Source organism: Marinomonas sp. ef1 (assembly GCF_002806845.1).
Taxonomy (GTDB): domain Bacteria; phylum Pseudomonadota; class Gammaproteobacteria; order Pseudomonadales; family Marinomonadaceae; genus Marinomonas; species Marinomonas polaris.
In genome coordinates this window covers 57,672-282,232 of sequence record NZ_NHTT01000006.1, presented here as the reverse complement: position 1 = coordinate 282,232, position 224,561 = coordinate 57,672, and the positions used below count along the sequence as shown (strand labels likewise).

The 224,561-nt window shown below is 43.2% G+C and carries 236 protein-coding genes, 2 tRNA genes and 2 pseudogenes (2 of these 240 cut by a window edge); 144 read left to right on the top strand and 96 right to left on the bottom strand.

Annotated features, from left to right (window positions below; all coding sequences use genetic code 11):
• Both CCS02_RS10950 and CCS02_RS10945 read left to right on the top strand, forming a co-directional pair.
• A protein-coding gene (locus tag CCS02_RS10950; RefSeq protein WP_100636577.1) for a DUF1852 domain-containing protein crosses the window boundary here: on the top strand, positions 1-641 show its 3' portion. Its footprint begins 334 nt before the window's first position; the window shows 641 of its 975 coding nt (coding positions 335-975); its start codon lies beyond the left edge, outside the window; its stop codon occupies positions 639-641.
• A gap of 57 nt (positions 642-698) precedes the next feature.
• Positions 699-1,766 (top strand): methionine synthase, encoded by a 1,068-nt coding sequence (locus tag CCS02_RS10945; protein WP_100636576.1) that lies wholly within the window; start codon positions 699-701, stop codon positions 1,764-1,766.
• A 116-nt stretch (positions 1,767-1,882) separates the two neighbouring features.
• Here the strand turns inward: CCS02_RS10945 and CCS02_RS10940 are convergent, their stop codons facing one another.
• Complete coding sequence (locus tag CCS02_RS10940; RefSeq protein WP_100186139.1) at positions 1,883-2,809, bottom strand: AraC family transcriptional regulator; 927 nt, start codon at positions 2,807-2,809, stop codon at positions 1,883-1,885.
• A gap of 95 nt (positions 2,810-2,904) precedes the next feature.
• On the opposite strand from CCS02_RS10940, the gene CCS02_RS10935 reads away from it, so the two are divergent.
• Entirely contained in the window at positions 2,905-3,855 is a 951-nt protein-coding gene (locus tag CCS02_RS10935) for an alpha/beta hydrolase family protein (RefSeq protein WP_100636575.1), read from the top strand.
• A 145-nt stretch (positions 3,856-4,000) separates the two neighbouring features.
• On the opposite strand, the gene CCS02_RS10930 is transcribed toward CCS02_RS10935, so the two are convergent.
• Positions 4,001-5,050, bottom strand: coding sequence for a peptidase M42 (locus CCS02_RS10930; RefSeq protein ID WP_100186137.1), 1,050 nt, complete (start codon positions 5,048-5,050; stop codon positions 4,001-4,003).
• Positions 5,051-5,234: 184 nt separating this feature from the next.
• Between CCS02_RS10930 and CCS02_RS22545 the strand changes: the two are divergent.
• Both CCS02_RS22545 and CCS02_RS22540 read left to right on the top strand, forming a co-directional pair.
• Positions 5,235-6,011, top strand: a pseudogene (locus CCS02_RS22545) (PAS domain-containing protein); the annotation flags it as partial.
• Positions 6,012-6,551: a methyl-accepting chemotaxis protein gene (locus CCS02_RS22540; RefSeq protein ID WP_442919310.1), complete on the top strand. Its 540-nt coding sequence runs from the start codon at positions 6,012-6,014 to the stop codon at positions 6,549-6,551.
• A gap of 86 nt (positions 6,552-6,637) precedes the next feature.
• On the opposite strand, the gene CCS02_RS10920 is transcribed toward CCS02_RS22540, so the two are convergent.
• Positions 6,638-7,756, bottom strand: coding sequence for a PA0069 family radical SAM protein (locus CCS02_RS10920; protein ID WP_100636573.1), 1,119 nt, complete (start codon positions 7,754-7,756; stop codon positions 6,638-6,640).
• Between the two features lie 164 nt (positions 7,757-7,920).
• Here CCS02_RS10920 and CCS02_RS10915 point away from each other — a divergent pair, with 164 nt between their 5' ends.
• A complete protein-coding gene (locus CCS02_RS10915; protein WP_100636572.1) occupies positions 7,921-8,682 on the top strand; it encodes an AraC family transcriptional regulator in 762 nt (253 codons plus the stop codon).
• Between the two features lie 23 nt (positions 8,683-8,705).
• Here CCS02_RS10915 and leuA read toward each other — a convergent pair whose 3' ends face one another.
• From leuA to pspF, 6 genes are all read right to left on the bottom strand, one after another.
• The gene (gene leuA / locus CCS02_RS10910) at positions 8,706-10,382 is read right to left on the bottom strand and encodes a 2-isopropylmalate synthase (protein ID WP_100636571.1); all 1,677 of its coding nucleotides are present in this window, start codon (positions 10,380-10,382) and stop codon (positions 8,706-8,708) included.
• A 341-nt stretch (positions 10,383-10,723) separates the two neighbouring features.
• Positions 10,724-11,614 carry a diguanylate cyclase gene (locus CCS02_RS10905; RefSeq protein WP_100636570.1) on the bottom strand — a complete coding sequence of 297 codons (891 nt, stop codon included), beginning with the start codon at positions 11,612-11,614 and terminating at the stop codon, positions 10,724-10,726.
• A 209-nt stretch (positions 11,615-11,823) separates the two neighbouring features.
• On the bottom strand, positions 11,824-12,882 hold the full coding sequence (locus CCS02_RS10900; RefSeq protein ID WP_100636569.1) for a FecCD family ABC transporter permease: 1,059 nt from the start codon (positions 12,880-12,882) through the stop codon (positions 11,824-11,826).
• Positions 12,879-13,862, bottom strand: a complete 984-nt coding sequence (locus CCS02_RS10895; RefSeq protein WP_100636568.1) for an ABC transporter substrate-binding protein — start codon at positions 13,860-13,862, stop codon at positions 12,879-12,881. Before CCS02_RS10895 ends, CCS02_RS10900 begins: the two co-directional genes overlap by 4 nt.
• Positions 13,863-13,886: 24 nt before the next feature.
• Positions 13,887-14,738 carry an ABC transporter ATP-binding protein gene (locus tag CCS02_RS10890; RefSeq protein WP_100186130.1) on the bottom strand — a complete coding sequence of 284 codons (852 nt, stop codon included), beginning with the start codon at positions 14,736-14,738 and terminating at the stop codon, positions 13,887-13,889.
• A gap of 234 nt (positions 14,739-14,972) precedes the next feature.
• Positions 14,973-15,989 carry a phage shock protein operon transcriptional activator gene (pspF, locus tag CCS02_RS10885; RefSeq protein ID WP_100636567.1) on the bottom strand — a complete coding sequence of 339 codons (1,017 nt, stop codon included), beginning with the start codon at positions 15,987-15,989 and terminating at the stop codon, positions 14,973-14,975.
• Positions 15,990-16,204: 215 nt separating this feature from the next.
• Between pspF and pspA the strand changes: the two genes are divergently transcribed.
• From pspA to CCS02_RS10860, 5 genes are all read left to right on the top strand, one after another.
• The gene (gene pspA, locus CCS02_RS10880) at positions 16,205-16,876 is read left to right on the top strand and encodes a phage shock protein PspA (RefSeq protein ID WP_100636566.1); all 672 of its coding nucleotides are present in this window, start codon (positions 16,205-16,207) and stop codon (positions 16,874-16,876) included.
• 38 nt (positions 16,877-16,914) lie between these two features.
• Entirely contained in the window at positions 16,915-17,163 is a 249-nt protein-coding gene (pspB, locus tag CCS02_RS10875) for an envelope stress response membrane protein PspB (protein WP_072838742.1), read from the top strand.
• A gap of 48 nt (positions 17,164-17,211) precedes the next feature.
• Complete coding sequence (gene pspC, locus CCS02_RS10870; protein ID WP_084122207.1) at positions 17,212-17,661, top strand: envelope stress response membrane protein PspC; 450 nt, start codon at positions 17,212-17,214, stop codon at positions 17,659-17,661.
• 33 nt (positions 17,662-17,694) lie between these two features.
• Positions 17,695-17,877 carry a hypothetical protein gene (locus tag CCS02_RS10865; protein WP_072838743.1) on the top strand — a complete coding sequence of 61 codons (183 nt, stop codon included), beginning with the start codon at positions 17,695-17,697 and terminating at the stop codon, positions 17,875-17,877.
• Positions 17,878-17,960: 83 nt separating this feature from the next.
• Positions 17,961-19,010: an MbnH family di-heme enzyme gene (locus CCS02_RS10860; protein WP_232728864.1), complete on the top strand. Its 1,050-nt coding sequence runs from the start codon at positions 17,961-17,963 to the stop codon at positions 19,008-19,010.
• Between the two features lie 70 nt (positions 19,011-19,080).
• Here CCS02_RS10860 and CCS02_RS10855 read toward each other — a convergent pair whose 3' ends face one another.
• The gene (locus CCS02_RS10855; protein WP_072838745.1) at positions 19,081-20,697 is read right to left on the bottom strand and encodes a methyl-accepting chemotaxis protein; all 1,617 of its coding nucleotides are present in this window, start codon (positions 20,695-20,697) and stop codon (positions 19,081-19,083) included.
• Between the two features lie 326 nt (positions 20,698-21,023).
• Here CCS02_RS10855 and CCS02_RS10850 point away from each other — a divergent pair, with 326 nt between their 5' ends.
• Complete coding sequence (locus CCS02_RS10850; RefSeq protein WP_072838746.1) at positions 21,024-21,491, top strand: OsmC family protein; 468 nt, start codon at positions 21,024-21,026, stop codon at positions 21,489-21,491.
• A gap of 59 nt (positions 21,492-21,550) precedes the next feature.
• Here CCS02_RS10850 and CCS02_RS10845 read toward each other — a convergent pair whose 3' ends face one another.
• A complete protein-coding gene (locus CCS02_RS10845) occupies positions 21,551-22,180 on the bottom strand; it encodes a glutathione S-transferase family protein (RefSeq protein WP_100636564.1) in 630 nt (209 codons plus the stop codon).
• Positions 22,181-22,363: 183 nt separating this feature from the next.
• On the opposite strand from CCS02_RS10845, the gene CCS02_RS10840 reads away from it, so the two are divergent.
• Entirely contained in the window at positions 22,364-23,215 is an 852-nt protein-coding gene (locus CCS02_RS10840) for a LysR family transcriptional regulator (RefSeq protein ID WP_100636563.1), read from the top strand.
• A gap of 106 nt (positions 23,216-23,321) precedes the next feature.
• Positions 23,322-23,915 (top strand): TetR/AcrR family transcriptional regulator, encoded by a 594-nt coding sequence (locus CCS02_RS10835; protein ID WP_100186125.1) that lies wholly within the window; start codon positions 23,322-23,324, stop codon positions 23,913-23,915.
• A 49-nt stretch (positions 23,916-23,964) separates the two neighbouring features.
• Here CCS02_RS10835 and CCS02_RS10830 read toward each other — a convergent pair whose 3' ends face one another.
• From CCS02_RS10830 to CCS02_RS10755, 16 genes are all read right to left on the bottom strand, one after another.
• The gene (locus CCS02_RS10830; protein ID WP_100186124.1) at positions 23,965-25,251 is read right to left on the bottom strand and encodes a TRAP transporter large permease; all 1,287 of its coding nucleotides are present in this window, start codon (positions 25,249-25,251) and stop codon (positions 23,965-23,967) included.
• A gap of 3 nt (positions 25,252-25,254) precedes the next feature.
• The gene (locus CCS02_RS10825; RefSeq protein WP_100636562.1) at positions 25,255-25,770 is read right to left on the bottom strand and encodes a TRAP transporter small permease; all 516 of its coding nucleotides are present in this window, start codon (positions 25,768-25,770) and stop codon (positions 25,255-25,257) included.
• Between the two features lie 105 nt (positions 25,771-25,875).
• On the bottom strand, positions 25,876-26,916 hold the full coding sequence (locus CCS02_RS10820) for a TRAP transporter substrate-binding protein (RefSeq protein WP_100186122.1): 1,041 nt from the start codon (positions 26,914-26,916) through the stop codon (positions 25,876-25,878).
• A 95-nt stretch (positions 26,917-27,011) separates the two neighbouring features.
• Positions 27,012-28,025, bottom strand: coding sequence for an FAD-binding oxidoreductase (locus CCS02_RS10815; protein ID WP_100636561.1), 1,014 nt, complete (start codon positions 28,023-28,025; stop codon positions 27,012-27,014).
• 63 nt (positions 28,026-28,088) lie between these two features.
• Entirely contained in the window at positions 28,089-29,111 is a 1,023-nt protein-coding gene (gene dmpG / locus CCS02_RS10810) for a 4-hydroxy-2-oxovalerate aldolase (RefSeq protein WP_100636560.1), read from the bottom strand.
• Between the two features lie 15 nt (positions 29,112-29,126).
• Entirely contained in the window at positions 29,127-30,053 is a 927-nt protein-coding gene (locus tag CCS02_RS10805; RefSeq protein WP_100186119.1) for an acetaldehyde dehydrogenase (acetylating), read from the bottom strand.
• Between the two features lie 21 nt (positions 30,054-30,074).
• Complete coding sequence (locus CCS02_RS10800; protein WP_100186118.1) at positions 30,075-31,919, bottom strand: AMP-binding protein; 1,845 nt, start codon at positions 31,917-31,919, stop codon at positions 30,075-30,077.
• Between the two features lie 96 nt (positions 31,920-32,015).
• The gene (locus CCS02_RS10795; RefSeq protein WP_100186117.1) at positions 32,016-32,792 is read right to left on the bottom strand and encodes a 2-keto-4-pentenoate hydratase; all 777 of its coding nucleotides are present in this window, start codon (positions 32,790-32,792) and stop codon (positions 32,016-32,018) included.
• Between the two features lie 11 nt (positions 32,793-32,803).
• A complete protein-coding gene (locus tag CCS02_RS10790) occupies positions 32,804-33,760 on the bottom strand; it encodes an NAD(P)H-dependent flavin oxidoreductase (RefSeq protein ID WP_100186116.1) in 957 nt (318 codons plus the stop codon).
• 19 nt (positions 33,761-33,779) lie between these two features.
• Positions 33,780-34,562: an SDR family NAD(P)-dependent oxidoreductase gene (locus CCS02_RS10785; protein WP_100186115.1), complete on the bottom strand. Its 783-nt coding sequence runs from the start codon at positions 34,560-34,562 to the stop codon at positions 33,780-33,782.
• 10 nt (positions 34,563-34,572) lie between these two features.
• Positions 34,573-35,112 carry a 3-phenylpropionate/cinnamic acid dioxygenase subunit beta gene (locus CCS02_RS10780; RefSeq protein ID WP_100186114.1) on the bottom strand — a complete coding sequence of 180 codons (540 nt, stop codon included), beginning with the start codon at positions 35,110-35,112 and terminating at the stop codon, positions 34,573-34,575.
• 2 nt (positions 35,113-35,114) lie between these two features.
• A complete protein-coding gene (locus CCS02_RS10775; protein ID WP_100186113.1) occupies positions 35,115-36,494 on the bottom strand; it encodes an aromatic ring-hydroxylating oxygenase subunit alpha in 1,380 nt (459 codons plus the stop codon).
• 12 nt (positions 36,495-36,506) lie between these two features.
• The gene (locus CCS02_RS10770; RefSeq protein ID WP_100636559.1) at positions 36,507-36,854 is read right to left on the bottom strand and encodes a non-heme iron oxygenase ferredoxin subunit; all 348 of its coding nucleotides are present in this window, start codon (positions 36,852-36,854) and stop codon (positions 36,507-36,509) included.
• A 4-nt stretch (positions 36,855-36,858) separates the two neighbouring features.
• On the bottom strand, positions 36,859-37,713 hold the full coding sequence (locus tag CCS02_RS10765; RefSeq protein ID WP_100636558.1) for a protocatechuate 3,4-dioxygenase: 855 nt from the start codon (positions 37,711-37,713) through the stop codon (positions 36,859-36,861).
• A gap of 4 nt (positions 37,714-37,717) precedes the next feature.
• On the bottom strand, positions 37,718-38,002 hold the full coding sequence (locus CCS02_RS10760) for an extradiol ring-cleavage dioxygenase (protein ID WP_100186110.1): 285 nt from the start codon (positions 38,000-38,002) through the stop codon (positions 37,718-37,720).
• A 22-nt stretch (positions 38,003-38,024) separates the two neighbouring features.
• Positions 38,025-38,843, bottom strand: coding sequence for an alpha/beta fold hydrolase (locus CCS02_RS10755; protein ID WP_100186109.1), 819 nt, complete (start codon positions 38,841-38,843; stop codon positions 38,025-38,027).
• 502 nt (positions 38,844-39,345) lie between these two features.
• Here CCS02_RS10755 and CCS02_RS10750 point away from each other — a divergent pair.
• Positions 39,346-39,588 (top strand): AzlD domain-containing protein, encoded by a 243-nt coding sequence (locus CCS02_RS10750; protein ID WP_100636557.1) that lies wholly within the window; start codon positions 39,346-39,348, stop codon positions 39,586-39,588.
• Between the two features lie 7 nt (positions 39,589-39,595).
• Here CCS02_RS10750 and CCS02_RS10745 read toward each other — a convergent pair whose 3' ends face one another.
• The 3 genes from CCS02_RS10745 to CCS02_RS10735 are packed head-to-tail and all read right to left on the bottom strand — an operon-like array spanning position 39,596 to position 41,332.
• Positions 39,596-39,874, bottom strand: coding sequence for a putative quinol monooxygenase (locus CCS02_RS10745; protein ID WP_100186107.1), 279 nt, complete (start codon positions 39,872-39,874; stop codon positions 39,596-39,598).
• A 12-nt stretch (positions 39,875-39,886) separates the two neighbouring features.
• Positions 39,887-40,399, bottom strand: coding sequence for a GNAT family N-acetyltransferase (locus tag CCS02_RS10740; RefSeq protein ID WP_100186106.1), 513 nt, complete (start codon positions 40,397-40,399; stop codon positions 39,887-39,889).
• Between the two features lie 18 nt (positions 40,400-40,417).
• Positions 40,418-41,332 carry a DMT family transporter gene (locus CCS02_RS10735; RefSeq protein ID WP_100636556.1) on the bottom strand — a complete coding sequence of 305 codons (915 nt, stop codon included), beginning with the start codon at positions 41,330-41,332 and terminating at the stop codon, positions 40,418-40,420.
• Positions 41,333-41,489: 157 nt separating this feature from the next.
• Between CCS02_RS10735 and CCS02_RS10730 the strand changes: the two genes are divergently transcribed.
• The gene (locus CCS02_RS10730; RefSeq protein ID WP_100186104.1) at positions 41,490-41,951 is read left to right on the top strand and encodes an Lrp/AsnC family transcriptional regulator; all 462 of its coding nucleotides are present in this window, start codon (positions 41,490-41,492) and stop codon (positions 41,949-41,951) included.
• 22 nt (positions 41,952-41,973) lie between these two features.
• Here CCS02_RS10730 and CCS02_RS10725 read toward each other — a convergent pair whose 3' ends face one another.
• The 3 genes from CCS02_RS10725 to CCS02_RS10715 all read right to left on the bottom strand — a co-directional run bounded on the left by CCS02_RS10725 (position 41,974) and on the right by CCS02_RS10715 (position 44,796).
• Positions 41,974-43,392: a sensor histidine kinase gene (locus tag CCS02_RS10725; protein ID WP_100636555.1), complete on the bottom strand. Its 1,419-nt coding sequence runs from the start codon at positions 43,390-43,392 to the stop codon at positions 41,974-41,976.
• Positions 43,322-44,011: a response regulator transcription factor gene (locus CCS02_RS10720; protein ID WP_100636554.1), complete on the bottom strand. Its 690-nt coding sequence runs from the start codon at positions 44,009-44,011 to the stop codon at positions 43,322-43,324. Before CCS02_RS10720 ends, CCS02_RS10725 begins: the two co-directional genes overlap by 71 nt.
• Positions 44,012-44,187: 176 nt before the next feature.
• A complete protein-coding gene (locus CCS02_RS10715) occupies positions 44,188-44,796 on the bottom strand; it encodes a PepSY domain-containing protein (protein ID WP_100636553.1) in 609 nt (202 codons plus the stop codon).
• Positions 44,797-45,002: 206 nt separating this feature from the next.
• Here CCS02_RS10715 and CCS02_RS10710 point away from each other — a divergent pair, with 206 nt between their 5' ends.
• The 3 genes from CCS02_RS10710 to CCS02_RS10700 all read left to right on the top strand — a co-directional run bounded on the left by CCS02_RS10710 (position 45,003) and on the right by CCS02_RS10700 (position 46,476).
• Positions 45,003-45,455: a MarR family winged helix-turn-helix transcriptional regulator gene (locus CCS02_RS10710; RefSeq protein WP_100636552.1), complete on the top strand. Its 453-nt coding sequence runs from the start codon at positions 45,003-45,005 to the stop codon at positions 45,453-45,455.
• Positions 45,456-45,592: 137 nt separating this feature from the next.
• Complete coding sequence (locus CCS02_RS10705; RefSeq protein WP_100636551.1) at positions 45,593-46,015, top strand: organic hydroperoxide resistance protein; 423 nt, start codon at positions 45,593-45,595, stop codon at positions 46,013-46,015.
• Between the two features lie 152 nt (positions 46,016-46,167).
• Positions 46,168-46,476 (top strand): 4a-hydroxytetrahydrobiopterin dehydratase, encoded by a 309-nt coding sequence (locus CCS02_RS10700; protein ID WP_100186098.1) that lies wholly within the window; start codon positions 46,168-46,170, stop codon positions 46,474-46,476.
• 45 nt (positions 46,477-46,521) lie between these two features.
• On the opposite strand, the gene CCS02_RS10695 is transcribed toward CCS02_RS10700, so the two are convergent.
• Positions 46,522-47,154: a helix-turn-helix transcriptional regulator gene (locus CCS02_RS10695; protein WP_100636550.1), complete on the bottom strand. Its 633-nt coding sequence runs from the start codon at positions 47,152-47,154 to the stop codon at positions 46,522-46,524.
• Positions 47,155-47,387: 233 nt separating this feature from the next.
• On the opposite strand from CCS02_RS10695, the gene CCS02_RS10690 reads away from it, so the two are divergent.
• On the top strand, positions 47,388-48,404 hold the full coding sequence (locus tag CCS02_RS10690; RefSeq protein ID WP_100636549.1) for an alpha/beta hydrolase family protein: 1,017 nt from the start codon (positions 47,388-47,390) through the stop codon (positions 48,402-48,404).
• On the opposite strand, the gene CCS02_RS10685 is transcribed toward CCS02_RS10690, so the two are convergent.
• A complete protein-coding gene (locus tag CCS02_RS10685) occupies positions 48,401-49,450 on the bottom strand; it encodes a helix-turn-helix domain-containing protein (protein ID WP_100636548.1) in 1,050 nt (349 codons plus the stop codon). The genes CCS02_RS10690 and CCS02_RS10685 overlap by 4 nt on opposite strands.
• A gap of 220 nt (positions 49,451-49,670) precedes the next feature.
• On the opposite strand from CCS02_RS10685, the gene CCS02_RS10680 reads away from it, so the two are divergent.
• The 8 genes from CCS02_RS10680 to CCS02_RS10645 all read left to right on the top strand — a co-directional run bounded on the left by CCS02_RS10680 (position 49,671) and on the right by CCS02_RS10645 (position 54,412).
• The gene (locus CCS02_RS10680) at positions 49,671-50,024 is read left to right on the top strand and encodes a DUF805 domain-containing protein (protein ID WP_100636547.1); all 354 of its coding nucleotides are present in this window, start codon (positions 49,671-49,673) and stop codon (positions 50,022-50,024) included.
• A gap of 13 nt (positions 50,025-50,037) precedes the next feature.
• Positions 50,038-50,604: a hypothetical protein gene (locus CCS02_RS10675; protein ID WP_100636546.1), complete on the top strand. Its 567-nt coding sequence runs from the start codon at positions 50,038-50,040 to the stop codon at positions 50,602-50,604.
• Between the two features lie 65 nt (positions 50,605-50,669).
• On the top strand, positions 50,670-51,065 hold the full coding sequence (locus CCS02_RS10670) for a VOC family protein (RefSeq protein WP_100636545.1): 396 nt from the start codon (positions 50,670-50,672) through the stop codon (positions 51,063-51,065).
• A gap of 308 nt (positions 51,066-51,373) precedes the next feature.
• Positions 51,374-51,799 carry an N-acetyltransferase gene (locus CCS02_RS10665; RefSeq protein WP_100636544.1) on the top strand — a complete coding sequence of 142 codons (426 nt, stop codon included), beginning with the start codon at positions 51,374-51,376 and terminating at the stop codon, positions 51,797-51,799.
• 134 nt (positions 51,800-51,933) lie between these two features.
• On the top strand, positions 51,934-52,467 hold the full coding sequence (locus CCS02_RS10660; RefSeq protein ID WP_100636543.1) for a shikimate kinase: 534 nt from the start codon (positions 51,934-51,936) through the stop codon (positions 52,465-52,467).
• A 495-nt stretch (positions 52,468-52,962) separates the two neighbouring features.
• Positions 52,963-53,313, top strand: a complete 351-nt coding sequence (locus CCS02_RS10650; protein WP_157807988.1) for a hypothetical protein — start codon at positions 52,963-52,965, stop codon at positions 53,311-53,313.
• A gap of 21 nt (positions 53,314-53,334) precedes the next feature.
• Positions 53,335-53,499 (top strand): hypothetical protein, encoded by a 165-nt coding sequence (locus tag CCS02_RS22160; protein WP_157807987.1) that lies wholly within the window; start codon positions 53,335-53,337, stop codon positions 53,497-53,499.
• Between the two features lie 298 nt (positions 53,500-53,797).
• Complete coding sequence (locus CCS02_RS10645) at positions 53,798-54,412, top strand: hypothetical protein (protein WP_100636541.1); 615 nt, start codon at positions 53,798-53,800, stop codon at positions 54,410-54,412.
• 117 nt (positions 54,413-54,529) lie between these two features.
• Here CCS02_RS10645 and CCS02_RS10640 read toward each other — a convergent pair whose 3' ends face one another.
• Genes CCS02_RS10640 through CCS02_RS10625 form a run of 4 tightly spaced genes read right to left on the bottom strand, consistent with a single transcriptional unit; the run spans position 54,530 to position 57,395 of the window.
• Positions 54,530-55,258: an amino acid ABC transporter ATP-binding protein gene (locus tag CCS02_RS10640; protein WP_072838767.1), complete on the bottom strand. Its 729-nt coding sequence runs from the start codon at positions 55,256-55,258 to the stop codon at positions 54,530-54,532.
• A complete protein-coding gene (locus CCS02_RS10635) occupies positions 55,245-55,895 on the bottom strand; it encodes an amino acid ABC transporter permease (RefSeq protein WP_072838768.1) in 651 nt (216 codons plus the stop codon). The genes CCS02_RS10640 and CCS02_RS10635 overlap by 14 nt, the downstream gene beginning before the upstream one ends.
• A gap of 35 nt (positions 55,896-55,930) precedes the next feature.
• Positions 55,931-56,593 (bottom strand): amino acid ABC transporter permease, encoded by a 663-nt coding sequence (locus tag CCS02_RS10630; RefSeq protein ID WP_100636540.1) that lies wholly within the window; start codon positions 56,591-56,593, stop codon positions 55,931-55,933.
• Positions 56,594-56,603: 10 nt separating this feature from the next.
• Positions 56,604-57,395 carry a transporter substrate-binding domain-containing protein gene (locus CCS02_RS10625; RefSeq protein ID WP_100636539.1) on the bottom strand — a complete coding sequence of 264 codons (792 nt, stop codon included), beginning with the start codon at positions 57,393-57,395 and terminating at the stop codon, positions 56,604-56,606.
• Positions 57,396-57,754: 359 nt separating this feature from the next.
• Between CCS02_RS10625 and CCS02_RS10615 the strand changes: the two genes are divergently transcribed.
• The 14 genes from CCS02_RS10615 (at position 57,755) to CCS02_RS10550 (ending at position 71,985) form a co-directional block, all read left to right on the top strand.
• Complete coding sequence (locus CCS02_RS10615) at positions 57,755-58,573, top strand: MurR/RpiR family transcriptional regulator (RefSeq protein WP_100636537.1); 819 nt, start codon at positions 57,755-57,757, stop codon at positions 58,571-58,573.
• A 126-nt stretch (positions 58,574-58,699) separates the two neighbouring features.
• Positions 58,700-59,926, top strand: a complete 1,227-nt coding sequence (locus CCS02_RS10610; RefSeq protein ID WP_100636536.1) for an amidase — start codon at positions 58,700-58,702, stop codon at positions 59,924-59,926.
• On the top strand, positions 59,923-61,560 hold the full coding sequence (locus CCS02_RS10605) for a gamma-glutamyltransferase family protein (protein ID WP_100636535.1): 1,638 nt from the start codon (positions 59,923-59,925) through the stop codon (positions 61,558-61,560). Before CCS02_RS10610 ends, CCS02_RS10605 begins: the two co-directional genes overlap by 4 nt.
• Positions 61,561-61,621: 61 nt before the next feature.
• Positions 61,622-62,440 (top strand): sulfite exporter TauE/SafE family protein, encoded by an 819-nt coding sequence (locus tag CCS02_RS10600; RefSeq protein ID WP_011978285.1) that lies wholly within the window; start codon positions 61,622-61,624, stop codon positions 62,438-62,440.
• A 9-nt stretch (positions 62,441-62,449) separates the two neighbouring features.
• Positions 62,450-63,670, top strand: coding sequence for a pyridoxal-phosphate-dependent aminotransferase family protein (locus CCS02_RS10595; protein ID WP_100636534.1), 1,221 nt, complete (start codon positions 62,450-62,452; stop codon positions 63,668-63,670).
• Complete coding sequence (locus CCS02_RS10590; protein WP_100636533.1) at positions 63,670-64,911, top strand: allantoate amidohydrolase; 1,242 nt, start codon at positions 63,670-63,672, stop codon at positions 64,909-64,911. The genes CCS02_RS10595 and CCS02_RS10590 overlap by 1 nt, the downstream gene beginning before the upstream one ends.
• 248 nt (positions 64,912-65,159) lie before the next feature.
• Positions 65,160-65,528 carry a cupin domain-containing protein gene (locus CCS02_RS10585; protein ID WP_100636532.1) on the top strand — a complete coding sequence of 123 codons (369 nt, stop codon included), beginning with the start codon at positions 65,160-65,162 and terminating at the stop codon, positions 65,526-65,528.
• Between the two features lie 306 nt (positions 65,529-65,834).
• Complete coding sequence (locus CCS02_RS10580; RefSeq protein ID WP_072838778.1) at positions 65,835-66,365, top strand: hypothetical protein; 531 nt, start codon at positions 65,835-65,837, stop codon at positions 66,363-66,365.
• Entirely contained in the window at positions 66,365-66,889 is a 525-nt protein-coding gene (locus CCS02_RS10575) for a hypothetical protein (protein WP_072838779.1), read from the top strand. The genes CCS02_RS10580 and CCS02_RS10575 overlap by 1 nt, the downstream gene beginning before the upstream one ends.
• A 389-nt stretch (positions 66,890-67,278) precedes the next feature.
• A complete protein-coding gene (locus CCS02_RS10570; protein ID WP_100186080.1) occupies positions 67,279-68,253 on the top strand; it encodes an ABC transporter substrate-binding protein in 975 nt (324 codons plus the stop codon).
• Between the two features lie 7 nt (positions 68,254-68,260).
• A complete protein-coding gene (locus tag CCS02_RS10565) occupies positions 68,261-69,271 on the top strand; it encodes a FecCD family ABC transporter permease (RefSeq protein WP_100636531.1) in 1,011 nt (336 codons plus the stop codon).
• A complete protein-coding gene (locus CCS02_RS10560; protein ID WP_100636530.1) occupies positions 69,264-70,295 on the top strand; it encodes a FecCD family ABC transporter permease in 1,032 nt (343 codons plus the stop codon). Before CCS02_RS10565 ends, CCS02_RS10560 begins: the two co-directional genes overlap by 8 nt.
• 30 nt (positions 70,296-70,325) lie before the next feature.
• On the top strand, positions 70,326-71,186 hold the full coding sequence (locus CCS02_RS10555; protein ID WP_100636529.1) for an ABC transporter ATP-binding protein: 861 nt from the start codon (positions 70,326-70,328) through the stop codon (positions 71,184-71,186).
• Positions 71,179-71,985, top strand: coding sequence for an IucA/IucC family C-terminal-domain containing protein (locus CCS02_RS10550; protein WP_100636528.1), 807 nt, complete (start codon positions 71,179-71,181; stop codon positions 71,983-71,985). The genes CCS02_RS10555 and CCS02_RS10550 overlap by 8 nt, the downstream gene beginning before the upstream one ends.
• A 26-nt stretch (positions 71,986-72,011) precedes the next feature.
• Here CCS02_RS10550 and CCS02_RS10545 read toward each other — a convergent pair whose 3' ends face one another.
• The 4 genes from CCS02_RS10545 to CCS02_RS10530 all read right to left on the bottom strand — a co-directional run bounded on the left by CCS02_RS10545 (position 72,012) and on the right by CCS02_RS10530 (position 76,674).
• Positions 72,012-74,114 carry a TonB-dependent receptor gene (locus CCS02_RS10545; protein WP_100636527.1) on the bottom strand — a complete coding sequence of 701 codons (2,103 nt, stop codon included), beginning with the start codon at positions 74,112-74,114 and terminating at the stop codon, positions 72,012-72,014.
• 189 nt (positions 74,115-74,303) lie between these two features.
• On the bottom strand, positions 74,304-75,230 hold the full coding sequence (gene puuE / locus CCS02_RS10540; RefSeq protein WP_100636526.1) for an allantoinase PuuE: 927 nt from the start codon (positions 75,228-75,230) through the stop codon (positions 74,304-74,306).
• A 39-nt stretch (positions 75,231-75,269) separates the two neighbouring features.
• Entirely contained in the window at positions 75,270-76,001 is a 732-nt protein-coding gene (locus tag CCS02_RS10535; RefSeq protein WP_100636525.1) for an aspartate/glutamate racemase family protein, read from the bottom strand.
• A gap of 7 nt (positions 76,002-76,008) precedes the next feature.
• Positions 76,009-76,674, bottom strand: a complete 666-nt coding sequence (locus tag CCS02_RS10530) for a GntR family transcriptional regulator (RefSeq protein WP_100636524.1) — start codon at positions 76,672-76,674, stop codon at positions 76,009-76,011.
• Between the two features lie 267 nt (positions 76,675-76,941).
• Between CCS02_RS10530 and CCS02_RS10525 the strand changes: the two genes are divergently transcribed.
• Positions 76,942-78,378 (top strand): NCS1 family nucleobase:cation symporter-1, encoded by a 1,437-nt coding sequence (locus CCS02_RS10525; protein WP_100636523.1) that lies wholly within the window; start codon positions 76,942-76,944, stop codon positions 78,376-78,378.
• A gap of 87 nt (positions 78,379-78,465) precedes the next feature.
• Here CCS02_RS10525 and eat read toward each other — a convergent pair whose 3' ends face one another.
• The 3 genes from eat to CCS02_RS10510 form a co-directional block, all read right to left on the bottom strand.
• Positions 78,466-79,872 carry an ethanolamine permease gene (gene eat, locus CCS02_RS10520; RefSeq protein ID WP_100636522.1) on the bottom strand — a complete coding sequence of 469 codons (1,407 nt, stop codon included), beginning with the start codon at positions 79,870-79,872 and terminating at the stop codon, positions 78,466-78,468.
• Positions 79,873-80,025: 153 nt separating this feature from the next.
• Entirely contained in the window at positions 80,026-80,907 is an 882-nt protein-coding gene (gene eutC / locus CCS02_RS10515) for an ethanolamine ammonia-lyase subunit EutC (RefSeq protein WP_232728863.1), read from the bottom strand.
• The gene (locus tag CCS02_RS10510) at positions 80,904-82,325 is read right to left on the bottom strand and encodes an ethanolamine ammonia-lyase subunit EutB (RefSeq protein ID WP_100636592.1); all 1,422 of its coding nucleotides are present in this window, start codon (positions 82,323-82,325) and stop codon (positions 80,904-80,906) included. Before CCS02_RS10510 ends, eutC begins: the two co-directional genes overlap by 4 nt.
• 228 nt (positions 82,326-82,553) lie before the next feature.
• On the opposite strand from CCS02_RS10510, the gene CCS02_RS10505 reads away from it, so the two are divergent.
• The 4 genes from CCS02_RS10505 to CCS02_RS10490 all read left to right on the top strand — a co-directional run bounded on the left by CCS02_RS10505 (position 82,554) and on the right by CCS02_RS10490 (position 86,213).
• Positions 82,554-83,531 (top strand): helix-turn-helix domain-containing protein, encoded by a 978-nt coding sequence (locus CCS02_RS10505; protein ID WP_100636521.1) that lies wholly within the window; start codon positions 82,554-82,556, stop codon positions 83,529-83,531.
• Positions 83,532-83,717: 186 nt separating this feature from the next.
• A complete protein-coding gene (locus tag CCS02_RS10500) occupies positions 83,718-84,587 on the top strand; it encodes a DUF4394 domain-containing protein (RefSeq protein WP_232728862.1) in 870 nt (289 codons plus the stop codon).
• A 332-nt stretch (positions 84,588-84,919) separates the two neighbouring features.
• Positions 84,920-85,678 (top strand): polysaccharide lyase, encoded by a 759-nt coding sequence (locus CCS02_RS10495; protein WP_100636519.1) that lies wholly within the window; start codon positions 84,920-84,922, stop codon positions 85,676-85,678.
• Between the two features lie 22 nt (positions 85,679-85,700).
• Positions 85,701-86,213 carry a GNAT family N-acetyltransferase gene (locus CCS02_RS10490; protein WP_100186064.1) on the top strand — a complete coding sequence of 171 codons (513 nt, stop codon included), beginning with the start codon at positions 85,701-85,703 and terminating at the stop codon, positions 86,211-86,213.
• Positions 86,214-86,229: 16 nt separating this feature from the next.
• Here the strand turns inward: CCS02_RS10490 and CCS02_RS10485 are convergent, their stop codons facing one another.
• Entirely contained in the window at positions 86,230-87,168 is a 939-nt protein-coding gene (locus CCS02_RS10485) for a LysR family transcriptional regulator (RefSeq protein ID WP_011978325.1), read from the bottom strand.
• A gap of 144 nt (positions 87,169-87,312) precedes the next feature.
• On the opposite strand from CCS02_RS10485, the gene CCS02_RS10480 reads away from it, so the two are divergent.
• From CCS02_RS10480 to CCS02_RS10435, 10 genes are all read left to right on the top strand, one after another.
• Entirely contained in the window at positions 87,313-88,842 is a 1,530-nt protein-coding gene (locus CCS02_RS10480; protein ID WP_072838794.1) for a UxaA family hydrolase, read from the top strand.
• 33 nt (positions 88,843-88,875) lie between these two features.
• Entirely contained in the window at positions 88,876-90,336 is a 1,461-nt protein-coding gene (locus CCS02_RS10475) for an NAD-dependent succinate-semialdehyde dehydrogenase (protein ID WP_100636518.1), read from the top strand.
• A gap of 9 nt (positions 90,337-90,345) precedes the next feature.
• Complete coding sequence (hpaI, locus tag CCS02_RS10470; protein WP_072838796.1) at positions 90,346-91,152, top strand: 4-hydroxy-2-oxoheptanedioate aldolase; 807 nt, start codon at positions 90,346-90,348, stop codon at positions 91,150-91,152.
• 94 nt (positions 91,153-91,246) lie between these two features.
• Positions 91,247-92,203, top strand: coding sequence for a tripartite tricarboxylate transporter substrate binding protein (locus CCS02_RS10465; protein WP_011978329.1), 957 nt, complete (start codon positions 91,247-91,249; stop codon positions 92,201-92,203).
• A gap of 60 nt (positions 92,204-92,263) precedes the next feature.
• On the top strand, positions 92,264-92,731 hold the full coding sequence (locus CCS02_RS10460) for a tripartite tricarboxylate transporter TctB family protein (protein ID WP_011978330.1): 468 nt from the start codon (positions 92,264-92,266) through the stop codon (positions 92,729-92,731).
• Between the two features lie 16 nt (positions 92,732-92,747).
• Positions 92,748-94,232 carry a tripartite tricarboxylate transporter permease gene (locus CCS02_RS10455; RefSeq protein WP_072838797.1) on the top strand — a complete coding sequence of 495 codons (1,485 nt, stop codon included), beginning with the start codon at positions 92,748-92,750 and terminating at the stop codon, positions 94,230-94,232.
• Positions 94,233-94,376: 144 nt separating this feature from the next.
• A complete protein-coding gene (locus CCS02_RS10450) occupies positions 94,377-95,222 on the top strand; it encodes an arylamine N-acetyltransferase family protein (RefSeq protein ID WP_100636517.1) in 846 nt (281 codons plus the stop codon).
• Entirely contained in the window at positions 95,219-96,178 is a 960-nt protein-coding gene (locus CCS02_RS10445; protein ID WP_100636516.1) for a DMT family transporter, read from the top strand. Before CCS02_RS10450 ends, CCS02_RS10445 begins: the two co-directional genes overlap by 4 nt.
• Positions 96,153-96,746 carry a Crp/Fnr family transcriptional regulator gene (locus CCS02_RS10440; protein ID WP_072838800.1) on the top strand — a complete coding sequence of 198 codons (594 nt, stop codon included), beginning with the start codon at positions 96,153-96,155 and terminating at the stop codon, positions 96,744-96,746. Before CCS02_RS10445 ends, CCS02_RS10440 begins: the two co-directional genes overlap by 26 nt.
• Positions 96,747-97,036: 290 nt before the next feature.
• A complete protein-coding gene (locus CCS02_RS10435; RefSeq protein ID WP_100636515.1) occupies positions 97,037-97,804 on the top strand; it encodes a coniferyl-alcohol dehydrogenase in 768 nt (255 codons plus the stop codon).
• 94 nt (positions 97,805-97,898) lie between these two features.
• On the opposite strand, the gene CCS02_RS10430 is transcribed toward CCS02_RS10435, so the two are convergent.
• Positions 97,899-99,662 carry a sigma-54-dependent Fis family transcriptional regulator gene (locus CCS02_RS10430; protein WP_100636514.1) on the bottom strand — a complete coding sequence of 588 codons (1,764 nt, stop codon included), beginning with the start codon at positions 99,660-99,662 and terminating at the stop codon, positions 97,899-97,901.
• A gap of 321 nt (positions 99,663-99,983) precedes the next feature.
• On the opposite strand from CCS02_RS10430, the gene CCS02_RS10425 reads away from it, so the two are divergent.
• Entirely contained in the window at positions 99,984-101,444 is a 1,461-nt protein-coding gene (locus tag CCS02_RS10425) for a benzaldehyde dehydrogenase (RefSeq protein ID WP_100636513.1), read from the top strand.
• A gap of 89 nt (positions 101,445-101,533) precedes the next feature.
• Here CCS02_RS10425 and CCS02_RS10420 read toward each other — a convergent pair whose 3' ends face one another.
• Positions 101,534-102,751 carry a LysR family transcriptional regulator gene (locus CCS02_RS10420; RefSeq protein ID WP_100636512.1) on the bottom strand — a complete coding sequence of 406 codons (1,218 nt, stop codon included), beginning with the start codon at positions 102,749-102,751 and terminating at the stop codon, positions 101,534-101,536.
• Between the two features lie 207 nt (positions 102,752-102,958).
• Between CCS02_RS10420 and ligA the strand changes: the two genes are divergently transcribed.
• From ligA to CCS02_RS10385, 7 genes are all read left to right on the top strand, one after another.
• Entirely contained in the window at positions 102,959-103,366 is a 408-nt protein-coding gene (ligA, locus tag CCS02_RS10415) for a protocatechuate 4,5-dioxygenase subunit alpha (protein ID WP_011978339.1), read from the top strand.
• Complete coding sequence (locus CCS02_RS10410; protein WP_100636511.1) at positions 103,366-104,220, top strand: class III extradiol dioxygenase subunit beta; 855 nt, start codon at positions 103,366-103,368, stop codon at positions 104,218-104,220. The genes ligA and CCS02_RS10410 overlap by 1 nt, the downstream gene beginning before the upstream one ends.
• A 6-nt stretch (positions 104,221-104,226) precedes the next feature.
• Positions 104,227-104,940, top strand: a complete 714-nt coding sequence (locus CCS02_RS10405; RefSeq protein WP_100636510.1) for an alpha/beta fold hydrolase — start codon at positions 104,227-104,229, stop codon at positions 104,938-104,940.
• Between the two features lie 6 nt (positions 104,941-104,946).
• Complete coding sequence (locus tag CCS02_RS10400; protein ID WP_072838807.1) at positions 104,947-105,411, top strand: nuclear transport factor 2 family protein; 465 nt, start codon at positions 104,947-104,949, stop codon at positions 105,409-105,411.
• 213 nt (positions 105,412-105,624) lie between these two features.
• A complete protein-coding gene (locus CCS02_RS10395; protein ID WP_100636509.1) occupies positions 105,625-106,605 on the top strand; it encodes a TRAP transporter substrate-binding protein in 981 nt (326 codons plus the stop codon).
• A 3-nt stretch (positions 106,606-106,608) separates the two neighbouring features.
• The gene (locus tag CCS02_RS10390) at positions 106,609-107,130 is read left to right on the top strand and encodes a TRAP transporter small permease (protein WP_100636508.1); all 522 of its coding nucleotides are present in this window, start codon (positions 106,609-106,611) and stop codon (positions 107,128-107,130) included.
• The gene (locus tag CCS02_RS10385; RefSeq protein ID WP_100636507.1) at positions 107,127-108,431 is read left to right on the top strand and encodes a TRAP transporter large permease; all 1,305 of its coding nucleotides are present in this window, start codon (positions 107,127-107,129) and stop codon (positions 108,429-108,431) included. Before CCS02_RS10390 ends, CCS02_RS10385 begins: the two co-directional genes overlap by 4 nt.
• Positions 108,432-108,581: 150 nt before the next feature.
• Here CCS02_RS10385 and CCS02_RS10380 read toward each other — a convergent pair whose 3' ends face one another.
• Positions 108,582-109,262 (bottom strand): DsbA family oxidoreductase, encoded by a 681-nt coding sequence (locus CCS02_RS10380; protein ID WP_100636506.1) that lies wholly within the window; start codon positions 109,260-109,262, stop codon positions 108,582-108,584.
• A gap of 289 nt (positions 109,263-109,551) precedes the next feature.
• On the opposite strand from CCS02_RS10380, the gene CCS02_RS10375 reads away from it, so the two are divergent.
• A complete protein-coding gene (locus tag CCS02_RS10375) occupies positions 109,552-110,493 on the top strand; it encodes an AEC family transporter (RefSeq protein WP_100636505.1) in 942 nt (313 codons plus the stop codon).
• 77 nt (positions 110,494-110,570) lie between these two features.
• On the opposite strand, the gene CCS02_RS10370 is transcribed toward CCS02_RS10375, so the two are convergent.
• Both CCS02_RS10370 and CCS02_RS22155 read right to left on the bottom strand, forming a co-directional pair.
• Entirely contained in the window at positions 110,571-111,416 is an 846-nt protein-coding gene (locus CCS02_RS10370; RefSeq protein ID WP_100636504.1) for a 2OG-Fe(II) oxygenase family protein, read from the bottom strand.
• An 89-nt stretch (positions 111,417-111,505) separates the two neighbouring features.
• Positions 111,506-111,661 carry a hypothetical protein gene (locus CCS02_RS22155; protein ID WP_157789875.1) on the bottom strand — a complete coding sequence of 52 codons (156 nt, stop codon included), beginning with the start codon at positions 111,659-111,661 and terminating at the stop codon, positions 111,506-111,508.
• A gap of 298 nt (positions 111,662-111,959) precedes the next feature.
• Here CCS02_RS22155 and CCS02_RS10365 point away from each other — a divergent pair, with 298 nt between their 5' ends.
• The 12 genes from CCS02_RS10365 to CCS02_RS10310 all read left to right on the top strand — a co-directional run bounded on the left by CCS02_RS10365 (position 111,960) and on the right by CCS02_RS10310 (position 122,424).
• Positions 111,960-112,532: a YqgE/AlgH family protein gene (locus tag CCS02_RS10365; RefSeq protein ID WP_072838822.1), complete on the top strand. Its 573-nt coding sequence runs from the start codon at positions 111,960-111,962 to the stop codon at positions 112,530-112,532.
• On the top strand, positions 112,532-113,002 hold the full coding sequence (gene ruvX / locus CCS02_RS10360) for a Holliday junction resolvase RuvX (RefSeq protein ID WP_011978371.1): 471 nt from the start codon (positions 112,532-112,534) through the stop codon (positions 113,000-113,002). Before CCS02_RS10365 ends, ruvX begins: the two co-directional genes overlap by 1 nt.
• A gap of 56 nt (positions 113,003-113,058) precedes the next feature.
• Positions 113,059-113,556: a bifunctional pyr operon transcriptional regulator/uracil phosphoribosyltransferase PyrR gene (gene pyrR, locus CCS02_RS10355; protein ID WP_072838823.1), complete on the top strand. Its 498-nt coding sequence runs from the start codon at positions 113,059-113,061 to the stop codon at positions 113,554-113,556.
• Positions 113,557-113,794: 238 nt separating this feature from the next.
• Positions 113,795-114,799 (top strand): aspartate carbamoyltransferase catalytic subunit, encoded by a 1,005-nt coding sequence (locus CCS02_RS10350; protein ID WP_072838824.1) that lies wholly within the window; start codon positions 113,795-113,797, stop codon positions 114,797-114,799.
• Between the two features lies 1 nt (position 114,800).
• Positions 114,801-116,078, top strand: a complete 1,278-nt coding sequence (locus CCS02_RS10345) for a dihydroorotase (protein ID WP_100636503.1) — start codon at positions 114,801-114,803, stop codon at positions 116,076-116,078.
• Positions 116,079-116,195: 117 nt separating this feature from the next.
• Entirely contained in the window at positions 116,196-117,302 is a 1,107-nt protein-coding gene (locus CCS02_RS10340) for a diguanylate cyclase domain-containing protein (protein ID WP_232617086.1), read from the top strand.
• Between the two features lie 182 nt (positions 117,303-117,484).
• The gene (locus tag CCS02_RS10335) at positions 117,485-118,213 is read left to right on the top strand and encodes a YggS family pyridoxal phosphate-dependent enzyme (RefSeq protein WP_072838996.1); all 729 of its coding nucleotides are present in this window, start codon (positions 117,485-117,487) and stop codon (positions 118,211-118,213) included.
• 96 nt (positions 118,214-118,309) lie between these two features.
• Positions 118,310-119,137: a pyrroline-5-carboxylate reductase gene (proC, locus tag CCS02_RS10330; protein WP_072838826.1), complete on the top strand. Its 828-nt coding sequence runs from the start codon at positions 118,310-118,312 to the stop codon at positions 119,135-119,137.
• A gap of 16 nt (positions 119,138-119,153) precedes the next feature.
• On the top strand, positions 119,154-119,696 hold the full coding sequence (locus CCS02_RS10325) for a YggT family protein (protein ID WP_072838827.1): 543 nt from the start codon (positions 119,154-119,156) through the stop codon (positions 119,694-119,696).
• Positions 119,697-119,863: 167 nt separating this feature from the next.
• Positions 119,864-120,349: a pantetheine-phosphate adenylyltransferase gene (coaD, locus tag CCS02_RS10320; RefSeq protein WP_048813883.1), complete on the top strand. Its 486-nt coding sequence runs from the start codon at positions 119,864-119,866 to the stop codon at positions 120,347-120,349.
• A gap of 67 nt (positions 120,350-120,416) precedes the next feature.
• Entirely contained in the window at positions 120,417-120,668 is a 252-nt protein-coding gene (locus CCS02_RS10315) for a YfhL family 4Fe-4S dicluster ferredoxin (RefSeq protein WP_011978380.1), read from the top strand.
• A gap of 13 nt (positions 120,669-120,681) precedes the next feature.
• On the top strand, positions 120,682-122,424 hold the full coding sequence (locus tag CCS02_RS10310; RefSeq protein ID WP_198515362.1) for a potassium/proton antiporter: 1,743 nt from the start codon (positions 120,682-120,684) through the stop codon (positions 122,422-122,424).
• Positions 122,425-122,492: 68 nt separating this feature from the next.
• Here CCS02_RS10310 and CCS02_RS10305 read toward each other — a convergent pair whose 3' ends face one another.
• On the bottom strand, positions 122,493-123,596 hold the full coding sequence (locus CCS02_RS10305) for a potassium channel family protein (protein ID WP_072838829.1): 1,104 nt from the start codon (positions 123,594-123,596) through the stop codon (positions 122,493-122,495).
• A 14-nt stretch (positions 123,597-123,610) separates the two neighbouring features.
• Entirely contained in the window at positions 123,611-124,084 is a 474-nt protein-coding gene (trmL, locus tag CCS02_RS10300; RefSeq protein ID WP_072838830.1) for a tRNA (uridine(34)/cytosine(34)/5-carboxymethylaminomethyluridine(34)-2'-O)-methyltransferase TrmL, read from the bottom strand.
• Between the two features lie 119 nt (positions 124,085-124,203).
• On the opposite strand from trmL, the gene CCS02_RS10295 reads away from it, so the two are divergent.
• From CCS02_RS10295 to CCS02_RS10280, 4 genes are all read left to right on the top strand, one after another.
• Positions 124,204-124,279, top strand: a tRNA-Phe gene (locus CCS02_RS10295).
• A gap of 82 nt (positions 124,280-124,361) precedes the next feature.
• Positions 124,362-124,437: transfer RNA gene (locus CCS02_RS10290), tRNA-Phe, on the top strand.
• A gap of 575 nt (positions 124,438-125,012) precedes the next feature.
• On the top strand, positions 125,013-125,372 hold the full coding sequence (locus CCS02_RS10285; RefSeq protein WP_100636502.1) for a hypothetical protein: 360 nt from the start codon (positions 125,013-125,015) through the stop codon (positions 125,370-125,372).
• A 21-nt stretch (positions 125,373-125,393) separates the two neighbouring features.
• Entirely contained in the window at positions 125,394-125,915 is a 522-nt protein-coding gene (locus tag CCS02_RS10280; protein ID WP_100636501.1) for a hypothetical protein, read from the top strand.
• Between the two features lie 14 nt (positions 125,916-125,929).
• On the opposite strand, the gene CCS02_RS10275 is transcribed toward CCS02_RS10280, so the two are convergent.
• The gene (locus CCS02_RS10275) at positions 125,930-126,679 is read right to left on the bottom strand and encodes an FRG domain-containing protein (protein WP_232728860.1); all 750 of its coding nucleotides are present in this window, start codon (positions 126,677-126,679) and stop codon (positions 125,930-125,932) included.
• A 14-nt stretch (positions 126,680-126,693) separates the two neighbouring features.
• Positions 126,694-127,548, bottom strand: coding sequence for a DUF2971 domain-containing protein (locus CCS02_RS10270; protein WP_100636500.1), 855 nt, complete (start codon positions 127,546-127,548; stop codon positions 126,694-126,696).
• 451 nt (positions 127,549-127,999) lie between these two features.
• Between CCS02_RS10270 and CCS02_RS10260 the strand changes: the two genes are divergently transcribed.
• From CCS02_RS10260 to CCS02_RS10215, 11 genes are all read left to right on the top strand, one after another.
• A complete protein-coding gene (locus CCS02_RS10260) occupies positions 128,000-128,332 on the top strand; it encodes a hypothetical protein (protein ID WP_100636498.1) in 333 nt (110 codons plus the stop codon).
• Positions 128,332-128,472, top strand: a complete 141-nt coding sequence (locus CCS02_RS22150; protein WP_157807986.1) for a type II toxin-antitoxin system ParD family antitoxin — start codon at positions 128,332-128,334, stop codon at positions 128,470-128,472. The genes CCS02_RS10260 and CCS02_RS22150 overlap by 1 nt, the downstream gene beginning before the upstream one ends.
• A 162-nt stretch (positions 128,473-128,634) precedes the next feature.
• Positions 128,635-131,841 (top strand): ATP-binding protein, encoded by a 3,207-nt coding sequence (locus tag CCS02_RS10255; protein WP_232728857.1) that lies wholly within the window; start codon positions 128,635-128,637, stop codon positions 131,839-131,841.
• A 30-nt stretch (positions 131,842-131,871) separates the two neighbouring features.
• Positions 131,872-132,219, top strand: coding sequence for an Hpt domain-containing protein (locus CCS02_RS10250; RefSeq protein WP_100636496.1), 348 nt, complete (start codon positions 131,872-131,874; stop codon positions 132,217-132,219).
• Between the two features lie 228 nt (positions 132,220-132,447).
• Positions 132,448-133,749, top strand: coding sequence for a sn-glycerol-3-phosphate ABC transporter substrate-binding protein UgpB (gene ugpB, locus CCS02_RS10245; protein ID WP_100636495.1), 1,302 nt, complete (start codon positions 132,448-132,450; stop codon positions 133,747-133,749).
• Between the two features lie 135 nt (positions 133,750-133,884).
• On the top strand, positions 133,885-134,763 hold the full coding sequence (gene ugpA, locus CCS02_RS10240) for a sn-glycerol-3-phosphate ABC transporter permease UgpA (RefSeq protein WP_011978434.1): 879 nt from the start codon (positions 133,885-133,887) through the stop codon (positions 134,761-134,763).
• The gene (ugpE, locus tag CCS02_RS10235) at positions 134,760-135,608 is read left to right on the top strand and encodes a sn-glycerol-3-phosphate ABC transporter permease UgpE (RefSeq protein ID WP_100186530.1); all 849 of its coding nucleotides are present in this window, start codon (positions 134,760-134,762) and stop codon (positions 135,606-135,608) included. Before ugpA ends, ugpE begins: the two co-directional genes overlap by 4 nt.
• A gap of 2 nt (positions 135,609-135,610) precedes the next feature.
• On the top strand, positions 135,611-136,678 hold the full coding sequence (gene ugpC, locus CCS02_RS10230; RefSeq protein ID WP_100636494.1) for a sn-glycerol-3-phosphate ABC transporter ATP-binding protein UgpC: 1,068 nt from the start codon (positions 135,611-135,613) through the stop codon (positions 136,676-136,678).
• A 7-nt stretch (positions 136,679-136,685) separates the two neighbouring features.
• Positions 136,686-137,459: a glycerophosphoryl diester phosphodiesterase gene (locus CCS02_RS10225; RefSeq protein ID WP_100636493.1), complete on the top strand. Its 774-nt coding sequence runs from the start codon at positions 136,686-136,688 to the stop codon at positions 137,457-137,459.
• 50 nt (positions 137,460-137,509) lie between these two features.
• On the top strand, positions 137,510-138,268 hold the full coding sequence (locus CCS02_RS10220) for a DeoR/GlpR family DNA-binding transcription regulator (RefSeq protein ID WP_100636492.1): 759 nt from the start codon (positions 137,510-137,512) through the stop codon (positions 138,266-138,268).
• Between the two features lie 7 nt (positions 138,269-138,275).
• On the top strand, positions 138,276-139,124 hold the full coding sequence (locus CCS02_RS10215; RefSeq protein ID WP_100636491.1) for an HAD family hydrolase: 849 nt from the start codon (positions 138,276-138,278) through the stop codon (positions 139,122-139,124).
• Between the two features lie 23 nt (positions 139,125-139,147).
• Here the strand turns inward: CCS02_RS10215 and CCS02_RS10210 are convergent, their stop codons facing one another.
• Positions 139,148-140,071, bottom strand: coding sequence for a DUF808 domain-containing protein (locus CCS02_RS10210; RefSeq protein WP_100636490.1), 924 nt, complete (start codon positions 140,069-140,071; stop codon positions 139,148-139,150).
• 37 nt (positions 140,072-140,108) lie between these two features.
• Positions 140,109-140,876 carry an IclR family transcriptional regulator gene (locus tag CCS02_RS10205; protein ID WP_072838839.1) on the bottom strand — a complete coding sequence of 256 codons (768 nt, stop codon included), beginning with the start codon at positions 140,874-140,876 and terminating at the stop codon, positions 140,109-140,111.
• Positions 140,877-141,049: 173 nt separating this feature from the next.
• Between CCS02_RS10205 and CCS02_RS10200 the strand changes: the two genes are divergently transcribed.
• The 3 genes from CCS02_RS10200 to CCS02_RS10190 all read left to right on the top strand — a co-directional run bounded on the left by CCS02_RS10200 (position 141,050) and on the right by CCS02_RS10190 (position 143,907).
• Positions 141,050-142,234 (top strand): GAK system CofD-like protein, encoded by a 1,185-nt coding sequence (locus tag CCS02_RS10200; RefSeq protein WP_100186536.1) that lies wholly within the window; start codon positions 141,050-141,052, stop codon positions 142,232-142,234.
• Positions 142,235-142,402: 168 nt separating this feature from the next.
• Positions 142,403-143,425 carry a response regulator gene (locus tag CCS02_RS10195; RefSeq protein WP_198515357.1) on the top strand — a complete coding sequence of 341 codons (1,023 nt, stop codon included), beginning with the start codon at positions 142,403-142,405 and terminating at the stop codon, positions 143,423-143,425.
• Positions 143,422-143,907, top strand: a complete 486-nt coding sequence (locus tag CCS02_RS10190) for a PAS domain-containing protein (protein WP_100636488.1) — start codon at positions 143,422-143,424, stop codon at positions 143,905-143,907. Before CCS02_RS10195 ends, CCS02_RS10190 begins: the two co-directional genes overlap by 4 nt.
• 84 nt (positions 143,908-143,991) lie before the next feature.
• Here the strand turns inward: CCS02_RS10190 and CCS02_RS10185 are convergent, their stop codons facing one another.
• Positions 143,992-144,498, bottom strand: a complete 507-nt coding sequence (locus tag CCS02_RS10185) for an ATP-dependent zinc protease family protein (RefSeq protein WP_100636487.1) — start codon at positions 144,496-144,498, stop codon at positions 143,992-143,994.
• Between the two features lie 225 nt (positions 144,499-144,723).
• On the opposite strand from CCS02_RS10185, the gene CCS02_RS10180 reads away from it, so the two are divergent.
• Positions 144,724-145,644: a D-hexose-6-phosphate mutarotase gene (locus tag CCS02_RS10180; protein ID WP_100186540.1), complete on the top strand. Its 921-nt coding sequence runs from the start codon at positions 144,724-144,726 to the stop codon at positions 145,642-145,644.
• A 157-nt stretch (positions 145,645-145,801) separates the two neighbouring features.
• On the opposite strand, the gene CCS02_RS10175 is transcribed toward CCS02_RS10180, so the two are convergent.
• On the bottom strand, positions 145,802-146,578 hold the full coding sequence (locus tag CCS02_RS10175) for an exodeoxyribonuclease III (RefSeq protein ID WP_072838845.1): 777 nt from the start codon (positions 146,576-146,578) through the stop codon (positions 145,802-145,804).
• 119 nt (positions 146,579-146,697) lie between these two features.
• Between CCS02_RS10175 and pyrE the strand changes: the two genes are divergently transcribed.
• Entirely contained in the window at positions 146,698-147,345 is a 648-nt protein-coding gene (gene pyrE, locus CCS02_RS10170) for an orotate phosphoribosyltransferase (RefSeq protein ID WP_011978448.1), read from the top strand.
• 40 nt (positions 147,346-147,385) lie between these two features.
• Here pyrE and slmA read toward each other — a convergent pair whose 3' ends face one another.
• The 4 genes from slmA to coaBC all read right to left on the bottom strand — a co-directional run bounded on the left by slmA (position 147,386) and on the right by coaBC (position 151,007).
• On the bottom strand, positions 147,386-147,979 hold the full coding sequence (slmA, locus tag CCS02_RS10165; protein WP_011978449.1) for a nucleoid occlusion factor SlmA: 594 nt from the start codon (positions 147,977-147,979) through the stop codon (positions 147,386-147,388).
• Between the two features lie 77 nt (positions 147,980-148,056).
• Complete coding sequence (gene argB, locus CCS02_RS10160) at positions 148,057-148,965, bottom strand: acetylglutamate kinase (protein WP_072838846.1); 909 nt, start codon at positions 148,963-148,965, stop codon at positions 148,057-148,059.
• A 322-nt stretch (positions 148,966-149,287) separates the two neighbouring features.
• Complete coding sequence (dut, locus tag CCS02_RS10155) at positions 149,288-149,746, bottom strand: dUTP diphosphatase (protein ID WP_011978451.1); 459 nt, start codon at positions 149,744-149,746, stop codon at positions 149,288-149,290.
• Positions 149,747-149,783: 37 nt separating this feature from the next.
• Complete coding sequence (coaBC, locus tag CCS02_RS10150; RefSeq protein ID WP_100636486.1) at positions 149,784-151,007, bottom strand: bifunctional phosphopantothenoylcysteine decarboxylase/phosphopantothenate--cysteine ligase CoaBC; 1,224 nt, start codon at positions 151,005-151,007, stop codon at positions 149,784-149,786.
• Between the two features lie 136 nt (positions 151,008-151,143).
• Between coaBC and radC the strand changes: the two genes are divergently transcribed.
• The 11 genes from radC to cdd all read left to right on the top strand — a co-directional run bounded on the left by radC (position 151,144) and on the right by cdd (position 160,803).
• Entirely contained in the window at positions 151,144-151,818 is a 675-nt protein-coding gene (radC, locus tag CCS02_RS10145; protein ID WP_072838848.1) for a RadC family protein, read from the top strand.
• Between the two features lie 228 nt (positions 151,819-152,046).
• Complete coding sequence (locus CCS02_RS10140) at positions 152,047-152,373, top strand: helix-turn-helix transcriptional regulator (RefSeq protein WP_100186542.1); 327 nt, start codon at positions 152,047-152,049, stop codon at positions 152,371-152,373.
• The gene (locus CCS02_RS10135) at positions 152,367-153,683 is read left to right on the top strand and encodes a type II toxin-antitoxin system HipA family toxin (protein ID WP_100636485.1); all 1,317 of its coding nucleotides are present in this window, start codon (positions 152,367-152,369) and stop codon (positions 153,681-153,683) included. The genes CCS02_RS10140 and CCS02_RS10135 overlap by 7 nt, the downstream gene beginning before the upstream one ends.
• 349 nt (positions 153,684-154,032) lie before the next feature.
• On the top strand, positions 154,033-154,269 hold the full coding sequence (rpmB, locus tag CCS02_RS10130; RefSeq protein WP_072838851.1) for a 50S ribosomal protein L28: 237 nt from the start codon (positions 154,033-154,035) through the stop codon (positions 154,267-154,269).
• 11 nt (positions 154,270-154,280) lie between these two features.
• Entirely contained in the window at positions 154,281-154,451 is a 171-nt protein-coding gene (gene rpmG, locus CCS02_RS10125; protein ID WP_011978459.1) for a 50S ribosomal protein L33, read from the top strand.
• A 164-nt stretch (positions 154,452-154,615) separates the two neighbouring features.
• Complete coding sequence (gene mutM, locus CCS02_RS10120; protein WP_100636484.1) at positions 154,616-155,434, top strand: bifunctional DNA-formamidopyrimidine glycosylase/DNA-(apurinic or apyrimidinic site) lyase; 819 nt, start codon at positions 154,616-154,618, stop codon at positions 155,432-155,434.
• A 219-nt stretch (positions 155,435-155,653) separates the two neighbouring features.
• On the top strand, positions 155,654-156,646 hold the full coding sequence (locus tag CCS02_RS10115) for a BMP family lipoprotein (protein ID WP_100636483.1): 993 nt from the start codon (positions 155,654-155,656) through the stop codon (positions 156,644-156,646).
• A gap of 92 nt (positions 156,647-156,738) precedes the next feature.
• Positions 156,739-158,310, top strand: coding sequence for an ABC transporter ATP-binding protein (locus tag CCS02_RS10110; RefSeq protein WP_100186545.1), 1,572 nt, complete (start codon positions 156,739-156,741; stop codon positions 158,308-158,310).
• Positions 158,307-159,404, top strand: a complete 1,098-nt coding sequence (locus tag CCS02_RS10105; RefSeq protein WP_100186546.1) for an ABC transporter permease — start codon at positions 158,307-158,309, stop codon at positions 159,402-159,404. Before CCS02_RS10110 ends, CCS02_RS10105 begins: the two co-directional genes overlap by 4 nt.
• A 9-nt stretch (positions 159,405-159,413) precedes the next feature.
• Positions 159,414-160,382, top strand: coding sequence for an ABC transporter permease (locus CCS02_RS10100; RefSeq protein ID WP_100636482.1), 969 nt, complete (start codon positions 159,414-159,416; stop codon positions 160,380-160,382).
• A 1-nt stretch (position 160,383) separates the two neighbouring features.
• Positions 160,384-160,803: a cytidine deaminase gene (gene cdd, locus CCS02_RS10095; protein WP_100636481.1), complete on the top strand. Its 420-nt coding sequence runs from the start codon at positions 160,384-160,386 to the stop codon at positions 160,801-160,803.
• A gap of 92 nt (positions 160,804-160,895) precedes the next feature.
• Here cdd and CCS02_RS10090 read toward each other — a convergent pair whose 3' ends face one another.
• Positions 160,896-161,975, bottom strand: a complete 1,080-nt coding sequence (locus tag CCS02_RS10090; RefSeq protein ID WP_100186650.1) for an AbrB family transcriptional regulator — start codon at positions 161,973-161,975, stop codon at positions 160,896-160,898.
• A gap of 295 nt (positions 161,976-162,270) precedes the next feature.
• Here CCS02_RS10090 and CCS02_RS10085 point away from each other — a divergent pair, with 295 nt between their 5' ends.
• Positions 162,271-162,654 carry a septal ring lytic transglycosylase RlpA family protein gene (locus tag CCS02_RS10085; protein ID WP_100636480.1) on the top strand — a complete coding sequence of 128 codons (384 nt, stop codon included), beginning with the start codon at positions 162,271-162,273 and terminating at the stop codon, positions 162,652-162,654.
• Here the strand turns inward: CCS02_RS10085 and CCS02_RS10080 are convergent, their stop codons facing one another.
• Positions 162,655-165,084: a bifunctional acetate--CoA ligase family protein/GNAT family N-acetyltransferase gene (locus tag CCS02_RS10080; RefSeq protein WP_072838860.1), complete on the bottom strand. Its 2,430-nt coding sequence runs from the start codon at positions 165,082-165,084 to the stop codon at positions 162,655-162,657.
• A gap of 309 nt (positions 165,085-165,393) precedes the next feature.
• Between CCS02_RS10080 and CCS02_RS10075 the strand changes: the two genes are divergently transcribed.
• A complete protein-coding gene (locus CCS02_RS10075) occupies positions 165,394-166,317 on the top strand; it encodes a histone deacetylase family protein (protein ID WP_100636479.1) in 924 nt (307 codons plus the stop codon).
• A 43-nt stretch (positions 166,318-166,360) separates the two neighbouring features.
• Here the strand turns inward: CCS02_RS10075 and hxpB are convergent, their stop codons facing one another.
• The 6 genes from hxpB to CCS02_RS10045 all read right to left on the bottom strand — a co-directional run bounded on the left by hxpB (position 166,361) and on the right by CCS02_RS10045 (position 172,096).
• The gene (gene hxpB, locus CCS02_RS10070) at positions 166,361-167,023 is read right to left on the bottom strand and encodes a hexitol phosphatase HxpB (RefSeq protein ID WP_100636478.1); all 663 of its coding nucleotides are present in this window, start codon (positions 167,021-167,023) and stop codon (positions 166,361-166,363) included.
• A gap of 31 nt (positions 167,024-167,054) precedes the next feature.
• Positions 167,055-168,158, bottom strand: a complete 1,104-nt coding sequence (locus tag CCS02_RS10065; RefSeq protein ID WP_100636477.1) for a sulfate/molybdate ABC transporter ATP-binding protein — start codon at positions 168,156-168,158, stop codon at positions 167,055-167,057.
• Entirely contained in the window at positions 168,155-169,045 is an 891-nt protein-coding gene (gene cysW / locus CCS02_RS10060; RefSeq protein WP_100636476.1) for a sulfate ABC transporter permease subunit CysW, read from the bottom strand. Before cysW ends, CCS02_RS10065 begins: the two co-directional genes overlap by 4 nt.
• A 9-nt stretch (positions 169,046-169,054) precedes the next feature.
• A complete protein-coding gene (gene cysT, locus CCS02_RS10055; protein ID WP_100636475.1) occupies positions 169,055-169,915 on the bottom strand; it encodes a sulfate/thiosulfate ABC transporter permease CysT in 861 nt (286 codons plus the stop codon).
• Between the two features lie 113 nt (positions 169,916-170,028).
• Positions 170,029-171,042, bottom strand: coding sequence for a thiosulfate ABC transporter substrate-binding protein CysP (gene cysP / locus CCS02_RS10050; protein ID WP_100636474.1), 1,014 nt, complete (start codon positions 171,040-171,042; stop codon positions 170,029-170,031).
• 160 nt (positions 171,043-171,202) lie between these two features.
• A complete protein-coding gene (locus tag CCS02_RS10045) occupies positions 171,203-172,096 on the bottom strand; it encodes a LysR family transcriptional regulator (RefSeq protein WP_100636473.1) in 894 nt (297 codons plus the stop codon).
• Between the two features lie 125 nt (positions 172,097-172,221).
• On the opposite strand from CCS02_RS10045, the gene CCS02_RS10040 reads away from it, so the two are divergent.
• From CCS02_RS10040 to feoB, 4 genes are all read left to right on the top strand, one after another.
• Complete coding sequence (locus tag CCS02_RS10040) at positions 172,222-172,977, top strand: SDR family NAD(P)-dependent oxidoreductase (RefSeq protein WP_100636472.1); 756 nt, start codon at positions 172,222-172,224, stop codon at positions 172,975-172,977.
• 131 nt (positions 172,978-173,108) lie between these two features.
• The gene (locus CCS02_RS10035) at positions 173,109-173,405 is read left to right on the top strand and encodes a Dabb family protein (protein ID WP_100186560.1); all 297 of its coding nucleotides are present in this window, start codon (positions 173,109-173,111) and stop codon (positions 173,403-173,405) included.
• Positions 173,406-173,602: 197 nt separating this feature from the next.
• Positions 173,603-173,827: a FeoA family protein gene (locus CCS02_RS10030; protein ID WP_100636471.1), complete on the top strand. Its 225-nt coding sequence runs from the start codon at positions 173,603-173,605 to the stop codon at positions 173,825-173,827.
• A 31-nt stretch (positions 173,828-173,858) separates the two neighbouring features.
• Positions 173,859-175,940 carry a ferrous iron transport protein B gene (gene feoB, locus CCS02_RS10025; RefSeq protein ID WP_100636470.1) on the top strand — a complete coding sequence of 694 codons (2,082 nt, stop codon included), beginning with the start codon at positions 173,859-173,861 and terminating at the stop codon, positions 175,938-175,940.
• Between the two features lie 48 nt (positions 175,941-175,988).
• Here the strand turns inward: feoB and CCS02_RS10020 are convergent, their stop codons facing one another.
• Positions 175,989-176,780, bottom strand: coding sequence for a GGDEF domain-containing protein (locus tag CCS02_RS10020; protein ID WP_100636469.1), 792 nt, complete (start codon positions 176,778-176,780; stop codon positions 175,989-175,991).
• Between the two features lie 123 nt (positions 176,781-176,903).
• Positions 176,904-177,215: a cupin gene (locus CCS02_RS10015; RefSeq protein WP_100636468.1), complete on the bottom strand. Its 312-nt coding sequence runs from the start codon at positions 177,213-177,215 to the stop codon at positions 176,904-176,906.
• Positions 177,216-177,465: 250 nt separating this feature from the next.
• Between CCS02_RS10015 and CCS02_RS10010 the strand changes: the two genes are divergently transcribed.
• Positions 177,466-178,287, top strand: a complete 822-nt coding sequence (locus CCS02_RS10010; RefSeq protein ID WP_100636467.1) for a helix-turn-helix domain-containing protein — start codon at positions 177,466-177,468, stop codon at positions 178,285-178,287.
• A gap of 47 nt (positions 178,288-178,334) precedes the next feature.
• Entirely contained in the window at positions 178,335-178,826 is a 492-nt protein-coding gene (fabA, locus tag CCS02_RS10005; RefSeq protein WP_100636466.1) for a bifunctional 3-hydroxydecanoyl-ACP dehydratase/trans-2-decenoyl-ACP isomerase, read from the top strand.
• Positions 178,827-179,071: 245 nt separating this feature from the next.
• Here fabA and CCS02_RS22355 read toward each other — a convergent pair whose 3' ends face one another.
• The 3 genes and pseudogenes from CCS02_RS22355 to CCS02_RS09990 form a co-directional block, all read right to left on the bottom strand.
• Positions 179,072-179,209 carry a helix-turn-helix domain-containing protein gene (locus tag CCS02_RS22355; RefSeq protein ID WP_232728856.1) on the bottom strand — a complete coding sequence of 46 codons (138 nt, stop codon included), beginning with the start codon at positions 179,207-179,209 and terminating at the stop codon, positions 179,072-179,074.
• Between the two features lie 199 nt (positions 179,210-179,408).
• Positions 179,409-179,564 (bottom strand): annotated as a pseudogene (locus tag CCS02_RS22350) (type II toxin-antitoxin system RelE/ParE family toxin); the annotation flags it as partial.
• Between the two features lie 416 nt (positions 179,565-179,980).
• The gene (locus CCS02_RS09990; RefSeq protein ID WP_100636465.1) at positions 179,981-180,295 is read right to left on the bottom strand and encodes a helix-turn-helix transcriptional regulator; all 315 of its coding nucleotides are present in this window, start codon (positions 180,293-180,295) and stop codon (positions 179,981-179,983) included.
• Between the two features lie 212 nt (positions 180,296-180,507).
• Here CCS02_RS09990 and CCS02_RS09985 point away from each other — a divergent pair, with 212 nt between their 5' ends.
• From CCS02_RS09985 to dhiA, 5 genes are all read left to right on the top strand, one after another.
• Positions 180,508-180,696: a hypothetical protein gene (locus CCS02_RS09985; protein WP_100636464.1), complete on the top strand. Its 189-nt coding sequence runs from the start codon at positions 180,508-180,510 to the stop codon at positions 180,694-180,696.
• Between the two features lie 450 nt (positions 180,697-181,146).
• A complete protein-coding gene (locus CCS02_RS09980; protein ID WP_100636463.1) occupies positions 181,147-181,377 on the top strand; it encodes a Trp family transcriptional regulator in 231 nt (76 codons plus the stop codon).
• Positions 181,374-182,783, top strand: coding sequence for an anthranilate synthase component I family protein (locus CCS02_RS09975; protein ID WP_100636462.1), 1,410 nt, complete (start codon positions 181,374-181,376; stop codon positions 182,781-182,783). Before CCS02_RS09980 ends, CCS02_RS09975 begins: the two co-directional genes overlap by 4 nt.
• A gap of 17 nt (positions 182,784-182,800) precedes the next feature.
• Positions 182,801-183,463 (top strand): anthranilate synthase component II, encoded by a 663-nt coding sequence (locus CCS02_RS09970; protein WP_100636461.1) that lies wholly within the window; start codon positions 182,801-182,803, stop codon positions 183,461-183,463.
• Between the two features lie 182 nt (positions 183,464-183,645).
• The gene (gene dhiA, locus CCS02_RS09965; RefSeq protein WP_100636460.1) at positions 183,646-184,179 is read left to right on the top strand and encodes a type II toxin-antitoxin system antitoxin DhiA; all 534 of its coding nucleotides are present in this window, start codon (positions 183,646-183,648) and stop codon (positions 184,177-184,179) included.
• A 76-nt stretch (positions 184,180-184,255) separates the two neighbouring features.
• On the opposite strand, the gene CCS02_RS09960 is transcribed toward dhiA, so the two are convergent.
• On the bottom strand, positions 184,256-184,450 hold the full coding sequence (locus CCS02_RS09960) for a hypothetical protein (RefSeq protein WP_100186571.1): 195 nt from the start codon (positions 184,448-184,450) through the stop codon (positions 184,256-184,258).
• Between the two features lie 217 nt (positions 184,451-184,667).
• On the opposite strand from CCS02_RS09960, the gene CCS02_RS09955 reads away from it, so the two are divergent.
• Positions 184,668-185,180, top strand: coding sequence for a ferritin-like domain-containing protein (locus tag CCS02_RS09955; RefSeq protein WP_100636459.1), 513 nt, complete (start codon positions 184,668-184,670; stop codon positions 185,178-185,180).
• On the opposite strand, the gene CCS02_RS09950 is transcribed toward CCS02_RS09955, so the two are convergent.
• Positions 185,177-185,917 carry an ElyC/SanA/YdcF family protein gene (locus CCS02_RS09950; protein ID WP_232728854.1) on the bottom strand — a complete coding sequence of 247 codons (741 nt, stop codon included), beginning with the start codon at positions 185,915-185,917 and terminating at the stop codon, positions 185,177-185,179. The two genes, CCS02_RS09955 and CCS02_RS09950, sit on opposite strands and share 4 nt — an antisense overlap.
• A 157-nt stretch (positions 185,918-186,074) precedes the next feature.
• On the opposite strand from CCS02_RS09950, the gene CCS02_RS09945 reads away from it, so the two are divergent.
• The 10 genes from CCS02_RS09945 (at position 186,075) to CCS02_RS09900 (ending at position 195,181) form a co-directional block, all read left to right on the top strand.
• On the top strand, positions 186,075-186,539 hold the full coding sequence (locus CCS02_RS09945) for a GNAT family N-acetyltransferase (RefSeq protein ID WP_100636457.1): 465 nt from the start codon (positions 186,075-186,077) through the stop codon (positions 186,537-186,539).
• Complete coding sequence (locus CCS02_RS09940; protein WP_100636456.1) at positions 186,539-187,219, top strand: GDSL-type esterase/lipase family protein; 681 nt, start codon at positions 186,539-186,541, stop codon at positions 187,217-187,219. Before CCS02_RS09945 ends, CCS02_RS09940 begins: the two co-directional genes overlap by 1 nt.
• A gap of 173 nt (positions 187,220-187,392) precedes the next feature.
• Complete coding sequence (locus tag CCS02_RS09935; protein WP_100636590.1) at positions 187,393-188,478, top strand: TRAP transporter substrate-binding protein; 1,086 nt, start codon at positions 187,393-187,395, stop codon at positions 188,476-188,478.
• 65 nt (positions 188,479-188,543) lie between these two features.
• Entirely contained in the window at positions 188,544-189,083 is a 540-nt protein-coding gene (locus CCS02_RS09930; protein WP_100636455.1) for a TRAP transporter small permease subunit, read from the top strand.
• A gap of 33 nt (positions 189,084-189,116) precedes the next feature.
• Positions 189,117-190,406 (top strand): TRAP transporter large permease, encoded by a 1,290-nt coding sequence (locus CCS02_RS09925; RefSeq protein WP_072838891.1) that lies wholly within the window; start codon positions 189,117-189,119, stop codon positions 190,404-190,406.
• A gap of 126 nt (positions 190,407-190,532) precedes the next feature.
• Positions 190,533-191,888, top strand: a complete 1,356-nt coding sequence (locus tag CCS02_RS09920; RefSeq protein ID WP_100186575.1) for a cache domain-containing protein — start codon at positions 190,533-190,535, stop codon at positions 191,886-191,888.
• A 19-nt stretch (positions 191,889-191,907) separates the two neighbouring features.
• Entirely contained in the window at positions 191,908-192,540 is a 633-nt protein-coding gene (locus CCS02_RS09915; RefSeq protein WP_100186576.1) for a response regulator transcription factor, read from the top strand.
• A 16-nt stretch (positions 192,541-192,556) separates the two neighbouring features.
• Positions 192,557-193,405: a diaminopimelate epimerase gene (gene dapF, locus CCS02_RS09910; protein WP_100636454.1), complete on the top strand. Its 849-nt coding sequence runs from the start codon at positions 192,557-192,559 to the stop codon at positions 193,403-193,405.
• 109 nt (positions 193,406-193,514) lie between these two features.
• Positions 193,515-194,321, top strand: coding sequence for an endo alpha-1,4 polygalactosaminidase (locus tag CCS02_RS09905; protein WP_100636453.1), 807 nt, complete (start codon positions 193,515-193,517; stop codon positions 194,319-194,321).
• A 26-nt stretch (positions 194,322-194,347) separates the two neighbouring features.
• Positions 194,348-195,181 carry an AraC family transcriptional regulator gene (locus CCS02_RS09900; RefSeq protein ID WP_100636452.1) on the top strand — a complete coding sequence of 278 codons (834 nt, stop codon included), beginning with the start codon at positions 194,348-194,350 and terminating at the stop codon, positions 195,179-195,181.
• 471 nt (positions 195,182-195,652) lie between these two features.
• On the opposite strand, the gene CCS02_RS09890 is transcribed toward CCS02_RS09900, so the two are convergent.
• Positions 195,653-196,243 carry a LysE family translocator gene (locus tag CCS02_RS09890; RefSeq protein WP_100636450.1) on the bottom strand — a complete coding sequence of 197 codons (591 nt, stop codon included), beginning with the start codon at positions 196,241-196,243 and terminating at the stop codon, positions 195,653-195,655.
• Between the two features lie 164 nt (positions 196,244-196,407).
• On the opposite strand from CCS02_RS09890, the gene CCS02_RS09885 reads away from it, so the two are divergent.
• Positions 196,408-196,704 (top strand): Dabb family protein, encoded by a 297-nt coding sequence (locus CCS02_RS09885; protein ID WP_100636449.1) that lies wholly within the window; start codon positions 196,408-196,410, stop codon positions 196,702-196,704.
• Between the two features lie 101 nt (positions 196,705-196,805).
• On the opposite strand, the gene CCS02_RS09880 is transcribed toward CCS02_RS09885, so the two are convergent.
• Positions 196,806-197,507 carry a type 1 glutamine amidotransferase domain-containing protein gene (locus CCS02_RS09880; protein ID WP_232728853.1) on the bottom strand — a complete coding sequence of 234 codons (702 nt, stop codon included), beginning with the start codon at positions 197,505-197,507 and terminating at the stop codon, positions 196,806-196,808.
• 159 nt (positions 197,508-197,666) lie between these two features.
• On the opposite strand from CCS02_RS09880, the gene CCS02_RS09875 reads away from it, so the two are divergent.
• Complete coding sequence (locus CCS02_RS09875) at positions 197,667-198,560, top strand: LysR family transcriptional regulator (protein WP_100636448.1); 894 nt, start codon at positions 197,667-197,669, stop codon at positions 198,558-198,560.
• A 173-nt stretch (positions 198,561-198,733) separates the two neighbouring features.
• A complete protein-coding gene (locus tag CCS02_RS09870; RefSeq protein WP_100636447.1) occupies positions 198,734-200,596 on the top strand; it encodes a methyl-accepting chemotaxis protein in 1,863 nt (620 codons plus the stop codon).
• A gap of 136 nt (positions 200,597-200,732) precedes the next feature.
• On the opposite strand, the gene CCS02_RS09865 is transcribed toward CCS02_RS09870, so the two are convergent.
• Positions 200,733-202,388 (bottom strand): methyl-accepting chemotaxis protein, encoded by a 1,656-nt coding sequence (locus CCS02_RS09865; RefSeq protein WP_100636446.1) that lies wholly within the window; start codon positions 202,386-202,388, stop codon positions 200,733-200,735.
• Between the two features lie 235 nt (positions 202,389-202,623).
• Between CCS02_RS09865 and CCS02_RS09860 the strand changes: the two genes are divergently transcribed.
• Together CCS02_RS09860 and CCS02_RS09855 are read left to right on the top strand one after the other, a co-directional pair.
• Positions 202,624-202,983 (top strand): hypothetical protein, encoded by a 360-nt coding sequence (locus CCS02_RS09860; protein ID WP_100186585.1) that lies wholly within the window; start codon positions 202,624-202,626, stop codon positions 202,981-202,983.
• Between the two features lie 30 nt (positions 202,984-203,013).
• Complete coding sequence (locus CCS02_RS09855; protein ID WP_100186586.1) at positions 203,014-203,568, top strand: cysteine hydrolase family protein; 555 nt, start codon at positions 203,014-203,016, stop codon at positions 203,566-203,568.
• 119 nt (positions 203,569-203,687) lie between these two features.
• Here CCS02_RS09855 and CCS02_RS09850 read toward each other — a convergent pair whose 3' ends face one another.
• The 13 genes from CCS02_RS09850 to CCS02_RS09790 form a co-directional block, all read right to left on the bottom strand.
• The gene (locus CCS02_RS09850; RefSeq protein WP_100636445.1) at positions 203,688-205,022 is read right to left on the bottom strand and encodes a pyridoxal phosphate-dependent aminotransferase; all 1,335 of its coding nucleotides are present in this window, start codon (positions 205,020-205,022) and stop codon (positions 203,688-203,690) included.
• Between the two features lie 214 nt (positions 205,023-205,236).
• Positions 205,237-207,717, bottom strand: coding sequence for a TonB-dependent receptor (locus tag CCS02_RS09845; protein WP_100636444.1), 2,481 nt, complete (start codon positions 207,715-207,717; stop codon positions 205,237-205,239).
• Positions 207,718-207,856: 139 nt separating this feature from the next.
• Positions 207,857-208,828, bottom strand: a complete 972-nt coding sequence (locus tag CCS02_RS09840) for a FecR domain-containing protein (protein WP_100636443.1) — start codon at positions 208,826-208,828, stop codon at positions 207,857-207,859.
• Positions 208,821-209,348, bottom strand: coding sequence for a sigma-70 family RNA polymerase sigma factor (locus tag CCS02_RS09835; RefSeq protein ID WP_072838907.1), 528 nt, complete (start codon positions 209,346-209,348; stop codon positions 208,821-208,823). Before CCS02_RS09835 ends, CCS02_RS09840 begins: the two co-directional genes overlap by 8 nt.
• A gap of 107 nt (positions 209,349-209,455) precedes the next feature.
• Entirely contained in the window at positions 209,456-210,223 is a 768-nt protein-coding gene (gene fecE / locus CCS02_RS09830) for a Fe(3+) dicitrate ABC transporter ATP-binding protein FecE (RefSeq protein WP_072838908.1), read from the bottom strand.
• 3 nt (positions 210,224-210,226) lie between these two features.
• Entirely contained in the window at positions 210,227-211,183 is a 957-nt protein-coding gene (fecD, locus tag CCS02_RS09825) for a Fe(3+) dicitrate ABC transporter permease subunit FecD (RefSeq protein ID WP_072838909.1), read from the bottom strand.
• Positions 211,183-212,184 carry an iron chelate uptake ABC transporter family permease subunit gene (locus CCS02_RS09820; RefSeq protein WP_100636442.1) on the bottom strand — a complete coding sequence of 334 codons (1,002 nt, stop codon included), beginning with the start codon at positions 212,182-212,184 and terminating at the stop codon, positions 211,183-211,185. The genes fecD and CCS02_RS09820 overlap by 1 nt, the downstream gene beginning before the upstream one ends.
• Positions 212,181-213,101 carry a Fe(3+) dicitrate ABC transporter substrate-binding protein gene (locus CCS02_RS09815; RefSeq protein ID WP_100186592.1) on the bottom strand — a complete coding sequence of 307 codons (921 nt, stop codon included), beginning with the start codon at positions 213,099-213,101 and terminating at the stop codon, positions 212,181-212,183. The genes CCS02_RS09820 and CCS02_RS09815 overlap by 4 nt, the downstream gene beginning before the upstream one ends.
• A 120-nt stretch (positions 213,102-213,221) precedes the next feature.
• Positions 213,222-214,232: a gluconate operon transcriptional repressor GntR gene (gene gntR / locus CCS02_RS09810; RefSeq protein WP_232728852.1), complete on the bottom strand. Its 1,011-nt coding sequence runs from the start codon at positions 214,230-214,232 to the stop codon at positions 213,222-213,224.
• Positions 214,233-214,414: 182 nt separating this feature from the next.
• On the bottom strand, positions 214,415-214,906 hold the full coding sequence (locus CCS02_RS09805; protein ID WP_011978524.1) for a gluconokinase: 492 nt from the start codon (positions 214,904-214,906) through the stop codon (positions 214,415-214,417).
• A gap of 86 nt (positions 214,907-214,992) precedes the next feature.
• A complete protein-coding gene (locus tag CCS02_RS09800) occupies positions 214,993-216,309 on the bottom strand; it encodes a TRAP transporter large permease (protein WP_100186594.1) in 1,317 nt (438 codons plus the stop codon).
• Positions 216,302-216,859 (bottom strand): TRAP transporter small permease subunit, encoded by a 558-nt coding sequence (locus tag CCS02_RS09795; RefSeq protein WP_048813902.1) that lies wholly within the window; start codon positions 216,857-216,859, stop codon positions 216,302-216,304. Before CCS02_RS09795 ends, CCS02_RS09800 begins: the two co-directional genes overlap by 8 nt.
• Positions 216,860-217,000: 141 nt before the next feature.
• Positions 217,001-218,017, bottom strand: a complete 1,017-nt coding sequence (locus tag CCS02_RS09790; RefSeq protein ID WP_100186595.1) for a TRAP transporter substrate-binding protein — start codon at positions 218,015-218,017, stop codon at positions 217,001-217,003.
• 391 nt (positions 218,018-218,408) lie between these two features.
• On the opposite strand from CCS02_RS09790, the gene CCS02_RS09785 reads away from it, so the two are divergent.
• The 6 genes from CCS02_RS09785 (at position 218,409) to CCS02_RS09755 (ending at position 223,221) form a co-directional block, all read left to right on the top strand.
• Positions 218,409-220,286, top strand: a complete 1,878-nt coding sequence (locus tag CCS02_RS09785) for a DUF294 nucleotidyltransferase-like domain-containing protein (RefSeq protein WP_100636440.1) — start codon at positions 218,409-218,411, stop codon at positions 220,284-220,286.
• Entirely contained in the window at positions 220,287-220,949 is a 663-nt protein-coding gene (locus CCS02_RS09780) for a 3'-5' exonuclease (RefSeq protein ID WP_100636439.1), read from the top strand.
• 210 nt (positions 220,950-221,159) lie between these two features.
• Positions 221,160-221,687 (top strand): hypothetical protein, encoded by a 528-nt coding sequence (locus tag CCS02_RS09775; RefSeq protein ID WP_100636438.1) that lies wholly within the window; start codon positions 221,160-221,162, stop codon positions 221,685-221,687.
• Positions 221,688-221,988: 301 nt separating this feature from the next.
• The gene (locus tag CCS02_RS09770; protein WP_100636437.1) at positions 221,989-222,384 is read left to right on the top strand and encodes a hypothetical protein; all 396 of its coding nucleotides are present in this window, start codon (positions 221,989-221,991) and stop codon (positions 222,382-222,384) included.
• Between the two features lie 271 nt (positions 222,385-222,655).
• Positions 222,656-222,937: a type II toxin-antitoxin system Phd/YefM family antitoxin gene (locus tag CCS02_RS09760; protein ID WP_198515356.1), complete on the top strand. Its 282-nt coding sequence runs from the start codon at positions 222,656-222,658 to the stop codon at positions 222,935-222,937.
• On the top strand, positions 222,934-223,221 hold the full coding sequence (locus CCS02_RS09755; protein ID WP_100636435.1) for a type II toxin-antitoxin system RelE/ParE family toxin: 288 nt from the start codon (positions 222,934-222,936) through the stop codon (positions 223,219-223,221). Before CCS02_RS09760 ends, CCS02_RS09755 begins: the two co-directional genes overlap by 4 nt.
• A gap of 405 nt (positions 223,222-223,626) precedes the next feature.
• Here CCS02_RS09755 and CCS02_RS09745 read toward each other — a convergent pair whose 3' ends face one another.
• Positions 223,627-224,561 carry the 3' portion of an AraC family transcriptional regulator gene (locus CCS02_RS09745; RefSeq protein WP_100636434.1) on the bottom strand. It continues 22 nt past the right edge of the window, so only the last 935 of its 957 coding nucleotides appear in the window; its start codon lies off the right edge, out of view; it ends in the stop codon at positions 223,627-223,629.

Genomic DNA, 224,561 nt, shown 5'->3' with positions numbered 1-224,561 from the left:
GAAACAATTTCTCTTCTTATGTGCGTGATTACGACTTCAGCGTCGTGCTGCCAAACCATAACAAAGGCCAAAAAGAATTTAGCATTCCTGATAACTTTGGCGATCTGCATGGAAAGCTCTTTAAAAGCTTTGTGAAGTCAGACAGCTTTAAAGAAAAATTTACCAAGCCGCCAGTGATATGTCTGAGTGTGTCAGAAAATAAAACCTATCAGCGAACAGGAAATCAGCACCCAGTATTGGGAATTGAATATCAACCAAATGGCACCTCTTTGACCGAGCAATATTTTCAGAAAATGGGCTTACAGGTTCGATACTTTATGCCTGCCAACAGTGCTGCACCATTAGCGTTTTATTTTGTAGGCGACTTGCTTAATGATTACAGCAATCTTGAGCTGATTGGCACCATCAGTACGATGGAAACCTTCCAGAAAATCTACCGTCCAGAAATTTACAACGCCAACGCGGTTGCTGGAAAGAGCTATCAGCCGAACTTGAAAAACTCGGATCATTCTCTAACACAAATTGTTTATGACCGTGAAGAACGCAGTCAATTGGCGAGTGAACAAGGCAAATTTGCTGAGCAGCATTTTATAAAGCCCTACCAAAAGGTACTTGAGCAGTGGTCTGCTAATTACGCATAGACGCAAGTATCCATGGTTATTTTCCAACATTACATTTAATAGACGGCATCTTTTATTATGAAAACAGCTTTTGAAAAAATAGGCACTGAAAAAACACTACTACCAACATCAACGGCAGGCAGCTTGCCTAAACCCACATGGCTTGCCGAGCCAGAAACCCTTTGGTCACCATGGAAATTGCAAGGCGATCAATTAGTTGACGGAAAACAGGATGCGCTGCGTGTTTCTCTACAAGAGCAACAGCAAGCGGGTATCGATATTGTTAGTGATGGGGAACAAACGCGCCAACACTTCGTTACCACTTTTATTGAGCACCTCAGCGGCGTGGATTTTGAGAATCGTCAGACGGTGAGAATTCGTGACCGCTATGATGCCAGTGTGCCTACGGTTGTTGGTCCTGTTAGCCGCATCAAGCCAGTGTTTGTTGAGGATGCTAAGTTTTTACGTCAGCAAACCAAGCAACCGATTAAATGGGCGTTGCCAGGTCCAATGACCATGATTGATACGCTTTATGATGATCATTATAAAAGTCGCGAAAAGCTCGCGTGGGAATTTGCCAAGATTCTCAACCAAGAAGCCAAAGAGTTAGAAGCGGCTGGTGTGGATATCATTCAATTTGATGAGCCTGCATTTAACGTCTTTTTTGATGAGGTCAATGATTGGGGCATCGCAACGTTAGAAAGAGCCATTGAAGGCCTGAAATGCGAAACCGCAGTACATATTTGCTATGGCTACGGCATCAAAGCCAATACCGATTGGAAAAAGACGCTTGGCTCTGAATGGCGACAATATGAAGAAGCCTTTCCTAAGCTGCAAAAATCCAATATCGATATAATTTCACTGGAGTGTCATAACTCTCATGTGCCAATGGAATTGCTCGAACTTATTCGCGGCAAAAAAGTCATGGTCGGCGCAATCGACGTGGCGAACCATGCCATAGAGACACCAGAAGAAGTGGCCAATACTCTGCGTAAAGCCCTGCAGTTTGTCGATGCAGACAAGCTCTACCCTTGTACTAACTGCGGTATGGCTCCGCTGCCTCGCGCGGTGGCGAGAGGCAAGCTACAAGCATTGAACGCTGGCGCAGACATAATTCGAAAAGAGTTGGCTTTGTCGTCGAATTAATGGGCCTCAAGCGTAAAACAATCCCGTTTCAAATTTATGTTTTGAAACGGGATTTTTTTGGCTTTCTGAATTTGCTAATTTAGGTAGGCGTGCAGCTAAAGCTAGTTTTGCTCTGTTTAAACTTCCTGTAACTTTCTCTCAACAAGACCGTCTTCAACTAAAAATTTTGACGGAGCTTGTCCTGTATGTTTGCTAAAAGCAGAGCTAAACGCACTGGCAGATTGGTAACCTATCCTTTCTGCAATGGTGGCCATAGTAAAGGTTTGGCGTCTTAAGAGGTCTTTCGCAATCGCCATACGCCATGCAATAACATATTCCATTGGTGTATAACCCACGGCTTTACTAAAGCGCTGAAAAAAGCTGGAACGAGACAATGAGGCTTCTTTGGCTAATTGATCAATCGTCCATGCCTTACTCACATCTTGATGGATTTTTCGAATTGCTATTGCAAGTCGCTCATCGGCTAAACCGACTAACAAACCAGGAACTTCTGGTGTGTCCATCTTCGTTCTAAAAGCTTCAATCAGCAGAATCTCTAATAATCTAGCCAATACAGAATCACGGCCGGGGCGTTGCGCCAAAGATTCCTCAATAACAAGCTCGACCAGCGTGGTGAGCCTTTTCGCTTCGCGGAGGTGAACAAGTTTCGGAAGAAGCGATACTAGTATTTTTGAATCAGGCGCCTCAAATTGACAATGGCCAATAAGTAAATGCGCATTCAACTCTTGCTCTGCTTCACCTACAAAATAGGTGCTAGCAGCCGTTTTAATGGGCACGGTATCGGCTTCGTCCAGTGCTGGAGCATGGCTGCTAGCTACCGTAAAAGCATGAGCTTCTGGAACAAGGACAAAATCGCCAGCGGTTAGATAAATCGGTTCATCGCCTTTTAATGTGAACTCGCAATTTCCCTCTAGCACGACACAATAGAAAGGATTACCGATTTCTTCGCGTCTAATACGCCACATGCCTGCGGCGTGGACTACCTTAGAAAAAGCGGCTTTTGGCTGCAATAGAGTCACAATACTCGAAAGAGGATCTATCATTTAAATACTATTGGTAATGTAATGTGGATTTTTCATTATATATTGTACATTCGCCTTTAGGTAGAGTTAGCACCTCAATTGCTTAAGGAGCTTTTATGAATAATCTCGTTACCGAATCTAAGAATATCCCAGAGTCTAATCGACAACTTACCCTGTCTATTAGCCCAATTACCCTAACGGTAGAAGGCCGTGAAACACCACTTGAACTTCGTATTACCCTGCCAGTAAGTGGCGATAATATTCCAATTATCTTACTTTCTCATGGTCATGGGCCATCGTCGTACCTGCCTTCTAAAGATGGTTACGCCCCGTTGGTAAACTATTACGCTGAGCAAGGATTTGCCGTTATTCAACCTACCCATGCAAGCTCAAGAGTGGGTGGTCTCGATAATACTCACCCAGATGCGCCACTTTTTCTCAATGAAAGAGTGATTGAAATGAAAACCATTTTGGACAATTTGGCGCAAATTGAGCGCGATATAGTCAGTCTTTCTGGCCGATTAGATAAGGAACGCATTGCGATCGTGGGGCATTCTGCAGGGGCGATGACAGCGGCTATGTTAATGGGCATGACGCTACCACATATACGCAGCGTATTAGATCAGCGTATCAAAGCCGGAGTCCTATTAGCGGCAGTGGGCAAAGGGGGAGATGATTTAATTGAATCAGCAAGAGAAAGGTTCCCTGAAATTAATCCAAATTATTCATCAATGACCACAAAAAACTTAGTGGTGTATGGTGATCAAGATCTTAGCACCCACTTCACAACCCGAGATGCAGACTGGCATGCGGATCCGTACTATATTGCGCCGGGTAGCGATTTTTTGTTGTCATTAATTGGAGGAAAACATGGGTTAGGTGGCATTGCTGGTTATGATGCAAAAGAAACCGATGACGAAGATCCTGATCGTCTCGCCATTACCCAAAAAATGACATCAGCGTATTTAAAATCTGCTTTATATGAGGGTGACAATGCATGGGAACAAGCTTGTGAAGCTCTGCAAGCTTTTGCCAGTAAACACGCTTATGTAGAAAGTAAAGACTGAGCACTTTGAAATTTAAAGATGTTTAAGGCTCCGTTAGCCTAAAAACTAGTTTTGAGTCAGATAAAAATCCCGTTTGATTTTATATTTCGAAACGGGATTTTTGTGTGTTGCAAATAGTACCAATCAGTAAATGGTACGAAGTGAATTAAATGTTCGACACCACTTTTAGCATATCTAGAAACGCATCCACCGATTCCACCGCTGCCGATTCGTGCATGGTGTGGTAGCCTATGGTTGGAATTTGAATTGTGGTGCCATCTACCAAGCCATTTGATGCGGCGATAATGCGACCAAGTTCAGTACTACCTAGCGAGCTTGGCGGCAATCCTTGCTCAGCACGTTTCGCGTTTTCGTTTTCCACGTAACGGTTTTTATACAAATAACTGATGTTGTTTTTTACGCACAGTTCTTCAAGAAGTTGTGTACTGTCTTTATTGAACGTGGCGTTGGCGTCTTTTTCCCTAAGTACCAGAAGCTGTTCATTGGCGGCATCGACATTTGGAAAAGGGCTGGTATCAACCACAAACAAGCGGTTAGTTGAGCCACCAAAGCGACGGAACCACTCAAGCAAATAGCGCCAGCTTTTTCCTGCTTCTTCTTGGGCAGTAAAAAAGGCCGTACCTTTAAAACCATGATCAAAAAGATGCACCAAGGCCGCCGCTGAAATCACGTTATCAAGCTGGCCTTCTAAGCGATTGTCAACGATGTGTAATTGGTCTTTAAACGCAATGGGTGTACCAGCAACCACACCTTCTAACCCTTCGGTTTCGAAAATTAAGTTGTTACGGAATTCACAAACGTAAGAGCTTTTTATTGTGCCTTTACCACGGTAAACCCCAGACCAAGGCTCGTAGGCGTAGATCTCTTCATGGTTGAAACGCTCTGTGACCTTGGTCATCAACTCTTCAGAAACCGAGTTGTTTAATAAATCGGTGCGGTTTGCTGATACAAACGCTGCGTATTGGAATTCATTCGGGCCCGTACACACCAAGCCGTGACGATCTATATGCGCCGAAAACATGGTGCTAAACGGATCACTGCCTTGGGCAACTAACAAACCTTCGTACCAAGTGACTTTTGCCCCTCGCTCTTCCAGTTCGCGTTGTAACACGCGGAAAAATGAATGCTCTGCGCCAACCACACTGGGCGCGCGAATAAGCAGTTTGAGCAGATCGATAAAGTCATCACTAGGCATGCAAATAGGTTCCAAAAAAGGGGTAAGTCGAAGCTTGTTTATAAACTGAATCGGCTGATTTACATAATGTTTTTGTGTAAATAGTGCTAAGTCGTTTTCTTAAAACAAAAATAATGTCGTGTTCGTGTAAAACATCCGCTACTCTTTAATAAAAATTGAATTGAGATACTTAAGGAAGAAGTAAATGTTATTTGGTAACAATAAATTATTGACCCGAATTACTGAATTGGAAAAAGAACTTGTTTCCTTTCAAGAGACTCAAGCCGATCTTAGACAGGAAATGCTGTATTTCGCTATGACATCAGACGGAAAAATAGTCGATGCAAACTCGCTTTTCATAAAGTCCTGTGGATTTGAGAAAGCAGAATTAAAAGGCAAAAATATTAAAGACTTGATACTTAAAAAGTCTTTAGAAAAAGAGCATTGCCAAAAAATGTTGTCTGCGATTAGCGAGAAAAAGCACTGGCATGGCGCTTTACAGCTAGAGACCAAGAAAGGTCAAGAAGCATGGTATCGTTCGATTATCCAGCCAAGAAAACAAGCAGAAGATGGGCGCGTGATATTAGAAGTTTACTCGGCTGAGCTTACGCGAACGATTTCTCAGTCTAAAGAAGTTGAAGACATGTTAGCTGCATTGAACCGCTCGTCTGCAGTGATCGAATTTAGTCTAGATGGCATCATCTTAAATGCTAACGACAACTTCCTTAAAAGTATGGGGTATTCAAAAAGCCAAATTATTGGTAAACATCACAAAATGTTTTGTGATTCGAAAGAAGTTGAGTCTTCAAAATATCAGGATTTTTGGCGTCAACTTAGGTCGGGTAAATTTGTTTCTGAACGTTTCAAACGTTTTGATAGCCATGGAAATGCGGTGTGGTTGGAAGCTTCATATAACCCAATACACGATGAAAGTGGCGAGTTATATAAAGTTGTTAAATTCGCGACGGTTATTACCGAGCAAATGAATCGAGAGTTCGCTATTTCGGAAACCTCTGAGATCGCCTATGACATCTCCAAGAAAAGTGATGCGGACGCTATTACAGGTAAAAAAGTCATCGAGTCGACGATTCAGACCATGGATGAACTTTCAGTGCAAATGAGCAGTGCTAGCAAAGGAATAATTGAACTCAATACTCAGTCATTAAAAGTGGCTGCTTTGGTAGAAAGTATTCGCGGTATTGCAGATCAGACCAACTTGCTTGCTCTGAACGCTGCAATAGAAGCGGCGCGAGCAGGCGAGCAAGGCCGAGGCTTCGCTGTAGTGGCTGATGAAGTTAGACAACTTGCTTCTAGAACAAGCTCGGCCACCGAAGAAATTATCAAGGTGGTTGGGGAAAATAAAAACCTCACCGAAAAAGCTGTATCTCTTATTGAAGAAAGCATGGATAAAGCTCATAAGGCATTAGACCTTTCTACCGAAGCGGGTAATGTGATGAATGATATTCAGATCGGTGCAAGACAAGTCGTTGATGCGGTGGGCCAATTTAACAACAAACTATAGTTGTTCTCGAAACAAAGACTCGACATTCAAATTCCCTAAGAGTTTTGCTCTTAGGGAATTCTGCGTTAAGCAGACTACTTAAGTTACTAAAACAACGCCATCTGATCGCCTTCCTTTGGTGGAACGGCAAAATGGCGGCAATCGAGATAGCTCAGTCTGTTTTCATCCAATCCATATTTGCGTCGCGCTACGTGAAAGCGTTGGTTAATCAAATCTGCAAAGATGCCTTCACCTGTCATGCGCTTGCCAAATTGACTGTTGTAGAGCTTGCCACCGCGCATATCCATAATGCGCTGCAAAACATGCTCAGCTCGATCTGGATAATGCTGGTGGAGCCAATCCGAAAACAAAGGCGCAACCTCGTGAGGCAAACGCAGCATTATGTAGTTAATGGATTGCGCGCCAACCTCAGAGCAAGCAGCGACGATTTCTTCTAGCTCGTTATCGTTGATAAAAGGAATCACCGGTGCAACCAAAACCGAAACCGGAATTCCAGCTTCGCGTAAGGTTTTAATCACGTGCAAACGTGTTTTTCCAGACGCTGTTCTGGGTTCCAAAATACGCTTTAAATCGTTATTGAGCGTCGTCACACTGATCGCTACATGAATAAGCTTTTTTGCTGCCATTTGAGTGAGTAAATCTATATCTCTGAGTATCAAGGTGCTTTTGGTTATTAGCGAGATTGGCTGATGATGCGCCAAGGCGATTTCCAATAATTGACGAGTGATCTTGAGCTGTTTTTCAATCGGCTGATAAGCATCGGTATTAATACCTAATGCAATGGGTTCACAATGATAGTTTGGGTGCGCCAGTTCTTCTTCAAACAAAAATGCCGCATTGGTTTTGGCAACCAGCTTGGTCTCAAAATCCAACCCTGGCGACAAATCTAAATACGCATGAGTAGGGCGAGCAAAGCAATATACACAGCCATGCTCGCAGCCTTTATAAGGATTTACCGACATGCGAAAAGGAATATCAGGAGACGAATTGCGACTAATAATGCTTTTGGCGCGTTCATGACGAACTTCCGTCTTGGGTGAAGAGGTTTCCAATAAGGCAATGGCTTCGTCGTTTTCATCTACTTCAACCAGCGTAATAGCAAAGCGCCCCGCCATATTATTGGCTGTGCCGCGCCCCTTGATAGGATTATTGAAAGGAGATTTTTCGCCTTTTTGATCGCTGTTATAGATAAAAGAAGTAGACATAAAACACCTAAAATACTGTATGTATAAACAGTATTTTGGTTGTTAGATTTCAATAAAGCAAGCTTGTTATTGTAGGTTTTTAAGTTTGCTCGCGTAGTGTGTTGAGATCTGCTTATTGATAGGTACACTCGATTGAATGATCGATGGATTTCTAGGAGAGCTGCGTGTTGTTTCAAAACAATCATTTACCAAATAGTGTTGTGGCTTACGCACAAGATTATGAACATGGTAAATTTGAGCCTTATCATGCTCATAACTGCGCACAGCTGATTCACACGTTAAGCGGTGTGATACGTGTGGAGACTCGTTTTGGTAGTTGGGTGATTCCTCCAAATCGGGGAATGTGGATTCCTGCAGGAATTGAACACAGCCTCCATATGACAGGATTGGTAAAAGTTAGAACGCTGTTTATTGATCCTCTTGCTCGGGCCGATTTGCCCCATGATTGCTCTGTCATTGACGTATCCATGCTGTTAAAGGCACTTATTGTTGAAGCGTTAGAGCTTCCTAACGAAATTGTTTCAGGAGGTCGTGATGAGCGAATTATTGAATTGATTTTGGACGAATTACGTCGTTTGTCGAGCGTGTCTTTCTATGTGCCATTGCCAACCTCCGACTCTTTGGTCTCTTTGTGTGAGCATGTCAGTCAGCGTATTGCTCATGATTGGACAAATGCCGATGGTGCTCATATTTTGGGCATAAGCGAGCGCTCTGTTACTCGAAAGTTTCAGCAAGAAATGTCGCTAACATTTGCAGAATGGCTGCGGCGGAAGCGTTTACTTTTGGCTCTGGAGTATCTTGCCAGCGGCAAAAGCGTTTTAGATACTGCGATTATGATTGGTTACGATAGTCCTAGTGCTTTTAGTGCGATGTTTAAAAGTCGAGTCGGCGTTTCACCGACTGACTATTTACTGCAATCTCAATAGACGTAATGAAAGTTACCGTCTCGCTAAGCTTCTTTGTATAAAGGATGGCAAGCGTTGATTAGTGCTTGTAGCGAGGCCTTGGTCGAATCTTCATCAATGGCAACGCCAAAACTTGGTGTAACCTGATCGGACTCAATTTGAACATAGCTCACCGCTTTGCTTTTCGTCTGTTGTCCTAAGGTGTGTTCATGAAAGTCACTGATGTTTATCTGCCAGTTAAAACGCTTTCTTAGCGCATCAAGCATGGCGGACAACAATCCTTTGCCTTCGCCAACCAGTTGCCATGTTTTTTCCTGGTAGCGTAAGGTAGCGCGAATTTCCTGTAATCCGTTTGAGCTATGGCTGCGATAATCCATTAATTTCATTTGGCCTTTGTCATCTGGGTTCAGCCTGTAGGATTCTCTGAATAAACGCCAAACATCGGCTAGAGGCATTTCGTGACCAGTTTGATCCGTATGATTTTTGACTTTTTTGCTAAAGTCTATTTGTAGTTTGCGTGGTAAAAACAGTCCGTGATTTTCCTGTAATAACCAAGCGGCACCGCTTTTGCCAGATTGGCTATTTACTCGAATGACTTCTTCATAAGAGCAGCCAATATCTTTCGGGTCTAATGGTAAATAAGGGATTTGCCAAACAGTCGATGAGGTTAATTTTTGTGCGGCAAAGCCTTTTTTGATCGCATCTTGGTGTGAACCTGAAAACGCCGTAAAAGCCAATGAGCCAGCATAAGGATGCCGAGGATGAACGGGAAGTTCATTGCATTCTTCGACCAACTCCACTGTGCGGCGTATGTCTGAAAAATCCAAATTAGGATGAACGCCTTGGCTATAAAGATTCATCGCCAAGGTGACGAGATCCACATTGCCAGTTCGTTCCCCATTACCAAAGAGACAACCTTCCACTCTCTGCGCGCCAGCGAGTATTGCCATTTCCGCTGTGGCAACGCCAGTCCCTCTGTCATTGTGAGGATGAACACTAATGGTTATGTTCTCTAAGGAAGAAAAAGACGTTATAAAATGCTCAATCTGATCAGCAAATACATTGGGGGTGTTCACTTCCACTGTCGTTGGTAAATTTAAAATCATCGGACGCTCTAGACTCGGTTGCCATGTTTTTGCCGCTGCTTCACATACTTCTAAGGCGAAGTCAGGTTCGGTAAAACAAAAGGTTTCTGGCGAATATTGAAGAGTCCACTGAGTATCTGGATTTTGCTCGCACAATTGGCGAATGTGTTTAACGCCTTGCACGGCTAATTCAAGCGTCGCTGTTTTGTCTTGGCAAAAGACGACTTCACGAAATACGGGTGCTGTGGCGTTGTAAATATGCACTATGGCTTTTTTTGCGCCAACGAGAGACTGTATTGTACGTTCAATTAAATCCACACGAGATTGCGTCATCACTTGAATCGTCACATCATCAGGAATATGGTCGCCTTCGATAAGCAAGCGAACAAAATTAAAATCCGTTTGTGACGCAGCAGGAAAGGCAACTTCAATTTCTTTAAAACCACATTCAATTAAATGCTTAAAGAAAGCCATTTTCTTCGCGTGATCCATCGGATTAGCAAGCGCTTGATTGCCGTCGCGTAAGTCTGTTGAGCACCAACGAGGCGGAGCTTTCAACTGCTTTGACGGCCAAGTGCGGGCAGAAAAATCGATAATTTTAGCTGGCTGATATTTTATTGAGGGTTGGGTTAGCATGATGTTTTCTCTTTAGCATTAGAAATTGAATTCTTATGCTAAAGAGAAGTTTTTTGGCTGTCTGAGCTGTCTTTGACAACTATCGTCGCAAAATGGACAGAACCATCTAGAAAAAGCAGGTTATATCGAGACGTTATATTTTTGTCGAGTTATTATATAAAAGTGCGATTAAATATTTTTGGTCACTACAAGGATAGACAGAAAAAGAAGGGAACCACTGGTGTCAGATAAGTAAATGTACTTAGTTTCGTTACACCATTTATAATTATTAGTAGCAACAACTGAACTTGACGAAAAAAGCTTTGAATACAGTGGCGGTTAGCAGAATATATCTTGTGCTGCTATAAGTTAACATCGTCCACTACACGATTGCGACCTGCCCTTTTTGCTTCGTACATTGCTTTGTCCACATAATCTATAGATTCTTCAACTGATCGAAGTTGCGTAAGTATCGTTACACCAAAAGATGCGGTTACTCGTAGTGACTCTCTAGAATTATCAAATTGGATACTTTGCTCAGCAATTGCTTCACGCATTCGTTCTGCCACCATGTGGGCTTGAGCTAAGGTTGTTCTGGGCATACAAATAATAAATTCCTCACCTCCATATCGGTAGATTCGGTCGTATGGTCGAAGGAGAGTCTTTATACGTTGTACGGTTGAAACAAGTACAAGATCACCCGCAATATGGCCATATGTGTCATTTACTTGCTTGAAGTGGTCAAGGTCAAACATTACTAGTGCGCAGTTTTGTTGTCCTCTTTGGACTAAAGCGTTCTGATCACTGATTTCGGCAAGCATTCCGTCCCTTGTTTGAGCTTCTGTAAGAGGGTCCCGATTTTTTGCGATTACAGTAAACTCATGTCGTAAACTCTGAAAAGCTAAACGCATTTTATCAATATCTTTATCGAAACTATCCCAATCTATAGATAGAATAAGTAAGCCATCAGATATTTTCTGAAGCAAATTTTGTGCACTAATATGCATTTTTTTATGTGCATCTCCAAGGGAGATAAATGCTGGATTCTCTCTAATAAAAAATGCTTGAGAGCTTTCATACCATTGACCAAAATGACAATGGCGATGTGCTTCGGGTGCTATGTCTGCCTTTTCCGGAGGAATACGTAAAATCAAAATTCGTAGAATATGCTTGTACCATTGATCATGATTGAAAATAGCTTGATCAAGTTGTGCAATAATCAACTGCAATTGCTGATTGGTAAAAGAAGCCATACTAATTATTTATCTCTGTGCTTAATGCTTTGAGTAATTTTTGGAAAAATATGTCAGTGATTGGTAATTTAAGCTAATGCTTTAAATCTTATCTTATAATAAATTTATTTGCTAAGCCCAAGATGTTTATAGAGGATTTGAGCTCATAATATTACTGATATTGTGAGCTTTATATATTTGTTACTTCATGCAGTTTTTAGGTTAACATCTTACAACGAAGCGTTGCGTTTTTGGCGCATCAAAAAGACGAAGGCGATACCACCGACTAGGCCTGTAAGTATGCCGATTGGCATGTCTTCAGGAGGCATGATGATTCTGGAAGCGATGTCGGCTGCTACTAGAAACAAGGCACCGACTAAGGCCGATAAAGGTAAGACTTTACGATAATCGCCACCCACTAATAGACGTACAATGTGTGGCACCATCAGTCCGACAAAGCCAATCACTCCAGAAAAAGCCACCGCCGCGCCAGTAAGTAGGGCGCAGACCACAATGACGATCAGGCGGAAGCGTTCTACTGGAACACCCAAGGTGCTGGCGCTTTCATCGCCTAGTGTCATGGCATTCAAATAACGGGCGTTGTAAATCAGGTAGCCGGAGCCAAGTACCAGTGCCACCAATGGAAACCAGAGTTGCCCCCATTGAGCCAGACCCAAACCACCAAGCATCCAAAAAATCACCGTATGAGAAGAGCGGTGATCTCCTGTGAAAATGAAAAGGTTGCCTAAGGCGGTTAGCACAAAAGCCACGGCGACCCCAGCCAGAATCAAGCGTCCTGCACTGTGTGCTGAGGAAAAATTTGCCACTGCCAATACTAAAACCATGGCTAATAAGGCACCAAGAAAGGCAAACACAGGAACGGTTACCACGCCTAAAATCATGCCGGTATGAAGCAAGGCGATGATCGCTCCTAGCGCGGCACCAGAGGACACACCGAGTAAATGTGGGTCGGCCAAAGGATTGCGAGTGACAGATTGCAGCGCTGCGCCCACAATGGCTAAAGCGGCACCCACCATGGCGGCGAGCAAAGTACGTGGTAAACGCACGGCCCAGATAATATTCTCGCGCCCCATCGACCAGCTTGGAGTGGTGTTGGTGATTGATAATTTGTGGCCTATCACACTCCACACGGTGGATTGTCCAATAGACACAGAGCCAACACCAATCGCCACGCCCATTAACAACAGTAGCAAGATACTTAGCATAATTAATAGCGCTGGTAAGGGAACTCGTCCCATGATGGTTAGCTTTTTGTGGGCAGGCTTCATAACGTCGTTCTAAAAGCCTCGGCTAAGCGTTTTATGGCTTTAATATTACGTGGCCCTGGTGTGGCTTCCACATACTCTAAGACCACGAAATGATTGTTTTTCACCGCTGGGATATTTTCGAAAGCGGGATTACTGCGTAAGAAATTAATTTTTTGTTCAGCTGTCACATCGCCATAGTTGACGATAATAATCACCTCTGGTGCTCGATCAATAACGGCTTCCCAACCAATTTGAGTCCAGCTTTTCTGCACATCATCGACGATGTTTTTACCGCCAGCAGCTTCGATCAGCGCTGTTGGCATGCCGAAGCGACCGGAGGTGAAGGGTTGTTCTTCACCGGAATCGTAAACAAAGACTTTTGGAGCGGTTTTTAATGGCGCTAGATTAGCTTGGAAATTAGCGAGATCTTCTTGATAGCCTTTTACCAAGCGTTGGGCTTGTTCTTCTTTGCCAAAAATTCGGCCTAAGTTGAGCAAGTCTACGTACAGGTCATCCATGGAAACTTTTGCTTTGTTCATGATGTGAATGCAGCTTTCGGTTAACTCGTAAACCTTGATGCCGAGTGGTGCCAAGGTATCAGGGGTAACGCCGCCACCGACGCGCATGCCGTAGTTCCAGCCTGCAAAGTAAAAGTCCGCATCTGCACCTAAAAGCACTTCTTTGCTAGGATATTTTGGTGACAATTCTTTTAATTCGCCGATGCCATTGCGCAGCGTTGGATCAAGGGTTTTCCAGCCTGAAACACCAGTAAATCCAGCCATGTGATCCTGCAAGCCAAGTGCTAACATCATTTCGGTTAAGTTCACATCGTTTGAGACAGCGGCTTTTGGTGCGTGATCGAAGGTCACTTGGCGGTCGCAGCTTTGTACCGTCACAGGATAGCCAGATGCGCTGGCTAAACCTGTGTGTAAAATGCCAAATAATGCGCCGCTGATAAGTAATGAAGTTCGCTTGATGGTTGTTTTGACGTTCGCTGTCATGTGTTTATCCTGTTAATCATTCCGTTAATCATTAATAAAAAAAGAAAATCTGGGTCTTTGCGTGATTGGATGCTCATCAATGATGGTTTCCACATCAAATACTTGTTTTATGCGTTGTTTGGTAAACACATGGCTAGGTGGCGCGCAGGCTTGCATTTCACCTTTCAGCATTACTAAAACTCGGTCGGCATACGCTGAAGCAAGTGCTAAATCATGTAAGGACACGATCAGCGTACAAGGCAATTTTGATAATAAGGCAAGTACATCGAGCTGGTGGCGAATGTCTAGATGATTGGTTGGCTCGTCTAGAATCAATATGTCGGGGCGTTGTGCCAAGGCTCTGGCTATCATAACCCGCTGGCGTTCACCGCCGGACAAAGAATCAAAAGATCGTTCTGCTAAATGCGCCACATCAAGCAAAGCCAATGTGCTTTCAATAATGTGGGTGTCTTCTTCGGAGCGTCCCCAGACTAGAGACTTTGGTGTCAGGCCGATTTCCACCATTTCGAAAACGCTTAGACCAAATTCGCCGCCAGTGTCTTGTAAAACCGTCGCGATACGTTGTGCACATTGGCGAGGTGACAACGACCATAGATCTTTACCATCAAGCAAGACAGTGCCGTTGCTCGGTTTATTGGTGCGATAAAGACAGCGTAATAGACTGGTTTTTCCTGAACCATTTGGTCCGACAATCGCAAGAAACTCACCTGGCTGGATATTCACCGTGATTGGTTTGAGTAACGCCTTGTCTCGATAAGGAGACCAAGCGACGTCCTTCAGCTGCATGCCAGCGGGCTGGCAGCCAGAAAAAAACGCGTAAGAAGCATCGTCTTTTTGCTTGTCATTTGGAGAGGTTGAAGGTGTTGCACTAATCAAGGCTAGTCAGGTTCCGTTGAATATTTGTTACATAATAACATTTTATATTATAAATACAGTAAATCCTTCTTGTTGCGGAGGATAAATAGCAACAAAAAGTTACTCATATTAGAAAGCACAGACTATACGGAAGGGCGTTTAGCTCAACAAGGTTTGTTGGCTGGTGAATTTTCATCTTCACATGTGTGAATTGAATACAGTGAAACAAGAGGGTTTGCTCAAATAACTAAGAGGCTATTTTAGCTTCTTGAGCAAACCTCTAAATTGATCATAAGTGAGTCCCAGTGATTGAGCGGCGAGTCGTTGGTTGTGTTGATTTTCATTAAGAGCTTGCTGAATTAAGTGTTGTTGCAGCTGAAAGGTCTGCTCTTTCAAGCTCAAAGACGAATTAAGGGAAAAGCCAGACGGTTTTGAATCTATTGTATTTGCCTGTGCCTGTGCAGCTTGTTTATTGATGAGATTGTCGCTTGCTTCTTCATTTGCACAAGTAAAAGGATTGATTACGATTTTTTCAACGGGATCGGCTTGGAAGCCGCAGCGATAAACCGAGCGTTCAATAACATTTTTTAATTCTCGGATGTTGCCTGGCCAATCATAATTTTTTAATGACGTTAGGGCTTTAGGGCTAAATCCTTGAAAATATTCCCAGCCCAGTTCAGTGCTAAGTTTCATGGCAAAGAAATTAGCTAATTCTTCTATGTCTTCTTTTCTATCTCGTAATGGAGGAACTTGAATGACGTCAAAGGTAAGACGGTCGAGTAGGTCTGCACGAAATTCGCCTTGTTCGCTCAGGGTCGGTAAATTTGCGTTTGTTGCCGCGACAATTCGAACGTCAACTCGTTGAGTTTTAGCGCTGCCGAGGCGTTCGAACTCACCATATTCAATTAATCGTAACAGCTTTTCTTGTACTCGTAATGACATGGTGCCAAGTTCGTCGAGGAATAAGGTACCGCCGTCTGCACGTTCGAAGCGACCTTGATATCCTTTGGTGGCGCCAGTAAAAGCCCCTGCTTCATGACCAAACAATTCGCTTTCCATCAAGCTATCACTAATGGCTGCGCAGTTGATGCTAATAAAAGGCTGATCCCAACGAGGGGATAAATAATGCAATCGTTCTGCGATGAGTTCTTTGCCGCTGCCTCGTTCACCACAGATCAAGATAGGTCGATTAATTTCTGCCAGAATCGATGCATGATCAAGTGCATCAGCCAGTGCTTGAGAGCTACCAATGACTCTTTGGTTATTTTTCATAAGATTATCGATTGTTCTTAATGTGGTTGGTTTAATTTGCCAAATTAATATGGTTAAAAATACTAAATAATAGTGATTTTAGCCATTAAAAATTAATCCAATAGTACTATGAAAAAATAAATTCATAATAATCATAGAGTTACTGATTTTGGCATGAATGCTGTAATAGCAAGAGAAGAAGCTCATCAATTGCATATGAAACAGGAGATAAAACCATGGGTATTTTTTCAAGAATGACGGACATTATTAATAGCAACTTAACCTCGTTGCTGGATAAAGCCGAAGACCCAAAAAAAATGATTCGAATGATGATTCAAGAGATGGAAGAAACATTAGTCGAAGTACGCTCTAGCTCTGCTCGCGTGATTGCTGATCGTAAAACCACAGGGCGCCGTTTGGAGCGTATGCGCAGTGAAGCAGCAGAGTGGGAAAGCAAAGCCATGCTGGCAATCAATAAAGGGCGTGAAGACCTAGCTCGAGCAGCCCTTTCAGAAAAGCAGCAAATAGAAAAAGAAATAGCAGCCATTGATAAAGAATTGTCTGCTTTGGATGAACACCTTGAGCATTTGAATGAAGAAGTAGGACAGTTACAAATTAAATTGAATGATGCCAAAGCCAAGCAAAAAGCCATGTTGTTACGTCAATCCAGCGTAGAAAGCCGTATGCGTGTGAAGCGCCAGAATCATAAAGAAGCATTAGACGATGCTTTTGAGAAATTTGAACGTTTTGAGCGTCGTGTTGATAGTTTAGAAGGCCAACTTGAATCTATGGATATCGGTATGCAACCAAAAGCAGACTTGAAATCACAAATTGACGCTCTGGCGGAAGATGACGATATCAATGATGAGTTGGCTCGTTTGAAAGAGAAAATGACTAAGACCAACTAAGCTGAATTTGTATCAGTTTATAAAAAAGGAATTGCGCTATGAGTATGGCTGTATTTTTGTTTGTTCCCACCATCATTTTTATGTCGGTAGTGGCGCCTATTTGGTTGCTATTGCATTACCGAAGTAAGAACCGTGCGGTAAAGGGATTGGATGAAGGTGATAAGCGGGAGTTAGAGTCTCTATTAATGCAGGCTGATAAATTGACCGATCGCGTACAAGCATTAGAAAAAATTTTAGATGTGGAAAGCCCAGATTGGCGTAGTCGAGATAATGATGAGTACCGATAATCTTCGGATAGTTGAGTGATAGAAGATTAGCCAGTTAAGAGGAATAAAATGATGAACGATAAAATAAAAGAAAGTATCAAATCCAAAAAGTCTCATGGGTGGGATTTGAACCTATATCGTAATAAGAAAAAAGGTTACTTGGGTGGAGTATGTGCTGGCTTAGCAGATCATTTTGATGTCGATGCATGGGTCGTGCGGCTTTTCACCTTTGGTGGCTTTTTATTTCTTGGTAGCTTTGTAGTGATTGCTTATATCGCGCTTTGGTGGTTTTTGGATGTTCGCCCAAAAGGAGAAGATGGCTACGAATACGAATATGATGAGCGTCAACAAAGTTATCGGCCAAAGAAAATGTTCAAGTACGCTGATAGTGCGAACTCAAGGTTACGTCGCGCTAAAGAAAAATTGGATAACGTAACGAGACGAGTGACAGAGATGGAACGTCATGTCACGTCTAAAAAATTTGATCTAGACCGTGAATTCTCAAAAATTAGGGACTAATCTTTAATCTGTGCAAATAAGGAGGGTTGGTAAATGCAGATAAAAACTTCTTTTTTCCTCTTATTGTTGGGAAACACCTGCCTATATCTAGATGCCGCATTCGCTTTTGTTTTGGCTGTGACGATGGATTGCCTACTGGTTTTGTTATTGAATATTCCTGTTGCTGTTATTTTATACGGCCTAGGACGTTTACTATCAAAACGGTTTTATATTTAAAATAAAAGACCTTGGGAGGTTTGATGAGGGTCAAATGTACTTATCTTTCATCCCTCGTTGGGCATCTTGCTTTGGGGTCAATATTGCTAGTTTGTACTCCCTACCTATATGCAGGTGATTATATTTGGGCATTGCCTGCATGGATGCCTGCACCTATCGTGCCTGTAGATAATCCAATGAGCGAGGAAAAAGTCACGTTAGGTCAGCGGCTTTTTTACGATGCCAATTTGTCTGGTCCAGGTTACATGTCCTGTTCGACCTGTCATATGCCTGAACATTCATTTTCAGAGCCAAGACCCGTTTCTGTCGGTGTCACAGGGCAGTTTCATAGTCGTAATGCCATGTCGATTGTCAATGTGGCTTATATGAAAACACTGACTTGGGCGAATCCTAACGAGGTACGTTTAGAAGACCAAGCAAATGTGCCTATTTTCGGTACTCATCCCATTGAAATGGACACCAAAGGGCAAGAAGAAAAAGTAATTTTGTTTCTACAACGGGACCCTATTTATCCAAATTTATTTCATAAAGCCTTTCCTGATCAAGACAACCCTATTAGCTTTGACACGATTACCAAAGCGTTGGCTTCTTTTGAACGTACTTTAATTAGTTATCAGTCACCTTATGACGATTACAAATACAATCATAATGACAGTGCCATCAGTGAGGATGCTAAGCTTGGTGAGGCATTATTTTTTAGTGCGAGATTGGAGTGTTCTAGCTGTCATACTGGTGTGCATTTTTCCGATGCGACGCAAGCGTCAGCCTTCCATAACACAGGGCTTTATAACTTGGATGGCAAAGGTGCTTACCCAGAAGGCAACCAAGGATTGTTTGAACATACAGGGAAAGAGGCAGACAAAGGACGATTTAGAACACCAACGCTGCGCAATATCGCTCAAACAGCGCCTTATATGCATGATGGCTCTATCGCCACATTAGAAAAGGTGATAGAGCATTATGCAGCTGGTGGACGTGCAGCACAGCAAGGTAAAGCGTCTCCATTAAGGTCTGATAAGTTACATCCGTTTTTATTAACCGACGATGAAAAGCGTCAACTCATGGCGTTTTTAACGAGTCTTACGGACAGCAAATTTATAGACAATCCTCACTTTACGACCCCATTTAGATAGCATGAAATAGACAAAAACCGCCGAAATCAATGATTAAGACGGTTTTTTGGGGCTTTTAATAAGTGTTTTATTAAACCGTGAAGCGTTTAACCTGACTAGCAAGCTCATCAGAATTGCTTAGCGTTTGATGAACCGAATGGCTGATGCGTTTGGATATTTCCATGACGTCTTTCGACATACTGGCAAGATTCGATAGGTTCTCGTTTATCTCGTCAGTGACCTTGCTTTGCTCTTCTGTTGCACTGGCGGTTTGAGCAGTAAAGTCATAGATTCGTCCGGCGGATGTTTTTACAACTGCAATAGATTCCATAGTTTTACGTGAAAGAGAGACGCTGGTGCCAGCCATATCAACACTTTGAGTAATCGAGCTTACTGCATTGCTCACGCCAGACTGTAAGTCATTGATCATCTTTTGAATGTCTTCAGTAGAGGCTTGAGTTTTGCTGGCTAGTTCACGCACTTCGTCAGCAACAACCGCAAAGCCTCGACCTTGCTCACCAGCTCTCGCGGCCTCTATCGCAGCGTTTAACGCGAGTAAATTGGTTTGCTCGGAAATGCCAAGGATGACATCCAATACAGAAGCAATTTTATCGGATCGTTCAGAAAGTTGATTGATGACGCCTGCAGCACCTTGGATTTGCTCTGCAAGGTTATCAAGCTGAGAAATGGCATTGTCTAATTGTTTAACGCCATCATCTGCAGAACGGTTTAATGCTTCCACTTCAGCCACCGTGTCAGCGGCATTTTGCGCAACTTCACGAGTTGCACCACCCATTTCTTCAACGGCGGTGACCACAAAATCAAGTGATTGGTTTTGGCGTTCGCTTAGGTTAGCAGACTCAGAGGCGGATTCCCCCAAATTAAACATCTCTTGGCGAATATGCTCACACCCGTTACGAACCTGCCCAATCAAGCTGCCGAGACGAGCGACAAAGCTGTCTAATTCTCGACTCAATTCGCCAGTTTCATCTGGCTTTGTGCTGTTTATACGGCGTGTTAAATCGCCATCACCAGAGCTGATTTGACGAACTCCGAAAGTGACCAATTGGATAGCTTTTGAAATGTTTCGAGGGGCAAACCAAGCCAGTATGACACTCAAAAGTAAGGCGAAAATCGCGAATATGCCGACTGTCAGTTTAAAGGTGTCAGTGAATTCATTGATTGCTTTGTTTTCAAGTGCAGAGTATTTGCTGATCAGTTCTTCCGAATGATCGTACAAACTGCGAAGTTTGATGAAATTTGTTTGGTTATCACTAACAAACAGGATTATTGCTGCATCGGGGTTATCTTTCATTGATTGGATAATGTCGAGATTGGTAGCAGACCAATCTTTATAGAGACTATCGAAGTTCGCTAATAGGCTAGAGATTTCATCTATATCCGTTGTGAGTAGTCGAAATTGCTGCATGCGATCCAATGCTTGCTTGGCATTAGATAGCGTAGCTTCCTCTAATTCTTTGGCATTGTTTGCGTTGTGCTCAAATACTAACGTGGCCAGTGCGAGACGAGATTGATACAAATCTCTATCGGCATTCTGAATTAGCGAAGTGCCAGAGGAGTATTTACCCATACTATTTTGTAAGTAATTAACCAATGTTTCTGTAGAGATTATAACCAGTAGGAAAACCAACGCTAAGCCGCCAAAAATTAATGTATAGCGACCTCTTATCGTCTTTAGCATCTTCATGAAAATATCCCTGTTGTTGAAGCCTTTGAAAACCAAAATGGTAAACGTTCCCTGCTATACAGCTGTCTTCTCTCAAAGAAACTACATCAATTGGACAATAGCGTTATATTAAAAATGGCACTTGGGATGAATGTGTGCAAGTTGTGTTTAGGTTGTTTTTCGAACAAATTGTAATTTTTTGAAAAGAGAGATATTTAGGTAAAAAATCTACTTTGGACATAGTGACAATAAGTTAACCTTACGGGCTCAAAACATTGGGGAAATTTGTTATATCTGTTATTTGAGACAAACAAGTATCTAAGGCAAACAAAAAGGGGAAATGGAATATGTCAGAATACTTTGCAACTGTTGAATGGAAGCGTGGTTCACAGTTATTTTTGGATAAAAAATACAGTCGTGCCCATGAATGGCAGTTCGAAGGCGGCGTAGTCGTGCCAGCCTCGTCTTCGCCGCATATTGTACCTTTACCCATGTCCGTTGCAGAAAATGTAGACCCTGAAGAAGCATTTGTAGCCTCTATTTCCAGCTGTCACATGTTGTTCTTTTTGGACTTTGCTTCTCGCAAAAAGCTCATCGTCGAACAATACACAGACAAGGCTATCGGCACCTTAGCAATTGGCCCCAATGGCAAGCAAATGATGACCGAAGTCGTATTACGTCCAACCGTCACTTTTGTTGGTGAAAGACCCAGTTCAGAGGTGTTAAAAGCACTTCATCATCAATCCCACGAAGCTTGCTTTATCGCCAACTCGGTACTGACCGAAGTTCGAGTGGATGAGACTTTTTGTGTTTGATTGGTAACCTTAAAGGCACTTTTAATCAAGTGCCTTCTCTCGTTTGAATAAAAAGTGAATCACGCTTGGGTAATCGGTATAAACCAATCCAAAGCTTCAATATTTTTAATCCAGCGTTGAATATTTGGATACTCGGACAGTTGATAAGAGCCGCCTTCCTCCGCCACATGGGTGTAAGGGAACAAGCAAATATCCGCAAGTGTCATGAAATCGCCCACTAGAAACGCTTGTGTTGCCAATGTTTCTTCCATTTGTTTTAACGCAGCATGACCTTGCTGAATACGATCTGGCAACATTTGTTTTTTTAGATCTGTCATGGCGTTGTGAGTTAGCCAAAAACGTGGCGAGGCAATGTTGGGCTCGTGGCTGTATTGCTCCCAGAATAACCATTTATAGACCTTGGCTCTAAGGATTGCATCGGTCGGTAACAAGGCGGATTTGTGTTGTTCTGCAAGATTGTACTGCTCAGCCAGATAGAGAAGCACAGCATTACTTTCGCTCAAGCATTGTCCGTCATCTAACTCCAACACCGGAATTTTACCATTTGGGTTAATCGCTAAGAAGGATTCTGTGTGTGTTTCTCCTTTGGTAATGTCATATTGTTTTAACGTCACTTTCAGATCTAAACAGGCACATAACAAACGGATTTTATAACCGTTCCCTGAGGGTAAAAAATCGTGCAGAATCATAAGTCTTTCCTTCTTAGTTGATGGTCTGATCTTGCGATAAGACAGAAGCAGAAAAAAGCAAATTAAATTGACGGCTGGCATAACGCATTTTGATCAATGCATTTAAGTTAGAGTGCTTTGAATTAAAGTGAGTAGAAATAAAGTGCGTAGAAATAAAGTGCGTAGATTAAAGAGAGGATTGCATTGGATACGGAATTATTAAAAACCCTTGTGGCTATTGTCGATCACGGCAGTTTTCAGCGCGCCGCCATGCAAACCTTTCGTACGCCATCGGCCATTAGCATGCAGATGAAACGATTGGAAGAACAAGTCGGTACTGAACTGTTTTGCAAACAAGGTCGAGATCAAGTACTTACCGAAGACGGTCAGCAGCTTGTGCATTATGCGAGACAAATTTTGCAATTGCAGGAAAGCGCGTTGCAATCCATCAAAGGCCCGCAGCAAGGCGTCTTGCTTAATCTGGGGTGTCCGAATGATTATGTGGCGAATTTGTTGATCGTCATTATGTCCGTAATGGAAACGATGCAACCCAATATCCGCTTTCGAATTCGCACTGGCACATCCTCTGAACTAAGAGAATTGATGGACAAAGGCGAAGTGGATTTAGCCCTAGTTACGCGAACACCAGACAGCGACGAAGGCTTAACCTTGTTCCAAGACAAAGGCGTTTGGGTGGCGAAAAAAGGCTTTGACTGGATGGCCCTCAATCCATTGTCATTGGCGCTATACGAATCGAGCTGTAAATTTCACTCCAGCGCCGTTGATGGTTTGCAGAAGAAAGGCACTGACTATCAACTGTATTGTGTCACCGCCAATCTCACCCTTATTGAGAGCCTGTTGATGGCCGAAAAAGCTATCTCCGCCATCGCCAGCATCAGCGTGAATGACTCATTGGAAATCATCGCAAGTGATTTATTACCTAGCCTTCCTGCGGTAGAAATCGCCTTTTCTCGCTCCGCCTCCGCACCAGACTGGCTCACTGTAGCCTGGATTGAAGAGGTTATTGAGCGAGTGGTGATACGGCATCGCAATTAATTGATCCAGATATATATAACAAAAAATATTTCCATGCCTTGAAAGCATATTTGATATGATTAATGCATTACCAACATACACAAGAGTATTTTGAAAAAGCCTTCTTATGAATAATACCAAACTGACGCGTGATGACTGGATTAATGCTGCGATGATGCAGCTTTCAACTGGCGGTATAGATTTAGTTCGAGTTGATAGTCTTGCTAAAAAGCTAGAGATTACTCGTGGTAGCTTTTATTACCACTTTGGTAATCGTCAAGATTTGCTCAAAGCTATATTAGATAAGTGGCGCTTAAGTGCAACAGAAGCCGTTATTGAAGGTTTGAATAGTCGTGAATTAACAGCACAAGACCGATTGCTTGCGTTGATGATGTTACCTCTTCGAGGTGGGAAGTCATTTGATGCGGCGTCAGTTGAGCTGTCACTACGTGCATGGGCTCGACGTGATGATATGGCCCGATCCGCTGTTGAGGAAGTAGATTCCTATAGGATTAAGTATCTTGAAGGTATTTTTCTTGAAATGAATCACTCAGCAAGTCAGTCGAGTGATTTGTCCTATTTGGTGTACTCCTACATGATGGCTACCTCTATTCTTACCACGGGTAATAGTCGCTCAGACCAAGCTGATCGAGCTAAGAGGTTAACTAATTTCTTAGCTGATGTGTGCCCAATCTCAGAGTGCCAACATCGAATTGCATAGTTATTAATAAAGACGCCCTCTCGGTTAAATATCAAGCGGGCGCTTTCTCTTACATATAGCTGACCAATGCTAAAGATATTATTGGAAAGAGTACGATTAATGCCAAACGTATTAGATCAGCCACCAGAAAAGGAATGACCCCGCGAAATATTGTTCGTATATCGACTTCAGGTAGGACTGACTTGAGGACGAATACGTTTAGCCCAACGGGAGGTGTTATTAAACTGATTTCTGTTGCGACTACGACAATGATACCAAACCACACAAGGTCCATTCCCATTTCAGCAACAACAGGATAAAACACGGGTACAGTCAATAACATCATGGACATTGATTCGAGAACCGCACCTAATAAAAAATAAATGATCAATATTACGAAAATCACACCGAGTAATGGCAATTTCATATCATTAAGCCAATTGACAATGTGATAGGGTAAATTTGAAATATTTACTAGGTTTGCAAATACTAAAGAACCTATGAGAATGGCGATTAAGGTCACTGTGGTTGAAGCTGTTTCCTCTAAAGCATCGATGAAAGACCGCCATTTGAATTTGCCGCGGGCTAAGGTAACGATAATAGCACCGATAGCACCGACACCAGCAGATTCAGTTGGGGTAAAAAAACCCATGTAAATTCCGCCTAAAACTAATATTACTAGCAGTGAAAAAGCCCACAGTTGACCAATTGCAGCAAGGCGTTCTTTGAAAGACGCTTTTGTACCTGATCCTGCTTTTTCACCTCTGACGTGAACAACATAAAGTACTGCGCAAATATACAAGCAAACTCCTAGAATCCCCGGAATTACACCTGCAACAAATAATTGTCCTATGTCTGTTTCTGTCATTATTCCATAAAAAACGAGAGCAATAGATGGCGGTATCAAAATCCCTAAGGTGCCACCCGCAGCGATAGAACCTGTAGCAAGTCCTTCGCTATAGCCAAACTGTTTCATTGAAGGGTAAGCGATTCGACTCATGGTCGCAGCTGTCGCAAAACTGGAACCACAAAAAGTACTGAATCCGCCCGATGCTGCAATTGTTGTAATAGCCAATCCACCACGGTAGTGTCCAATCAAAGCATTAGTTGCGACATATAACTCCTCGGCTAATCCAGATCTGCTGATAATATTGCCCATTAAAATGAATAAAGGGATGACTGCAAACTCATAAGATAAGACGGTTTCACTGGCAATGATGCCTAATTGAGCAAGTGCAGGGCTCCATCCTTGAAACCAAGCTAGACCTGCTAGTCCAACTACACCTGTAGTTACAGCAATTGGTACCCTAAGAAATAGCAAAACTAAAAGAGCGGCAAAGGCAATAATCATTTCCATAGTTTATCTCCCTTCCTTATTTTCTGTTTGAAGTGCGTCATCTTGTAGCGTGTCATATTGAGTTTTCGGGATCTTGGTAATCAATGGAATTAAAGCAATAATGGCCAATACACCCATTGCAAACAGTACATACCATTTGGAAAAGCCGAGAAACATAAAGCGTTCTTGAAACAATCGAGTATCTTCCATTTGTTGAAAAAGCATGACGGCTATAGCAGAAAATAAGGCGACTTCTAGAAAGTAGCTAAGCCAACTAATGACTATCCCAAAAGTCCCTTTGAATAGATTATCGAGAAGATCTATACGAATATGCTGGTTATTTTTATGAACTTTAAAAAGGCCAGCATAAAATAAAATCGCTAAAAATATACCGATTATTTCGTATGTGAAACCTAGCGAAGAACCTAAAATAACGCGTCCACATACATCGATAAAAGTGATAATTGCCATAAGCGCTAATACTGTCATTGACAGCTTAGAGCAGAAAAACGCTATGATTGAAAGTAATGAATACTTCATTAAGTTTTCCTTTCAGAGAAATACCTAAATTTAGATAATAAGGAATGCTTTTTAGGCGGTATCATTGGGAGGATAGTTCATAGACTATCCTCCCAATCGAGAAGGTTAGTTACTTTCTACTAACTGCGTTTGTTCATTGTAATAAGCTATCGCGGCGGTTGTATCTACGCCCGCTGCTTTGGCTTTATCAAGCCATTCTATGCGACCGGCTAAAAACGCATCATCTAGGCTAGTGATAAGAGCCTCAGAGGCAACTTTATAGTTATCGCCTAACTTGTCTTGAAGTTTTTTACGAGCAATTAGGTCATTTTCATGCCAAAGACTGCCCATTCTGCGAGCTAGTTTTTCACCTGAAATATTCATAATCGCATCTTGATCGGCTTTGCTGATCTGTGCCCACTTGTCTTTATTTAAGATAATAAATGCACTATTCGAATAAAGTCCCCCTGGTATTTGGGTAACATAATTTATATAGCTGTCTACTTTAAAGCCTGTTAATAATTCGTCGGATAAACTTGTCCCATCAACAATACCTCGGGATAAAAATTCTCTTAGTTCGTTGAGTGATCCGCTAATAGGGACAGCGCCAAGGCTTTTAATCGCATTAGATACGACTGATGTTTGTACCCGTATTTTGGTGTTTTGAAAGTCTTCGGCGTTATTTATGGGTTTATTTTTCATGTGCAAATTGCCGCCAGATGTAACATGTACAGCTAAGGTCACTACATCGTTATGCATACCTGCGGGCTTGAAGTATTTATCAAATACACGTTGGTAGGCTACTGAACTAGCGCCTGCATCTTGAACGCTGAATGGAAACTCCACCATCTCGCTTAAAGGAAAAGCACCTGGCGTATAGCCATGTGGGCCCCAAGCAATGTCGACAATACCTTGAGAAACGGCTTGATAGTTTTTAGTTGGAGGTACAATAGGTTTTGCCGACGGTTGAACTTTTACTCTGCCTTCTGTGACTTTTTCTATTTCGTCAAAGTACTTATGTAAGCCATCTTTTTGTGACCAATGTTGGGAAGGAAACCATTGGTTATAGCGTAATACCATGGTGTCTGCTAGAGCATTAACAGAAACACTTAAGGTAGAAATCGATAGTAGACCAACCGTTAATGCTTGTTTGAAATTTTTCTTCATTTCTCATTCTCCGTTTTTATTATTTTTTATTATTAATATATTTACATACATTAGTGTATGTTTATAGCAAATTAATAATGCTTTTTTAAATAGAATTACAAAAAAGTGTCTGAATAAAAGTTTTCTGCAGGTAAGCCATATCCACTTATGAGGTCATTGCGAGCAGACTCGATAACAATCGGTGCTCCACAGGCATAGACTTCATACAGTGATAAATCAGCGAAGTCTTCCATAATGGCATGATGTACAAAACCGGTTCTGCCAGACCAATTTTCAGTTTTGTCAGAAACAACAGGAACATAATCAAACCAAGAAAGTTCATTACTCCATTGTTCACATAATGTAGACATATAAAGATCTTCTGCACAACGACCACCCCAATATAAACGGACAGGGCGAGTCGTCGAATTAACGATCTTTTGCTCTTCGATAAGTTGCTCAATAATGGCTTTTATTGGTGCAAATCCGGTTCCACTAGCTAATAAAATAATAGAGGCTTGCGTTTTACGTAGATAAAAACTGCCAAATGGTCCTTCAATGGTCACCATTTTACGCTGTGCTAATTCATTGAAAATGTAAGGCGTACCGACACCGTTAGGCTTCAATCTGATGTGCAATTCAATAGCATTATCTTCGACATGTTGAGTTGCCATTGAGTAACTTCTAGTTACACCATTTGGTAGGGTGATATCGACATATTGACCAGCTCTGTAAGGAAATTCGCTTCCTGGGGCTAACATGAGTTTTAGCAAAACGACGTCAGATGAGACGAGATCTTTATTGAGCACCCGAGAAACTAATTTTTGAATCGAAATACCGTCTAGCTCTGTCACTTCAGGAGCAGTTAAGACAAGATCTTGGTTTGTTTGAGCTTGGCAGCATAATATTGTTTCACCGGCTAGATCCGATGCTTGTAACTGTAATCCAGCAGGGTAAGAGATAGCAGTAGGGGAAATAGGTGTTTCTAACGACGTGCGGCAATCTCCGCAACGACCGTCGCGGCATCCATGCTTTAGCATGATGCCAGATCGCAATGCCGCGTCGAGAATACTCTTACCTGCAATACTTTCAAAAAACTTACCGCTTGGGTTAACTGTAATCATACTCATAGTAGACCTCTAAGTGATTAGCTGGCCGCTTCAAAAGAGGCCAGCTCAGTAAGAATTGATGGCTTAAGAACGAGCTTTTGCCATGGTTAATGCAAGATCTTCGATCATGTCTTCTTGTCCGCCGACTGTTCCTCGTCGTCCTAGTTCTACTAAAATATCGCGTGCTTGAATGCCATACTTTGCTTCTGCACGTTTTGCGAATAATAGAAAAGAGCTATATACACCGGCATAACCTAAGGTAAGCGAATCACGATCAACGCGAATAGGCTGATCCATCATCGGGGTGATTAAGTCTTCAGCGACATCCATGATTTTGTAGAGATCAATACCTGATTCACAGCCCATGCGATTGAGCACAGCGACCAAGACCTCTAGCGGTGTATTTCCTGCTCCTGCACCTAATCCGGCGACAGAGCCATCTATTCGAGAACAACCAGCTTCAATAGCGGCAAGGGAATTCGCCACACCCATTGCCATATTGTGATGGCCATGGAATCCCAGTTCTATGTCGCTACCTAGTTCTGCCTTAAGTAAGCTGATTTTTTCTGTTACTTCATCTGGCAGCATGTAACCTGCGGAGTCAGTACAATAGATACAATTAGCACCATAACTCACCATTAACTTGGCCTGTTCTAGGATTTTTTCTGCCGATACCATGTGTGCCATCATTAAAAAACCGACGGTATCCATGTTCATTTTTCGAGCCATAGTGATATGTTGTTGCGATACATCTGCTTCAGTACAGTGGGTCGCCACGCGGATAGTGGACACACCACAGTCTTTTGCCATTTTCAGGTGATCCACAGTGCCTATACCTGGCAATAGCAAAGCAGATACCTTGGCTTGTTTCATTTTGGGTACTACAGCCTTGAGGTATTCTTCATCACTGTGGGCCGGAAATCCGTAGTTGACCGATGCGCCACCTAGACCATCGCCGTGGGTGACTTCAATCATAGGCATGCCAGCAAGATCCATTGCACTGGCGATGCTGACCATTTCATCTACTGAAATCTGGTGTCGCTTTGCATGCATGCCATCACGTAAGCTCATGTCATGTAGAGTGACTTTTTTGCCGTTTAAGTTCATTGTGTCACTCCTTAATTAGTGTTGAGCCGCTTGGCTGCGAGAAGGTAAATTAATGCTGCCGTTCGCTGCTTTTTCTGCGAACATTTCTGCCGTGCGTAAACCGGCAGCGGTCATGATGTCTAGATTGCCTGCGTATTTTGGTAGAAAGTCTCCAAGTCCTTCCACTTCCATAAACATCGAAACACGATGGCCATCGAATACTGGTCCATTTACTAGGCGGTAACCTGGGACATATTTTTGGACTTCAGCCACCATCTTATGGACGGATTCTGTAATCGCGGCTTGATCTGGTTCACTTTCTGTTAAGCAGTGAACGGTATCGCGCATGATTAATGGTGGTTCAGCCGGATTGATAACGATGATGGCTTTACCCTGTTTCGCACCACCTATCTTTTCAACGGCTCCAGCGGTTGTACGAGTAAACTCATCAATATTTTGACGTGTACCCGGCCCAACAGATTTAGACGATACTGTGGCAATAATTTCACCATAATCAACAGGTTGAACTTGAGACACTGCAGCTACCATAGGAATGGTCGCTTGGCCGCCACAGGTCACCATATTGACATTCATTTCTAGGTTGCTTGCGTGATCGTTTAGATTTACGGGCGGTACGCAATACGGACCAATTGCTGCCGGAGTGAGATCTATCATAATGACGCCAAGCTCATTTAATTTGCGGGAATTTTCCGCATGAACATAAGCAGAAGTTGCGTCAAAGGCGATACGAATATCATCCTTTATTATGTGTTCTAAGATCCCGTCAACGCCCGCAGAGCAAGTTTTAATACCCATTTCCGCGGCACGTTGTAGTCCGGCAGATTCAGGGTCAATACCTACCATCCAAACTGGTTCGATCCACTCAGATCTCTGCATTTTTATCAACAAATCTGTACCAATGTTGCCAGGTCCAATAATGACCGCTTTCAATTTTTTACTCATGGGATTGCCTCTAAATTGACCTTAACCACAGACCACGGCTTGACCTTCACAGCTATAAATCTCTGCTATAAGTTCTTTTCGTGTCGTTAATAATTTGCGCTGATTGAAATTGCCCTTGTCTGTCACTTCTCCTAACTCGATGGATGTAGGAGTCTCTGCTAACACAATTTTCTCAATTTTTTGCGAAGAGCCTCTTGCTTGAGCATTTATTTCGTCAAGGGCTTCTTTAAAGATTCCGTTAAGCAAAGCACTTTCAAGAAGCTGGGTATGATTTAGTTCACCGCCTACTAATTTATAAATACTAGGCGTAGGGAACACGATTAAGCTAAGGTAATCTTTATCATGGCCCGCTATGAGGACGTCGGTAACTAACCCTTTAAGTGCTTCAACACAGCGTTTTTTCATGGTGGCGACGCACACCCAAGTGCCTGTCGACATTTTGAAGTCTTCGGAGACACGGCCATCGAACATAATTCCCGCAGATGGGTTCTCAGGGTCGGCTAAATAGCCAGCATCACCGATTTTATAGAAGCCATCCAAGTCAAAGCTTTCGTGAGTGTTTTTGGCGTCATTCAGATAACCTCGGAAAACATTCGGTCCCTTGATACGCATTTCAAATTTATTGTCATTGGGTGCCAGTTTTATTTGCACGCCGGGCATAGGAATGCCGATGTTTCCAAATTTTTCTAATACCCAGTGAACACTGGTGTTGGCTGGTGCCGTTTCTGTTGATCCCCATTCGGTAGAAAACAGAGGGTTGCAATTGTGTTTAGCCGCCAGTGTTTTAAGCTCTCGCCACACTGGCTCTGATAAGGATGCCGCTGCGTAAAATACCATTTGTAGGTTTTCAAAAAAGGCAGTAGAGAGGGCCTTATCCTGCTTAAGTAATGGAAGGAGGGCCTCATAACCTTTAGGGACGTTGAAAGAAAGCGTTGGCTTTACTTCAAGAATATTTGCCGCTGTTTTTTCAACCATACCCGGCATGGGACGACCTTCATCCACATATAAACTACCACCATTTCTTAGCACCAAATTGAAATTATGATTGGTGCCAAAAGTGTGGCTCCAAGGCAGCCAATCTAAAACTACAGGTGGCGTGGTTTCTAAAAATGGCAAACATTGGACAATCATTTGTTGGTTAGAGCACATCATTCTATGAGTCACAACGACGACTTTGGCGTGTCCTGTTGAGCCTGATGTCAGCATATATTTAGCTGCAGTATCCGCATCGACTCTGTCATATAACTCGTCAATAATGGCAGTGACTTCAACATTTGATAAATCGTGCAGAGTAGTTGTCGCTTGCCGTACCTTGTCTAGAGCATCAATACCAGACGAAACAAGAACTAGGTGATCTCCACTTAAAGAAGCTAAGGCTGAAGCAGAAGCTTGGCCATCTTCGGCATAAATGATGCTTGGGTTTAAATTTTCTACAGCAGCCGCTAAGCGATCATATTTACCTTCAAACATTGAGTACGCTACAGACAACGATGTGACAGGAATACCAATGTGCATCGCCGCCATTTTTATCAAAGCATGATCTATGGAGTTTGCCGAGATGATTAAAATAGGGCGTTCAAACGTCACGCCTGAGGCATAAATACCTTGAGCAATTTGCTCTGCTTTTTTTAGAAATTGGGCGTAGGTAAATGTACGCCAACCGTCTTGTGGCTGATGAATATTTTTCCGCTCGGCAATAAAAACTGTATCAGGCTTTTCTTTCGCCCATTTCTTTAGCCAATCTCCTACTCTTTTCTCATAGGGCAATAAAGCCATATTCGATTCAAGAATGATCTCACCCTTGTCATTACGCTCTGCGTTGACAGAAGGTGTAGGCAACTGCCCAAACACCGATAGCATTTCCATAACAAACCTCTTTTTATTGTTATATTTGATGGGCTCACCTCTTGTAGCGGTGTGTACCTGTCAAACTGGTAGAACTGTTCTCAATGATTTTAAAAACTATTTAGTGATAACCTGTATGGTTTCTAACCCCTTGAAATGAAACTCTACGGTCTGCCCTGCATTGAGCGTTACCATAGGCGCGAGAGCTCCAGACAAAACGACTTGGCCGCGTCGTATTGGACGTCCTAACGACACCATCTTGCGGACTAGCCATAAGGTTGCATAAAGTGGGTTTCCCAAACAGGCTGCTCCTGTTCCAGAAAACGCTATGTTTTCTGCACTTACTTCTACTTCGAGTTGTGTGAAATCGATGCCATGTGGTGAATAGAAAGTGTCACCGGGTACATATAAAGCGGAAGAAGCATTGTCGGCTACAGTATCCACCAAGGTGATTTTCCAATCGGCTATAGCTGAATCGACAATCTCTACAACTGGGAAAAAGTAATCAATGGCCGACTTGAGTTCTGATAGTGTGATATCAGCTTCTTCAATGTCACGATTGAAAACAAAACCGATTTCACCTTCTGCTTTTGGCGCGATCATTGAGTGTCGATCTAGATTTTGGTCTTTACGAATTTCCATATCGGCAAATAGTAAGCCAAAGTCTGGTTCATTGACGTTGAGTTGTTGTTGGACTGCTTCGGATGTCAGTCCTACTTTATAACCAATGATTCGCCCTCCATCCTCGACACGTTTATCACCGACGAGGGTTTGAATTGCATAAGCATCTTCCACCGTTAAACCTTCATATCGTTGACTGATCGGTGCAATAGGCTGACAAGTCCTGCGGGCTTGAATGAGTTCTTCTGCAATAGTACTTAGGTCATTAGACATAGTTTTTCTCCTCAGACAGCTTTAGCAAGTTGAGTTAGCAGGGTGTTTGCATTGCTTATCGCAGAGTTGAACTCTTCAACCATACTATCGACTATCTCTGCCGTGGTTTCTTTACTGCGGATTCGACCAACGCCATGGCCTGCAGACCAGACATCTTTCCAAGCTTTGTTTGCAGTAGAAATGTTGCCAGAGAAATCAATAGCTGCAGGGTTGTCGACACTTGGATCAATGTCAGCTTTTTCCAAACTTTGGCGCATCCAGTTAGCTTTAACACCACTAACGGCTTTTGTTTCAATGACATCGCCCATTTGAGCTTCTACCAACATGTCTCTATAGGCATCGGATACCAAGCTTTCTTGAGCACCAATAAAGCGAGTACCGGATAGAGCAAAATCGGCTCCGGCTACTAACATAGCAAGCAAATCATTTCCCGTTGAAATACAGCCTGCGATACCCAACGGACCATTCCAAAACTGCCGAACTTCGGCAATAAACGCCAATGGGTTATAAGTCCCAGTATGACCACCTGCGCCATTGGTTACTAAAATGAGCGCATCGACTCCAGCGTCTACGGCTTTTTTAGCCATGGCTGGGGTAATGACATCAGCAATGACTTTGCCACCATATGATTTTACTGCTTCCATGACTCGCGTAGGAGATCCAAGAGCGGTCGAAACAATGGCGGGTTGATAGCGTTTGACTAATTCAATTTCGGCATCAAAGCGATCATAGGTTTTATGCACGATCATATTGAACAGCCAAGGTAGATTCTCACTATTGAGCGCTTGATGAATCTGAGCCATCCATTGGTCAAGATCTTCAACGGTTCTAGCATTGGCCGCGGGCAAACTGCCGACTACGCCACTTTTAGAGGAGGCAATGGCCAATTCTGGTGACGATACCAAAAACATAGGAGCCACAATTAATGGCAGCTTTAAACTGTTAGATGAGGTGTCAAATAAGTTCATAGTCGTTTCCGTTTTATTTTTATTTTACGGCCCAACCACCATCACTATGGATGATGTTGCCAGTGGTGAAAGGCGATAACTCGTTGCTAGCTAGAACGAGGTAAAGGTGGGCATGATCTTTTGGTGAAGCGATACGATTTAGCGGTACTGCATTTGCCGCATTTTCTCGAAATCCCTTGATGCTATTGAGTGGCTGGGCACGATCTGACACTCCAGATACTGACGCCATTGCGGTATCCGTTGCGCCAGGCGAAACACCATTAACTCGTATCTCTGGCGCTAATTCGTGCCCGAGCTGCTTAATAATGCCGACAACAGCATGCTTACTTGCCACATATAAAACACCACCTCCACCCGCGTAGAAGCCAGAGTTTGATACGGTTAGTACAACTGAGCCGCCGGTCTTTTTTAATTCTGGTGCGGCCGCTTTTACGCCGTTGATATAGCCCAAAACATTGACATGAAAAAGCTTATCGAAGGTTTCGGATAGGCTGTCTCCATCGAGTTTGTGCAAAGGCGTGAAATAATCAAACAACGCCGCATTGCCAATAAAAGAATCTATTTTTCCGAAATGCTCTACAGTGGCCGTGACCATACGTTGGTTATCGGCAAACGATGCGACATCACCTTGTAAGGTGAAAATGTCTTCAGATATCTCTGAGCGTAATGCCGCAAGTTTGTCTGCATTTATGTCCATCACCGCAACGTTTGCACCTTGTTCGAACATGTATTCGACGACACCACGACCTATGCCATCGGCTCCACCTGTTATCAACACTACTTTGGATTGCATTAGCTTCATGTCTAGCACTCTAAATAAATGTATTAATGTTTTTGCAAGTGAGCGTTGCATTCGGCATTAGAATCAGTCGTTTTTTAAGCTTTAATGAGCCCTCTACTTTTAGCCAAGTGTCGTAGCGACGGCCGCTAAAAATATACTCTTCATCGAGTCCGCGTGAGCGAATGCTTTGAAACGTGGAATACACAATGTATTCACCTTCGTTTTCACCAAGAAATACTTCTACACCGGCAACAATATGAATATTTCGTGTCCCAGGGTTTTCTGCCCAAGCAGAGGGCTGATTAAAACGGGCGACACGGCGTTTAAGGTCGCGCATAGTGTCATCAAAAAACGCCATATGTTGGCTGTCAAAAAAACCATGTTCTAAAGGGTTTTCACGGCGACGATTTTCCATCCCTGGCATCCAATAATGGATTTCAGGGTGAAGAAGGTTCAACCAATCTTCGAACCTTTCTTCATCAAGAAGTCGATACTCTTTTGCCAAAACCATACTCACATGATGGAATTCTTCCGCAGACACAGGGGTAAGATCTTCACTTTTATAAAACATTATTAAGCTCCCTTTATTCCTGTTTTATCTGCATTGACGCCAGCTTCAGTCCGGCCATGATTTCGATTAGGCATGGCAGCCCAATTTGGTGATTTCAGTAGATCTCCCCAATATTGGTAAAAAGCACGTGAATTAGCTTCGTTTAGTTGGCCAAAATAGACATTTGCGGGCAAATCGGTTTCTTCCAGGCAGGAGTTTTGACCTAAGCCGACAAACAGATCTTGTTGAGACGTGACTCGGCCACGTGCGGTTTTAGTGCAGTACTCCCAATTTTCCCCGTCGTCCATTTCAAATACGCCAGTTGGCGAAAAGGTCATCATGGCACCTTTGCGCCATTTTTCTTTAACGTCATCTGGTGCGCTCTTATTAACAACAACCCAAGTGAATAACTCTATTTTATTGGGGCCTCTGGGTTGCCAAATTCGCACCGTATTTTGGCCAGGCAAAAATGAAAAATTAGGAAAAATAGTACAAGAGGAAACGGAGCCAATCATGTTCGACCGGAAATCCCCTAAACGCTCAGCGACAGACGGTTTTATGGTGTGCAAATATTTATTGAGTGCACTTTCGCCAAGGACAGCGACATTGCCGACAGTGTCCAAAGCAAATTCATAGCCATGTCCATTCCAGTTAACGGAATAAGATTCTTCGAAGTCACTGACCTTAGATACAGCGCCACCCAGCATAGCGCGAGCGGCTGAGTCATGAGTCCAGCCTGCGTGCAATATATCGCCAACAAAGTTCTCGGCTGCAATTTTCCAATTACAATCCATAGTCGAACGAATGCAGCCACCAACAAATTCAGTACCGCCTTCTTGATTGTCGAATAAAGCGTCTAAGTACCAAGTCATTGGGCCTAAATATTCTGCTAAAGATGGTGCGGCAGCATCGAAGGTCGCGAAGATTAAACCTTTATAAGAATCGATTTGAGCGACTTCCCTTAATCCCCACTGTGACGCATCGAAGTTGCTGCTTTCGTAAATACCTGATTCATGTTGACCAATTAGATTTCCTTCAATATTGAAAGACCAACCGTGGTAGTTACAGATAAAGCCCCGAGCATTCCCCGATTCAGAAAAACATACTTTATTGCCGCGGTGTGGGCAGGCATTGATAAACGCCTTATGAGAGCCATCTTTTTGGCGCACCACAATGACATCGTCTTCGCCCATTGTGGTGGTAAGGTAGTCCCCGGCTTTTTTGAACTGGGATTCATGGGCGACAAATAGCCAGCAGCGAGCAAAGACCTTTTCTAGCTCCTGATCATAGATATCTTGACGATGAAAAATCTCCCCTGAAATACGTGCATTGGGAATATCACAAAAACTGTCTATGTCAGGCAATGTGTCGGTTACGTCTATTGTTTTTATTTTGTTAGCCATGTTTTCAGCCTCTTAGCCTTTCGCAATCAAGTTTTGGTCTTTATTGCTTTCATTAATCAAGGCGAATAATTCGTCACCTTCTTGTTCTATTGGGTAAGACTTGATATTGATTTCACAGGGGAAACCTCTTGCTTCTCCTGTCGGTATATGAAATGTGCCCCAATGCACAGGACAAACGATTAGATCATCTTCAATATCACCTTCCGCCAGTGACGCGGTAGCATGACTGCATAAATCTGCAGTGGCATAAAATTGTCCACCTAAGTTATAGACAGCGATGTCGCCATGTTCAGCACTATCAATTTTACGAACCGTGTTATCCGGTACATCAGAGACGTTACAAAGAAATAGTCGTGTCATAATTTCAGCTCTTTGTTGGGTTCTTTTTCAGTTCTACGAAGCCCAATCCAGTTACCCATTCTGGGACAGGTTGATATTCGATTAATTCGCTAGAATCTGCTTCAACCGCCGCCATTGCGCAGACAAAATTGCGTAATTCCATGGCTCCATTACCGCCTTCTGACAGAATTTTTTCGTCACTTAGTGCCATGATGGATGCTTCATCCAATGACAGGCAGAACGTTAAAATTTCGCGATCGAAGTCTTCATTTACTGTGCCGGATTCTTTAGTGCCAACCCAATGGCTAATTCCACCGCTACCAATCACCGCAATACGCTCATCACCTTTAAATGCCTTTACTGCTTTGGCAATTGCTTGTCCTAGCTGTTGGCTGCGTTGCATGCTTAAAAACGGATCAACTGCGCTGGCAAGGTAAACAGGAATCGCTTTAATTTCCTTGCCTTTAATTTCTGATGCGCGTTGCACTATTTTTTGAAAAGGAATCGAAAATGAATGATCTGTGGTGAATGAACGTGCCACAGCCCAATCGAATCCATTTGCATGTCCATGGGTGGCAATGTGCGTTGCAAGAGCCTCGTTATTTGGTATGAGCTGTCGCTTAAGTCCAGGCATTTGATCAAGAGGGCCATCTAGGTCGCCCGTCGCGATACAGTATTGTGGTAAGCATGTTGTACCAAATAGCATGTAGTGGTCATTGCCTATAATAATGACGGTATCAACATCCAAATCGGCCAAATGAACAGCACAGGTTTCATAAGCTCCCCACGCTTTATCCGCGATGTCTTTAGCCGGTGCATCCGGCGCAACAAACATGATTGGGTCATGAGGAACTAAAAATCCACTTACTATTGTCGCCATTGTCTTATCCCTTTATTGATGCAGAGTGAACGCCGTTAGATCCCAGCTTTTGGTTATAAGTCTGCATGGAATTGTCCGGTGACATTTCGACCCAATACCCCATCGTCAACATTGGATTGACCCCCATTTCTTGTAGTGCTTTCACATCAAATGTGAGTATTTTTTCGATGTCTGATTTGTCTAAGGCAAATCGAGACAGAAATTTATTTGGATCTTCTTTGTATTTCACTTTAGAAAAACGATCGACAGACAGGTTCCAAAGTACTCGTTCAATTACGTCCCGTTTCATAAATATCCCCTTGGGTATTTGCTCAGCCGCCAACAAATGCAGTAACGACATTCATGAATTTTGAGCGCTGTTCAGACTGAACCCAATGACCGCACTGACCAAAAACATACAGATCTGCGTTTGGTATGTTGTTCACTAGGCGTTGTCCGCACTCAAGAGGTACAACGGCATCTTCACGACCATGAAGGACTAAAGTCGGCGCGGTAATTTTTTGTAAAGCACCTTCAGGAAAGCCTTTTACTAAGGTTTCTCCGTCATCATTTGGCTTGGGGATAAGTTTACGTAAGGCTTCTTGGGAGCCTGAGCGAGCACTTGCCTCATAGCGAGATTTCACTAACTCATCGGTGATCAGAGACTTGTCGTAAGGGAACAGTGCCATTAACTCGCGCATATTATTTTCGGAAGGTTCATAGCGCCATGCACCAGCTAGGCCAGGTGTTTGTACAAAAGTACCTGCAGGTGTACCTAGTAGAGCCAGTTTATTTAGACGGTCTGGTGAAAAAAGAGCTAAACCAACACCGACTGCTCCACCAAAAGAATTGCCTACCAAAGATGCCTTTTCAATACCAACCGCGTTCATGAATTCGACTAAATGATTGACCCAAAATTTAATATCGTATTGGGTGTCTTCTTTAAATTCTGTAAAACCGAATCCTGCAATATCAGGTACAAAAACGTGAAAATGTTCGCCAAGCTCAGCCATGACGCCATTCCAGTTTGTCCAACCAGACACACCAGGACCTGAACCATGCAACAACAATAAAGGCTCACCACTGCCGCATTCAAAGTAGGCTGTTTTATGACCTGCAGCCATTACAAATTTACGATCTAATTCTTTCATTATTATCCCTCAACATACAACACTGTATGTTTGTAGTATCGATACATACATAAGTGTATGTCAATATGTTTTTTCTCCTTTTTTGTTAAGAGTGGTTTTTTTTGCAATGTTATCTTTGAAGTTAAAAGACAATTTTTATTATTAATTGAAGCGATAAATTAAGAGGTACATGAAGAAAGGAATAAAATATAAGAAGAGATAAATATTTGAAAAATATAAATAAAATTGAAATTCTGAGTGACACTAATTCTAATTGTGATTCGAAGTCATAGCGGAGAATTTTCTCCGCTATGACTTGTAATTATGAGCATAAATTTCATGGATGAGAGAGATGTCCATACACCTTAATGCTCGGTAACAAAAATGGCCATAGTGTCTTTTTTAAAGCTTTAAACACGTATGGCTGATCGTCAGGGTAACAAATGTAATCCCAAAGCCTTAACTCAACCGGATTATTTTCTAATCCAACCAAAACGCGACCTTCCGCTATTTCGGTTCGGTTTTGGAAAAATACCTCAAGGGTTTTCAGCGCTATGAAGCCTTATTAAATGATATGGGAATTGTCTTACTCATTGCTGTAGCAGCCGTCGCCATGATTTATGAGTCTGGCGATTTCTCTGGTTGGGCAAGATGCATCGGCGTATTTTGTACTGGTGTATTGGCTTACCTACGCGTCAACATCTTATGGGGTTTGCTGGTGGGAATGATAGTAACGGTTGTACTAAGATGGATAAGCGTTGCCTAAACTATCTTTAGTTTTCCGTGATTGTATAAAACCGTTCAACATTTTTCGTTACTTCACCCCAATGAGACGCTTTCACCCTGGCTTGATGTTTTTCAAATGCGGCTTTGTCGGTGAATTCTTCATAGACAGAAAAGCGTTGAGGGTTGGTTGAATCTCTGGTCACAGTGAAGGTAATGCAACCTGCTTCTTGATGAGTCAGCGCTATGTGGTTTGGTAGCTCTGCCAATACTGCGTCTAGATCTTCACTTGGAACTTCAATGTGGCCGCTAAGGGTGATTTTTGACATGGTTAGCGCTCTCTATTTATTTAGGCTTTGATCAAGATCATACACCATATAAGTGACGGAAAAAGGTAGATGGTCGAAGTGTTTAGTGTCGCCTTTTACGAAGCCAAGTTGTTCGTACCAATCTTGCAATTTAATGTGTTCACCGATCACGCCAATGCTGATGAAGTCGAGCTGGTCAGCATTAGCCTGTTCAATAATGTGTGCCACGAGTTGTGATCCGATGCCTTTGCTTTGTTGCTCAGGTAAAACCGATAATCGGTTCAAGTAGGCTTTGCGAACACCGGTTGAATTGGCGGGTACTTCGTAAGCCACACAAGCAATGGGCTCTTGGTTGTCTGTTAAAACAAAGTAGCGTTCGCCGCGCTCAAAATCTTTTTCTACCCAGCTGCTTTCACAAAAGGATGGATGCTTTGGGCCGTTTTCTTGGTTGATCGCAAACTGTTTAGCCACAGGGCAGTTTGCTTCACGAATGAGTTGTGCAATGGCATCGGATTGATCTGCGAATACTTCTTTTATCTGTCTCATGGTTTTCTCTTTTGTTTTTTAGACTCTTTTTTTAGAAAGGGCCCAATTGAATTTCACAGCGCTGACGGCGAGTAATATCAATATCACACCGAGTATTTGCGTTAGGCTGATGTGGGTCGAAAAAGCCAAATGGTCGACAAACAAGGCGGTGATTGGATAGATAAATGACAGTAGTGCAATCAAGCTGGTGGGTAGTTTTTGAAAGCTGTCATACATGATGATGTACATAAATCCGGTTAGCACGGCACCGAGAATCAACAAGTCGATCCACTGACTGGTTTGCGTTGGTAAGTTGTCAAAATCGGCAAAGGGCAGGAGCATAAAAACACCCACGATAACCTGCACCAAGGCGACAAAGGTTGATGGTACCTGACTGACTTTCTTGGTCACTAAGGTGGTCACGGTATAAAGCAGCGCCGCACCTAAAGCGAGTAATAACCCGAATAGGGCGGAAGCGCCTTCACGGCTCATGTCATCAGAAAACAGTGCCTTGATCTCGTTGAAATCCAGTTCGGCAATTAAAAACAACCCGACAAGGGCTAGCGCCAACCAAAATAACAAACTGCCAGATAGCTTTTCTTTGGTGAGTAACGCGCCAGTTAAGACTAAAAATAATGGCTGCATATGGTAAGCCACAGTGGCGATAGAAAAGGGAATGTAATTGAACGAGGCAAATAGAAATATCCAGTTTCCTACTAAAGTAATGCCGCCCAAAATAATCATCAGCAAGACGCTGCGCTGGAAGTATTCGCGACGAAGTAATCCCGCATAGTAGGCGTACCCCCCCAGCACCAGAGTACCTATAACACAGCGAAACAGCACCACATTCCAAAACGCTTGACCTGAACTGATAACAAAATAGCCGATAGTGCCAGACAGTATCATCGCTAGGATTAGTTCAATGCTGCCGATTGTGTTGCTGGAACGATTCATGTGGGATTCCTCAAATAGTCCTCTTAGTAAAATGTTCAGCTGAATACCTTTTTTCGAGGAAGTGTTCTATGGTGAATAGAATAGAACCGAAAGCCCTACTTTGGCAGATATAAAAATAGGTAAATATCATAAAACACTGTCTATATCGGAGGTAAAAGTGCGAAATAACCTAAAAAAAGAAGAGTATGTCTTAGACGGCATTGATACTAAGCTCATCGAACTGCTTTATGCGAATGCAAGAACCCCTGTTACCGAGCTAGCGCGTTCTGTTGGAATGACCGCCCCCAGTGTCAATGAACGACTCAAACGTTTGGAAGAAAGTGGCGTGATAGCGGGCTATCGAGTGGAAGTGAACCCTAAAGTGCTGGGTTATAGTTTGATGGCGATTGTGCGTATGCGCCAGCTGCCAGGCAAATTAAAAGCGTTAGAAGCGTTAATTAGTTCGATACCGGAATTTGTTGAATGCGATAAAGTCACTGGTGAAGATTGCTATGTTGCTCGTTTATATTTGAAAGACATCAGCGAGCTAGACCCCATTTTAGATCGAGTGTCTGAACTAGCCGATACCAATACTTCGATTGTGAAATCGACTCCAGTGACACGACGTTTGTTGGTTTAAAGCGTGTTTACCTCAATCTGTGTCAGTCACTCGTCTCTGTTCCAATAAGTCCATTACCCTGATGTCGAGTGTTAAGAGTCACGTGTACTTGTAGGCCTGGATGATTGTCTTGAAGTTCTAGCTTCCCTTGATGAAAGTGTGCGATGGCTTTGATTAATGGGAAGCCTAGTCCATATCCGGGGCTTGTGCGGCTTGATTCTAGGCGAAATAAACGCTGTAGGGCTTTGTCTTTAAATTCATCAGGTATGCCTGGGCCGTTGTCTTTGACAATGAAGCCTGAGGTGGTGGTAATCAATTCGATAGCACCACCAGAACCTGTGTATTTGCAGGCATTTTCTAGGGTATTAAACATGGCGCGGAAAATAAGCGTTTTGTCACCCTTAATGTGGGGCTGAGCAGTGGCAATAAATGACAGAGTTTGCTGCTTATCTTGAGTCAACGGTTGTATTAGGTCGATAACATCTTCTGCTATTTGATTAATATTCACAGTGTCAAAGTGGGAGTCAGTTTGCTTATGTTCTAGCCTGCTTAGCTCTAGCATGGCGCTAAACGTCGTTAGAATATGATCCAGCTCTTCAAGCATTTCTTGTAACTGTAATTCGTTGATAGGTGCTTCATCTAAGGTGTTTAGGTGGCTTTCGAGGCGCAGGCGCAGTCTGCCAAGTGGCGTACGAAGATCGTGGGCGATGGCATCAGTTACGCCTGAGACAGCATGGAAAGAATCTTCCAGTTGATTGAGCATTCTGTTTATGTAGTTGGCAAGTAGATCGAATTCATCTTGGCGATGGCTAACGGTGACCCGTGCACCTAGGTCACCGCTTTGTATGACCTTGGCGGTGTCATTGATGTTTTTGATGCGGCTGAGGAGTTGTGTCGATAAGTAGCGTCCAGATAGCAGACCTAACCCGAGGGTTAGTAGCAAAGCCAATATGCCGGCCCGAAGAAATTGAGTTTGCAAGAAATATAAGTTTTCATCATCAAAGGCAACCAATAAGCGTCCATGGGTGAGTGTTGTAATACAGCCTATGTAAAAGCGCAGATCGTTTGCACTGTCGACAAAAAAGGTCGTTTGCGCAGGGCAAGTTGCGAGGCTGGTTGGTAAGCGCGAGAGGTTGCCGTAGGTCTCATGCGCATTTTCATAGGCAAGCACTAGGTTGTTAACTTGCTTGGCCTGACTGGTAAATTGAAGCAGGTATTCATCTTCGTTCATTTGTTGGTTGAAGAGGCGTTGTTGCTGCGTAATAAGCTGAATTTGCTGTTGATAGCTGCGGCTTATCTCGCCCACGCTGAGTTGATAAAGCACAAAAAAAGCCACCGCCATTAAGGTGATTAATAGGGTCGTGTAAAGCAGAGTAAAGCGCCAAGCAAAGCTAGCCCGTCGCTTTTTCAACCAATCGGTAACCAACGCCGCGTATTGTTTCAAGGATCGGGGGAAGGTCATCGGTTTCTACCTTTTTTCGTAAGCGTGCCACGTGAACATCAATGACATTGGTCTGTGGGTCGAAGTCATAATCCCATACTGCCTCAAACAATAAGGTGCGGGTAACGACTTGTTTAGGGTGTTCCATCAAATAGCGTAAGATTTGGAACTCTTTTGGTTGCAGGCTGATTTCTTTTCCAGCCCGCCAAACTTGTCTGGTAAGTAGATCCATTTTCAGGTCTGACACTTGTAACAAGGTACTTTGTTGCACAGCTGCCATGGGTTGTCTTCTGATGAGTATTTCAACGCGAGCTAGAAGTTCGGCAAAGGCGAAGGGTTTGACAAGGTAATCGTCTCCGCCTTCGCGTAGCCCTTTGACTCGCTCATCAACAGAATCTAATGCGCTGAGTATTAAAACGGGTAAGGTTTTTTGGGCGCTGCGCAAAGTATTGAGAACGGTTAAACCATCTAATTTTGGAAGCATGCGATCCAGAATGATCAGCTGATAATCCCCTTCTAATGCTTGGAACAGAGCATCTTGTCCATCACTGGCGACGTCCACTTGATAGCCCTGTTCTGTGAGGCCTTTTTTAATAAAACCTTGTGTGACGATATCGTCTTCAACTACCAAAATTCGCACTATTTGTTCCTATCATTGTGAGCCTGCCATTCTTACGTTTATCATTTTCGTGTCTGCCATTTTTGTTTCTATTACGGCGGCGGCTCTTATGTTAAGCAAGTTTTTCCAATGCTGACATACAAGTTTTTTCAATACTGGCATAGAGGAACTGCTTATTTTTGAAAAAAGCGACGCATTTAGCGTCGCAGTGAGGGAATTACTTCACCTGATTTTGCGTCCATTAATATTTTTGTCGAACCAGATGGTCCTAGCAATTCGACTTCATAGAATGTTAATCCACGTTTGTGTTCTAGCTCGATGGATTCAATATAAGAACCTTCCTGTGGATTAGAAAGCGCTATTGCATTTTTAATGGAAACGCCTTGCTGTAGTGCTTCCAGTGCGGCTTGATCATTGTCATCTAATTTATTAAAGCCCATGAAACGTAGGGATTTAGAGTGTCTATCTATTTCTTCACCGCTGTACAGTGCATATTTTGCTTTGTATCTTACACCTTCTTTTAGGTCGATCCCTTTGATTTCATACACCAGAATGTTGTCTTCGTCATCCAGTTCGATTTCCATCACTGTAGAAGGGAAATCAGCTTGGAACTTTTCTAGGAGGCTATTCAAAGAAACTTTGCTAGATTTTAGTGCCTGTAGCATAAGTTGATCTTCTTGATAGTCATCGCTGTCTTTTGCGTGCACCGTGCTGCTCATCAAGATAGCGCTTGTGCATAAGGCGACAAGTGTACTTATCGAAAAAAAGGTAGTGAAGATAACGCTAAGCTTTGCTTTAAGAGTCATGATTATTAACCTATATAGTGTGGTTTTTTGAATGAATATGGCGACACTATAGCTGGGTGTTATTAACGACAAGATGGCCGCAACATTAAACTTTTTTCATCTTTAGGGAAGGCTCCTTATTTAGCGTTATGTGGTTGTAGCCGAAAAAGTGTAGAATTCTTAATTATTATTGCTATAACTATTCGCGCAACCATCAACGAGAACTTATGACTTCTGACAATTCTATATTCCCCGACAACCCTTTGTTACTCGACAGTCAATTGTGTTTTGCCTTGTATTCGACTTCTCTTGCAATGACGCAGTTTTATAAAGAACCACTTTCTGCCATCGGTTTGACGTATCCGCAATACACGGTAATGTTGATTTTGTGGGAACAAGACGGAGTAAGTTTGAAGTACATCAGCGATGCGCTTGGACAAAAATCTGGCGCGCTAACGCCGGTTATCAAACGTATGGAAGTTGATGGTTTAGTGCAGCGTTTACGTGGCGTGGACGATGATCGAAGTTTAAGTATTGCCTTGACTGAAAAAGGTAAAAAGCTGCGCGAACAAGGTTTAGAAGTGAACCGCTGTGTTGCTGAGGCCTGCGGAATCGATATGGATGAAGTTGTGGCTTTACGTGAGCAGCTAGTAGCCCTTAGAAAAAAACTTGTAAAATAGTGCTTGCGCAATAATAGTTATTGCAATAACATAAATCCATCAGCTCAGGTAACTGAGCTTTTATTTTACTATATAGTTATCGCGATAATTATTATTTAGATAACTTAATCCAATGATGTCATTCTAGGAGCAATATTATGCAAGCAGTTTATAGCGCAACAGCAACCTCTACAGGTGGCCGCGATGGTCGTTCTGTTTCATCTGATAACAAATTGGATCTTGCTCTAAGCACGCCAAAAGAATTGGGCGGCGCTGGCGGTGAAGGCACTAACCCAGAGCAGCTTTTCGCAGCAGGTTATTCTGCTTGTTTCATCGGCGCATTGAAGTTGGTTGCATCTCAACAGAAAGTAAAAGTGCCTAATGACGTTAACGTCACAGCAACTATTGGTATCGGCGCTAACACTAAAGGCGAAGGTTTTACTATCTGCGCAGATTTAGAAGTAAATATTCCAGGTGTAGAAAAAGACGTAGTAGAGCAATTGGTTGAAGCAGCTCACAAGGTTTGCCCATACTCAAATGCAACGCGTGGCAACATCGACGTAAATTTCACTATCAAGTAAGCGATATATAAAATTTATTAGGTTAGTTTCAAAAATCCCTTTTGCATGAAGTTGCACAAGGGATTTTTTTGTTACGTTTTAATCAGGGACTTAAGCGACTACACTGATGCTTGGTATGATAAATTTTCTGATTTAAATAGAGGTGAAAAAGCATGACACATCGAAAGCTCGAACAGCATGAGATAGAGAAAGCACTTAACCAATTAAATACAGAAGCGTCACAAGACTGGTCGATAGAAGATGAAAAGCTCAGTAAAACTTTTAAATTCAAAGACTTTCAACACGCTTTTGGTTTTATGACCATGTGTGCGATCTACGCTGAAAAGCAAGACCATCATCCAGAATGGTTTAATGTTTACAACAAAGTCAGCATTCAACTGACGTCCCACGATGTATCTGGCATTTCCGATAAAGACTTTGATCTTGCCAAGAAAATGGAAGCCTTTGCATTGTCTGCGTAACAGATAATTCACGACAACGCGCAGGCTTCGGGTTTCGATTATTCGCTAATTAGTTAGAATAGCCGCCAATAGTTGACTGGAAGTCGGTACTAATCCCACTTTAATCTCGAAAGGTTTGAACACCTTGTTGATGATTTCTGCCGTGTAGTTGCCTTTGTCGTTTTCGATTTCGGATAAGGTTTTACGAGAGACGCCGCACAGTTTTGTGTAGGCGTCTTGTCTAATGCCAAGAACGCCAACGCGTAATTCTCGCAGTGCGGCGCCTTGTGTCATTTCATCCAATAATAAACTTTTGATGATCTGATTAATCGCGATTAGCTGCTCTTCTTTTGTCATCGGCTCTAAGCTTTTTGACGCACGCTGACGAGTGGTGCTTGATGATTCAGGCTGGTCAGCCTCAATAGCAATAGGGCTTTCAGCAAGGTTTTTAATAGAGTCATCAATAGTACTTTCTATCGCTTTTTTGGTTTTGCTTTTCTTCGGCGTTTGGGGATCTGTGGTAGAGACTTTCACAACTTCAGTAGATACGATCACTTCAGGCTGAGAATCTTTTTTTTCTTTAGAATGTTTCTTGGTTTCTAGTTTGTCCTGCTTCTTCTTTTTTTGCTCATTTTTCTTTGATTTGGCTTTATGCTTCTTCAATGGTTGAGCGCTGTCTAACTGTCCTTTCATCTTCATTTTGTCGTCTCCGTAGGCCTTATAAAAAAGCGAGGTTGAGTACCGTGAATGAAATGAGAGTACAGAGCTAATATGACAGATAAGTAACAATAACGGTGAAAACGATTTTATTTTCTGAGTGTGGCTACTTGATTGTCTTGATATAACGTCCTCAATCCTGTTCTAGGACGCTTTACCTGTATTTTCCTTTCATAGTGATTTCTTTCTAAAGCATCTTGAAGAGGAATTACATCATGAGAGGATTTGCGAGTTTCATTCTATTGGTGGCCTGCTGGGCGTCGAATGCGTCCGCGTATTCGGTGGGTTTTGATCAGGTTCAGTTGTACACAGACAGCGATAGACCGTTAAAAGCCAGTGTTTGGTATCCATCCCAGACGACATTTCCCACTGAAAGAATCGCGGAAAACGCGGCGTTTTTGGGAACCGATGTGGTACGAGTTGGAACGCCGCTGGCGGGTAAGTTTCCGCTGGTAGTGATTTCTCATGGTTATCGTGGTAACTGGCGTAATCAAAATTGGCTAGCAACAAAACTGGTGCAAGACGGTTATGTCGTGGCGTCGCTTGATCATCCTGGGACCACGTCTTTTGATCATTCCCCACAAGCGGCGGTTCAGTGGTGGCAACGCGCTGGAGACTTATCGCGCTTGTTGGATTGGTTGTTGAACGAGTCTTATCTATTGCCAAATATCGACGCTAACAATGTCACCGCTATTGGCCATTCATTGGGTGGTTGGACTGTGATGTTGCTAGCAGGCGCGCAATTTGATCGTGACCAGCTAAAGCAAGAATGTGTTCTTAAAAATAATCCTCGAGTGTGTGGTTTGATGACTGAACTTGGTTTGGATCAACCACAAATAGGTGAGCCGACTGGCAGTTTAAAAGATGAGCGAATCAAGCGAGTTGTGTCGTTAGATTTAGGTTTGGCGAGAAGCTTGTCACGCCAAAGTTTACAGGTCTTAACGGTACCAACATTGATCCTTGCGGCAGGTGTCGATATTGGCGATTTACCACAAGCGGAAGAGTCTGGTTTTCTCGCACAGTATCTACCAAAAAACACCTATGAATACATAGTGTACCCAGACGCAGCGCACTTTAGCTTTATGCAGCTTTGTAAACCGGGCGCTATTGAAATGATAGAAGAGGAAGAGCCGGGCGATGGCATTGTTTGCCAAGATGGTAATTGGCGTACTAGGGACGAACTTCACCAGGTTATGCATCGGGACATCATTCGATTTATCCAAGCTTCTTAACCCTTTATATTAGCGCGCCGAAAGGCGCTCGGTGTCTGTTGTGTTACGCGCGAAAACTCTCGATGAAAGTTAGATTTCGTCTGAAAGCCAGAATCCATATAAATTTGGGTGATGGCTTTGTTGGTTGATAGCAGTAGTGTTTTGGCTCGTTCAATACGATATTCGTTCACTACTTGCGAAATGTTGCGACCGTAAACTTGGTTAATGGCAGCCGAGATTTGACGCGCTGGAATACAGGCTTTTCTGGCGAGTCTATCGAGTGTTAGGTCTGGATCGAGAAACGCTTCTTTGGTGCTAAGAAGCACTTCTATTTTGTGCACTATGTCTTTCACTTCATCGTCTGTTAACGGGTGCTGAGGCTTGTCTTTTGATTCCTCTACGAGCGTTGTTTTTTCATTTTGATCGGATGATTCGTTAACGCTGGGTGCAATGCTTAGGCTCATCATAATGACGGCGATTGCCAAAATAGGCAGTAATACAGCATGACCAATGGCGAGAATAATCAGCGCATGTTCGCCAGCAAAAAAGGAGAAATCGACAGCCAAAGCGCCATCAATCATGGCAGACATTAACAGCATGGCACCCGCAATACGTTCGGCTTTTAGAGCATTGTCGATATCGGATAAGCGTACTTGTTCAGGAAGATCCGACGCTTTTAAAGACGCTCGAATCAGTGCAACGCCATAACCCACATAAAGCAGTGTTAAAACAGGGTCCAGAGGGGGGCGCCAGAATGGATAAGTAAAAGACGCCAAGGTGACAAAAACAGGCGGTAAGAAATGCCAGATTTTTAGTTTATAGCGTTGGTGAGCACTCGAAAAACAGTACCAAGCAGTAACGGGAATACAAGATGCCAAGATAGGTTGAATCAAACGAAATAACGAATAATCAAACGTCCAGCGTAGACCAACCACGGTCGTCGTTAGCGCACACAAAGCAATAAAGACAAACGCCGATTGTGTGGTTTCTTCTCGGCGAATAAACAACAAAATCGCCAAGATAGACAGCAATAGGGCAACCACAAAAGGTAATGGAATAGCGATCATCTTGGCTCCGCCTTATTTATTGTGTAATAGCTCAGACCTGATCTTCGTTGTATATGTATCACTTTTATCTGCATCATGCCCGCCATTATTTTTTAGAAAGCCATTCTGTCCTAAAAAGTCATCAAGGACGTCCTAGAACCTGATCTAGGACGTAAATCTTTCCTTAGTAACGTACTTTTAAGCCTTCAATGTCCCTCGGGATTAGTCAAAGGAGAAAAGTATGAACTGGTATTTTGATGCGTGGAAACGTTATGCGCAATTTTCAGGAAGAGCATCACAGGAAGCATTTTGGATGTTCTTTTTGGTGAATTTTTTGATCTCGGTAGTGTTTGTCTTGTTGGAAATCTTCTTTCAAGCAACGTGGAAAATAGAAGCGATTTATAGCCTGTTCGTTTTCTTGCCAATGTTGTCTTTAACCATACGCAGACTGCATGACACTAACCGCTCCGCTTGGTGGTTGCTGGTGGTTTTGGTTCCCGCGATAGGCATGCTTGTTTTGCTGGTGTTATTGGCCTTACCAAGCAATCCAGACAGCGATTTTGGACATTATCCACAAAATAACGTGATGCTATAAACAGGAGCCAAATATGAAAGATGTTAATAACTTACCCCACTTATCCACCATGTTATGCTCAATTTTGCTACTTTTGTCGGTTTCTGCGTGCAGCAGTGAAGCAAAAAACACGAATAAAAGTAACTTGGCATTTTCAGATGACGTAAAAGCTGTGGTCTACATCGAATCGCCGAAAGTCGGTACTTTATTGCAGCTGCGAGGTATTGCAGGAAAAGGTGTACTTATCGCCAAAAAAGACAATCGACAAGAAGAGCAAACAACTTGTGTTTCTTCACCGATTCGATTCGCAGCAGGTGACTTCGGTGGTGACAGTATTGGTATTCAATCCGTTGAGCCTATTCGACTGCTTATTTACTCCGACAAGGTCGCAGAAAAATTGATCGCCGGTGATGAAGTGGTCAGCGAAGATTATGTCATTACCGACCAAATCGAATCTCAACTTGGTGATATCAAAATTGAATCCGGCTTAACACTTAGTTATGGTTTTGTACTCAATCCTGGCGAATGGTCTTGGTCGTCGGTATTTGGTTTGGATCACGACGAAGTCGATTGTGGACTGTTAAAAAGGTTAGCGTTATGAAATGCTGATCTGAGCGCTGTTGTCAGTGCAGGTGGTTTTTATTTAACTTAGTCAAAAGGAATAACATGTTTTCGCATATTTATTACGGCGTTAGTGACTTCGAGCGAGCTTATGGTTTCTACAGTAAGCTAATGACTTGTTTGGTCATGCAAGAGCGTTTTTGTGATCGAGACAAACCTTGGGCGGCTTGGAATAGCGATAGCTCAAACGGTCGACCTTTATTCGTTATCGGCAAACCCTTTAATGGTGAAGCACACGATGCTGGCAATGGACAAATGATTGCCTTCAGTGCGAAAGATAGAGCCACCGTCACGGCTGCCTACAACTTAGCCATTGAAAACGGCGCCACATGTGAAGGTCAACCCGGACTGCGTAGCGAATACCATGAAAGCTACTTTGGCGCTTATTTTAGAGACTTAGACGGCAATAAAGTTTGTGTTGTGTGTCATGAGGTTGAATGACATAAGGAGATGACTTTAAAGTTGGAAAAATGTAAATAAAATCAATTAGTTAAGTTTTTATTTCTAGATGAGATAATAAGAATACAAATCGTTTTCTTTTCAGATCTTATTTGTTTTCACTATTTTGCGCCTAAGATCGGTTGCAGCTTCTATATATTGTCGCTATATTTCCGAAACTTGAGAGTCCAAGGAATAGCCAAGTTAACTTGTGCAGTAGGTGCTTTCACTAATGTCATTTTTTGGCAGGCGTGTGAGCACTTGGAAATCAACATACCCTGCCTTGGTTATTAATTGCAGAGGTAAGTATTATGATTCGTAAATTGTGTGCCGAAGATATTAATGAAGTCGTATCCATTTGGTATTCGGCCTCAGTGAAAGCTCATGATTTTATTGCTGAAGAATTTTGGCACTCGCAAAAAGAGCCGATGCGTGATGTTTATATACCCAATAGTGAAACTTGGGTTTATTACCTAGAAGACCGCATTTCAGGCTTCATTTCTTATTATCAAGGCTTCATCCCAGCTCTGTTTGTTTCCCCAAGTGATCAATCTAACGGTATTGGTACTGAATTGCTCACTACACTGAAACAACATTATAACCAACTCAGCCTGACGGTTTATGCGGAAAATACTCAGGCTCATTCATTCTATATTCGACAAGGTTTTATCGAGCTAGAACGAAAGTTGTGTGAGCATACTGGGCATGAAGAGATCTTAATGTCTTGGGCTTTATAAACATATAAAAGTATTTCTAAAGGATTCAAAGTATACGATGTGTGTATTTTGAATCCTTTTTGTCTTAATTTCGTTAGCGATAGGATGAGCTAGTTTATCTAAGGCGACGTAAGAAACAAGTTGACGTATTTACCATGAAAAAAGTAAATGTAATAGGAACAACCGGAAGCGGGAAATCAACATTTTCACAGCGCTTAGCTAAAAAAATAAATGCACCTTATATCCAAATGGACCAAATTTTTTGGAAGCAAAATTGGCAAGAGTCTCAAGATTCTGAGTTTTTTCAAAGAATTGAAGATGTTTTATCTGAAAGTACATGGGTTCTAGACGGTAATTATAGTAGAACGAATATTATAAAATGGCGTGACGCAGATACTATAATATGGATAGATTACTCATTTTGCAGAACATTATTTCAACTATTTAAACGTACTATCAAAAGGATAATCTCAGGAGAAGAGCTATGGCCAGAAACAGGAAATAGAGAATCCTTTGCTAAATCCTTTCTATCGAAGAAATCAATTTTCATTTGGTTTTTTAAAAACTATAGCCACAACAAACAACGCTACTCAAAATTAATGTATTCTTCAAAAATTAAGCATATTAATGTCATTCGTTTATGTAGTCCAAAAGAAGCCGACTTATTTCTAAAAAATATAGAAGCGTAAAGTACTATTTTTGTATTTTTATGTGTTGGTTGTGGCTGGTATATCAATCAAACTTTATCGCCCGTTAGGTTTGACTACCCAAATAAAAAACCAGCTTGTTTTGCTTTTATTGAAGAGAAACAGACTGGTTTTTTTGTAATTAAGTTAAGAAGTCGAAAACTGAAGCACGGCCCCGACGAATCGTTTCAGTTCATCAGTCTGAGGGTTGGGCAAGATTGTTTTTGGATCGCCTTGTTCCCAGACTTTGCCTTGGTGCATGAAGACAACTCGGCTGCCGACATCGCGGGCGAAGTTCACTTCATGGGTCACCAGGACTAAGGTGATGGCTTCTTTCGCCAGTTGCTAGAGTACTTTTAAGACTTCGCCATCGTCATGTGTGGGAACAGGTTGAAGTTTTGGAAAATCATACTGACACTAAGCGCAAGACGACGAGCCTGAATGTCTTTTGTGGCGACTTCTTAAGCGATAACATATTTATTTTAAAAGGGAATTGATTTGAAAAAGACAATAGCTGTGATGATTTTCCTTCTGCTTTTTGGCTGCTCTCATGTTCCATTAGGCAGCATGCTTAAGCTGAGTGCCTTTGATGAAAATAGTTTTTTAAGCTTAAACCCACATGAATTGAGAAGTCGAATTCAGATCGATAAACCGGTTGAAATAGACATATCCAAAACAGCGTTATCATTGAATTTAGAAACATCGAATGGATGGCTAGTTTTTGATTATCCATTGAAGGTTCTCTCTATTAAAAATATTCATCAGGATGACAATAACTGGTTTATATCGGCGATGGAATTTACGGAATATGAGTTTGCTTTATCAGATGAGGCTGTTCACAACTTTTAAGCTTTACAAGAAAAAATGCAGTTGGAAAAGCCTAAAAGCTACCGTTTGAATATTGATACCGAACTTGAAAAACTACCTGATGATCAAGACGAGATTATACTATCTATCTTTGTAAGGCTGTCTGCAGAAAGTGATTACATTACCTTGTTTGATAGGGGATCTGTTGATGTTGAAGGGCATAACTAAAGCAAGTGGAAGCCAAACCATTAATTTTGAGTCAGAGTGGGATGCCCTGTTCACTAAAATTAAGGAATAAGCTGCGTAGTTAATAGATTCGTATTAGACATATCAACAATCACTCAACAGGATTTGGAAAATATTTACCAATACATCATGCCCGGTGGAAGACATCTAGATGGATATTAGATTTGATCCTATTGCTATCGATACACACTTTTTCAATATGTAGCATGAGATGTTTATTAGTTTTAGGTTAAAAAATGAGAATGTTTATAAAGATATGAATATATTAAAGGAATAGAAGATGGCTGATGCAAGTGTTGCGTTTGATGATGCAATTAAACATATAATGAAAAATTCAGAACAGTATCTTTACCAGTTTAATTTCTCAGCATGCGAGCTTTGGTTATGCAATGAATTATGTAAAATTTTGAATTTCGAAGCTGGCACTGGTGTATCTAGTGAAAAGAATGAGTTTATTTATAACGAAGATAAGAAAAGAGACTTGTCTATTTATCATTGGGATAAAAATGGCACTGAGAAGTTGCTTGAGCATATAGAAGTGAAAGTGGTTTATCCTAAATATTTGTTAAGCCATAAAGTAAATTGGCTTGACTCATTAGTGAATAAACTTGACAGATCACAGCTAAATTTCAATGAATATATTGGTTACCATGGCTGGGTATTTTTTGTTTGGACATCAGATAGAACATATTCAAAAAAATACCCCAATCCAACCGATTTTTTTAATAGAGATACTCAAGAGATTAAAACTAAATTGCCTCATTGTTATAATTCAAAAACAGACTTCCAATGTGTTGATATCATTGATGGAAGCTTTTTATGGAGAGGTGTTACTAAACGTATTGTTGTTAAGGGCATGCAATTTACTAAGGCAGCAAAACAGATTTCTGTTTGAATACTAATCTGATTTTCTATTACAAATTTTAACTACCCAAGTGAAAAAGCCAGTCCGTCTCTCTTACATTAAGAGAAAAAAACTGGCTTTTTTGTAATTATGTTAAGAAGTCGAAAACTAAAGCACTGCCCCCATAAACTGTTTCAGTTCATCTGTCTGTGGGTTGGACAAGATGGTTTTTGGATCGCCTTGTTCCCAGACTTTGCCTTGGTGCATGAAGACAACTCGGCTGCCGACGTCGCGGGCGAAGTTCATTTCATGAGTAACTAGAACCAAGGTGATACCTTCTTTAGCCAGTTGTTCGAGTACTTTTAATACTTCGCCGACCAATTCTGGATCAAGTGCAGATGTGATTTCGTCACACAGCAAGACTTTTGGTGACATTGCCAAGGCGCGGGCGATGGCGACACGTTGTTGCTGGCCACCAGACAGTTTTTCTGGGAAACTGTCGAATTTTTCTGCAAGTCCCACTTTTTCTAGCATGGCGCGAGCCGTCGTTTCGGCCTCGGCTTTGCTTTTCTTCAAGACGATAGTCGGTGCAAGCATGACGTTTTCGCCAACTGTCATGTGCGGGAACAGGTTGAAGTTTTGGAAAATCATACCGACGCTAAGCGCAAGACGACGAACCTGAATGTCTTCTGTGGTGACTTCTTTACCGTCAACGGTAATGCCGCCTTCTTGGTATTGCTCTAAGCCATTGATGCAGCGCAGTAGAGTACTTTTACCAGAACCACTTTTGCCGATGATAGAAACCACTTCGCCAGCTTTGATGTCTAGATCAATGCCTTTCAGCACATGATTATCGCCATAGTATTTATGGACTTGATGTAAGTTAACGAGAGACATTGAATTTTTTCTCCAGATGCTTGCTGTACAAAGACAGTGGATAACAGAGCATGAAATAAATCAGCGCAACTAACGTGAATATTTTGAACGGCTCAAAAGTAGCGTTATTTAACATGGTGCCGACTTTAGTCAGTTCGACAAAACCAATAACTGATGCCAATGCTGTGCCTTTAATGACTTGTACTGAAAAGCCGACAGTTGGGGCGGTTGCCACGCGAATCGCTTGCGGCAAGATAATATGTCTTAGGGTTTGTAAAAAGCTCAAGCCCAAACAACGGCTGGCTTCCCATTGTCCTTTAGGTAGTGTGTCTATACAGCCACGCCAGATTTCCACCAAGAAGGCGCTGGTGAAAAAAGTCAGTGACAAAATCGCTGCGCCCCAAGCGGATATTTCATAGCCCAGCATGGATAAGCCAAAGAAGCACAAGAACATTTGCATCAGCAATGGCGTGCCTTGAAATAGCTCCACGTAGATTTTTACGATGCGTTGCATCACAGGATTACGCGTCAAACGCATAGCGGTTAATGTCAGCGCGACAGTTGTGCCACCGATAAAAGCAGCGAGTGACAATAAAATGGTCCATTGTGTCGCAAACAGTAGGTTGCGCAGAATGTCGTAGTTAGAAAATTCGATCATTGAGTTTCCCTCATTTTGCTTTTATTGAATGCCTTTTAATTAGACGTTCGATAAGCAAATAGGCGTTTTCCTAATGCGTTAAAAGCAAATCTCAACAGTATAGACAAACCAAGGTACATCAAGGCGGTAACGAAGTAGCTTTCAAAAGCACGGAAGTTACGTGATTGCACAAGGTTGGCTGCGTAGGTTAAGTCTTGCACCGAAATCTGAGAAATAACCGCAGAACCCAGCATGACAATAATGCATTGGCTGGTAAGTGCTGGGTATATCTTTTCAAATGCCGGAATAAAGATTACGCGTGTCAGTGTTTGGCGAAAGTTCAATCCCAACACTTTTGCTGCTTCTATTTGACCTTTTGAAATGCTGGCAAGACCTGCTCGAATGATTTCTGTGCTGTATGCGCCAAGGTTAATAGTCAGTGCGATCATGCTGGCTTCCCATGGCGACAACATCACGCCAATAGCCGGAAGACCGAAAAAGATAAAGAAGAGCTGAACAATAAACGGCGTGTTGCGGATAAGTTCCACGTACACACTGACAACTCGTTGACCTGCTCGGTTGCCGTATTGGCGTACGGTCGCGCAGACCGTACCCAATACCACTCCCAAGATCGTTGTCAGTACAGTGAGTTCAACAGTGGTTTTTAAACCACTGAGAAACACGTCGCTGTATTGCAATAGATCAGAGAAATACAACATAACGAAAGCCTTATGCGCCGAAGCCTTTAGGTAGTGGTGCTTTTAACCATTTCATCGAAATGTCGTTTAGTTCACCAGATGCCAAGGCGCCTTTGATTAGCTCATTAACTTTGGCTTGTAGTGCTGTTTCGCCTTTTGCCATACCGATGTAGCAAGGGGAGTCTTTCAACATGAATTTACTTTCTGGTGCGCGTTGTGGCTGACGTTTAGCAATTTCAGCGGCAACCAAGTTACCGGTAGCGATCAAGTTCACTTGACCAGATAGGTAAGCGGTTAGCGTGGTGTTGTTGTCTTCAAAGCGACGTACGTTGACAGATTTAGGCGCGTTTTTCTCAAGCTCTAAATCTTCTACCGAACCGCGAGTAACACCAACGGTTTTGTCTGCTAACTGGCTGATTTGTGTTACGGCAACATCTTTAGAACCAAATACGCCTAAGAAGAAAGGCGCGTAAGGCGTAGAAAAATCGATGGCTTTTTCACGTTCTGGATTTTTACCAAGGCTAGAAATAACCAAATCTACTTTTTGAGTTTGTAGGTAAGGAATACGGTTGGCGCTGGTCACTGGGACGATTTCGATTTTCACGCCCATTTCTTTAGCAATGTAATTTGCCATGTCCACATCGATACCTTGAGGTTTTAAATCGGTACCAACTGAGCCAAATGGAGGGAAGTCTTGAGGAACTGCAATGCGGATAAGGTTACGGTCTTTTATATCCTGCAACACGTCTGCGCTTGCACTTAATGCGCTAAAGCCTGCAGCGATGATCAATGTTTTGCCTAGTAGTTTGGTCAATTTTTTCATGGTTGGGGTTCCTGTTTCGTTTTGTGAATGCCTGAAACACAATTTGCAACACCCATGCCAACATGAAACAAAAGTTTCTTAACTGTTGATTTATGTAACAAAACACTGCAAATACGACGAAAAGCTCCCAGTTGAAAAGCATGGAGATAAAAAGATTTTGCGATGAAATGGTGAGTTTTATCTTTTTTCGGTGCGCCAATGTGGGGCGAAGTTGATATTTTGGTGCGCTCTTTTTTGTCTGATTTGATCTGTTTTTCTGATGAAAGCGTACTACAAGGCATCAAAGCGATAATCTAAGTTGGCAGTTCAACGATAATCAATTACCGTAGAGCAAAATATCCCCGAACTGAGGTTAACACGTGGCTACAAAGCAGGATGTGCTATCCCTGATCGAGCAGACCTACCCGACTCTGTCTCCATCAGCGCGATCAATAGCGAACTATTTACAACAGAATCCCTTGGCGATTGTGAGTCAAACGTCGGCCGAAATTGCTGAAAACACCAATACGTCAAAAGCGACCGTAAGTCGTTTCTTTCGTCAGCTTGGTTATGATTCGCAACAAGGTGCCAAACAAGCGCAATTGGCATTGCGTGAAAGCGGCGTACCGATTTTCACCCAAGGCTCGTCTTTGGATCAAACCGCGCAAGAGCTAAAAAACCTATCGCTTACCTTTGAAGGTTTGCGACCTGAAATCCTTAACGACATCAGTGAGCGCCTAGCCAAAGCAAGCCGAGTTACCTTGATAGGTTTTCGTAATGCTTATCCGTTAGCGTTGCATTTTCGTCAGCAGTTACAACAAGTGCGTCACTCCGTTCGCTTATTGCCTCAACCGGGTCAAACATTAGGAGAAGATCTACACGACATTCTTGACGATGAAGTGATTGTCTTGTTGGGCTTTAGACGTCGTACCCGCCAGTTCAAACAAATTGTAGAAGCTTTGCAAGGCCGCACCACGGTATTGATTACCGATCCAACGGGGCAGGTTTATAACCAACAAGTGTCTCATGTGCTGCTTTGTCACCTTGGCAACGAAAGCCCATTCGACAGTTACGCCGCACCAATGAGCCTGATCTCTATGTTGTGTAACCGAGTGTTTGGTTTTCTGGGCGATGCGGCGAGTCGTCAGACGCAGGCGATTTCGGCGTTGTATGAAGATTTGGATGAGCTTGAACCATAAGTTTTTAAAAGAAAACTGACCCACACTGTTTGCGACACTTTTGAAGAAAAAAAAGAATTATTTTTTGTTTCAGTTGACAGGGTGGTGAAACGATTGTTTCATATGTGCTAATCAAGCGGAGGACATATGAAACATTTCATGGTACAAAATCCTTTTATCTCTCCTAAAGAGCTTAACTTAAGTGAAACGGCTTGGAACGATCGCTCATCAGCTAATCCTACTTTGCCACTGAGTGGTTTACGTTTGGCGGTGAAAGACTTGTTTCATATGGCAGGACTGCCAACTTCCGCAGGCAATCCAACTTGGCTTGCTACTCATCCGATTCCGACAAAAACGTCTTCTAGTGTTGCTACTTTGCTTGATGCCGGGGCAATTTTTTGCGGTAAAACCATTACTGATGAGTTGGCTTACAGTCTCAATGGGCAAAATATTCATTACGGAACACCCTCAAATCCGGTGACACCAAATCGTCTCCCAGGCGGGTCGTCATCGGGTTCGGCGGTGGCTGTGTCATCTGATCTTGCCGATATAGGTTTAGGCACAGATACGGGCGGTTCGATTCGAGTGCCAGCCAGTTACAATGGTTTGTTTGGATTACGTCCGACGCATGGCGTGATTCCGTCCGATAACATGGTTGCCCTTGCACCCTCTTTCGATACTGTGGGCTGGCTCACGAGAGACTTAGCCACACTGGAAAAAACAGCCCGTGTTCTGCTGAAGAGTAAGCTCCCTAAAGAATTTAGTAACGTATTGATTACCAAGAATTTAATTGATCAAGTTGCCCACGTAAAAGAGCTAAAAACACAGCTGCAAACGTGGCGTGAACAAAAGAGTTTTCCTAAAGAATCTTCTATCGTAATTGACACCAAAGCGTGGAAAACCAGCGAGACATTTCGTACTTTGCAAGGTGCGGAAATTTGGCATGAACATGGTAAGTGGATTAATGATCTTAAAGGCCTAGCTGATGTTGACACTTCCTCCGTTTTTGCACCAGATATTCAGTTGCGTTTCGAATGGTGTAAAACCATTTCTGAAGCCGATGTCGCTGCGGCAAAACAGCAAAGACAGCGCTTTACGGATTGGCTAGAAAACGAAATCGAAGGATCAGTTCTTATCATTCCGACCACGCCCGGTTTAGCGCCTTTATTTGATGTGGCCGACGACGAGCTTGCCGCTTATCGTAATCAATTAATGGATATTACTGCCATTGCAGGATTAGCCGGTCTTCCGCAATTGCATTTACCGGTTTGTACCTTAAATGGCGCACCATGTGGCTTGTCCTTAGTGGGTTCAAAAGGCACAGATTTAGCGCTGATTGAATTCGCAAAACACTTAATGGAGTCGGCGTCATGAGTACTTTGAATCCCAATAATGACTCACACACGAATAACATAAAAAAGAACGACATTGCTTTTACCGCGCCGCATTTCAAAGCTACAGAAACAGGGCGAAAAATTCTTGAGCAAGGTGGTACCGCGATAGAAGCCATGGTTGCTGCAGCCGCTACGATTGCGGTGGTCTATCCACATATGAATGGCTTGGGTGGTGATGGTTTTTGGTTGATCAGTGAGCCTGATAAAGCGCCAATTGGCATTGATGCTTCTGGTAAAGCGGCGCAACTGGCGACACTGGATTTTTATAAAGGCCACGACAGCATTCCAGCACGAGGTGGAAAAGCCGCATTGACGATGGCGGGAGCTGTTGCAGGTTGGCAAGAAGCCTTGGTAGTGAGCCAAGCTTGGCAAGCCGCCTCCAACGCACAAAACTTGCTGTTATCGACCTTGCTTGATGATGCCATTCAATTAGCGAAAAACGGCAGTGACGTGACAAAAACCTACGTCGATGCAAGCAATAAAACCTTTGCTGACTTGGTAAGTGTGCAGGGTTTCGCTGAGGCATTTTTGAACGCTGGTAGCATTTACGAACAAGGCGATATATTGGCCTTGCCAGTACTGGCAAAAACGCTAGAACAACTTGCTGATAAAGGCTTAGACGATTTTTATCACGGCGATATTGCCACACGTTTGGCGAAAGATTTAGCGACCTCTGGTTCGCCGATTCGCTTGGCGGATTTCCATTCTTATCAGGCAAAACGCGTAGAACCTCTGCAGGTCAAAACCAGTGTTGGCTCTCTTTATAATCTGCCAGCACCAACACAAGGTATCGCATCGTTATTGATCTTGGCTTTGTATGACAAGCTCTACACGCAAGGCAAAACGGCCACAGACATGGCGCATTTGTTGATTGAATGTACCAAACAAGCCTTTATCGCCCGTAACCAATTTGTGACTGACGAGTCTCGTTTAGCAATGGATTTATCGTCTTTATTGGATGACGAACAGCTAGAAAAAATGTGCCACGAAATCGCCTTAGAGCGAGCGCAACCTTGGCCACATCAAGCCAAACATGGTGACACTATTTGGATGGGCGCTTGTGATAGTGAAGGTCGAATGGTTAGCTATATTCAGAGTTTGTATTGGGAATTTGGCTGTGGCGTAGTCAGTCCTTCCACTGGCATTGTGTGGAACAACCGTGGCTCGTCGTTTTCATTGCAAAAAGGTTCATTGCAAGAGCTGGGGCCGAATCTAAAACCTTTCCATACGCTGAATCCGGCTTTTGCTGAATTGAACGATGGTTGTCGTATGAGTTACGGCACCATGGGTGGCGAAGGTCAGCCACAGACTCAAGCGGCTTTGTTTAGTCGTTATGTTTATCACCAAATGCCGTTGGATCAGGCCATCAGCGAAGGTCGTTGGTTGCTGGGTCGAACATGGGGCGATGTCAGTCATAATTTAAAAATTGAGCGAGACTTTGCCGATATCGCTGCGGATGAATTGGTTAAACGCGGTCACGATTTGGTTATTGTCGACTCGCAAAATGAGTTAATGGGCCACGCTGGCGCAGTTGTGCTTCATCCGGAAGGTCATACCGAAGCTGCAACGGACCCAAGAAGTGATGGCTTGGCCATCGATAGCACTGATATTTAGAAACAGTCAGATTTAGTAACACTTTAGTTAGTAATCATCTCACTTAGGAGAAAACAGAAAAATGTCATTCATAATGGAAAACTATTCCATGATTCTCGCCATGATGGCCACTGGTGTGGTGGGTGGGATTTTAGCCGGTTTGTTAGGTGTTGGCGGCGGTATTGTTATCGTGCCTGTGTTGTATTTCTTGTACCAAGGTATGGGCGTTAGTGCGGATTCTGCCATGTTAGTTGCCACAGCGACCTCATTGGCAACCATTATTCCTACTTCCATTAGCTCGATCCGTTCCCATAAGGCCAAGGGCAATGTTGATTTCGACTTGCTAAAACGTTGGGGCTTTTTCATCTTCGCTGGTGTAATGGTGGGGAGTTTTGTCGTAACGCGTGTGGATGGTCAATGGTTGTCCTTGCTGTTTGGCGTCATTGCTACTTTATCTGCGCTAAATATGTTGCTGGGTAAAAAAGACAGCGTGTTCAAATCCTTGCCAGGCAATGCGGGTCAAAGTGTCATGGCGACTTGTATCGGCTTCTTTAGCTCTATGGTGGGCATTGGTGGCGGAACATTGACCGTCCCAACTCTGACTTTTTGTAACTACCCAGCGCATCGAGCTGTTGGTACGGCAGCAGCGGTTGGCTTGATCATTTCATTGCCAGCGGCCCTCACTATGCTGATTTTTGGCCAAAGCCCTGTTGATGCGCCTTATGGCACAGTCGGCTTAGTTAACCTAATTGGCGTTATTTGCATCATTCCATTGACGGTTTTGTTTGCACCTGTTGGCGCGGGATTAGCTCATCGTTTAGATGCTTCTAAGTTGAAGAAAGTCTTCGCTGTTGTGTTGATATTCACTGGCATCAAGATGCTTTATCAGGTTTTAGGTTAGGAGATTATTATGCAGCCACTTTCATTACCTCCAAGATTATTAATGGGCCCCGGCCCGATTAACTGCTATCCACGCGTGTTGTCGGCTATGTCGACTCAGTTGGTGGGGCAATACGATCCAACCATGACCAGCTACATGAACGAAGTCATGGAATTGTATCGTCGTGTTTTTAATACTAAGAACCAACAAACCTTTTTGATTGATGGTACTTCTCGCGCTGGAATTGAAGCGGCTTTGGTGTCTTGCTTAGAACCAGGCGATAAAGTGCTGATTCCTATCTTTGGTCGCTTTGGTCATTTGTTGGCTGAGATTGCAGAGCGCGCCGATGCCGAAGTTCATACTATCGAAGTGCCTTGGGGTGAAGTCTTTGATCCGCAGCAAATTGAAGACGCGATCAAAAAAGTACAGCCAAAACTATTGGCGATTGTACAAGGCGATACTTCGACCACTATGTTCCAACCATTAGAAGAGCTAGGCGAGATTTGTCGCGCTCACGATGTGTTGTTTTACACTGATGCGACAGCGTCTATTGGTGGTAATCCGTTGGAAGTTGACGCGTGGAAAATCGACGCTGTGTCTGTTGGTTTACAAAAGTGCTTGGGTGGGCCATCTGGTAGCGCACCAATTACGCTAAGTGATCGCTTTGTGTCTTGTGTACGCAAACGCGCTCATGTGGAAGCAGGCATTCGCGATGCGCATCACCAAGGGTCATCCGGTATGCGCATTCGCTCTAACTATTTTGATTTGCCAATGATCATGGATTATTGGGGCGACGAGCGTTTGAACCATCATACGGAAGCCGCAACCATGTTGTTTGGTTCTCGTGAATGTGCGATTCAGCTACTTAACGAAGGCCAAGATGTGGTAATTCAGCGCCATCAGTTAGCAGGCGACGCCATGCTACAAGGCGTTCTAGCCATGGGCTTAAAGCCATTTGGTAACTTGAAACACAAGATGACCAACGTAGTGGGCGTGTATATTCCTGACAACGTCGATGGCGAAAAAATTCGTCATGATTTATTAACCATCTTTAACATCGAAATTGGCACCAGCTTTGGCCCATTAAAAGGTAAGGTTTGGCGTATTGGCACCATGGGTTATAACGCTCGCCAAGACGCGGTGCTGCATACATTACAGTCGCTTGAAACTGTGCTTCGACGCGCTGGATTTGCTTTACCAGCAGGTGCTGCCGTCGATGCGGCCATGGCCGTTTATAGTGGGGAAGTCTAATGATTGGTGGTTTAAAGATTGATTGCAACAAACTCGCTCAGTTGGTGATGTACCGCTGTGATGAACTTGGCAAAATCAGTCAAAGCGATGATTGCCTAGATCGTCGCTATCTCACCAAAGAACACAAACAAGCCAATGGATTGGTGGGCGGCTGGATGCAAGAAGCAGGTATGCAAACGTGGCAGGATGAAGCGGGGAATCTTTGGGGACGTTGGCAAGCCGCTAACCCAGACGCGCCACGCTTTATCATGGGTAGCCACTTGGATACTGTACCAAACGGCGGTCAATATGACGGCATGTTAGGCGTGATTACGCCTGTTACCTTGATTGCAGCTATGAACCAAGCCGGTATTCGTCTACCGTTTCACCTTGATGTGGTGGGATTTGGTGACGAAGAAGGCACACGTTTTAGCTCTACATTACTTGGCAGTCGCGCACTAACAGGTCAATGGCCAACAAGCTGGGCCGATTTAAAAGACAGTGATGGCATTAGCCTAGCACAAGCATTAAAAGACTTTGGTTCGGACTTTGCGAGTATTCCTAATGCCGCCATCGAAACCGACAATCTGCTTGGTTACCTTGAGCTTCATATTGAACAAGGACCAGTATTAGAACAATTGGATTTGCCAGTGGGTGTCGTTAGCGCAATCGCTGGGGCAAAACGCTTTGAATTTAATATCACGGGTATGGCAGGGCACGCCGGTACTGTGCCGATGAATTTACGCCAAGATGCCCTTTGTGCGAGCAGTGAGATGATTCTTGCAGTAGAACGAGTCGCTCAAAATCATGGCATTGTTGCCACTGTTGGACGTATTCAAAATCGTCCCAATGGCGTTAATGTTATTTCTGGTAACACGGGATTTTCTCTCGATATTCGCAGCGAATTTGATGACAAACGCGACGTAGCACTCGACGAAATTTTGCTGGAATTAGAAGCGATTGCTGCACGTCGTAATGTGCGTATTGAACGCAAAGCGACCCATGCTGCTAACGCCGTGCATTGTGATGCTAAATTGCAAAGCGTGCTACGCAACGCCATCGAAGCACAGAATATCCCAGTACATACTCTATTCTCTGGTGCGGGACATGATGCTATGGCGATTGCGGATATTTGCCCTGTGGCCATGTTGTTCATGCGCTGCGATAAAGGTATTAGTCATCACCCAGCGGAAGCGATTGATACGTCAGATGTAGCGGTGGCGTTGGCCGTGCTTAGTCAGACGTTACAGAGTTTAGCCTAACGGTTTTGTGGGGCTATTCAGCATAACGTCTCGCCCCCTGATTGGATGTGAAATTGACTCCCCAGTATAACGTTTCGCTCCCCGAGCAAGCTCGAAGAATCGCTTTCACGTTATGCTGGGGAGCTAGCCTTCTTCGGTTAAAAGCGTCCATGCGTTTAATTGGCGCTGACGTGTCGAGGAACGAGACAATACGCAAGCCAATTGAATTGCGTGGACGCTTATTATTACGGCAAATAGAGGATTATTCGATGAAATTTACGCGCATTTTTAACGACGATCAGGGCAAAAGCCAGTTCGGAGAAGTAAATCTTGATGTCCGCGATGGCGGTCCAATTGGCTTTTTGTCAGAGCGCTTTCCAGTAGGCGATATGATTTTTCGTGAAACGCCAAGCGACTACGACTTCAAATGGCATCCAGCGCCACAGCGCCAGCTTTTGTTCATCATCAAAGGCCGTTGCGAGTTCATGGTATCGTCCGGTGAAACCCGCCAATTTGGCGCGGGCGATGTTGTGTTGTTAGAAGACATAGAGGGCGAAGGCCATTGCAGTAAGGCATTATTCAACGAAGTCAGACACTCGATTTTTGTGACTTTGCCAGATGATGTGGTGTTTGGCTAAATCTAATATCCGTTTCTTAAAGTATGTCCTTGTTTTAAGACTTACACCTAAGCATAGTGAGGCCGTTAAGTTTACCCTTATGTGACCAGTTTCCTCGCCAGTAATTACCTGCAAAATGTTTAGTAGTGACAATCGCCTACTTACTTGTATCTGAGTAAGAGGTTGATGCAAGCTTCGTTATCCTAATGGTAGAGATTTCAATAGTGGGTTATAAACTGAGGCTAAATTGAGTTCGCGGACAGTATAGTTTTAGGTTTAGCTCGTGACAGATATATGCATCCCCTCTAATGTTTGGATTTATTAATTATGCAATTAGCTCGGCTGAGTAATTTAAAACATTTTTTATGGCTCACTATCTTACCTTTGGTGGGTTGCACTTCTCACGAACACTTTAATCGGCCTTATTCTGATCAGTCTGGGGCTAAGGTTGTTCCATCATGGTGTCATAATAGAGTTGGACCTGAGGAGTTATTGTTATTCTTTTTGGGCGAGACTAAGGTAGAGGTTACTTTGCTCTCTGATAAAGAGAGTCAAACATTACTTGTCCATACTAGCTCTAAAAAGTCTCATTCTGTCATTAGTGATCAATTCTCAATACTTCAGGATGGAAACGAAGCAAAAATTTTAGAGGTTAAGGAATCGGATTCTTCATACTTTCATTCAGTTGTTCCTGACAGTTTTTATTTTAGCGACATCAGCATTAAAGCCTCAGGAGATTATAAAGAAGTCTTCACTCTACAAGGTTTAGAGATTGTCATAAACGGGGTGGCATACCCAATTGAAAACATTACTTTTAAGAAGGACGAGGATGTCTTCCTTAATCCGTGGAATTGCTAATGAAAAAATCACTAATGCTTGCCTTGATGGCTTTGTTATTGGCCGCTTGCGGCACTCGAGTTTCATTTGAAAAAAGTGGAGAAGAGAAAAGCTGCCAAATTATAGGTGAAAAAAGCAACGCGATGACCATCTTGTGTGATGAATCTACTATATCTATAAGTAGTAGTTATACTCGAGTCGAGAGAGTGAAGAGCTTTGTTCCTTTCATGCCTACCAAAAGAGAAACTTGGGTAATTTCATTGATTATTGGTGTGAGATCAACGGATTCTGCCCCACTGGTTATGAATAGCCAGACTATGACGATCGATCAACCAAGTCGTTTACAAACACCTATCTTTCTTGAGTCAGAAAGCTATACCAAGACAACAAAGTCTAAAATTGTGGTTGAACAAGAAGTGCAAAAAGTCTTTGAAATAGAGATTGATAAAGTTGCTCCTTTTGTTCTTAGTGGTTTGGAAATACGTGTAGGTGATCAAAAATATAACTTTAATGGGATTCGTATTTTACCTTCAAGGCAGTTTTAATTTTTTTTAGTGAAGGTTTGTATGACTGTAGTTGCTGTTATTAAAGATATACCCTTTCAAAGTCAGTTTTATCAAATTTCTATGTTGGGCACCCAGCCACACATGTTTCTTGATTTAGTTAGTTTCTTACCACGAGGCTTTACGGAGTATGGAAATTTAGACAATGCTTGCTTGATCCATATGAAAGGACATGTATAAAGCTGAATTTATTAGTAATTCTTAAAAGCCTGAATCGAATGATTCGGGCTTTTTTTATTGCTTTCAATTAGTCTTTTACGTCACGCTTAATGCTTATGAGGATGATAATTGTTACTATAACGATTTTGGCTGTTCGTATCTTTCAGCGCCGCTATTTGTTAACAAAGAACAATTGAAGGAAGCACCTCAACATGCTGGTAAACCAAGTAAGAAAATGGGCATTTTTGCTGACAGTGATTTTGCTGATTTTAGCACCTGTAAATCAGGCGATGGCTTCCGATAGTAAAAACAGTGTCCATAAAAACGATGTATATAAAGAGATTGTTCATGCGATGGGGAGTTCTGAGGTCCCCAAAAAAGTTTTACGTGTGGTGACTTTGTTTCAAGGGGCGACCGATTCTGTGGTGGCATTAGGCGTGACGCCTGTTGGTGTAGTGGATTCTTGGGCGCAGCAGCCAACCTATGAATATTTGCGAGATGCTTTGAAAGGCGTAGCTCATGTGGGGTTGGAAACTCAACCGAACCTTGAGGCGATAGTGGCGTTAAAGCCAGATTTGATTATTGGCACCAAGTCTCGTCACGAAAAAATATACCATCAATTGTCGCAGATCGCGCCCACTGTGATGACTGAAAATGTGTATGACTTTAAAACCATTTTGGATTTAACGGCTGAGGCATTAGGTAAGCAAGTTAAAGGAAAACAGGTTTGGGACGACTTTCAGCAGCGCATTACTACCCTCCACAATGCTATCAAGCAACGCGAAGCAAACTGGCCATTAACCGCAGCGATTCTAAATATTCGTGCTGATCATTTGCGTCTGTATTTGAACCAGAGTTTTCCAGGCGTGGTGTTGAAGGAGATAGGTTTTAAATTCCCTTTGCCAAATGAAAAAGGTTGGGGGGTGAAGTTGAAAACCAAAGAAGCCTTGCCGAGTGTGAATGCGGATGTGTTCTTTGTTATTTTGCATTCCAATGATGCTGCCGTTAGACAAAATTACGACGCTTGGCGCGCTCACCCGTTATGGAAAATGTTAACAGCACCTAAAAACCAGCAAGTGTATGAAGTGGATAATGTGGCTTGGTTGTTGTCTGGTGGGATTCTGGGTGCAGAAAAAATCTTAGATCAGTTGTACCAAATCTATCAATTACCTCAGGCCGATCAATAGAGCATTTATGCGCTTACACAACAGTAGCCCTTTTAAATGGAGCCTTCTTGCTCTGTCTATTTTATGCCTGATGTTGTCCTTGTTGGGGAGCATTGCCTATGGGCAATATGTCATTTCAGCGAAATCGGTTTGGACAGCGTTTTGGGCATTTGATCCTCAGTCGATTGATCACGTTATTATCCGCACCACGCGTTTGTCTCGTGCTGTTGTTGCTTGTCTGGTTGGCTCGGCCTTAGCTGTTTCCGGTGTATTGATGCAAGCATTAACGCGCAACCCGTTGGCCTCGCCGTCTATTTTTGGCGTCAATGCAGGCGCTGTATTTTCTATCGTTTTATTCTCGACTTTCTTTTCCGTTACTTCCTTGAATACTTTTTTATGGTTGGCTTTTTTGGGTGCGAGTGTGGCTGGCGCGCTGGTTTATGGACTGGGTAGTTTAGGCAAAGACGGTTTATCTCCGGTTCGTATCGTGTTATCTGGTGCGGCGATCTCGGCGTTATTTATGGCCTTTACCCAAGGCATATTAGTGATTGGCCAAGAAGGGCTGGACAGTGTTTTATTTTGGGTGGCTGGTTCTGTATCTGGTCGTGATTTGGCTATGGTGATGCCATTAGTGCCCGCTTTTGTAGCTGGTATTGTGCTGGCGATACTGGCGGCACCGCAAATCAATATTTTGTTGTCCGGTGACGACATTGCTAAAGGATTGGGACAGAACACGGTGCTGATCAAAGTGGTACTGAGTTTGTTGATTATTGGCTTGGCCGGCGGCTCGGTCGCACTTGGTGGCAGCATTGGTTTTATCGGTTTGATGGTGCCGCATATGGTGCGTTCAGTGGTGGGTTATGATCATAAATGGCTAATTCCGTTAAGTGCTTTGTGGGGCGCAATTTTGTTGTTGTGCGCGGATGTGATTAGTCGTTTTGTGATTATGCCAGAAGAGGTGCCAATTGGTGTGACAACGGCTATTTTAGGCGCGCCTTTCTTTATTTATTTGGCTCGCAAAGGGGGCAAACGTGAGTAAGTTTTTCAGCGTTCGCCATCGTATATTTTCTTTTTCGACGCCTGTCCGCTCTTTGTGGTCGATGCTTATTCTCTTTGCCTTTTTTCTATCGATTATTTTGCTTTCCTTGTGTTTAGGGGAGGAGTTTATTGCTTTGCCTAAAGTGTTTCAGGCATTGCTGGGCAATGGCGATCAGGCTTCGCAGTTTGTCGTTGAGACATTACGTTTGCCAAGAGTGTTAATGGCAGCCATGGTGGGTGCTGCGTTGGCTTCGTCTGGGTTGGTGTTGCAATCAATGATACGCAACCCGCTGGCGTCACCAGATATTATTGGCATTACTGGCGGAGCCTCTGCCGCCGCGGTGTGTTTTCTGTCTTTTTTTGCGACGGCAATGGGGATTATCTGGTTACCTATTTTCGCCATCTCGGGAGCTTTATTGGCGGCTTTGTTAATTTATACGCTCGCTTGGAATAGTGGTGTAACACCAATGCGGCTGGTATTGGTTGGTATTGGTATTTCCTCGGTGATGGGCGCGGTGACAACCTTTGTTATTGCCGCGAGTCCACTCTCTAGCAGTATTACCGCTTACATCTGGCTAACAGGCAGTGTGTATGGTGCTAGCTGGGTTGAGGTGAAAGCCTTGTTGCCGTGGTTGTTGATTTCGTGGCCCTTGGCGTTTTATTTAGCGCGCCGGGTGAATACCCAAGAATTGGGTGATCAACTGGCAACTGGGCTGGGTGTACCTGTGCAGCGCTTGCGTTTAGCTCTGTTATTTTTGAGTGTGATTATGGCAGCGCCAGCTATTGCTTATGCTGGTGCGGTGGGCTTTGTCGGTTTGATCGCACCACACATTGCCAGACGTCTTGTTGCGCGGAGTTTCGCTCTTTTACTACCAACCTCTGCATTGGTCGGTGCTTGCCTAGTGATGCTGGCAGACCTTTGTGGTCGCTTGTTGTTTCAGCCTTTGGATATTCCCGCTGGTGTTTTTGTGTCTGCTATTGGTGCACCATTCTTTATTTATTTACTTTATCGACAGCGTTTCTGAGTCGGTTAGCCATATTGGGATTTTTTAATCATGAGTTTGTCTGAACATTTTTTAGTAGACGATAATTTATTAGCTCAGAGTCCATTAGAAAGTGTGGCGTTGTCTTTAGGTTATGATAAAAAAACCATTATTAAGTCGTTGGATGTGGCTATTAAACCTAACCAAATTACAGTGCTGGTGGGCGGCAATGGTTGTGGTAAATCTACCTTACTGAAGTCGTTTGCCCGATTGTTGAAACCTTCGACTGGCCAGATTCTCCTGAATGGTGCAGATATTCATTCCTTGTCTGGAAAGGACGTGGCTCGCAAGCTGGCTATCCTTCCTCAAGGACCTGTCGCCCCAGAAGGTTTGACGGTTGAGCAGTTGGTTCGTCAAGGTCGTTATCCTCATCAAAATTGGCTACAAAGTTGGACCGAAGACGACGAACGATTAGTTCGTAAAGCCTTGCAAGACACCAATATGACCGAGTTTGCAGATCGTTCCATTGATGCTTTATCTGGCGGCCAGAGACAGCGAGCTTGGATTGCCATGGCGCTGGCACAGAATACCGATATTTTGCTATTGGATGAACCAACAACCTATTTGGATTTAACCCATCAGATAGAGATTCTTGATCTATTGTTTGAGCTAAATGCGACTCAGAATACGACCATCTTGATGGTGTTGCATGATCTGAACCTTGCAGCTCGTTATGCTCATAACATGATCGCTATTAAAGACGGTGCGGTTTTTTGCCAAGGCGCACCAGAGACGATTTTAGATCATGATATGGTGAAAGCTGTGTTTGATATGGAATGCCATATCAGTGCCGATCCACTGTTTGGTACGCCAATGTGTATTCCTTATGGGAAAGGACGCAAGGTCGACTCTCAGGCAGCTAAGCATGTTTAAACAAGCTCCTAAGCAAGTATTGCTTCCAGAAGAATGGGACGTGTTGGCAGCATTCGGACTTAAGCCTTATCAACAAGACGAGCCACTTGCGATCGATTCTAGTAAGTTATTGGATGATGCCTTGTGTTTGGAAACACTACAAAAAATCATGCCTGAACTTGGCGCGCCGAACCTTAAAGTAACGGCGTCTTTAGTAATAAAACGTGTGGCATTTCTTACGTTGGCACCTGTCTTATACGCCATGTCTGGGTTTGATAAAGGCCTTGATGCATCAATAGAAAACAGTGTTTTTGAATATCCGTTAGAAAGCAAAATGTGGTTATCCAAGATGCCATTAAAAACGACAGAGGTGTCTGTTTGGAAAGGCTCTGACAAAGAAGATCGAAACGCTTGGCGAAATGAGATCTTGAGCAAAGTATTTTTGGGGCATTTAACCTTATTGGTCGAGCAATTTTACCGCTTAACAAAAGTGTCTCGGCGCATTCTTTGGGAAAACGTCGCAGTACGTGTTTTTAGCATCTACGAACAACGTATTTTAGTGAGTGTTGCTGAGGAAATGAGATCAAAAGCTCAAGCAGATTATGCGTATCTTCTGGATAAAAGTACGACTGCATTGTTTGGTTTAAACGAAAATCCTTTGACGGTTTTTTATCGAGAAAAGCAGTTAACGGCAATATCGGAAAATCCTATTCGTGTTCGACGTACCTGTTGTTTTTACTACCAAGCTACAGAGCCCCCAGTCTATTGTGGTTCTTGTCCTTTGCCTCTAAAGAAAGCTAACTCTTCTCTTAAAAAATAAGAGAAGAGTTAAGTGTGGCTAGAAAATTAAAAGTCTAAACCATAAGCCAGTGTCACAGTACGACCTCGGCCTTTGAAGTAAAGGTCGTCCGTTTTGACGGAGCTTTGGGAGTAGTAAGTGAAGTAGTCTTCGTTAAATACGTTGGAAACCGCAACACTCATTTTACCCACAGGAAGTTTGTAACCAACGGATGCGTCGACTAGAGTGTAGCCATCAAACTCTAATTTTTTATCATCAAAGCTTTTGTCAAAAGCATGATTGATTTGCAGTAAAGATGATAGTTTGTCACTCCAGCGAGCATTCCATGATGTCACCAAGCGATTAGGCGAGATATCTGAACCGGTCAACTTAGTGTCTACTTTTCCATCTCCATCAGTATCAGACTTGCCTTGAATGAAAGAATAGCTGGCTTGTAGTCTATGGTCTTTGTTGAGCTGGAATCCTAAAGAAGCTTCAGCACCTTGAATCTCTTTCTTCTCTCGTTTTACAACATAGAGTCCATTGACTGCTTCAATACGGCTCCCAAGGTCTGAATTAGATTCGTAATAACTCAATTCAAAATCGTATGGATGACGGTTTACACGAAAACCGACTTCATAGTTGTCGGTCACAATAGGGGATAAATCGATCAGTGAATCGACATCTTGACCTGGTGTATTAACGCCACGGAGGACTCGTCCGACATCCGGCATACCAAAGCCTTGTGAGTAGTTGGCAAATACACTAATTGCAGGCGTGATCTTAAAAACAGCACCTGCATTGTAAACCGTGTCACTAAAGCTCGGTTTGCCTCCATTTACTGTCACATTGTTATTCGCCGCGACTGTTTGGTATGTATCTACGTCTAACTTAGCGTGTTCATTACGGGCACCAGCTTGTAGAACTAAGCGGTCAGTTGGTCGGTATTCAAGTTGTACGAACGGAGCGTAATTGGTGTATTCCGTTTCAGGAACATAAGTGCGATTAGTCAATATTAACGTCTGACTGGTTGTGTCTTGCAGTAAATCTAAGCCTGCCGTGACGCTTAAATCGTTATCTAATAGGTCGTCTTTAGTTAAGCTGAATTTTGCACCGATTTTTTCTGATTGGTTTTGGCTTTGGTCAAAGGTTATACCATTGCTAGGGTCTTGGAAGCTGCCTGACTTTGATACACCATATCTCCCTTCAAAATCCTGATGGAAGACTTGCGCTTTAAACTCCATACCATCAAGGTCGCTGTCGGTATAAGAAAGGCTGGTGGTCTGAACATCGTTGTACGGGGCCAGACCTCTTGGTGTGCTTTTGATGGAGCTGGTTGGAACACCGTTTGCTCTGTCTCCATTTACTCCGGTAAAGTTCATACGTCCTTTTAATCGGTACTTGTTAACTTCAAGTTCCAGTCTTTTGTCATCGGTTAGCCAGTAACCAAGTTTGACAAAAGCATCGTAGCTTTTTGAATCCATTGTTTCGCCACGAGTAGAGTCTGAACCAACATAGTTGCCGTCGGCATCAAGATAGATTCCCTGTACTTCGTTGGTCAAACCCACAAGGTAATCAAAATTATCTTGTGAACCTTCTACTTGGTAGCCAATTTTATAAGCCAGAGAGTCGCTTTTTAATTCATCTGTAGGCGTTGTCAGCTGAACGTCTATATGTTGTTTTAGTTCGTTTGAACGATTTGATTTGGTGATGAAGTTAATGATGCCGCCAGTTGCCCCTAAGCCATGAATTGCGCTTGCGCCATGGATTACTTCAATGCGTTCTACCATAGCAAGGTCAATGGTATGTGCAGCACGGCTACCGTCACGAAGTGGATTAGACTGTGGAACACCATCTATCATGTATAAAACAGAACGCCCACGAAAGGATTGGCTACTATCGTTCAATTTTTGCGTATTTGGTGCATAGGCTGGTAGAAGACTAGAAAGCACTTGCGAGCTGTCAGAGCTAATAGATAGTTGATCTTCAATTTGCTGTCGAGTGATGACAGTAATGACCTGAGGACTGTCTTCTTTTTTGGTATTCGATCGGCTGGTTTGGATAACTAGCTCATCGAGGCTTACGGACTCCGTGTCTGCAAGGGTGATTTGTGAGGCGCTAAGGGCGAAAGGCAATAGAATAATTGCCGTGTAGGGCTTTTTGGATAACATTAAACGGAGTCCTTTATAAAATAGATTTATGCAATTGATAAAAGTAATGATATCTATTATCAATTAAAAAGTCTTATTTTTGGGGCTTTCTTTTAATGTCTTTTCAATTTAGGAGAGAAATATAAAGAGGGAAACCGCTACTTTTCCCTCTTTAATCAAATGGTTAGATTTTTAAATAGGTTTTAATATTTAACTCTGCGGCGGATGATTTGCAATCCAATGATCTGCAATATCTTCACGGCGAGCAATCCAGACGTTGTCGTGGGATTGTACGTAGTCTAAGAACTTCTTCAGTGCCATGAATCTGCTTGGCTTGCCAAGGGTTCGGCAATGCATACCAATGGACATCATTTTCGGTGCGGTGGCACCTTCTTCATATAAACAATCAAAGTTGTCTTTCAGGTATTGGAAGAATTCTTCGCCATGATTAAAGCCATAAGGCGAGGAAAACTTCATATCGTTGCAGTCGAGCGTGTAAGGCACGATTAGATGCGGTTTGCTACCACCCTCAAGCATATCGACTTTTACCCAATAAGGTAGGTCATCACCATAGTTGTCTGAGTCGTATTTTAGTTGCGTATGTTCTGCGACTAAAGCTCGAGTATTTGGCGAGTCGCGTCCAGTGTACCAACCAACGGGTTTAACGCCAGCGACTTCTTCGATCAAGGCGAGAGCTTGTTGCATGTGCTCGCGTTCTTGCTCGATTGGCATTTCTTGGTAATGAATCCATTTTAAGCCATGACAGACAATCTCGTGTTGGCCTTCCACAAACGCTTTTGCCACTTCAGGGTTACGTTGTAATGCCGTTGCAATGGCAAAAATAGTCAGTGGTAGACCTCGACGTTCGAATTCGTTAAGTATGCGCCAAACGCCAGTGCGAGAGCCGTATTCGTATAGAGATTCCATACTCATGTGTCGATCTTTGAACGGCTGCGCACCGAATATTTCCGATAGAAAGGTTTCTGCGTGCTCATCGCCGTGAGCGACACAGTTTTCACCGCCTTCTTCGAAGTTTAAAACAAACTGTAAGGCGACACGGGCGTTGTTTGGCCAGTTAACGTTGGGCTGCCCTTGGCGTCCATAACCTGCGTAATCGCGTTCTAAATAATGTTTCATGGTCTGTGTTCCATTGTTTGTAATGTATTTATGGAGTAGTTACAGGCTCCAGTGAGCATAGCGTCCAGTAAAGGCTTTGCTAACACGCTGTCCGTATTGACCTTTTTTAGAGGTTTGTAGTCCTAACTGATGCAATGATTCTGCCAGTTTTACCGCCGCGACGACGCCATCAATGATGGGCACAGGCAGTTCTGCAGACAACTTTTCAACCAAACTCGACATGCCAGCACAGCCTAGGACGATGGCTTCCGCGCCGTCTTGTTCTATGGCAGCAAGGCATTCTTGTTTAAGTAACTGATAGGCCGCAGGATCGATATTTTCTAAGGCCAAAACGGGAATGTCGGTGGCTCTTACACCGCTGCATTTATGTTGATAACCATATTTTTGAAGTAAGTGTTCACTTGCTGGTAAGGTTCGAGATAGCGTGGTCACAACCCCAAAACGATGGGCAATCAGGCTGGCCATTTGAAATCCCGCTTCGGCAATGCCGATCACAGGGGCGTCAGCTAATTCGCGGGCCGCGTCTAACGCGGGGTCACCAAAACAGGCAATAATGTGGGCGTCGACACCTTGTTGTTTGCCTTGTTCGATAAGATCGAGCAGGGCGGCGCTGGCAATGACTTCATCAAAAGCGCATTCGATGCTTTTTGGTCCATGCTCAGGCGTACAGGAAATAATTTGCGTGCTGTCTAGCGCAACAGATTGTGCGCTCAGTGCCATGGCATGAGTCATGTCGGCGCTGGTGTTTGGGTTAATGAGCTGAATTCGCATGGTGCTCCTAGCGGCCAAAAAGTCTTTGAAAATCGATATTTTCTTCGGGTTTGCTTTCGAGAATAAGTGACGATTTAATATGTTTTAAGTGGTGACTCATCCAAGTTTTAGCTTCATCTTTTCTACCCTGGTCAAGAATATCGAGTAGCTGTGAATGATCACCACATTCGCAACCCACGCTGCCGCGAGTACCGTAAGCGGCGAGAATAAGTGAAGATCGATAACAAAGCTGTTGGACAAAGTTCGCTAGTACCTTATTGCCTGCTAGCGTCGCTAATTCATAATGGAAACGAGCGGTTAGCTGAATAGAGTCTGCTAGTTGATTGCCTTCTTCTGCGTATTTTTCTTCCTTCGCCATGGTGCGAAAACGCTCAGAATGTTCTGCATTCCAATAACCAAGTAAGGCTGGAATGAGTTGCGGCTCAATTAATATGCGGCTGTCTAGAACTTCTAATGCTTCGGCTTCGCTTGGATGGTTTACCTGCGCGCCTTTGTTTTTTTCAATTACCACAAAATGTTCTAAGGCGAGCCGCTGTAATACTTTGCGGATGCCAGTTCGGCTCACACCAAAAGCTTCTGATAGACGGTCTTCTGGTAAACGCGCCCCAGGTGGTAATTGGTGTTCGACAATGGCCTTTAGCATTTGTCGGTAAATATTCTCGTCATTCGACATGAGTGCTTCTCTATAGATTGTATACGATGTCTTGTTAAATATAGTTCTTAAGACAATATAGCATGCTAGTTTGTTTCGTACATCTTAAACAAAAGATGAATTAATTGTGCACAATGTTGGTGTGTTTTTCTTGTTTTGACTTGGAATGGTGCAGTAAATATTGGTTTTTTGGGTTCATATTCCTATTTTTACTTAAGTTCTTTGGGTTCTGTTTTTTGGCACATAAATTGTATTTAACATTGTATACAATTAAAAAGGAACGCAATCATGAAACAAGAATTTGAGCAAAGCCCTAGATTAGCAAATAGCGATCTCTTGCCGGAGAAAGATCAAAAATGGGGTTGGTATAGTATCTTCGCTTTTTGGATGTCAGACGTTCATAGCGTGGGCGGCTACGTGTTTGCTGCCAGCTTGTTTGCACTGGGTCTAAATGGTATTCAAGTGTTTATTAGCTTGTTATTGGGCATTTCTATTGTGTTGGTATTTGCCAACTTGATGGGTAAACCGGGACAAAAAGCAGGTGTGCCTTTTCCTGTGGTAGCGCGTATGTCTTTTGGTGTGTTCGGTGCCAATATTCCAGCCATCATTCGTGGCTTGATCGCGGTCGTTTGGTACGGTATTCAAACCTTTCTGGCGTCTAGCTCCTTCATTATTCTGTTGTTGTATTTTTTTCCTGGTATGGCATCTCTTGCAGATCAATCTTTCATCGGTCTTTCATATCTTGGCTGGATTGGTTTCACGGCAATGTGGATTGTACAGGGAATCGTCTTCATGTTTGGTATGGATATGATTCGTAAGGTAATCGATTGGTCAGGCCCTGCTATCTATGTCGCCATGTTTGCTTTGTGTATTTATATGGTGAATCGAGCGGGTTGGGAAAACATCAGTTTTAATTTGAGCTCAAATAACCTGACAGGCATGGATGTGATTGTGCAGATGTTCATTGCGATTGCCTTGGTTGCTGGGTATTTTGCTGGGCCAACCTTAAACTTTAGTGATTTCTCTCGTTACTGCGGTAGTTATAAAAAATTGAAACTAGGTAACCTATTGGGCTTGCCAGTTAACTTTGTGCTGTTTTCTTTGTTCAGTGTGGTGATTGTTTCTGCTTCGATTCCTGTTTTTGGTCAGATTATTACTGACCCAGTGGAAACCGTGAAACGTCTTGATTCTGGCTTTATTACGGTACTGGGTGCACTGACGTTTATCTTTGCGACAGTGGGTATTAACATCGTGGCGAACTTTGTGGCGCCAGCGTTTGATTTCTCCAACGTATCACCACAGAAAATCAGCTTTAAAGCAGGTGGTTTTATTGCCGCGTTTGGTTCTGTGCTGCTAACGCCTTGGAACTTGTTCAACAACCCAGAAGTGATTCACTATACAGTGGATGTGTTGGGCGCGATGATCGGGCCTTTGTACGGCATTATTATTGTCGATTATTTCTTTATCAAAAAGGGCCATATTGATATTCCAGCTTTGTATACGGAATCGCCAAAAGGCCGCTACTGGTATGACAATGGAGTGAACAAGAAGAGTGTTTATGCTTTGTTGATTGCCGGTGCGGTATCTATCTTGGCGACCTTCGTATTTAGCGCCTTGGCAAACTACGCCATCTTTATTGGTGGTATCGTGGCGGCATTGTCTTATCGTTACATGATGGAGCCTGAGCGTGTTGCTTTGCAAAGCATGGCATTGGCTAAGTCGTAAATGCGTTTGATCCTAGCACTCAAAAGCCCCGCATTCCCTAGGAAAGGAATGCGGGGCTTTGTTTTATTTACTCAGTGAAAAGGGTTGTTAAGCCGTTGCAGCAAGGTCCGCTTCAGCAGCTGCCAACATGTCGAACTCTTCTTCCGGTGTTTTCGCCACAAGGCGATTTTTACTGTACAAGAAGTAGTAAGCGGCGCCGATAGCGAACAAGACCAGCGTGTAGAAAAACGCGCGTGGGTCGTAAGCGTAAACACCAGTCAAAGCCAATAGCGATAAAACAAACGCGATAGACGAGGTGAAAATACCGCCCGGTGTTTTATAAGGACGTTCCATGTTTGGCTGTTTGATGCGAAGCAAAATGTGGCTGAGTGCCATCAAAGCATAAGACACGGTTGCGCCAACCACGGCCATGGCAAGCATCAGATCGCCTTCGCCCGTCAAAGACGCAAGGAAGCCTAAAATGCCAGGTACGATCAAAGCACGAGCAGGCACTTTACGTTTGTCTGTTACTGACAAGCTTTGTGGAATGTAACCTGCACGAGACAGAGCAAAGACCAAGCGGCTGTAACCGTAGATGATAGAGAAGAAAGACGCGATTAAACCTGCAAGACCTAGAACGTTTACTGCGGTTGCTAAACTGCCATGACCGGCAAAGTTTAAGGCATCGACCAAAGGCACTGCGCTCTTACCCATCGCATCTGCGCCTGCAGCGCCCGCTAATAAAAACACCACCAAAAGTGCAGTAAACAGTAAGAAAATCATCGCGCCGATAATGCCTTTAGGTACATCTTTTGCTGGGTCTTTGGCTTCTTCTGCCGCTAAAGGAACACCTTCAACTGCCAAGAACAACCACATACCAAATGGTAGAGCTGCCCAAACGCCATACCAACCCATTGGCATAAATTCAGACGCGCCAGCTGCATCAGTTACGGCAACATCAAACAAACGGCTAGTGTCAAAATCACCAATCAGTGCAACCGCTGTTGCTAGAATGGCTATGACCGCTAAACCACTGATGACCATCATGACTTTTAGCGCTTCGCCCGCACCGGCTAAGTGGATGCCAATAAAGACAAGATAAAACGCGGCGTAGACCCAAGGTCCGTTAAACCCTAATAAGGATTCCACCGCAGAACCGATAAAAATAACAATGGCGGCAGGCGCCAAAGCGTATTCAATTAATACAGCTAAACCAGTTAAATAACCGCCAGTAGGCCCCATTGCTTGACGAGCAAAACTGTAACCGCCACCTGCAGCTGGAATGGCGGCCGACATTTCTGCGAGGGATAATACCAGCGTGAAATACATCACCGCCATAAGCGCCGCCGCAATGGCAAAACCGCCCCAGCCAGCTTCAGCAATACCAAAGTTCCAGCCTGCGAAGTCACCTGATATTACGTAAGATACGCCCAAACCCGCTAGCAAAATCCAGCCCGCTGAGCCTCGTTTTAGCTGGCGTTTCGCCAGATATTCTTTATTGATTTGATCAGACATTTTAGTTTCCTTTTGTTCCAGTTGTGCTCTATATGTTGAGTTTTAAACCGTCATTTTTTGCCCAGTGGGCTTATAGTTTTCTTGCTTTTCTGTTTGTACGTCTTCGTGCGTTTTGTTTTTCCTTATCTTTTTTCTCTTGTCTTTTTCCTCGTATTAGGAGATGAGGAAGTTTTTTGACTCCTTTGAGGTGTCTACGATTAAATCGTCGTCTGATCTGTCTTTGAGTTTTACGCCAGACAGCTTCAGGGTTCGTGCTTCGTTTAATAGATAAAAGGCTTTACGAGCGGCTTCTTGGTAAACCAAGCCCGCTGGGCGAACGTTGGAAATGCAGTTGCGGTAGGCATCTGTTAGGCCGACTTTTCCGCCCCAAGTCAGGTACAAACCTAAGCTATCGGGCGAGCTCAACCCAGGGCGCTCACCGATCAATACCAAGACGCATTTTGCGTTTAGGCGTTCACAAACATCGTCGCCAATCGCTACGCGGCCTTGCTTTACAAAACAAACAGGCGCGAGGTTCCAGCCGTTTATATGGCTAGAAAGTGCTTTTAAGAAGGGTAAGGTATTTTGTTCAACCGCCAGCGACGACAAACCATCGACGACTACAATGGCAAGGTCATAGTCTTGCGAAGTAGAAACTCTGTGCTCGTCTAGTTTATTGGCAGATTCGTCATCCAATCTGCGACCGTAATCTGGACGTTGTAAATAGGTTGCGCGGTCCGTCGCGCGACTGTGTAACAGTAGAGGGGCACAGTTTTTGGTCCAATCTTTAGCCCAATCTTGCTCTACCAGAGCTTTGGCTAACGCGTCGCTATCGAGTTGCGTGTGCACCGCATCGATCGCTTGAGCATGGGCAAGTTGGAATGCTAATAAATGTTTGGTTGGGACGCTGATACCAGAACGGCCTAAACCAATACGCGCGTCAGTAAAGGCATTGAGTTTGCTCCACGCGTTTTCGGTGACGGCTTCTGCATGAGGATGCGTCGGAAAGGACTTATTAGGTTTAGGGATGTCGGATTTAGGAGTGTCTTGGCTCATGAGCGACCTCCAATCATACGATTGAGTGACTTATGGAACGCATCTGGTAGCTGGTGGTTGAGGGTAAATTGCTCGTTGTTTTTGAAGATTTCCATTTTAGCTAACCAAAGGTCGAACTCCGGCGCGGGTTTTAAGCCCAGTACTCGACGAGCGTATAAAGCGTCATGAAACGAGGTGGTCTGGTAGTTCAGCATGATGTCGTCGGAACCGGGGATGCCCATAACAAAAGTACAACCAGCGACACCTAAAAGTGTCAGTAAATTATCCATGTCATTTTGATCGGCTTCGGCGTGATTGGTATAACACACGTCACAACCCATAGGTAAGCCAAGTAACTTGCCACAGAAGTGGTCTTCTAACCCTGCACGAGTGATTTCTTTGCCATCGTATAAGTATTCTGGGCCGATAAAGCCAACAACGGTATTGACCAACAGCGGATTGAATTTACGGGCCACAGCGTAAGCGCGGGCTTCGCAGGTTTGCTGATCCAAACCGTGATGGGCGTTGGCGGACAAGGCGCTGCCTTGGCCCGTTTCGAAATACATGACATTGTTGCCAACCGTACCGCGATTCAACGATAAGGCCGCGTCTTGGGCTTCGGCCAGATTTGCTAGGTTAAAACCAAAGCTATCGTTGGTCGCTTGAGTACCACCAATGGACTGGAACACCAAATCCACGGGCGCACCTTGCTCAATACATTCAATGGTGTTGGTCACGTGAGTTAGCACACAGGATTGAGTCGGGATTTCATAATGCTGGATGACTTCGTCCATCATCTTGATCAAGCGTGTGGCTTGCTGCACGTTGTCGGTGGCAGGGTTGATACCAATCACGGCGTCGCCATTGGCGTAGAGCAAACCGTCCAACATGCTGGCGGCGATGCCAGTTAAATCATCCGTTGGATGGTTAGGTTGTAACCGCGTCGATAAATGTCCTGGTAAGCCAATAGTGTTACGAAACGCGGTTTTCACATGGCACTTTTTCGCAACTAAGATCAAATCCTGATTACGCATAATTTTGCTGACCGCTGCGGCCATTTCTGGCGTCACACCGGGGCGGATCTGAATCAGTATTTCGCTGGAGGCAAGGTCGCTTAGTAACCAATCACGAAAGCCCCCCACGGTCAGATGAGAAATCAAAGAAAAAGCGCTTTTGTCATGATCGTCTAATATTAGTCGGGTAATTTCATCTTCTTCATAGGGTACGAGGGCTTGCTCAAGAAAAAGGCTTAGTGGTACATCGGCAAGCGTCATCTGCGCGATGGCGCGTTCTTCGGCGCTTTGGGCTGCAACACCGGCTAAGCGATCCCCCGAACGTGCGGGTGTTGCTTTCGCCATTAAATCGGCAAGATCGACAAAGCCGAAGGTGCGTTCGCCTACTATGTTCTTAAACTGAAAAGTCGAATTTGGCTTGCTCATAATTATCTCACGCGCTTTACTGACATGGTGTTGGTTCAAAAAAGCAAACAAGAAAAGGGTGTAAATCTTGCATAGCTTGAACATATATAACGTTAGTTAACATTACGGAAATCCATAAACCGACGTTATCGAATAATGGCAAAAATATTAATGTCTATATATTTCAAATAGTTAGATTTTTTATTAAATAAACATTTAATAAAAATCGATATATAGCGGGATGAAGATATGTCGTTAAACCTAAAAAATGCACCAAAAGAGGGCTTTTCCCCTCGCATATCGAAAGTTAGATTGTCGGAAGCTCACGATGCCGATTTGCATGCGAGTAATTTGACCAATTGGCAGCAAGAGTACGATCAAATCAGCCGTGGAAGTTTTTACGGCCGTATTGTCGAGTTGCCTTTTGATGGTTTGCAGGCGTTTTGTGAACACACCAGCCAAGCCTTGCAGCAAAAATGCGTCGTTTGGCCGGACTCTGTTTGGCTGGGGATTCCTCTTGTTGATCAAGAAGAGAGTCGCATCAACGGCTTAACCATCAATCCCAATAATATTATGTGCCGTCCAGGTGATTGTGATTTTCAGCTATCCACACCGCAGGATTATGATTTATATGGATTAGTGGTGGATCGATCAAAGGTGATCAAAATAGCCGCGATTCACGGGGTGGATCTAAATTGGAAAGAACTCACCGAATGTGGCCGTCTGAGCGTACCCGATAAAACCTTAGAGGAAGTGCGCTTTGTTCTGGCACGTTTGTTGTCTTTGCAAAACAACACAACACCGCCACGCTTGCAGCAAGACATTGTCATGATGGCATTGCTTGAAGTACTCAAAGTAGAAACCCCACAGCCAGCCAAAACACAAAGCTATTATCACCGTAAAAAAGTGGTCGATTGTGCCCGTCAGTTTTTGGATTATCACCTTGATGAACCCGTTACCGTGACGCAATTGTGTGAAGTCACCAACGTCAGCCGACGTACCTTGCAGTACAGCTTTGAAAGCATTCTCGGCGTCAGCCCGATTCAATACCTACGCATCAGCCGACTAAACGGCGTTCGTCGCTCTCTGGTACAAGCAACAAATGGTCAAGCGGTCAGTGACATCGCCGCTCAATGGGGATTTTGGCATCTGAGCCAGTTTGCTAAAGACTATAAGCAGTTGTTTGGTGAAACGCCGTCAAAAACACTTACGGGGTTGAGTGGTTGAGTAAAAAGCAACCGAGCCTTTATCGTATGTTAAGACAATTAACGCCAGACTCGGTTTGTGCAACAAATTATTTTTCAAAAAATATCGTTTATCTGAAACCTTTTTTTAAAAGATGAGTATCTCTGTATGAGCCACCCAGTTGGGTGACACCTAGTTTACTAATAAAACTCATATAGGATGCTTATGATGAAAAAGACGATTATTGCTGCCACGACTGCTTTCGCTGTTTCTGCTTGTTCAACTGGCTTTTACGGAACATCGGACCAAGATAGCCCTATCGCTGGGTACGCACTTGCTAATAATGGAACGACTTTGGTCACAATGGGATCTATCGCGTCTCCTGCGAAAATGGACACTTTTACGCTAAGCAATAAGCTGGATGCCGTGGCATATCGCCCCGTTACTGGCGAGCTGCTGGGCTATACTAACGGCGCTGTTTATTCTGTGGATACTAAGACTGGCAAGCTAACCGATCTGGGTGCTACCTTCACAAATGGCGCCATGATTTCCAAGGATGCGTCAGCCACCGCGATGGATTTTAATAACGCCATCGATGCGGTTCGTATGGTGGGTTCTGACGGGACAAACTTGGTGTATTTCCCTGTCGGTTTTGGTAACGAAGATAAGCGTGCTAATTCCGTATTGAAATTCACCTCTACCTTTTATGTAAAAGGCGACAGCAACGAAGGCACAACGCCTGAAATTTTTGCAAACGCTTACACGAACGCCATTGCCGGTGCAAAAGCGTCGAGCACTTTCCAGTTTGCGTTAGACAGTAAAACAGACTCATTGGTCAGCCTTGCGAATAATGCAGGCGAATTAAAAACCGTTGCTAAGATCACCATCAATGGCAAGGCCGTTGACGTATCTTCAATGGGTGGCTTCGATATAGTTTCTGCCGAAGAAGGTTCTGACGCTGCTTATGCAATATTGCAGCTCGAAGGTGAATCAAAAGCCGGTCTTTACTCTATAGACCTGACGACAGGCGCGGCAAGCTTAATGGCTGACCTACCAATGGGTGGCTTTAGCGGCTTTGCTGTCTCAGGCGGCAAATAACTGCAAACGGTGTTTTTACACCAACAGTAAGAAAAAACCAAAGGCAGTCTAGCAATAGATTGCCTTTTTCTTGTGAACTTGTTTAAACAATGAAATGGTGGGAATTCTAGAAATTCTAGAAATTCAAGAGGTTAATGTGGTTGATCGTCTAGTAGCCAATAAATGTTGGGTGTTAGGACGAAATACATTTATTGAGAGATAAAGTTAGATGAAAATATCCCCGTATTCTTCATTTGACCCTACTTGGTCGAAAGACTACAAACAACTGTTTGGTGAACAGCCTTCGCAAACTTTAGAATGGCGTGATGAGTAATAAATAAGGTTTGTTTCCTATGTCTCGTTTTTTAATTTCCTTAGGGCTATATTTTTTTGTTATTCCTGTTCAGGCGCAGTCTGTTGCGCAAGATATTAATCATGGGGATTTTGGCCCTTTCATGCGTTCGTTAAATAATACGAGCGATGGTTATCAAGTTATTCAGGACATTACCGATAGCGCACCAACCAAACTAATCGAGAAATTCGAGGTGCGTCCAGGAGACTGCTACTGGAATAAAGGTTGGAATGATTGCGAGCAAGATCGCGAACGCAGTGAGTTATCCGAGCAGCAGAAAATGACACCAGCAGGCAGTGACGCTTGGTACGGTTGGTCGATTTATTTTCCTGATGATTACCCCAATGTTTTTCCTACCAAGGTTGCTCTTGGTCAATTTCATCAAGCTAACTCTCATCCGATCTGGATGTTTCAAAATGGCCGCGGTGGTTATCACCTAAACGACCATATTTCTGGTACTAAAAAAAATTACGAACTGATTAATGAGGCTGATCTGCGAGGTCGGTGGCATAAAATCGAAGTGCATGCTCGCTGGGCAAAAGGCGATTCTGGTGTATTCCAAGTTTGGGTAAACGGCGAACAAAAAGTCGACTACCAAGGCCCGACGATGGACGCAGATATTGTGTATTTTAAATACGGCGTGTATCGATCTTTTTTATCGAGATATAAACAAGCCAAGCAGTTAAACGCAGTACCACCGCAAATTGTCTATTACAGTAATGTGAAGCGTGGTAAAAATAGAGCATCGCTTCAGCCTTAGATTATTGCCATTGGGAGATAAAATGAGCGTTCAAATTCGTCCAGCTGTGATTGAGGATTTACCCGCGTTAACCGATCTTTATAATCACTACATAGTGAATACGGCGACTACTTTTGATATAGAGCCTTACACATTAGAAGGTCGAGCGGTTTGGTTTTCGCAGTTTGCGCCAACTGGTCGGTATCGTTTACTGGTGGCGGAACAAGACGGAGAAATTCTCGGTTACGCTTGCAGTGGACAATTCAAACCAAAACGCGCTTATGAAACGTCGGTGGAAGTTAGTATTTACCTAAAGCCAAATACAAAAGGCCGAGGTTTGGGAACCGCCTTGTACCTTGAACTGTTTGAGCAACTGGAAACAGAAGACATTCATCGCGCCTACGCTGGCATTACCTTGCCCAATGAAGCCTCCCGTATTATCCATGAAAAGTTCGGCTTTGAATCTGTTGGTGTATACCTCGAAGTTGGCCGAAAATTTGGTCAATACTGGGATGTTGAATGGTTTGAAAAAGAGATTCATCGTTCCTGCATATAGATATAGTTGGCAATATTTATGTATTTTCACATCCATTTACCATTCTTAGCTGTTCTATTAACTTTAGTGTAGTCGGCGTCTTTTCTCTGCCATCTAAAGTGATTATACCTATAGGTGGCAAATCAATTTCTAACTCTATGGGAATAATAGACATTAGCCCTTGTTGCTCGAAATGCTGTGCAACTTGATGAGCCATAAAGCCTATGGCTGAGCCTGTTTGTAATGACATCAGTATATTTAAAAATGATGCTGACTCTATGATGTTTTCTGGTGGATGTAAGTTATGTTTGTAAAATATTTGGTTCAGTTTTGTTCTAGATGCTGCCCAAGATGGCGGAACAATCCAAGCTTGTTGTGATAGCAGAGGCCAATCGATAATTTTTCCTTTCAGAATTTCATGATTTGGTGAGCAAATGAGACACATGGATTCGTTATAGAGTGCTTCTGTATCTAAATCTGGGGCTGCATAACCAGGCTCTAACCTTCCTACTATGAGATCTAGCTCCCCAGACCTTAATCGGGGTAATAGGCGCCTTAGGTCACCTTCTTCTATTAGAACTGTTGTTTTGGTCGCATTTTTTTTAAGGTTGTTAACGGCTTGCGTTAGTAGGGTAGGTGTTGCTGCAACCATAGCACCTACTTGTACTCTACCTGCTGAACCTTCTGTAACTGCTGCTATCTCAATCTTGGCCCTGTCATAATCTGCTAGTACTGAACGCGCAAATTTAATAACGGTTACGCCGTATGGAGTAGGTTCAGTTCCTCTACTCGAACGTTCAAATAGCTGTAAGTCGAATGTTTTTTCTATTTCTGCGAGCATTTTTGATACGGCTGGCTGAGTCACAGATAGAAACTCTGCGGTTCTTCCTAGGTGTCGAAATTCATCTAATGCTACTAATAATTGTAAGTGTCTTAGCCTCAGATTAGAGCGTAAGACGCGATCAATGCCTATCATGAAATGTTTTACTCTTTTTTATTTTCTTATCTACTTCATAACATAATGGAATGAGAAGAGTCTATTGTTTCATTTTACATTCATATAGATGCTCAACATACTTGTTCACATAACTACAACAAATTTAGTGTGAGTGAATAAAATATGTCATCCTCATCGTCCCCTCTAATTAAATTGCATAGCAATGATAATGTATGCATCGTTCGTGAGTCAGTATCAATAGGGCAGCAAGTTCCAGAGTTTAATCTTCGTATTCGAGCTCAAGTTTCGGGTGGTCATAAAATCGCTGCAAGGCTTATTGAGGCTGGTGAGCCGATTATCAAATACGATACACGCATTGGTGTGGCATTACGTCGAATTGAAGCTGGAGATCATGTTCATACGCACAATCTTGAATTAGTTGATTATGAAAGAGATCCTAGCTTTTGTCAGGATGTTGTTCCTGTCGATTATGTGGACGTTTCAGCAAGAGCGGCTTTTAATGGTATTGTGCGCTCCAATGGAAAAGTAGCAACGCGTAATTATATTGGTATTCTTTCAACGGTTAATTGTTCTTCTACTGTTATTCGACAAATTGCAGATCATTTTACTCCAGAACGACTTTCCGCTTTCCCTAATGTTGATGGCATTGTTGCTTTTCCTCATACCAGTGGATGTGGCATGTCTTCTCCTAGTTATCATTTTGATGTCCTCCGTAGAACTTTGTCCGGATATGCACGTCATCCAAATTTAGCTGGTGTGCTTATTGTTGGGCTTGGATGTGAACGGAATGAGATGTCCTCTTTAATTGCTTCTCAGCAACTCGAAGAAAATTCTCATTTACAGACCTTGGTTATGCAGGCTGTGGGTGGAACTAGAGCAACGATTGCAGCTGGTATTGCTGCGATTGAAAGTATGTTGCCAGAAGCCAATAAGGTGGTGCGAGAACCAGTGAGTGTAGAGCACTTAAAGATAGGTTTGCAATGTGGCGGCTCTGACGGGTTTTCAGCAATTACTGCTAATCCTGCATTAGGTATGGCCATGGATATTTTGGTTAGACATGGTGGTACAGCCATTTTATCTGAGACTCCAGAAATTCATGGTGTCGAATATATGCTGACTCGACGTGCTATTAGTCAGGAAGTCGGTCAGAAGCTATTAGATCGTCTTTCTTGGTGGGATGAATATACCCGCGGTCACAATGGGCAGTTTAATGGTGTGGTTGGGCAGGGCAATCAAGCTGGCGGCTTGGCGAATATCTTTGAAAAATCGTTGGGATCTGCCATGAAAGGCGGTACGACACCTCTTCAAGCGGTTTATGAATATGCAGAACCTATTGAACAAAATGGTTTTGTTTTTATGGATACTCCAGGATATGACCCAGTTTCAGCAACCGGACAAATAGCTGGCGGAGCGAATTTGATCTGCTTTACGACAGGGCGGGGATCGATGTTCGGTTCAAAGCCTGCTCCTACGATTAAATTAGCATCTAATTCAAATATGTATAACCGCTTACAAGAAGATATGGATATTAACTGTGGGTTAATACTGGATGGAAAAATGAGCCTTGAGGAAATGGGGCAACATATTTTCGAACACATTATTAAAGTGGCATCCGGAGAAAGTACCTCTAGCGAACGTTTAGGCTTAGGTGATAACGAGTTTATTCCTTGGCACATCGGTATTGTTAGTTAATTCCATTTTCTATATTGCAGAGGAATCAATTGCATGAGTCAACATACAATTACGAATCAAAACTATATCGCGGGAGTTTGGACAACGGCTCACTCAGAGCAAACGTTTGAGGTTTTGAATCCTGCTAATCAAGGAGTGATTGCTCATGTTCCAGATAGCGATGCTAGTGATGCTTCGGCTGCCGTTGATGCAGCGTGTCAGGCTTTTTTAACATGGCGGTTAGTGCCTGCAAGAAAGCGAGCTCAGTATCTAAAGGCTTGGCATGCTTTGATTTTAGCTAATTTGGATACGTTAGCTGGGCTCATTTCGTTAGAGCAAGGTAAGCCATTAGCCGAGGCTAAGGGTGAGATTAGCTATGCAGCAAGTTATGTTGAATGGTTTGCCGAACAAGCTCCTCGAATTGAGGGAGATTTAATCGAATCTCCTGTAGTTGGTCGAAAAATGATGGCGATTAAAGAGCCTGTTGGTGTCACTGCAGTCATAACACCATGGAACTTCCCTGCTGCCATGATTACTCGAAAAATCGCACCAGCTTTGGCTGCTGGTTGTACTGTCGTCGCTAAACCAGCAGAAGACACTCCGCTTACATCGCTTGCCTTGGTTAAGCTGGCCGAGGTCGCTGGAATTCCTAGTGGTGTGATTAATATAGTGTGTTCATCTCGTAATAATACACCAGCGATGGTGAACAACTGGTTGCAAGATAGTCGAGTTCGTAAAATCAGTTTTACTGGTTCAACACCAGTTGGTAAGCATTTGGCTCAAGCCTCAGCGGCAACGTTGAAAAAACTTTCTTTAGAACTTGGAGGTAATGCTCCTTTTATTGTCTTCGAAGATGCAGATTTAGACGCTGCAGTGTCAGGCTTAATGGCAGCGAAATTTCGTAACGGTGGTCAAACCTGTGTGTGCCCTAATCGAGTTTATGTGCAAGCAAAGGTTTATGACGAATTTGCTGCAAAATTAGTGGAGAAAGTTCGTGCTCTAAAAGTTGGCCCTGCCAGCGAATTAGATAGTGAAATTGGCCCAATGATAAATGAGAGAGCAGTAGACAAGATACTGTCTCATATCGACGATGCTGTACAGAAAGGTGCAAGGGTATTAGTTGGTGGAAATAGGGTTCGAATATCTGATGGCCCTAATTATATTGCTCCCACAGTGCTAGGGAATGTGAGTAAAAATGCCGTTCTTTGTCAGGAAGAGACGTTTGGTCCAGTTGCTCCATTATTTTGTTTTGATAATGAACAAGAAGTCATAGAACAAGCCAATGATACTCCTTTTGGCTTAGCTGCTTATTTTTACTCTGAAAATGTTAGCCGTATTTGGCGACTTGCCAGTGCATTAGAAACAGGGATTGTAGGTATTAACGAAGGAGCTATTGCGGCAGATTCAGCCCCATTTGGAGGTGTTAAAGAATCTGGTTATGGTCGAGAAGGCTCTAAATATGGATTAGATGATTACCTGCATATTAAATATTTATGCCAAGGAAATCTTTCTTAAGAGGTTGTTATGAAAATAAAAAAAACTAACGAATTTAAACAAGCTTTATCCAGAGGAGAACAGCAGGTTGGGTTCTGGCTTTCAATGGGGAGCTCATACAGTGCTGAAATGTGTGCTTCTGTTGGGTTTCAGTGGCTTTTGATTGACGGAGAGCATGCACCTAATAACTTGCAATCGATGCTTTTACAATTACAAGCTATTGCTCCTTATTCTTCTCATCCAGTCGTGCGTCTAGCTGATGATAATCCCACTTTTATTAAGCAAATATTGGATGTTGGTGCACAGACTTTACTTATACCTATGGTGCAAAGTGCTGAGCAAGCAGAGGCGATTGTTAAGTCGACTCGTTATCCTCCTTTTGGAACGAGGGGGGTTGGTGCCGCTGCAGCAAGAGCGTCTTTATGGAATGGCATAACGGATTATGTTCATAACGCCAATCAAGATATTTGTGTATTGGTTCAGGTTGAGTCTGTTACCGCCCTTGAAAATTTAGAATCTATTTGTGCCGTTGAAGGTGTTGATGGTGTTTTTATTGGGCCTGCGGATTTAGCCGCGTCTATGGGGCATGTTGGCAATCCCAGTCATCCTGAGGTCAAGCAGGCGATTGAAGAAAGTATTCGAAAAATAATAGCGAGTGGAAAATCAGCAGGTACGTTAACCAGTGATTCTGCGCAGGCAAAAAGGTACATGGAATTAGGCGTAGGATTTGTTGCTGTTGGGTTAGATGTATCACTCATGATGCAAGCGATCAGGAAGCGTGCAGAGGAATTTGAATTTGGTAAGTCTGCAGTGCAGTCAGACCAATCTGTCTACTAAATGACTAGTAGCAAATTATGAAATGGAAAAATTAATAATGTGTGTTTAGGCACATTAATGCAAAGACCAACAAACAAAATAAAAGGCATTAAGCATGAAAAAGCATATAAAGTTACTTTCGCTCTCTCTTACTCTCGCTGGGGCTGTCCTAGCTCAGAGTTCATACGCAGCTTATCCTGAAAAAACCATTACTATGTTGATTCCTTATGGTGCTGGTGGCGGTACCGATGTTTTGGCTAGGGCCCTACAGCCTGCATTGGAAGAGTCGCTAGGTCAAACCGTTATTGTGAAAAATGTCCCTGGCGGTGGTGGTATTCTAGGTTTTACTCAGCTAGTACATGCTAAGCCTGATGGTTATACCGTAACAATTCCTAATAATGTAATTTTTGCTACAGAGGGCATGGGGAATGCTACTTACAAGTACAAAGATTTTGATTATTTAGGCAATATCTTAACGGAAGATTATATTGTAGCCGTTCGTGCTGATGGCCCATGGAATAGTTGGAATGACTTATTAAAAGATATGGAAGAGCATCCAAATAAAATTAAATTTGGTTTCTCAGGTTATGGCGGATCAACTCATGTTGCTAGTCAGATACTAGCGAATGTTGCAGGTTATCAAGCTAAACAAATCCCTCATGATGGTTCTTCTAAGGCAGTAGTTGCTGCAATGGGAGGGCATATTGATGCATTAATGTTGAACCTAGGTGATCTATCTTCTGGTATTAAATCTGGAAAATTGAAACCATTACTTTCTTTGGGTAGCAAGCGTCTCAGCGAGTACCCAGATGTTCCTACGTTACAAGAAACTGGTATAGATTTAAATTTGACCAATTGGCGAGGCATTGCAGCACCTGCTGGAGTGAGTGATGAAGTAAAAGTGGCTTGGAATAAAGCCCTAGAGCATGCAGTCAAGGATGAAAAATTTCAGCAGCTGATTGCTACTCAGGGAGGTCAAGTTGATTTTCAAAAATCAGGTGAAAATTTAGACAAATGGATGTCACTGTTAGCCGAGTCTTTTATTAATACGGCTCATAACTTGAAAAAATAAGTATAAAAGGTCAGGTGGATGTTAGACACCTGACCATATTTTAACTATTTAGGTGACAATATGTTTCACTTGAAAGAACAACATGTTTTTTATCTTTTTCTCATGGCTGGCGCCGGTTTTTTCTTAAAACTATCTTGGGATATTCCTTCAGGAATAGGTGTAGAAAATGATCCAGGGGCAGCTTTTCTTCCTATTGTTATTTGTGTCTTGATCTTATTTCTTGTTTCTTATTTGTTTGTTATAGAATTTAGAGAAAAAAGTGAAAAGCTATTTTTTAGTCGTGCTGAGTTTTTTGCATTAGCTGGAACTTTATTATTGATCTTTGTTTATATATTTATCTTATCTCTAATAGGTTTTTTTGCTTCGACAATAATTTTCTTATTTCTATTTCAGCGGCTTAATAGTTACCTTTTAAACAGTGGAGGCTTTAATTATAAATCTTATTTGGTGTCAGCTCTGTTTTCTTTTATAGCGACGCTTTCAATTTATTTTGTCTTCTCGGTTCTTTTTAAAATGAGTTTGCCGTAGTTAAAGGTGGATTATTATGTTTATGCAATTTGTTCATTCGTTTGACGCTTTTTTAGAACCAACCATCTTTCTTGCTATTGCTGCTGGTACTGTTTTAGGGCTGATTTTTGGTTCTTTACCCGGCCTGACAGCTACTATGGGGATTGCTCTTTTATTGCCATTGACATTTAGTATGCAGCCTATCAGTGGTATGGGGATGTTGTTTGGTATGTATTGTGGTGCTATATCTGGAGGGTCGATACCTGCTGCTTTGTTAAATATACCTGGTACTCCCTCTTCTGTTGCAACCACACTGGATGCTTATCCAATGTCGAAAAGAGGAGAGCCAGGAAGAGCTTTAGGTCTATGTGTTGTCGCTTCTTTTATTGGCGGAATAATTAGTGTTTTAGTTTTTGCATTATTGTCACCTATTATTGCCAAAGCTGCTCTTGAATTTAGTGCCGTAGAGTATTTTTCATTAGGTATTTTTGGTTTAACTATTATTGCATCAGTTTCAGGGCAATCAATTGTGAAAGGATTGGTTGCAGGCCTTATTGGTGTATTGATTTCCTTGATTGGGATTGATTCATTGAGTGGTATAGTTAGACTCACTGCGGATATTCCCGATTTAATTGGTGGTGTAGACTTCATGCCTGCTCTAATAGGCTTGTTTGCATTATCCCAAATTATTGGCGATATTGTTTCAAGTCGAAATGCTAAGGGCGCAGAAGTAAAAATTAAAGTGGATAATGCTTATCCTCGCTTTAAGGAAACTTTTGGTCTGTGGCGAGTTTGGTCTGTTAGTTCTGTAATTGGTTCTTTGGTCGGTGCTGTTCCTGGGGCCGGAGGAAGTATTGCTTCTTTTTTAGCTTACGATGTTGCTAAAAGACAATCAAAGACACCGGAAAAATTTCAAACAGGCCATAATGAAGGAATTGTTGCGTGTGAATCTGCTAATAATGGTATGACCGGCGGTGCATTAATTCCAATGATGACATTAGGTATTCCTGGGGATGCTTCTGCCGCAGTGTTAATGGGCGGACTTCTTATACATGGATTACAGCCTGGGCCATTATTGTTTCAGGATCATGCTGATATCGCTTATGGAATTATTATTGCGTTTCTAATTGCAAATATTTTTATGTTTTGCTTTCAAGCAGTTGGAATAAAACTGTTTGTGAAAGTTCTACAAATTCCTCGATCTTTCCTTATGCCGTTTATATTGGTTATGTGTATCGTAGGAGCTTATGGAATCAGTGGTTCTCTAACATCGGCTTGGATTTTATTATTCTTTGGGATATTTGGTTACTTTTTGAATCGTTATGGGTTTAGTTCGGCACCTGTTGTCTTAGGTATGATATTGGGCTATATGGTTGAATCTAATTTTAGACGAAGCATGGCAATGTACGATAGTGATTGGACTATATTTTTTAGTCATCCTATTAGTCTTGGTTTTATTCTTCTATCTGTAGTTTCTATACTGCTTCCTTTTTATTACAGATATAAAAGTGCTAAAAAATAAACTATGTCTTTCATATAAAGATCATTAATTTTATCCCTGATGTCTAAAAAAAGAGAAGGAGTTAACCTAGGTTAATTCTTTCTCTTTTTTTTTGCAGTAGTCTTGGTCGTATTCCATGTATGTTGATTATTAAGGAAGTGAAATATGCCGTTATCATCCAGTCTACAAAATTATCTATCTGATCTTGGCTTGGTTGTGCCTGAAACACCTAGCATTGAGTTTGTCAAAGCATTGCAATCGGCTCATGTGGCTCGTTATAGTTTCAATAGCTTGGCGGTGGTGTTGGGTGAAGATATTTCTTTGGATCTTGACGCGATCAGCCAGAAAATAGTGACTCGTAGTTTGGGCGGTTATTGCTTTGAACATAACAAGCTAACGTTTGAGCTATTAAAAGCCTTGGGTTATGACGTGCAGCTTAAGTTAGCACGAGTACTGAATAACAATTTTGAGCGCGAAGCGGGCAGAACGCATCGTGTGACCTTGTTAACGCTAGAAGGTGTGAGCTATTTAGTTGATACTGGTTTTGGTGGTAACGGGCCGATTGCACCATTGCGGTTAGATATAAACACACAGCAAGTGGCTGGTTTAGACCGTTATCGAATACTCGCTAAAGGTAAGGGTGAATATGATTTACAGGTAGTGAAGGGCGATGACTATTTTACCCTTTATCGTTTTGATAATGCGACTTACAGCGATGCAGATTGTGCGCTGGGGCATTTTTATTCTTATAAACATCCGCATGCGGTGTTTTTAAAGAACCTAATGGTGACTTTGAAGAAGCAAGACCAGACGGTCGCTTTGGTGAATGCGGAGCTGACTATTAGAGACAGCCAAGGTGAGCAGAAGCTATTGATTGAAAGTCCTGAGTCCCTTGGTAGTATTTTGAACTCTGAGTTTGATATCAATCTTGAACCTTCGGTAGTCGAACATCTTTTTATCCGCTTTGTGGCGCCTATTTTGGCCGAAAATAAAGTCGGGGTAACGTCATGAGTTCGTTTTTTACCTTGTTGCTTTGGGCTTGGTTGATGGCGTCTTCTTTTATCGTATCGGGTCATATGGTGGAATACGCCAGTCCGGTTGCTACCTCAGCGTTTCGTTTTTTATTGGCGATGTTAATTATGTTGCCAGCGCTATTGTTTAGTTGGCAGCGGGCGAAGTTAAATAAAACCGAGCAGTTTAAGGCGTTGTTCGCTTCTCGCCAGCGGCTTTTTCATTATGTGGTGATAAGCGGCGCATTAGTGGGATTTTTTATTGGTTTGTTTGTGGCGTTGCAGTCGACAACGCCGTTGAATACCTCTGTTTTGTATACGCTTGTTCCCTTAATTGGTGTGATTATAGCGAGAGTTTGGCTCAAGGAAGTCGCGCCTTTATGGCGAGTCATTGGGTTTGTTCTTGGTTCTATCGGTGCAATGACGGTGTTGTTTTCTACACAAGGCTTTTCTACACAAGACAACGACGGATTTCAGTGGCATTCCGGCGATTATATTTTTGTTGGGGCATGTTTCTTATTGGCCTTGCATGTAGTGTCGGTACAAAAATGGGGGCGTTCGTTAGGGGCATTATCCGGTGCTTTCATGATTATGTTGTTTGGAACGCTTTGGCTACTGCCTATCGCGTTGATTTGGGGAGAGCTTGATCAGGTGCAATGGTTGTCGCAAGGTTTCTGGATAAATGTGTTGTATCTGACGGTGTTTACTACCTTATTTACCTTTGTGTTACAGCAGCGTTTGGTCATGACGGTTGGGGCAAGTCGCTTGCTTGCGATATCTTATACAATACCAGTTTGGGTTGCGTTATTTACCGCGTTGACTCAATCACGTTTATTAAGCTTGGTCGATTGGCCTTTTGCTTCTGGCATTGTATTTTTAGGCGTCGCACTGTTTCTTATTGATGGCAATTTAAGCAAGGTAAAGCTCGCCCATGGATCGAACTCAACTTCAAAATAGCTTCGAAGCGTATTTTAACGAATTAGGCTACGATATTGATTGGCAAAGATTGACGGTACCAATGGATGTACATGTGATTCGCAAAGGCGATTACCTGTTTCAGCAAGGTGATTTTGCGAATCGTTTGTATTTTTTACATTCTGGATTGGTGCGTTATGTGAGTGTTTCGGATGAGGGGAAAGAGTTCACACAAACTTTTGCGAAGAGCCCGAGAATCATTGGTTCGACCAAGGCAATGGTGACCGAGACACGAGTTTTGTTCGGTATCCAAGCCTTGGAAGACAGCATGGTGTCTTCTTATACCTGGCAAGCTTTTTATGCCCAAATGCGCCACGATATAGGCTTTTTAGAGTGCTATGCTAAATTTCTTGAACGCATCTTTATCGTCAAAGAAGAGCGTGAAAATGCCTTTGTAAAACATTCCGCTGAACGACGCTATTTGGATTTTTGTGCTGCTTATCCTGAGTTAAAAGATTCTATTCCACAGCAGCAAATTGCGTCTTATATTGGTATCACTCCGGTAGCTTTGAGCCGAATTCGACATAGGTTAAAGCTGGGTCGAGGATGACATGTCTGTTCTTGTTGATTCTTTAAATCATCAATTTTTAAATGTATTTATCTTTCTTTTTTGATCATTTGATTAATCAAGCCTTACTCTGATAGCGTTTATAGATGTTTTTAATTAACTCTACTTAATTAAAAAATCAATATATATCAATGTCTTAATTTCGATAAATGATTAAGTTTTCGTTGTTTTTAGGTTTGGGCATACTCCGTGCAGTTCTCCTTGTTACAAAAGGAAAAGTAATGACCTTCTACTTTTTCTGACGTTTTATAAAAATAATAAGGAGAGTAAATATGATGTTAGCGAATAAAACGATTGTCATTACTGGTGTGTCTTCTGGTATTGGTGCCGATGTAGCAAGACTTGCTCGTTTCCATGGGGCGAGAGTCATTGGCATTGATCGTAATGAACCGAGTATGACGTTGGATGGCTTTGTACAAATAGATTTAGGTAATCCTACGGCGATTGATACGGCGCTTGATACCTTGCCTGAAAAAATTGATGCCTTGTGTAATATCGCTGGTGTGCCAGGCACTGCAGATGCCGAGTTGGTTGGTCGCGTGAATTATTTGGGGTTGCGCCATTTAAGTGAAGCTTTGATTCCTAGATTCAATCAAGGGGCCAGTATTGTCAATGTGGCTTCTGTGTTAGGTATCGAGTGGCCAGAGCGTCTTGAACAGCATAAAGCATTGGCTGGTACCTCTTATTTTGAAGAAGGTGCTGCTTGGCTGAAAAAGAACCCAGTTCCACAAGAAACCTGTTATCAGTATTTCAAAGAAGCTCTTATTGTTTGGTCAACGCAGCAAGCTTTTACTTGGTTCCGTGATCATGGCGTACGTATGAATTGCGTGGCTCCAGGTCCTGTTTTTACGCCAATTTTAGGCGATTTTGTATCTATGCTTGGTGAAGAGCGAGTTCAAAAAGACGCCGAGCGTATGTTACGTCCTGCTTATTCGGATGAAGTGGCAGAAGTGATCGCTTTTCTTTGCTCCGATGCTTCCCGTTGGGTATGTGGCGTGAATATACCTGTTGATGGTGGATTAGCTTCGACTTATCTTTAAATATTCAGAATATGGTAGATCGACGGAAGCTGATAAGCCTGTGATTGTGCTGTATCACAGGCTTATCTGATTTTTAAATGACCACTTTTTTGTTTTACTTATTCTTCTTCAGACGATAAGCCAATTGTGGTCTGCTTAGACCAACTCGTCTTGCCGCTTCAGATAAATTGCCTTGGGCGTTATCTACGGCTTCTTGTAATAAGCTTTGTTCAAGCTCTTCAATATCAAAATGATTTTTTCCACCGACAAATTGAGTGATGTGTTCCAAGAGCGATTCTGTCGCTTCTTTTTTGCTATCGGCATGGCTTAAGGTGCCTTGGTGATTCACTGAGTAGATAATTTCTTCTGGAATAAACTCGTTTCTAAACAAATGTGGAAGATCAATCGGTTCACCTTCTTCTGATGCAATCACGCCGCGCTCCATTAGATTTTGTAACTCACGAATATTCCCCGGAAAACCATAATTTAATAACGCTCGTCGCGCTGTTTGTGTCATGCCAGATGGTGCTTTTTGATGCAGTTGGCAAAAGTGATGGTAGAAGTGATTAATGAGCAATGGGATGTCAGCTTTTCGCTCCCTTAGCGGAGGTAGATGTATTGGGAAGACGTTTAAACGAAAGAACAAATCTTCGCGGAATTCGCCTTTTTCAATGGCTTTACGTAGGTCTACATTGGTTGCAGCGACGACTCTTACATTGATTTTAATAGCTGAAATACCGCCGACTCGTTCTACTTCTTTTTCTTGTAAAACACGCAATAATTTACTCTGTCCTGCTAGGCTTAGTGTGCCAATTTCATCTAAGAATAATGTACCGCCATTGGCTCTTTCAAAGCGACCGGGACGGCTACTCGTTGCTCCTGTATAGGCGCCTTTTTCGACGCCAAACAGTTCAGTTTCTATGAGATTTTCAGGAATCGCAGCACAGTTAAATGCGACAAAAGGACCAGTTTGGCGACTGAATTTATGCAGCATACTGGCAAAAAGCTCCTTGCCTACTCCAGATTCGCCAGTGAATAGCACTGTAGCATTGGTTGGTGCGACCTTTTGTAATGAATGATTAGCAGCGGTAAAAGCGGCGGAAACTCCAATCATTTTTGGCTGATCGTCTAACAGTTCTGGTTCCATTAGATCGAGTTGAGGGGAAGGTTTAGTAACCAGTTCAGCATTTTGAGAAGTGACGTTAAGGAAGCGAATATCGTCTTCGATATTATCCCAAAGTTCGGCAGATTTACCGATGACCCGACAGACCGAATGCCCCATAGATTGACATTCTATTTCTCTAAAAATGACCAGAGATCCTACTAAACCTGAGACATAACCGATGGCGTAACCTAATTCCATCCAGCATGCGGGTGAGCTACCAATGCCGTAAGCGGCAATGTGTTCTTCATCTTCACTGCTGTGATGCCAAAGAAATTCACCATCATATGCACCTTTTTCAGTGTCAAATTCAAAGTGAATAGTTTCCACTTTGACGACACCTTCTAGCCCATGAAGATGAGTGCCAGCAGTGAAAATGGAGGCTGGATCTGAGTCTGGCCAGCGCTTTTGAATGAGCTCTGCGTCTCTTAGGCCAGATAAATAACCTGTTCGAGTAAGAATGTCGCGCGATTTTTCGAGACCAAGGGAATCAATCATCTCGCGACGCAACAGCCCAAACGACGAGCTGTGGATCAGTAACATGCGTTGATCGTCTAACCAAATGCGACCATCACCGGGCGAAAAAAACAGACATTCTGTCAGCTCCTCTACGGTGGGTGCATGTTGGCCATCTAGTTCACGGGAGCTGCCTTTGAGTAGGATTTTTTGATTGCTTTTAGCTAAGTCTGCTAAAGAAATGCGATGAGAGTTCGTCATTATTATTTTTCCTCTTTCATCTAGTTGATGAAATGGTTAACTGCTTTTTCCTAGTTTTGATTGTATTTAACGATATCGTCAAGTTGTTGTTGGATATTTATACAATGCAATATCGGATTATCGATATTGATAAAATTACAAACCTTTATTTATCAATATGTTGCGTTTTATATTTTGATGGAATTTGCTGAAGTATTATTTCGGCATAGCTATTGCTGTAGTGTACGAATGGTATGAATAACCAAAATACTGAACTTCCACTTGGCTTGATTTGTCTTAGTAGAAATTCAGTGGCTAATAAAAATAAATAGGAGAATGCATATGACGGTATCTGTACTTGAATCTAAAAAATGGTCTGGTAAGTTTTTTACGGGTGACTGGGTTGCTGCTTCAAACAAGCAAGACGTTATGGAGCCAGCGACAGGTAAGGTTTTGAGTGAAGTCGGTATTGCTACAGCAGATGAAGTTTATTTGGCTTGTCAGCGAGCCAATGAAGCGCAAAAAGAATGGTTAAAAGTCCCGCCAAGAGACAAGGCTACATTGTTTCATAAAGCCGCCGCTTTCATGCAAGAAAACTTTGACGAACTGGCTTTGTATATTGCCCGTGAAACTGGCGGTATTATTCCTAAAGGCCAGCACGAAGTAAAAGAAGCCATTCTAATTCTGCAATTGGCTGCCAATATGACGTTGGAGCCAAATGGTCTAACGTTGCCTTCTGTCCCCGAAAAAATGTCTTACGCGACACGTAAGGCTATTGGTGTTGTGGGTGTTATTTCTCCCTTTAACTTTCCGATGATCCTTTCTATTCGCTCTATTGCTCCTGCCTTGGCGACAGGTAATGCGGTAGTCACCAAACCAGATCCACAAACGCCTGTCACTGGCGGTTTTATTCTTGCTCTTGCCTTGGAGGCCGCAGGTTTGCCAAAAGGCGTATTTCAAGTCTTACCGGGTGCTGTTGAAGCTGGTGAAGCGCTTTGTGCTGCGCCAGAGATCGGTATGGTGGCGTTCACTGGATCTACTGCTGCAGGCCGAAAAGTGGGTGAAGCCTGTGGTCGTAACCTCAAAAAAGTGTCGCTTGAGTTAGGCGGTAAGAGCTCGTTAATCATCTTAGAAGACGCTGACTTAAATGTGGCGGCCAGTAATATTGCTTGGGGAGCGTATTTCCACCAAGGACAAATCTGTATGGCGTCAGGCCGTATCCTAGTCCAAGAAAGCATCGCAGAAGCGTTAACGGCTAAAATCGTCGAAAAAGCGAAGCATTTACCAGTCGGTGATCCAGCTTCTGGACAAGTTGCTTTAGGGCCGCTGATTAATCAGCGTCAGCTTGAAAAAGTTCACGCTATTGTTCAGGACACCATCGCGGCGGGCGCAAAGTTAGAAGCTGGTGGTTCTCACGAAGGGCCTTTCTATGCGCCAACAGTATTGAGCAATGTGAAGCCGGGAATGCGTTCTTTTGATGAAGAAATCTTTGGTCCAGTGGTTAATATTGTTACCTTTAAACACGATGACGAAGCTGTGGCTATGGCGAACAACACACAATATGGTTTAGCTGGAGCGGTGATTTCGAACGATCTTTCCCGAGCACAACGTATTGGTGCTCAGTTGCATGTTGGCTTACTGCATATCAATGATCAAACCGTCAACGATGAATGCATTAACCCATTTGGTGGTTGCGGCGCATCAGGCAATGGCAGCGCGGTGTGTGGCCCTGCGGATTGGGATCTTTATACTCATTGGCAATGGGTGACCGTTAAGCAAGCTGCAACGCCTTATCCTTTTTAAGGTGTTTAGATAGGTAAATCATTAGAAATGAAAAAGCTCCATGCTGATGGTATGGAGCTTTTTGTTATTCGCGGTCTCATGGTTATCGGTTATTGTGTTTTTAGCTTGTCTATAATCGTTAACTTTAACTCTTCAATGAATGTCTGAATGATGGTGGATTGTCGTTCGCGATGCAGTGTTATCCCTATGGTGCATTCTGGATTGGGGAGTGGAATAGAAATTTGTTTTAGGCGAGGGTTGAGCTTGTTTATATTCCAGTCGTCATAGAACAACAGCGCGATGGCGTCACTGTGGATAACCAGCTCTTCTGAAGAGGCAAAGGTCAACATTTCCAGTGCTTGGATGGGTGGTTTGTTGTCTATGCTATGGAACAGACTTTCGAAATAATCCCTAATAGGCGTGCCGTGACGCGCTACAATCCAGCGTTCATTAACCAGATCATTGAGTGTCTTTGCTTTGTTGTGAATCGGATGATCAGCACGAGCAATCAAAGCGTATTGGGCTTTTAATAAGGGCAGTTCAATTAACTCTGGATGAAGCGGACCTTTTCTCATTAGGCCTAAAAAGCAATCGATCTCACCTTGTCGTAGGGCATTTGCCAGCATGTGATAAGGACCTTGCATGGCTTGTAGACGAATCCCTGAGTGTTGTTTAAATATAGAAGCAAACGCAATGGGAACAATATCTTGGCAGGAAAACGAAAGCATGCCTACGGACAGTCTGCCGGTTAGCTCGTTTGGCAGTGATTGAAGACTGTGATGTAGCGATTGAGCCACTGGTGAAATTCTTAGGAATAACGAAGCCAGTTGTTTGGCGGCAGCTTGTGGAATCAAACCACGGCGCGCTCTTAAGAAGATTGGCTGCTGCACCATATTTTCGATTTCTTTTAATGTTTTACTGACTGCTGGTTGTGTCATGCCAAGTGTTTGCGCGGCAACAGAGGCACTGCCAACTTTTACGACGGCTTCAATGATCAGTAGATGTCGCCATTCTACGTAGGTTTTTAATTTTAGTAAGGTAGTAACGTTACTTTGCAATTGGTGCTCTGTATCTGAAATCGCTTGTAAAATGCTATTGCAAGACGAGATCACCACTTCCCCTGCTGACGTTGGTTCAGCTCCACTCCAGCCACGGGTAAAAATATCCACCTGCAATGCTTGTTCGGCTTGTGACAGTGCACGCGAGACACTGGATTGACTTAGGTTTAACGACGAGCTTGCTTCTTTTTCGGTACCTTTCTTCATTATTTCCCTGATAACACGGCATTGTTTGAGTGTCAGTGGAAAATTTGAATTAGGGTTGCTCATCCTTGGTTTCCTTTTAAAAAGTCATTTCGTGAAGTCGTGGTGAGTAAAAGTTCGTTATTTATAATTTATGATATAACCAAAATTTAAGCCATATTTTTGATTGTGCATATGTAAGGTTGGTTTTTTCTGTGTACCTTTAATTGAATAAGTTCTACTTAGTTAATTCCTCTTTAGTGAGGATAAGAAACGAGTGAAGGTAAGACGCGAATGAATAATAACAATAAGCCTTACAGTGATATTCCTGGCACGACCGTTTTCGACGGCGATATGGCCAGAATAGGCTTTCACCTCAATCAATTTTGTATGTCCTTAATGCAAGAGTCTAATCGAACGGCGTTTAAGCAAAATGAACGTGCTTATCTAGATAAGTGGCCTATGACGGAAGCGCAAAAAAAAGCCGTGATTGCTCGCGATTTTAGTCAACTCATTGCCCTTGGTGGCAACATTTATTACCTCGTCAAAATCAGTTCGAGCGATGGACTAAGCGTGGCTGCGGCCGTTTCCACTATGACCAATTTATCCGTTGATGAATACATCGATATGATGCGCCGTGGTGGCCGTTCGCCAGAAGGGAATCGTTATGTTGTAAGTAACACATCTGAGGAGAAGCAATAATGGCCAAAATCACCTGTGGATTAGGTACCTCTCATATTCCGTTGCTGGGACATATTATTGATAAGGGTGACAGTGGCGATGAGAAGTGGGCGCCAATATTTGATGGTTATCAGTTCACTAAAAAGTGGATTCGCGAGCAAAAACCAGATGTGGTCATCTTGGTCTATAACGATCACGCAACAGCGTTTGATATGAAAGTTATTCCAACTTTTGCGATTGGCTGTGGGGAAGAATACCACCCAGCGGATGAAGGCTATGGTGCACGCCCTGTTCCAACGGTAAAAGGCGCGCCGAAACTAGCGTGGCATATTACCGAATCCTTGATAAAGCAAGGCTTTGACATGACGATTGTCAATGAAATGGACGTGGATCATGGTCTTACCGTGCCTTTGTCTATGGTGTTTGGAGAAGTGGAAGAATGGCCTTGCCAAGTTATTCCCTTGGCCGTCAATACCGTGGTTTATCCCTCGCCAACTGGTGATCGTTGCCTAGCTTTGGGTAAAGCTATTCGAGCCGCAGTAGAGCAATTTCCAGAAGACCTAAATGTTCAGGTTTGGGGAACAGGTGGCATGAGTCACCAATTGCTGGGTGAGCGTGCTGGCTTGATTAACCAAGAGTGGGACCTCGCTTTTCTGGATGATTTAAAGAGTGACTATGAGAAGCTAGGAGCGATTTCTCAAGTTGAATATATTCGAGAATCCGGAACAGAAGGGAGTGAAATGGTGATGTGGTTAATCATGCGTGGTGCTCTGAATCATGAGGTTAACGAAATTCATCGTCATTACCATGTGCCTGTTTCTAATACGGCGCTGGGTCATCTGATATACGAAAATGTTGATAAAAAGGGAGAATAAATCACAATGAATGTGCGTATAACTAGACCCAAATTAGTTTGTTTAGCTGGTTTGCTATGTGATCAACGAATGTGGCAGAAGGTCGCAGCTCAATTAGAGAATGATGCCGACGTTGAAATTATTAGTTTTGCAGGGTTTGATGATCTGACCGGCATGGCTCGGTCTGTGTTATCCAGTATTGAAGGTGACTTTGCCTTGGCGGGTCATTCCATGGGAGGACGAGTAGCACTGGAAATATATCGTCTTGCACCGCAGCGGGTAACGCGTCTAGCGCTTTTAAATACAGGTGTTCATCCCAAGTCAGACAAAGAAATTCCGGGGCGTATGCGCTTGATTGAAGACGCGAGAACGAGAGGCATTTCAGTGTTAGCAACGCAATGGCTAATTCCCATGATGTCCCCTAAAGGATTAAACAACGCAAATTTGATGGCCGATTTGGCAAAAATGGTCGAGTCTTACTCGGTTGAAGATTTTGAAAAGCAGATTCATGCATTGATAAATCGCCCCGATGCCGAAGCGCTTCTTTCACAGATATCGGTGCCAACTTTACTGCTTTCCGGCTCGCAAGATACTTGGAGTCCAGTAGCTCAGCATCAGGCTATTCAAAAACATATTATTGGTAGTGAGCTTGTTGTGATCGACGACGCTGGGCACATGGCACCGGCGGAAGATCCAGAAAATGTCGCAGCGGCACTGCACTCATGGTTAAAGAAAAAGTAGGGGATTATGAGCAATCAAACGATCGAAAATATGCTGATTGAGTGGCAGTGCCAAAAGCTGGTAACTCGTTCGATTAATTTGCTAGATCAAGGGCGTTGGCAAGAATTGGCAAATTGCTATGCCGAAGATGGCGAACTGTATCGCCCGAGTGCACCGACCGTAAAAATTGAAGGACGCGACGCGATTCTTGAGTCTTTTACCTCGCGTCCAGCGAAGGAAACCTGCCATGCACTAACGAACATAGAAGCCAATATTATTAATGAAGGTCTTGTCGTCGTAACATCGAGAGTGGTGCTTTTTGCCGCGAATAAAAAAGCCGAAGGTATTGAAAGCATGGTGCAAGCGAATGCAGACATTTTTATTGGTCGTTTCATAGATGAAATTACAAGTGTAAGTGGTGAGTGGTTAATAGCCAAAAGACAGGGTTCGATTGAACTGCACTACAAAGGAACTTCAGACAAAACAGGGTAGCTGTTAAAGAGTAACTGTTAAATAGCAAAAGGAGTCGCAGGGGAAAGAGTCGCGAGGGAAAGAGTCGCGAGGGAAAGAGTCGTTTGAAGACTTGGTAAATTATTAAGAGTAGAGTTTCTATTTAAAAAGGACGGTCCGTTGATTCGGTCAGTTTCATAACAAAAATAACAAAGCCTTCAAGTAAGGCACTAAAGCAACATTGGGAGAACAGAGATGAAATTAAATAAATTCATTATTGCTACTTCAGCGGCCATTGCATTATCCACTCAAGTTTTTGCAGAGGAATTGAAGTTCGCCAGCTTCACTCCGCCGTTTCACACAATTAATGCATCGGTGATTGAAAAGTTAAATGCTGATCTGTCGGCGGCCACAAATGGTTCTCTTACTGTTCGCGGATATCATGGCGGCGAGCTGGGCGCTGGGCCTGCCGAGCAATATGTGCGTGTTTTGCAAGGTGCAGCGGATATGTCTTGGGGCTTACCGGGTTATACCTCGTCACAGTTTGGTAAAACAATGATAGCTGAATTACCCGGTGCGATTCCTGAAGATATGCCTGGTTACGAAGCACTATGGCGTGCGTATGATAAGCATTTGAGTAGTGAGTTTCCGGGGACTAAACCATTAGCATTGTGGACCTCTGAGCCTAATATTTTCATCATGCGTAATAAAGTGATTCGCACACCAGCAGATTTGGCGGGGCTTAAAATTCGTGTTGCTGGTGCAACTGCCGCAAAAGTCGCGAGCGCCTTAGGTGCAACCCCTGTGCAAATGCCAGCCAGTCAGATTTATAATGCCATGCAAACTGGCCTTATTGATGGTGTTATTACCGGAGCATCAACCCTAATAGACTTCAAACTTGACGAAGTGGCTGATTCCCTAACTCTGGGCGCGCCATTAGGTCGTCTTGTCTTTTATACGGTACTTAATCGCAGGGTTTATGATGGATTAAGTGCGAGTGAAAAGGCTGCCGTTGACGCAGCAAGTGGTGCTGGGCTGTCTAAAAGTGCGGAAGATGCTTGGCTAAAAACGGCTACTGAAGCGCTTGAAGTGGCTCGGGCCGATAGTGCAAATACCATAACTAACCTAACCGATGATGAAAGAGCGGCGTTTACCAAAGCTGTTTCTGGTGTGGTTCAGTCTTATGTAAAAAGCGTAAATGGCGCAGCGACACTTGCGGCAATGGAAGGCAAGTAATCCATGCTTGCTATCATTCGTAAACTGGCGGATGGGATTATTTCCCTATCCGCCGCCTTGGGCGCCTTAGGTCTAATCTTTGAGGTGATCATTATTCTCGCGGATGTCATTGGTCGTGCGATGGGATCACCACTTTATGGATCGCAGGACATAGTTACTATGACCATGGTTATTCTGCTCTTTGGCGCAATGGCATTGTGTGACCGTCAGGGTGGCCATATCGCGGTTGATCTTTTCGAACGCAGCTATCCGGCGGTGCTTAATCGATTAATCGATATATTTTCCGCATTACTGGGCACTGCCATCTTTGTGGGCATAGCTTATGCGGTAAATGAAAGCGCTAAGATTTCAACTATGTTGAACCTTTCGACCAATCTTTTACTTATACCCAAGGCGTGGTTCCAAAATGGCCTTTCTGTCTTTGCTTTGATCACAGCGGCTGGAATGGCATTACGTGCTGTTGAATTAACCTTGTCAGGTCGTGACATTCGTAAAGTAGACACGGACAAAGGAGACGCTGCATGAGCGCATCAATGATTGGTTTTGTTGGCATCTTGATCATGTTCGGTCTGTTGGTGCTGCGTATTCCTGTGGCTTTTGCCATGTTTTCCGTGGGATTTGTGGGTATTACAATACTTGATAGCAGCCGATCCGCATTAAGTTTACTGGCATCAGAAACCTTCACTTTAGCCTCATCACCGGAATTGGTTGTTATCCCACTTTTCATTCTGATGGGGAATGTCGCCTCCATAACCGGAATGAGTCAGAAACTCTACGATGCCGCTTATGCCATCATAGGCCAGTTACGTGGCGGATTGGCTTCGGCTACGGTGATTGGTTGTGGCGGCTTTGCGGCGCTGTCTGGTTCGTCAGTTGCATCTGCATTGACCATGGGGAAGGTTGCGTTAGGACAGATGGATCGTTTCAAATATAACAAAAGACTATCTACCGGCGTGGTTGCCGCTGGTGGCACACTTGGGATACTCATTCCACCGTCGACGGGATTCGTTATTTACGCGATTCTCACCGAGCAAAGTATCGGGCGATTGTTTTTAGCCGGTGTTCTGCCTGGGATTATGTTGCTGCTATTATTCATTTTAGTGATCACGGTAATTTGTTGGTTTCGTCCAGAATTCGGGCCTGCTGGGCCCGCTACAAGCTGGCGTAATAAAGGCAAAGCCTTGCTAGGCGCTGGGCCGATTGTAGCTGTGATACTTCTGACGATTGGTGGCATTTATGGTGGATTATTTTCACCTGTTGAGGCAGCTGCCGTTGGCGCAGGAGTTGTGATCTTAGTCGGATTTGTGACGCGATCCTTATCATTAAAAGCCCTTTGGCATGCGTCTAGGGACGCGGTTGTTACCACGGCGACAGTGATGTTAATTTTGATTGCTGCTCACCTTATCAACCCATTTATGGCGCTTAGTCATATTCCCACGGCGGTAGGGGAATTGTTGTCTGGATTGGGGTTGGGAGTAACGGGAACTCTTATTCTTATTCTTGCAATTTATCTTGTGCTGGGCTGCTTTCTGGAAGGCTTCGCCATGCTGGTTCTGACCTTGCCGATTTTCTTTCCTATCATTATGTCACTTGGGATAGATCCGATTTGGTTTGGTGTGCTGACGGTTCTGACTCTTGAAATGGGCTTAATTTCTCCTCCTGTTGGCATTAATGTCTTCATCGTAAAATCAGTTGCGCCAAACGTGGAGTTAGGCGACATCTTCCGAGGAGTGCTGCCTTTCTGGTTGATGATGATCTTAGCAGTGGCTTTGTTGATTATCTTCCCACAGATTGTGCTTTATCTTCCTAATACTATGTTTGGTTGATTTAAGTGCTTTGTAGTCGAAAGGGTAATTAGGCTAAATGATAAAAAGCCCCATGTAGTTTATCCAATCATTGGAAAACAACATGGGGCTTTTCGGTTTTTATAATCCGTTAAATGTTTGCGTGAATAGTTGGAGTGAAGAGACAGTGAATTAAACTAGTTGTTCCGCTTTTTGTTTTTCTGCTTTTTGTTTCTCTAGTACCTCTTCAATCGCACTTTTGAAGACTTCTGCTGGCTGTCCGCCTGAGATAGCGTATGCGTTGTTGATGATGACAGTAGGAACAGAAGTGATGCCATTTTGTTGCCAAATTTGTTCTTGCTGGCGGACTTCATCGGCAAAGTGATTATTGTCCAAAATGCCTTTTGCAGCGGCCGGGTCTAGGCCCACACTAGCGGCAAGGTTGGCCAGAACTGTGTGGTCGCTGACATCTTGATTGTGCGTGAAATGCGCTTTAAACAATGCCATTTTTAGCTCAGCTTGTTTGCCTTCTGACTGCGCCCAATGCAACAAACGATGGGCATCGAACGAGTTACGCATGCGGCTTTCTGGTGAGAAGTTGAAGTCAAAATCGACTTCTTTGCCGCGAGCTTGAATCATGGTTCTGTTTTGGTCTGATTGCTCTTTGTTGATGCCGTACTTTTCTGTGATGTGCTCGTTTAAATTTTGGCCTTCTGCTGGCATTTTCGGATTAAGCTCAAACGGCTGAAACGTCAGCGTGGTGTCGACTGTATCGCTTAGTTGTTCAAGGGCTTTATTGAGATTGCCTAAACCGACCACGCACCAAGGGCACATAACATCGGAAATGAATTGAATGTCTAAGGAGTCTTTCATGATGTTTTCCATCTTTAATGTTAAAAAATTATATTAGGAAAGTAGATTGGGGCGTGGCAAAGGATTAAAAGAGCATTGTTTGAACAGTGATTATGGTTGCTCATAATTTACACAATACTGAAAGGTTTTCGCAGAGTAACAAATAGCTTTGTGTCTTTTGCCAAAATAAAAACCCCTTGAATATTCCTCAATTAGTGAATGGAGAATTGGTGTAAAGTAAGCTTTTTAATTTATTGATGGAGCACTCTATTAATCAAGGTGGTTTTTAGAGTGTTTTTTGAGGGAGTCTATGCTGTTAGAAACGCAAAGCGTGATTTTGGATGTAGCCGCGCCAGTGCTGTTGATGATTGCGATGGGGGCATTTTTGCGCCGTATCCAGCTAATAAATGATGGTTTTATTCTTATTAGTTCGCGATTTGTTTTTCAGGTTTCTATGCCTGCCATGTTCTTCTTCGGCATGCTGGGAAATAATCTAAATGGGCTTATTAGTGTTGATTTAGCTGCCTATTTTATTGTTTCCATTGTTCTAACCTTTCTATTGTCGTGGTTGTTGGCGGTAAAGCTTGATGTTCCTGAGCGGCAGCGAGGCGTCTTTGTTCAAATTGCTTTTCGTGGTAATTGTGGGATTTTTAGTGTCGCGTTAGTGGTTAACATGTTCGGCCAAGATGGGGTTGCGCTGGGTGGCGTGATGTCAGGCTTGAGTGTTTTATTGTTTAATATTCTCGCTGAAGTCATTTTAACCCGTTACAGCCACGGTAAATTACATCTGGTTCCCGTCTTAAAAAGTTTGCTGAAGAACCCGCTTATACTGGGCATCGTGTTTGGTGTGGTCGCGAACTTGATTGGTTTGAAGCTCCCCGCTTTTGTTGTGAAAACCGGTTCTTTAATTGGTGGATTGTCTTTGCCCTTGGCATTGGTTTGTATTGGTGGCTCGCTAGTGACCAGCGGATTTACCTTGCCTAAGCACTTTCCTATGGCGATTTTAAGTAAAGTCGCATTAAGCCCAATTGTGTTTACGGCTTTGGCTTATGTGTTTGGTTTTAGCCAAAAGGAGTTGTTGTTCTTGTTTATTTTTCTTGCTGCGCCAACGGCTGCATCGGCTTATGTTACAGCGGTGGCAAAAGGTGATGATGGAAAGTCAACGGCAAATGCCATTGCCACAACGACGTTAGTGTCTTCTGTCGTGATTGTGGTGTGTATTCCGGTGATTATTTGGGCAACAGGCGGTTAAATCTTACATCTAAGCAAAAAGGCGCTGTTCATCTCGATGTGAACAGCGGCTTTTTTTGTATTTTGCCTTTATCTGGATTAGGCCGGTATAACGCCTAATTCCACTAAACGCTCATGCAAGTAACTTTTTGCTGTATGACGTTCTGACAAGACTACTTCAGGTTTTGGATGAAGGAACAAAGGCAAAGAAATACGTGATTTGGTTTTGTCAGCGCCTTCTGGATTAATTACGCGATGAGAAGTCGACGGGAAATAGCCGCCAGATGCTTCCTGTAGCATGTCGCCAATGTTTACTATCAAAGTACCGAAATCACAAGGCACGTCCATCCAAGAGCCATCTTTCGCTTTAACCTGTAAACCAGGCTCATTAGCGGAAGGTAGTATCGTCAATAGATTAATGTCTTCGTGTGCGCCAGCACGAATCGCCCCCAGCTCTTCGTCACCTTTAAGTGGCGGGTAGTGTAATACGCGCAGCAATGTCTGATCGCTGCCCTCTACCATGCTGGAAAGGGATTGTGAGTAATGCTGTGCTACTTCAGCTGGCGAGTGTTTTTCGACCCATACCAGTAGTTCTGATGCAAGCGTGTTTGCTTCTTTATAGTATTGTTCTAAAAGCGCTTTTTTATCTTCTGGGCATTGCCCCCATGGATAATAGTGAAAGTACTCTTTAATGTCTTTTTTAGTGTGCCCTTTGGCGGTTTCTGAAACATCAGGTGGGAAAAAACCGTCTTGTGTTCCGACATTGTAGCGATAGTCGTATTTAGACTTGCTATCAAAGAAGGTTTGCCATTCTTTATAAATAGCAGACACTAAATCTTTTTGAATAGGGTGGTTTTTAAGAACGCCAAATCCTGTTTCGCGAAGAGATTTTACAAAGTCTTCTGCGGCGGTTGGGCTGGTGTAATCGATCGCTTGTAGTTGCATGATAGTTTCCTGTATTGCCAATTATTTTATTGAAACGCGGCTTTCGTTGAATCGAAAGGTAGTTGGTTGGTTTGGGCAATATGGAAAGTCTAAGAAGACCAGCCGCTATGGAAAAAGTAGCGTAAATCGACGGTTTCTGCTTGGTAGTGCTGAATCCATGCTGCCAAACTCATCGCATGTAGACGATCAAACATCTCAGCATAAGCTGATTGTATTTGGACGTTTTGTGATGATAGTAAGGACATAACATGCCTCCAAAGCTCGAAAAGGTGTTCTTAACCTTGTATTAAGGATTAAGAGTGCTAGTTTACTGCTTGAAATGTGAGTTTTGAAGGGATTCGGTAATAATTTGTAGTTTGGGGGTAGGCAAACGCTCTGTTTGTCCTATACTGCAGGAGTCGGCTATTTTTATTTGCCGTCTTCTTTTGCTCTTCTCTATGTATATATCACGTCTTAATTGGCGAGTTTTGTCTTAAGTTCAGGTACTTCTTAGGTTTTAGTAAATAGCGCTATCCTTGCGCTGTCATCAATTAAAGAGGGCTCATGACTATGAATGCATTTTTCGATTCGTTTAAAAATCACTTTTTAATTTCTATGCCACACCTAGACGACCCACATTTTGAACATACAGTTATTTATCTTTGTGAACACACCAAAGCGGGCGCCATGGGGATTATTATCAATCGTCCCTCAAATGTTGATTTTACAGAATTGGCGGATCACCTTGGAATTCAAATTCACAACCCACGTTTAAGCTCTGAACCAATTTACACAGGTGGCCCAGTGGAAGCTGAGCGCGGATTTATTTTGCACACAACGGATAAAGTCTGGAGTAATACCTTGCGAGTGACTGATGAGGTCTCTCTGTCGGCTTCTTTGGAAGCATTGGAAGATATTGCACAAGGCAATGGACCTGATGCCTTTCGTATAACATTAGGTTGTGCTGGCTGGGATGCTGGACAGCTTGAAGCTGAAATCGCAAATAATGATTGGCTGGTATGTGAGGCGGATTTAGACGTATTATTCCACACACCAAGTGATATGCAATTTACCGCTGCAACGCGCGTATTGGGAATTGATATGACAAGACTTTCACCGGATATAGGACATGGTTAATGACAGGGTCAATCTCTACAGGAACATCGTTAGACGATAACCAGAAGCCCAATACTGTTCGCTCAGTATTGGGCTTTGACTTTGGTACCACGCGTATTGGCGTCGCTATTGGTCAGAGCATTACTGGCACCGCTCAGCCACTTGACCCACTAAAAGCCAAAGAAGGTATTCCTAATTGGGATGAAATCACGCGTATCGTTGAAGAATGGAAGCCAGACGCCTTTGTGGTTGGCTTGCCGCTTGATATGGATGGTTCAGAAAATGAGATGTGTCAACGTGCACGTAAATTTGCCAAACGATTGCATGGACGTTTTAACCTTCCTTACCATATGATGGACGAACGGTTATCTTCTTATGAAGCCAAGGGTCAAGTTATTGCTCGCGGAGGCAATCGTAATTTTAAAGAGAATTCGGTAGATGGTTTGGCCGCTCAAATGATTTTAGAGACTTGGTTTGCAGAGTCTTATTAAAAATCACTTGTTGAACGGTGTTTTATGATGAATTTAAGAGCAAGGTTTGAAAGACAATGAAGTTAGATTTAGAGCATTCTCTGGCGTCGATGAAAACGCAATTGGCAGCGTATTGTGAAAAGAACAACATCGAGGATGCCATTGTCGTGGGGATTCATACGGGTGGTGTTTGGGTTGCTGAGCGCTTGATGGAAGCTGTGCCAACGACAGAACCTTTGGCGACGTTAGACATCACTTTTTATCGTGATGATTTTACCAAAGCTGGCTTGAACCCAAAGGTAAATCAAACTTTATTGCCAGCGATTGAAGATCGCCATGTGATCTTAGTCGATGATGTATTGATGTCTGGCCGTACGATTCGAGCGGCAATGAATGAAATATTTGATTTCGGTCGACCTGCCAGTATCACCTTGGCAATCCTTTATGATTTAGGTCAGCACGAGCTACCGATAGCAGCAGATATCGTCGGTGAGCACTTGACGCTTAATCCTGATCAAAGGGTTAAGTTGGTTGGGCCGAGCCCATTGAGTGTTTCTGTGATTGATACCCATTAATATGCATAACAAAGCTTTATTTTTTGTCGAACACGTACGACAATTAACGCATGGATAAGATTGACGATACAGCGGTTAGAAGAATGAAATCTCACCAAAAAAATACGGTGGGACAACCGTTTAGTGTCATTAATGCCCGGTTGCAGTTTTTCTGTACCGGGCATTTTCCTATCTGAATATCCTATTCTAAATAGAGAAAGACGACACCATCGTCTTTGCAGTTTGAGGAAAGCAAACCATGATGCGATCCGAGCCTCGGGCATTACAGTTAAATGAACACGGGCAGCTTAAGCACTTTTTAACGCTGGATGGATTGGACAAAACTATTTTGACGGAGATTCTTGATCGAGCGGATTCTTTCCTATCAATGGGAGAGCAGTCGGTTAAGAAGGTACCTCTGTTACGCGGTAAAACCGTGGTGAATTTGTTTTTTGAAAATTCAACTCGAACTCGTACGACGTTCGAATTAGCCGCAAAGCGTTTGTCGGCAGATGTCATTAACCTCAACATTGAAACATCAGCGACCTCGAAAGGGGAATCCTTACTGGATACCTTAAAAAACTTGGAAGCGATGCAAAGCGATATGTTTATCGTCCGTCATTCTGACAGTGGCGCCGCTCACTTTATTGCCGAACACTGCACGCCTAACGTCGCTATTATCAATGCTGGTGATGGCCGTCACGCTCACCCAACTCAAGCAATGTTAGACATGCTGACGATTCGTCGTCACAAAGGCAGCTTCGATGGCCTTAAGATCGCTATTGTTGGCGATATTCTTCATTCTCGTGTGGCACGCTCACAGCTTCAAGCATTGACAACATTAGGCGTTAGTGATGTTCGCTTAGTTGGCCCGAAAACTTTAGTGCCGAGCTTCTTTGCGGAGATGGGTGCGACCATTTGCCATGATTTAGAAGCCGGATTAAAAGACGTTGACGTGATCGTGATGTTGCGTTTGCAAAAAGAACGCATGAAAGGCGCTTTGCTGCCGAGTGAAAGCGAATTTTACCGCTTGTATGGTTTGACGGAAGAAACGCTTGCTTGGGCGAAACCTGATGCGATTGTTATGCACCCCGGCCCAATTAACCGTGGTGTGGAAATATCCTCAGAAGTTGCAGATGGCAAACACTCAGTCATTTTGAACCAAGTCACTAATGGTATCGCAGTGCGAATGGCTGTCATGTCTATGGCAATGAGCGGTCAGTTGCAAAGTGATGAAACGCCAGCAGCGAAGGATGAAAAATAACATGAAATTACGTATTCAAAATGGTCGTTTAATCGACCCGAGTCAAGACATTGATGCCGTAACGGATCTGTTTGTTGATAATCAAAAAATCGTAGCGATTGGTGAAGCACCAGAAGGCTTTGAAGACGCTGAATTGGTAGATGCATCTGGTCAATGGATATTGCCAGGCTTGGTGGATCTTGCGGTTTCTCTTCGTGAGCCAGGTCTGACGCAGAAAGGTAACATTGCCACCGAAGGTCGTGCTGCGGTGTCTGGTGGTGTAACCACTTTGGTTTGTCCTCCTGATACACGCCCGATTGTTGATACGGCTGCCGTTGCTGCGCTTATTCAAGATAAAGCCGACGATGCAGGTATGGCTAATGTATTTCCTCTAGGTGCATTGACGCAAGGCTTAGAAGGCGCTCAGCTTAGTAACATGGTTGCCTTAACCGATGCTGGCTGCATCGCCTTATCGAATCACCGTCACCCAATGGCGAGCACCAAGGTGCTGTCTCGCGCGCTTGAATATGCTGCGACACATGATTTGTTGGTGGTTTTTCATCCTGATGAGTCGAGCCTTTCCGAAGGCGGTTGTGCCCACGAAGGCTTGATGTCAACCATGCATGGTTTAGCCGGTATTCCTGAAGAAGCAGAAACCATTGCTCTGATGCGTGATTTGTTGTTGGTTGAAAAAACCGGTGTTCGCGCGCACTTTGCTCGATTGTCTTGTGCTAAGTCTGTTGAGATGATTGCTGATGCAAAAGCATCTGGATTGGATGTGACGGCCGATGTGGCAGTTCATAATTTATTGCTTAATGATCAGGTTCTGAGTCGTTTCGATGGGCATTATCATGTACTGCCACCGCTACGCAGTGATGAAGATCGTTTGACCTTAATCGAAGGTATTAAGGCCGGTGTTATTTCTGCCATTTGCTCAGATCATCAGCCTCACGAAAAAATGGCGAAAATTGCGCCATTTGCGGCAACAGAGCCGGGTATGGCGAACGTCGAGATATTATTACCTTTGGCTATGCAACTGATGGATGAAGGCGATTTAGACTTTTCTACCGTGTTGACGTGTCTAACATCTGGTCCAGCAGCTTGCTTTGGTTTAGAGGCAGGCTCTTTGTCAGTTGGTAGTTTTGCAGACTTTATTTTGTTCGACAGTACCGCACGTTGGGTCTGGTCATATGAAGGTCGCAAGACAAAAGGGCATAACTCACCTTACTTCGGTGATGAATTTGTTGGGCGTGTGATGTCGACTTATATTTCTGGACAACGCGTCTATCAGGCTGTTTAAGCCAATTAGTAAGGCTGATTGAGAGTTTTTCTTTCACTTGGCCTTACTATTCCTTTACTTTTTATATCAGCCAGTTAATCTAGTTTGAATTACAGATTATTATGGTTTTAGTATTTTATGTCGATCGACTCTTCAAATTCATTGCTCAAGGAACAGCAGGTCTTGCGGTCTCGTGTTGCATATCTTGAAAAAGAGCGAGATTTTGTAAAGAACTTGTACTGTGATATGCCGCAGATGCTTCAGGTTATCTCCAAGGGATCCTTGTTAAGTACCTCGCTCAATCGTTTTAAAAATAAAATGCAAAGCCAGTTGCCCAATGCGTATTGTCTTTTTATTGTTTGTGATAAAGAGTGTTTGCAGTGGCGCTTGCAATATACTGATTCTATAAATGATCGTTTACTGAACTCTAACGGTCAATTGAGCGTTGTACCTCAAGCTTTAATTACCTTTGCGGCAAGCCCGTCTTGTCCGAAACGTCACGACATTGATATTCAGAGTGCATCAGGTTGGAAGCATTGGTTGCCGTTTTTAAAGGATCATACGTTTTCTGATGTTTCTATGGTCAGTGTGTCTGATTGCCAAGGTTCGATTTATCTTATGTTGGTGTTTCAGCGTGAAGAGGTTCGGCTTGAAGGTGAGCTGATGGCGCTTGCGCTAGACAGTTATGCCGCTTGGTTAAGTGCCGTATTTGAACGAGAACAAGCGGATTATTTATTGTTAGAAGATAGCCATCGAGATCCTACGACGGGCTTACTAAGGCGCTACAGTTTTGAAAACAGTTTTGGTATTGTTTTAAAGGATTCTCGTCGCCATTTTCAGCGCGCAGCATTATTTTCTCTTCGCTTGCTGTCTTCTTCAAAGGTTAATGATACAGACTTGAAGCTACTGGCTGAGGTAATGAGCGACACCGTGCGAGATAATGATCTTATCGCGCATTATGATGAACGTGAGTTAGTCATGGGAATTCGCATTCAGCATTTGGAAGACGCTGAAATAGTTGCCGCAAAATTATTGAAATCTCTTAATTCTCCCAAGTTTTCAGACAACCGTTTAATACGCGAAGGCTTGTCTATTGGTATTGCTTTTTATCCTGAGCATTCATCGTTGGAATCACTTCATCAAGCGGCTTTATTCGCTGCTAACTCTCTGAAAAACATATCCGGATATCGCCTTGAATTTCATGGTGAATGCTATGGTTCTAGCGCGGACTTTTATTCTTTGTAATAACGCCTTATAAGCATTCTTTTTAAGTCTTCCTTGTAAGCTTTTTTCTGCCTTTTAAAAAGATGCTATTATGCGTCCCCTGTGCTTTCCTGAGGTGCTATTCAGGTATTTATTATGGGGAATGCAACCTCAGTCACAGGATTAACTCGTTACATCTTGATAAGAGCGGAGCGTGGCGCGAAATGGCGATTAAAGTCGAAAGCAACGAAGCACTAGAAATTAAAACAAATTTGACGCGGGTTTCTCAGCAAGTAGATCAGCTTGTGCAGCAGTATCAGCGAGAGACTGGTAGTGTGCGTTTGTTAGCAGTCAGTAAGACCAAGCCGTTATCTGCGCTTGAAGCTGCTTATGCGGCAGGTCAGAGAGCCTTTGGGGAGAACTATGTGCAAGAAGCGGTGGATAAATTTCATGCTTTAGCACACTTAGCAGATATTGAATGGCACTTTATTGGACCAATTCAGTCGAACAAATCTCGTCTTATCGCAGAAACCATGCATTGGGTGCACTCTATTGACCGTGAGAAAATTGCTCGTCGTCTTAGTGAGCAGCGCCCTAAAGATTTGCCGCCGCTCAATGTTTGCATTCAAGTGAATATTAGCGGTGAAGAAAGTAAGGCTGGAGTGGCTTTGTCTGAGTTAAATGACATGGTTGCTTTAATTACAGAGCTACCTAATTTACGTCTTCGAGGTTTGATGGCGATTCCTGCCCCTCAGGAAAGTCATGAAGCACAATGTTTGGTTTATGAACCTTTGAGGCAAGCTTTTGTTGAATTATCCAAATCCGATAGCATGATAGATACCTTATCTATTGGCATGTCTGGAGATTTGCCAGCGGCGATTCAATCTGGCAGTACCATGGTGCGTGTTGGGACGGCGATTTTTGGTGAACGAGACTATTCCGCTAAAGCGTAATTCAGTTAAAGTATGAGCGATTTTGCATACCAGAGCATTTTTTGAATAAGTAGATGGATTATTATCTGCTTAAATAACGAAAGAGTAGGATATAAAATGACACCAAGTATTGCCTTTATCGGCGTGGGAAATATGGCAAGATCGATTTTTAGTGGCATGTTGGCGAGTGGCTATCCTGCTGAGAAAATTATCGGTACGTCTAGAACACCAGAAAAACGTGAGTACTATCACGAGCAATATGGTATCGCCATGTTGGCAGATAATGATTCGGCTGTAAGTCAGGCTGATGTCGTGGTGTTGTGTGTTAAACCAGCACAAATGCAAGCCGTGGTGGAAGACTTTTCATCTCATGTACGCGAAGACCAATTGTTTATTTCAGTGGCTGCGGGAATTGAGTTAGATTCGTTGGCTCATTGGTTAGGTAAACCGGTTGCTGTGGTTCGTAGTATGCCAAATACACCGTCACAAATTGGTGCTGGCATGACAGGCTTAATTGCCAATGAACACACAAATGGCGAGCAAAAGAACTGGGTGAGTGAACTATTTTCTAGCATTGGTAACTCTGTTTGGGTTGAAAATGAAGTTCACATGCACACGGTAACGAGTTTGTCTGGCAGTGCGCCTGCGTATTTCTTTCGTTTTATTGAAGCCATGGTTAAAAATGCCAAAGAACAAGGCTTAGATGAGGCAACAAGTCGTGAGCTAGCCAGCAATGCTATGTTTGGCGCAGCACGAATGGTAATGGAACTAGACGAGCCTATTGCTCAACTGCGTAAGAATATTACTTCGCCAAAGGGAACAACAGAGCAAGCTTTGTTGTCTTTTGAGGCTGCTGATATTGATAAAATAGTCGCAGATGCAATGATGGCCTGCGTTAACCGATCAAAAGAAATGGCAGCTGACTTTGCTGCTAAGAAAGACTAATTAAGGACTATACACGATGTATTCAGATCCATTTGTTATGCTCGTAAAGGTTATCTGTAATCTTTACTTATTTATTGTATTACTACGTTTAGTGCTTCAATTGACGCGTGCGGATTTTTATAATCCAATTAGCCAAGGCATTGTGAAGGCGACAAGTCCTCTGGTTTTACCTTTGCGGAAAATCATTCCAGCCATTGGTCGATTGGATACCGCATCTCTTGTGTTGGCGCTTGCAGTTCAGTTATTGACAGTATTCTTTATTGTGATGATTAAAGGTGTGGCGATATCACCTATCAGCTATGCTATTTATACGTTTGCTGGCACCTTGTATCATTTGTTAGATCTGTATTTTTGGGCGATGCTTATTTCGGTTATTTTAAGTTGGGTAGCGCCAGGTGCAAATCACCCAGGAGCTATGTTAGTAGGGCAAATTACTGCTCCTTTATATCGTGCTTGCCAGCGAGTTATTCCAACTTTAGGTGGACTAGATTTATCACCAATTTTTATATTTCTTGCGATTTCTTTTTTGAAACAAGTACTAGCACCTTATAGTATTTAATATAATAAACATACTTAACCTTCGACGGGAGTATTCTCGTCGTGACTCGGTGAATTGAGAACAGAGGCGTATTCCTATATGATGCGACCCCTAAACGGGAACTAGAGCGGACAAAAAGTCGTCGCTGCCCGACTCCTTCTCCCTTATTAATTTGTTGGATGAAAGCTATGAGTACGATTGCGGTTTATCCGGGGACATTTGACCCTATTACTAACGGCCATACGGATTTGGTTGAACGCGCATCAAAGCTATTTGAAAAAGTTATCGTAGCCGTCGCTGCGAGCCCTAAAAAGCGCCCAGCACTGTCCCATGAGTTGCGTATATCATTGGCAAAAGAAGTACTGGGTCATTTGACGAATGTTGAAGTGGTTGGCTTTGATAACTTGCTAACTGAGTTTACACGCTCTGTCAGTGGCAAAGTGGTGATTCGTGGCTTGCGTGCTGTTTCTGATTTTGAGTACGAGTTCCAACTAGCCAATATGAACCGTGCGATTGCGCCAGATGTAGAAAGTATCTTTTTGACACCTTCTGAGAAGCACTCTTATATTTCATCAACATTAGTACGTGAGATTGCGTCTTTAAATGGTGATTTTGGACAGTTTGTTAACCCTGAAGTGAAGCGTGTTCTGCAAGAACATTATCAAACGATTTAGTTTCTGTTTTTTTACGTCCTGCTACATGATGGTGTTATAGATTATGTAGCGGTTTTAGGAGAGAAGAATGTCTCTTATTATTACCGATGAATGCATCAATTGTGATGTGTGTGAACCTGAGTGCCCGAACGAGGCTATTTCTCAGGGTGATGAGATTTATATTATTGATCCATCAAAATGTACTGAATGTGTAGGGCATTTTGACGAACCTCAATGTCAGCAAGTGTGCCCTGTAGATTGTATTCCTTTGGATCCCAATCGTAAGGAAACAGAAGAGCAGTTAATGGAAAAGTACTTAACGCTTACAGGTCAATTATAACGAATAGGTTGTTATCGCTATCGACACAAATAGTTTTATATTTTTAGCTGGAATACTGCTACTAGTCAGTATTCTAGCAAGTTCTTTTACCGTTCGTGTCGGCTTACCTTTATTGCTGGTTTTTCTCGGGATGGGAATGCTTGCTGGTGAAGAGGGATTAGGCCGTCTGGATTTCGACAATCCAAGTCTTGCCTTTTTTGTTGGTAATCTTGCTTTAGCCGTCATTCTTTTGGATGGTGGTATGCAGACCAAGACCAGCACCTTCCGAGTTGCCCTTTGGCCGTCTTTATCGCTTGCTACCTTAGGTGTTGTGATTACGACCGCATCTGTTGGTGCTTTTGCCGCTTGGTTGTTAGACGTTAAGCTGATCTATGGCTTATTACTCGGCGCCATCGTCGGTTCGACTGATGCTGCAGCGGTCTTTAGCTTATTACGCAATAGCGGTGTTAAGCTGAATGAGCGAGTTGGCGGTACATTGGAAATAGAGTCTGGTGCCAACGACCCAATGGCTATTTTGTTAGTCGTCATGCTAACTGGGCTATTGCAAAGCGCGGATCAGTTAAGTGTTTTGGCTTTCTTAGGGCAAATGATTCAACAGTTTGCCATAGGTGGCGTGTTAGGTTTACTCGGCGGCAAGCTATTGTTAATGATTCTGCGTCGTGTTCCTTTGATCGAAGGTTTGTACGCACTTCTTATTATTTCATTTGGTTTGGCCATATTTTCTGGCGTCAATATGATTGGCGGCAGTGGTTTTCTTGCGGTTTATTTGGTTGGTTTGAGCGTTGGTAACGGGCGAATTAAGCAACAAGAAGCTATTTCACAAGTGATGGATGGCTTGGCTTGGTTAGCACAAGCTGGCATGTTCTTGTTATTGGGATTGTTGGTCACGCCATCGAGTCTTTTGACTCATGGTTGGCAAGCTGTTGCGATTGCCGCTTTTCTGATTTTCGTGGCTCGTCCTGTGGCGGTGATGATCTGTTTATTGCCGTTTGACTTCCGCTGGCCCGAGCGCATTTATATTAGTTGGGTTGGTTTGCGTGGTGCAGTGCCGATTGTCTTGGCGCTTTACCCTGTAATTGCTGGTCTTTCCAATTCTGAGTTGTTGTTCGAAATTACCTTTACTGTAGTGCTGATTTCTTTATTGCTACAGGGTTCGACTGTTCCACAAGTGGCGCGATGGTTAAAGATTGTCGTTCCTCCAGCACCTGCGCCAACGACGCGTTTCTCCTTGATCAACGATTCAGATTCGAATCATTCTCTAGAGTTATATGAGTTTTTGGTTCAGGCGGAAGGTGTTCGAATTCCAGCGGCTATCGTGCAAAATGTGCCGAGTGCGACGGTATCTACGCCTCAGCTGGTATCGCTTGTTCGTGATCAAAAGCCAATTGTGGTCAATGCCGACACCGAGCTGAAATCGGGCGATAGAATTTGGATGTTATTGCATCCTGGTGATGTAAATGATGTTGCGCAGATTTTCTCTCATAAAGCGTCTACGTCTTTCTTGTTGCAGAATTTCTTTGGTGAGTTCGCTATTCGTGGTGATGCCTCTTTGATCGATTTAGCGAAAGTGTACGGTGTGCCGGTTGATGGTATTGATGAAGCTGACACTGCCGCTGAATTGTTGCAGCGTCAGCTTGGTAAACATCTAGTTGTCGGTGACCGAGTACGTTTTGGTAATATTCGCCTTACCATTAGGCAGATGGATGGCAACCAGGTAGAAATTATTGGGCTTAAATTGCAAGATAAGCAAGTCTGAGACCTTTGCACGACTACTGTGCTTGTTACATCGTGAAAAGGTCTCTTGAACACCCATTTCTAAGTTTTCTATTCGTTAAAAAACAGACCAATTTCAGCTAATGACGGAATCTCTTGGTCGTCGTTGATGAGGACAATCAGTCCTTGTGCATCGATGAGTGAATAGGTTTGCGGATGGGTGATAATATCCCCGTCTTTATTGACATACCCGAGTGCAGTGCCAACATCCTTTTGGATTAAGGTCGTGACGATTTTTGCCCACGTCACGCCGGTTATTTCCACATCAAGGCGAATCGTATGATCTCCTTGGTGGCGGAACAAATCTTCCAGCACTTGCTCTGTTCCCGGAGCAATCAATGACCGTACCAGCATTTCAGGATAGGCTCTCACAGGGCGTATGACCGCGTTTGCGCCAGCGGCCTTGAATCGTGGTCGATTAGAGTCATTAATCGCCTCAGCCATCACGAAGGCCGATGTATTTAACGCTTGAACGCGATGCAAGGCATCAAAGGTTAAACTGTCTGAGTGGCTGTCCTGAGCGTCTTGGCAAAGTACAATAATGTATTTCGCTTTGTGAGTTCCAGCTGACTCCAACATACCATCTTCTAGTGCATCGCCAGTGTGATGAACTACGCCTTGTGATCTTAGATTAAGCGGTAAGCCTTCAGGAAACGCCTTCGTTAGGATTTGAATGGGAATATCTACTAACTCAGGTGTTTGGCTGATCTGATTAATCAGCAAGCCTAAATAACGTTCTGCATCGTATTTTGGTGTATTAATGATAAGTATATGATTTTGCATGTCGTCCCACTTCATACGGCCTTTGATACGCATTTCTTTACGCATTAGCCTGATTTCAACATAGTCACTGGCGATTTGTGCTAGCAGGGTAATACCCATGCCATAAATTAATACGACAGTAGAAAACTGTCCCCAAAAGGTGGCTGCAGAGATATCGCCATAACCTGTGGTGCTGGCCGATGTCATGGTCAGCCAGAAGGCTTGCCACCAATTTAAATCTTCAAAGAACACCATCGCCAAACTGTGAATCGCAATCACACCCGCTAACAGCATCAGACGTTTATTCAAATCGCCCGTTTCATGCAGGTGTACTTTTTTCCGAAATTGGCGACGGCTATTTTTTTTCTTTAAGAGCAGTGAAAGAGAATTCATCGTACCTCGGTTGGTTATTCGCTATCAGCTGGCATGGCATAACCTAGCTGACGCCAAGATTCGTAAACCATCACAGCAACGGTATTGGATAGGTTCAAGCTGCGAGAATTAGCTTGCATCGGCAAACGTAAGCGCTGAGCGGGTGGCAAGGCCTCGATAAACTCCGCAGGCAATCCACGAGTCTCAGGGCCAAAAACCAACACATCATTTTCAGCAAAGCTTGCTTCACTGTGCGTATGGCTGCCCTTTGTTGTCAACGCGTAGATAGTGCCAATCTCGTTTTGATCAACAAATGCCTGAAAGTCTGGATAGCGTTTTAGCCGCGTGAATTCATGATAATCTAACCCGGCTCGACGCAATTTCTTATCTTCAAGCTCAAAGCCAAGCGGCTCGATAAGATGAAGATGATAGCCAGTGTTAGCGCATAATCGAATAACATTGCCTGTATTAGGCGGAATCTCAGGTTGGTAAAGTACGATGTGAAGCATTGGTTTATCTCCTTGATATAGGAAGATAATACCAGACGAGCAGAAGAAACTAAGTTTTTAATTTTTTTTCAAAAAAACTATTGACCAAAAAAAAGGTTTCTCTATAATACGCCCCACTTGCCCAGATAGCTCAGTCGGTAGAGCAGAGGATTGAAAATCCTCGTGTCGGCGGTTCGATTCCGTCTCTGGGCACCATGATTAAAAGAAAGCCTGCTAATTTAGCAGGCTTTTTTTTGGTCGAAATGGCTCGCACCTCTCCATAGTCATTTTTCTATATGCCCAGATAGCTCAGTCGGTAGAGCAGAGGATTGAAAATCCTCGTGTCGGCGGTTCGATTCCGTCTCTGGGCACCATTTCCTAGTGTTCTCCAAACTTTCTTCCAAATGCTTCGATACTGTTCTTAAAGTCAAACTAATTAGCCTTGCTAACCGTCTATTTTCAATAAATCCTTTAATCTGATATCCCTCTTTAGCTCAAAAGTCTTCTTGTGCTATCTGCTGGAAGTGTTGGGGTCAGATCAAGAAACTAGGTTTACACATCTACTTGATTCCACAGAGGATTTGAAGGGTATGTATAACGTGGCACCCCGAACAGATTAGTTTTTGATCTGACCCCAAGCTCATTCCGTCTCTGGGCACCATTTCCTAGTGTTCACCATCCTTTCTTCCAAATGCTTCGACACTGTTCTTAAGTCAAACTAATTAGCCTTGCTAACCGTCAATTTTCAATAAATCACTGAACCTAATAGCTCCTTTCGCTCACGCATCTTCTTGTGTTATCTGTTATAAAAATATTCTCACTCCATTCATTTGAGTTTTGTTCTTTCCTATTGGCGGATTAGCGAACAAGGATCCATAAAAATGTTTTCAAATGGGGGAAAATAAAACATAGTAAAGTAATTGTCAGTTTAGCTTGAGGGAGAAGGGGGATGGCATCAGAGTTTAAAGATATATCAGATCTGATCAAGCAGGGTATGCAGGTTGAAGCGATAGAGAAGCTTTTAGATCTCAGAGAAATGATGGCAGATATACGCGACGAAAATTTAGCGTTGAAAGAAACAGTAAAAAAGCTTGAAGCATCTTTAGAGGAAAAAACAAAGCTCGTCTATGAGGCTCCCTTTTATTGGATGATTGATGACGGCAATAAAGACGGGCCATTTTGTCAGCAATGTTCTGATAGTTCGACGATAACTATCAGGCTTCAGTTAGAGGGCAATGACTATTGGACGTGTCGTACTTGTAAACAAGCTTATAAGGGGCCTGATCATCAAATCCCACGACTATTTTGATAATAAAGGGAATTTCAGAAAATGAAAATTGATCCAGACTATCTATCCTTGCTGCTAAGTCCATTAGAAGATAATAATGTTCTAACGCTGAAAGAATATTTCATTGAACTTGAGAGAAGAGAAATCTTCAATAAAAAGCTTGATAAATCACATAAGTTTGAAACTCATGTTGAATATCTTGCTTCAAAAAAAATGATCTCAAATTCAGAAGGATTTAGCGATTTAAAGTTGATGGGATTTATATCTGATAAATCTGGTGGTTACGCAATACTTGGTATTGCAAAGATAATGAAGGTTGAGAAGGAGGAGGCGACTATGGCGCAGAATTTTAATATCGGGACTTTAAACGCCCAAAGTGCGCAACTTGGTAACGGAAATACTCAAAATGTTACTATCAACATCCAAGAGCTTGTCGAAAAAGTAGCGGCATCTGGTGACAAAGAAGCCAAAGGAGTGCTAATGAAACTACTGGAGAATCCGACGATTAGCGGTGTGATCGGTGCTGGTGTGTCTGGGTTGATTGGGATATTGGGTGGTGGTTAGAGCTGGTCGATACCTCATAAACAGCCAAATTGCCGGCGAATATCTTTTGCAACTCCATCCAAACCGGGAAACATAGTGGCATCGGATATACCTAACATGTTTAACTGCTTTCTTATTTTATCTTTGCTTTCGGCCTCAATAATGAAGGTATCAATGCTGACTATTTGATCTTGAGGATTGAAACCTTTTTTTTCTTCCGAAAAATCGTCATCTTCCATTTTGTTAACAAAAGGAAAAATAGTAAAACAACCTTCTTGAGCAGCGATTCGATCATTAATAAACGCTGAATTAAAGGCTGTTAATACTAATTCTTCTTCTTCTCCTAAACCGGCAGAAGTACTTCTTTGTGTTCTTGGGTAAAAAGAATATACAATGCCATCAAATTTGTCATGGTTTGGGTTTTCAACAGCAAAGAATAAGGCTTTTAATGGGTTTGTCGACCAGTCTAATAAGCGCGTTGGAACGCCATGATGTTGAGCATGAATCATCCACTCTATTTTATTTTTAGGCTCTCTATTGATATACCTAACCGCATGTTTCATAAAGAGATCAAGTAAATCATCCTCAACCCGTCGCCACCCTCCAACATAGTTGCTCTGCAGTTCTTTAGCATTGATTCGGGCTATTGAAGGTAATAGCTCCCATTCCGAGTTTGCTTGCCCACGATACATGTAATGTGGATGAGCATCTTGTATTCCTTCTAAAAATTGAATGACGGATTTGATTTTCAATTGAATGCCTCTGTTTAAAAATGCTATTAGCATAGCCCTATGTCGTGCTAACCAAAAGATACTTGATATCGATTTATTTTGGATTTATTAACCTCAACTTTGAGCCCATACTTATCCTGAGTAATAGAACGTACAAGTTCAAAAAACCAATTCGGTGCATCGGGTGCAACTCTCACTTCTATTATGAGAGTGTTTAGATCGACTTCTAACAAAGTACCTACATCATCTTTTTTTCGTTCTTCTAGAATTTTTTCGTTGGGATTGTAAGCTATTAATCTAACTTCATTTTCAAAGGTATAAAATTTTGATTTATGCAGTAAAGGGGATAGAGGGTGTTCATTTTTGAAGTGATCATTTTCGTGGTCTATGTAATGAATTTTCGAAATGGTTATTTCCTTGTTGTTTGGCTTAATAATAGCGGCAGAAAGTTTTTCTACACTGCTGATAATGCAAACAGAATTGATACCTCCACCATAGATTTTCCACATTGCCATGCTCTCTGAATCGTTTGCATGCCAACAGCTTACGTCTATCCATTCTGTGTGCTTTTGATAAAGGTGATTGAAATCATGATCACTTGCAGGAAATTCACCAAAAGCTGTCGATATGGTTCTATCCTTCTCAGATTGTTCGTAGGCTTTCTCTCTTTTTTTCTTTTCCAGCTTTTCTTCCGGTGTTAGAGGTGATGCACTGGGCCATGCATCAATTAACTGATTAAGTGCTGCAGCGCTTCCATTTTTTATAAAAGAAAAAGTTGGTGTTAGTCCTCCTTCCAAATTGTCTTCAAAATTGGAAGTCTTTGATAAAAATAATTTATTACTATCTAGAAGATGAACGAATTTCGAAAAATCCATATATTTTTGTAGTTCTGTTTCATTATCTAATGGTTCAATTGTTTTCATAAAACGACTGCTTACTAAATTAGAATGTTTAATATCAGATAGAAAAACTATCACTCTCTCAAATTTCGATACTGTTCTAGCTTTATTTTTGACTGCCGCTTTTCTTCATCATCGATCTTACGACGGACAATATTAATCAAGTCATCCAGATCGCTGACGGAGTGTTCTCCCCACGTTTTATACCGCTTTATGGCTAGCTCCAGCGAAAAATGCCAGTCGTAGTTCTCTTCCTTAATTGCCTCGTCAGTGATCTCACAGCGAATGTCGGACCTGCTTTTCCTCTGCATATTCGTTCCTTCAATGGCCTGTCTTCCAGACTAGCAAGACAATCCTCTATTTGTCTTTAAATAGTCACTCAATGCTTTCAATTAAAGACAAATGGTGACAAAACAAACATAATAAACAGCATAGCTTTAAAATAGTTGAGTTAGTAAAAGGACGTTTTGCGGTCATGAAAACTTCAGATTTTTTAGAAAAACTTAAAAAGATAGATACTACAGTGCCCTTTGATGCTGAGTTAGTGATTGGTGATGACTGGATGCCACAGCGTGTAACAGGGCTTTATCATGAACCTCCTCATACTTTCATAAAAGTTGAATCACCTACGACATATGACGAAGACGATTTTATAACTAGAGAAGAGCAGAAGGCCACCAGAGCAGCCGTTATGATGGCGCTGCAGGAAGCAAAGAAAATTGCTGAGAACTCAGCCTGTGATGCATCTACACAAAGTGCTCGAACGATCATTACATGGCTAGAGCCAATCTTAGGTAAGAAGAACTAATGAAAGAAGAACAAGAGGCCGAGTATCGCACTAAACTTGAGACTTTGCGCCAAGCTCTACAAGCTGGAGAGGATAGCGGCGAGAGTACGCTCACACATGCACAAATTATTGCCAAAGCGAAAGCTGAGTTAAATGGCTAATCAATAAACATATTCAAAGCTTGTTGAACAAGACCTGATTGATATTTACCTCTATACCGCCCAAAAGGGCCATAAATTCGAAGCCCACCTTCCCCCCCACCTAGTTGCTTTTTATTACATAACGTAACCAATATTAAATCTTAAAAACTCGTTGTTTTAGCTATGCTTAAACCATCTTTGATGGAGCAAGTGAATATGATGAGAGTGATGACGATAGTCGCTTTAACTGCGTTGGGGTATTTTATCCTTGGCGTTGTGGGGTTGGCTGTTGCGATTTCACCAGGATACTCAACGATTATTTGGCCTGCTTCTGGCTTGGCGGTGGCAGCGTCTATCTTTTTTCCTAAGCAAGCGCCGTTCGGTATTTTCCTAGGTTCTTTGTTACTAAACATTGGTGCGACTTGGGTTAATCATCATGTTTTTGCTTGGTCTCTTCCTGCTCTTATTGCTTTTGGCTCGACGTTGCAGTCTTTTGTTGGCGGCTATTTGGTTCGCCGCTTTGTAGGTATACCTTTTCAATTTCATCGTACTAGTTTAGTGGTTAGGTTTATCTTTTTAGCCGGTGTCTTATCCACCTTGATTAGTGCTAGTGTTGGTACAACGTCGCTGCTTTCTTTTGGCATCATTGGTAAAGAGGAGTTTCTAACCAATTGGCTGGTTTGGTGGGGCGGTGACATGATCGGGGTACTGGTTATGGTGCCTTGGTTAGCCGTGTGTTTCCCCAAATATTTTGGTAATAAATTTGATCATCCGCTGCGATTAATCGGCGGTTTTTTAACTGTGTTGGTTATTACGATTGTTCTGTCTTGGGGAAGCAGTTACTCGGAATGGAGCAAGCAATCGAGAGAGTTTCGTTCTAATGCTGAATTGTTAGAAGTGCTGCTTAATAATCGAATTAAAAACAGTGTGGATATGCTGCATAGCTTTGTTGGTTTGATAAACGGTAGTGAGCAGATTGAGGCGAATGAGTTTGAGCTTTTTGCTGACAGTGTAATGCGACGAGATGATTCTATTCTTGGGGTGTCATTAAACTTTGCTGTAGCCGGAAAGGATATTGCTAGCTTTGAACAGATGATTCAAAAAAGCTACCCAGACCATACCTTTCAAGTGAAAAAAAGAGACAGCGAGGGCAAACTTATACCTGTTGCGCCAAGAACTCGACATATTGTAGTGACCTTTATTAGTCCCTTAAAGGGTAATGACGCAGCGTTGGGCTACGATGTTTATTCGCAGGCCGATCGACGTTTTGCCTTAGATAATGCGATTTTTCTTCGTGAAGCGTATCCAACAGCGCCACTTAAGTTGGTTCAAAATTCAAATGGAATATTGCTCTTCCTGCCTTTTTTTGATCGAAAAACAGATGCTTTTTTAGGTGTTGCTACAGCGGTTATTGAATTGGATGTGTTAACCGAAACGATTGTTAAGCAAGGGCTTCTCCCCAATACTGAGCTCTACTTGGTCGATACTGATAACGCGACATCCAAGCCTATTATCGTGACAAAAAATACGGCAGCTCATTTGTCTGCAGAAGAATTGGTTGCTCGTTACCATGCTGGTGAGTTTCATCATGCGGTGAATTTCGTAATTAATGTCGGTGGTAAAACCTGGCAGTTGTATCAAGTTAGTGACAGTTACTTTTTCAAACAGCCTTGGATCGTAAAATTCGTTTTAGCTTGTGGCTTTTTATTCACGGGATTGTTTGGTTGGTTTTTATTGATTGTGAGTAGCCATACAGCGGAAGTTGAAAATCGAGTGAGATTAAGGACGCGAGATTTGCAGTTGGCAAACGAGCATTTAAAAGCGTCTGAACTAGAGCAGAGTAAAGCCAAAGAAGAAGCGCAAGAAGCCAACCGCGCTAAGAGTGAGTTTTTGGCAAATATGAGCCATGAAATTCGTACACCATTAAATGGCGTTATTGGTTGTTTGTCTTTGTTGATGAATACGAAACTGCAGCCTGAGCAGTCGAATTTAGCAAAAATATCTCAGCAGAGTGCGGAATCCTTGCTGGATATTATTAATGATATTTTAGATTTGTCTAAGATTGAGATGGGAACTTTAGTATTAGATAAACAGGATTTTGAGTTACGTGCGTTAATTGAAGAAGTGACCAATATCTTTGTTTTAAAAGCCGAAGAGAAAGGCATTATATTAAATTCGCCAACGACACCTATTCCTAATGTTACGTTGTTTGGAGATAGATTACGCATCAAGCAAGTATTGGTTAATTTGATGGGTAATGCGGTTAAATTTACTCAAGAGGGTGAAGTGGCGTTGCGATTTGCGATTGAGCCGCTAGCAGATGATAGTGTTATTTTGCGTATTGTTATTGAAGACTCTGGAATTGGTATTTCTAAAGAGAATCAAAGCCATTTATTCCAGCGTTTTAAACAAGCCGATGGTTCGACAACACGCAAGTTTGGTGGCACTGGATTGGGTTTAGCAATCAGTAAAGAAATCATCCAAGCCATGGATGGTGAAATAGGTTTAAACTCGGTAGAAGGTCAAGGTTCATCTTTTTGGTTTCGTATACCACTCACGCTTGTGTCTGCTATGGAGCATACTTCTGTGGCCAGTTATGCTTCAGAATCGGCGGTTAGAGTGACGTTAATTTATCGTAATAAAACTGGTCGCGAGTATGTTGCTGCATTGCTCGATTCATTTGGTGTCATTTACAATGCTTACGACAGTGTTAACGGTGCGCTTGCTGATAGTGAATGGATAGGAAATTGTATATTACTGGACTCAGATGTCGTTTCGGCTGTTTCTGAAGTTTCTGAATTAGAAGTGTTCTGTAAGAAGAATGCGATTAAGCAAGTATTACTACAAGGACGTTCAAGTATGGATTTTGATAAAGAGAAGTACGATGCTTCTTTAACGAAACCCGTATTTCAGCAGCCGTTACTGGACGTTTTTGAAAATCTAAAACAGTTAGTTGAAGGAGAGCCTGTGATGGCGGCGAAAGACGTAGAAAAAACACCAGATGGACGGCCAATATTTACAGCCAAAGTTCTATTGGCGGAAGACAATTTAACCAACCAGATTGTTGCCCGTGGTTTGCTGAATTTATATGGCGTAGAAGTTGTGGTGGCGGAAAACGGTCAGAAAGCTGTTGAGCAAGCCCAATCAACTCAATTTGATATGATCTTCATGGATTGCCAGATGCCGGTAATGGATGGTTATGAAGCGACTCGAACCATTCGCCAGTTTACCGATGCTCAAACGCCTTCTGATGTAGCGATTGTTGCTCTTAGTGCTAATGCCATGAAAGGCGATGAAGACGAATGTTTTGCAGCAGGAATGAATGATCATATTGCAAAACCGATTTCACAAGATAAATTGATCGCAATACTCACAAAATGGCTTCCTTAGGGAATAGTATTGAGATGGAGATTCTTTGTCATGTTTGAGCCTAAGGTATTTGATAATACAGATTACGAGAGTCGTCTGGCCTACAACCACGAATTAATGACATTGGTTGCTGTGGAGTTTGTTAAAGAAGCAACGACCTTGTTAGGAGTGCTGCAGGCTCATATGGCAGATGAGGATTGGGATAATTTCGCTCTGGTGGCGCATCGTTTAAAAGGTGCTGCGTTGGAAGTGTCTGGTTATCGTTTTTGTCGATTAATTGCCGAGATGGAAAAACTCTCGATAAAGCGTGAAAGTGGCCTGTTTCCGACTAGCTATGTGACTTTGAATGATGAGTTTAAGGCCTTAGTGCTTGCCCTTAATCAAGAAGTTTTGCGTTAAATTTTATCTAATAGATCTTTTAATAACCTTTCATAGTGCTTTCGTTTTCACTTATTTTTCTTTCATTTCTGCTGTTTTTGCCTATTTCTCTTCTGTTTATTCGTCAAAAAGTTTCATTTGAATTGTAATTGTATTTCAAATGAAACCTAACTATCATCAAAGTGAAACATTTTCTTTCTATAGTCGTTCTTTCTTTTCTAATAAAAACTCATTGTGAGGAACACGGAAATGCATAATTTGAAGTTAGCGTCAGTTGTTGTTGGTTTATCTATTGCGAGTTCAGGCTTTGCCGCCACAGAAATAGAATGGTGGCATGCAATGGGTGGTGCAAATGGCGAAAAAGTAAATGAAATCGCCAAAGCGTTTAATGACTCTCAAGACGCTTATGAAGTGAAACCAGTTTATAAAGGTAATTATACCGAGACAATGACGTCAGCTATTGCCGCGTTTCGTGCGAAACAGCAACCGGCTATCGTTCAAGTCTTTGAAGTGGGTACCGCCAGTATGATGGCGGCAAAAGGCGCTATCTATCCAGTATATAAACTGATGAAAGATTCAGGTCAGGCGTTTGATGAAAGTGCTTACTTGAGTGCAGTTACGGGTTATTACTCGAACAGCGATGGTCAAATGCTTTCTATGCCTTTCAACAGTTCTACTCCAGTACTGTATTACAACAAAGATTTGTTCAAAAAAGCGGGTATTAGCCAAGCGCCAAAAACATGGCAAGATGTAGAAAGTGTTTCTAATAAATTGCTGGCGTCTGGCGTGACTTGCGGTTTCACAACGGCTTGGCAGTCTTGGATTCAATTGGAAAACCTAAGTGCTCGTCACAATGTGCCATTTGCTTCTTTGGATAACGGCTTTGGTGGTTTGAAAACAGAATTGAAATTTAATGGGCCATTGCAAGTTGCTCACGTACAGAAAATGGGCGAGTGGCAGAAGAGCGGTATTTTTAGCTATTCTGGCCGCACCAATGACGGTGCGGCTAAATTTTATAGCCAAGAATGCGCCATGTTTACCGAGTCTTCTGCAGGTTATGCAGGTATTAAGCGTAATGCGAAATTCGATTTCGGTGTTGCCGAGCTTCCTTATTGGGAAGGTAAGGTAAAACAGCCTTCTAACACTATTATCGGTGGTGCATCTTTATGGGTGTTGCAAGGCCATTCTAAAGAAGAGTACAAAGGTGTAGCTTCTTTCCTAAGTTACTTGTCGAAAGCTTCTGTGCAAGCGGATTGGCACCAATTTTCTGGTTACTTGCCAATTACTAAAGCGGCATACGATTTGACGAAAGAGCAAGGTTTCTACAAGGCGAATCCTGGTACAGAAACGGGTGTTACTCAAATGACAACGGGCACACCAACGGCAAACACCAAAGGTTTGCGTTTGGGTAACTTTGTGCAGATTCGTGGTGTTATCGACGAAGCACTAGAGTCTGTATGGAGTGGTGATGTAGACGCGCAAACTGCACTGAATACAGCGGTTGAGCGTGGTAATGCGCAGCTTCGTAAATTCGAAAAAGCGAACGATTAAATAAAATCTACGCCCTTATGTTTTAACGCATAAGGGCGTTTTTTTATAGAGACCTTTACTTGCGACTTCGTACAAAGGTCTTACTTAAATTGTTTTTCTTTTTTAATTTGTCGTTCTCTTTTTTTGGATTGTCCGATGACGGTTACCTTCCCCCAAAAAGGCCTGCCTTGGCTGTTGTTATTACCACAGTTGTTGGTGACGGCGATTTTCTTTCTTTGGCCTGCTGAGCAAGCTTTAGAACAAGCGTTTTACCAAGAAGACGCATTCGGTTTGAGTCGTGAATTTATTGGCTTAGAAAACTTTGCAGCCTTATTTACTGATCCTTTGTATTACCAGTCTATGTTAACTACTTTGGTATTCAGTTTTTCTGTTGCCATTGTGGGTATGTCTTTGGCGCTGTTGTTGGCCGTGATGGCGGATCGAGTGATCCGCGGCAAACTGGCGTATCAGACATTATTAATCTGGCCGTATGCCGTTGCGCCTGCTTTAGCTGGTGTATTGTGGTGGATTTTATTTGATCCGAGCATGGGGCCGATTGCCCTATGGTTGAAGTCTGCTGGTGTCGATTGGAACCATTACCTTAATGGTAACCAAGCCATGATATTGGTGGTGATAGCTTCTACTTGGAAGCAAATTAGCTACAACTTTTTATTCTTCCTCGCTGGTTTACAAGCCGTGCCACGTTCGCTTATTGAAGCGGCGGCGATTGATGGAGCGAGTCCCTTCAAGCGCTTTTGGACAATTGTCTTTCCTTTATTGTCGCCAACAACGTTTTTCTTGTTAGTGGTGAATCTTGTGTATGCCTTCTTCGAAACCTTCGGGGTGATCGATGCGACCACCAAAGGTGGTCCTGGTCAAAGTACGACTACCTTGGTTTATAAAGTGTTTAATGACGGTTTTGTCGGCTTAGATCTTGGTGGATCTGCGGCGCAATCTGTTGTGCTAATGGCGATTGTCGGTTTGATGACGGTCATTCAGTTTCGTTTTATTGAGCGTAAGGTGCAGTACTCATGATCGAAAATCGACCTTGGTTAACCTTTGCTAGTCATGCAACGTTATTAACGGGTATTGCTTTAGTGGCGTTGCCTGTTTGGATGGCGCTGGTGGCATCGACTCATCCTGCATCAGCTTTTGGTGCTGGGCATATTCCTTTGTGGTTCGGCGATGCTGGTGCGGAAACTTGGGGCACTGTATTGTTTGAAAAAGCCGGTAACGGCGTGGATACGCCAGTCTGGTTTATGATGCTGAACTCTTTGATCATGGCGCTGGGGATTACCTTCGGCAAAATCGCCATTTCGTTGTTGTCGGCTTATGCGATTGTGTTCTTTCGCTTCCCGTTTCGTAACCTGTGTTTTTGGGTCATTTTCATGACCTTAATGCTGCCTGTTGAGGTACGAATTGTACCTACTTACGAGGTGGTGGCGAATCTGGATCTGCTTAACAGCTACACGGGGTTAACCTTGCCACTGATTGCCAGTGCGACGGCGACTTTCTTGTTTCGTCAGTGCTTTTTAAGTATTCCGGGCGAGCTGGTGGAAGCCGCTCGAATGGATGGTGCTGGGCCGTGGCGTTTCTTTTTTGACATTTTGTTGCCGCTGTCTAGAACCAATATCGCGGCCTTGTTTGTGATCTTGTTTATTTACGGTTGGAATCAATATCTATGGCCTTTGTTGATCACCACAGACGACGCTTATTACACCTTGGTAATGAGTATAAAGCGCATGTTGTCGGTGACCGATGGTGATATCGCATGGAACCAAATTATGGCAACCACCTTATTAGCGATGTTGCCACCGGTTGCGGTGGTGATTGGCATGCAGAAGCTGTTTGTTAAAGGCTTAGTGGATTCGGAGAAGTAGTAATGACGGACGTTATTTTAGAAAAAGTTGGTAAGACCTATCCTAATGGTTATCACGCGATTCCAAGCGTAGATTTATCGATTGAAGAAGGTGAGTTTATTGTTTTAGTTGGTCCATCAGGCTGTGGCAAATCTACCTTGTTACGCATGGTGGCGGGGTTAGAAAGCATTTCGACTGGCGAGCTACGCATTCGTGGCGAGCGCATGAATGAAAAAGAACCTGCTGAACGTGACATCGCCATGGTGTTTCAGAATTACGCCTTGTACCCGCATATGTCTGTGTACGACAACATGGCCTATGGCTTGAAAAACCGCGGAATGGCAAAAAATCTTATTGAAGAAAAAGTCACTGATGTGGCGACTATGTTGGGTTTAACTGAATTGCTACAGCGTAAACCGCGTCAATTATCCGGTGGTCAGCGTCAGCGTGTTGCCATGGGGCGCGCTATGGTTCGAGATCCGAAAGTGTTTTTATTTGATGAACCCTTGTCTAACCTAGATGCTAAGTTGCGAGTGCAGATGCGCGTCGAGATTCGTCAGTTACAGCGCAAGTTAGGCACTACGACCTTGTATGTTACCCACGATCAGGTGGAAGCCATGACCTTGGCGGATCGCTTGGTGGTGTTAAACAAAGGGAAGGCAGAGCAAATTGGTACGCCAATGGATTTATACAATAAACCTGCAACACCTTTTGTCGCAGCGTTTATTGGCTCGCCGTCGATGAACTTGATCAATGCAAATCTTACAGAGCAAGGTATTAAAATCTCTGAAGCCTTAACGTTGCCGCTTTCTCATCAACATCGAGGGGGTATTGTTTGGGGGATTCGTCCCGAGCATTTAGAAGTGAGCGATGAGCATAACGCCGATTTCGCTTTGCGTATACTGGCAGTAGAATCCTTGGGAGCAGAGACTCTAATTCACGGCAAAATAGAGACTGAATTAGGTAATGGCGAGCCGATGGTGGTACGTTTATCAGGGCCACATTTACCGGAGGTGAATAGCCTTATGTGGTTAACGGCGCCAGTGTCGCATTGGCACTTATTTGACGCAAAAACTCAACAACGATTGTGAGGTCGATATGGAAAACGGCAGTGTTTCAACAGGTTATATTGTTAAAGATAAGGTACTAAATACCAAAGTAATGGGGCATCGTGGTGCTGCATTATTGGCGCCAGAAAATACCTTGGCGTCTATTCGAGCGGCAGCCGAAGTCGGCGCGACTTGGGTAGAAATTGATGTGTATTTAATTGCCGAAGGTGGTCTGGTTATTTTTCATGATGACACACTGGATCGCTGCACCAATGGGACTGGCTTAACTCGCGATGCTCGTCCTACTGAAGTGGCTGAATTGGATGCTGGTGCTTGGTTCTCAGAAAAATTCGCAGGAGAGAAAGTGCCAACTCTATTGGACGCACTGGAATGTATTCAATCGTTGGGCCTTGGTTTGAACCTTGAGATTAAACACGATAGCGCAGACGTGGAAAATATTGTGCCTGCGGTCATGGCGATGTTGCGTGATCACTGGGAAGACAACAATAAGTTGATGATTTCTAGTTTTAACTTAGCGGCGTTAGAACTTTGTTATGAGATTGATGCCCAGCGACATCTTGCTCCTTTGTATGAATACATCCCTGATGACTGGCAAGAGCAGCTTGCATCTATTAGAGCCTATAGCTTGAATTGTGATTACTCACGATTGACCGAAACTCAGGCGCGAGCGGTAAAAGCGGCTGGATATAAATTGCTGTGTTATACCGCTAATGATCCTAAAAAAGTGGAAGCGCATTGGGAATGGGGAATGGATGCGGTAATTACCGATGACCCAACGAAGTTTGCTTTTTTATCGGCTTAGCCTTTTCTGTGGCTGAGCTGTTTTTTTAATAATTTCACTAGGGCTATTTTGTGGGTTTGAATGAGCGACAAAACCAGATATTAAACTGGGTGCAACAAGAAGACGCGTTATTGGTGGAAGACATGGTGGCACGTTTTAACGTGTCATCACAGACCATTCGTAAAGACATTAATCAGCTTGCTGAGCGTCATCTTGTTCGTCGTACTCATGGCGGTATTGCTCCGGTTTCTAGTACGGAAAATTTGCCTTTTGATCATCGTCAATTTTTGAACAGTGATGCGAAAGAAGCAATTGCTGCTCAGGTTGCACAGATTATTCCTGACGGCGCCTCGGTGTTTTTAGGTATCGGTACAACGGTCGAATACGTGGCGAAAGCTTTGGTGTCGCATAATAATTTGCAAGTCTTTACCAACAACTTAACCGTGGCGAGCATCTTGGGTGATTACCCTGATGTTCGAGTGCGTGTGCTGGCAGGAAAATTACGCCATCGTCATCATGATTTAGTCGGTGAAGAGACCTTATCTGGATTGCGCCAATACTATTTCGACTACGGCGTATTAGGCTGTGGAGGCATGGATGAAGATCAAGGGATATTGGATTTTGACCCTGAGGAAGCGGCGGTAAGTCGAGTGTTGGTTGAACAAAGTCGTCACAGTTTGTTGGTCGCCGATCAACATAAGTGGGGACGCAAAGCAATGGCGCGGGTACAGCCTTTTTCGGCGATAGATTGGCTTTTTAGTGATGTGCTAACCGAATCGCAAACCCATTTACTCACCTCTCATGGTGTTCAAATTCAACTCTGTTCTTAGGACGAATATGTCGATATCTGTTTCTTCTTCGTTAGGCTCTTCTGGTTTAGAGCTTTCTGCTTTAGAACTTTCCTCTATAGATAAAAGTGCATGTCAAGGTTTGCGTTTTATCTTAACCGACTTTGATGACACGCTGACATGGGAAGGTCAGCTACCTGTTGAAACATTACGGGCTCTGGCGCAACTGGAGGCGAATGGCATTAAGGTGATTCCAGTAACGGGCGGTTGTGCTGGTTGGTCTGATATGATTGCCAGAGCACTTCCTGTTGATGGGGTGATTACAGAAGGTGGCGCATGTTTTATTGGTAGAACTGCAGACCGTCATCTGACGTACTCTTTCTGGCGTGATGAGTCAGAAATGCGTGCAGAGCAAGCGCACATATTGACTCAGGTGAATCAGGTTCTAACCCAATTCCCGCGTTTACGTTTGGCAAGAGACCAAGCTTATCGACTCACTGACGTGGCAATTGATTACGCTCAAGACGTTAAACCCGCTGCAGTAGCCGACAAAGAGGCTTGTTTGGCAGCTCTGATTGCTATGGGTTTAAACGCTAAGGCTAGTTCGATACACATTAATGTGTGTTCGCAAGGTTACGATAAGTTTTCCATGGCGCAGCGCGTGTTAGGCGATGTATATGGCTTGAGTGAAGCGCAGCAGCAAGAGCAAGTGCTCTACGTTGGTGATGCGCCTAACGATGAAAGTATGTTTGCGCGTTTTCCACTGAGTGTCGGTGTGGCAAATATCGCCGAGCACTTGTCGATTATGAGTCACCATCCTCGTTATCAGACGACGCAACCGGGCGGCTTGGGTTTTGCCGAACTAGCTGAGTTTATTCTTTCTGCACGACAAGCTTAAATTATTGCTTGTCGTGTGGTTTCTTAGGTTTTTTTCTTGTTATCTTTTATCTTATTGAAAAGTGAAGCAATGCCAACGGCAACGCCACCTAGAATTAAGCCAACTGAGAAGCTAATGCCTGTGTTTATTAAGCCTGTAACAAGTGGGATTTGGGCGATTTCACCAGACACTGCCATGTCAGCAAGATGGTGCAAAGTTGGCAAGCCATGAACAAAAATACCGCCGCCAACTAAGAACATAGCAATGGTGCCGACGATGGTCAAAAGGCGGATCAGCATTGGCGCGCCTTTCAATATGACTAAACCAAGTTGTTTGACGAATACTGTGTTTGATTGGTTTAGGTGTAAGCCAATATCATCAAGACGCACGATTAACCCAACCAAGAAATATACACCGACGGTGACAATAACGGCGATCAGGCTAACGACAATGGCTTGTGTTAATAAGCTTTGTCCCGCCACAGTGCCAAGGGCAATAACGATAATCTCGGCCGATAAAACGAAATCGGTACGAATAGCGCCTTTCACTTTGCTTTTTTCTAGGGCTAATAGCTCTTTCGCTGAGTTCGCTTGCTTGACGTTTTTTCTTAGTGTTTCTTTTTCTTCATGGTTGTCTTTAAAAGTGTGAAGGACTTTTTCCACGCCTTCAAAACACAGATACAAGCCGCCGGCCATTAATAAAGGCTGAATCAGCCAAGGTATAAACGCGCTGATGGCTAGCGCTAACGGCACAAGAATTAGTTTGTTAAGAAAGGAGCCTTTGGCCACCGCCCAGACGACAGGCAATTCACGATCTGCTTTGACACCTGAAACTTGTTCGGCGTTTAACGCAAGATCATCACCTAGTACGCCGGCGGTTTTTTTGGCCGCGACTTTGGAGAAAACAGCAACATCGTCCAGCAATGTAGTGATGTCATCAAGAAGTGCTAGTAAGCCTGTCATTGCCATGATCGTTTTCCCTGTGAAAATAAAGTGTCTTTATTACTTATTCGCAGGCGCCTAATCGTTTTGAAATGGTATCTGCTGCTTGTTTGACTTGTACTTTCATTTCTTCATAAACGTCATCGTTGGTACGAAAAGCGGGAGCTGTCACACTAATGGCTGCCACGGCTTCATTGCGTGAATTGAAAATCGGTGCCGCTGCACACTTTATACCTATTTCATGTTCTTCTAAGTCGAGAGAAATACCCGTTGTTCGAATAAGTTCTAGATTGGCTTTTAGGGCTTCAGAAGAGGTCAATGTATGTTCTGTGTGGCGAAAAAATGCTTGAGTGTCGATGACTGCTTGTTGTTTATCGTCTGGTAAAAAAGCTAGCATGGCTTTACCAACACCTGTGCAATAGACAGGACCTTTTTTGCCAACTGCAGAGTACAGCCGCAGACTTTTTGGGCTTTCTAGCTTATCAATATAAATCACATCAGAGCCATCTAGGACAGCAAGGTGAATGGTTTCTTGTGTGCTTGACCATAAGTCTCGCATCGGCTCAGCGGCAATATCTCGAATATCTAAATTAGCCCAAGTGCGATGAGCAAGAGCAAGTAATCCATACCCTGGATAATAGGCTTGTTTGTGTTCGTCGAAGCGGACTAGACCATGTTCGAGTAAGGTGTTTAATTGCCGATGAGCGGTAGCTTTAGGGAGTTCTGAAAGATCAACTAATTCAGCAAAACGTAAGGGTACCGGAGACGTGCAAACATGGTTGAGCATGTTTAACGCTTTGCTAAGTGATGACCCCGAGGTTTTGGTTTCCATGACGTTTCCTGTTGGTAATACGTGCTATTGTTTATTTCTCATTAGACATTTTAGCACCCTGTAGGATGGGAAGATAATACTCACCCATTTAAATATATTGTCACAACGCTTTGTTTTTTGATTTGCTATTATAACGTTGTTTCTATTTTGGTTTTATATAGATGAGGATTTGTATGACAAGCTCTATGCGTATTTGGCGTCGTATGATTATGCCTGATCTCGTCCGTGTTCATCGTTATCAGAGCTTGCCTGAGCAAGGCCCAAAGGTATTGTTTTTTAGTGGTGGCTCGGCTTTGAATAAAATTAGTCGAGTGTTTAAAGAATACACTCATCATTCAGTACACTTAGTGACACCTTTTGATTCGGGTGGCAGTTCTGCACGATTGCGTGCTGAATTTGATATTCCTGCGGTCGGAGATTTGCGCAGTCGCTTAATGGCGTTAGCAGATGAAACCGTAATGGGTCAGCCAGAAGTATATGATTTATTTACGCATCGTCTTCCTCAGCAAGCGGAAGCGTTAGCATTAAGAGAGCAGTTGCAGCTGTTGGTGTTGGGTGAGCATCCGTTAATTGAGTGTATTCCTAACCCGATGAAAGCCTTGATTCAAACGCATTTAGCGGTGACTCAAGCACGTATTCATGCTGATTTTGATTTGCGCGGTGCCAGTATTGGTAATCTGATAATGGCTGGTGGATATTTAAATAATCAGCAGCAGTTGGATCCGATCGTTTTTTTGTTTTCGCGATTAGTTAAAGCTTTAGGCGAAGTGAAAACGACACTGGATGCTAGCTTGCATTTGGGTGTCGAACTTGATAGCGGCGAAATTGTCTTAGGGCAGCATAGGATTACGGGAAAAGAAACTGATGAACTGTCTAGCCCGATAAAGCGAATGTGGTTAAACAAAGGTTTACGTAATATTGTGCCGACGAATTGTCATATCGCGGATGATCGTAAAGACGCCATCGAAAGTGCTGACTTGATTTGTTATCCACCAGGTAGCTTTTATAGCAGTTTACTTGCCAATCTTTTGCCCGAGGGTGTTGGTAGATCGATTTGCCAAAACCCTAACCCTAAAGTGTATTTGCCCAATTTGGGTACTGACCCAGAGCAACATGGCTTGTCATTAATGGAGCGAGTAAAACGTTTAGTTTCTACGGTTATGGCCGATACAGAGGTTACTGGTTTGTACTCAGCATTGGATTATCTGTTACTTGATGATTCATATAATTATGGCGAGCTAGACAGCCAATTATTGAATGGTCTAAATGTTGTTGTTATAAGAACGCCATTGATTACTGAAAAGCAGCATAAGTACGATGAGCGTTTAGTTGCTAGAGCTTTGTTGTCTTTTGTTTAAATTCACAGACTTAAGTGACAAAAAAAGTTTGTGCTATCTTTAAATAAGATAATTAAATGCGGTTTGGATTAATTCTGGTTACGTGACGTAACATTTTTGTGTTTTTAAAAACAAGGTCTTAAGTGTCATAGTATGTAGTATATGGTACTGATCAAAAAGAGAGTGGTAATGAGTACACGAGTACTGATTTGTGACGATTCAAAAATTGCGCGTAAGCAATTAGCAAGAATATTACCGATAGACTGGGATGTCGAAGTCGAGTTTGCTGAAGACGGTCAAGAAGCACTGGATATATTATCGTCTTCTGCTTTTGATATTTTATTCTTAGATTTAAATATGCCGGTGAAAGACGGCTATGAAACCCTTGAAGTCTTGCGGTCTTTTAATCCGTCACCTGCTGTCATCGTTGTGTCTGGTGATGTTCAACCAAAGGCCATTCAGCGGGTAAAGGATATGGGAGCAATTGCCTTTCATAAAAAGCCAGCATCCGCAGAAGAACTACGTAGCTTACTAATTTCTTTGGGACTTTTTTCAACTGATAATGATGATAAGCAAAATAAGGTTGTTGTCGATCAGCCTACAGCTGCAGAGCAGTTTACGCTTAACGAATGCTTGCAAGAAATTTCGAATATTGCCATGGGGCGTGCTGCTAGTGTTTTAGCAGAGATGCTGAATGTATTTATTAAATTGCCGGTTCCGAGAGTTAATATTTTGGAGGTTGGCGAACTGCAAATGGCACTTGATTACAGTGTTAAAGATGACAGCTGTTCAGCGGTTTCACAAGGTTTTGTTGGTTCTGGTATTGCATTTGAAACACTGCTTATTTTTAGTGATTCCAGTTTCCCTGATATGGCGAAACTTTTAGGCGTAACGGACACCATTACTAGAGAGTTAGAAACAGAGCTCTTGATGGATGTGTCTTCTGTTTTGGTGGGCCCTTTTATGTCCGCCATTGGCAAGCAGCTTAATATCGATTTTAGTCATAGTCATCCGTTATTACTGGGTCAACACGTTAAAATTGCAGACTTGATTAACGAAAAGAAAGCTACGTGGAAAAGAACGTTAGCGGTTGAAATTGTTTATGAAGTGGAAAACTATCAAATTAGTTGTGACTTAATTATGCTTTTCACCGAGGATTCTGTGCCGACACTAGAAAATTTATTGTCCTTTTTGGTTGAGGAAGACGAATGAGTAATGAAGCAGAAGGAATGGCAGATCTTCACTGGATGTTCGATATGCTTCATCATATCGATGTCGGGCTTGTGGTCTTGGATTCGAAATATCGGGTGCAGCTATGGAATAATTTTATGGAAAACCATAGCGGTATTAGTTCATCGATAGCGAAGCAGCAATCTCTACTCACTCTTTATCCAGAATTAGATACGGGGTGGTTACACCAGAAGTTAGATAATGTTTTTGGTTTGAAAACACCGATTTTTATATCGTGGGAGCAGCGACCTTACTTATTTCCATTTAAGAGCTATCGCCCAATTACTGGAATTGCGGATAAAATGTATCAGAATGTGGCAATACGCCCGATATCGAGTCCAGATGGATCAATCAAGAATATTTGCTTGGTCGTCTATGATGTGACTGATATTGCAACCAATAAAATGGCGTTATCTTCCGCTAACCAGAAATTACGACGTTTGAGTCAAGCTCTATCTAAATAGCTCTTTCTAAATATAAGCAGCGTTCTCTAAATAGGAAAAGTGCCTTCCTTTTGTGTATTCGGTGGAAATAAGGAAGGCGATTTTTTACTGTTTCTTCTTTGCAGTTTTTTTCGCCGGGATTTTATAGAGCTCTACCAAGTTTTCTTCCTGCCTGTCACCCTGTAGGCATAGGCCCTCAGGGTCGATGAGAACGCGTCCATTCATTGCTTCCCGCCCAAGTAACATTCTGTAGCCCATGCTGTCACGATTGGTTAGCGTGACTTCTGCTTCCCATGAGATACCGCCAAGAGAAAGGGGTATGCGAATGACTGGGCGGCTTTCTTTGTCTCCGCTAGAGCTTTTAATGACTCTTTGATCAACAAGCTGTGCTTCGCAATGCACGGTTACTTTACGATTTTTTTGTAAAGGGTGAACTTCAAAGCTTACCCAGCTCTCACCATCACGAGAAAAACGTACGATATTGATTGCATGCATTGATGACGTTTTTGCGCCCGAATCTACTCGTGCTTTAATCGCTGGGATATTAAGGGAAGGAAATGCGCACCATTCGTCGCAGCCAATGACCATTTTGGGTTCGTTCTGTTGATTCATAAAAAATATGACACCTTTTAAAATGAAAGCAGCATACGTTAACGATAATGAAAACGTGCCCTAAGTTGCTGTGTTTTATAGCGTAAAAGTGCGATCAGGTTAAGTCTTTATTGATACACAACAAGGTTATCCGTTTTGTTATATTGTCAGTATAAGCTCAAACTATTGTAATCATGGCATCTAAAGTTAATATGGGCGTACGAAATTACTTTAATGGAGTTGTTGATGAATGGCCGACTGATGCAAGAGTTGGAAGAATTGGGTGGTGAAATACGCCCAGCAAGCTTAAGAAAGTGCGACGAGATCGTCATTGAGCAACCAGGCTTTAGTGCGGTCATTGCCTTATGGGGCGGGCATTTGGAAAGCTTCATTCCTGCGGGTCAAGAGGATCTGTTATTTCAATCGACAAATCCTGGTGGTGAAGGCCGTTTTGGGCGTCGCCACTTTGGTGTTCCTGTTTGTTGGCCTTGGTTTGGTGCTAATGAGACGCATGCGGATTTCCCTGCACACGGTCTTGCTCGTTATTTTCGCTGGGAATTCATTGAGGCAGGGCGTTTTAAAAATGGTGATGTGAAAATCGTCATTCGTTTGGCTTCAGAAGATCATCCTTTGATCGAAGAGATGTGGCCATTTGCCTTTGAGTTACGACAAGTCTTTCGTTTCTCTAATAAGGGTTTTCGAGTGAATTTCTCGGCGGCGAATCTATCCGATAAGCCGATGCTAATTAGCGAAGCTTTGCACACCTATTTTAATGTTTCAGATAACCAAACGGCTGAAGTGCATGGCTTAGATCAAGTAAGTTATGTCGATAAGTTTGATAATAGCAGTCAGAAGTTGCAACAAGGTGCAGTGACACCATGTGATCACATGGACAGGGTGTATACTTCTGCTCCAGAAAAATGTGAAATCCTAGATGCTGGGTTGCAAAGAAGATTGGTGATTAGCACAGAAGGTAGTAACAGTACTGTGTTGTGGAACCCAGGTGCAGAAATTGCTAAGCAGCGCACTGATATGGAAGATGATGACTATCGTCGTTTCGTCTGTGTCGAGGCTGGTAACGCGCTTAGCGATGCTTATAGCATTCCAGTCGGTGGAATTCATCAGCTTAAGTTAAAAGTGAAGAGCAAGTCTCTGGTGGACGAATAACTTTCTACAAAGACTCCATAGACAGTTTAATACATAAAAAAAAGCCCGCTGGTGTTGACTGTTTAAATATTAAAAGTCACACCTAGCGGGCTTTTTAGTTTTTGATTTTCAATTCCAATGAAAAAACTGTGCTCTTTCATTGGAATTGATGCAGCGCTTAATCAATATTATATTCCATGATTAATGGCGCGTGATCTGAAAATCGTTGGCCTTTATAAATCGTGCCGCCTTGGATCAGATTTTTGATGCCTGGAGTGGTGATTTGGTAATCTAAACGACCACCTTCATCTAATTTCCATGCACGTTCATAATCTGGCCACCAAGTATATTGCTTGTCTTGCTTGTTTACTTGGCGGAAAGCGTCGATGTATTCCAGCTCATTGAAAATTTCATTTATCCACTTACGTTCTTCTGGTAAAAAGCCAGAGTTACGTTGATTGACGAACCAGCTGCTCACATCGATCGGTGAACGAGCAACATTGGCTGTACCGCAGAAAATAAATTCACGACGCTTGCGACGAGTTTTAATGAGATGGTTTTTAAAACCTTCCATAAAACGATACTTATGTTCTTGCAGCGTTTCCTCGTGGTTTGAACCGTGAGGTGTCAAGAAAGCTCCAATGCTGACTTTATCGAAATCCGCTTGAATAAAACGACCTTCAAAGTCGCATTCAGGGAATCCCATGCCAGTCATAATGGCTTTAGGCATGGTTTTGCAATAGATAGCCACACCTGCTTGCTCTGGATTTTCCATCGAGTCAAAGAAGTATGTGTTATACCCAGGTGGGAAAAACACACTGTCATTTAGTGTGCGTTCATCTGCCTGTATGTCTTGCAGACACACAACATCTGGGTCCTGACGAACCATCCATTCAAAAAAGCCGCGTTCTGCTGCTTGTCTTATACCGTTTACATTAAGGCTGATGACCTTCATTTCTGGTCCCTACAATTCCTAGCCGTGTGTTATATTAGCGCCTATCCAATGTTGGCATGGCTTCGCTCGTTCTTGGCGGCGCTTTGTTGTGTACTATTTATTATCTTTCTGGAGTTGGCATGAAACCTTACCAAAGAGACTTTATCGAATTCGCTATTGAACAAAACGTGCTGCGCTTTGGCGAATTTACGCTTAAATCAGGTCGCGTAAGTCCTTACTTTTTTAATGCAGGCCTATTTAGTTCTGGGCAAGCATTAGCTAAATTAGGGCGCTTTTACGCAACCTCATTAATGGAAGCAAATGTTCCATTTGATGTTCTATTTGGCCCTGCCTATAAAGGCATTCCATTGGCAACGACCACAGCTGTTGCTCTCTATGATCATCATAATGTAGACACACCATACGTTTTCAACCGTAAAGAAGCAAAAACTCACGGTGAAGGCGGTTCTCTAGTCGGTGCTCCGTTAGCTGGTAACGTCATGATTATCGATGACGTTATTACTGCAGGAACTGCCATTCGAGAAGTGATGGCTATTATTCAACAAGCCAATGCCCTTCCGGCTGGTGTTCTTATCGCCTTGGATCGTCAAGAACGAGGCCAAGGTGAATTGTCTGCTATCCAAGAAGTCGAACGTGACTTCGGTATGCCTGTTATTAGTATCGTATCTTTAAATGACATCATGACGTATTTGGCAGAACAGGATTCTCCTGAATTTGCTAAACATCTTGATGCCGTTAAAGCATATCGCCTTCAATACGGCATTTAATGCTAATACAAATACTAAGGTTTGAGGTTTTTCTCAAGCCTTAGCGATTTAGCATCAAGTTCTGTGCCAATACTGTCCATTGTTCGGGCCAAATTTCCATTGGCTTAACTTTGAACTCACTACGAACGTAATGGCGTATTTTTCCTTCGATAATAGCTATCAGGAAATTTGCACAAGGCGCAACGCCCATCGCAGGTCGTAAACCTTGTTTCAAGTCTGCTTCACGAATAACTTGTTTTAGCTGGGTTTCAATGCGATCAAATACTTGGGTAATACGAACGCGTAAACGCTCAGTTTCGCCTGCTAACGCATCGGCTGTTAGCAAACGACACATACCAGGGTTTTGTTCAGCAAATCCTAGTACTAGTGTGACTATCATCTCTATTCGAGCAATCACGTTACTTTCTTCTTGTACGATACGGTTGATGCGCGTGAAGAGACTTTCCTCAATAAACTCGATCAAACCTTCAAACATCTTAGCTTTACTGGGAAAATGACGATACAACGCCGCTTCTGACACACCAACTTGCTTTGCTAAAGCGGCCGTAGTGATACGTGCTCCTGGGCTGCTTTCTAGCATTTGAGCGAGCGCTTGCAATATCTGTGTGCGACGATCGTTTTTCTTGTTGCTCATTTTTCGTGTCCAGTTTCTAACCAGTGTTGTTAATTGCTAGTATCGTTAAGTGATAGTATCAACAAAAGCGAAAAATCTTATTCGCCAACTTTGGTGTTTGATATTAGTGTACCAACGCCAGTGTCGGTGAATATTTCCAATAAAGTCGCATGTGGAACTCGTCCATCAATAATATGAGCACTTGTTACGCCAGCATTAACTGCTGATAGCGCGCAGCTGATCTTAGGTAACATGCCGCCATAAATCGTGCCGTCAGCAATCAAGGCATCGACTTGCGCTGTGCTCAATCCAGTTAACACATTGCCTTGTTTGTCCTGTACGCCTGAAATATTGGTCAGTAGCATAAGCTTTTCTGCGCCAACCGCTTCGGCTACTTTACCGGCAACAAGATCCGCATTGATGTTATAAGAGTTGCCCTCGTCATCCACACCAATTGGTGCAATAACTGGAATCAGGTCGCTGTTTTCAAAGAACTTTAAGAAGCTGGTGTCGACACTGGCGACTTCGCCAACGTGGCCAATATCCACTTGTTCTGGTGCTGTCATACCTTCCGCTTGGTGTTTCACAAAAAGCTTCTTCGCTTTAATGAAGCGGCTGTCTTTACCTGTGATGCCGATGGCTTTACCGCCAGCTTCACAAATTAAGTTAACGATTTCTTTGTTTACTTGACCGCCTAGTACCATCTCAACTACATCCATGGTTGCGGTATCGGTTACTCGCATGCCATTGATGAATTTTGATTCGATGTTCAGTTTAGCAAGCATTTCACCAATTTGTGGGCCGCCACCGTGAACCACGATAGGGTTAATACCAATGGCTTTCATTAAAACGATATCTCGCGCAAAACCTGCTTGTAGGTTTTCATCTGTCATGGCATTGCCGCCGTATTTAATAACCAGCGTTTTACCAGCAAAGCGTTGAATGTAAGGAAGCGATTCGCTTAAAACCTTAGCAACATCTAAAGCAGACTCACGAGAAAAAGCCACGGATTACGTACTCCTGTAAACAAAAATGGGTCGCACAAAAAAATATACAAACTCGATAGGCGTATTGTTCTATCAACGACAAAATATACTCACTAAGTATGGCAAAACGGTGACAGCCAAGGCTGACAACGAGTGTAAGCAACCACTTAGGTTTGAAATAATAGCGTGATCTTGAAGGATTAACTATAGAAATTTGTATGAAACTTACGAAGTTTGGACTTATGAAAGTTAATTTCGTTTGTGTGAAGAAAGATGAGTGAATGAATGTGGTGACGAACACGAAAAGGGTGAATTAATCTCACTCTTTTCGTGTGTTTTTTGCTTATTTTGTGCCTGTGTGGCCAAAGCCGCCTTCGCCACGTTCAGTACTTTCGAATTCAGTAACAATATTAAATTCAGCTTGAACGACAGGTAGTAGAACTAATTGCGCAACACGCTCACCTGGTTCGATAGTGAATGTCGTATTACCGCGATTCCAACAGGAAACCATTAGCTCGCCTTGGTAATCCGAGTCGATTAAACCAACCAAGTTACCCAAAACGATACCATGTTTATGACCTAATCCAGAGCGTGGCAAAATTGTCGCAGCCAGATTTGGGTCTTGGATATAAATAGACAAACCAGTTGGTAGTAGTGTCGTTTCACCCGGAGCAAGATCAATCGCTTGATCAAGGCAAGCGCGTAAATCTAAACCAGCAGAACCCTCAGTTGCGTAGGTTGGCAGCGGAATCTCTTTGCCGATTTTGTCGCTAAGGATTTTTAATTGAATAGCTTGTTTCATGGTTATCTTCTCTTTTTTTCTTAATTCATGATGGGTGTTAAGACGAGGACTTAATATGTTGTTGAATAAATTCAACGAGTTGATTTGCTAGCTCGCTTTTTGCAGCTTTATCTGGAGACCAAGTTTTGTCTTGAGTAATAACAGTGACTTGGTTTTCATCTTGATTGAAGCCAATGTCGGCACGAGAAACGTCATTGGCGATGATAATATCCAGACCTTTTCGTTCCAGTTTGCTTTTCGCGTATTCGATCACATTCTGTGTTTCAGCCGCAAAGCCAACCATGGTTTTTGCGCGTTTTTGTTGAGCAAGTGTCGCGATGATGTCTGGATTTTTTACTAATGTCAGGGTGATTTCATCTGTATCGGATTGCTTTTTCATCTTCTGGTCGCTAGCGGCTTTCATTTTAAAGTCTGCAACCGCAGCGGCACCAATGAACACATCGGCTTGTGTGTTCATGCTTCGCTCACAAGCCGCCAGCATGTCATCGGCACTTTTTACAGCGATGATGTTTGCACCAGCAGGAGTTGCTATTTGCACTGGGCCACTTATTAATGTGACCCTTGCGCCACGAGCAATCGCAGCAGATGCGAGAGCATACCCCATTTTTCCAGAACTGTGATTGCTGATGAAGCGAACTGGATCGATGGCTTCCATCGTTGGGCCTGCAGTAATCACCCAATGTTGTCCCGCCAAATCTTGTTTGATCGATGAACCTTGGAAATGCGTGATGACTGCATTGAAAATATCACTCGGCTCGCTCATGCGCCCAGGCCCAATGTCACCGCAAGCTTGAGCACCATCAGCAGGTCCGATGTTTAATACGCCTCGTTCGGCCAGTAGTTTTGCATTGGCTTGTGTTGCAGGATGACGCCACATGGCTTGGTTCATCGCAGGAGCAAGCAAAACAGGGGATTCGGTGGCTAAACATAGGGTGCTTAATAAGTCGTTTGCCATGCCTTGAGCATAACGAGCCATGAAGTCAGCAGAAGCGGGTGCTATTACAATTAAGTCCGCCCATTTCGCCAGTTCTATATGTCCCATTCCAGCTTCGGCATTTGGGTCTAATAAGGTACTGCGTACTGGATGGCCAGAAATCGCTTGTAGGGTCATTTCCGTGACAAAAGCCTTTGCGCCTTCTGTTAAAACGACTTGCACCTCTGCGCCAGCCTTAGTTAACAAACGAATTAACTCGATGCTTTTATAGGCTGCGATGCCACCAGTAATGCCTAATAGAATGCGTTTTTGAGCGAGATTTGACATAAAAAACTTCTCAATTCGATCTGTGATAGATAAGGTTAACAAATAAGGCAGGAAGCCTTTTGCGGTTATATATACGCCGCCGCTATATTTGTTTGTCTAAATAAGAGCAAGATTATCATGTATCAAGGAGTAGATCATGAGTATTAAACATTGGCCTGAGCAAGAAAGGCCGCGCGAGAAGTTAATCCAGCAAGGCGCTGGCGCGTTAAGTGACTCTGAGCTTTTGGCTATTTTTCTTCGTACTGGAACGCAAGGTATCAGTGCGGTAGAACTTGCTCGACAACTACTTACTCAGTTTGGTGGGTTGCGTTCGTTAATGTCGGCCAGTCGAGAAGAGTTTTGCCAAGGCTTTGGCCTTGGTGATGCTAAATATACCCAGCTACAAGCTGTACTTGAGATGTCCAAGCGTCATTTACAAGAACAGCTGATGCGCGAAACCGTGTTCGCTAGTGCGGAACATGTTCGAACCTACCTTTCTTCCCAACTGCGTCATTCTCCACGAGAAGTTTTCGCGGTGCTTTTCTTAGATACCCAACACCGATTGATTCGTTATCAAGAACTCTTTATGGGAACCATTGATGCCGCGGCAGTATATCCGCGTGAAGTTGTTAAAGCCGCGCTGCAATATAACGCCGCCGCGGTCATTCTGGCTCATAACCATCCAAGCGGTATCGCAGAACCCAGTCAGGCTGATATCAGTATTACCGATAAAATTAAACGTGCGCTAGACCTCGTTGATGTGCGATTGCTCGATCACTTTGTCGTCGGTGATGGCTCGCCTGTGTCGTTAGCGGAGAGGGGATTGGTGTAGGTACTGCTTTTAAGTCTGATGATAGAAAAATGAGAAGTAGTTTGTATGTTATTTAATTTTACAATTTCGTTTAAAGTTCCTATTTGATTACTTTATATAGATTTTTAGGTGTCAAAGTAACTGTTTTAGGACTTAGTGTTGTTTTTCTTGATGATCTGTTCGGAAAGTTCTAAATTTAGGACATAAAAGTTATTTTAATCTTACAATGTCACTATATTGGAACCTTGTATGGCTATCGAAAAATCTGCGGCCGCTCTTTCTGAGGAGCTTGGTGAACGTTTAAAGCAGGCTAGGTTGAATCTTAACCTGACTCAGTCTGAGGTCGCGGCACTTGCTGGCGTTGCTCGGAAAACGGTTTTAAATGCCGAAAAAGGGAAAGTGCAATTAGAAGTGTTTGTGGCAATCATGATTGCACTGAATTTAACGGATCAATTGAATTTATTCCTGCCAAAACAAGAAATATCACCATTGCAGCTGGCTAAGCTAGAGGGCAAAAAACGGCAGCGAGCGTCAGGAGTGCATCGAGAAAATAATAAAGGGATATTAGAATGGTAATGGAAGTTATTAGGGTCTCTTATCAAGGTCATGATGTTGGGGCTGTAAGCTTTGATGTCGAAAAAGGCATAGGAGCTTTTGAATATACAGCAAGTTTTATAAAAAAAGGGATAGAGCTTTCTCCTCTTAAAATGCCGTTATCCAGACGGATTTTTAGTTTTCCTGAACTTGATTTTAATACCTTTAAAGGCTTGCCAGGCTTAATAGCAGATTCTCTCCCCGATAACTTTGGTAACTCAGTTCTTAATGCTTGGGTGGCAAGTCAAGGTAAGTCTCCTAATGACATTTCTCCTCTACAACGGCTTCAATACACTGGGAAAAGAGGTATGGGAGCTCTGGAGTATTCACCCGCTACAAAACTTCGTAGCCTAAATGCATCGCAACAAGTTGAAATTCAATCTCTTGTTTCAATCGCGCAAGAAATTTTAGATTCTCGTGGTGTATTTGAGGTAGAGCTTAATAAGGATGGACGAGAAGAAAGAGAAGCAATGCTGTCGTTACTCTCTGTTGGTATGAGTGCTGGCGGAGCAAGACCTAAGGCTGTACTGGCATTTAATAAAGACTTTACTCAAGTTCGCTCTGGGCAAACGACCGTTCCTGAAGGTTTTACTCATTACCTAATGAAATTTGATGGTGTAAATGAACACAATCAAAACCAAGAGACATTTGGGGATCCCTTAGGTTACGGAGCTATGGAATTTGTTTATTATTTGATGGCCAAAAGTTGTGGTATTAAAATGATGCCCTGTAGGTTGCTTGAAGAAGGTGGCAGGCGGCACTTTATAACGCAGCGTTTTGATCGCGTAAGTAATACCAAAGTCCATGTCCAGACGCTCAATGGGTTGGCCCATGTTGACTACAATAAACCAGGCTCATTCTCCTATGCAGAAATATTCAGTGTGGCTCGGCAATTAAAGCTGCCTGCAACTGATGCCCTGCAGATATTAAAGCGTATGGTATTTAATATTATTGCTCGGAATCATGATGATCATGCCAAAAATTTTGCTTTCATTCTGAAAAATGAGGGTTGGTCTTTAGCCCCTGCCTATGATTTGGCCTATAGCTACAAGCCTGGAAGTAAGTGGGTTAATAGTCATTGGATGAGTTTAAATGGAAAGAGAGATGGTTTTACGCGAGCGGATTTTTATAGTCTAGAGAAACTCAGCCCCTTATTTGGCAAGAGCAAAATTGACAGTATCGTCGATGAAACGATCGAATGTGTCTCTAGGTGGCCGACCTTAGCCCAAGAGTGGGGTGTTCCTAAGTTACTAATAGAAGAAATTTATTCTAATTTAAGGCTTAATCTTTAGATCAACGACAGAAAGCTAAAACTCGTTAGTGTCCTTGGTTTAGTGGGGGAGGTGTTAGCTACGTTGTCTTTTTAGAAAAACATAGTATTAGAAGAACATAGTTGGGCTCTGCAGAGGTAGACGTTGGATTCGATAAGGAGCGCCATTATGTTTTTCTTTGATGCTTTTTGTTCGACAGAGTCAATTGATCATTTTTTAACAAAAGAATTGCTCAATTGGTTGGCTTATGGGAAAATGCGCGCCGCTATATCCTCGGTATGGGATTTTTTTGATTCATAAGGAATCATGCTCCGCCTGAGGAAGTGAAACACTTCCAATAATCTTTCTGGATAGCAAAAGGTATTTAATTATGTCTCGCGTATGTCAAGTTACTGGGAAGCGTCCTGTTACAGGTAACAACGTTTCTCACTCAAAACGCCGTACTAAACGTCGTTTTCTTCCTAACCTTCATTGGCACCGTTTTTGGGTCGAAGGTGAAAACCGTTACATCCGTTTACGTGTATCTTCTAAAGGTATGCGTATTATCGATAAAAAGGGCATTGAAACAGTTCTTGTTGAAATGCGCGCTAACGGCGAAAAAGTATAAGGATCTGAATCATGGCTTCTAAAGGCGCTCGCGATCTAATTCGCATGGTATCTTCTGCTGGTACTGGTCACTTTTACACAACTGACAAGAACAAGCGAAATACTCCGGACAAACTTGAAATGAAAAAGTTTGATCCAGTTGTACGTAAGCACGTTATGTACAAAGAAGCGAAAATTAAATAATTTTTGCTTCTTGTCAAAAGGAACCGACTCATTGAGTCGGTTTTTTTGTATCTAGTAACAACACCTTGTTCATTTGGTCAATATTTTTTCTGTGGCAATTAGTAGCTGCACTTTATTTGTTTACTCAGTATTGTCTGTGTGTCTAGTCATCATTGAGGTTAACTATGCCTGAGTTACCAGAAGTAGAAACCACCTTACGTGGCATCGAACCCAAATTAGTTGGGCGCTCTCTCGCTAGGGTCGATATTCGCCAGCCAAAGCTGCGCTGGTTAATCACGCCTGAGCTAAGCTCTGAAATGGTAGGTGAGGAAATTACTCATCTTTCTCGTCGTGGTAAATACATCGGCATTCATACGTCAAAAGGCACCTTGATTGTTCATCTTGGTATGTCTGGCAGCTTATATTTTGTGCCAGCTGACACGCCACCGTTATTTCATGATCATGTAGATTTTTGCTTTACCGATGATGATGTGTGGCTAAGATACACTGACCCTCGTCGCTTTGGTGCTATCTTGTGGACAACTGAAGATTGGAACGAGCATGAGCTAATAAAGCACTTAGGCCCAGAACCGCTGTCTGATCTTTTTAATGCTGATATGCTTTACGCGCGAGCGAAAGGTCGCAAGGTTCCAATTAAGACCTTTATTATGGACAGCAAGGTAGTTGTGGGTGTTGGTAATATTTATGCCAATGAAGCGCTATTTAAAGCGGGCATTCGTCCTGATCGTTTGGCCGGTAAGATAAGTAAGGTGCGTTTGGCCCGTTTGGTTGAGTGCATTAAAGTGGTGCTAGCAGCTGCCATTAAACAGGGCGGAACGACATTAAAAGACTTTGTTGGCGGTGATGGCAAGCCTGGTTATTTTAAGCAGGAGTTGGCTGTTTATGGTCGGGCTAATAAAGCTTGTATCATATGTAGTGCGCCACTTAAAGAAATCCGGCAAGCTCAGCGTAGTACAGTTTTTTGCATCAACTGCCAATCTTGACCAATTGTTTAGGTTAGGCACAAGAATTGCTACCTAGTCTGTTGACTAAGTAGATGCTCAGAAAAAGATTATTTTTGAGTGGGCTTTTTGTAAATACGTAAAAATGTTGCTTAAAATGTGCAGATTACATTGCGGTATTCTGCTAATCGGTTTATTTTTGACCAGTTAGGCAGGGTTTATAGTTGCCTAGACTAAATTACATATATAAGAGGAATTGGAATGAAAGCTGTCTTTCTTGCGTCCGTTACAGCGCTTGCTATCTCATCAACCATGGCTTACGCTGCGACAGAACCAGCGGTTGTGTATGACCAAGCAGGTAAATTTGATAAGTCTTTTAACGAAGGCGTTTACAATGGCGTGAAAGAATACACGGCTGAGACGGGCATTCAGGTTCGAGAATTTGAACCTAAGAACGAAGCTCAGGTAGAGCAAGGTCTACGCCGCCTTGCTAAACGTGGTTATTCTCCTATCGTTACCGTTGGTTTCAACATGACTTCTGCGGTTGAGAAAGTCGCTAAAGATTTCCCTGAAATCAACTTCACTATTATTGATGGTGTCATCGATCTTCCAAACGTTCAGTCTGTTGTTTTCAAAGAGTACGAAGGCTCCTTCCTTGTTGGTGCTTTGGCTGCGATGGCATCTAAAACCAATACTGTAAGCTTTGTCGGGGGCATGGATATTCCTCTGATTCGTAAGTTTGCTTGTGGTTATGAGCAAGGCGTTAAATACCAGTCCTCTAATGCCACTGTTTTGCAAAATATGACAGGCTCTACTGGTGCGGCGTTTAATGATCCAACAAAAGGTTCTGAATTGGCAAAGAGCCAATTCTCTAAAGGTTCAGATGTTGTGTTTGCGGCTGCAGGTGGTACAGGTATCGGTGTATACCAAGCTGCAAAAGACGAAGGTAAATTGGCGATTGGTGTAGATTCAAACCAAAACCATGTTCAGCCAGGCACAATGCTAACCTCTATGGTTAAACGTGTAGACCAAGCGGCTTACAAAACGTATAAAGATGCCGCAGCAGGCACTTGGAAACCTGGTTTGGTTGTTTTAGGTTTGTCTGATGGTGGTGTTGATTGGGCGCTAGATGACAACAATGCCAGCCTAATTACTGCAGATATGAAAGCGAAAATGAAAGACATTCGCGCCAAAATCATCAGTGGTGAAATTAAAGTTCACGATTACATGTCAGATAACACTTGTAACTACTAAGTTGCATCAAAAAACAGTTACTTACATAGAGTAGGTAACTGTTTTTTTTGTTCTAGTGTGTTCCATTTTAAGCAGATGAATTACTTTTAGATATGACGAATAAAACAATGCCATACGCAATTGAATTGCGAGACATCAGTAAACGTTTTGGTGCGGTTCAGGCCAATAAAGACATTTGCTTACAAGTTCCGGCTGGCACGATTCACGGTATTATCGGTGAAAACGGCGCGGGCAAATCCACTTTGATGAGTATCATTTATGGCTTTTATGAAGCCGATACGGGTCATATTGAAGTTGATGGTAAGCGCGTTGATATTCGTAGCTCTCAGGATGCTATTAATGCTGGCATAGGTATGGTGCATCAGCATTTTATGCTGGTAGAAAATTTTAGTGTTCTTGAAAACGTTATTTTAGGCGCTGAAGGCGGAGCAGTACTAAAAAATGGTATCGGTGCAGCTCGCATAGAATTGCAACGCTTGGCTCACGAATACAGTTTGGATATTGATGTAGATGCAATCGTAGAGGAACTTCCGGTTGGTTTACAGCAACGAGTTGAGATCTTAAAAGCGCTATATCGTGGCGCACGCATCCTTATATTGGATGAGCCCACAGGCGTATTGACACCACAAGAAGCAGATCACCTGTTTCGCATTCTAAAAGCCCTAAAAGATCAGGGCGTTACCGTATTGTTAATCACCCACAAATTACGTGAAATAATGGCTTCCACCGACAATGTGTCGGTGATGCGCCAAGGTGAAATGGTTGCTCATCGAGAAACAGCTCACACCAGTAAGGAAGATCTTGCCGAATTGATGGTGGGCAAAAAAGTTCGTTTAACAGTCGATAAAGATGAAGCTCAGCCAAGTGAAGTGCTGTTGTCTGCGCAAAACTTGTCGCAGTTTGACAGCCAAGGCGTTAAACGCTTAAAGAATGTAAGTTTAGAGCTGCGTGCTGGTGAAATTCTGGGTATTGCTGGCGTATCTGGCAATGGGCAGAGTGAATTATTGAATGTCCTATCTGGTATCACACCTATGGACGAGGGCGAGATTCACTTTGCTGGTCAAGTTATCACTGCGAAAGCGCCAAAAGATGCGGCACAAATGCGTGATTTGAAGATGGCTCATGTGCCTGAAGATCGCCATAAAATGGGTTTGGTAACGGGCTTTGAAGCGTATGAAGCGGCTGTCTTGGGCTATCATAATTCGCCTGTTTATAACGGCAAAATTCTAATGAATCGCAAGGTAATGCTCGATGAATGCAATGAGCGCATGGCAGCTTGGGATGTGCGTCCACCGAATCCTCATTTGAAAACGGCGAATTTTTCCGGTGGTAACCAGCAAAAAATAGTTATTGCCCGTGAAGTTGAGCAAAACCCTGAAGTATTATTGATTGGCCAGCCAACTCGTGGCGTTGATATTGGTGCAATTGAAAATATTCACGAACAAATCGTTAAATTAAGAGACTCAGGTAAAGCCATTTTACTTGTGTCCGTTGAATTGGATGAAATTATGGCACTAAGTGATCGCATCATTGTGATGTTTGATGGTGCGGTAGTCGGTGAGCTAGATGCAAAAGATGCCGATGAACGAACCCTTGGTCTGATGATGGCTAATGCCTATAACGAAGAGCAAGAAGGCGAAGAGCAAGCAGAGGTGTCCGCATGAGTCAGGCGAAAGTCCCTACTTGGGTAAATATTGCCCTTATTCCTGTGCTAAATATTATGTTGGCTTTCTTGGTTTCTGGATTGGTGATTCTTGCCATTGGTGAAAACCCAATTGAAGCTGCTGGATATCTTATTTATGGCGCTTTTGGTTACGACGAAGGCATTGGTTACACGCTTTACTACGCAACAAACCTTATTTTTACTGGCTTAGCTGTGTCTGTAGCCTTTAAAGGTGGTTTGTTCAATATCGGTGGTGAAGGGCAAGCTTATATTGGTGGTCTAGGTGTTGGTTTGATCTGTTTGTCACTGGATCACACCATGCCATTATATGTGATTGCGCCTTTGGCTGTAATTGGTGCAGCAGTTTTTGGTGCAGCATGGGCATACATTCCAGCTTATTTACAAGCTCGTCGCGGTAGCCACATTGTTATCACTACCATCATGTTTAACTTTATTGCCTCTTCGTTGATGGTTTACTTGATCGTAAACTGGTTAAAAGAAGATGGCCGTATGGCACCAAACAGCCGAACGTTTGAAGAAAGCGCTTGGTTGCCTTATCTACATGAATTGCTTTCTCCAATAGGTATCGAAATTGGTGACTCACCATTGAACCTTGCTTTCATTTGGGCTTTGTTGTGCTGTGTGTTTGTTTGGGGATTAATTTGGCATACACGTTGGGGTTATCAGCTGCGTACGCTAGGAACCAATCCTACGGCGGCTCGTTACGCTGGTATTGATACTGCGAAAGTGACCATTTGGGCAATGTTGATTTCTGGAGGCTTGGCAGGTTTTGTTGGCCTTAATGAAATCATGGGTGTGAATCATAACTTGTTGCTCAACTTTACGGCGGGTTACGGTTTTGCCGGTATCGCAGTGGCCTTGATGGGACGTAATCATCCGATTGGTATTATTCTAGCAGCTATTTTATTTGGTGCCTTGTATCAAGGTGGTGCCGAATTAGCATTTGAAATTCCAACTATTACGCCTGAAATTGTCGTTGTTATTCAAGGTTTAGTGATTCTATTCTCTGGTGCGCTTGAGCATATGTTCAAGGATCGTATCGAAGGCTTTTTTATTCGCAGAGCGGTCGCGTAGGGGAAAACTATGTTTGAAACATTAATACTCATGTTAGACGCGACAATGCGCGTATCTACTCCGCTTATCTTTGCTGCGTTAGCTGGCTTGTATTCTGAACGTGCGGGTATTGTTGATATCGGTTTAGAAGGTAAGATTTTAGGCAGTGCCTTTGCAGCGGCAGCAGCAGCAGCTGTTTTTGGTTCGGCTTGGATAGGTTTGTGCTTTGGCATATTGGCCTCTGTTAGCTTAGCTATGATTCACGGCTTCGCTTGTATTACTCACCGCGGCGATCACATCGTTTCTGGTGTGGCGATTAATACTATTGTGGCTGGTTTGACGGTTACTTTGTCTATGCACTGGTTTGGTATGGGCGGACAAACACCGGCACTGGTTGGTGATGCGCGCTTTTTAGACATTACTTTCCCATTTGTCGATGCAATGGAAAGTGTGCCTATAATCGGACAAATTTATTCGAACTTGCTTAGCGGCCACAATATTTTGGTTTACTTGGCCTTTATTATGGTACCAGTGACCTATTGGGTTATTTATAAAACTCGCTTTGGCTTGCGCCTTCGTGCGGTGGGTGAGAACCCTCATGCGGTTGATACTGCTGGCATTTCAGTGTCTTTCATTCGTTACCGCGCTTTGATTATTTGTGGCATTTTATGTGGCCTTGCTGGCGCGTATTTGTCTACTGCTCATAACGCAGGTTTCTTGAAAGATATGAGCGCGGGTAAAGGATACATGGCATTGGCTGCGCTTATCTTTGGTAAATGGCGTCCAGTTCCAGTATTGCTTGCTTGTTTGTTGTTTGGTTTCTTAGACGCTGTTGCGGTTCGTATGCAGGGCGTTGTGATTCCAGGTATTGGCGAAGTACCAGTACAAGCAATCGAAGTATTGCCGTATGTATTAACCGTCTTGTTATTAGCAGGTTTCATCGGCAAAGCTGTTGGGCCAAAAGCTATCGGTCGCCCTTACGTGAAAGAACGAGCCTAACATGCCAAATAAGGAGCAAAGCGCTGAATTATTTGCATTGGCTAAAGACGCGATGAATAAAGCCTATGTGCCTTATTCTCGCTTCCATGTGGGCGCGGCGATTTTAACGGCTGGTGGCAAGACTTATTCTGGTTGTAACGTGGAAAACGCGGCTTATCCAGAAGGAACGTGTGCTGAAGCGGGCGCTATCGCTTCCATGGTGCTTGGTGGCGATACGCTGATTAAAGATATTTACGTTATTGGGAAAGGTGAGGAATTGGTAACACCTTGTGGTGGTTGCCGTCAGAAGATTCGTGAGTTTTCTTCTGTGGATACCATGATTCATATTTGTGGCGCAGAAGGCGTGAGAAAATCCCTCACAATGAACGAGCTATTACCCTTCTCGTTTGGCCCAGAAAATCTTGACCAGCAAGCCAGTTAGACGTCAGAGCTAAATCCTGATAAAAAACCACCTTCGGGTGGTTTTTTCGTTTATATGGTTTTTATTTAGATATTCTTTGATATAGAAAGCTTTTAGGCGGTCTTATTAGTTGAGAGCCAACGAGCAAGCATCGGCCCAGCAATCAGTACCAATAGAAAGCGAGCAACCTGCATGGCCATCACAAAAGACACATCAGCATTGGTTGACGCGGCGATTATGGCAACAGAGTCAGCACCGCCAGGGCTGGTGGCAAGGAAGGCCGTGAGCGGGTCGATATCGGCAAAAGTAATCAAAAGCATGGCCAAGCAGGCATTAATCGCAATTAAGGCTAGAATCGCGGCTAATACATGCGGAAAGACATGCCAAGCGTGCTGCAACACTTGTCGAGTGAAGCGAAAGCCAATCCCCCAACCCAGCATTGCAAAGCTAATCGCCAAGCACCAATGGGGCAGAATAATTGGTAAAATACCGGAGAACTTGATCACCAACCCTACTGCAAGAGAAAGCAGCAAAGGCCCGCTTGGTAGACGAAGTTTTATACCAACAATGCTCGCTACCAAGATGACTGCTAGCGTAATAGCAAAACCAGACCATGACGACACGCCAAGCCAATCAATCGGTTCAGCAGAAACACCATCGACGTGAAATACCGCCGCAACAATCGTTGCCGCGATAGCACAGCAAGCCACACGTAAATACTGCATAAAGGCGACCAGCCGCATGTCCGCTCCGTAAGACTCAGACATAATAGTCATTGCGGATGCCGCGCCAGGAGAAGAACCCCAAATGGCAGTAGTGCCGGGCAATAATCCGCTACGACTAAGCAACCAGCCCAAAAAGCTAGACGCGACAATCGTCGAGACAGTGCCAATTAGAAACAACGGCCATTCCATGGAGATTTTCGCAAAGACCGTCAGCGGAAGACTGTTGGCTATCATCATGCCCAAAATACCTTGAGCCATTAAAAACATTGGCTTTGGCAGTGTCATACCTGCGCCACTGGTGGCTAAAATAATTGCTGTAATCATAGGACCAAGCAGAAGCGCCGCTGGCAAATTAGCGTATTCAAAACAAACCACTAAAACAAAAGATACGGCTAATAAGACGGTTAATCGCCAGGTTGTTGGCCAACGAGAAGGGGTTTTGCAAAGTGATAAAAAGCGAGAAGTCATGTCTATCTGTCGAAAAAAAAGCAGTGGGTTTAATGGCGCCAAGCATACCTTAAATAAGCTGGTATTATTGGCGCCTCTGGTGATGTTAACCATACTCGCAACTTATGTTAGTGCATTGTCATGTTGGGAATTGCTATGAGCATTAAGGCAAAGAATAGGAAGATACACCAAAAAACTGACAAGAAGCTGACTGATGTTTCGTTAGGTTGAGTTTGCTAGGCGGACGTATCTGTTACTATGAGACTAAGAGCATAGCATCTGAAAATCAAAGCGACTTAAAGGAAAAGAAAAAACAATGCGAAAAATTAGCACCTTATGTGTGGCAATCTTGTCTCTTGTTCTAACCGCATGCGCAAGTGGTCCAATCAGTCGTTCCGATTCAGTAGGGTTCGAAGAAAGCGGCGGAGCCAGTTATTACGCCATGAAGTATCAAGGACGCAAAACGGCCAGCGGAGAATTGTTTGATCAAAAAGCCATGACTGCCGCTCATAAACGATTGCCTTTTGGCTCAAAAGTAAAAGTCACCAACGTCGCCAATGGCAAGAGTGTTGTGGTGCGAGTTAATGACCGTGGGCCGTTCGTAAGTGGCCGAATTATTGACCTTAGCAAAGCCGCTTTTCAGCGCATCGGTAATACTCGCTCTGGTGTTATAGAAGTTGAGATTGAGGTATTGAACTAGTTAGGAAGCATCCCGACACTTTTCCAGCAAGCTCGGTGTCAGTTTAATACTGGCGACCATTTGACCGAAATCATCTGGATCGCGTTGAATGGAAAAGCCTAAATGTCGGCAGAATTCGATCATGCGTTTGTTTTCGGCCAATACAATACCTTTCATCACACGAATGCCTTTGTCTGCGGCGACTTGCATAAGTCGTCGCATTAGATAAGACGCTAAGCCTAAACCTTGGAATTCATCGCCAAGTACCACGGCAAATTCACAACTTTGATCGTCGAAGTTATCTATGTATCGTGCGGTGCCGATCAATAAATCTTGGTCATCCCGCTGAATCACCGCGAGTAAGGCCATTTCTCGGTCGTAGTCGATGTGGGACATGCTGGCGAGCATGCGCGGTGTCAGTTCTTCGATATTGGAAATAAAACGAAAATAGCGAGTCTCATGAGACATGCTGCGAACAAAATCCGCCAAAATGCCTGAATCTCTCGGTAAAACAGGTCTAACGGTGGCGATCTCGTCATTTTTCAATACTCGCTCCGATACCCATTGTCTTGGGTAAGGATGAATGGCGAGATGTTCATAACGACGCCAATTTTTGCAAAGACGAAGGTTGGCCGTGACGTCAGCGTAAACACTACCACTGTCATGAAGCCTCACATCGGCCATTTCTAGGCTTTCAATTTCAGGTAATTCGCAAACCATAGAGGATAAGTTGCGCAGTAAACTTTCTAGCTCAAATGACTCTTCACCGGGAAAGGCGCGTTGAATTAAATCTTTCGCCAAAATGGTATTGAGAGGTGGCAAAGCAACGGCTTCAGCTTGTTTATGTTGCTGAGCACCTTCCAACGACAAACCAATGGCTGGGCCAAATACTTTATCCTGAAATACTCTAAGATGGATCGGTGCAGATAACTGATTTGAGGCCTGACGGCGAGTAATTAAGCGAATATGAAACAGCTCAAAAATATCTCGTAACGAATCCGTATGAGGCGTTTTTTCAACCTGTTTGAGCTCTTGTCTGCGTTCTTGTTTAAAAAGGCGATTAAGCGTTTTTGTTGCTTCTGAAACATCAATTTTAAAACGAAACGCATGACTGTCTGGTGATTGTTTGGCGAGTAATTGGTTACGCTGGAATTGCACCAAGAACTGAAATCCTTCAATAGCCGTCTCTGGGGTACGGAAGGTTGGAATGCCAGCTTCGTTAATACGCGTACGCATGTTAGTCATGTTGCCACCACCAAGCAAACATACCATAACGAGCTTTTTCTGTGTTCGATGCAACTTGATGATGAGATCGTAAAGGGAATCTATGTCTATTAGCGCAGTTGGGCTTAGCGTTAGTAACACCGCACCACAATCATCACTCTGCAAAGCATTAGCGGCAAGATCAATAAAGAGATCTGTGGCGCAACTTGCCCAAACCGTTGTCACCGGGCCAATGCCACCGCGACCCGCCATGGTGGATTCCAATCTATTGTGTAACTCGCCTTCTGGCGTGAGTAGGTCAATGCCTAATTCCATAGCGCGTTGTGCCGCGAGTTCGCCCGGCCCTGCGCCGTTACCTATAATTAACAACGAGCCATCTTTTACCCGACGGGCATTTGTCATTACCGAGGCTGCCGCGATTAAATCATTCAAGCGTCGTCCACGTACTGCACCAGTTCGGCTGAGTGCGGCGTCGAGTACTCGCTCATCGGCACCGACGGAATGTTCGGTGACAACGGCAACGGGTTTGCTTCGCCCTGTAGCGCGTAAGCTGCTAAGGAAGCGTGTCGGACGACCTATTTTTTGCAGATACATCAAAATGGCCTGACTGTCGAAATCATTGGATAAGTAATCCAATACTTGCGATGGCATCACATCGACAGGTGACCCCATAGAAACTACTTGAGAAAAGCCGATGCCTTGCCAAGTCGCCCAATCTACAAGCGCACTGGCGACCGTGCCAGATTGCGACATTAATGCTAAGCGTCCCGGTAAAGGCTGAGTTAAACCAAGCCAAGCAAAGACGCCTTGTTTAGGTCGACAAATACCAAAACTGTTCGGGCCAAGTAATCGAACATTGTGTTTGCGCAGCGCTTCAACCAGTGATTCTTGGCTGTCGCCTGTCCAAGACAACATTAGTAATGAGCCAATGCCCGCAGCGCCACAGGCGGCAATAATGTCTTCCATGGAAGGTTGGCTTTCTTTGGAAGAATAAGAGCCAACTAACACGGCAAGATCAGGGCTTGTGGTTAATTCGCCGAGCGTTGAAAAAAGCGGGAAGGAGAACTCTGTCGCAGGCTGAACACCAACAAGACTAACTGGACAGGACTTTTTTGTATGAGATAAGGACGTTAACAGCGCCAGCATGAGAGGGTCGTGCGCATCATCGCCAGTGAGCACCACCATAGACTTTGGGGCGAGTAGAGATTGTAATGCGTGTTGGCTCACTTAATTTTCTCCTGAAACTCACTTTATGCTTTGTGACTGTAGCTCTGTCTTGGGACTGTATCACAGTCCTCTATAATACGAATTGTAGACCATGGTAGGGTAGACTGTCTTTTTCATTCGTGGCTTGATATAAGAAGATCGTTTCATGCTTACTGCGCTTGTAAATACTGTGTTAAAAACGGACTCGAAATGCTCATTTATAACCCATAAACTCTGCTTTCTCGTCCGTTTTTGCCTTGTCTTTACTTTGCTCATGACAGCCTGAAAGGACTTCTACAGTTTTTAAAAATAAAAAACACTGGAATAAAGATGACAACGGCTTACATCACACACACTTATTGCGACAAGCATGATATGGGAGAAGATCATCCTGAGTCTCCGTTGCGCCTTGGTGCGATTCAAAATCGTTTGATCATGGGGCAGTTGATGGATTTTCTACGTCGATTGGAATCCGATCCAGCAACGCGAGAGCAATTGCTTCTGGCTCATGATGAAGCCTATGTGGACTCTATTTTTGCGCGAGCGCCAGAAGAAGGTCATGTGGAACTAGAGCCAGAAACCTTGATGATGCCACACACGCTAGATGCTGCGCTATATGCAGCAGGTTCGGTGATTAAAGCGGTAGACTTAGTTATGACAGGCGAAATGGGCAATGCGTTTTGCGCGATTCGTCCGCCGGGTCATCATGCAGAGTACGACAAAGCCATGGGCTTTTGTTTGTTCAATAATATTGCAGTTGGAACACGTTATGCCGTTGAACAATACGGTTTAGAGCGTGTGGCGATCGTAGATTTTGATGTTCATCACGGTAACGGTACGGAAGACATCTTTAAAGCTGATCCGAAAGTGCTTTATGCTTCCAGCTACCAACATCCGTTTTATCCCTACAGCGATCCAGGTGCTTCTCACGATAATATTCTACACATGCCTCTGGAAGCAGGTTCTGGTAGCGAAGCCTTTCAAAACATCATTACTGAGCAGCTGCTGCCCGCACTTGAAGCTTTCAAACCACAACTGATTATGATTTCAGCAGGCTTTGACGCTCACAAAGAAGACCCAATGGGGCAACTAAGATTAAGCGAGTCTGACTTTACTTGGATTACTGATCTTTTGATGGATGTTGCTGATCGTCACTGTGGTGGAAAAGTAGTATCGGTGTTAGAAGGCGGTTACAACATAGACGCGCTAGGTCGCGCTGCCTTTTGTCATATCAAAAGCTTAATGAGGCTTTGAAGCTAGATTTTTAATTTAAGCTTTTGGTTTTATTTTTTTAGCTTTAGGCGCTAGCCAAAAGCCTTTTGCCAAGCTGGTGGTTGAACTCAGATAAATTCTTGAGTTTGTGTGGTGCTAGATCAAATTTATCATGATCAAATTCGTCTGGGTGCGGTATGGCAATCGCTTTAATGCCAGCAGCTAATGCCGCTTTTATACCGCCGAGTGAATCCTCAAAAGCAATGCATTGATGAGCTTCAATACCAAGTTTTTCCAGTGTTAGCTGGTAAACATCAGGAGCGGGTTTACCTTGGCTTACTTCATCCGCTGAGCTGTAAGCCATAAAATAGTCGGCAATATTAAGGCGTTGTAACACGCTAGGAATAATGTTTTTTGGTGAGTTGGTAGCAAGGCCGATTTTCACTTTGGCTTGTTGTAGCGAGTCGAGTAAATCATGAACGCCATGCATGGCTTGCCCTTGAGTCTCGATCAGATATTTGACTCGCTCAACAACACGATTCTCGACTTCCTCAAGAGAGGCATTTTGCCAAGGCTGTTTTGCAAACCAGAACTCAGTGACTTCTCTCGTCGTCATTGCCGCAGTTAGTGTCGCTAACTCGGCCGTAACTTCAACACCAACCGATGAAAACACATCGTATTCCGCTTGCTTCCAGAATGGTTCAGAATCAATCAGTAATCCATCCATGTCAAAAATAACTGCCTGCATAATCGTCTACTGCTCTTTTATTTGTGAGGAATTAAGCTTTGTTTGTTTCCCAATTCAATAGCACAGGTTTTTGTGCATCATGGGCGAAGAAGTAACCTGCTTTAGGTGTGACGTATAAGGTTTGACCTTTTTCGAAGCAGTTTTTGTCGAACGCTTTGTGAGGAAGGTCGATTTCCCAAACATCGTTGCTTTGCCAGTCAATCGGGGTGAGTTCTAGACGAACTTCGGCACCAATCGGGTTGATGGCAATTACACGTAACGGCAAATTGGCTTGAGCAGTTGGCTCTTTTGAGACAAAGAACTCGTGAGAACGAATGTATAGCTGACCATCTTTCTGTCCCGCACCATCTGGTAAGACAATACTGGCTTGTTGGTTATGCCATTTGCCGTTTTCGACTTTGCCTTCAAAGACATTGGCGTTGCCAAGGAAGTCGAATACAAATCGACTATTTGGTGACGCATAAAGCGCACCGGGTTGGTCGATTTGTTCAATGTTTCCGTTGCTCATGACAACAACGCGATCCGACAATTCCAAGGCTTCTTCTTGGTCATGGGTCACAAATACGCTAGTAAAGCCGAGTTCATCATGTAAGCCGCGTAACCAGCGACGTAGCTCTTTGCGCACTTTGGCATCCAATGCGCCGAACGGTTCATCTAGCAGTAAGACTTCCGGTTGCGTTGCCAAAGCACGAGCCAAGGCAATACGTTGTTTTTGACCACCAGAAAGCTGGGATGGAAAACGGTTGGCAAGATGTTCAAGCTGTACCATTTCCAATAAATGCATCACGCGGGTTTTGATTTCTGTCGCGCTTGGGCGTTCTTTACGAGGTAATACTTCTAGTCCAAACGCCACGTTGTCAGCCACTGTCATGTGACGGAACAAGGCGTAGTTTTGGAATACAAAACCTACGCGACGATCACGAACGTGCAAGTTGGTCACGTCTCGGTCGCCAAATTGAATACGGCCAGTGTCGGCGCCTTCTAATCCAGCAATAATACGTAATAGGGTGGTTTTTCCTGAACCTGACGGTCCAAGCAAGCCAATCATTTCGCCTTCGTTAATATCTAATGACAAAGGTGACAAGGCTTGAAAATGCCCAAAGTGTTTGGAAATGTTTTCAATCAAAATGCTCATTGTGTCACCTGTCTTTCTTTTTCAGCTTCAATTTTTAAACTACGTTCCTGACGCCATTCAATGAAGGCTTTCAACAACAAGGTAAGTAGGGCAATCATCGCCAATAGCGAGGCGCTGGCAAAGGCGGCAGCGGCTTGGTAATCCTCATACTGCAACTGAACGTGCAGTGGCAAAGTATTGGTTTCACCGCGAATGTTGCCGGACACCACAGACACGGCGCCAAATTCACCCACAGCGCGAGCATTGGTAAGAATGACGCCATAAATCAGCGCCCATTTGATATTCGGTAAAGTAACTCGACGGAATAACTGCCAGCCAGAAGCGCCCAGAATCACCGCGGCTTCTTCATCTTCTCTACCTTGTTGTTGCATCAGGGGAATCAATTCACGCGCCACAAACGGACAAGTTACAAATACCGTCACCATGACAATACCGGGCCAAGCGAACATCAATTGGATGTCTTGGTCATAAAGCCATGAGCCAATCCAGCCGTTATTGCCGTACAGCAATAGATACAACAGACCGGCAACCACAGGCGAAACGGCAAAGGGAATGTCCATTAAGGTCATCAAAATTTTGCGGCCGGGGAATTCAAAACGTGTCACAGCCCACGCTAACATCACACCGAACACTAAGTTAATCGGCACGGTTAACGCCGCAACCACAAGCGTTAGTCCAATAGCGTGCAAGGTATCTGCTTCAATTAAGCTATTAAAGTAGTGCGCGGCACCTTCCACAAACGCCTGTTGGAAAATGGCAATGAGTGGCACAACCAATAATATCGTGGTTAAAAATAAGGTAATGCCAATGAGCAGGCCTTTTACCCAAGGACTGTCGCCAACTCTTAGCTGGTGGCGCTGCCCAGATGATGTTTTAGAAGATGACATAATATATTCCTAACTGCGTCCATGAAGGCGACGTAAATAACGCGCCTGCCAGATGTTAATGGCGAACAAGAGGATTAGCGACGCCATCAACACAACAGACGCAATGGCGCTGGCGGCAGGGAAATCGAACTCTTGTAAGCTAACGAATATCATCAAAGACGTAATCTCGCTGACGTAAGGCATGTTGCCCGCGATGAAGATCACTGCGCCGAATTCGCCCAAACTACGAGTGAATGACAAGGCAATCCCTGTCATCAATGCTGGCCACAAGGCTGGGAAAATAACCCGACGAAACACCGACCAATCGGAAGCGCCTAAGGTCATTCCGGCTTCTTCTTCCTCAGGGGATAATTCTTCCAATACTGGCTGAACGGTTCTGACCACAAAAGGAATACTGGTAAATGCCATCGCAAGCACGATACCCCAGGGCGTGTAAGCAACCTTGAGTCCTAGGCTTTCGAGTATTTCACCGTACCAACCATTTTGAGCGTACAAAGTCGCCAAGGTGATACCTGCAACCGCAGTTGGTAGCGCAAAGGGCAAATCCACCAACGCGTCTAAAATACGGCGTCCGGGGAATTCATAGCGCACTAATACCCAAGCGAGTAAAAGACCAAAAAAGCCATTAAAAATAGAGGCTATTAAAGCCGCCCACAGAGTCACTTTGTAACTGGCAACTACGCGTTCATCGCTGATCACTTGCCAATATCTGTCCCAGCCCATGTCGACCGATTGCATAACTAAGCCGCTCATCGGGAGTAACAGAATCAAACTGATAAACAGCAAGGAGGTTCCCAAGCTTAAACTGAGTCCGGGCAAGACTCGCTTATGGCGAGGTCTGGTTTCAGCCGCGCTTAAATGTGTTGCCATGTATTTGCCTATTATGGTCTTAACAAAAGTATTTCAATGAAAATGCTAGTAGTTATAGAGACAGAAAAGCCGGACACGCAAGCGTATCCGGCTAGTTGTTATCTATTCTGATATTAGCGACGCTGAAGTTGGTCTAGTTTACCACCATTTGCGAATATTTCTTTAGTCGCTTGTGGCCAGCCGCCTGCAATATTTTCGACGGTTAATAAGTTCACTTCAGGGAACTTATCCGCGAATTCTGCTTTTACTACATCGTTGTGTACACGGTAGTTAAAACCAGCCAATAAACGCTGAGATTCTTCGCTGTACAAGTAGCTTAGGTATTCACGAGAAACTTCTTCAGTACCGTTTTTCTTCGCGTTTTTCTCAACGACCGCTACTGGGAATTCCGCCAAGATAGAAGTTTTTGGTACAACTACTTCGTAATTGTCTGCGCCGTATTGGTTACGAATATTGTTTACTTCCGATTCAAACGTAATCAACACATCACCAATGCCACGCTCAACGAAGGTTGTCGTCGCACCACGGCCACCGGTATCAAACACAGAGACGTTTTTCAGGAAAGTGCCTAGGAAATCGTCGATTTTAGTATCGTTGTCTTTACCGAAGGTTTTTTGAGCATAACCGTAAGCCGCTAGGAAAGTGTAACGACCGTTGCCTGATGTTTTAGGGTTTGGGAACACCAACGCCACATCATTGCCCGCTAGGTCGCCCCAGCTTTTGATGTTTTTTGGATTGCCTTTACGTACTAAGAAGGCAATTGTTGAGTAATAAGGAGAGCTGGCATTTGGAAACTCGTTTTTCCAATCTGCTGGGATCATCTTGCCTTTGTCATGCAAAACTTGAACATCGGTTACTTGGTTAAAAGTTACAACGTCCGCTGACAAGCCGTTCATGATGGCATTGGCTTGTTTTGAAGAGCCTGCATGAGACTGTTTGATCTCGATAGTTTTGCCAGTTTTTTCTAACCAATGTTTTTCAAAGGTTGGGTTATAAGTGGCGAACAACTCACGAGCGATATCGTAAGACGTGTTAAGAATTGTTTGATCCGCAGCCGACGCTTGAACGGCTCCGCTCAACAATAATGTACCAATAATTGATTTCAAAAAATGCTGTTTAGATTTCATAGTGCCCTCGTGTGGGAAGCAGTGAATTATATTGAGAGCGAGATTACTTAAAAGATTTAGTTATTACAATGGCTGCAAATAAACTTTTTTGGAATATACATAAGGTTTTTTTCAAACCAGATGTTTTTCAATAACTTGACCAAAATCGCTGTGACTTTTATTACGTTGCTTGAGTTATTGATTGCAGCCAATCCATAAATACAGTCAGGCGTTTGGTTGGTTGTCTGCGTGATGGATAGAGCAAGGATACCGGCATTGGCTCTGCTTCGAATTGAGGTAATACTGGAATAAGTAAGCCTTTTTCAATAAAGTTTTCAGCACCAATAACGGGTATTTGAGCAATCCCAAGCCCTGATAAACAGGCGTTCAAATAAGCGTCTGTACCATTCACAGCTAGGCTGCTTGGCATGGATTGCTGTTTTACCTTGTCGCCTTCTAGGTATTCAAATTGTGCGTCGAGATTACCTAGCGAATGGGAATACTCGATCAGCTTATGATTCGCTAGCTCTTCGATTGTTTGCGGAATGCCAAATTGTTCCGCATAACTGGGTGAGACGCAGTTGAGGCTTCGGTATTGCGTTAAAGGTCGAGCGATAAGGCTGCTATCGTCGAGGTTACCGACTCGAATCACGCAATCAATGCCTTCTTTAATCATATCTACTCGATAATCCGCGCTACTTATCTTTAGGCGGATGTTTGGATATTGCTCGATAAATTTTGCCAATTGGGGAATAACGACAGTGGTTGCAAAGCGACTTGGCATGTCGACTCTAAGTACACCGCGAACAACACTTGGTTCTCGTTGGAATTGGCTGTCCAGTGCGTCTAAATTAGCGAGTAATGCTCGACACTGTGGTAAATAGATCTCACCGTCTTGAGTTAACGTGATATTGCGAGTGCTGCGATGGAAAAGTCGTGTCCCAAGTTCGCTTTCAAGTCCTTGAATAGCAGTTGAGATGCTTGATTTTGGTAAACCAAGTGCGTCTGCTGCTTTAGTGAAACTACCAAATTGAGCAACCAATACAAAGCGTTGCATGGCTTCAAACTTGTCCATCACCTCTACCTTTGTTCGTTTAATGCGAACAATGTTATCACTTTTGGTGTGTATATCCAGACTAATAAAATCTCTATTCTGCACTTGTGTTTCGACATCGAACAAATAAACAAGAGGGATAGACTATGAAAAAGTTAGCGATCATCACAGGTGGTAGCCGCGGTTTAGGAAAAAGCAGTGCCTTAGCGTTAGCGGATAAAGGTGTAGACGTTATTTTTACTTATCACAATAATGTCCACGCAGCACAAGATGTGATTGACGAGATTAAACAAAAAGGACAAAAAGCCTTTTCTTTACAATTAGATACGAGAAATGTTGTCACTATTTCTGAGTTCGTGGGCCAAATTCAAACTGTGTTAACTAATGAGTTTTCACGAAGCGACTTTGACTATTTATTAAATAACGCTGGTACGGGGTTACATGCGAGCCTTGAAGACACGACTTATGACGAGTTGGAAGATATGTTGGCGATTCATGTCAAAGGACCCTTCTTTTTGACTCAGTCGCTTTTACCATTGCTTAAAGATGGTGGACATATTCTTAATGTTTCTTCTGGTTTGGCACGTTTTAGTTTGCCTGGCTCTGGTGCTTATGCAATGGCCAAAGGCGCGGTTGAAGTGATGACGCGTTATATGGCAAAAGAGCTTGCAAACCGCCAGATCAGTGTGAACACATTGGCGCCAGGAGCAATCGCTACGGATTTCCGCGATGGTAATGTCCGAGACAACCCACAAATGAATCAAATGGTAGCTTCTGTTACTGCCTTGGGCCGTGTTGGCGAAGCAGGCGACATTGGTAAAGCCGTTGCTATGTTGTTGAGTGAAGACAGTGGTTGGATAACTGGACAGCGTATTGAAGCGTCTGGAGGAATGTTTCTTTAGTCTGTACGTCGCATGATTGGGTAGCGGCAAAGACTGTAAGGAAACCTGATCATGCGGCATTGTTATTAACACAGTTGAACGCCTTGTATGTTTTTAAACGGCAGGAAAACTGTATTTTGGAGACAGGTATTATGATTCGTCATATTTTACTTATTCAGTTTAATGAACTTGCAGCGGCCTCAAATATCTCACTATTTTTTGAAACGCTCGATAGCATCACCGAGAGAGTAGAGGGAATTGCGTCAATAGAATGGGGAGTAAATAATAGTAAGGAAGGAGCTAATAAAGGGTTTACACATTGTGTGACGATGACCTTTATTAATGAAGCGGCACGCGATCATTATTTGCCGCATGAAGCGCATGACGAGATAAAAAAACTACTAGGACCGTTGCTCAGTGATATGATTATTATTGATTACAGTATTTAAAAGCCTCCTTTACACCTTCCAAAGCCCTCTTCGCGAGGGCTTTTTCATCTTTTTTATGCCTTTCTAGATTTAGACTTTTTTTGTTTGTGTTTACCGAATCGTTACATTTTTGTTCTGGTGACTTTCTACCTGTGTGAGCCATAATATGAGTACAATTTTATTTGATAATTATTATCACGTTTGTTCTTGGAGAGATAATGCTTCTATCACAGTTACCGAAAGGTACGGTTGCTGAAATCCATTCTGTAGTTCATCCACAAGAAGACATGCAACGCCAGCTTTTAGCATTAGGTTTTGATCCAGGTGAAACCGTGCAGCTGATGACAAAAGCACCATTTGGCCATTCTTTGCAAATAAAGGTCGGCTCTACTTTGGTCGCCATTCATTCTGAAGACGCAAGCTATATTCACCTCTGCGATTAGTATTTAGCTTCAACAAGAGATCACCACAAGCATGACATTCCACATCACTTTAGTCGGTAATCCAAATACAGGGAAAACGACTTTATTTAATAAGCTGGCAGGAACTCGGCAAAAAGTAGGCAATTGGGCCGGCGTTACAGTGGATTGTAAGACAGGTTTTTTTAATAGCTCGGATCAGCGTGTAGACATGACAGACTTGCCGGGCATTTACAGTTTGAATAATCAGACTGGCGGCATGGATGAGGTTATTGCGCGACGTTTTTTAACCGAGAGCGATTACGACGTTATTGTCAATGTGGTGGATGCGACCAACTTAAAACGTAATCTCAAATTGACGCAAGAACTTGTCGCGTTGGGGCGTCCAATATTGATCGTTCTCACCATGACAGATTTGGCTCGCAAGCTGAATGTTATGCCAGATCTAGATATATTATCGAAGAACATCGGCGTGCCAGTAGTTGATGGTCATCAGTTGTCAGTAACTGATTTACAAAGCCAATTATTAGTACATTTTCATGCTTTGCCAACGGATCGTGAATTGGCTCTGCAACGAAGCTTCGGTGATGAGTATTCCGATTCTTTAAGGATTCCGAGTGTTGCGCTTTGGTTGTCTAACGTGACCAAAGGACGTGCGCAGGCGAAAAATTTCACAGACAGAATAGATCAAATCGTGCTGCATCCTTGGTTTGGTATTCCGATCTTTTTGTTTGCCATGTACGCCATGTTTGCAGTGGCTATTGGTGTTGGCACCTTATTTATCGACCCTATCGATATGTTTGCAGGCTATTGGTTTGTGACCTTTCCAAGCTACTGGCTAGCGCAGTTAGGTATTCCTCAGTGGATCATTGTCATACTTGCCAACGGCTTAGGCGGTGGTGTTCAGCTGGTGGCGAGTTTTATCCCTGTCATTGGTTTCCTCTATTTATGTTTAAGTATCTTGGAAGACAGCGGATACATGGCGCGAGCGGCGTTTATTGTTGATCGTATTATGTCGTCGATTGGTCTGCCCGGTCAGGCGTTTATTCCGTTGCTATTAGGTTTTGGCTGTAATGTGCCGTCTATTATGGCGACGCGAAGTTTGACCAATGTTCGACAACGGATGTTGACCATGGCGATGGCGCCTTTTATGTCTTGTGGTGCGCGTTTGGCAGTGTACGTAATGTTTGTGTCGGTGTTTTTCCGCGAGTACGGTGGACTGCTGGTGTTCGGTTTATACCTGTTTGGCATCATCATGGCAGTTGGCACGGCGTGGATTTTCAGAAAACAACTGTTTCGCAATACGCGCGTTAGCGTCTTGATGGAAATGCCCCATTATCATCGTCCGCGTTGGAGCAACGTCGGCTTGTCTAGCTGGCATAAAGTGCGTAGCTTTATTTTGCGTGCCGGCAAAACCATAGTGCTTGTTTCAGCGATTCTAACCATTTTGAATTCGGTACCATCTTGGAGAACCATTGACGAAGGTGGTAAGCCTTCCGCCTTGGCTGAAATCGGTCAAGTTATCACGCCAGTGTTTTCACCGATTGGTATGGGGGACGACAATTGGCCAGCAGCCGTTGGTGTGTTTACTGGTATCTTAGCGAAAGAAGCCGTGGTCGGCACCATGGATGCGTTGTACTCCAATGCTGACAATGAGCTGAGCAACATTGAATACGAATCCCCAATAAGTAATATCGTCGGCGCTGTGACCTTATTAGGTAGTAACCTTGCAGGCATTGTAACGACATTAACTGATCCGCTAGGTTTGACGAGTGTCAGCGAAGCCAAAGGCCAAGCCATGACGCCGGGTCATCGCAACATGGTGTCTTTATTTGAAGGTTGGAAAGGCGCGTTTTCGTATCTGGTCTTCGTGCTGCTTTATACACCTTGTGCTGCGACTATTGGCGCCTTGGTAAAAGAAGGCGGCATACTGTGGTCTAGCGTAGTTGTTGCGTGGAGTACCACGGTAGCATACGTTGCTGCGGTGTTCAGCTTTCAGCTATTAACTTTTGGTGATCATCCGGTTAGTTCGTTGGTTACGATTGGTATCGCAGCAGTCTGCTTAATCCTCTTTATTATTGGATTAAAAGTCTGGGTGAAACCGAGGATAGAAAGCAACATCATCGCTGTTGGATGATTTGATTACTGCTTAAGATAGAGCTTGAGAAAGAGCCCAATAAAGAGCTTAGGTATTAGTGAGGTTAGGTGTGAAGACAACCGCGCAGCTTTTTCCTGCTTGCTTGGCAAAGTACATTGCTGTGTCGGCGTCTTTAATAGCAGTTTCTGTATCTAGTTTTTCAAACCCTAATATGCGGATACCAATGCTCGCGCCCACATGAAGTCGCTTGTTTTTAAACTCTATGGGCTGCTTGATGATGTGGCAAAGTTTGTTGGCGACCTGTATGGCAGAGGCACGTGAAATTTGTTCCTGATTGTCTAAGTTGGTCAGCAGAACCATAAACTCATCGCCACCTAAACGCCCAGCACTGTCTTCAGTGCGAACATTATCATTTAAGCGCCGTGCTATTTCGATAAGTACTTCGTCCCCCGCAGCATGTCCTTCAATATCGTTGATTACTTTAAAACCATCTAAATCAATAATTAACACAGCCCCTGATGCTCCGTGACGCTGTGTCTGCGCGATTAATTTTTCTAAAAACAAAGACAAACCACGGCGATTGGCTAATTGCGTGAGAGGATCGGTATGAGCAAGGTGATGGATCTGCGTAATAGCTTGATCGCGAGCTAGAGTAAAAGGGCGTATTACCCAGCAATAAATACACGGTGTAGATAGCATTGATAATAACAAAATATCCAGAAACGCTAACCAATAAAGGCCAATATCTACCTTTAATATGCCTAGCGCTAGCATGATGACAAATTCCCAGACCATAATAATCGCAGCAATACGAACAATCACCTGAGTAGTACTAAGGGAAGGATATGAACTGTAATCAGAAGGTGCTGGGAGATTCATGAGCGAACATCATATAAAATTTATTAATCCACAGTAATGGAATCTATTGTCTAAATCAGTGGATCTTCTGTAAGAAAATGTGAAAATAAACAACAAGATAGTGAAGTAAATAAACGCCTGACTTTAAACGCTGCCTTCTTTTTCAATCACCAAAATACGGGCTTCATCAATCGGGTGTGCAACATGTTCTGTGCCAATTGCCGCGAAGAAAATATCGCCTACCGTCATCAGTTGAATATATTCTTTCCCATCGACTCTATAGTGCATATTGACCTCGCCGTCTAACACCACAAAGACTTCTTTACCATCATTGATGTGCCATTTATACGGCTGATCCGTCCAATGTAAACGTGTTGTCACGCCGTTCATATTGGTAATATCCAACGCGCCCCAAGCGCGATCCGCGGTGAAATCTTTAGCTTTGATGAATGTCATGAACTGGCCTTTTGGACTTTGATAAATTGTTTGATACGTAAAAATTACAAGTTACTTAATCGTTAGACAATCGAGAAAGTGATAAAACGTCACTTTGACGGTAAAAGCGACGTTTTATCGGACAAGAGAGGGAATGTGTTGTGAACCTAAGTAATTCAAAGTTTATTCGGGTTTAGCTAAGATGGTCTTTTTATGGTTTTATTAGATAGAAACATTGAATATTAGTCGCCGTCATTTAACAGGATTCTAATTGGAAGCATATCAGACACTGTATCAACCTTTTCAGCCGACGTTGACGAATACGGGGCAAGAGCAATTAGGGTTGAGTGTACAAGTTCATAAACCTTGCTTGGCATTATCAGACGATGTTTATGCTTTTGTTGAAGTGAATACTCGCTTTTCTACTATGTATCCCATTGTGCCTGATGGCACCAACATGCTTTTTTTCTCTATCTGCTCTGAATCATTCGGAGGTACTCAATCCTCTATTTTAGATATCCCTCTAAATGCTGGAGGAGGGCCCTATTTTGGCATTTGGTTTCAGCCAGGAAAGCTACGGAGTTTCTTTAATGTGGATGTTTCAGAAGCTACTAACCAATTGACAGAAATGGATTTTTTAGAAAACAACGTTTTCTCATCCTTACAAGAAAACTTGTATGAGAAAGCGTCTTTTAATGATCGAGTTAAGTATTGCGAAAAAATGCTGATAAATCATACTCAATCGATATCTTTCCCTGAGAAATTGAAACACGCTCTTAACATTCTCTATCGAGAGTATGGTGATATCAGTATGGCGCAGTTATCGAGCAAAGTAGGTTGGAGTCACCGTCATTTGAATCGGCAGTTTTTGTTGCATACTGGACTTACTAGCAAGGCATTTGCTCAGACTATCCGTATTAATTATTTTTTAAAGCGCTGCTCTCAAGGTGGAGATTCGTATCTTCATCATGGATTAGATCTCGGGTTTTATGATCAGTCACATATTCTGAAAACTACGGCTCAGCACAATGTAAAGTTGCTTTCTCCTATCTCCCAGCAGTTTATGTCCAATTTTTACAAGCCTCAACCTTAAGCCAAGCCCATACTCGCTAAAACTGATTTTTAAAGTATGAGGTGAGTATGAAATTTTCTAACGCTGATATTATTGCTATGTCAGAAGGGCGTTTCTTTGGAGAGGGCAACGCGCAATTGCCTAGTGATCAAATGCTGATGATTGATGAAATTATTCACATTGATTCTATTGGAGGTAAATACAATAAAGGCCTATTAAAGGCGAGTTTAGCAATTCAGCCTGATCACTGGTTTTTTGCTTGTCATTTTAAAGGTGACCCAGTAATGCCGGGATGTTTAGGGTTAGATGCACTTTGGCAACTGTTGGGGGTGTTTTTGGGCTGGTCAGGTTTGCCGGGAAAAGGTCGTGCTTTGGGTGTTGGGAAAGTTCGCTTTACCGGACAGATTTATCCTGATGCGAAAGGCATTGAATACCAAGTGCACATCAAACGCATCATCAAAAAACCTCTGGGAATGGGCATTGCTGATGGCTTTGTTTTACTTAATGGTGAGGTGATTTATGAGGCAACGGATTTAAAGGTTGGATTAATAAAAAACTAGTTAAGTGCGCTGGTATTTAGTATTAACGTTTCTAATCATTTTTTCTCGCGCCTCTTGGCTTGAAACGCCTTTGCCTTCAGCAAACTGTTTTCTACTTCCTCAACAAGTTGCCGTTCATTGTGGATAGCGACAGTTTGTTCTAGCGATTCTTTTAACTTCTCATAGCAGTTCATTTTTAATAATTCTTGTGAGTACTAGCTCTAAACTTAATGCGGGTGTGGTTTTTGTCAAATTTGATAAGTTTTTTAAACATCATGCGACATTTTTTGTGGTGTTAAGCTGAGCTCAAAACCACAAGCATGGGCGTATTTTAATAATGTCGCCCAGCTGGGGTTGGCGTTGCCGCGTTCCAATCGGCTGATGTTGCTTTTTTGAGTGTGCATGCGCTTTGCGAGCTGTTCTTGGGTTGACCCCCGCTTGGGCGCGCATAGAAAGCAATTGATCAATGAACGCGAACTCATTTTCAAGCCGTTCATATTCCACACGAACGTCTGCATTAGCCAATGCTTGTTGTTTTAAGTGTTGTAGACTCATGATGACTGAACCTCTTTTTGCCTTGATTTAGCGAGTTCTAATTCTTTCTTAGGTGTTTTTTTGTGACTTTTTCACAAAAGCGAGCAATACAAATATCTGTTGGCCTTTTAAATAGCACAATAAACTCCGGCCTATGCCTTCCTGCGCTTTGGCTCGAATCTCAAACAAACCATCACCCATTGCCTCAGTATGAGGTGGGCCAAGGTGTGCGCCATGCTTTTACTCTAATAGCTTAATCATCCGTGCTTGGATCTTTGGTGGCATGTTAAGGATGGAATCCTCTACGCCATCATAAAAATGTATTTTCCAGCTCATGGTTCCCTCTTGGCTGTTATCTTATATGATAATCTTGGTTTTATATTCTTGTGAACTTCATTAAGTAAGCCCCGACTTGTTTGTCAAAGCGCAAAAAACATTGTAATTATGCAAGATTCATTGGATTACAGTTTTCAATTTTGACCATATGAAGCGTAGTATTTGAGCGTATACCTTTGACTAAGAATGAGAGTATTAAACTTCTAGATTTGACTCTCAATGCTTAAGGGAATGATACGGTGATGTGCACATCGCCTGCCAGTAAAAAGACGGTCTCGTTCCCTACATTAATCCACTAAGGCCAGTTATAGCTTATTACCATTCTCTTTAAGCCATTCTATGAGCTTCCCTTGTTCCCATCGCGGACTTTTTCCCATATAAAATTCCGGTTCAGGAAAAGGTACTTTCTCTCCACTCTCTATTTTTTTTTGGTCTTCTTTGTATTCTAGTGAGGTAAGATGATCTGCATACTCTCTTACACCATCTCTCTTTAATTCTTCTATCATTGAAGCAAGATCGATTGGTTTTGCTCTCATGCGTTCGAGGGTACGACGGCTAATGCTCAACATTTCACATACATCTTCAATCGTTAAATACTTCACTTTTGCCTCACTAATCATATCGAATCTTCATTTTTATGTCGCAAATTGTCGCTCAATGTTATTTTTTGTCGTATATTGTCGTACAAAAAACAATTGACATCATTTTTTGTTTGTCATAAGTTTATCATACGATATAAAGTCGCATATTGATGCTTTTTGTCGTATATTTTCGCATATTTGATGCGATGTTTTAAATGGTAAATTAACAAATTTATGTCAGGAGAATAACCATGTCTGATCCATATTGTGCACCGCTAAATTATAATGGCCGAATCATCTCTGGTGGAGCCGCACGTGCGGTAAGAATCGCCCAAGCAGGTGGTCTTAATAATATGATAGAAGTAGCTGTAAGAGCTGGTGTTGTAGTTGCTATACAGCAAATCTTTGGAAGCTCAAATCGACCGCTAGATGAGGGATAAAATTCACTGCAATTTGTTTGGACCATTTCTTCTCTTTGATTCAACTATTTATGAAGATCACTTTGATAGAGTTCAAGTTCATGAGCTATAAACAAAGATAGCTCATGAACTTTTGAACGGGCTATTTTTAACAGAGTTGGTTAGCTATTTTTTCTTTGGCTTGCCCAACTTCTACTGGTTAAGTGATTTCCGCGAATAAGCCAGTCATTTTATAGTAGACAGAAGGAAGCATGCTCTAACTAGCTTATTTTGACCGAGCAATCTCCTGACCATACAAATGTGCCGCTACTATTCCAGCTATACCAATGGTTCCAATCGCTCCCAGTAATACCTTCATTCGATCCCAAAGCTCCTTATCCCTACTTGATAATTTTAAATATTGATTTAGGTATTAAAATGAAATACTGTACTAGTACATGAATACAAACCTCCTTGTGAGAGTCTAATCCTATGAAGGACTTGGTCCAGTTTTTAACCGAAGCCGGTGATGAAGCGGTGTTGGAGAAGCGCTTAAAAGCCTTGCTAACTCCGAATGAAATCAACGAGATGCAACACAGATTACAAATTTTCTCTCTGTTGGAGCAAGGTGTGCCGCAGCGAGACATTGCGAAACAATTGGGTGTGGGTATTGCCACTGTGACCCGTGGTTCCCGAGCATTGAAGGAATTAAAAGAGATATGAGTTCATATAATAAAAAGCCGCAGCGCATCACGCTGCCGCGTAAACCTAAGTATGTCACCATCAGTTCTGCCTGCGATTTTTTTGACTTGTTTAAGAAAGTCGAGAAGCGTTTTGATAACTGTTTTATGTTGGAATCCCTTGGTGAAGAAAGTTACATTTCTCGTCACTCGATTATTGGTTTTGAACCTGAAAAATTGATCTGGGCCGAAGGCAAGCAGCTGTTTATTCAAGAACGTGATGGCAGCACTGAGTCTTTCGAATCCGATAACCCTTATTATTTGCTACGCGATATCGTGCCGCAAAATATTTTGTCGCGTGGTTTTGCCGGTGGTTTAACGGGTTATATTGGTTACGACAGCATGAACTATTTTGAGCCGACGTTGGATCTACAATCAAGCGAGATGTTCGACGCATTTCGTTTTGGTTTGTACAAAGATGGTCTGATTCTGGACAAGATGACAGGCGAGGTTTTCTACTTCTATTACGACGACGATTCCACAGGGAATCGTGTGGATTTAGTGAATAGCATGATGGCGGAACCGACGCCAGAAAACGGCTCATTTGTGGTTCGTCCTGCTGGTGAGTCGATGAGCAAAACCGATCACGCGGATGCGGTTGCCAAGGTGAAGCAAGACATCATCGAAGGTAAGATCTTCCAGTGTGAAGTGGGCTTCAAAAAATGGTTCGATATGGAAGGCGACACCATTAATTTGTACGAACAATTGCGTGAAGTGAATCCATCCCCGCAAATGTATTACATCAAGTTTGGCGAGCAAAAAGTTATCGGTGCGAGCCCAGAATTATTGTTCCGTGTACGCCAAGGGGAAATGGAAACCTTCCCACTAGCTGGTACAGCTAAACGTGGTAAAGACGCCGCAGAAGACACTGCCTTTGCGCGTGCTTTGTTGAACGATCCGAAAGAAATCGCCGAGCACAATATGATTGTCGATTTGCATCGCAACGACATTGGCCGAGTGGCGCGATTTGGTACAGTGAAAGTGCGTAGTTTGATGGACATTAAACGTTTTAGTCATGTTCAGCACATTTCCAGCGAGATTGTCGGCATCATGGCGGAAGATCACGACATGTTCTCAGCATTAGCTAGCAACTTCCCAGCAGGAACCTTGACTGGCGCACCGAAAATAGAAGCGATGAAGATCATCGATGATTTGGAAAACGACGGTCGTGGTCCTTACGGCGGCGCGGTTGGTCAGTTCTCTTTCAATGGCGATTGTATGTTTGCGATTCCGATTCGTACCGTGTTTGCCAATGGTAACAAAGCCTATGTGCAAACCTGTGGCGGCAATGTGTATGACTCCAATGCCGAAGACGAATACGAAGAAATCCAACGCAAATTTGCCGGCACTAAACGTGTGTTAGACAGCTTTGCGCCAAAAGCGAATTAGGAGTAAGGGAAGCCGACATGAAAGTTTATATTATCGACAACTATGATTCCTTCACTTACAACCTGTATCAGTTTATTGGTGAAGTGTTAGAAACTGAAAAAAGTCGTGGTGAAATCGACGCCTTCGAAGTGATCGTAAAACGTAACGATGAAGTCACGTTAGACGACATTCGTGCCGCTGCGCCAGATCGCATTATTATTTCCCCAGGACCAGGTTCCCCAGACGACAAAGCTTACTTTGGTGTGTGTGCTGACGTGATTTTGGAATTCGGTAAAACCATTCCATTGCTGGGCGTTTGCTTGGGCATGCAGGGGATTTGTCATGTATTCGGTGGCAAAGTGGTCAAAGCGCCATTGCCAATGCACGGGAAAACCAGCCCGATTACCCACAACGGCGAAGGCATCTTCCACGACATTCCTGATCAACTAGAAGTCATGCGTTACCACTCGCTAATCGCCGAAGCAGAAAGCTTTCCTGACGTGTTGGAAGTCACAGCCTCAGTTGGTGATTTAAAAGAAGCTGACTTCAATGATATCGCGAAGATCCACCAAGGTGGCAAGTTCGAACTCATGGGCGTTCGCCATAAAGAATACCCAATTCAAGGGATTCAGTTTCACCCAGAATCCTTTGCTACCGAAGGCGGTAAAGACCTGATCAAAAACTTCTTGTTTCAGGTTTGATTAATTAGAAATTTAGTACCTTTTAAATATTAAAAAGCAGTGTCCAGCAATGGTCGCTGCTTTTTTTGTGTTTATAAAATATTTGTCTCTTTTGAGAGACTAACCTATAGTTTTAGATATCAACTCATGCAGATGTGGCGTAAAGCAGTGAAGGGTGAGAACCCGGGGAAGTTGGAGGATTTATGTTAAAAATTATTGATGTAGATTGGGTTAAAGATCACACCTTGGCTTTAATCTTTAGCGATGGTTTTGAAGGCGAAGCAGACTTGTCTGATTACTTTTCAAGACAGCCATTTGCTAACGTGAAAGATTTTAAACGCTTCGCTTTAACCTCTGACGGAGCATTGAATTGGAATGGCAATGAACTTACTGCGAGCATATTACGAGGCATCACAAAAGGTGTTTATCAGACATCAAACGTACGGTTTGATGTTGAACAAATGGAAGAAGTGATTAAACAGGCTTCATGGGACTCTATGAAAGAAGGTCGCCCAGACATTTTGCAAGCCGCTATTCGTTCCTATGTTGAGTTATTCGGACACAGTGTCGTGATTGCAAGAGCGGGGATTAAAAGCCGAACCAGTGCTTATCGATCTCTTAAACCTGAAACTAAGCCTAACTTTGCGACCTTGGTACAGCTTGCCCATGCGGTAATTGAAATTGCCAAAGAGAGAGTTGGGGAATCGTTGCCAAACTCGACCATTGTTTCGCATTAGAGGGTTTAGTTCGAGACAAATACAGCAATGTCGTCTTTCACTTTGTTAAAAGCGACGATCAGCAGTTCAGATTGAGTCAGTACAGCTTATTTTTAGCTCGAATTTTCCTTTTAAACTCAGTCATCTGAGCATTGGCTTCTTCGTTTGACACAAAAACCGCAAGGCCGTTTTCCATATTCTCGAAAGCGGCGTTTACTTGCTGTGTTAACCAAGCATCATGAGATATTTGGTTATCTTTTTCATCAACTTCGTATGTAATTATAGAGTTCATTCTTTAGCCTTATAAGGTCCTTTGTCGTATAAATGCTAGTAGGAGACATGACGTATAACAACCAACTCTACTGAGTCATTTTTCCATCCATTTAACGACCTATATCAATAAATTCTCTTCTATTGCTGGAGTAACTGATTATCTGTGCTTTAATTTATATATTAGTATTTTCTAATGTTTTTTTTGCACTGGTCTTATTGCTTGATAGGAGAGCGAAATGAAGAGCGTTAAATTATGGTTGAGTGGTGTACTTGTCTCTTGGGTGATTGTTTGTTTTCCGTCTATTGCTGCGGCTGAAGGCTATGGTGCTGCTGGCGCACAGAATGAAGTAGATAAAGTGCTGACGTTGGAGTCCATGCTGAGCTATGCCTTGGAAGATGAATATTTAGCGCGAGGAGAATATCAAGAGGTGATTCGTACTTTTGGTGGACAGAAACCTTTTACTAATATCATTAAGACCGAAGAAAGACACATTTCTTGGTTAGAGCCTTTGTTTGAGCGTTATGATTTCGCCTTGCCAGTGGATCGTGGCGTGGAAAGCGCGGTGATGCCTGCGAGCTATGCCGAGACATTTGCTGTTGGTGTTGCAGCTGAAATCGCGAATATCGAGATGTATGAACGCTTTTTAAAACAAGATTTACCAAGTGATGTGAGAGACGTGTTTATTCGCTTACATGATGCTTCAGAGAATCATTTAGCTGCTTTCCAAAAGTGGCAAAATAAGTTTTAGCCTTTAATCCATTGCCAAGTACGTCCAAGCCATTCGTAAAACGCTCTTTGGCTTTTGTAGTTGGCAGTGGCGTCTATTTGCCAGTCACTTTTTTCTGATCCTAAATACATCGCTGGTGCTGGGATGATATTTACGCCTGCTTTTTCGAAGAAGATAGACGCACGTTTTAGGTGTGACGCTTCTGTTACCAGCGCTGCTCGTTTTTCTTCTAGGTAAGGTTTCATCATATTGGCTTCCTCTTCTGTGTCTTTGGCGAGAGGAAAGGCTTTGATCCTGTCTGGTTGTATTCCTAATTCAATGGCAGCTCGGCGCATGACTTCTGCGTGAGGCTCTGTCATTTCACCTGAATAACCAGAAACAAATAATTGCGCGTTTGGGTTGGCTTTTAGAATACGCAAACCTTCTTCGAGTCGAAATAGTGCGCTGTTGCCTAGCGCCATGATCGTCGGTGTATTGCTAAGATCTTTATGGCCACTACCGAGGACGATAACGGCATCAACAGGTTGCTTAGTATCAAATACTGGGAAGTCGTGTTCTACCGTCGCAATCAATGTATTTGCGACAGGGTTCCAGCTGGTTAATCCCAACATTAATATGCCGCATAACAAGAAAAATCGGGCGATTTTCGGCCATTTCTTCATCAGTAAAAACGCAAGGCACATAGCTACTAAGGTTAGAGGAATTGGCATCAGCATATAGCCGATGATTTTCTTGATGTAAAAAAGAACAATGCCCAAGGTGTTATATCTCTTTAATCGTGTCAGTTTAGAATGCAGCGATGATAAAGGAGTATGGTTTTGCCTTAAAGCTTAAAAGGACTCTATTAAGTTTTGTTTTTCAGGTTGTTTTGTCGGTATTATTTTGCTTATCAAGTTTTCAACGTAAGGACACTACATGTTTTCCATTCGCCCTGCCGATTTTCCGCAAGACAATGACAGTGTGTTAGCTATTTTTCGTGAGTATATAGCGTCGGCGCCAGTAAGCTTGGACTATCAGCAGAATGAACAAGAGTTTGTTGCTTTAGATGGTAAATACTCGCTTCCTAATGGTGTGGTTTTACTTATCTGGAAAGATAACGAGGTCGTCGGCTGCGGGGCTTTTCGTCGAGTTGATGCGAAAGTTTGCGAAATGAAGCGAGTCTATATTCGTCCAACTGAACGCGGTCATCGTTTGGGCGAGAAATTAGTCACTGCTCTTATGTCTTGTGCCAAGGAAAATGGCTATCAACGTATGTGTCTTGATGTATTGGCAGATTTTGAAACCGCAAGACGCTTGTATGTTCGTTTGGGTTTTGAACCTTGTGATCCGGTGAGTTACAACCCAATTCCGGGAACGCATTTTCTGGGGTGTTATTTGTGATGAAAGCAGCAAAAAAGTTACCTAAAGAACCTTTATCTATCAAGGCAATGCCACAAGAAGCCATTTGGTGGTTGCCTCGTCATGAGGAAAAATTAGCTGAAAAGAGTGCCATGGAGCGAGTGGATTTGGTGTTCCTTGGGGATTCCATTACACAAGCTTGGGAGAAAGAAGGCGCGGATGTTTGGCAGGCTTTTTATCAACTAAGGCATGCACTGAATTTAGGATTCAATGGTGATAAAACAGAGAACGTTTTATGGCGACTTGCCCATGGAGAAGTCGATAATATTCAGCCTAAGTTATTGGTTTTATTAGTTGGTACGAATAACGCAGGTCATCGCATGGACAAAGCTGAAGATACAGCGTTGGGTATTAAGCAGATTTTGTCTGTATTGGCAGAAAAGTTACCGCAGACAAAAATTCTGCTCTTGGCTATTTTCCCTCGTAGTGCGAAACCAACGCAGAAACTGCGTATGTTGAACAACGAAGTGAATCAGATTATTTGCAGCTATGCAGATGATAAAAAGATATTTTTCCAAGACATTAATCACGTTTTTCTGGATGAAAAAGGTCGCCTAACCAGTAATATCATGAGTGATTTTTTACACCCCAACGCTAGCCAATATCAAATTTTTGCTGATGCCATAGAGCCTTATATAGTTGAGTTAATGGCAGAAAATTAATTTTATGGTGAAGGTTTTTAGTTAAATTCTACGTATTAATACTGAGTCTAGTACGTAGTTTCCGCTTTATAAAGTCGGTATTCGTACGAATTGTTTGCACTTTCTATACGCGCGATTATTAATCCTGCTCGATCTTAAATTATAAAAAATAAGACTACAGGATGATAAAAACAATGAAATCCTTAAAACTCACAACTCTTGTTGCTGCAACCGCAGTGGCATTAAGCGCTTTCTCTTTACCTGCTCTCGCAGCAGAAAAAGTCTACAAATTGAAAATGGCCGAGACTTGGGCAACTAACTTTCCTATCTTTGGTGATGCACCAAGAAACATGGTTCGTATTGCAGAAGAAATGTCTGGTGGCCGTCTTAAAATCACCATCGATTCTGCTAACAAACATAAAGCACCTTTGGGTGTGTTTGATATGGTGCGTTCTGGCCAATACGACCTAGGCCACTCCGCGTCTTATTACTGGAAAGGTAAAGTTCCTAATACTGTTTATTTCACCACTATGCCTTTTGGTATGACTGCGCCAGAGCAATACGGCTGGTTCTATTATGGTGATGGTATGAAGTTGATGGAAAAAGTGTATCAACCATTCGGTTTGCTTTCTTTCCCAGGTGGTAATACTGGCGTACAGATGGGCGGTTGGTTCAGAAAAGAGATCAATTCCGTTGAGGACCTACAAGGTCTGAAAATGCGTATTCCAGGTTTTGCCGGTGAAGTGTTAGCAAAACTAGGCGCAAAACCAACGAATATCCCACCGGGCGAGTTATACACAGCGCTTGAGCGTAACACGATTGATGCGCTTGAATGGGTTGGGCCGTCACTTGATTTGCGTATGGGCTTCCACAAAATTGCGCCTTACTACTACACAGGTTGGCATGAGCCTGCAACGGAACTTCAGTTCCTTGTGAACGAACGGACGTGGAAAAAACTGCCAGACGATCTTCGTGAAATATTGCGCGTAGCGATGAAGGTGTCAGCTTATGATATGTATATTCAGAGCTACCATGAAAGTGGTGTGAACTGGGCAACGATGAAATCTGAATACCCAGATATTCAAGTTAAAACCTTTCCTCAACCTGTTTTGAATGCGATGAAAAAAGCCAACGACGAACTTTTGACGGAAGAAGCCGCGAAAGATCCATTGGCGAAAGAAATTATCGATTCTCAGGCCGCGTACATTAAAACAGCACGTGTTTGGTCGAATATCTCCGATCGCGCTTATCTTGAAAGCGTTGACCGTCTAGATCAATAAAACCTCTGACAGGGTGAGTGAGTACTTAGTATGACCTCGCCCTTTGTCTTTTCTAGGAGTTTGTTATGTGGTTAATCGGCCTAGAACGGGGTATCACTCGTTTTTCGAATCTACTGGGTATTATTTCTACCATCTTATTTATTGGCCTGTTATTTAACGTTTTTTACGACGTTTTGATGCGTTATGCCTTTAACGATGTGTCGATCGGTATGCAAGAACTGGAGTGGCATTTATATGCTGCGATTTTCTTATTAGGCATACCTTACGGTATTCAGCATGGTGGTCATGTACGTGTGGATTTGATTTATGAAAATTTATCGATTCGCGGTAAAGCTTGGATAGATTTGTTTGGTTGTGTCGTATTTCTAATGCCTTTCACCTTATTGGTTGGTTATTACGGTGTAGGCTTTTCTTACGAGGCTTTTTCCCTTGGTGAAACCAGTGGTGATCCTGGTGGTTTGCCATATCGTTGGATCATTAAAGCGGTTATTCCTGTTGCTTTTTTCTCTATGGCAATCAGTGGATTAGGAATGATTATTCGCTGCATCAATGTGCTGCGCGGCGTAAGTGAAGAAGGTTTTTCACATCCGCCTATTCAACATTAATTCTTGTCTCCATTTTAAGCTTATAGGTTATTTATGATTGGAATAATCATGTTCTTTGTTGCCCTAGTGTTGCTTTTACTGGGGTTCCCTGTGGCCTTTACCTTTGGTGGTGTGGCCTTGATCTTCGGTGTTTTTGCCGAAGGTTTTGATATGTTCGCTTTCATGCCGTTCCGCATTCAAAGCTACATGGAAAATACTGTGATGATGGCGGTGCCTTTGTTTGTGTTTATGGGCATCGTGTTGCAAAAGACGAGGCTAGCAGAGCAGTTATTAGAAGCCATGGGCAAACTGTTTGGTGGCGTTCGCGGTGGCTTGGCAATTTCTACTATTCTAGTGGGCGCGTTATTGGCTGCATCGACCGGTGTGGTTGGTGCGAGTGTCGTGGCAATGGGGCTAATATCTTTGCCTGTGATGCTGAAATATAATTACAACAAATCTTTAGCCTGCGGAACGATTTGTGCTTCTGGTACCTTGGGGCAAATCATTCCACCGTCGATTATTTTGATCATCTTGGGGGATGTTTTGGGCATTCCTGTTGGCGATCTTTTTCATGCTGCTTTGTTTCCCGGCATGATTTTAATTGTTTGTTATATTGTTTATATCTTGATCCTTACTTTTTTAAAACCTGAGCTAGCGCCAGCTATGCCGCAGGATTTAGATAATGAAACACGCGCACAACAAATCCGTAGCGCACTAAAAGCGATTATCCCGCCTTTGGCTTTGGTGTTGATTGTGTTGGGCTCGATCTTTACAGGGATTGCGACACCAACCGAGTCTTCTGCGTTAGGTGGCATGGGCGCGATAGTATTGGCTCTTATTTATCGTCAATTTAGCTGGAAAATGCTCTACGACAGTGGATTGGAAACAGTAAAAGTTACGGCAATGGTATTTGCTATTCTGATGGGCGCAACCGCCTTCTCTATGGCGTTTAGTTACACGGGTGGCGATGCGATTGTCGAAGAAGTCTTATTGAATCTTCCTGGTGAAAAATGGGGCTTTATTATCTTAGCCATGATTGCAATTTTGATCTTGGGCTTCTTTATCGACTTTGTTGAAATCGCATTTATCATTGTGCCTATCTTGGCTCCTGTTGCCGAAGCATTGGGTATCAATATGGTGTGGTTCGCGATTTTGATTGCGATGAATCTACAGACATCCTTTTTAACCCCGCCGTTTGGTTTTAGTCTATTCTATTTAAAAGGGGTGGCGCCCAGTTCGATTAGAACAATGGATATTTATAAAGGCGTCATGCCGTTTATATTGATCCAGATCCTCGTTTTGGTCAGTATTATGGTTTTTCCTGAGTTATATGGAATGGACTGATTCTAAGATGGTTTAGACTCTAGTTTAAAAGCGGGTATTGCCCGCTTTTTTGCTATTTTAGGAATACTAAGAATGAGTTAAATGTATGATCTTGACAGTATAAAATAATAAAAAAGGTCTTTATCCGTGGGATTAAAAAGTAAAATCATTCTCCTTGCCGTTGCGCCTTTAATTGTCGCGACAGCCATCATTACCTATCTGGGCTTTCAATCTGCTCGCGAGTTGGCTTCGCAAGAACTGTCTATTTATGAATTCAATTTAGTAAATGCTAAAAAGTTAGCGTTGAAGAATCACGTTAATATTGCTATGTCAGCTATTCGTCCAATATTGGAGGATGACCAGTTAGGTGATGCTGAAGCACAAAGTCGAGTGAAAAAAATTCTGGAAGGATTAAGTTACGAAGATGACGGTTATTTCTTCGCCTATGAAATGTCTGGGATAAATTTAGTCCATCCAACTCAGCCGGATTTTGTCGGTAAAAATTTATGGAACTTTCAGGATCGCACTGGAAACTATTTAATCCAAGGCTTAATTCGTGCGGCTCAGGCTGGTGGCGGTTATCACAGATACATTTGGGAAAAGCCGCCACTAATGAAGCAAGAAGATAAGTTGGGCTATGTAGTCGCCATTGATCGGTGGCATTGGATAATGGGCACCGGACTGTATCTTGATGATATTTACGCAGAGCTAGCCAAAACCAAAGCCACCATGAATGACAATATTCAGCGTAGTTTTTTTACCGTGATTGCCGTGGTTGTAGTAACCGTAGTTTTGGTTATTTTGTTAGGTTTGGCGATTAATCTTCATGAGCACAAATTGGCGGACTCAAGACTAAAAGAACTGGCTCAACGTTTTATGCGTCTGCAAGTTAATGAAAGACGAGGCTTTTCTCGTGAACTTCACGATGGCATTAATCAATTATTGGTAAGTTGTAAGTTTCGTATTGAGTTAGCGGAAAATAAATTAAAGCGTGGTCATGAAAAAGAAGTGATTCATCAAGAATTGGCGAAAGCGGGTGATCTGATTAATCAGACCATCAGTGAGGTGCGGCAGATTTCCCATAATTTACGACCAACCTTATTGGATGATTTAGGTTTGGATACGGCGCTTAAAGCCTTGATTGACCAATTTATGGAACGCACTGAAATTCAGGTCACGTATCGTTTTGATGTGTCTACTAAGTTACCTGATGAAATAGAGATTACAGTTTATCGTCTAACTCAAGAGTCGTTAACCAATATTGAAAAGCACGCTCAAGCCAAAAATATCTCACTGCAAGTTTTGCAATCTCATCGACATGTGATGTTTGAGTGTTTTGATGACGGCAAAGGCATCTCGAAAAAATCAGATCTGTTTTCAGGGATTGGTTTGATCAATATGCGCGAACGAATCGAATTAATTGGTGGTGATTTTATGTTGGAATCACAACGTGGCAAGGGCACAAAAGTGCATGCTTTGTTGCCTCTTGAGCAACGCTTTTAGTACATAGAGAAGATTAATAATGATAAAAAATATTCGAGTTCTCTTAGTTGATGACCACATGTTAGTTTTGGATGGACTGCAAGCTCGTTTGGAACTAGAGGGCAATATCGACATTATTGCAACGGCATCTAATGGCTTGGATGCGTTAGAAAAAGCCAAAGAAGCCCAGCCAGATCTGGTTCTGATGGATGTTTCTATGCCGATATTAAATGGACTAGAAGCCACTAAACGGTTTAAAGCAGAGCAGCCCAATGTCAAAATTTTGATGCTTAGTATGCATAATGACAAAGAGTATATCTTGTCATTAATTCAGTCAGGTGCGAATGGCTATGTTTTAAAAGATGTGTCATCAGAAGAGTTAGTCCAAGCCATTAATACCGTGTGCCAAGGTGGCACGTATTTTAGCTCAGGAGCGTCTGATTCGCTGTTTTCATTGGCGGCTTCTCCTAAACAGTCTGATGACTTAACTAAACGAGAAGTGGCTGTGTTGAAAGCGCTAGCGGCAGGATTATCTAATAAAGAAATTGGTCAATCCTTGAATATCAGTGTGAGAACTGTCGAAACACATCGACAGAATATTAAAAACAAGTTGGATATTCATACATCTGCAGGCTTGATAAAATACGCTTTAGCCAATCAGTTAATTGAATAACCAGAGGAATAAGGCAATGGATTTTCGTAAGTATCATGCGCTAGGTAATGTGTATTTAGTCGTATCGCCAGATGAGTTTCCTGATGAGCCTGCCGCCTTGATCATTAAAAACATTTGCCACAAACATTATGGCGTGGCGTCAGATGGTGTGTTGATTGGTCCATTTTCTTCTAATGTCGCAGACTTTGGTTTACGTATATTTAATCCCGATGCCAGCGAAGCGGAGAAAAGCGGTAACGGCTTGCGGATATTTTGTCGTTCTCTATGGGATCAAGGTTTGGTGAAAGATAAACCTTTTACCATTGAAACCAAAGGTGGTGTGGTCAAAGCACAAGTGTCTGACAATGGACTGCGAGTGGATGTGGAAATGGGTAAGGTGTCTTTTCTTAGCCAAGACATTCCAGTTTGGGGTGAACCTCGCGAAGTCTTGTTAGAAAATCTTAATGTAATGAGCCTGAATCATATTTACAGCGCGGTCACTATTGGCAATCCTCATTGCGTGATTTTGGTCGAGTCGCCAACCGAAATCATGGCAAAAGAATTTGGCCCCTTGATTGAAACACATCCCAACTTTCCTAATCGAACCAATGTGCAATTTATGCAAGTCATTGATCGTAATCATATTGTAATCGAAATCTGGGAGCGAGGAGCAGGTTATACCTTGGCATCTGGCAGTAGCAGTTGCGCCGCTGCCGCAGTGGCGTATAAGTTAGGTTTATGTGACTCGTCTATCAAGGTGATGATGCCGGGCGGCCAGATCGATATTGAAATTAACGATGATTTTCGTGTCAGCATGAGCGGCGGTGTCACAGCCATCTGTCATGGCAGTATTTCCACAGAATGCCTGTCTCAGCTGTTCCACTAGAATCTAAGCCATTAGATTGAGAGCCTTTCACGTCATAACAGAGTAGAGTGGGGGCTTGCGGCAAGACCTGTCGCGGGCTTTTTAGCCTTTTGAGCATATGGAGTCCACTATGCGCGTTCTACTTTTTCCTGCCAGTGTGTTGTATATGCTGCTGTCATCTCTTTTTTCCCCTCTTTATGCGGCGGATGATTGGTATCGCCCACCGGTTTCTGTGACTTGGCAGTGGCAGCTTGATGGCGTTGTTAATGAAGATTACGACGTGGATTTATACGACATCGATTTATTTGATTCTTCTGTTGAGCTGATCCAACGTCTACAAGCATCCGGTAAAAAAGTCATTTGTTATTTTTCAGCGGGTTCATACGAAGATTGGCGGCCTGACGCAGCCGATTTTGCTGCCAAAGATTTGGGTAAAACCTTGAGTGGTTGGGACAATGAGCGCTGGTTAGAGATTCGTTCTAGCCAAGTGCGTGATGTCATGATTCGTCGTCTTGATCTAGCCGTCTCAAAAGGATGTGATGGTGTAGAGCCAGATAACGTCGACAGTTACCGAACTAATACCGGTTTTTCATTCCGAGCCAATGACCAATTAGATTACAATCGCTTTTTAGCCGCGCAAGCCCACGCTAGAGGTTTGGCAATTGGTCTGAAAAATGATCCTGATCAGGCTCGGGCGTTGAGTAGTGATTTTGATTTTGCAATCACAGAGCAATGCTTTGAATTTTCCGAATGCCGTTCTTATTCAAGTTTTATTAAAGCTGGTAAGCCTGTATTGAATGCGGAATATCGTCGAATTTATGTGGATGATGAAGCACAACGAAGCGCTATGTGTAAGCAGTCGTTGACCTTAGAATTTAGTACTTTAGTTTTGCCTGTCACTTTAGATGACAAGTTTCGCCTAAGTTGTTTACCATAAACTACCTGATTGAATAGGACGACAAGATGACACCTTCTACCCATCCTCTTTTTTGGCGAGATCAGGCTTTGCCTTATGTGGAGCTTCGCCAAGTATTGGATGGTAGAAACGTGAGCTACGCACCGCATTCCCATCAAGAATGGTCGATTGGTGCCATTCTAAAAGGTCAGAGTGAATTCCTCTGTGCGGACCGTTTACACGCTGTTGAACATGGTGCTTTGGTGATGATGAACCCTAATGTCGTTCATGCTTGTAATCCTCGTCAAGATTCTCCATGGGCTTATTACATGATGCATTTAGACAAGGATTGGTTAGCGTCCTTATTGTTCGCCCATGGCACTAGAGAAACTAAGATCTGGCAAGATACCTTGGGTGATACTTTAATGTCAGTTCAGGCTTATCAGGCATTTGTAGAAGTATGTGAGTGTTTAATGTCGGGTGTTCTTTCGTCTTTAGAAAAAGGCCAAAGGCTAGAAGCGATGCTGGTGGATTTGTTCACTCAATTAGACGCTAATAACACCGAATCCTCCACTGCGTTGCCTACGAATAACTTGTATCAAGTGGCGGATTATTTGCACCAATACTGTTTGCACGATACCTCGATTGAGCAAATCAGTACTGAATTTGGTTTCAGTACTGGCTATTTAGTACGTGCGTTTAAGCGCCACTTTAATATGACGCCACACGCATATCGTTTGAATCGTCGTGTTCAACTTGGTCAGCAAGCGTTGAAACATGGTCAAGCCATTGCAGACGTTGCTCAGACTATTGGCTTTAGTGATCAAGCACATTTCCAGCGCGTGTTTAAGCAGCGAGTAGCAGCAACACCAGACCAGTATCGGCGCTCGGTTTCTTCTTAAATTCTAAGACCCTAGTTATAAGGATGATAACTACAAATGATGTTTCTGGTTGAGTTTGGACCTAGGATCATAGGCTATGGAACGATATTGTTGGCTTTGGTTGTTAGTTATCGCATGCGAGCGTGGGATCACTTTTTTCTCAGAGTATTTGCCGTCGCAGCATGTATATATATTGTCTCGGTTTTTCTCACGTTTTTATACGACGGAATGTTGGATGTTCTTGCATCTACCTATGACCTTAATTCAAATGGCATGTTCGAGAAAAATGAATATACGCATGAATTAAACGTAATCACCCAGAAAATTGTTCAAGACACGGGTAGAACGTTTTACCCAATTTCTGGAATATTTATATCTCTTTTTCTAAGCATTGTTTTTTTGTCTATTTTTTCAGCGTATCGATATGTGAAATCGCTCATAATGAAGGGGGCCAATCCATAATAGATCCATTCAGGTGGTTAGTTTTGTCTATCAGACAAGGATTAGCATACAACTTGCTGCCAGTAATATCGCCAAGGTTTTATTCATCAAGCGCATCTTGGCAGGGCTTTGAAAATATTGCCCGAGTATTTTTCCTATCCACACCCAAATACCTAAAGACAGCCAACAAATTGGTAAATATAAGCTCGCAAAAATCATCACTTCTATCGCTTCCGCATTGGGAATATAGGCCGCAATACCAGACAACGATGCCAGCCAAGCTTTTGGATTGAGCCATTGCATAATGGCACCCGTCATAAAGGTTGGCGCGTTATTGTGCTTATCCGAATTTAGCTCGCCATTGTCGGTGAATAACTGATAGCTCAAGTACAGTAGAAAAGCGATGCCTAACCATTGCAGCACTTGAGTGATCCAGCTTAATTGGTCAATTAAGTAATGCAGTCCAAAGCCAATCAGTAAAAACAGCACAATAAAGCCGAGCGTCGCTCCAGTCACAAAAATAAGCCCAGTTTTGATTCCATAACGAGCGCTGCCACTTAGCGAGACAAGGTTCACCGGCCCGGGAGACAAAGACGCCGCCAAGGCAAACAAAGACATAGAAATGATTAACGAGAGAGTCATCAGGTGTTCCTAAAAAAATAATCAACAGGCACTCACTATCGTTTTTTAGGAACCTTGCGTATTGAACAAAATTGACCTTTTAAGGAATGTTTACCGTCTGCATATTTTTAGAGGGAGGAGCGGAGTATGATTTTGCTAAATCATTTATCTAAACAGGAGTCTTTATGATTCGTCATGTGTTGTTTATTCAATATAAAGCGCAAGCCAGCGAAGCGGATATTGCCACGTCTTTGACCAATTTTGAGACGATTAAAAGTAAAATTGATGGCATTGAGTCGGTTGAGTGGGGACTAAACAATAGTCCAGAAGGGCGCAATAAAGAGTATACCCATTGTGTGTTTATGACCTTTGTGGACGAAGCCGCGCGTGATGCCTACATTCCTCACCCAGAACACGAAGTATTAAAAGCACAACTAGGGCCGATTTTAGAAGACATTATCGTTTTCGATTACGCCTTATAGCATCTTGTTAATAATATTTAGTCACTTTTTAGTCATGCAAAATAGAAAACCCGCCTCAAGTTTCCTTGAGGCGGGTTTTTTGTGCTTATGGTGATTGGCGCTTATTTAGCCAATTGAGCCAATAGTTTTTCAGCTACTAATTCCGAGCTGGCAGGGTTTTGACCTGTGATCATCAAACCGTCTTGAACTGCAAATGGTGTCCAGTCCGCCGTGTTTTTGTAATCTGCACCGCGTTTTTTCATTTCATCTTCTAGCAAGAAAGGCACAACTTCTGTCAATTGCACAGCCGCTTCTTCGCTGTTAGTGAAGCCTGTCACGGTTTTACCCTTGATGAAGTACTCTCCGTCTGCGTCTTTGATGTTCAAGAACGCGCTTGGTGCGTGGCAAACAGAAGAGATTGGCTTATTCGCTGCGATGAAGCTTTCGATCAAGGCAATAGATTCTTCGTTTTCAGTCAAATCCCAAAGTGGGCCGTGGCCGCCTGGGTAGAAGATGGCATCGAAGTCATCTTGTTTCACATCGCTAAGCTTTTGCGTGTTAGCAATAACATCTTGTGCTGCTTGATCTTTGTAGAAGCGTTCAGTTGCTTCGGTTTGCGCATCTGGCGCAGTGCTATTTGGATCGATTGGTGCTTGGCCACCTTTTGGTGTAACGACAGTTACTTTTGCGCCAGCATCAAGGAAAGCATAATAAGGTGCGGCGAATTCTTCTACCCAAAAACCTGTTTTGTGACCTGTATCGCCCAAATCTGAATGTGATGTTAGAACGACTAGAATTTTTTTGCTGCTCATAAGACTGTTCATAAGTGAATCCTAAATGTTTGAATGAGTTGTTTTATTAACTTGTGACTAGTCTATCTAATTAATCTAATGAGCATAATGGGGTGAATTTTGACTTCATTAGTCAAATAATTGATACAATAAAAATCTATTCTTATTTATCTTTAGAAAAGAGTCGTCACTATGGAAGTCTCCTTTGAGCAGTTAAAAAGTATGGTGGTGTTTGCCCAAGTGGTGGAGCAAGGCAGTTTGACCGCGGCAGCTAAATTCATGGGGATTTCCCGAGGCGTGGTGAGTTATCACCTGAAAAAATTAGAAGAGCAGCTTGGGGTAAAACTACTGAATCGTACTACTCGATCTTTGTCATTGACCGAAACGGGCGAAGCTTATTATCAGCGTTGCCGAGCCATTGCTTTTCAAGCTCATGAAGCGAACCTACAAATAGAAAAAGCCAAGCAAGAGCCAGAAGGGAAATTGAAGATCTCTTGTCCGGTGAATTTGGGCTTGCAGGTGATTGTGCCGGCGCTGAATGAATTTCGACGACTCTATCCTTTAATCGAACTGAATGTTTCCCTAAGTGATGAAGTGGTCAATATCATCAAAGACGGTGTTGATCTCGCGATTCGTGGTGCTCCCTTATTAGACTCTGGGTTGCAAGCCAGTAAGTTAAAGACCTTTGAGACGTGCTTGTGCGGTTCGCCAGAATATTTTCGTCGTCGCGGCAGGCCGACTAAGCCCGAAGAACTTTATGACCATGATTGGGTGGTGTATACGCCCGCAGCAAATACGGTACATCTTAGCCAAGGCGATAAGTCGTTTAGTTTGTCTGTTCATGGTGGCGTTAGTACCAACAACGCAGCAGCGAGGACGGTCTTTTTAGAGGGCGGTAATGGCATAGGACGAATTCCTATGTACGACGCGCTACCGCGTATCGCCAATGGCAGTCTAGAAAGAATTTTGCCGGATTATAAATGCACAGGAATTGATGTTTACGCCGTCTTTCCGCCAGGAACAGCGGAGTCTAAAAAGTTACGCTTATTGCTGGATTTTCTAAAAGCATCCTTTGCTCGGTTTTGATGCGCGATGTTTTTCTGTAACAAACCTTAGTTAGCTTTGTTATTTCCTGTGACGTTTATTATGGAATTGTGCGAATCGAGGATCTTCTGTTTTTTATGAATTATCATATAGATAGATGGAATTATTTTAGTGTAAGTAAGGGATCGTTTTTTTTTGAATGACAGGAGCCAATTGTGCTCATTAAACATAAATTAATTTTAAATACCGTATTATTGGTTGTGGCGCTCGTTGCCATGTTAGGGCTTTTTTATAGTACGCAGAGCAATCTAGAAAAGCTGAACTATGCCAAGAATCTTGTAGTACACCAACAAGTTAATATGCTTACCTTGCGCCGTAATGAGAAAGATTTTCTTGCTCGTCTCGACCTTTCTTATGAAACAAAATTCAACGAGACAATGACTTCTCTTTTTGCTGATCAAACATTACTTGAAAACGTGATGAGTGACTTTGCCATCGATACTGATACTTTGCTGGAGCTCACCGACGATTTTAAAGAATATCAGACAGATTTTACCTCTGTTGTAACGGCATCTAAAGTATTGGGCCTAACACCAGAGACAGGATTACAGGGGGAGCTTCGTGGAGCGGTTCATAATATTGAGAGTGAATTATCTGCTCTGAACCAAGATGCGTTACTTGTGACTATGTTGCAGCTTCGTCGACATGAAAAAGACTTTATGCTGCGCAGTAATCCTAAATATATTGCCTCTTTTAATAAAACCTTAGACCAGTTAGAAAGCAACTTACGCAGTGCTTCATTGCCAGCGGATAAGGTTCAGCTATTAGTGTCTCTTTCTGATCAATATCGAAAAGGTTTTAACCAATATGCGGATGGAAAAAAAGCCTTAGGTTTGAGCAGTAAGGAAGGAAAACTACTGGCCATGCGTGAGTCTATCCATAAAACTGAAACCGCGCTCGATTCATTAGAAGCTCAGCTAACGTCGGTTATTCAAGCTAAAACATCTTTCGCCATGATGATGACAACTATTCTTTGTGGCGTCATCATTGTTGTTGGAGTATTTGTGGCGTGGATTATTAATCGTACGATCAATTCGGCATTGAATACTATCCAAACGACGATGCGAGACATTCAAACGACTCACAATATAGGTTTACGCGTCGATTTGCCGGCGAAAGATGAGATTGGTTTTGTTGCTTCCAGTATTAACGACATGTTGACGGATTTTAGTCGTGTCATTGCGAATGCAAATCTTACTGTACAAGAGATGAATACCACCACAATGCAGTTGTCACAGAACGCAGCAAGAACCTCAGACGATGCACAGAAACAGCGAGCAGAGACAGATATGGTTGCTGTATCGGTCACCGAAATGGTGGGCACAGTGGAAGATATTTCCCGTAGCATGGAAATGGCTGCGGCGAAGGCTCATTCAACGCAAGAAAATGCACGACAAGGGCAGTCTAAAGTGAACTCTGCGATTGATCGTATTCGTCAGCTTTCAGACAGACTTGAAGGCTCTGTCGAAACCGTCAGTGCATTAGCAAAAGAAAGCGAAAGCATTGGAACTGTTTTGAACGTTATCCAAGGTATTGCCGAACAGACTAACTTGCTAGCGCTTAATGCCGCTATTGAAGCCGCAAGAGCAGGTGAGCAAGGCCGAGGCTTTGCTGTTGTTGCCGATGAAGTACGTGCCTTGGCAAGTCGAACTCATTCCGCGACGGAAGAGATTTCTGACATTATTGTTACCTTGCAAGAACGCACCAAAGGTATTGTAGCTCTGATGGAAAATTGCCGTCAGGATGGTGCGTTAAGTCGCGATGAAGCGGCGACGACCGGAACCGTACTTGAGCAGATTATTCTTGATGTAGAAGAAATTTCAGATATGGCGGGTTCTGTATCAACCGCGATTGAACAGCAGACTATCGCTGCAAACGAAATTAGTAAGAACGTCGACACAATACGTGAAATCACCGAAGACACGTCAGAATCTGTGGCGTTGAACTCTAAGGCGAGCCAGGCTATTGCAGATCAGGCTGAATCGTTAAACCGTAGCATTTCGATTTTTAAAGTGTGATATAGGTTGCGATAGAAATAGCCAAAAAAATAACTAGAAGACTTAGATTAAAGTCCTTAGGTTAAGGAACTTAGAGATAGATGAAGCCAAACATTCAACTAAAAGAGCTTGGTTAGAATGTTTGGCTGATTGCATGTTAAATCGAGAATCTCTGTACGCTGATTATTAGGCTTTGCGCAATATCCTTAAGGTGATGGGCGGCAGTAGAAACCTCATTGACCGCTTCACTATTTGATTTATTAAGCTGAGCACTTTCCTCGACACTTTGTGCCACTTCGTTACTCGCTTTGCTCTGTTCTGCTAGTATCATTGTTATTTGGTCTAGCGAGTCTAGAACTTGTCTCGTGCCATTTTCTATTTCACGCATGGCAATGCCAGTTGCATCGACACCGTCTATGACGGGCTGCATTTGGCTTGCGCTACTTTCCATAACGCCAATCGCAATTTTGGTATCTCTTTGGATCATGTTGATAGTGTCAGAAATCTCTGCGGTGGATTTGCCGGTTTTTTCAGCAAGCGTTCGCACCTCATCTGCAACGACTGCGAAACCTCGTCCTGTTTCTCCAGCTCTTGCTGCTTCTATGGCAGCATTTAATGCTAGTAAATTGGTTTGATCTGCTATTTCTTGGATGACTCCAATGACACTGTAGATTTTTTCCGATTGAGATCCCAGTTTATGCATGGACTGAGTGGCTTCTTGAATGGATTGAGCAATGTTTTTGATGTCGGTGATGTTTTTTTGCATCTGTTTAGCACCACTTGATGAAGCATCACGAGCATTACTCGATAACTGATGAGCTTCATCTGCGCTGCCTGATACTTGGCTGATACCGTAAGTGAGCTCTTCTACTGACGCGGCAATAGTAGCTGAAGTATCACTTTGTAGAGTGCTGCTAACCGCAACCTGATGGGATGAGGCCGCTAATTGTTGAGATGAGCTGACAAGGGAGTGACTAGCATCTCGGATTTGTTCTATGACGCCCCTGAGGGCTATTTGCATGGTGTGCATTTGAGCGAGCAAGCTAGTTTTATCGTCTGATTTTAGAGTGATTGCAGTGGTCAGGTTACCTTCTGAAATACTTTTAACAATGCCTGCAGCATAGGCCGGATCACCACCAAGCTGGCTCATTACATTACGATTAATCCAAAGTGCCATTACAATAATCAGTAAAACGATGGTAAAGCAAATGACTAGTGATTGGCTTAACGCGCTTTGGCTTGTCTCATCAAGAAAGCCTATTTGCTCTGTAATTAAGGTGCCGTATTCTTTTTCGGATGTTTCTACAAGTGTATCCATGGCTGCTAAAGCTGGGCGATCAATTCCTTTCACCATTAAGTCTATTTTTTGACCAGAATTACTATCTTTTGTATCGAATTTATCTAATGCCGATTGATATCTATCACTCAGTTGATTGTGAAGTAATGCCAGTTCATCGATCTTTTCTGATCCTATATTAAGTTCCTTCATTAATGCTTTGGCCTCAACCAGATCTTCATGAACTGCTTCACGATGTTGTTTGAATTCTGCGTTATATTTCGTATAGTTTTGCGGGTCGTTTCCTCTAATTAAGGCATCTTTAAAGGCTTTTACTTGCAAAAGTAAGTTCATTTTTGCATTTTCAATCGCAAGCAAGTTATTGCTTTTAAGCTGAATAGTCTCAAGGTTGTTGTGGGTGGTTTTACCACTAGAGGAAATAGTTAATACTCCGTTTATTCCTATCGAGGCAGCTCCAAGGATAGCAATAATAGCAAAAAGCCAAAGTCGGTTAGCGGTCGTTAGATTTGTGCGCATGGAGTTACATCCTTATGTTTGAGTTGTGTTCTTATTATGTCGATGCAAAATAAAAGTGTAGTTCAGGGATTTTTGTTTGTTTTGTTATTTGCTTTGAGTAATGTGCTTTGTCGTAAATAGATATTTTTATTTATAGGATGAAGGCAGCATTAAGTCGAAGAAGCAGATAGAGTACGTATACCAAGTGACTAATTTATAATTCATGCTTTTGTGCGTGTTATACAGAGGGAATGTTATGTTATATCGATTGTTGTTGTGTTTGCTTCTTGGAAGCTTTGTATCGGTTTCTATGGCCGCCAATAATGTTTCTGAAGACCAGCAGAAGCTAACTCAAACTGTCTTTGAGTTAGAGCGAAGCGTGGCTATTTTGCAATTGTCCACTGCGTCTTTAGGTGATTACCAATCGCTTGCTACAAAAATGGCCCACGTTAAATCATTAGAATATCGCGTGAATTTTCTTGGCAACCTAACCTTTCTGTTATGCATGGCGTTAGTGGTTTTCTTTTTTAAATTGCGCAATCAGCAAAAGCGATTGTTAGCGCTTGAAAGTCGAGAAGATGAAAAAAACAGTGAGCAGCAAAAGAAAGACATCTAAATACAAATACTAAAATCAAAGGGAAGGGTAATGTCTAAATCGATTGTTTTGGTGATCATTGATATGCAGCAAGGCATGTCTTGGCCACAAGCTGGTGAACGTAATAATCCAAATGCTGAGCAAGAAATTGCTGAGTTATTAGCGCATTGGCGAGCCAGTCATGCACCGATTGTTCATGTACGTCATTTGTCGACAGAGCCCGAATCTTTGTTTTGGCCAGAGCAAGAGGGTGTGTTGTTTCAAGACGCCTTTCAGCCATTAGCCGATGAAAAAGTCATTGAAAAATCGGTTCCAGACGCTTTTACCTATTCTGATTTGAATGTTTGGCTACGGGAACAAGATGCGCAAGCCTTGGTCGTCGTTGGCGTCAGCACGAATAATTCTGTGGAATCAACCGTGAGAAGTGCTGGTAATTTAGGCTTTAAGACCTACGTGGTTAGCAGTGCTTGTTTTGCTTTTGAAAAAGACGATTTCTTTGGTCAGTCGCGCAGTGCCGATGAAGTACATGCTATGTCACTTGCCAATCTACATGGCGAATACGCTACCGTAATAAGCCAAGATGAAGCGTTTGCTCTGCTTTCTTGAATTAAGCAGATAATTAAAGGCGTTGTTGTAAAAAAGAACGCGATAGTGTCGATTGAAGGGGATTTAAGTTGATTAATTCCGTTTCAATCGAAAAAATCGCGAGCAATGGGAGTAACGCGTTAAGCAGGATTAAAACGCGCTTGAAAGGCACTTAATCGTGTTTCAAGATCCGCCAGTTGTTCATCTTTTACCTGAGAAACACAAGCGCGTGCGCCTTCTACTCTTTCTGAACCTGTATTTATCAATGATATGGCGCTAATTCCATGGTACAGCAGGGCTTCCAGTAAGCTATCACTATCCATTCCTGGATAAGAGAAAGTAAAATAGAAACCATCGCTCAGGGCCTTGCCGTTATCTTCGGCATACACTATTTCAAAACCATGGTCGATGAATAGCTTTTTCATGATGGCTGCGCGTTTCTCATAAACCTTAGTTAGGTTTAAAAAAGGCAATTCCCCATCATTGGCGGCTTTCAACATGGCGGCTAAACCATATTGTGCCGAATGCGTAACGCCAGCGGATAATCCTCCCATAGCACCGAAGGTGATGGCTTTGCCGAACTGTGTGTGCCCAAAATTAGTTTTTAAGGTTGCAAACTCTTGTTGGTAAAGCGCATCTGAAATGACCAAACTTGCCACTCGTTGACCTGCATAGCTAAACACTTTAGAGCTTGAAATCAATAAAATGTATCGATCGGTATAATGCGCAACACTAGGCTGATAAGGAGCTTGGCCGGGTGTTGCATAGTCTTCGCGGTAATCCATACCAAAATAGGCTAGGTCTTCAATGACAATGACATCGTAGCGTCTAGCTACATCGGCAATGATCTGTAACTCTTCTTCGTTGAAACAAATCCAGGCAGGATTATTTGGATTTGAATACAGTAAAGTGGCGTATTTTCCTGAGGACAGATGTTTTTCGAGCTCTGGTTTCAGTGCTACGCCACGATGATTGTACACATCAAAGCTGCCCCAAGATTGACCTATCATATCGAGCTGACGTTTTTGATTTGGAAAGCCTGGGTCAATAAATAATGTAGCGCCTTGCTCTTTCGTGCGGTTGCCGACTAAAAAAGCCGCCAAGGCTCCTTGAGCTGAACCGACTGTTGGAAAGCAACCTGTTGGGCTGACGTTGATATTCATAAACAAAGAACAGAAACGGCTGATTTCCTGTTTCAGCTGAGGAATACCTTCTAGCATTGGGTATTTAGAAGCTACGCCTTGATGCAGCGCTGCGATCTCTGCTTCTATGCCGACACTGGGTGCAGGCAGGCCAGGAACCCCCATTTCCATGCGGATGAATTGCTCACCTGTTGCGGATTCAATACGATTAACCAGCGCAACAAGCTCACGGATAGAGGCTCGTGCCAAAGAGGGAATTCCGGCTTCTTTTAACGTGTGAGTTACCTTGTCAAAATCAATTGGTGTTGCTGTATCTGTAAAGGATAGGGTCATTATTCTGCTCGGCTTTTAAAGGAGGTGAACTTCTCTAGTGAGAATATGTTACCTCATAAAAAACTGAGTTTTTGGACATTCAATGCGAGGAATTTTCGTCTAGTCATTTCAAAAAATAATGCGAGTTTTACGACTTTTTCTTGTGAAGAGTGATGTTAATCGCCAATGGAATGAATTTTATCGGCGATTAACATCACGAGATTACTAGCGTGATTTAGAACTCGGTGGAGACAGATAACTTGATTTCGCGTGGGTTACCTTGTGTTAGGTAACCGCCAGCTGCCGATGCCCAGTAACCTTCATTCATCAAGTTGGTGATGTTTAAACGCCAAGTAATATCTTGTTGAGCAATTTTAGAGACATAACGTGCGTTTACGTCGAATCGTGTCCAAGGATCCAATTCAAGTGTATTGCTCGCATTCAAGTATTGTGGACCGCTGCGAATGACTTTTCCGCCTAGCGTTAGACCTTGTAACGAGCGAATGTCATATTCGCCTCCCAGCACTATTCGATACTTAGCAACACCAACCGCGTCGTTGCCATCATTAGTGCCGTTTTGAGTGTCTTTTAGTTTAGGGGCTAACCATGTCGCCGAGGTATTAATACGCAGACCTGTTAGTGGTTCACCGTATAAACTTAGCTCAAGGCCTCGGTTACGTTGTTCTCCGTAGTAACCATAAGCTTTGCCGGCTTCACCGTAGGCTTCGGGTTTGGTTATTTCGAAAAGAGCAGCACCAGCACCCAATGTTCCATCTTCGAATTTAATTCCCACCTCATTTTGCTCAGAGGTATAAGGTTTTAAGCTTGCGCCTGCGTTTGAATAGTTATTGCTACTGCTGGTTGAGACATTCTCTCCTTTTTGTAAGGCTTCTATGTGATTAGCGTACAAGGATACGGTGTCAGTCGGTTTGTAAACAATGCCGTAAATCGGCGACGTGGCTGAGTCATCGTAAGTCGTGTCGACAGAGCCATCGTAATTGTAGTTGTTGACGTTAATTTCTTGGTATCGCACACCAGCTGTAAGCAAAATACGATCATCCATAAAGCCTAAAGTATCTGCAAACGAAAGCCCTTTGGTATCGGTTTTAGAGCGAATATTTGGGTTGCCCATATTGCCATCAGCAAAAACAGTATCTGGATAAGCGATATCAACCGGATTATAAATGTTCGTGTCATAAGTTGGATTAGACATGGTATAAGCGGTATAGGTCTTATTAACAAAGCCTGAATAAGCAAGGTTCAATTGGTGGGTCACCCTGCCTGTTGTTAGATCTCCTAATAGGCTGACAGAGGAGGAGAAAGTATTAGATTCATAAGGTACGGACAGTCGTCTGCCAGTGGCGTCACCATTTAGACTATTAACGGTGGGAGAAGAATAATCACCGAACTCTTTGTTCTTATTAGCGCCGAGTGCGCCGTTTAATGTCCAGTCTTGGTTTAATTTATAATTTGCTGAGACCATGCCATATAGTGTTTCTAGTTCAGAGTTTGCCCATGATGGTGCATAGTTGGTTTCAGCGTCAGGGACGGTTGGAACCTCTGTTAAACTGCTGTTTACATGAACAATTGAGCGTCCGCTATCGATAGTTTGTTTTTGGTAACCAACATCGGTAGAAACATTAAGTTTTTTTGATTGGTAATCTACGCCAACACTGATGGATGTTTCTTCACGGGTTTCGTTGTCGATGGCGCTGTCACCATCGCGGTGTAATGCGTTGACGCGAACTCCCCATTGATTGTTACTGCCGAAACGCCGCGCTACATCCGTGCTAATACCGAATTGGCCTTCTGCTGTTGTATCTAGTGTTAAGGCAGTAAGGTCATCATCAGCTCGTTTGGGTTCTAGATTAATCGCGCCACCAATACCAGATCCACCAGGAGTGACACCGTTTAAAAAAGCACTTGAGCCTTTTAATAGTTGCACGCTTTCTACAGCGTTAGTAGAAACGACTTGGCGAGGTAGGATGCCATAGAGTCCGCCGTAGGAAATAGCGTCGCTGTCGAGCTCAAAGCCACGAATCATGAATTTTTCTGAGTAGTTTCCATATCCATGCCCGGATTGAACAGAAGCGTCGTTATCGAGCACTTCTGCAATACTTTCTAGCTGCTGATCTTCGATGGCTTTGTTGGTATAGGACACCAAGCTGAAAGGCACATTAGAGCTATCCTGCTCACCAAACACGCCTAATCGACCACCGGATTCAATTTGTCCGCCCTTGTATTCGCTCAGTATGCTGTCGTTAATTTGTGAGGCTGAAACCGCCAAGCCGGACATGGTGTAATCACTTTGATCCATCAGGCTGTATGTGCCGTCTTGGTTTGGTGTCATGATGAGATTAGTGTTTTGCAGCAAGACATCGATTAATTCAAGAGGGGAGAAGTTACCTGAAACAGCCTCATTTTTGAGCCCTTGAGTTAGAGCCGGATCAAAAGAGAGTGCGATATGATGACGTACCGCAATATCGGTGAGCGTTTTGCCAAGCTCTCCAGCTGGAATCATAATTTGTTGACGAGTTTCTTCCTGCGGAGCATTTTCCGCCATGGTAAATGAGCTGACACCAGCACTCATGATCAAGCTTGTGCCAATAATAGCGGTACTTATCGCACTGTGTAGCTTTGTTTTCAAGAACGGTGTTTTCAAGAAAGGCGACTTCAGAAAATGGGTTTTCAAAAAATGTTCTCTTTGGGCAGCCACTGCTACCTCCTTTTTTAAAATCGTTGGATTATTTGTTTTCTATTTAATAAGCCACTTGAAAAGAAAAAAGGTATCAATCGAAATGAAAATAATTGTCATTAATTTTTGTGGTTTAATTTATTAGCTTGCTAATGTCGTATTAAGCTGGCTCAAGAGTGACCCAATAGCCGCCTAGATGATGCTTGGCTTTAATAGGGTAAGTGTGAGTCAGCATATTAATAATGGTGTCAGTGTTGGATGTTGGAAATGCACCTGACACCATAAGATTTTCGATGTCAGACGAGATGCGTAAATAGCCCTTTCGATAACGGGAAACTTCCTCAGCAAATTGCTTTAGGGGCATATCATGGGCGGCTATCATTTGATTTAACCAAGCGGTTGTTGTGGGAGATATCAATTGGCTAGACAGCAACTTAAAGTTAGATATTTGGGCTTGATGGCCAGTCTTTATCGTCATCGTTTCGTTATTTTGAGCGAGCTTTGGAGCGACTTGTACTTGTCCGTTTAGTGCAGCAAGCTGAGTAAAACCATCGCATTGACGCACGGTTAATCTGTTGCCCAAAGGTGTTATTGTGCCTTCCTGTGTTTGAATGAGAAATGCGCCGAATTGTTGCGGATCTACTTGCGCTGTGCGTATTTCGATTTCACCTTCTCGCAGTGACAGTAGGCGAGAGCGAGAGTTGAATGTCATATCAAATGCGGTCGCAGTATTTAGTTTCACCAAGGATCCATCAGGCAAGGTTATTTCTTGAAACTCACCTTTTGCTGTCCGGTAATCGGCTGTCCATTGCTGAACTTCAATCGCTTTGTAGCCGCCCCATAAAGTAGGTCCAGCCGCCAGTAACAGCGCCAATTTCCCAATAGCGAAACGACGACTTTCGTCGTCAGGACGATTGAGCACTGCTGCCGCGACACCTTTGGGTAAGGTCTCAACATGCCCCATGAGTCGTTGTACTCGCAACCATGCTTTGCTGTTATCTGAGTTGGCTTCTTGCCATAGTTTAAATTGTGTCTTTTCTTCGTTGGTCAGCGGTGCTTCTTGTGAGCGTATAAGCCAGTCTGCGGCTTCTTCAAGACTCTGTTTTGCTATCGATGTGCTTGTCCTATTCAAAAAAATCCTCCTCCATAAGAGTCAAACACTGCACATAGGCTTGTTTCATATGGCGTTTTACACTGATAAGTGACATCCCCAGCTCGTTAGCAATAGTTTGATATTTCTTGCCTTCGATTTGCGACATTAAAAAAACGGTTTTGACGTGACGTGGTAACTCATTAAGGAGCGCATCAATTTGTTCTAATGTTTGTAAAATAATTTGCTGCTGTTCTTGGGAAGATGTTACTGGGTCTGGAAATAATGCGATGTATTCTAAGTACGTATCTTCCAACGATTTACGGCGATAAAAATGACTAACAATCCCTTTTGCCACGGTCATTAAGTAGGCGCGCGGCTGAGTTATAGTATCGACGTCTTGACGAGCGTGAATTCTCAGAAAGGTATCTTGAGTTAAATCTGCCGCGTCAAAGTGGTTATCTAAGCGCTTACGTATCCATGTATACAGCCAATGATGGTTATCTGAATATAGCGCGTGCATAGCACTTTGCTGCACTCTTGGATCCGCATTGTGCGGCATGGAATCGCTCCTATGATTGAAATAAGTAATAAGTGTAAACGATAATTAGTCTCATTAAACTTGTTGGTTACTTTTTTGTCAATCAGCAAGGTTATTGCCAGGATTAATTACTCCACCACACACATTGGCGTTTTAGCGATTGGGTCTTGATGAATTTGCGCATCCAATGAAAAAACCTTTTTAAGTAGCTTCTGTGTGAGTACCGATTCTGGCGAGCCTTGGGTGATGATTTCCCCTTGTTTCATCACGATGAGATGGTCACAATATCGAGCTGCTTGGTTGATGTCATGTAGCACCGTGATGATGGTTTTGCCTTGCAAGTTTAACTTACGCAATAGGTGCATCAACTCTACTTGATGGCTTAAATCCATATAAGTGGTTGGCTCATCGAGCAGTAAATAAGGCGTATCTTGCGCTAAGGTCATGGCGAGCCAAACACGTTGGCGTTGGCCGCCGGAGAGTTCGCTGACCAATTGATCCGCAAGCTCGGTAATGCCCGTCTCTTCCATCATCTTGTCTATTATTACTTGATCATCTTTGTTAATCCGTCCCCAAAATCCAGTATATGGGCTGCGTCCATAGGCGACCAAATCTTTGACTTTAATTCCTTCCGGAATAGGCTGAGTTTGCGGCAACAAGGCTAGCTGTTGAGCCAGTTTCTTGGACGCAATGCCGTGAAGGTTTTTACCTTGCCAGTGAACTTGGCCTTCCATCGGAGAAAGAATACGCGCCATGGCTTTTAGCAAAGTGGATTTGCCGCAGCCGTTTGGGCCGAGTAACGCGATGATTTTTCCTTCAGGAATAGTTAGGTCGACCTGTTTTACAATGGCTTTATCATGGTAGCCAACAGATAAATTATGAGTGCTAAGAGACATAAATCATTTCGTCCTAAGGAGTAGCCAAAGAAAATACGGCGCACCAATAATGGCGGTCATAATACCGGCGGGTAATTCAATAGGTGGATCAATGGTACGAGCCACAAGATCGGCAAGCAGCAACAAAATCGCGCCAACTAGCATGGTGGAAGGTAAGAGTATTTGATGGCGTCCACCGACCAATTTACGCGTTAAATGCGGGGCCACTAAGCCTAAAAATCCGATAGGACCACAAATCGCGACACAAGAAGCTGTCAGTCCAACGGCAATCGCCAAAGACGCTAAACGCAGTTTGTTGGCCTTGATACCAAGACTAATGGCACTGTCGTCGCCGAGGTGGATTAGGTTCAGAGGTTTGGCCAGCCAAAGCGCAAAAGGAATGAGCAGCAACCAAGGCAATAACATAGAAAGCTGATTCCAGCCGCGCCCCCATAAACTACCCGTTAACCACAACAGAGCGTTGTTTATTTCCAGCGGTTTAACCAGCATCAGAAAGTCTATACAGCTGGCGTATAACGCCGCCAATGCCACACCTGTAATCGCCAGTTTAATGGTGCTGCTATGTTGACCACACAGCCACCACAACATTAACGCAGCGATCAAACTACCGATTAGCGCAACAGCTGGTAACCAGCGAATATCGGCATCAGGGAAAAATGTCATATAAAACACAGCCGCCAATCCAGCGCCATGACTGACGCCAAGCACATCGGGTGACGCTAATGGATTGCGAATCACACCCTGCACTAAGGCGCCAGCAAGTGCCATCATAGCGCCAACTAACATAGCGAGAATGGTACGAGGAAAACGGTATTCATGAACGGTGAAGTAGTTGGCATTGCCGACCTGAAACCCTTCAAGAATGCTTTTAAAGGGAATGGAAACGGCGCCAAACATCAGATTAGCGATCAACAATCCTAACAAGGCAAGTAGTAAAATAGGCAGCGAGCGCGTGGCCATTATAAGGTTCTCTTGCGGACGAGATAGATGAAAAATGGCGCGCCGATCAAGGCTAAAATAGCGCCAGCGGGCGTTTCTGCCGGATAAATAATAGCTCGACTGACGGTATCGGATAGGACGACTAAGCAAGCGCCCAGCATCATAGCCATGGGTAAGAACTTACGATGATCTTGTCCTGCTAGCATTCTTGCCATATGAGGAACCAGTAGCCCGACAAAGCCAATCGCACCCACACTACTGATGGCGCTTCCAACCAACAGTAAAACTAAAAAGCTGCCGCCTAATTTTACCCACATGAGCGAGACACCAAGGTTTCGCGCATTGTCGTCACCAAGTTGCAATAGATTGAGCGTTGGGGCAATCAGCATAGCGCCCAATAAACCAATCACACAAACTGGCCAGAAGGAATCAAAGGTTTGCCATCTAGCATCAGTTAAACTGCCAGCTAGCCAAGTAAGTACGCCTGCGGCTTGATCTTCCGCGATGATAATGACGGCTTTGGTTAAGGCCGCGCACAGAGCAGAAATAGCGACGCCAGCCAACACCAATCGGCCGTGCTCATTGCCACCGCGCCATGCACTGCCAAGCAACATAACGAAAGCCCATGCAATGCCGCCGCCAATGATGGCTGCGACCGAAGAACCAAGTAGACCAAACCAAGGTGCAATAGTGGAAACAGTCGCCATGCCAAGCGCAGCGCCCGCATTGATGCCTAAAACCGAAGGCGAGGCGAGAGGGTTTTGCGTCAGTCCTTGCATGATAACGCCCGCTGCCGCGAGATTAGCACCCACCATAATCCCGATAAGGATTCTAGGTAGTCTTAAATCATGAACAATATGCTGAGCAATACTTTCCTCATCCATATTATATAAAGCGTGTAGAGCATCCATTGGTGTAATCGTGATCACGGACCAACTAAATAAGCTGGTCCATGAACATACCAATAAAAGCAGCAGCAATATTAGACATTGGCCGACAAAAGGCAGGCGTATTGAGATCATTTGTTCGCGTTAAAGACCTTAATAAGATCTTGCCCCATGGTTTCAGCGGAAATGATGCCGCGGCAACGAGACCAAGTATTAGGGTTAACCGAATAAATATGATGATTTTTAGCGGCTTTTAAGACAGACCAAAGCGGTTCGTTTTTCCACTTGTCGACAATGCTTGGGGTGACGTAATTGCCGACAATAAAGTAGTCAGGATTCACTGCAAGAAACTGTTCTAAACTGGTTTGACGATAGGCATCGTCACTTCTGCCAGTGTTGGCATTCTTTAAACCTAAGGCGCGAATGACCCCGCCAGCATAGGAATCGGCGGTATGCAGAAACAGCGCGTCATCACGGGCAACACCAAATTGAACTTCTTTGCCTTCAGGTAATTGTTTAGCAAAATTAGCCATTATTTGAGCATGCTTCTTTAAGCGCGCCTGCATTTCTTTGTCTTTGCCAATGGCTTTGCCAATTATGGCCGTGGCGTGAAGGTTCTCTTCATAGGTAGCTCGGCGCGAAGGCAGGATTAATGTCGGTGCTATCTTTTGTAGGTCAGCATAAACCCCTTCATGACGAGAAATATCAGCAATGATGAGATCAGGTTTTAGCGCAGAAATAGTTTCAAGACTGGGTTGAGAGCGAGTGCCAACCGAAGTCCAATCGCCAATTTCTTTGCGAATCTCTTTTAGAATACGTTCTGGATCTTTGTCATCAGCAATACCAACAGGGCTGACGCCAACGGCCGCCAATGCATCTACAAAGGAAAGCTCCAAAACTACGATGCGTTTCGGAACGTAATCTATGCTAAACGTGCCTTTGCTGTCTTCTACACTATTTTTAATGCTGTCTTGTGTCGAAGAAACAGCTTGAACAGAAAGAGATGAACTGAGTAAGAGAGTGGAGAGGGCAATCGACAGCAAGCGCTTCATAAAACAGCCTTTGAGAGGTTAAGAAAACGCGATAATGATAACACTTCTCAGTGGTATTTGAAGTGCTTTCAACGTTTATTGCTGCTTTAAATAGCGCTCTTTATGCTGTGTTGCGGACTTTTAGACACTTTCTCCCACTTCTATTTTGAACGGTAAATCAATGATTCTTTGTGAAACAGGATTCCCTTGTAAGCGAGATAGTAAATGTTCTGCTGCGAGTCGTCCCATTTCTTCACGAGGTGTGATCACGGTAGTGAGTAAGGGAACCATGGCGCGAGAAATATCATGGCCATGAAAACCGGCGATGCCGATGTCTTGTGGAACTTTAATTCCCGCTTTTTGGCAGGCATAGAGAGCACCGATTGCCAAGTCATCGTTGGTGCAAAAGATGCCATCGGTATCAGGTTGTTGCTGTAACGCGTCTTTTAGGAACGTCGCGCCAAGCGTGAAAGATGACGCGCTATTGGTTTTTAAGCACAAAGGGGTTAAGCCATTGTCGAGCATAGCAGTTTCGTAACCTTTGATTTTGAAGAGTGTTCGTTGGTCCATTCGCGCGGCAAAGTAGACAATCCTTTGTCGGCCTTTTTTGATCATAAACTCTGTCATTGCATAAGCGGCTGCTTCGTTGTCTATGCCAATGGCTTGTTCGATTGGTGGTGAGACAGAATCCATGATTTCGATAACGGGAATACCAGCAACGGCGAGCATCTTTCTTACGCGTTCTGTGTGATAGCTTTCTGAGATGATTAAACCATCGACACTGTAAGACAAAAGTGTGGCAATGCGAGCTTCTTCGGCTTCTTTGCTGTAACCATAGTGAGCTAGCATGGTTTGATAACCAGCGGGTTCTACTACGGACTCGATGCCGCGGATGACTTCGGCAAATACTTGGTTGGTCAAAGAGGGCAGCAAAACGCCAATCGCATGGCTCTTTGATTTGGATAAAATATCGGGTGCTCGGTTTGGTATGTAGCCTAGGTCTTCCAATGCTTCAGCTATCTTAGTTTGTAGCGGAGCTGAGACTTGATCTGGATTTCTAAGAAAACGACTCACGGTCATTTTGGTCACGCCAACTAAGTCAGCAACATCTTGAAGAGTAGGGCGCTTGTTTTTCATGTTCGGACTTTTCATACCAGTGACGTATCCATGTTTTGTTACAAGTAACATTATCATAAGCCATTCATGGCTAGAAACAAAAAATTAGCTGTTAGCGGAGCAGGTGTTAATTAAAATAGGATTTATGTTGAAAGTGAGTATTTACTTATTTTTTTATGAAAGAGGCACAACTTTATAGTTGTGCCTCTTGCTTGCATTTATTTATTCGCTAAAAGCGTAAGCGCTTCATTTAACACAGCGTCGGCATCTTGGGAAATGTCGATTACCAACGCTTCGTCTTCTGTTGGTTCAATCAAGGTAGCAAACTGACTTTCTAGCATTTCTCGACCATTAAAATAATGACCGTCGCGCTTTTGGTGGCGCTGCCAAATGGTATCGATATTACCTTTTAGGTAGATCATGGTGACATCATCTAGACCATGACGCAGCATGGCGCGATATTCTGGTTTTAATCCAGAGCAGGCAATTACTGCCGTAGGGTTGTCCGTCAATATGCTATTAAGTGTCGCCAACCAATCCTTACGGTCTTCATCAGTGAGCGGCGTGCCTTGGCGCATCTTGTCTACATTGGCTTGACAGTGAAAGTCGTCACCATCAAAAAATTGATAGCCAAGTTTGTCCGCGATGCTTTTGCCTATTAAAGATTTACCTGACCCAGATACGCCTAATACTACAATTTTCTTTGTCATCTTCTTAAGTCCTTATCGCCTTGCTGTTGTCAGCAAGGCAGCAGTGTCGTTCAAAAAGCCGTGTTGAACGGCATGGTCTCAATGGGTTATTTCCACCAAAGGGCCAGCTCAGGGAAGAATATGACCAAGCCGAGAACAAACACCTGTAAGCCAATGAAAGGCATTAGAGAGCTAAATATTTCGCCAAGACTAATGTCTTTTGGTGCCACAGACTTAAGATAAAACGCCGCAGGACCAAACGGTGGTGATAGGAAAGACACCTGCATGTTCAAACAGAACACCACACCAAACCAGATAGGATCCAAACCAAGCCCGGTAATGATAGGTACGAAGATTGGCATGGTTAATAGCGCAACACCGACCCAATCCAAGAACATACCGAGTACAAGCAAGATGATCATCATGATCATGATGGTGCCCATCACACTTCCGCCGCTTAGGGCAAGAATGGTTTCTTCAACGAAGTCGATACCACCCATTAGGTTGTAAACGCCCACTAGAGCCGTTGCACCAATACCGATCCAGATGATCATGCCACATGTGCTCATGGTGGCTTTGGCGCTGTCTTTTAACATGGCGAAATTCAGTTCGCCACGAATCGCCGCACTGATGATGATGCCGACAACACCGAGTGCAGATGCTTCAGTAACAGAAGCCACACCGGTATAAATACTGCCGAGTACCATCATTACGGTAAGCAATGGGAACAACAGAGCTTTTAAATAGTTGACGTCTTTGTCCGCTGCCAGCTCTTCTTCGCTAGGTAGTGGCGCGTATTCTGGGTGAAGACGACAGATGATCAACACGTAAGCCATGTAAGCGAAGGCAAGAATAAACGCAGGCAAGAAAGCCGCTTTAAACAAGTCGCCAATTGATACGCTGGCCGTTAAGCCGTAGATAATCAAAACGATACTTGGTGGTAGCATGGTGCCTAACGCACCGCCGGCACAAGTTACACCTATGGCCAGTTTGCGGTTATAGCCAAGACGCAACATTTGCGGTAAAGCCAAGATGCCAAGTAGCACGGTTTCACCACCGATAACGCCAGACATAGAAGCTAAAACGATAGCAACCAATAACGTCTGTACAGCAACACCGCCACGTAGTTTGCGACCAAAGACCTTCATCGCATCAAATAGATCTCGGGCGATACCGGACCTATCTAATAAGGCGGCCATGAGAACAAACATCGGTACAGCAAGAAACACATAGCTGCCAACGAAGCTGTACAAACGGCTGGTGATCAGCGGCAAAGCGCCAACTCCAAACCAACCGATTGCAAAAATAAGCGCTACTAACGCGGTAACAAAGGCTAATTGCATGCCCGTTAGCAGTAATAAAATCATAGAACCGAGCATGAGTAGGCTGCCGTAGCCTATGCCCATAGCGGATAAATCAAACATCTTTGCGTTTCCTTAAACCATTTAATTCTTGTATTAGGTGCAAGAAAAACTGCACAAACATGATACATAAGGTGGCGAAAATCATGCCTTTAACTAAGGCAGGGAAAACGGGATCCCAAGCGGATCCAGATGTTTCTAAACGTAGATCACCAAAGGGTGTGAACCATGAGTCCTGAACCATCTGATAAGCAGCCCAGCTAAGTAAACTGGTAAACATAAGGCCCATAATGTGATGAAAAACATTCAACCAGCGACGAGTTGTGTCTGAAACAATGTCGTAGATCAGCACCACACGAACGTGTTTGTTGATGGCCAAGGCATAAATGCCGCCATAAACGAACAAACATCCACCTAGAAATGAGGCGGTTTCGTGAACCCAAATGGTTGGTGCGTTGAATATGTAACGCATCAAAACTTCGTAAAAAGAAATGCCAACGGTAAAGATAAACAGCAAACTGATGAGATTACCGAACCAGTAGATCAGACGATCTAGGGCGTTTCTCGGCTGTTCAGAACTGTCCAGTGTCTGTGGATGAATTTCGTCTTTCATGATCATTATCCAATGAAAAATAAGCGCTATAACAACTTGAGGTGTATAGCGCCTATCTTGCAGGTTTAAAAGCAACTATAAGCATTGGGTTTGTTTTGATGTCATGTGTTTCGACTCAGCGAACACATGACATCAAAAAGCTTATAGAAGGCCGTTTGCTTCTAGGTACGTTGTAATAGAGTCATAGACTTTCTGCGCATTGGCAGAACCTTTCGCGAACTCTTTCCATTGTGTACGAGCAATAGCACGGAATTTTTTACGTTCCTCTTCAGACCAGTCATGAATAGTGATGTTTGGATCTGCCTTCGCAGCTTTTACTGCCGCTTGGTCAGCAATACGTAGTTGCGTGGTCATGTCTTCTGCGAAGTCACGAACCGAAACGGTTAGGATTGCTTGAATGTCAGCTGGCAATTTGTCCCATTTTTTCTTGTTCATTGAGATATCAATCAATGGCAAAGAATGGAAACCAGGTTGAACTGGGTGTGTCGCAATGTCGTTCATGCCTGCTTTCTGGTTAGTCGAGAAAACAGTGTAGTCAGCTGCATCGATAACGCCTTTGCTTAGACCTGTGAACACTTCAGAACCTGGTAGGTTTACTGGTGCTGCGCCCGCTGCTGCGAATACGCGTTGTACTAAACCTTCAGGTGCACGGATCTTCAGACCTTTTAAATCTGCAACGCTGTCTAGTGGAACGCGAGAAACCAAAGATTCAACGCCTGTCGTAGAACCACCAATGAATTTCACGCCGTAAGGTGCGTAAAGCTCATTCATTAGTTCGTAACCACCACCGTAGTTAACGTATTGCAGAAGTTGCTGAGTGTTTGACCAAGCGCCTACAGTATTACCAATCAAGCCAAAAGCCGGATCTTTTCCAGAGAAGAATTCAGTCGCGGTAATTTGGCCATCCAAGATGCCCATTTTAATACCGTCTAGTGTTTCTGTGTGTTTGAAGATACTGCCAACAGGAAGCAAGTCGATATGAACTCGGCCACCAGTCATTGTTTCGACGCGTTGAGTCCATTCTTTTTGAACTTGGAAGTTTTTGTCGCCAGCTGGGTCAGAAGATTGGAACTTAAAGTTGTAATCCGCTGCAATCGCTGAAGTCGATAGAATACCGGCCGTAGCGGCAGTCAATAACGTGGTAGTGAACTTATTCATGGTATTGCTTCCCATTATTTTTTTTTGAAAGAACCGCTTTGTTAGTAGCAGTTTTTAGGAATAGTGCTTTTAGTTACGATGAATGTTACCGGTAACTAAGGTGTGATGTTACCGATAACATTTTAGGTTAGTCAAGCCTTTGTCGACAAAATTTTATTGAGAAATGATAGATGATTGATATGCAAAGAAATCTTATTCAAGACGGGTGTAGACCTTTCCTAGACATTCAACATAGATATAGGCTTTATATAAGTTCTAGGTTTATGTCCTAGACATTGGTCTAAGAAGCGTTTTGTTGTCTAAGATAAAAGTGCACACTCTTGATAGCTAACTTCGTCTGTAAAAAACTTCGTCTGCAAAAAACTTCGGCTGCAAAAAAGAGAATAATAAAATGGCTGCGATAGATATTCCTGAAGTCCATAAGTTCATTGAAACAATTCCTCCCTTCTCGAGTTTAAATCTGCTTGAGCGCAGGCAATTACTGATGGGCGTCTCTATGCTGTACGTTCGTCAGGGGCAGACTTTGACCTTAAAAAATGAAGCAGCGACAGTGCATTTGATTCGTCGTGGTGCTTGTGAAATCCGCACTCCCAAAGGTGGGTTGGTGGATCAAATTGCCGACGGCGAATGCTTTGGTATATCTAGCCTTATGGCGCAAAATCCAGATGGATTGCAAGTGGTCGCCATGGAAGACAGCTTGGTGTATCGCTTCGACAAAATTCGTTTCAAGGAAACGCTGGAAAAGAGCGAAGCTTTTGAACTCTTCTTTGAACACACGAGGCACAATCGGTTACGCAAACTTTCTCGTAGTCAAAGTAACGAATTAGCCTCTCCCGCATTGCAATTATCGACACCCGTTGCACACATAATGACGCGACAATTGATCCAAGCTTCCCCAGAAGAAAGTGTCCAAACTATTGCCATGCGCATGACCGAAGCGCGAGTCAGTTCGATTCTGGTGGTGGAAGATGAAAAGCTGTCTGGCATAGTCACGGATCGAGATTTACGTTCGCGTATTTTGGCTTTGGGCGGCTCGGCTGATTCTTTGGTAAAAGATGTGATGACTCGGGATCCTGTTAGCCTGAGACCCGACGCATTGGTGATGCAGGCGCAAACCTTAATGAGTGAAAGCAATATTCACCATTTGCCCATCGTTGATGAAGAGCAAAGAGCCGTCGGCATGTTAACCGCCGCAGATTTACTTCGACATCAAGAACTCAGTCCTTTGTTATTGATCAATCAGATTCATCGTCAACAATCCATCGAAGATTTAGCCCGTGTTTGCAAACAATGGCCGACCTTGATTATGAATCTGATTGTGACCGATATGAAACCCGCCGACGTGGGCAAAGTGCTAGCGACCGTGAGTGATAACCTGACGCGCCGTGTCATTGAACTGGCGCTGGATAAATTCGGCCCAGCCCCGATGGCATTTCAGTTTTTAGTGTTTGGTTCGCAAGCAAGGCGAGATCAATCTTTGGGCAGCGACCAAGATAACGGCTTGATGCTAGAACGCGAACCTACGGCAGAAGAAAGCCAGTATTTTGCTGAACTATCTGAATTCATCTGCCAAGGTTTGGGGCTTTGTGGTATTCGTCTTTGCCCCGGCAATATTATGGCGAGTAATCCTGAATGGCGCAGAACGACAGTCGGTTGGCAGCAAGTCTTTTCCACTTGGATAAAAAGCAGTGCGCCCAGTGCCTTGCTTCACGCTAGCATTTTTTTCGACATTCGTTGTGTGTATGACACGGGGAGTAGGCAAGGTGATGCGGTTAACAATTTGATCACAGCCATGCAGTTAGAGGTGAGCAAAAACAGCGTATTTTTGGCGACTTTGACGCGCACTGCTTTAGCAAGCAAACCTCCATTGGGCTTCTTCCGTCATTTTGTATTGGAATCCTCTGGTGAGCACAAAAATCAATTGGATTTGAAGCACCAAGGTTTGGCCTTGATCAATGATTTAGCTCGCTTGTATGGCTTGTCATGCAAGACCTATCGAGCTGGTACCTTGGATAGAATCGAGCAAGCCATTCGAGAAAAGCTCATTAGTGTCGATACCGCTCGAAACCTCATGGACGCATGGGACAAACTCAATGGCTTGCGCTTAGAGGCTCAAGGGCGTCACTGGCAAGCAACAGGCAAAGCCAGCGCTTACTTGGATCCGAAAGACTTGAGTTCGTTAGAACGCAAACATCTGAAAACGACGTTTAGCATCATCAGTGATGTACAAGACGTGGCGCAGCAGCGGTTTTTAAGAGGGTACAGCTAGATGTCGTTTGCGTTAATACAAAAGCTCGGTGCGTGGCACTTGTCGCGGCAATCCGTTAAACGTGCTTGGTCAGAATGGGATTATCTCGTATTGGATATCGAAACTTCAGGGTTAGATCCAAAACAAGATCATATCGTCAGCTTTGGTTGGGTGTGCATTCACAAAGGCGTGATTGAACTGGATACAGCACGGCATATTGTGTTGAATAGCGCACAAATTGGTGACAGCGTTGGCATTCACATGATTACCGACTCGGATGTTCAGCAGCAAGGCAAAAAACAAGAAAGCGTACTGCGTTACTTGCGGCATTTACTTCGCGAACGCGTCTTGGTTATGCACCACGCGCCAATGGAACTGGGCTTTTTAAAACACGCTTGGCAAACCGAAGCATTACCGACATTCTCTGTCAACTGGTTAGACACACTCGCCATTGAACGCACCAAAGCCAATCGATTCCAGCAACCTATTCAAGACGGCGGCTTTCGCCTTGGCGCCTGCCGAGAACGCTACGGATTACCAGAATACCAAGGACACGACGCACTAACCGACGCCTTAGCCACCGCAGAACTACTACTCGCACAGATTGCCTACCAAGGCAGAGACTGCCGACTACATGACTTAAACCAATTGGGTGGCGGGCGAGTGAGGCTCACAACGCGTTAGTTGTTTGAATACGTCATTCCCGCGAAGGCGGAAATCAAGGGCTTATGGTAATCGACAATAATCATGGTTTAGCGGCACTTTTACTGGCTGCTTAACAGGAAGTTTTTTAGTATCAATAGATAAGGTTTCATAGCATAGAGGTAACGAGCAGTTAATAAATGTATAAACACGTATGCAGATTAATAAAATTTAACACATGAGGGAGCCTCTGTGATTTTTGCTATTAATGATCAATTAAATGATTTAGGAATTAGTTTCCTCGAAGGGGTTTTAGAATCATTAGATAGTTCTTTAGCTCCTATTCACAAGTCAATTAAAGCCTCCACTATTTGGGACGTTGAGAGTTATTGTGACCATGGGGAGTACTTGATTGGAGTCGGTTTCTGCGTAATGCAAAGATACTTGTTAGACGTGCTTCAGGATCTAAAAATAGATCAGGGCCTTGCAAGAGATTTAGGGCCTAAAAGTAAAGAGGGCGTGCCAGTGGCAAAGCTAATCCATTCAGCTGGGAACTATTGGAAACATGAGCCAGAATGGCATATTTGGTTAGAAAGTTTGAAACCACAATCACAGCGAACAATAAATGATACCTTACACGGTAGAAATTCAGCAGATTACCCATTGTCGCAAGTGTTAGCTGATTTGTGCGGTGATAAAAAGCTTCTACTGGTTAACTGTATTCCTTATTTAAAAGAATGGCGGCAAGCAGTTTATATTTATACTTCTAAAAATGTGTAACTAAAGGGATCTGACACCTTTAATTAGCTTAGCCGCTAGATCCTTGAAGGCAGTGGTGATAATCCCCAATCTTCTTCTTTTGGTTTGGTTGCTAAGACTCTTGGGGTTTCCGACCAATGTATTAGGCTCATTTCCTCTGAGGCGGATTCTGAATATGAGGGCAGGTGAAAAATTAGCCTTTTATACATGAACACTGGTTTCCCGTCTTTGCGGGAATGACAATAGTTACTGACCCTTTTACGACTTGAGCGAGTTATAAAAGTTAATATCGTCGATTGAAGCGTTCTGCATTAGGAGAATGATGTCATCTCATAAAAGACTAAAAAGTATAGTGCAAAGTATAGCTCATCATGCAGTGAGTGGACTGTCGTTTGTCCATCCTCATCTTGGTCAAGCTTGTGAGGCTGAAGCTCTCGATTTTATAGAAATAAATGTATTTGATAATGAGCCATGCCCACAAAGGTTTCTACATATTGAGCCATTACGGCTTGCACTAAATGCACTCAAAGAGACATTCTACGGTTTAGTAGTTTCCGAGGGTTTTGAACCCAAAGATATTGAATCAGCAAAACTGCGCTTCGAGTTTAAGTGTGGCCAACTCGATAACTATTGTAGTGTTTGTACAGCCTCATTAGCTGTTGCATCCAAAACGTATACCAGTAAGGTAAATTACCTTGGCTATACAGAACAAGGCTAATTAATCTGATTTTCTTACTTAAAAATTAACCTTATTTTTCATCCTACTTTTTTATTTAGCTTCTAGAAGGCAGTGGCGATAATCCCCAAGCCTCTTCTTTGGGTTCAGTGGCTAAGTCTCTTGAGTTTTCCGACCAATGTATCAGGCTCATTTCACCTACTAATTTCTTGTTTAAGACATAAGATTCGGTGAGCTAGAGAGTCAATTCCTTGCTCATGATTACTAATTGAACTAGAATTTGTACATTATATTGTACTAAATGGAGTTCAAAATGAGCCGTATCCACCTTGATCAAGATATCCAACCGTTGTCTGAATTCCGTGCTGGCGTTGCATCATTTATTAAGCAAATCAATGAAACTCGCCGTCCACTGGTCATTACTCAGCACGGTAAAGGCGTAGCTGTTGTTCTTGATGTTGCTGAGTACGAGGCAATGCAAGAAAAAATCGAATTGCTCGAAGAAATGCGCACGGCTGAGGCTCAGTTGGCTGCGGGTTTAGGCGTATCAAACGACGATGCTCGCTCTCAAATATTGGGACGCATCAATAAATGAAAGTGGTTTGGTCACCTTTAGCGTTACAAAAACTCGGTGATGCAGCTGAGTTTATTGCTTTGGATAATCCTTCCGCCGCGGAAACGTGGGTAAATGATGTTTTCGATAAAACAGATTTACTCAGTTTAATGCCAGAGATGGGACGTATGGTTCCTGAAATACCTCATACGAATTACCGTGAAATTATCTTTGGTCATTACCGTATTATTTATAGTCTGAGCCACGAAATTCGAGTCTTAACCGTACGGAACTGTCGTCAAATACTGACAGAACATGATGTCTGAAACTGTTCTATCTGAATATAGGGGCAGGTGAAAAGTTAGCCATTCAGACAACAACACTGGTTTCCCGCCTTCGCGGGAATGACAACAATATCTGATATTTATACTTTCCCTTTCCCTTTTTTCTTAACTCCTAGAAGGCAGTGGTGATAATCCCCAATTTTCTTCTTTTGGTTCGGTTGCTAAGACTCTTGAATTTTCCGACTAATGTATCAGGCTCATTTTCCCTGCGGCGGATTCTGTTAACGCCGTGCAGTGTTCGACCCAATCCCCATCGTTACAATAGAGAATATCGTCTTTGATGCGAAACGAAGCAAAGTGAATATGACCGCAGATGTAGCCATCGACTTTGTGGTTTTTGGCAGATTTTAGTGCAGCGGTTTCAAAGCATAAAGGAATCTGACCTCTTTAGTGATATCCATTAGATTCACTAATGTCTTTATTCAGGTTACGTTGTTTATATTCGCGAGGTGATGAGCCCATAATTTTTCTGAAATTTTGTCTAAAAGCTCTGTCGGACTCGTATCCCACTGCCAACGCGATATCTTCGATTTTCATTGGTGTGGGATCATTTATCATAGTTGCCGCTTTAAACATTCTCCACTCGGTTAGATGTTCAAGAGGCGTTTTGCCAACCGCTAATTTAAATTTGGTAGCAAAGGCTGACCTAGACATACCGACACTTTTTGCGAGTTGTTCTACCGTCCAAGTCTTCTCCGGTTTTTCGTGCATATGGCTTAATGATTTACCAATTTGAGGATCTCCAAGCGCTTTCAACCAACTTGGATTATTTTCAGATAATGATTCAAAATGATTTCGAAGTGCGTGAATCAGAAGCACTTCAGAAAGTCGATCAATGACAGTTGTTGATCCTGGATGTGCCTGAGTGATTTCACTTTCAATCATCTGTAAAATTGTTTGGATTCCAATTGGTGTATTCGGTGTATTACCTTTTAAATGAATAATTGGTGAAAGGTATTCTGTAAGTAATCGGCTTTCGGCGAAAGCAAAACTAAAGCATCCTGAGATCATTGATACTGGCAGTCCTTCTCCACTACCAAAAGCGAGAACACCTGTTTGCACATAGTCTTCGCCTTGTTTTGGCGTTATGTCAGTTGAGCTTTTTAGTTCGAGTTTGCTTTTAAGACAAAAAGATTTTGAAGTTGGGAGAATGACAAAATCTCCTGAAACTAAAGCTACAGGTTTTTGTCCTTCAACAACGAGAAAACATGAGCCGCGTGTGACGATAAGACAGTGACCAACTTCATAAGGAAATCGAATGTTAAAATCTCCAAGCGCTTCTAAACGCCCATAGATATGGCCTTTTGTTCTAAGTAAAGTCA

What these genes read in the sequence shown, in the direction of transcription:
- CCS02_RS10945 (WP_100636576.1), top strand. Translation starts at nt 699, where the DNA reads ATGAAAACAGCTTTTGAAAAAATAGGCACTGAAAAAACACTACTACCA.
- CCS02_RS10940 (WP_100186139.1), bottom strand. Translation starts at nt 2,809, where the DNA reads ATGATAGATCCTCTTTCGAGTATTGTGACTCTATTGCAGCCAAAAGCC.
- CCS02_RS10935 (WP_100636575.1), top strand. Translation starts at nt 2,905, where the DNA reads ATGAATAATCTCGTTACCGAATCTAAGAATATCCCAGAGTCTAATCGA.
- CCS02_RS10930 (WP_100186137.1), bottom strand. Translation starts at nt 5,050, where the DNA reads ATGCCTAGTGATGACTTTATCGATCTGCTCAAACTGCTTATTCGCGCG.
- CCS02_RS22540 (WP_442919310.1), top strand. Translation starts at nt 6,012, where the DNA reads ATGAATCGAGAGTTCGCTATTTCGGAAACCTCTGAGATCGCCTATGAC.
- CCS02_RS10920 (WP_100636573.1), bottom strand. Translation starts at nt 7,756, where the DNA reads ATGTCTACTTCTTTTATCTATAACAGCGATCAAAAAGGCGAAAAATCT.
- leuA (WP_100636571.1), bottom strand. Translation starts at nt 10,382, where the DNA reads ATGCTAACCCAACCCTCAATAAAATATCAGCCAGCTAAAATTATCGAT.
- CCS02_RS10905 (WP_100636570.1), bottom strand. Translation starts at nt 11,614, where the DNA reads ATGGCTTCTTTTACCAATCAGCAATTGCAGTTGATTATTGCACAACTT.
- CCS02_RS10900 (WP_100636569.1), bottom strand. Translation starts at nt 12,882, where the DNA reads ATGAAGCCTGCCCACAAAAAGCTAACCATCATGGGACGAGTTCCCTTA.
- CCS02_RS10895 (WP_100636568.1), bottom strand. Translation starts at nt 13,862, where the DNA reads ATGACAGCGAACGTCAAAACAACCATCAAGCGAACTTCATTACTTATC.
- pspF (WP_100636567.1), bottom strand. Translation starts at nt 15,989, where the DNA reads ATGAAAAATAACCAAAGAGTCATTGGTAGCTCTCAAGCACTGGCTGAT.
- pspA (WP_100636566.1), top strand. Translation starts at nt 16,205, where the DNA reads ATGGGTATTTTTTCAAGAATGACGGACATTATTAATAGCAACTTAACC.
- pspB (WP_072838742.1), top strand. Translation starts at nt 16,915, where the DNA reads ATGAGTATGGCTGTATTTTTGTTTGTTCCCACCATCATTTTTATGTCG.
- pspC (WP_084122207.1), top strand. Translation starts at nt 17,212, where the DNA reads ATGATGAACGATAAAATAAAAGAAAGTATCAAATCCAAAAAGTCTCAT.
- CCS02_RS10865 (WP_072838743.1), top strand. Translation starts at nt 17,695, where the DNA reads ATGCAGATAAAAACTTCTTTTTTCCTCTTATTGTTGGGAAACACCTGC.
- CCS02_RS10855 (WP_072838745.1), bottom strand. Translation starts at nt 20,697, where the DNA reads ATGAAGATGCTAAAGACGATAAGAGGTCGCTATACATTAATTTTTGGC.
- CCS02_RS10850 (WP_072838746.1), top strand. Translation starts at nt 21,024, where the DNA reads ATGTCAGAATACTTTGCAACTGTTGAATGGAAGCGTGGTTCACAGTTA.
- CCS02_RS10845 (WP_100636564.1), bottom strand. Translation starts at nt 22,180, where the DNA reads ATGATTCTGCACGATTTTTTACCCTCAGGGAACGGTTATAAAATCCGT.
- CCS02_RS10835 (WP_100186125.1), top strand. Translation starts at nt 23,322, where the DNA reads ATGAATAATACCAAACTGACGCGTGATGACTGGATTAATGCTGCGATG.
- CCS02_RS10830 (WP_100186124.1), bottom strand. Translation starts at nt 25,251, where the DNA reads ATGGAAATGATTATTGCCTTTGCCGCTCTTTTAGTTTTGCTATTTCTT.
- CCS02_RS10825 (WP_100636562.1), bottom strand. Translation starts at nt 25,770, where the DNA reads ATGAAGTATTCATTACTTTCAATCATAGCGTTTTTCTGCTCTAAGCTG.
- CCS02_RS10820 (WP_100186122.1), bottom strand. Translation starts at nt 26,916, where the DNA reads ATGAAGAAAAATTTCAAACAAGCATTAACGGTTGGTCTACTATCGATT.
- CCS02_RS10815 (WP_100636561.1), bottom strand. Translation starts at nt 28,025, where the DNA reads ATGAGTATGATTACAGTTAACCCAAGCGGTAAGTTTTTTGAAAGTATT.
- dmpG (WP_100636560.1), bottom strand. Translation starts at nt 29,111, where the DNA reads ATGAACTTAAACGGCAAAAAAGTCACTCTACATGACATGAGCTTACGT.
- CCS02_RS10805 (WP_100186119.1), bottom strand. Translation starts at nt 30,053, where the DNA reads ATGAGTAAAAAATTGAAAGCGGTCATTATTGGACCTGGCAACATTGGT.
- CCS02_RS10800 (WP_100186118.1), bottom strand. Translation starts at nt 31,919, where the DNA reads ATGGAAATGCTATCGGTGTTTGGGCAGTTGCCTACACCTTCTGTCAAC.
- CCS02_RS10795 (WP_100186117.1), bottom strand. Translation starts at nt 32,792, where the DNA reads ATGTCTAATGACCTAAGTACTATTGCAGAAGAACTCATTCAAGCCCGC.
- CCS02_RS10790 (WP_100186116.1), bottom strand. Translation starts at nt 33,760, where the DNA reads ATGAACTTATTTGACACCTCATCTAACAGTTTAAAGCTGCCATTAATT.
- CCS02_RS10785 (WP_100186115.1), bottom strand. Translation starts at nt 34,562, where the DNA reads ATGAAGCTAATGCAATCCAAAGTAGTGTTGATAACAGGTGGAGCCGAT.
- CCS02_RS10780 (WP_100186114.1), bottom strand. Translation starts at nt 35,112, where the DNA reads ATGTTTTATAAAAGTGAAGATCTTACCCCTGTGTCTGCGGAAGAATTC.
- CCS02_RS10775 (WP_100186113.1), bottom strand. Translation starts at nt 36,494, where the DNA reads ATGGCTAACAAAATAAAAACAATAGACGTAACCGACACATTGCCTGAC.
- CCS02_RS10770 (WP_100636559.1), bottom strand. Translation starts at nt 36,854, where the DNA reads ATGACACGACTATTTCTTTGTAACGTCTCTGATGTACCGGATAACACG.
- CCS02_RS10765 (WP_100636558.1), bottom strand. Translation starts at nt 37,713, where the DNA reads ATGGCGACAATAGTAAGTGGATTTTTAGTTCCTCATGACCCAATCATG.
- CCS02_RS10760 (WP_100186110.1), bottom strand. Translation starts at nt 38,002, where the DNA reads ATGAAACGGGACGTAATTGAACGAGTACTTTGGAACCTGTCTGTCGAT.
- CCS02_RS10755 (WP_100186109.1), bottom strand. Translation starts at nt 38,843, where the DNA reads ATGAAAGAATTAGATCGTAAATTTGTAATGGCTGCAGGTCATAAAACA.
- CCS02_RS10745 (WP_100186107.1), bottom strand. Translation starts at nt 39,874, where the DNA reads ATGTCAAAAATCACCCTTAGCGGCCACATTGAAGTTCCAAGTGAAGAT.
- CCS02_RS10740 (WP_100186106.1), bottom strand. Translation starts at nt 40,399, where the DNA reads ATGAGACAGATAAAAGAAGTATTCGCAGATCAATCCGATGCCATTGCA.
- CCS02_RS10735 (WP_100636556.1), bottom strand. Translation starts at nt 41,332, where the DNA reads ATGAATCGTTCCAGCAACACAATCGGCAGCATTGAACTAATCCTAGCG.
- CCS02_RS10725 (WP_100636555.1), bottom strand. Translation starts at nt 43,392, where the DNA reads ATGACCTTCCCCCGATCCTTGAAACAATACGCGGCGTTGGTTACCGAT.
- CCS02_RS10715 (WP_100636553.1), bottom strand. Translation starts at nt 44,796, where the DNA reads ATGACTCTTAAAGCAAAGCTTAGCGTTATCTTCACTACCTTTTTTTCG.
- CCS02_RS10710 (WP_100636552.1), top strand. Translation starts at nt 45,003, where the DNA reads ATGACTTCTGACAATTCTATATTCCCCGACAACCCTTTGTTACTCGAC.
- CCS02_RS10705 (WP_100636551.1), top strand. Translation starts at nt 45,593, where the DNA reads ATGCAAGCAGTTTATAGCGCAACAGCAACCTCTACAGGTGGCCGCGAT.
- CCS02_RS10700 (WP_100186098.1), top strand. Translation starts at nt 46,168, where the DNA reads ATGACACATCGAAAGCTCGAACAGCATGAGATAGAGAAAGCACTTAAC.
- CCS02_RS10695 (WP_100636550.1), bottom strand. Translation starts at nt 47,154, where the DNA reads ATGAAGATGAAAGGACAGTTAGACAGCGCTCAACCATTGAAGAAGCAT.
- CCS02_RS10690 (WP_100636549.1), top strand. Translation starts at nt 47,388, where the DNA reads ATGAGAGGATTTGCGAGTTTCATTCTATTGGTGGCCTGCTGGGCGTCG.
- CCS02_RS10685 (WP_100636548.1), bottom strand. Translation starts at nt 49,450, where the DNA reads ATGATCGCTATTCCATTACCTTTTGTGGTTGCCCTATTGCTGTCTATC.
- CCS02_RS10680 (WP_100636547.1), top strand. Translation starts at nt 49,671, where the DNA reads ATGAACTGGTATTTTGATGCGTGGAAACGTTATGCGCAATTTTCAGGA.
- CCS02_RS10675 (WP_100636546.1), top strand. Translation starts at nt 50,038, where the DNA reads ATGAAAGATGTTAATAACTTACCCCACTTATCCACCATGTTATGCTCA.
- CCS02_RS10670 (WP_100636545.1), top strand. Translation starts at nt 50,670, where the DNA reads ATGTTTTCGCATATTTATTACGGCGTTAGTGACTTCGAGCGAGCTTAT.
- CCS02_RS10665 (WP_100636544.1), top strand. Translation starts at nt 51,374, where the DNA reads ATGATTCGTAAATTGTGTGCCGAAGATATTAATGAAGTCGTATCCATT.
- CCS02_RS10660 (WP_100636543.1), top strand. Translation starts at nt 51,934, where the DNA reads ATGAAAAAAGTAAATGTAATAGGAACAACCGGAAGCGGGAAATCAACA.
- CCS02_RS10645 (WP_100636541.1), top strand. Translation starts at nt 53,798, where the DNA reads ATGGCTGATGCAAGTGTTGCGTTTGATGATGCAATTAAACATATAATG.
- CCS02_RS10640 (WP_072838767.1), bottom strand. Translation starts at nt 55,258, where the DNA reads ATGTCTCTCGTTAACTTACATCAAGTCCATAAATACTATGGCGATAAT.
- CCS02_RS10635 (WP_072838768.1), bottom strand. Translation starts at nt 55,895, where the DNA reads ATGATCGAATTTTCTAACTACGACATTCTGCGCAACCTACTGTTTGCG.
- CCS02_RS10630 (WP_100636540.1), bottom strand. Translation starts at nt 56,593, where the DNA reads ATGTTGTATTTCTCTGATCTATTGCAATACAGCGACGTGTTTCTCAGT.
- CCS02_RS10625 (WP_100636539.1), bottom strand. Translation starts at nt 57,395, where the DNA reads ATGAAAAAATTGACCAAACTACTAGGCAAAACATTGATCATCGCTGCA.
- CCS02_RS10610 (WP_100636536.1), top strand. Translation starts at nt 58,700, where the DNA reads ATGAAACATTTCATGGTACAAAATCCTTTTATCTCTCCTAAAGAGCTT.
- CCS02_RS10605 (WP_100636535.1), top strand. Translation starts at nt 59,923, where the DNA reads ATGAGTACTTTGAATCCCAATAATGACTCACACACGAATAACATAAAA.
- CCS02_RS10600 (WP_011978285.1), top strand. Translation starts at nt 61,622, where the DNA reads ATGTCATTCATAATGGAAAACTATTCCATGATTCTCGCCATGATGGCC.
- CCS02_RS10595 (WP_100636534.1), top strand. Translation starts at nt 62,450, where the DNA reads ATGCAGCCACTTTCATTACCTCCAAGATTATTAATGGGCCCCGGCCCG.
- CCS02_RS10590 (WP_100636533.1), top strand. Translation starts at nt 63,670, where the DNA reads ATGATTGGTGGTTTAAAGATTGATTGCAACAAACTCGCTCAGTTGGTG.
- CCS02_RS10585 (WP_100636532.1), top strand. Translation starts at nt 65,160, where the DNA reads ATGAAATTTACGCGCATTTTTAACGACGATCAGGGCAAAAGCCAGTTC.
- CCS02_RS10580 (WP_072838778.1), top strand. Translation starts at nt 65,835, where the DNA reads ATGCAATTAGCTCGGCTGAGTAATTTAAAACATTTTTTATGGCTCACT.
- CCS02_RS10575 (WP_072838779.1), top strand. Translation starts at nt 66,365, where the DNA reads ATGAAAAAATCACTAATGCTTGCCTTGATGGCTTTGTTATTGGCCGCT.
- CCS02_RS10570 (WP_100186080.1), top strand. Translation starts at nt 67,279, where the DNA reads ATGCTGGTAAACCAAGTAAGAAAATGGGCATTTTTGCTGACAGTGATT.
- CCS02_RS10565 (WP_100636531.1), top strand. Translation starts at nt 68,261, where the DNA reads ATGCGCTTACACAACAGTAGCCCTTTTAAATGGAGCCTTCTTGCTCTG.
- CCS02_RS10555 (WP_100636529.1), top strand. Translation starts at nt 70,326, where the DNA reads ATGAGTTTGTCTGAACATTTTTTAGTAGACGATAATTTATTAGCTCAG.
- CCS02_RS10550 (WP_100636528.1), top strand. Translation starts at nt 71,179, where the DNA reads ATGTTTAAACAAGCTCCTAAGCAAGTATTGCTTCCAGAAGAATGGGAC.
- CCS02_RS10545 (WP_100636527.1), bottom strand. Translation starts at nt 74,114, where the DNA reads ATGTTATCCAAAAAGCCCTACACGGCAATTATTCTATTGCCTTTCGCC.
- puuE (WP_100636526.1), bottom strand. Translation starts at nt 75,230, where the DNA reads ATGAAACATTATTTAGAACGCGATTACGCAGGTTATGGACGCCAAGGG.
- CCS02_RS10535 (WP_100636525.1), bottom strand. Translation starts at nt 76,001, where the DNA reads ATGCGAATTCAGCTCATTAACCCAAACACCAGCGCCGACATGACTCAT.
- CCS02_RS10530 (WP_100636524.1), bottom strand. Translation starts at nt 76,674, where the DNA reads ATGTCGAATGACGAGAATATTTACCGACAAATGCTAAAGGCCATTGTC.
- CCS02_RS10525 (WP_100636523.1), top strand. Translation starts at nt 76,942, where the DNA reads ATGAAACAAGAATTTGAGCAAAGCCCTAGATTAGCAAATAGCGATCTC.
- eat (WP_100636522.1), bottom strand. Translation starts at nt 79,872, where the DNA reads ATGTCTGATCAAATCAATAAAGAATATCTGGCGAAACGCCAGCTAAAA.
- eutC (WP_232728863.1), bottom strand. Translation starts at nt 80,907, where the DNA reads ATGAGCCAAGACACTCCTAAATCCGACATCCCTAAACCTAATAAGTCC.
- CCS02_RS10510 (WP_100636592.1), bottom strand. Translation starts at nt 82,325, where the DNA reads ATGAGCAAGCCAAATTCGACTTTTCAGTTTAAGAACATAGTAGGCGAA.
- CCS02_RS10505 (WP_100636521.1), top strand. Translation starts at nt 82,554, where the DNA reads ATGTCGTTAAACCTAAAAAATGCACCAAAAGAGGGCTTTTCCCCTCGC.
- CCS02_RS10500 (WP_232728862.1), top strand. Translation starts at nt 83,718, where the DNA reads ATGAAAAAGACGATTATTGCTGCCACGACTGCTTTCGCTGTTTCTGCT.
- CCS02_RS10495 (WP_100636519.1), top strand. Translation starts at nt 84,920, where the DNA reads ATGTCTCGTTTTTTAATTTCCTTAGGGCTATATTTTTTTGTTATTCCT.
- CCS02_RS10490 (WP_100186064.1), top strand. Translation starts at nt 85,701, where the DNA reads ATGAGCGTTCAAATTCGTCCAGCTGTGATTGAGGATTTACCCGCGTTA.
- CCS02_RS10485 (WP_011978325.1), bottom strand. Translation starts at nt 87,168, where the DNA reads ATGATAGGCATTGATCGCGTCTTACGCTCTAATCTGAGGCTAAGACAC.
- CCS02_RS10480 (WP_072838794.1), top strand. Translation starts at nt 87,313, where the DNA reads ATGTCATCCTCATCGTCCCCTCTAATTAAATTGCATAGCAATGATAAT.
- CCS02_RS10475 (WP_100636518.1), top strand. Translation starts at nt 88,876, where the DNA reads ATGAGTCAACATACAATTACGAATCAAAACTATATCGCGGGAGTTTGG.
- hpaI (WP_072838796.1), top strand. Translation starts at nt 90,346, where the DNA reads ATGAAAATAAAAAAAACTAACGAATTTAAACAAGCTTTATCCAGAGGA.
- CCS02_RS10465 (WP_011978329.1), top strand. Translation starts at nt 91,247, where the DNA reads ATGAAAAAGCATATAAAGTTACTTTCGCTCTCTCTTACTCTCGCTGGG.
- CCS02_RS10460 (WP_011978330.1), top strand. Translation starts at nt 92,264, where the DNA reads ATGTTTCACTTGAAAGAACAACATGTTTTTTATCTTTTTCTCATGGCT.
- CCS02_RS10455 (WP_072838797.1), top strand. Translation starts at nt 92,748, where the DNA reads ATGTTTATGCAATTTGTTCATTCGTTTGACGCTTTTTTAGAACCAACC.
- CCS02_RS10450 (WP_100636517.1), top strand. Translation starts at nt 94,377, where the DNA reads ATGCCGTTATCATCCAGTCTACAAAATTATCTATCTGATCTTGGCTTG.
- CCS02_RS10445 (WP_100636516.1), top strand. Translation starts at nt 95,219, where the DNA reads ATGAGTTCGTTTTTTACCTTGTTGCTTTGGGCTTGGTTGATGGCGTCT.
- CCS02_RS10440 (WP_072838800.1), top strand. Translation starts at nt 96,153, where the DNA reads ATGGATCGAACTCAACTTCAAAATAGCTTCGAAGCGTATTTTAACGAA.
- CCS02_RS10435 (WP_100636515.1), top strand. Translation starts at nt 97,037, where the DNA reads ATGATGTTAGCGAATAAAACGATTGTCATTACTGGTGTGTCTTCTGGT.
- CCS02_RS10430 (WP_100636514.1), bottom strand. Translation starts at nt 99,662, where the DNA reads ATGACGAACTCTCATCGCATTTCTTTAGCAGACTTAGCTAAAAGCAAT.
- CCS02_RS10425 (WP_100636513.1), top strand. Translation starts at nt 99,984, where the DNA reads ATGACGGTATCTGTACTTGAATCTAAAAAATGGTCTGGTAAGTTTTTT.
- CCS02_RS10420 (WP_100636512.1), bottom strand. Translation starts at nt 102,751, where the DNA reads ATGAGCAACCCTAATTCAAATTTTCCACTGACACTCAAACAATGCCGT.
- ligA (WP_011978339.1), top strand. Translation starts at nt 102,959, where the DNA reads ATGAATAATAACAATAAGCCTTACAGTGATATTCCTGGCACGACCGTT.
- CCS02_RS10410 (WP_100636511.1), top strand. Translation starts at nt 103,366, where the DNA reads ATGGCCAAAATCACCTGTGGATTAGGTACCTCTCATATTCCGTTGCTG.
- CCS02_RS10405 (WP_100636510.1), top strand. Translation starts at nt 104,227, where the DNA reads ATGAATGTGCGTATAACTAGACCCAAATTAGTTTGTTTAGCTGGTTTG.
- CCS02_RS10400 (WP_072838807.1), top strand. Translation starts at nt 104,947, where the DNA reads ATGAGCAATCAAACGATCGAAAATATGCTGATTGAGTGGCAGTGCCAA.
- CCS02_RS10395 (WP_100636509.1), top strand. Translation starts at nt 105,625, where the DNA reads ATGAAATTAAATAAATTCATTATTGCTACTTCAGCGGCCATTGCATTA.
- CCS02_RS10390 (WP_100636508.1), top strand. Translation starts at nt 106,609, where the DNA reads ATGCTTGCTATCATTCGTAAACTGGCGGATGGGATTATTTCCCTATCC.
- CCS02_RS10385 (WP_100636507.1), top strand. Translation starts at nt 107,127, where the DNA reads ATGAGCGCATCAATGATTGGTTTTGTTGGCATCTTGATCATGTTCGGT.
- CCS02_RS10380 (WP_100636506.1), bottom strand. Translation starts at nt 109,262, where the DNA reads ATGAAAGACTCCTTAGACATTCAATTCATTTCCGATGTTATGTGCCCT.
- CCS02_RS10375 (WP_100636505.1), top strand. Translation starts at nt 109,552, where the DNA reads ATGCTGTTAGAAACGCAAAGCGTGATTTTGGATGTAGCCGCGCCAGTG.
- CCS02_RS10370 (WP_100636504.1), bottom strand. Translation starts at nt 111,416, where the DNA reads ATGCAACTACAAGCGATCGATTACACCAGCCCAACCGCCGCAGAAGAC.
- CCS02_RS22155 (WP_157789875.1), bottom strand. Translation starts at nt 111,661, where the DNA reads ATGTCCTTACTATCATCACAAAACGTCCAAATACAATCAGCTTATGCT.
- CCS02_RS10365 (WP_072838822.1), top strand. Translation starts at nt 111,960, where the DNA reads ATGACTATGAATGCATTTTTCGATTCGTTTAAAAATCACTTTTTAATT.
- ruvX (WP_011978371.1), top strand. Translation starts at nt 112,532, where the DNA reads ATGACAGGGTCAATCTCTACAGGAACATCGTTAGACGATAACCAGAAG.
- pyrR (WP_072838823.1), top strand. Translation starts at nt 113,059, where the DNA reads ATGAAGTTAGATTTAGAGCATTCTCTGGCGTCGATGAAAACGCAATTG.
- CCS02_RS10350 (WP_072838824.1), top strand. Translation starts at nt 113,795, where the DNA reads ATGATGCGATCCGAGCCTCGGGCATTACAGTTAAATGAACACGGGCAG.
- CCS02_RS10345 (WP_100636503.1), top strand. Translation starts at nt 114,801, where the DNA reads ATGAAATTACGTATTCAAAATGGTCGTTTAATCGACCCGAGTCAAGAC.
- CCS02_RS10340 (WP_232617086.1), top strand. Translation starts at nt 116,196, where the DNA reads ATGTCGATCGACTCTTCAAATTCATTGCTCAAGGAACAGCAGGTCTTG.
- CCS02_RS10335 (WP_072838996.1), top strand. Translation starts at nt 117,485, where the DNA reads ATGGCGATTAAAGTCGAAAGCAACGAAGCACTAGAAATTAAAACAAAT.
- proC (WP_072838826.1), top strand. Translation starts at nt 118,310, where the DNA reads ATGACACCAAGTATTGCCTTTATCGGCGTGGGAAATATGGCAAGATCG.
- CCS02_RS10325 (WP_072838827.1), top strand. Translation starts at nt 119,154, where the DNA reads ATGTATTCAGATCCATTTGTTATGCTCGTAAAGGTTATCTGTAATCTT.
- coaD (WP_048813883.1), top strand. Translation starts at nt 119,864, where the DNA reads ATGAGTACGATTGCGGTTTATCCGGGGACATTTGACCCTATTACTAAC.
- CCS02_RS10315 (WP_011978380.1), top strand. Translation starts at nt 120,417, where the DNA reads ATGTCTCTTATTATTACCGATGAATGCATCAATTGTGATGTGTGTGAA.
- CCS02_RS10305 (WP_072838829.1), bottom strand. Translation starts at nt 123,596, where the DNA reads ATGAATTCTCTTTCACTGCTCTTAAAGAAAAAAAATAGCCGTCGCCAA.
- trmL (WP_072838830.1), bottom strand. Translation starts at nt 124,084, where the DNA reads ATGCTTCACATCGTACTTTACCAACCTGAGATTCCGCCTAATACAGGC.
- CCS02_RS10285 (WP_100636502.1), top strand. Translation starts at nt 125,013, where the DNA reads ATGGCATCAGAGTTTAAAGATATATCAGATCTGATCAAGCAGGGTATG.
- CCS02_RS10280 (WP_100636501.1), top strand. Translation starts at nt 125,394, where the DNA reads ATGAAAATTGATCCAGACTATCTATCCTTGCTGCTAAGTCCATTAGAA.
- CCS02_RS10275 (WP_232728860.1), bottom strand. Translation starts at nt 126,679, where the DNA reads ATGCTAATAGCATTTTTAAACAGAGGCATTCAATTGAAAATCAAATCC.
- CCS02_RS10270 (WP_100636500.1), bottom strand. Translation starts at nt 127,548, where the DNA reads ATGAAAACAATTGAACCATTAGATAATGAAACAGAACTACAAAAATAT.
- CCS02_RS10260 (WP_100636498.1), top strand. Translation starts at nt 128,000, where the DNA reads ATGAAAACTTCAGATTTTTTAGAAAAACTTAAAAAGATAGATACTACA.
- CCS02_RS22150 (WP_157807986.1), top strand. Translation starts at nt 128,332, where the DNA reads ATGAAAGAAGAACAAGAGGCCGAGTATCGCACTAAACTTGAGACTTTG.
- CCS02_RS10255 (WP_232728857.1), top strand. Translation starts at nt 128,635, where the DNA reads ATGCTTAAACCATCTTTGATGGAGCAAGTGAATATGATGAGAGTGATG.
- CCS02_RS10250 (WP_100636496.1), top strand. Translation starts at nt 131,872, where the DNA reads ATGTTTGAGCCTAAGGTATTTGATAATACAGATTACGAGAGTCGTCTG.
- ugpB (WP_100636495.1), top strand. Translation starts at nt 132,448, where the DNA reads ATGCATAATTTGAAGTTAGCGTCAGTTGTTGTTGGTTTATCTATTGCG.
- ugpA (WP_011978434.1), top strand. Translation starts at nt 133,885, where the DNA reads ATGACGGTTACCTTCCCCCAAAAAGGCCTGCCTTGGCTGTTGTTATTA.
- ugpE (WP_100186530.1), top strand. Translation starts at nt 134,760, where the DNA reads ATGATCGAAAATCGACCTTGGTTAACCTTTGCTAGTCATGCAACGTTA.
- ugpC (WP_100636494.1), top strand. Translation starts at nt 135,611, where the DNA reads ATGACGGACGTTATTTTAGAAAAAGTTGGTAAGACCTATCCTAATGGT.
- CCS02_RS10225 (WP_100636493.1), top strand. Translation starts at nt 136,686, where the DNA reads ATGGAAAACGGCAGTGTTTCAACAGGTTATATTGTTAAAGATAAGGTA.
- CCS02_RS10215 (WP_100636491.1), top strand. Translation starts at nt 138,276, where the DNA reads ATGTCGATATCTGTTTCTTCTTCGTTAGGCTCTTCTGGTTTAGAGCTT.
- CCS02_RS10210 (WP_100636490.1), bottom strand. Translation starts at nt 140,071, where the DNA reads ATGGCAATGACAGGCTTACTAGCACTTCTTGATGACATCACTACATTG.
- CCS02_RS10205 (WP_072838839.1), bottom strand. Translation starts at nt 140,876, where the DNA reads ATGGAAACCAAAACCTCGGGGTCATCACTTAGCAAAGCGTTAAACATG.
- CCS02_RS10200 (WP_100186536.1), top strand. Translation starts at nt 141,050, where the DNA reads ATGACAAGCTCTATGCGTATTTGGCGTCGTATGATTATGCCTGATCTC.
- CCS02_RS10195 (WP_198515357.1), top strand. Translation starts at nt 142,403, where the DNA reads ATGAGTACACGAGTACTGATTTGTGACGATTCAAAAATTGCGCGTAAG.
- CCS02_RS10190 (WP_100636488.1), top strand. Translation starts at nt 143,422, where the DNA reads ATGAGTAATGAAGCAGAAGGAATGGCAGATCTTCACTGGATGTTCGAT.
- CCS02_RS10185 (WP_100636487.1), bottom strand. Translation starts at nt 144,498, where the DNA reads ATGAATCAACAGAACGAACCCAAAATGGTCATTGGCTGCGACGAATGG.
- CCS02_RS10180 (WP_100186540.1), top strand. Translation starts at nt 144,724, where the DNA reads ATGAATGGCCGACTGATGCAAGAGTTGGAAGAATTGGGTGGTGAAATA.
- CCS02_RS10175 (WP_072838845.1), bottom strand. Translation starts at nt 146,578, where the DNA reads ATGAAGGTCATCAGCCTTAATGTAAACGGTATAAGACAAGCAGCAGAA.
- pyrE (WP_011978448.1), top strand. Translation starts at nt 146,698, where the DNA reads ATGAAACCTTACCAAAGAGACTTTATCGAATTCGCTATTGAACAAAAC.
- slmA (WP_011978449.1), bottom strand. Translation starts at nt 147,979, where the DNA reads ATGAGCAACAAGAAAAACGATCGTCGCACACAGATATTGCAAGCGCTC.
- dut (WP_011978451.1), bottom strand. Translation starts at nt 149,746, where the DNA reads ATGAAACAAGCTATTCAATTAAAAATCCTTAGCGACAAAATCGGCAAA.
- coaBC (WP_100636486.1), bottom strand. Translation starts at nt 151,007, where the DNA reads ATGTCAAATCTCGCTCAAAAACGCATTCTATTAGGCATTACTGGTGGC.
- radC (WP_072838848.1), top strand. Translation starts at nt 151,144, where the DNA reads ATGAGTATTAAACATTGGCCTGAGCAAGAAAGGCCGCGCGAGAAGTTA.
- CCS02_RS10140 (WP_100186542.1), top strand. Translation starts at nt 152,047, where the DNA reads ATGGCTATCGAAAAATCTGCGGCCGCTCTTTCTGAGGAGCTTGGTGAA.
- CCS02_RS10135 (WP_100636485.1), top strand. Translation starts at nt 152,367, where the DNA reads ATGGTAATGGAAGTTATTAGGGTCTCTTATCAAGGTCATGATGTTGGG.
- rpmB (WP_072838851.1), top strand. Translation starts at nt 154,033, where the DNA reads ATGTCTCGCGTATGTCAAGTTACTGGGAAGCGTCCTGTTACAGGTAAC.
- rpmG (WP_011978459.1), top strand. Translation starts at nt 154,281, where the DNA reads ATGGCTTCTAAAGGCGCTCGCGATCTAATTCGCATGGTATCTTCTGCT.
- mutM (WP_100636484.1), top strand. Translation starts at nt 154,616, where the DNA reads ATGCCTGAGTTACCAGAAGTAGAAACCACCTTACGTGGCATCGAACCC.
- CCS02_RS10115 (WP_100636483.1), top strand. Translation starts at nt 155,654, where the DNA reads ATGAAAGCTGTCTTTCTTGCGTCCGTTACAGCGCTTGCTATCTCATCA.
- CCS02_RS10110 (WP_100186545.1), top strand. Translation starts at nt 156,739, where the DNA reads ATGACGAATAAAACAATGCCATACGCAATTGAATTGCGAGACATCAGT.
- CCS02_RS10105 (WP_100186546.1), top strand. Translation starts at nt 158,307, where the DNA reads ATGAGTCAGGCGAAAGTCCCTACTTGGGTAAATATTGCCCTTATTCCT.
- CCS02_RS10100 (WP_100636482.1), top strand. Translation starts at nt 159,414, where the DNA reads ATGTTTGAAACATTAATACTCATGTTAGACGCGACAATGCGCGTATCT.
- cdd (WP_100636481.1), top strand. Translation starts at nt 160,384, where the DNA reads ATGCCAAATAAGGAGCAAAGCGCTGAATTATTTGCATTGGCTAAAGAC.
- CCS02_RS10090 (WP_100186650.1), bottom strand. Translation starts at nt 161,975, where the DNA reads ATGACTTCTCGCTTTTTATCACTTTGCAAAACCCCTTCTCGTTGGCCA.
- CCS02_RS10085 (WP_100636480.1), top strand. Translation starts at nt 162,271, where the DNA reads ATGCGAAAAATTAGCACCTTATGTGTGGCAATCTTGTCTCTTGTTCTA.
- CCS02_RS10075 (WP_100636479.1), top strand. Translation starts at nt 165,394, where the DNA reads ATGACAACGGCTTACATCACACACACTTATTGCGACAAGCATGATATG.
- hxpB (WP_100636478.1), bottom strand. Translation starts at nt 167,023, where the DNA reads ATGCAGGCAGTTATTTTTGACATGGATGGATTACTGATTGATTCTGAA.
- CCS02_RS10065 (WP_100636477.1), bottom strand. Translation starts at nt 168,158, where the DNA reads ATGAGCATTTTGATTGAAAACATTTCCAAACACTTTGGGCATTTTCAA.
- cysW (WP_100636476.1), bottom strand. Translation starts at nt 169,045, where the DNA reads ATGTCATCTTCTAAAACATCATCTGGGCAGCGCCACCAGCTAAGAGTT.
- cysT (WP_100636475.1), bottom strand. Translation starts at nt 169,915, where the DNA reads ATGGCAACACATTTAAGCGCGGCTGAAACCAGACCTCGCCATAAGCGA.
- cysP (WP_100636474.1), bottom strand. Translation starts at nt 171,042, where the DNA reads ATGAAATCTAAACAGCATTTTTTGAAATCAATTATTGGTACATTATTG.
- CCS02_RS10045 (WP_100636473.1), bottom strand. Translation starts at nt 172,096, where the DNA reads ATGGACAAGTTTGAAGCCATGCAACGCTTTGTATTGGTTGCTCAATTT.
- CCS02_RS10040 (WP_100636472.1), top strand. Translation starts at nt 172,222, where the DNA reads ATGAAAAAGTTAGCGATCATCACAGGTGGTAGCCGCGGTTTAGGAAAA.
- CCS02_RS10035 (WP_100186560.1), top strand. Translation starts at nt 173,109, where the DNA reads ATGATTCGTCATATTTTACTTATTCAGTTTAATGAACTTGCAGCGGCC.
- CCS02_RS10030 (WP_100636471.1), top strand. Translation starts at nt 173,603, where the DNA reads ATGCTTCTATCACAGTTACCGAAAGGTACGGTTGCTGAAATCCATTCT.
- feoB (WP_100636470.1), top strand. Translation starts at nt 173,859, where the DNA reads ATGACATTCCACATCACTTTAGTCGGTAATCCAAATACAGGGAAAACG.
- CCS02_RS10020 (WP_100636469.1), bottom strand. Translation starts at nt 176,780, where the DNA reads ATGAATCTCCCAGCACCTTCTGATTACAGTTCATATCCTTCCCTTAGT.
- CCS02_RS10015 (WP_100636468.1), bottom strand. Translation starts at nt 177,215, where the DNA reads ATGACATTCATCAAAGCTAAAGATTTCACCGCGGATCGCGCTTGGGGC.
- fabA (WP_100636466.1), top strand. Translation starts at nt 178,335, where the DNA reads ATGAAATTTTCTAACGCTGATATTATTGCTATGTCAGAAGGGCGTTTC.
- CCS02_RS22355 (WP_232728856.1), bottom strand. Translation starts at nt 179,209, where the DNA reads ATGCACACTCAAAAAAGCAACATCAGCCGATTGGAACGCGGCAACGCC.
- CCS02_RS09990 (WP_100636465.1), bottom strand. Translation starts at nt 180,295, where the DNA reads ATGATTAGTGAGGCAAAAGTGAAGTATTTAACGATTGAAGATGTATGT.
- CCS02_RS09985 (WP_100636464.1), top strand. Translation starts at nt 180,508, where the DNA reads ATGTCTGATCCATATTGTGCACCGCTAAATTATAATGGCCGAATCATC.
- CCS02_RS09980 (WP_100636463.1), top strand. Translation starts at nt 181,147, where the DNA reads ATGAAGGACTTGGTCCAGTTTTTAACCGAAGCCGGTGATGAAGCGGTG.
- CCS02_RS09975 (WP_100636462.1), top strand. Translation starts at nt 181,374, where the DNA reads ATGAGTTCATATAATAAAAAGCCGCAGCGCATCACGCTGCCGCGTAAA.
- CCS02_RS09970 (WP_100636461.1), top strand. Translation starts at nt 182,801, where the DNA reads ATGAAAGTTTATATTATCGACAACTATGATTCCTTCACTTACAACCTG.
- dhiA (WP_100636460.1), top strand. Translation starts at nt 183,646, where the DNA reads ATGTTAAAAATTATTGATGTAGATTGGGTTAAAGATCACACCTTGGCT.
- CCS02_RS09960 (WP_100186571.1), bottom strand. Translation starts at nt 184,450, where the DNA reads ATGAACTCTATAATTACATACGAAGTTGATGAAAAAGATAACCAAATA.
- CCS02_RS09955 (WP_100636459.1), top strand. Translation starts at nt 184,668, where the DNA reads ATGAAGAGCGTTAAATTATGGTTGAGTGGTGTACTTGTCTCTTGGGTG.
- CCS02_RS09945 (WP_100636457.1), top strand. Translation starts at nt 186,075, where the DNA reads ATGTTTTCCATTCGCCCTGCCGATTTTCCGCAAGACAATGACAGTGTG.
- CCS02_RS09940 (WP_100636456.1), top strand. Translation starts at nt 186,539, where the DNA reads ATGAAAGCAGCAAAAAAGTTACCTAAAGAACCTTTATCTATCAAGGCA.
- CCS02_RS09935 (WP_100636590.1), top strand. Translation starts at nt 187,393, where the DNA reads ATGAAATCCTTAAAACTCACAACTCTTGTTGCTGCAACCGCAGTGGCA.
- CCS02_RS09930 (WP_100636455.1), top strand. Translation starts at nt 188,544, where the DNA reads ATGTGGTTAATCGGCCTAGAACGGGGTATCACTCGTTTTTCGAATCTA.
- CCS02_RS09925 (WP_072838891.1), top strand. Translation starts at nt 189,117, where the DNA reads ATGATTGGAATAATCATGTTCTTTGTTGCCCTAGTGTTGCTTTTACTG.
- CCS02_RS09915 (WP_100186576.1), top strand. Translation starts at nt 191,908, where the DNA reads ATGATAAAAAATATTCGAGTTCTCTTAGTTGATGACCACATGTTAGTT.
- dapF (WP_100636454.1), top strand. Translation starts at nt 192,557, where the DNA reads ATGGATTTTCGTAAGTATCATGCGCTAGGTAATGTGTATTTAGTCGTA.
- CCS02_RS09905 (WP_100636453.1), top strand. Translation starts at nt 193,515, where the DNA reads ATGCGCGTTCTACTTTTTCCTGCCAGTGTGTTGTATATGCTGCTGTCA.
- CCS02_RS09900 (WP_100636452.1), top strand. Translation starts at nt 194,348, where the DNA reads ATGACACCTTCTACCCATCCTCTTTTTTGGCGAGATCAGGCTTTGCCT.
- CCS02_RS09890 (WP_100636450.1), bottom strand. Translation starts at nt 196,243, where the DNA reads ATGACTCTCTCGTTAATCATTTCTATGTCTTTGTTTGCCTTGGCGGCG.
- CCS02_RS09885 (WP_100636449.1), top strand. Translation starts at nt 196,408, where the DNA reads ATGATTCGTCATGTGTTGTTTATTCAATATAAAGCGCAAGCCAGCGAA.
- CCS02_RS09880 (WP_232728853.1), bottom strand. Translation starts at nt 197,507, where the DNA reads ATGAACAGTCTTATGAGCAGCAAAAAAATTCTAGTCGTTCTAACATCA.
- CCS02_RS09875 (WP_100636448.1), top strand. Translation starts at nt 197,667, where the DNA reads ATGGAAGTCTCCTTTGAGCAGTTAAAAAGTATGGTGGTGTTTGCCCAA.
- CCS02_RS09865 (WP_100636446.1), bottom strand. Translation starts at nt 202,388, where the DNA reads ATGCGCACAAATCTAACGACCGCTAACCGACTTTGGCTTTTTGCTATT.
- CCS02_RS09860 (WP_100186585.1), top strand. Translation starts at nt 202,624, where the DNA reads ATGTTATATCGATTGTTGTTGTGTTTGCTTCTTGGAAGCTTTGTATCG.
- CCS02_RS09855 (WP_100186586.1), top strand. Translation starts at nt 203,014, where the DNA reads ATGTCTAAATCGATTGTTTTGGTGATCATTGATATGCAGCAAGGCATG.
- CCS02_RS09850 (WP_100636445.1), bottom strand. Translation starts at nt 205,022, where the DNA reads ATGACCCTATCCTTTACAGATACAGCAACACCAATTGATTTTGACAAG.
- CCS02_RS09835 (WP_072838907.1), bottom strand. Translation starts at nt 209,348, where the DNA reads ATGCCGCACAATGCGGATCCAAGAGTGCAGCAAAGTGCTATGCACGCG.
- fecE (WP_072838908.1), bottom strand. Translation starts at nt 210,223, where the DNA reads ATGTCTCTTAGCACTCATAATTTATCTGTTGGCTACCATGATAAAGCC.
- fecD (WP_072838909.1), bottom strand. Translation starts at nt 211,183, where the DNA reads ATGGCCACGCGCTCGCTGCCTATTTTACTACTTGCCTTGTTAGGATTG.
- CCS02_RS09820 (WP_100636442.1), bottom strand. Translation starts at nt 212,184, where the DNA reads ATGATCTCAATACGCCTGCCTTTTGTCGGCCAATGTCTAATATTGCTG.
- CCS02_RS09815 (WP_100186592.1), bottom strand. Translation starts at nt 213,101, where the DNA reads ATGAAGCGCTTGCTGTCGATTGCCCTCTCCACTCTCTTACTCAGTTCA.
- gntR (WP_232728852.1), bottom strand. Translation starts at nt 214,232, where the DNA reads ATGAAAAGTCCGAACATGAAAAACAAGCGCCCTACTCTTCAAGATGTT.
- CCS02_RS09805 (WP_011978524.1), bottom strand. Translation starts at nt 214,906, where the DNA reads ATGACAAAGAAAATTGTAGTATTAGGCGTATCTGGGTCAGGTAAATCT.
- CCS02_RS09800 (WP_100186594.1), bottom strand. Translation starts at nt 216,309, where the DNA reads ATGTTTGATTTATCCGCTATGGGCATAGGCTACGGCAGCCTACTCATG.
- CCS02_RS09795 (WP_048813902.1), bottom strand. Translation starts at nt 216,859, where the DNA reads ATGAAAGACGAAATTCATCCACAGACACTGGACAGTTCTGAACAGCCG.
- CCS02_RS09790 (WP_100186595.1), bottom strand. Translation starts at nt 218,017, where the DNA reads ATGAATAAGTTCACTACCACGTTATTGACTGCCGCTACGGCCGGTATT.
- CCS02_RS09785 (WP_100636440.1), top strand. Translation starts at nt 218,409, where the DNA reads ATGGCTGCGATAGATATTCCTGAAGTCCATAAGTTCATTGAAACAATT.
- CCS02_RS09780 (WP_100636439.1), top strand. Translation starts at nt 220,287, where the DNA reads ATGTCGTTTGCGTTAATACAAAAGCTCGGTGCGTGGCACTTGTCGCGG.
- CCS02_RS09770 (WP_100636437.1), top strand. Translation starts at nt 221,989, where the DNA reads ATGTCATCTCATAAAAGACTAAAAAGTATAGTGCAAAGTATAGCTCAT.
- CCS02_RS09760 (WP_198515356.1), top strand. Translation starts at nt 222,656, where the DNA reads ATGAGCCGTATCCACCTTGATCAAGATATCCAACCGTTGTCTGAATTC.
- CCS02_RS09755 (WP_100636435.1), top strand. Translation starts at nt 222,934, where the DNA reads ATGAAAGTGGTTTGGTCACCTTTAGCGTTACAAAAACTCGGTGATGCA.